We start from the raw sequence: 229,989 nt of genomic DNA on the forward strand, positions 1-229,989 counted from the left end.
AATGCTGCGTAGGCGTGCTTCATTGAGTTCTCTCTCTCGTGTGTTGCGGCACCGTTGGACCCAGAAGCCGCGCCCGCCGGTTCCGGTGCCGGAGTTCAGCGGATGCTGAAAACGTCCGACAAGCTTAAAGAATGGGACAGTGCGGCACCAGTGGCCAATCGGTGATCGGGATGTCATGGTTTTCCATTTTGGGGAGGGCAACGTCCAAGGTGCCTGTGCCGTCCCGCGCCACTCTGGTCGTAACTCCCGCTGAAGGGTGTTTTGTTCTAAAAATAGAACTCTGATAGCAAAAAATCGATCTTCCGCCAATTTTGTTCCATTTTTATTATTTGTGCAGCCATAAGGCTTCTGATTCGGCACAACGCCGCCGACTTTCAATCTAGGAGAACACCATGTCTGCACCCGCCAACTTCAACGGCCAACGTCCCGTCATCAACGCCGACGACGCCGTCATGTTGCTGATCGACCACCAGAGCGGCCTGTTCCAGACCGTGGGCGACATGCCCATGCCCGAACTGCGGGCCCGCGCCGGCGCCCTGGCCTCGATGGCGACGCTGGCCAAGATGCCGGTCATCACCACGGCGTCCGTGCCGCAAGGTCCGAACGGCCCGCTGATTCCGGAAATCCACGCCAACGCGCCCCATGCGCAATACGTCGCTCGCAAGGGCGAAATCAATGCCTGGGACAATCCCGAATTTGTCGCCGCGGTGAAGGCGACCGGCCGCAAGACGCTGATCATCGCTGGCACCATCACCAGCGTGTGCATGGCGTTCCCCGCCATCAGCGCGGTGGCTGACGGCTACAAGGTATTCGCGGTCATCGACGCTTCAGGCACCTATACCAAGATGGCACAGGAAATCACGCTGGCGCGCGTGGTGCAGGCAGGCGTGGTGCCGATGGATACCGCCGCCGTGGCGTCGGAGTTGCAAAAGACCTGGAATCGTGAAGATGCCATGCAGTGGGCCGAGGTCTACACCAAGGTGTTCCCCGCCTATCAGTTGCTGATCGAAAGCTACGCCAAGGCGCAGGACGTGGTGAAGCACAACGAGGTGCTGGATTCGCAGCGCTGATCCGGCGGTCGGCGGCCGGATCAGGCCGCCGGCTCAGGCCGCCACGCCATGGCGCTCGGCGATGCGTAGCAGCAGGGCCTCCAGTTCCTGGAGTATGGGCCGGTGGTCGTCCACCCGCCGCACCAGGGCCGACGGCATGGCGGGCAGGTCTATCTCCACGAAAGCAATCTCGGGCGTCGCGTAGTAGCTGGCGGCGCGCTTGGTCAGCATCAGCAGGCCCTGGCGCGTATTCACGGCCGCGATTCCTTCGCGGATCGTGCGCACCACCGGGCCGTCGCCAATGGGCTTGCCCTTGGGGGTGTGGCGGGGAAAGTGGTAATCCTGCCATTCCTGGTTGACCGAGCCGGGCAGCATGCGCACCAGCCGCTCCTCGGCCAGCAATTCCGGATCCAGCAGCGTCGCCGCGGCGAACGGGTGATCGTGGGGAACGCACAGCATGCGCTGGTCCCGCAACACGATAGGCCCATGGCACAGTCCATCCGCGCCCAGCGGCAGGCGGCAGAACGCTACGTCGACGGACCCGTCGGCGACCGCGGCGTAGTGGGTGACATAGGTGAGCTCCAGGAACTCCAGTTCCACGTTGGGGTGGGCCGCCTTGAATTCGGTGACCAGAGGGCGGTACAGCTCATAGAAGCCGCCCCCCAGGAACCCGATGCGCAGATGGCGCGGCTTGCCCGCGGCCTGACGTTTGCAGTCATCCAGCGCGGCTTTCAGCATGATCACGGCGGGCCCCGCGCCCAGCTTCAAGGTTTCCCCCAGCGGCGTCAGGGCGACCCGGCGGCTGCTGCGCTCGAACAAGGGGCCGCCCAGCGTCCGTTCCAGCGCCTTGACCGCCTCCGAGACGGAGGATTGGCTCATGTGCAGCGCCTCCGCGGCGCGGCCGAAATGCAGCTTGTCCGCAACGGCCAGAAAGCAATCGAATTGGCGTAGATCCATAGCTCCGGGACACCTTTGGGGCGCAAGCTCGTGTTTCTTTATCAATCGTTAATGCCGATTGATGGTGCGAATAATAGCGCTTGTTCGCGACAGGCCCGATGGGCAGAATTCGACCTGTTCACAAAATATTAGCTCATAAATGAGCAATAAGGAGACAGGCGTGAATGCATCATTGCCAGAAGATACGGTCCCGAAAGGATCGGCAGAACCGATTGAATTCAGCGTGGAGGGGGACCTGATCCGCGGCACCTTCTACTTGCCGGCGAACACTGCCGAGCCGGTGGGCGCGGTGGTGCTGGCGCATGGCTGGTCCATGGTGGCGGGCGGCGATCTGGAAGACTATGCCGCGGCAGTGGTCGCCCGGGGTCTGGCCGCGTTGACCTTTGACTTCCGCAACTTGGGTCGCAGCGAGGGCATGCCCCGCCAGGAGATCGACCCGCAGCGGCAGATCCACGACTTCCGGTCGGCCATTTCCTATTTGCGCCGGCGTCCGGAAGTGGACCGCGAGCGCATCGGCATCTGGGGTAGCAGCTACAGCGGCGGCCACGCGCTGACGGTCGCCGCCATCGACCGGCGGGTCAAATGCGTGGTCAGCCAGGTCCCCACCACCAGCGGGTTTTCTGCGGCGCAACGGCGCGTGCGCTATGACAAGGCGCTGGCGCTGCAAGCAGCGTTCGAAGCCGACCGCGAGGCGCGCGACGCAGGCCAGCCGCCGGCGACGCTGCGCATGGTCGACGCCGACCCCGATGCGCCAGTCGCCTATCCGGGTCCGGACTCCTACAACTACATGACCGGAGAAGCGCGCCGCTGCCCGACCTGGGTCAATGAAGTCACGTTGCGGTCGCTGGAGTTGGCGCGGGCCTATGAGCCGGGCATGTATGTCCGGCGCATCGCGCCCACGCCTCTTTTGATGATTGTCGCGACGGGCGACGGCTTGACGCCCGCCGATCTGCAGCAGGACGCGTTCAATGCTGCGCACCAGCCCAAGCAACTCCTCTTGCTGCCGGGCGGCCATTACTCGGTCTACACGGAGCACTTCGAACGCACCAGCAGCGCAGCGGCCAACTGGTTCGCGCAGCACCTCGGCCGGGACACCCAGGAATAAGAAAATGACAACGACAAAAATGATGGAGACACAGAACCGCCAGCGCCGCCAGGCTTCGCTGCGGGCGGCGGCCGTAGGCAATGCCCTGGAGTGGTTCGACTGGACCTTGTACGGCACGTTCTCCGCGTATCTGGCCATGAACCTGTTCGATCCCTCCGATCGGGGGTCGGCGCTGCTGGCGACCCTGGCCGTCTTCGCTGGCGGATTCCTCGCGCGGCCCGTCGGCGGATGGCTGTTCGGCCGCATCGGCGATCGCTACGGCCGCAAGTTCACGCTGGTCCTGACGATGTGCCTGCTGGCCTTGACCAGCCTGGCGATCGCGCTGCTGCCTACGTACGAACAGGCCGGGGTGCTGGCATCGGTGCTGCTGTTCGTTTGCCGCCTGATGCAGGGCCTGGCGCACGGCGGCGAGTCTGGCGTGGCCTATACCTACGTGGCGGAGATCGCGCCGCCGGCCAGGCGCGGGCTCTGGTCCAGCTCGGTCTTCGTCAGCGTCACCATCGGCGTCATGGCGGCGACCGCGCTGGCGGCGTTGTTGACCTCCTGGCTGGGCAAGCCGGCGATGGAGGCCTGGGGCTGGCGCGTGGGCTTTGGCGTGGGCGCCTTGCTGGGCGTCTACGCGCTGTTCCTGCGCCGCAGCGCCAGCGAGAGTGAGGTGTTCGAGCACAGGACGGAGCAGGGCGGCGCGCCGAAGATCACGACGCGCCAAGCGTTGAAGATCGCGCGCAACATCGTGATGATCGCCGCCGCCTCCAATGCCACGTACTACACCTGGGTCACGTTCGCGCCGGCCACGGCCATCGCGACCAAGGGCATGGATCCGTCGGGCGCCTACACGGCCAGCCTGACCGCGCAACTGCTGTGCCTGCTGTGGCTGCCGGTTTGCGGCTGGCTGGCGGACCGCTACGGCCGCAAGCCCATGGTCATGGCATTTGGCCTGGGCGTGGCGCTGGCGGTGTTTCCGGTATCGCACATCGTGACCGACCAACCTTGGACGCTATTCGTGGGCCAGTTGATCGGACTGCTGGTCTGGGCGCTCTTGGCGGCGATCTTCCCGGCGGTGGTGGCGGAACAGGTGCCTACCGGCGCGCGCGCCATGGGCGTGGGATTCATCTCGTCGCTGTCGGTCGCGATCTTCGGCGGCACGGCTCCCTACATCAACGCCTGGCTGGGAGCCCAGGGGCTGGACTGGGTCTACACGGCCTACGTAGGGGCATTGGGGTTGATGGCCTTCGCAGGCGCATTCCTGATCAAGGAAACGGCCGGCATGGACCTGAACGACATCCGACTGCCGGGCGAAGATGCAGCCACGGCTGCCGCGAAGCAAGGCGCCAAGCGCGCTGCATACAACTGAACTTCAATCTATCCAACATCACATGAGCAAAATGAATTATCCGGATCTGGCAGGGAAAATCGTGGTCGTTACCGGCGCCGGGGGCGGGATTGGACGCGCCATGGCGGCGGCGTTCAGCCAGCAGGGAGCGACCGTCGTCGCCACCGACCTGGACCTTGAGGCCCTCTCCGGCGTGAATGCCGATTGCCGAAAGCTGGATGTGACGCACGCGCAGGCCGTGCGCGATCTGGCCGACGCCGTGGCGGCGCGGTACGGGGCGCTGGATGTGTGGATCAACAACGCGGGCTTCATGGCGCGGGCGCCGGCCATGGAGCTGGACGAGGCCGCCTGGCAACGCACGATCGACATCAATCTCAAGGGCACGTTCTTCGGCGCGCAGGCGGCCGCGCGGCACATGATCGCGCAAGGCAGCGGCGCCATCATCAACCTGTCGAGCTATGCGGGCGTCAAGCCGCGCCCGAATTGCGCCGACTACGCGGCGGCCAAGGCCGGCGTGGCGCACCTGACGCAGTGCCTGGCGCTGGAATGGAGCCCCAAGGGACTGCGCGTGAACGCGATCGCGCCGGGGTTCATCGAAACGCCGATGAGCAGCTGGATGCACGGCGATGCCGCCACCTACGCCGAGTACGTCGAGCGCCTGCCGGTGCGGCGCGTCGGCCAACCTGCCGAGATTGCCGATGCGGCGCTGTACCTGGCCTCGCAGGCGTCGAGCTACGTCACTGGCCATGTGCTGATGGCTGACGGCGGAGTCTCCAAGACATGATGAACGGGAACGGCATGGATTCTTACTGGGCGGGAAAGGCGGCGGTCGTCACGGGCGCGGCCAGAGGGCAAGGCGCGGCCGAGGCGCTACGCTTGTTGCAAGCAGGTGCGACCGTCTATGCCCTGGACGTGTTGCCGCAAGACGATGCCAGTTGGGCTGCGCTGCGCGCGGCCGCGGGAGAGCATGCCGGGCGCTTGCATAGCCGCGTGGCGGACGTGGCCCTTGAGTCCGATTGGGCTGCGCTTGCGGTCGAAATCGAGCAGGCGGGTGTGCCGCTCTATGGCCTGGTCAACAACGCGGGCGTGACCTTGCGCAAGACGGTGACTGAAACTACCCACGCCGAATGGCGGCGCCTGCTGGATATCAACCTGGACGGGCCGTTTCTCGCGATCCGCAACCTGGCCGGCCTGATGCCGGAGGGCGCCGCTATCGTCAACACTTCGTCGACGGCCGGGCTCACCGGGTACTTCAGCGCGGCGTACACCGCCAGCAAGTGGGCCTTGCGGGGTCTGACGCGGGCGGCGTCGCTGGAGCTGGCCGGGCGGGGTATCCGCGTCAACACGGTATGCCCGGGGCTTGTGGAAACGCCGATGATCATGCAGCCCAATGCCGTGCATGACGCTGCGCGGGCGCGGCTGTTCTATGAAGGCAACCGCGACGCCACGCCGCTTTCACGGGGCGCGGAGGCCGACGAGATCGCGGCGGCGGTGATGTTTTTGCTGGGGCCCGAGGCGTCGTTCATCACCGGCGCCGACCTGCCGGTCGACGGCGGGATGACAGGCGGGGGCGTTTACTGGCGGATCGGCAAGTCCACCGGCAATCTGTAGCCGCGGTCCCGGGCGTAGGCCCGGGACCGGGACAGGCGCCGGGGCGCCCGGTTCAGTGCTTATCGCCGTATATGTTGCCGGCGATGCCGCCGGCGGCGGCGCCGATGGCCGCGCCGGTCCAGCCGCTGCCGCCCGCGATGGCGGCAATGCCGGCGCCCGCTGCGGCGCCGATGGCGGCGCCTGACAGGGTGCCTTGTTGCTTGGAACTCATGTTGGTGCAGGCAACCAGCGACCCCATCATGAGGCCTATGGCGATCGATCGGATGACTTTCATGGCGGTCTCCTAACGGGCGCGCTTGGCGGGAGCGGCGGGAGTAGCGGGAGCGGCTGGCGCGACGATTTCGAACCAGAGCGTTTCAACCACGGGGCGGTCCATCCTGGTCGGGTTGGCTGCATACCAGCTATCCAGGCTTTCGCGCACGGAGTCGAGCGTATGGCTTTGCAGGCCCTTGGCGAAGCGGGGGATCAGCGTCTGGTTGTCCGCCGGGGCGCGGCGTTGCTGATAGGCTTGCTCTACCTGGATGAGGTTCGCCATGCCAAGCAGGTAGGCCTTTTTCAGGTTTGCGTCGGACTCAGTCCATTGCTTGCCGGTGATGATGGGCGCCGGATCTGACGGCGCGGCCACCACCGGCGCGGCGACCAGCAACGACAGCGCGAGCGCTGCCGGACCAAACAGGTGTTTCACTTTCATCGCATCGCTCCTTGGAGGAACAAAAGATAGAAAAACAACCCAATGACGCCATTCGCGCAGCGCGCTCTTGGTGAGAGCGACGGCGACCAGACCAATTTAGGCTTGAACGCATGCTTGCGCAAGGGGCCACGCCGGGGCGCTTGTTGCTTCCCACGGCATGCGGGGCTGCACTTTGCATGGCGGCATATTGGAGCGCCCGTAAACACGTTACCGATTCTGGCAAGCCTGATCAAATGAAACAGCGTTCGCCGACTCCGTGATTTAGCTGTACATATTGCGAGGGCGTTTGCCGCCCTGACTGTCGCGTCGAGCGGCATGGCCCCCTCGATGCCGGCAGGCAGATAGAAGACAGATAAACCCGAGGAGGAGTCAATGCGTACGTTCAAACGCAGGGCCGCGGCATTCTTGGCGAGCGGGCTCGTTGCAGTGCTGGCAGGCTGCGCGTCGCCCGGAGGCAAGAAAGAAACCGTCGATATGAAAGGGCTGTCCCAGCCGGTGGAAATCGTGCGGGATCGGCATGGGGTGTCCCATATCTATGCGCAGAACCAGGATGACCTGTTCTTCGCGCAGGGCTTCAGCGCCGCGCGCGACCGTTTGTGGCAGCTGGACCTGTGGCGCCGGCAGGGCGAGGGCAAGATGGCGGAACAGTTCGGCCCGCGGTTTGTCGAGCAGGATCGCGCGGCGCGGCTCTTCCTCTACCGCGGCGACATGCAGGCCGAATTCGCCAGCTACCATCCCCAAGGCAAGGCCATCCTCACGTCCTTTGCGGCAGGCATCAATGCCTATGTCGACTGGGTCAAGGCAAATCCGGAGCAGATGCCGCCCGAGTTCAAGCTGACCGGCACCGAGCCGGGCTATTGGAGTCCCGAGACTTCACTTATCCGCATCTACGGCCTGACGCGCAACCTCAGCGAAGAGGTCCGGATGGCGCAGCGGGTCGCCGCGCTGGGACTGAATGCCGTGCAGGGACTCAGCACGTTCGAGCCACCCCTGGCCCTGCAGGTGCCGGCCGGTCTGGACGTGCGCCAGATCGACAGCACTGTCCTGGCCGACTACAACCTGGCGCGCAACGGGCAGAAGTTCGTGGCGGCGGATTTCCCGCGCAGCCCGCTCGCGGCAGCCGAACGCGAGCAGCTCGCGCGTGATCTGTCGGCCAACATGCTGGCGTCGCTGGATCCCGCCTTCGATCCCATGGCAACCCGGTACGAAAGCAATAACTGGACCATAGGCGGCCAGCACACGGCCACCGGCAAGCCCATCCTCGCGGGCGACCCGCACCGGTCCATCACCATGCCGTCGCTGCGCTACATGGTGCACCTGAACGCGCCGGGCTGGAACGTGATTGGCGCGGGCGAACCCGCACTGCCCGGCGTATCCATGGGGCATAACGACCGCATCGCCTTCGGGCTGACGATCTTTGCCTTCGGCGACGAGGAAGACCTGTACGTCTACGACACCAACCCGGCCAGGCCCGATGAGTACCGCTACCAGGGCCGCTGGGAAAAGATGCGGCAGGTCGACGAATCGATCCCGGTGCGCGGACAGGCTGCCGCGGTGCGTCAACTGAAGTTCACGCGCCACGGCCCGGTGATCCACGTGGACCCGGTGCGGCACAAGGCCTACGCCTTGCGCGCGGCCTACCTGGAGTTTCCGGGCACCGCGGCCTATCTGGCCAGCCTGCGGCTGAACCAGGCGCAGAACTGGAATGAGTTCGTCGCCGGCATGGAAAAGCACTACACGCCCAGCGAGAACATGGTCTACGCGGATGTCGATGGCAACATCGGCTGGTTCGGCGGCAGCATCGCGCCGATACGCCCGCGGGCCGACTGGTCCGGCATGCTGCCCGTGCCCGGCAATGGCGACTTCGAATGGCGTGGTTTCCTGCCGGGCAACGCCTTGCCTCGGGCCTACAACCCTCCCGAGGGCTATGTGGCCACCGCCAACGAATACAACCTGCCGGCCGATTACCGCTACAAGGAAATGTCCGCCCGCACCTGGGCCGAGCCTTATCGCGTGCAGCGCATTCGCGAGGTGCTTGCCGACAGCAAGGGCCAGACGGTGCAGAGCTCGCAGGCCCTGCAGTACGACAACTTGTCCATCCCTGCGCGCACGCTGACCGGCTACGCGAAGTCGCTCAACTCGGCCGACCCCGGAACGTCGCAGGCGCTGAGCCTGTTGAAGGACTGGGACGCGCGCGTCGAAACGGAGTCGCGCGCGGCCACGGTCTATGAGTTCTGGCTGCCCGAAGTGGTCAAGCGGGTGTCTGAACTCTACGTGCCAGCCAACGGCCGAGCGGCTTTTGGCAACCTGTCGACGGCCAAGACGCTGGAGAAGCTGGCGAACCCGGACAGCGCCTTCGGCCCGCAGCCGCAGCAGGGCCGCGACGCCTTGTTGCTCCAGGCCCTGAACGATGGCATGCAGAAGCTGCGCGCCAAGCTGGGACCGGACGCTTCGCAATGGCAGTGGGGCAAGCTGCACCACATCCAGTTCGAGCACAGTCTGGCCAGCCTGCTGCCCGAAGCCACCGCCAAGGCCTACGGCACGCCGCGCTATCCGGTCAGCGGAGACAACGACACCGTGCACCGCGCCACCTTCCGGGCCAGCGACTTCCGCCAGATCAGCGGTTCGTCGTACCGGCAGGTGATCGACGTGGCCGACTGGGACAACTCGCGCGTGCAGAACGTGCCCGGGCAGTCCGCCGATCCGCGCAGTCCGTACTACAAGAACCTGCTCAAGGACTGGGCCACGGGCGAATATTTCCCCATGGCCTTCAGCCGCGCCAAGGTGGATAGCGAAAAAGCCGATACGCTGAACCTGCGTCCGGTCCAGCGCTAAAGGGCAGGGGGCGGGGATCGGGTCCGGCAATCGCTCGCACTGAGCGCTTGCCGGGAACACCCCCCCCCAAAGCCGGTCGAGCATCAATAATTAATTGACACCCAGGCAAATAATTCATAAATTATTTACCTGGGTGTTAATTATTGGGAGATGCTCGTGGCGGAGAAGGACATTGCCGCAGTGACGGCAGGCATGCGGGGCGCGTCCTGGGACGCGGAGTTGATGCGGCGGCCCTACAAGGTCGTGCCCTACGCGTTGGCCACGGCCGACGGGCAGCGCACGTTGGGCTTCCTGTTCACGGCGACGGGCAAGGAACGGACCGTGGTGTCCTTGATGCACCCGCGCGAAATGTCCGTCACGCACTACATGGTGCCGGCGGTGCTGGACGCGGGGTGCGCCTGCTGGGTGCAGGGCCCGCGCTCCATCGGCAACGACTTGCGGCTGGAACATGAGATCGCGCTGTTCGACGTGGCCGCGGGCATGAAGCATCTGCGCGACCTGGACTATGCGCGCATTGTGCTCCTGGGCAATTCCGGGGGCGCCGGGCTGTATGCGCTTTACAACCAGCAGTCGCTTTTGGCGCCGGAGGCGCGCATCGCCAAGACGCCGGCAGGCCGGCCCACCAGGCTTGCGGAACTGGATATGCCCATCGTGGATGGCCTGGTGCTGCTGTCGCCGCATCCGGGGCAGGGCAGGCTGCTCATGGCGGGCCTGGATCCCTCGGTCCTGGACGAAGGCGATCCGATGCGCTCCGATCCGGCGCTGGATCCGTTCTCCGCTGAGAACGGCTATGACGCGCAGACGGGCCAGGCGCGGTATGACCCCGCGTTCCTCGACAAATACCGGGCGGCGCAGATCGAGCGCGTCCGGCGGATCGACCGGCACGCGCATACGCTGCTGGCCCGCAAGCAGGAGGCCCGCGCCAAGGTCAAGGCGGGCTCGCAGCACCCCTTGGACCGGCAGCAGGCCGCATTCGCGCCGATTTTCAACGTGTGGCGCACGGACGCCGATCCGCGTGCGTGGGACGTCACGCTGGATCCCTCGGACCGCAAGACCGGGTCGCTCTGGGGCAAGGATCCCTTCGTGTCCAACTGGGGTAGCGTGGGCTTTGCGCGGGTTGTGACTCCGGAGTCCTGGCTGTCGACCTGGTCGGGCCTGTCGTCCAACGCGTCGTTGGAACAGACTCTGCCCGCGGTGCGCCAGCCGACGCTGCTGATCGAGTACACGGGCGACCAATGCACGTTCCCGGCCGACATCGCCGCGATCTTCGGCCAGCTCGGCACCCAGGCCAAGACACACGTGCGGGTGCGCGGCAACCATCACGGCATGGCGCTGGCCAAGGATGAACCCGCGGGCAGGACCATTGCTTCCGCGCACCTGGAAGAATGGCTGCGCGCGCATTTCTGAATACGCAGGCAGGGGACACGCCCGTTACGGGCGCAAGAGGATGAATCAATGACGAGTTTGGAAAGCATCTTGCCGGCAGAGCGCCTGCAGGGCGTGCGCTACCCGGACGAAGACCGGCTGCGCGGCTATGTGAGGCAGGGCGTACTGACCGGGGAAACCCTGGCGGGCGGTTTACGCGACGCGTTCGCCGCTCATGCGGACCGGCTGGCGCTGGTAGGACCGGACGCCCACTACACCTACCGAGAGCTGGATGAACGCAGCGACAGGTTGGGCGCGGCGTTGCTGGAGCTGGGGCTGCGTCCGCTGGACCGGGCGATATTCCAGTGCGGCAACAGCCACGAACTGCTGGTGGCGTTCTGTGCCTGCCTGAAGGCGGGGATCATTCCCATCTGCTCCCTGCAGGCGTTTCGCAGGCTGGAGATCGAATACCTGGGGAACCTGGCGCAAGCGCGGCTGCACGTGGTCCAGGGTGACGATCCGAAGTTCGACGACGTGGCTTTTGCGCAAGGTATGCGGCAATACGTGCCCACGCTGGAGTACGTGCTGCAGGCGCGCGGACAGGCCAGGGAAGGCGCCGTCACCCTAGACGGCCTGATAGCGGCCACGCCGCTGGCCGCCGCCCGCGCCCGCCTTGCACAAGTCGAGATGCATCCCTTTCAGGTCGCCGTGTTCCAGCTTTCGGGCGGGACGACCGGCGTGCCCAAGATCATTCCGCGCTTTCAATCGGAATACCTCTACAACATGCGGGCCGTGGCGGCCTGGAACCGCTACACCTGCGAGGACGTGCTGTTCTTCCCCACGCCCTACATGCACAACCTGAACATGGGGTGCTTTTTTGGGCCGTTCCTCCTGAGCGGCGCGCAAGTCACCGTGTGCCGCAGTCTGGACGAAGCCACTTTGCAGGGCCTGGTGCGGACGTATCGTCCAACGTGGTTCGGGGTGGCGGGCCCGATCCTGACGCGCATCCTGCCGGAGCTCAGCCGTGCCGGCGACATCGAAAAAGCGCGCCGCCGCTTCATCACTCCGCGCAATGCGGCGGGTTTGGCCCGGACTACCGGATCGCCGGCCTTTCATATTTTCGGCATGACCGAAGGCGTGATCATGTTCGCCAAGGAAGGCGACAGCGCAAGCGTGCTTGAAAGCTCGGTCGGCAGGCCCGTTTCCGCCTATGACGAGGTCAGGATCGTGACGCCGGGCACCGATGCCGAGGTGCCCGATGGAGAAACCGGCGAAGCGCTCTTCCGGGGGCCGTACACCATACGCGGCTACTACAAGTCGGAAGCTGAGGACGCAGGCCGCTTCACGCCCGACGGCTTCTACCGGTCCGGCGACCTGATGCGCTGCGAAGTGCACGACGGCCGGCGCTACTACTACTTCTGCGGGCGCATTAAGGACGTGGTGGACCGCGGGGGCGAAAAGATCAATGCCGAGGAAGTGGAAAACGTGCTCAACGGGCACCCGGCCATCCTGACCTCGGCCGTGGTGGGCATGCCGGATCCCATGTACGGGGAGCGCGTGTGCGCCTTCGTCATTCCCCGCGCGCCGGGCGCAACGCTGACGCTGCCCACGGTCTGCAGCTATCTGCAGGAGGTCGGGCTGGCCAAGTTCAAGTGGCCGGAACGCCTTGAAGTCGTGGACGAATTCCCCCTTTCCGCATCCGGAAAACTGAGCAAAAAGGCGCTGCGCAGCGCGATCGCGGCAACGTTAGAGGCCGAACGCGGCCAGCACCTGCATGGAGACCCAGCCAAATGAATCCTTCCCTGCCTGAAGTTTCTGCCCCCCCGTCCGTACGGCTGCATGGCGTGCACCACACCGCCAGGCCGACCTGGAAATTGTCGGAAACCGTGCGTTTCTATCGCGATCTGCTGGGCCTGCCGCTGGTGCACGCGATTTCCGCCAAGGGTTGGGGCCCCCAGAACCATCCGGATTTCCTGCACTTCTTTTTCGATAGCGGCAACGGCAGCACCATCGCCTTCTTCTACTACATCGGCACGCAGCGACCGGACCGCCTGGTGCCGACCGACCATTACCAGGACCGCGCCACGCACACCGCCTGGCGCGTCGACAGCGAGGCCGAATTGCTGCAGTGGCGCGCCCGGGTGGAGGCGGTGGGAATTCCATTGCGCTATCAGATCCGCCATGAGGTGATTGAGTCCATCTACTTCAATGATCCCAACGGCTATCCCATCGAAATCACCTGGCAGGTGCGGCCCTTCAGCGCGGAAGACGGACAGGACGCGCAGAACACCCTTGAAGCGGCGATGGCGCTGGAAGAGGAAGGATTTCATGGCATCGAGCCGGTATGGCAGGCGAAGGGCGCCGCCCTGGGCGGGCAAGTACGGGACAAAGCGGCCATCTACGTGCTGGACGTGCCAGAGTTCAAAGCCTTGCTGGACGCCGCCACCGCCACCTCGGGATACGCGACCCAGGCCGCGGGCAACGGTTACGTACGCATCGTGGGGAACCCGGGACTGCGCTTTCAGCGCAAGGAACTGGGCTTCAAGCCGGCCGTCTGGTACGGGGCGCTGACAGGGGGGCTGAACGGCCGGATCGCGCAGTTCGACATGGATGTCCTGGCCATCGAGCCGCTGGAGCAAGCATGAAAGCCGCCATTATCGGAGGCGGGCCCTCTGGCCTGTTCCTCGCCATCCTGCTCAAGCAGCACCAGCCCGCGGCGGAGGTCACCGTATATGAACAGAATCGCGCAGATGCCACGTTCGGTTTCGGCGTGGTCATGGCCGACAAGGGGCTGGATCGGCTGCGCGACGCCTCGCCGGAGGTGTTCGATGCGCTGACGGGCGCCATGCGCTTCAGCGACCGGCAGGTCATTGTCTCGAACGAGACGCCGATCACGGTGCAGCGTCCGGGCAGCGGGGGCGCAATACCGCGCATCGAATTGCTGCGCATCCTGGGTGTTCATGCCAGGCGCCTGGGCGTGGACGTGCGCTATGAGCAGCGCATCGAGGATTTCCTGGCCCTGGACGCGGATGTCGTCGTCGGCGCGGACGGCATCAACTCGCGATTGCGCGACAACGATGAAGTCGCGTTCGACGTGCAACGGCATAGCCTCACGAATCATTTCGCCTGGTACGGCGTCGAGAAAGCCTTTCCGCATCCGAGCCTGGTGTTCCGCAAGCACGGCGCCGGCTACTTCGTTGCGCACTACTATCCGTACTCGGCTTCCATGAGCACCTTTGTCGCGGAGTGCGACCATCGCAGTTGGCAGGACCTGGGCATGGAGCAAATGAGCGCCGACGAACGGCAGCACCTGTTCGAACAGGTGTTCGCGCCGGAGCTGGACGGGCAGGCCTTGGTCTCCAACCACTCCAACTGGCGGCAGTTTCCGGTCATACGCGCGCGCAACTGGCATGTCGGCAACCGCGTGCTGATCGGCGATGCGCTCAGCAGCGCGCATTTTTCCATCGGATCGGGCACGCGTATCGCCATGGAGGACGCTATCGCCCTGGCCGATGCATTGAATGCCTCGCCGGACAACATCCCCCAAGCGCTGGACGACTATCGCCGCAGGCGGCAGCCCCAGAAGCAGAAGCTGATCGGCGCTTCGGAGGCTTCCTTCAACTGGTACGAGCGCATCCGGGACTGGATGGACCAATATGGCCCCCACGAATTCGTATTCCGTTTCATGACGAGGACCGGCCGGGTCGATGTCGGCCGCCTGCGCGAGCAGTACCCGGCTCTGGTGCGGGACTTCGAGGCAGCGGGGCTGATTCCGGCCGAGTGCGAGGGGCAGCCATGAAAGCAACCGAGATGATCTTGAGCACGGAACCGTTCGTGGTCCGCCGGGAGGCGCGGTGGGGGGATTGCGACCCCGCCGGCGTGGTCTACACGGGGCGCTTCACGGACTATCTGCTGGGCGCGGTGGGACTCTATACCGAGCATCTGGGCGAGGGGAGGCGGCTGGGCGAAGCGCACGGCGTAGGCACGCCGTGCCGGGGCATGTCGTTTGATTTCACCGGCACGCTCTGGCCGGGCGATGTCGTCCACATCGCATGCAGCGTGGGGGCGCTACGCACGCGTTCCTTCGATATCCAGGTGCGCGCCACCCGTCCCGACGGCAGTCCGGTTTTCTCGGCGGTGTTTTCTCCCATCTGCGTGCGGCTGGATGCGCGCGTCGGCACGGCGGTTCCCGCCTCCTTGCGCGCGGTGCTGTTGCGGCATGGCGCGCAGGCGCAAGGGGGCTGAGGCGCAAGGATCGGCGGGTTATTTGCCAGGGGGGCAATAAAACCTTAGGATGCCCCGGTCATCCAGCTTCCCCAGAGTGTCGATATGCCCGCCACAAAAAAGCCCGCCGCCAGCGATGCCGCGCCGCGCAAGCGCGGCCGTCCGCCCCGGGTCGAGTCGCCGATCAATGACCAGGCCACGCTCAGCCGGGCCACCATCATCGAACGCGCGATCGCGCTCGCGCGCGAGACCTCGCTGGAACAGATATCCATGGTGCAGTTGGCCAGGGACTTCGGCGTTGCCCCGGGCTTGATCCACTATTACCTGGGCGGGCGCGACAAGCTGATATCGGGCGTACTCAACAACTATTACCGGGAACGCCTGGCGCGCATGCCGCCGCTGACCGGCAACTGGCGCGCAGATATTGAAACCATCGCGCGGGTCAGCCTGAACTATGCGGTGGAGAATCCCGGCGTCAGTACCTATGTGGCATCCCACAACCGTTTTCGCTTGTTCCAGGACGTCGAGTCCGGCGAAACCGACTTCGGCGCGGCGTTCTTCAACCACGTGACCACGGCCTTCATGCAAGGCGGCTTTTCGGCGGAGCAGGTGGCCTTGGCGTACCACCTGCTGGCGCAGTTCCTGGTGGCCAGCAGCCGGGCCGAGGCGTCCAAGCAACTGCCTGTCTATCATCGCGATTTCATACGCAGCAGGCTCGATGCGATGCCGGCTGACCGCTATCCGGGCGCGCGCTACGTCAGCGACGCATTTTCCAGCCTGAACACCGAACTGGCTTTTGAGGCCGGCCTGGGGATCTTGCTGGACGGCATTGCGCAATGGGCGGCGGACCCCGCCGCCAAGGCGCCACCCAGGCGCAAGACAGCCCCGCGCAAGCCGGCCTGATTCCCGACGCGCGTCCGCGTCGATTCGTGGTGTAAACCCTTATTTAACAGTCTATCAATTAAATCTATATTTAATTGATAGTGTGGCAATTAATAGGCCGCCGCGCGCATCGCGCAGCCCAAGGCCAGATAAGGAGACATCATGAAAGCACGACGCTGGCTGACGGGATTGGCCATGGTTCTGGGTTGCACCGTCTTGGGCGCCGCGGGGGCCCAGCCGTTTCCCGACAAGCCGGTCAGGATTATCGCGCCCACGGCTGCGGGCAGCGCCCCGGACATCATCACGCGGCTGATCGCCGACCGGCTGGGCCGGCAGTGGGGGCACCAGGTCATCGTCGAGAACCGGCCCGGCGGCAACGGCATCATCGGCATGAATGCATTGACCCGCGCCGATCCGGATGGCTACACGCTGGCCATGTTCCACGCGGCTGCCGCGGTCACCACGCCGTTCCTGTACCAGGCCGCCAAGTTCGACATCGAGCGCGATACCGAAGTCGTGGCCACGCTGGCCTACACACCCATGATGCTGGTCACGACGCCAGGCACGCCTTACCGTTCCGTGGCCGACCTGATCGCGGCGGCCCAGGGGGGCGAGGCGTCGGATCTGGTGATAGGCAGCCCGACGCGGGGCTCGATTCCCAACCTGTCGGTGTACCTGATCGGGCAATTGGGCAGCCGCGAATTCCGCCAGGTCAGCTTCAGCGGCACGTCGCAGGCGCTGCAGGCCCTGATCAAGGGCGACATCCCGGTCTACATCGACGGCGTCGCGCCGCTGGTGCCCCTGGTGCGCGCAGGCAAGCTCGTGCCGGTTGCGATGAGCGCCGACCGGAAACTGCCGGGCTTCGAGAGCATTCCGCTGGTCAAGGAGACCTTGCCCGGCATGGTGACATCCGGCTGGTTCGCCGTCTTTGCGCCCAAGGGGACGCCCGCGCCCGTCCTGGACACCTTGCATACCGCCATCAACAAAGCGCTGGAGGAGCCTGAGGTGCAAAGCCGTCTGGCCGACCTGGGTACCTTCGTCATGCCGCAAAGCCGGGCGCAGGCCAGTGCGTTCGTCCGGGACGAAAAGGCGAAATGGGGCAACGTGATTTCGACCGCGCACGTCAAGGCGGAATAGGGGATGGGCAGGAAGCGTTATGCAACCTGAGTTGTCCGGCTGCCGGGCCGCGCGGGCGCGGCGGACTGCGGGCGCATGGCTTAATTGACAAGGGTGCTTACCGACGGTTGCGGGCGCGCGCCACCTGGCGCAGTTAAGGTTTGCGGGTCGCACGGAATTCCCGATCCAGGAGACTGAGGCCCCATGCATTCTTCTCATCCCTACAAAACCATTGTTCCGCGCAAGCCTGCAGCCCGTACCGCAATGGGCTGGTTGCAGGAGCGCACGCAGTTCGTCAGGGCGCTATTGTCCAATCCCACCGCCATCGGCGCGGTGGCGCCGTCCGGTCCGGCCTTGGCTGCCGCTATCACCGCCTGCATTCCGCCATCCGCCGGCAAGGTCCTGGAACTGGGCTGCGGCACGGGCGTCTTCACACGAGAAATGTTGCGCAGGGGCCTGGACCCCGCCAGCCTGGTGTTGGTCGAGCAGGATTCGGCCATGAGTTCGAGCTTGAGGAGGCAGTTCCCGGAAGCTGCGGTGCTTCAGGTGCCAGCCCAGGATCTGTCACGACACCGCCACCCGGAACTGGATGGCATCGGCGCCGCGATCTGCGGGCTACCGCTGCGCAACATGAGCAAGGCCCTTCATCATCAATTGCTGTCGGCGGTGTTCGATGCCTTGCCGGCGGACGGTTCGATGGCGCTGTTCACCTATGGCGTGAAATGCCCGATATCCACGAGCGTGCTGGACGCTTGCGGGCTGCGGGCGCGCAAAGTCGGCTTTGTTCCACTGAATCTGCCGCCGGCGTCGGTCTACAGCCTGGGCCGCCAAGCTTGAGGCGCGCCGCTCGCATCCCGCGACGTTCGGCCTATCCAAATGGGTTAGGGCGACGTATTGCAAATAACTAATTGACACGTAAAGGGCGCTCAACCAACATCGCAGTCATAACTATTGGCGGCTTGAAACACGTGTGCGCGCGGGGTATACAGCCACGTCGTTGCAGGCCGGCAGGGTTTCGGAACACCCACGATTCGAGACCCCAACGAGGAGACTGCAATGCGTTCATCCCTGATCGAGAGCGCGGCGCGCCGACGCCTTCTTGCCGGCGGCGCAAGCGCCCTGGCCGCCGCCAGCCTGGGGCGCGCGGTGCAGGCCGCGGAGCCCAAGACCGCGCCTGGCGCCGCCGCACCGGCACCCGCTTCGGCACCCGCTTCGGCGTCCGCCGCCAAACCGCTGCCTGCCTATGCGGCCTGGAAGCAGCCCGAGGCGATGATCGTGCATAGCGCCAATACCATCGAAACCCGTCGCGAGGCATTCGGCAGCGGCGTGGTCACGCCGTTGCGCCAACTTTACGTACGCAACAACCTGCCGCCGCCCGACGAAGCGATCGTGGCCGATCGCGACGCCTGGATGATCGAGATCGCGGGCGTGGCCAAACCCATGTCGCTGAGCCTGGCCCAACTGAAGACGATGGGCTTGCAGACGCTGGCGATGGTTTTGCAGTGTTCGGGCAACGGCCGCGGCTATTTTCCCAACAAGCCCAGCGGTACCCCCTGGCAGGTCGGCGCCGCCGGCTGCGTGATCTGGAGCGGCGTGCCGGTGAGCGCGCTGGTTGAACATTGCGGCGGATTGACGGCTGCGGCCATGTTCATGACGGGCACCGGGGGCGAAAAGCTGCCGGATGGCCTGGATCCGAACATGGTGATGGTCGAACGTTCCGTGCCCAAGGAGGCCATGCAGGACGCCTTGCTCGCATGGGAGTTGAACGGCGAGCCGATACCGCTGGCCCATGGCGGCCCCTTGCGCCTGGTGGTGCCGGGCTATACGGGCGTCAATAGCGTCAAGTACATCAAGCGGCTGGCGTTCACCGAAAAAGAGAGCCCGGCCGCCATTCAGCAGACGGGCTACCGCCTGGCGCCTGCCGGCCAAAAAGGCGATCCCAGCCATCCCTCAGTGTGGGCCATGGGCGTGAAGTCGTGGATCAATACGCCCAGTCCGTCCGCCTCCACCTTGAAGCCTGGGCGTGTCGTGGTGCAAGGCGTGGCCTTCGGCGGCGTCAATGCCATCAAGCAAGTCGAGGTGTCGATCGACGGCGGCAAACAATGGCAAAAAGCCGAACTGGTCGGTCCCGATCTCGGACGCTACGCGTGGCGCCAGTTCGCGTTGCCGGTGGAACTGACTGCCGGAGAACATGTGCTTGTCAGCCGCGCAACCGACACCGAAGGCCGGGTGCAGGAAGAAGACCGTCCACAGAATTCCGGGGGCTACATCAACAACAGCTGGCGCGATCACGCCGTGGCCGTGGCGGTCAAGGCATGACGGCACGAATGCTGGCGTTGCCTGTGAAAATTGCGTTTTGCATCGGTTTGGCTGCCGCCAGTCTGTATGGCGCCGCGCGCGCGGCCGGCCCCGACATGGAGGCGGGCCGCGCGCTGTTCGTCGGCGCGACGCCAGCCTGTGCGCTATGCCACACCCTGAATGACGCGCAAACCAGCGGCGCCATCGGTCCCAAGCTCGACGAAATCAAACCCGACGCCGCCCGCGTCGAGACGGCCATCCGCAATGGCATCGGCCAGATGCCGGCCTACACGACACTGTCCGACAAGGAAATCGAGGTCTTGTCGACTTACGTGGCTAAGGCTACCGGGGCGCAGCAGTAAACGCGTTCGGGCGTGATGCCCGGACACGCAAGCTAGCCTGAATAGGGAAGAGCAGGGGGCTTGCTAGCCCCGCCCATACAGGACGCCGCGCATTTCCGTGGACGCCCCGAGTCGCCGCGACAGTTCGTCGGCGCGGTCGAGTATCAGGGCTTCGAATCTCGCAGCGTCGACCGTCTTCAAGCGTTCGGACGGCCCGGCGACGGTGAGCGCGCCGACGAACAAGTCGTCTTGCCCGATCACGGGAACGGACCACGACGACGTGTAGGGATCGCGCGCCCCGCAGGAAAAGATGGGCAGGTTGGTGTCGGCACGTTGCTGCGTGCCTTGCGCCCAGATTGCAAACACTTGGCCAGTGGAAGATTTGTCGGGCGGCATGACGCTGCCGGCGATGACCTGGCTGTGCAAGCCTTCGTGTGGTTGATGGCGGAACAGACATAGCCGTTGGCCCGGTTCGCCGCCTTCGACGTAGTAGGCCGCGCTTTCTCCCGTATCGGCCGAGAGCTTTTCCAGGATAGGCATCACGACGGCCGACAGGTCGAAGCCGCGCTCGTACACCCGGGCAAGGAACAGCACGCGCGGCCCCAGCCCATAACGGCCATCGGCTTCACGCACCACGTAGCCGCAACGCGCCAACGAATTGAGCAGGCGGAAGATCGTGGTCTTGTGCAGCGGCAGGCGCTGCGCGAAATCCGCCAGCGCCAAATGCTCGGCGCCAGGGCGGAAACAGTCCAGCACGCTTAGCGCGCGTTCCACCGCCACCACTCCGTCGTTACTCAACATAATCTCCAAAAGCTGCGTATTTATTGACTTATTGTACCAAATACAACGTCATTTCATAAAAATATAATGAGGCCATTCCCAATTCGGAGATTGAAATGGCGAGTTCGATGCTGGTGGTTACGGCACATGTGGGCGACTTCGTGTGGCGTTGCGGTGGCGCGATGGCGCTGCATGCGCAGCGTGGCGTGGACGTGCACCTGGTGTGCCTGAGCTATGGCGAAAACGGCGAGTCCAACGCGGCATGGCAGGGCGACGCCCAGCGCGATGGCGTAAAGGCCTTGCGGCGCGCCGAGGCCGAGAGCGCTGCGCAGATCCTGGGCGTGAGTTCGCTCGATTTTCACGATCTGGGCGACTACCCGATGCCGGATTCGGCAGATTCGGTACGGCGCATTTCCGACACATTGCGCCGGATTCAGGCGTCGGTGGTGCTGACGCACCCGGAGCACGATCCGTCCAACCTGGATCACTGCCGCACGTTTGAAATGGCATTGCGCGCGCGCATGCAGGCCATGGCGCCAGGGCATGGCGGCGACTTCGTGGTGCCGCCCCAGGTGCTGTGCTTTGAGCCGCACCAGACCGAGCTTTGCGGCTTCAAGCCCAATTTGCTGCTCGACATTACCGAGGTCTGGGACCGCAAGTGGGCCGCCATGCAGGCCATGCCGACCCAGCGCAACCTCTGGGCCTATTACGAGCGTGTGGCGCTGCAACGCGGCGCCCAGGCCGGCCGGCGAGGCAAGACGGCCGGCACGCGGTATGGCGAGGCCTTCCAAAGTATTTTCCCGGCCGTCGTTGCGGCCCTGATGGAGTGAGTGTCATGTCCGATGTGTTTACCGAAGGGCTTTGCAGCACCTTGTTGGCCGATGTAGGCGCCCGCGTGATGCGCGCGGCCGTCAAGCCGTTAAGGGCAGGGTGGTTGTTGCGAGGGCGGGCGCTGACGGTGTCCGTGCCGGCAGGCGACAACCTGGCGATCCATGCCGCGCTGGCGATGGCGCAGCCGGGCGACGTGCTTGTGGTGGACGCCCAGGGCTACGCGGATCGTGCCGTGATGGGCGGAATCATGTGCGCGCAGGCTGCGGCCGCCGGTATTGCCGGGGTCGTGGTCGATGGCGCCATGCGCGATGCCGCCGAGCTGCGCGAGGGCGCCTTGCCGGTGTTCGCCGCGGCGCTTTCGCCAGCGGGTCCGCACAAGGCAGGCGGCGGCAGCGTCGGCCGTTCGATCCAGTGCGGTGGTGTCACCGTCAATCCGGGCGATTGGATCCTGGGGGACGACGACGGCCTGGTGGTGTTTGGCCCTGCCGAGAGCGATGGATTGATTGCCGCCGCGTTGGCCAAGGGCAAAGCCGAAGCGCTTCGCATGGCTGCCATTGCGCGAGGCGAACTCAGGCCTGCCTGGCTCGATGACGCATTGGCCCGCGCCACGCTGGACATTGGGCCCGCGCGCTAGCGCTTCACTGTCCAGAAGAAGAATCCAGCACTACGTACTACAGGAGGAAGACAATGTTGCTGAAGCAAACCCTGGGCGCAATCGCCCTTGTCGCGGGTCTTGCGCCCATGTCCCAAGCGCTCGCCGAGTACCCGGAGCGGCCCATCCGCATGGTCGTGCCGTTCGCGGCCGGCGGCCCCGCGGATATGGTCGGGCGTGAATTCGCCAAATTGTTCGGCGACAAACTGGGTCAGCCGGTGGTGGTGGTGAACGCCGGCGGCGGCCATGGCGTGCCGGCCCTGAATCAGGTATTGGGCGCCGAAGCGGACGGCTACACGCTGCTGATGCCGGCGTCGGGCAACATGACCGTGCCGTCCAAGGCCATGCAGGGCAAAAATGTGCTGGAGCTGCTGGCGCCCATCAGTCTGCTGACCGAGAGTCCGCATGTCTTGGTGGTCAACGCCAAATTGCCGGTGGATTCGGTCCAAGGGCTCGTGGACTACGCCCGGGCCCATCCCGGCAAGGTCAATTTCGGCTCGGCCGGCGTAGGCGGCGTGGCACATCTGGGCATGGAACTCTTCAAAAGCAAGGCCCAGGTCGATGTCGTGCACGTGCCGTACCGGGGGACGTCCCAGGTACTGACGGACCTGGCGTCCGGGCAGGTACAGGCGCTGTTCAGCAGCATGCCGTCGCTCAAGCCCATGATCGACAAGGGGTCGGTCAAGGCGCTGGCCATGAGTGCGCCGAGCAAGGGCGCCGATACGGCCAAGCTTCCGCTGGTATCGCAGACGTTGCCGGGAGTGTCGTACACAACCTGGTATGGCTTGTTCGCGAAGGCGGGCACGCCGCCCGACGTTCTGGCCAAGCTGAACCAGGCCGTGATCGATACGCTGAAAAATCCCGAGCTGAACCAGAAGTTCGAATCCCAGGGCGTGGAGTTCGTTTCCAGTTCGCCCGAGAGACTGACCGAGATCGTGCAGCGGGACACCAAGCAATGGACCGCGCTGATCGAGCAAGCGGGAATCGAGATCGAATAAAGGCAAAAAGATCGGCGCAGCGTCCGGAAATCCGGATGCTGCGCCGATCCTGAAAGCGGATGGAGCCAGGGACGGACATGGGGCTGGGCAAGCCCTGCGCTGCCACAGGCGAAATGCGCATAATGTGTATTATGTAAAGTGATAAATGGAGGAAGCCGGCGGCCTTGCCCCTCTGCCTCGGCCCGCCGATCCAGTCATGGACCGTGGCATGAACCAGATCCACGCTGTCAGTCCAATGGCCACCCACATCCCGATGATCAGCGCTGCACCGCTTATGCTGCGGGGCTTTGAGGCGGCCGAGCTTATCCAGGCCCTCTGCCTGGCGCCTGCTTTCGACAAGTATGTCCGGGGGCAAGAGCCTGATAGCCAGGTAGATCACGCCTGGCAGCAGCACGTCATCGATGTAGCCCAATACCGGTATGAAGTCAGGAATTAAATCGATCGGGCTAAGTGCATAGGCCACCACGAACACGCCTACCGCCCTTGGCGTAGCAAGGTGTTCGAGGGTTGCCTGCAAACCGGAGAATTAAGCCGTCTCGCTTGATGCGCTTGGCTCAGGCCCACGAAAATTCTTACTATTCAATAGTTCAACAGATGTTGTACGATTGAATCATGAACGAAGATCAAGCAGTTTTCGCCCTCGGTGCCCTGGCCCACACCCAACGTCTGCGCGTGTTTCGCGCACTCGTGGTTGCCGGCCCTAGCGGTCTCACGCCTAGCGTCTTGGCTGATCAGCTCAGCGTCGCGCGCAATACCTTGTCCTTCCACTTGAAGGAGTTGTCGCATGCAGGCCTGGTCACCATCGAGCAACAAGGCCGAAATCTGATCTATCGCGCCGACTTCTCGCAGATGAATGGGCTGCTTGGCTACCTCACCGAACACTGTTGCGAAGGGTCCACCTGCGAGGCCTCCGAACCGGGAGCCTGCACCACCTGCTGATCAGGAGCTGTCCATGAAACGCTTTCACGTTCATCTACATGTCGATGATTTGGCCAAGAACATCGGCTTCTATTCGCGGCTGTTTGCGCAAGATCCGGCTCGCGTCGAGTCTGACTATGCGAAATGGATGCTCGATGATCCGCCAGTGAATTTCGCAATTTCGACCCGTGGCGCTGCTGCGGGAGTTGACCACTTTGGAATTCAAGCCGAGAACGCCGAAGAGTTGGTTGCTCTGAAGTCTCGAGCAGTATCAGCCAGCCTGTCTCTGCAGGACCAAGGAGAGACGTCATGCTGCTACTCCCGCAGCGCCAAATACTGGATCACTGATCCGCAAGGCGTGGCGTGGGAGCACTTCCATACATTGGGGACGATCCCTGTCTATGGGGCGTCACACCTCGACGCGCTTGCAACCGGCTCGGCCGACGCCTGCTGTTCGCCTTCCGTGTCCCCCACGGTGCAGGACAACTGCTGTGTCCCGAATCCGAATACCAAATCTTCCACTCGCTGCTGCTAGGAATTTCTATGTCGCACTCCCCTTTCAACGTGCTGTTTCTCTGTACGGGCAACTCTGCACGCTCCATCCTGGCTGAAGGTCTGCTCAGAGGGCTCGGTGACGATCGCTTCCAGGCATATTCCGCTGGCAGTACCCCTAAAGGTGAGGTTCACCCGTTGGCGCTCGCCACGCTGAGCTCTTTTTCATTGCCCACCGATGGCTATCGAAGCAAGAGCTGGGACGAGTTCGCGGCGCCGGGGGCTCCAAAAATGGACTTCATCATTACCGTCTGCGATAACGCCGCCGGCGAAGTGTGCCCTGTCTGGCCTGGGCAGCCAATGACGGCACATTGGGGCATTTCTGACCCGGCAGCCTATGAAGGAAGCGAAGAAAATCGTCGCAAGGCGTTCCAGGACGCCGCGCGTGTACTCAAGCGCCGGCTCGAGCTTTTCCTTTCTTTGCCCATTGACCGCCTGGATGCAATGTCTCTCCAGACCGAGTTGCGCGCTATTGGCAAAACTCAGGATTAAGTCGATGTCATCCAGTACACAGGCGGCGGCGCCCGTGCCGCAGGCGCGCGGAGGGATGAGCGTCTTCGAGCGTTACCTGACGCTCTGGGTGTTTCTCTGCATCATCCTGGGCGTCGCCCTGGGCCAGCTCATGCCGGGCCTCTTTCAAACCATCGGGCACCTCGAAGTCGCGCAAGTCAATCTGCCCGTCGGCCTTTTGATCTGGGTAATGATTATTCCGATGCTGCTGAAGGTGGACTTCGGCGCCCTGGGCCAGGTCAAGCAACATTGGCGCGGTATCGGCGTGACGCTGTTCATCAATTGGGCAGTCAAGCCCTTCTCCATGGCGTTCCTGGGCTGGCTGTTCATCCGGCAGGTCTTTTCCCCCTGGTTGCCTGCTGACCAGCTGGACAGCTATATCGCGGGACTGATCCTGCTGGCCGCCGCCCCATGTACAGCCATGGTGTTCGTCTGGAGCCGGCTGACCGGCGGAGACCCGGTGTTCACGCTGTCCCAGGTTGCGCTGAACGACACCATCATGGTGTTCGCTTTCGCGCCCATTGTCGGATTGCTACTGGGCCTGTCGGCAATCACCGTGCCGTGGGATACGTTGCTGGTGTCCGTTGGGCTCTACATTGTGATTCCGGTCATCCTCGCCCAGCTTTGGCGTCGCGCGCTACTGCGTCGCGGGCAGGAAGCGTTCGAAGCAGCCTTGGCCAGAATCGGACCGTTTTCCATGGCCGCGCTCTTGCTGACGCTGGTGTTGCTGTTCGCGTTCCAGGGCGAAGCCATCATTGGCCAGCCGCTGGTGATCGCCATGCTGGCCGTGCCGATCCTGATCCAGGTGCTTTTTAACTCCGGATTGGCGTACTGGCTCAATCGCCGGGTTGGTGAAAAGCACAATATCGCTTGCCCGTCAGCGTTGATCGGCGCATCCAACTTCTTCGAGCTCTCCGTCGCAGCTGCGATCAGCCTGTTCGGTTTCCAGTCTGGAGCCGCTTTGGCGACGGTGGTGGGCGTGCTGATCGAGGTCCCGGTGATGTTGCTGGTGGTGCGCGTCGTGAACCAGTCCAAAGGCTGGTACGACGCGGGCGCCAACCGGGGGTAAACGGTGACAGGAGCACCCGTCCGGGTCGTCGGTAGCTTGGGCACCGCCCAAACGCTGGCCTGGGCGTCCTCCTATTACCTGCCTGCGATGCTGGCGGACCCGATGGCGCGCGACTTGGGCGTGTCCGCGCCCACCGTCTATGCGGCTTTCTCCGTCGCCATGGTGGCCTCGGCGTTGATCGGCCCTTGGGCGGGGCAAGCGATCGATCGCCGTGGCGGCCGTGCCGTCCTGGCCGGTACAAGCCTGTTGTTCGCACTGGGGCTGGGCATGCTGGGCGTCGCTCAGGGACCGTGGACGATGTTTGCCGCCTGGCTCGTCATTGGCGTGGCGATGGGTTCGGGACTCTACGAGGCCGCTTTCTCCTGCCTGGTGCGGCTCTACGGCCATCGGGCCCGTGGCGCCATTACCGGCATTACGCTGATTGCCGGATTCGCGAGCACCGTTGGGTGGCCGCTATCCGCCTGGATGGAAACCCAATTCGGGTGGCGCGGCGCATGCTTCGGTTGGGCGCTCATGCATCTTGCTATCGGCCTGCCGCTGAATGCCTGGCTGCCTGGAGTGCCAGCGGTAACGACAGCGGCACGCCCCGAGGCCGCCGAGGCGCAAGGGCCTGAACACTCCCCTGCCCCTGAACCGAAACAGCAGAAGGGCGCCACCGCCCTTCTTGCCTTCGTGTTTGCGGCAACGTGGTTCATCAGTACGGCGATGGCCACCCACCTGCCGCGAATGCTGGAGTCTGCGGGTTCCACGCTTGCGGCAGCCGTGGCCGTGGGCGCGCTCATCGGTCCGGCGCAGGTCGCCGGCCGCCTGCTCGAATTCGGTTTCCTGCGGCAAGTCCACCCCTTGCTGTCAGCCCGCCTGGCCGCGCTGGCGCACCCGGCTGGCGTTGTTGTGTTGTTGACCGCTGGTCCAGCGATGGCGCCGGTCTTCGCTATTTTGCATGGAGCGGGCAACGGCATCCTGACCATCGCAAAAGGCACCTTGCCGTTGGCGCTGTTCGGCCCTCGGGGTTATGGCGCGCGCCAGGGATGGCTAATGATGCCCGCGCGGGTCGCGCAAGCGCTGGCCCCGCTGCTCTTCGGGCTGGCGCTGGACGCCTGGGGCAGCAAGGCGCTGTGGCTGTCCGGGGGAATAGGTTTGGCAGCCTGTGCCGCGCTGCTCCTGTTGCGCGCGCGGCCTGCGGCCGATTGAAGTTGTAGTCGTTTCAATAGAGGTATTGCATGAGTTCCATCACCAGTTCGCCTGGGGCCCAGGCGCCAGGCTCCCGGTTCGACGATTTGCCCAACATCGATCCATTATTGTTTGCCCCACCGAACACAGCCGAGCTGTTCTCTCCGCCCAGGGCCACGCATGCGCCGCGCTTTCTTCTGCTTTACGGATCGCTGCGCGAACGGTCATACAGCCGCCTGGTCGCTGAAGAAGCTGCGCGCCTGCTGCAGGCCCTGGGCGGTGAAACCCGGATCTTCAATCCTTCCGGGTTGCCGCTGGTCGATGACGCGGGCGACGATCACCCGAAAGTCCGCGAATTGCACGAGCTCGTCCAATGGGCGGAAGGCATGGTCTGGAGCTCGCCGGAACGCCACGGCGCGATGACGGGGTTGATGAAGACGCAGATCGACTGGATCCCGCTGTCGGTGGGAGCGGTGCGCCCAACCCAGGGCAAGACGCTTGCGGTCATGCAGGTTTCAGGCGGATCGCAGTCCTTTAACGCCGTGAACCAGATGCGGGTATTGGGACGCTGGATGCGCATGCTGACCATCCCGAATCAGTCGTCGGTGGCCAAGGCTTATCAGGAATTCGACGATGCGGGGCGCATGAAGCCTTCCCCTTACTATGATCGGGTCGTTGACGTCGTCGAGGAATTGATGAAGTTCACGCTGCTGACGCGGGATGCGGCGCCGTATCTCGTGGACCGCTACAGCGAACGCAAGGAAAGCGCGGCGGCGTTGTCCCGCCGCATGAAGCAGGCGTCCATTTAGGGGCTCAGGCCGGCAGGCAGTAAGCCGACACTACCGCGCGGGCATGCCAGGCGTACGGTAGCCAGACCGACATCCCTGCCGGCCATTTTCCGGCCGCGTCCCAGTCGCGGGTCAAGGTCAGTTGCACGCGGTCGGGCGCTGACGCGGTGACCGCGACGGCATCGAAATCCTGGAAAGTCCGCAGTTGGGGATACAGCGCTTTGTAGAAGGCTTCCTTGGCGGAAAACAACAGGGTCAGGGCGTGCTGGCGATCGGGCGCGTACCGCAGGCTGGCGAGTTCACCTTCCGTGGCCACCAGGGGTTGTACGGCTGTGATGGTCTGCGGGCTGATCAGGTCCTGGATATCCACGCCCACCGCTACATACTTCGCGCCTTGCGCCGCGGCGGCGATCGCCCATTCCTTGCCGTGACTGATGCTGCCCAACCAGCCGGCCGGCCATTGCGGCAGCCGGTCCGCGCCTACCGCCAGGCAGCCGGGCCACGTCGCGCCGGCGGCAGTCAGCGCGCGCGCGGCGCACAAGCGGCCGGCGACGAATTCGTTGCGGCGTTTTTCGCTCAGGCCGGCAGCAATGGCCAGAAAGTCTTCCAGGTCCGGCGGCGCGCTGGTGTCATATCCGCCATGGGCCACTGGCGCCGCGGCCAATCCAATACCGTCATGCCCGGCCATCGCGCGGCGCAAGGCGTCGAGCACGCCGTGGGGTTCCATCGACATTCCGTTCCGTTGTTTTGCCAGCGGTCAATGGTACAGCCCCGCGCCAGCATTGATCCGCGTCCCCGGAATCCGCGACACGCAAGGCAAGCCTGCACCGCAGGCCTCCCGCCGGGACTCAGAACGGCACCATCACCTTCACGGTGCCGCGATGGCTTTGTATGTGGGACGAAAAGTCTCCGTCGTACTGCAGCCGGAAGTCGATGCCGCCCGCGTTCGACACTTGCAGGCCCGCGCCGATCCGGCCGATGACGTCGTCCATGGGCACCGAGGTCTCGAAGGCGCCCGAACCGGCCGGCGCTCCCTGCAAACGCGCTTTGACCGTGTATTCGTCCTTGGACAGGAACGACACGCCGCCATACATATACGGGCGCATGGTCGCGCCGTTCTTCAGCGCTACCTTGCCGCCCAGTTCCAGCGTGGGCGACAGGGCCATGACGAACTGGTTGCTGCTCTCCACATCCAGATGCAAGGCATTCCGGGATTCGCTATAGCCCGGCATGTGCGTGTAGAAGGCGTCCAGGTCTACATAGGGTTTCAGGTAGACCCGCTCCGTGGCGAAGGTGCGCGCCACGCGCAGGCGCAATGCGGCACCGTAGACATCCAGGTCGGAGTCCGCCGTGCTCTGCATTCCGGGAATGCGGATGCTGCGGTCGATGTCGTATTGGCCGTAGCCGCCGCCCAGGGCCGCGGACAAGGTCCACGGCCCGGCCTCGCGCTTGACCACGACGCCGGCGTAGCCGCTATCGCCCTTGCCGCTGACCCGCCCGTCATCGCCACGGAGATGGCTGTTCTCGTACGCGACGGACCCGCCCAGGAACCAGCCTGGACTTACCTGGCGCTGGCCGCCGAACTGGTAGGTGACGCCGTTGAACGAAAAGCCGGAAACTCCGCCTTCGCCGTCCTGGTTGGTATTGATGCCGGACACCTGGCCCCACAGGCAATCCTGTTCGCCGGTCAGCGCGTCGCCGCCCTGGAAGGCGGGGCAGGACATCATGGCTCCAGTGAAGCGCGCCATGCCGGCCTGCATCTGCGCGGCGGGCGCGACCATCACGCCGGGCGACAGGTCGGACAGCCGGCTTGAATACGTGTCCGCGCTTTCCCGGGACGCCATGTCGAGCGCGGCGAACAAAGGCGCCATGTCGGCATTGCCGCCCAGGTTCCAGGCGCCTTGCAGATGGCGCGCCACCGCGCGCGGATTGGAGGCCAGCTGCATCGACGGCGCTGCGAAGTCGGCCTGCACGGCACGCACGCGCACGTTCTGGCCGTCCAGCCGGGCGTCGTAGTCGATCACGGGACTGTCCTTGGCGACTGGGCTGCCCTCGATGCCGCCCTGCAACGTTGCCACGGTGACTTCGTAGTCGGGCAGCAAGGTAACGGGCTGCACGTTTACCTGGCCGTTCAGGCGGGCATCGCCCTGCACCACCATGCGGGGCGACCTGAGGTTGGCGAAGTCCACGTCCGCCTGCAGGATGCCGCCGGCTTGCAGGTTGAAGTGCCCTGCCACCGTCAATCGGTCGAATGCGCCCGGCCGGCCTATCGCCACCACGCCCGCATTGTCGATATTGGCTTGGTAGAGGGTGGCGTCGCTCAAGGTGCCAGTCGCTGCGTTCCAGACATCGCACGCCAAACCGCCGGCGCCGCGGCCGCATTCAATATTGCCCAGTATGGTCCCCGCATTGTTGATGGACAGGCCGGTGCCGGCTGTGCTGCTGGCAACACGCAGCGCCGCGCCGGTTTCCTGTAGAGCGGCGCCGTCGTAGCGCACCGCGCTGCCGCCAGCGCCGGCCGCAATCGCGCCCGCCACGCCCACGGTCAGCGTGTTCTGGTTCTCGCCGGCGATCCAGACGCCGTATGCGCCGGAACCGGTGCCGCCGCTGACCGAGCCGTTGACGGTGACCGCAACCTGCCCCGAACCCTGCGGGCCCGCGCTTTGCGCAAAGATGCCCGTGGCGCCGGCGCCGGCAGCGGCAATGTTGCCGCTCTGCGTTACCGTGACGTCGCCGCCCGAACCCGTGCTGCCCGCGCCTGCCGTGCTGCCCGCGAAGCCGCCAGCGGCATTGCCGCCCAGCCCGCCCCCGCCTCCGATCGATTGGGCGATCACGCCAAACGCGTTGGTTCCGTGGGTCGTTATATCGCTGGCGATATTGAGATTGACCGATCCGCCGCTGCCCTTGCCGCCGGTCTGGCTTGGGTCCGGCGTCCAGCCGCCCGAGCCCAGTTGCAGCCCCTTGCTGGTATCGCCCGCGATGCCGCCTCCGCCGCCGATGGATTGCGCAACCAGGCCATGGGAGCCCGCGCCGCTGGTCGCGATGTGGGCGCCGGCATTCAGCGCAAGCGTCACGGCCCCGCCATCGCCAGCCGCGCCGCCGCGTCCGCCCAGCGAGACGCCGGTCAGGTTGCTGGCGTCGCCCGCGCCTCCCAGGCCGCCCCCGCCGCCGATGGATTGCGCCAGCACGCCATAGGCGCGGTCGCCTTGCGTGGTGGCGGCGATTCCGGTGGCGACATCGATGACGCCGCCAGAGCCGGACAGACCGCCGGTGCCGCCCACCGAAACACTCATGGAATGACTGTCCTGTTGGAGCTTGGAGCTGCTGTTGCCAGCACCGGCCGTGCCGCCGCCGCCCCCTATCGATTGCATGGCCAGCGCGGGCGCGTCGTCGCCGGATGTCTGGACATTCAGCCAGCCTTGGCCGCTGGAGGTCAGGATGTTGCCTCCATTGCCAGCGACGCCGCCCGTGCCGCCAAACGATGCGCCGACGGTGATGGTGCCCTGGGCCTGGTCCGAGCCGTCGCCGCCCTGCCCGCCGCCCCCGCCGACGGATTGCAGCAGCACGCCGTAGGCGTTGTAGCCTGTGGTGGAAATGCTGTTGCCATGGTTGTCGTCGAAGTAGAAGTTCAGGTTGCCGCCATTGCCTCCGGCCCCGCCGCTGCCGCCCACGCCTACGATCGCGTTGGCTTTGATCTTGCTGCCCGAGGCGCTGGAGGAACCGCCTACGCCGCCGCCTCCGCCTATCGATTGGGCGACCAGGCCGTCGGCCCAGTCGCCGCTGGTGGCGATCTTGCCGGCGTAGTTCACGGTGACATTGCCGCCATGGCCCGCGGTGCCGCCGGTGCCGCCTACATCCACGCCGAATTCGTAGGTGCTGTTTTCGTCGTCGAGCCGTTCCTTGTTGTCCCCATGGTTGCCGATCCGATCCAGGATTGGGTAGGACGACGCGTCGGCCCCGAGCGATCCGCCCAGGCCGCCACCGCCGCCTATCGATTGCAGCAGGACCCCATCGGCATCGCCGCCCTCGGTGCGGATGGCACCCTGCAATGTTGCGTTGAGGGTGCCGCCCGTGGCGCCAGACCCACCGGTGGCGCCGAGCCCGACCTGCAGGCGCGCGGAGGGCCGCTCTTCGGCGCTGCCCGCGACGTTCAGCGTTCCGCCCTGCGAGGCTCCGCCGCCACCGCCGATGGATTGCGCCACTATGCCGCGCGAGCCGGATCCCAGGGTACGAATGGTGAAATTGGGATTCAGCGTTACGTCCACGTTGCCGCCGGTGCCGCCTGCGCCGCCCGTGCCGCCCAAGGCCAGGGTCAGCTTGACGTTGGTGGGGCCGCCGTGGGTGTAGGCGTTGCTGCTGCCCACTCCGCCGTTACCGCCGCCGCCGCCAATGGATTGCGCAAGCACGCCGTCCGCATAGTCGCCGTAGGTGACGATGGTGGACGCCGGCGGCGCCTGGACGCCGGGCGGGGTCAGCAATGAAGGCGGCAAGGCCGCGTAGGCGCCGTTGGCGTCTCCCAGGCCAATGTTCACCGCGCCGCCGTTCCCGCCCGCGGCGCCCGTGCCGCCCAGCGTCATGCCGGCCGACAGCGAGATCGTGGTCGCATCCCCCAGCACCGTGGACAGCACGGAGGAATCCCCGCCGTTGCCACCGCCTCCGCCTATCGACTGGGCCATCACGGCATGGGATCCATCGCCCAAGGTGGCGACCGTGGAGCCGTTGCTGAGATTGACCTGGGTGACGCACGCGGCATCTCCTGGCGGGCAGGCGCTGCCCCCCGCGCCGCCGCTGCCGCCCACGGCGGCCTCGAAGTTGAACGCCAGGGAGGCTCCTTCGCCGGTGGGCACCGCCACCACCAGGTCGCTGGCGCTGGAACTGCCGCCATTGCCGCCCCCGCCGCCGATGGTCTGCGCCAGGATGCCGAATGCATCGTTGGGCGCATAGGTGTCCGGGTCTATGTTCGGGCTGGCGTAGTCCATGCCCGTGGCGACGTGGGAGCCGCTGAGGTTCACCGTGGATGAATAGCCCGTGCCGCCCGAGCCCCCGCTTCCACCCAGCACGACGGCGGCATTGAATCCCAGGGTGACGTCGTAGTAGCTGGCATCGCCGCCATTGCCGCCTCCCCCGCCGATGGATTGGGCCAGGATGCCGACGGCGTGAGCGCCGCCGGTATTGATGTTCAGATTGCTGTAGCCGACCTTGACCCCGGCTGCCTTGCCGCCGGCGCCGCCGCTGCCACCCAGCTGCAGGGCCGCGAACGATGCGACGCTGGCGTTCTTTACGCTGCCGCCCGTCCCGCCGCCGCCGCCGATGCTCTGGGCGATGATGCCTGGCGCGTAGTTCCCATGGGTCGTGATGGCCGCTGGCGAGTACGTAAGCGTGCTGTCGCAGCCTCCCTGGTTGCTCATGCAGACCGAACCGCCATCTCCGCCTCCGCTGGCGCTGCCGCCGATCGCAACCGACACGCCCACCGATGCCGTGAATGTGTCGCCGCCGTTGCCACCGCCGCCGCCCACGGACTGGGCCAGCACGCCCGCGCCGAAGTGGCCCGCGGTCTGGATCGACCCCAGGTCCTGGATGATGACGCTACCGCCCGAGCCTCCCCCCGCTCCGCCGCCGCCCACGCCCAGTACGCCGATGCTGTCGCCGCCGCTGCCGCCCCCGCCGCCGATCGACTGGGCCACAAGGCCAATGGCCGCGTTGCCTGCCGTGGTGATGGATCCGGTGTTGCCGATCACCACCGAGCCGCCCGCGGATCCCGTGGAGCCCGCCGAGCTGCCGCCGACGCTTAGCAGCCCCGTCGCGCTGCCCGAGGCCCCCCCGCCCCCGCCGATGGACTGCCCGATCATGCCGTGCGAGTTGTAGCCCGATGTACTGATGGAACCCGTATTGCCCATGGTGACCTGGCCGGCGGCGCCGCCGCCCGCGCCGTCTCCGCCCAGGGACACCAGTTCGGCGGTATCGGCGCCGCCAGCGCCGCCGCTGCCGGCAATGGACTGGGCCAGCACGCCGTAGGCGTGGTCGCCGCCCGTACTGACCGTTCCGGCGGTCGAGGTGCTGACGGAGCCTGCGTTGCCGCCATTGCCGCCGTTGCCGCCCTGGCCGCCCAGCACCGATACGAAGTCGCTGCCCGTGCCGCCGCCGCCGCCCACGGACTGGGCGACGATACCGGTCGAAAAGCTGCCCGTGGTGCTGATCGTGCTGCCGCTCAAGGTCGAGACACTGACGGCGCTGGCGTTGCCGCCGAACCCGCCGCCGCCGCCCTGGCCGGCCAGCGCGGTGCTGTCGCTGCCGTCACCGCCCTGCCCGCCCACGCTCTGCGCGGCCAGGCCCGGAAGATTGTCCCCGCGCGTGGCGACACTGGCTCCCTGGTAGAGGTTGATGGCCACGGCGCCGCTTGAGCCGCCATTGCCGCCCGAGTGGTCTTTGTCCGGCCCGGCACCGCCTTTGCCGCCGATGGCGCGCGCGGCTACGCCCGCGCCTTGAACCGCGGCGCCGCTCGCCGATCCCGCGACATCAAGCAGTACCGAACCCTGCACGTCCACCGTGACTTTCTGGGTCCAGGTGCTGGAGTTGCCGCCGCCGTTGCCGCCGTTATCGCTATTGTCGGTCGACGCCGTGCCATCCCCGCCGATGCTCTGAGCGTAGATGCCGAACACCGTGGCGCTGTCCACGACTTGCCAGTAGCTGTTCGCCTGGCCTTGGTGGGTGACCTGGACGGTGCCGCCCGTGCCGGCATTGCCGTTGTTGTAGCCGCCCATGCCTCCCTGGGAATTCGCGTAGATGGCGGCACCGCTTGCGTAGGTGCGCAGGCGCGACCCGCTGCTGCCCAGGTTGATGGCGCCTGAGTTGTTGACGATGACCGTGCTGGCGTTGCCGCCGTTTCCGCCGACTTGGTCGCCATATTCCAGCGTGGGATCGTTCTGGTCTCCGCCGGCGCCGCCCACGGCGCGCGCATTGATGCCGAACAAGCCCTGGCGGGGGGTGGGCAAGCTGCCTGACATCGTCAGGTTGCCGGAGTTGGTGACGGTCACGGTCTGGCCCAATCCGCCGTGCCCGCCATTGGAGTCGTTGTTGTCGTTGGCGGGGTCGCCGATCCCCCCGGACGAAACGGCCATGATCAGGCTGTTGAAGTTGCTGAGCGCAGTGCCATTCAAGCTGACGCTGCCGGTACTGGACACGACGACATTGCCGCCATCGCCTGCCGTGCCCTCGTCCACCCCGTCTCCGCCGCGCGATATCGCCGTCAGCACCCCCTGTGCGGTCAGGCCGGATCCATTCATGTCGGCGTTGAAGGTGCCGGCGGAGGTCAAGGTCACGTCCGGTCCGTTCTGGCCATCTTTTTCATCGTTATGGTCGACGCCGCTATCGCCTTCGCAGATGGCCTGGGCGTAAGGGTAGTTGCCGGCAGGCACGCTCTGGGTGGGGCCGGCGCTGCAGGCATAGCCGGCTTGGGCGCTGCCCGCCGGAGCCCAGGCGCAGGCACCCAGCGCTGAGATGACGGCCAGTCGCAAGGTGTTCTGGCGCAGCAGAGGAAAAGGCATGCCGGGGGCGCGCGGAGGGGATGATGTGGGCTTCATGAATGACCGGATTCTGTTGGGCGTGCGCAAGGACCGCCCTGCTCGCCGGGCGTGCGCTCAGTAGTAACTGGCAAAGTTTCGCCACTAGAATCCGCAGCTCGCCCGCGGGGTGCAATGCTTTTTCGACGAAACGGGGATTTTTTTCGACGAAATCCGCAATCAAATGCAGATCGTTACACCGTGGGCGGCTTGCATGTAAGTGAAAGCATCTTGCGCCCTTTGGGCGTCAGGACGACCACGGGCTGGGCCTGTGGATCGTCACCGGACGGAGACAAGTCCACCAATCCATTGGCCGTCGCGTCTTCCCAGGCGGACAGCCGCGGGCAGGAACTTCGCCAGGCGTCCAGGGTTTGCGCATAGGTGCGCGGCCGTTCAGCGATCCAGGCCAGGAATTGCAGCAGGTTCCCGATCTGGGAGACGCCGGCCTCGAGCATGGGGCTTTCGTCGTGTGTCTTCATCGCCATGCGCTCCCGACTTGAATGTAGAAGGCGTTCTGGTCCTTGCTGTGGGCAATGTCTATTCCCACGGCCAGGCCCAGTTTGGCCGCGATCAGATACCGGAAACCCGTGCCCACGCTGACGACGTTAGTGGAATCTGCAAAGGAGTTCCAGTTGCCATATGCCTTGCCCACGCCGCTGAACCCCAGTATGGACCAGCGCGGCGTGGCGTCCCAGCGCAGCTCGGCCTCGAAGGCCAGCGCATCGCGGTCCTGATAGCGGCCGCGTGCGACGCCGCGCAGGTCCACGTAGGGCTGCGCGTAGAACGGCACCGTGCCGCGCGTGAACTGCCCGTCGCCGCGCAGCCCCAGCGTCCATCGCGGCGCCAGCGGAAGCCAGGTGTAGCCGCGGGTGCGGTAGCTCTCGAAAGATTGGTCGCTGCCCAGCCAGCCCCGCGCGAACTCGGCTTCCAGTTCGGCGTAGCTGCCCCGGTTGGGGTAGAACATATTGTCCCGGGTGTCGTAGTCCACTACCACGCCGGCCTTGCCGATGTGCCCGGCCATCTCTGCCTTGGACAGCTCGCTTGCCGCCTCGCCCGTGAAACGGGTGTTTGAACGGAAGTACGTGTAGCGCGGGCCAACGTACCAGGGCGTGTCCCCGACCCGGGCCAGGACCTGCTGCATCAGGAAGGTGCCTTTCACCTCGTAGCTGCGTCCGTGGCTGGAGGCGCCGTAGTACTCGAGGTTGGCCCGCCCTTGGGCCAGCGCGCCCAGGTAGCGGTAGCGGTCGGCGTCCCAGCTGCGGAAATGGAACAGCGCGCCGCCGCGGGTGCCGTTTTCGGTAGCCATGGCGCCGATACCCGTGACGGTGGGCGGCGCCTTGTGCTTGTCGGCCGACGGGGCTGCCCGGTCCGCCTGGCCGGCATCCGGTGCCGCCGGTTCGGAAAAGTACAACAGCATCAGGCCGCCGCCATAGCCTACGGCAGGCTCGGTGATGATGACGGGCACGGGCAGCGCGCCGTTCTCGCGCAGCAGGAAGTTACCCATGTCCAGGCCGCCGCCGTCGGCGTCCGCCTGGGCGTGCGCCGAGCCAAGAAAGACCTGGCTGGCGCATAGCAGGATCAGGAGCCGTCCGGCCAAGGCGGCTGCGCGGTCTCGCGCGGGCAAGGCGCGCCTGTCGCGCTTGCGGGGGGATTCTTGAACGTATCTGCATTCCTGGCGCACGGAGTGTTTCCCCGCAGTAGCTGCCGCCGTCCGGCGATGTCGGGCGCGGCTTGCAGGAATCAGGCTGGAGCCGCGCGTTCAGTCGTGCTCTGCCGATGATGACACGGCGCCGGATCTTGCGCACTACTTCGAGGAGACGGCTCGCGCTGCCGGAGCCTAGACGGGCAGCTTGCGCATGGTCAGTGCGACGACCGCCGTCGCGACGACCTGCATGCCCGCCACCACATACAGGCCGGCGGCCACGCCCCCCGTCCACTCCTTGAGCCAGCCCATCATGAAAGGCGTGGCAAAGCCGGCCAGGTTACCGACCGAATTGATGAAGGCGATGCCGCCCGCAGCTGCGGTGCCGGTCAGGAAGGCCGCGGGAATGGCCCAGAACACCGGAAAGGAGCCCAGCACGCCTATGGCTGCGATGCTCAACGCCGCCATCGCCAGCACGGGGCTGCCGATGTAGATTCCTGTCAGCGACAGCCCCAGGGCGCCGATCAGGGTGGCGCCAGCGCAATGCAGCCGGCGTTCCCGAGTCGAGTCTGAATGCATGCCGTTGATCACCATTGCGGCCGTGCCCAGGATGAACGGAATGGCCGACAACAGGCCGATGTTCAATGCGCCCTGCACACCCAGTTCACGAACGATAGAAGGCATCCAGAAGGCCAAGGTCGCGTTGCCGCCCACGATGCAAAAGTAAGCCGCGGTGCACAACCACAATGCAGGCTGGCGCAAGGCTTGGGTGAAACTGGAGTGCTTTGCGGAATCGAGGCGCTCGCCCTCCAATTCCGCGACCAAGGCGGCCTTCTCCGCCGCGCTGAGCCAGCGCGCCTGTTGCGGCCGGTCCGGCAGGTACGCCAGCACCACGAATCCGGCGATGACGGAAGGAATGCCTTCCAGCACGAACAGCCATTGCCAGTTGCGCAATGGAGCCACGCCGTCCATGCCGCTCATGATGAGTCCGGCGATGGGCCCGCCCACAATGCCCGCGATCCCGAATGACGTCATGAACCAGCCATTGATGCGCCCTCGCCTGCCTGCGGGGATCCAGTACGTCAGATAAAGCATGACGCCGGGGAAGAAACCTGCTTCGAAGGCGCCCAGCAGAAAGCGCAGGACATAGAAGGAGGTCGGAGTCGTGACGAATGCCATCGCCATCGAGGTAAGGCCCCACAGGATGGTGATGCGCGCCAGGGTCTTGCGCGCGCCGATCCGCTGCAGCAGCAGGTTGCTGGGCACTTCGAAGATGAAATAGCCAATGAAGAAGATACCCGCCCCAAGCCCATACACGGCTTCGCTGAAGCGCAGATCCTGCAACATCTGCAGCTTGGCGAAACCGACATTCACGCGATCGATCCACGCCAGCAGGAACAGGAAAATCAGAAACGGTATGAGGCGCCAGGCGACCTTGCGGTGCATCTGGCCGGGATCGGCGGCCGACGCGGCGCCATGTGCCGGCGTGGAAAGGGGTTGCGGTGAAACAGCATCCATAGCGGGTTCCTCGGTGGAGCGGATCAGGGGAAAGCGCCCTAGCCCGCCGACACCGGGGCAAGGTCACGCTAGCAGATGTTTTTGTCTGCTATAAATATATTTTGCCATTTTAAAAAAATACAATAATAAGGATTTACCCGCGGGTATCCCAGCGGGCGCCAGGCTCCCGGCAGCCCGCTGAACGTCAGGCAAGCAGGTTCTTGGGCAGCGCGGCGATAAAGGAAGCGAAGCTGGTCGCGCCTTGTCCGGGACTCATGTGCTGCGTCATGACGGCCGCGGCGCGGACCGAGTCTTGCGCCTGGATGGCCTCAAGCAGTTGGCCGTGCTGTTCCCATGACGTGGCAAGGCGGCCAAACGCCGAGAAAGCATGGAGCCGGTAGGCGCCCGTCCGCGACCGCATCCGCAGGATTTCCTGGCGCAGATAAGGATTGCGTGCGCCCATGTACAGGGCGTCGTGGAACCGCCGGTTGTGTTCCTGCCAGGCGTCTGTGTCTTCACGCCGCACTACTGCGGCGGCGCGCTCGTGGATGACCGCCAGCTCATCGCGTTCCGCAGGAGTCATGCGCTCGCAGGCCAGTCGCGCGCCGATGCCCTCCAGCTCGGCCAGCAGTTCCCACATGGCCAGCAGCTGGGCCACATCCATCTTGGCCACCACCATGCCGCCGCGCGGCAGGCTGGCCACCAGCCCTTGCGCCTGCAATTGCAGCAGCGCCTCGCGCACGGGGGTGCGCGACACGTCGTAGGTCTGCATCAGCATCTGTTCGTCTACGGGATCCCCGGGCAGCAGGCTGCCGTCACGGATGGATTCTTCGACGGACAGGCGGATGCGCTCAGCGGCTTTCATGGCGGACTCCGGTCAGGGGTTGAAGAAAACTGAACTGCGGCATAGTATTTTCTTGACTTCTATAAATATATTTATGAGACTAGACTTTTATTTTACCGAGCAAAGTGCGGCAGGAGGTAATGCGCATGGAAGACGCCACCAAACAGGAATGGCAGGCCTGGGTTGCCCTGGTCTGCAAAACGCACGGCCTGGCTGTGCCAGTGGAAACTCAGCAGGCGGTCGCGCGCACCCTGCTGCGTCTTGCCGCCATCGAAGCTGACATCGCGGATTGCGGGAGCGGGCATGCCTGAATCCCTGCTGCATCTTTCCGTGGAAGACATGCGCCTGCGCCATGCCCTGGCCGAGCCGGGCGAACGCGCTGGGCTCATTGACGCGCTGGCGGCCGCGTTCCAGCGCCGCGCGGGCGAACTCCACTGCGCCATCCGGACCTATCTTCCGCCTGCGTCCGTTCGGCCCGGCGGCCTGCTTGAAGGCGTGGCGCTGGCGCACAAGGATGTCTTCGAGACGGGGGCGCACACGCCCGGCTGCGGCCGTCCGCCGCGCGAGGGCACGCCGGGTCCGATCGCGACCGTGCTGCAACGCTTGCAGGACCAGGGCGCGCTCAATCTTGGCGCGTTGGCGATGGCCGAGCATGCCTGCGGTGCGACGGCCGAGAACCCTCACGGGCCGGCGCTGGCCAATCCGCTGGACATCGCCGCTGCGGTGGGCGGGTCGTCCAGCGGCTGCGCGGTCGCGGTAGCCGCCGGGCTGGTTCCCGCCTCGCTCGGCACGGACACGGCGGGATCCGTACGTATGCCGGCGGCAACCTGCGGCCTGGTAGGACTGAAACCGACCCGGGGAGCAATTCCGGCCGATGGCGTGGCCGCGTTGGCGCCGACGCTGGACACGGTCGGGGTGATAGGCCGCGGCGCGCTCGATGTTGCCTGCGTCTACGCCGCGCTGCTGCCCGCTGGCATGGCTGCCCCTGCGTTGCCCGGCGACATGGCCGGCATCGCAGAGTATCTATCGCGGCCAAGACGTTGGCGGGTTGCGTCCACGCTAGGCACGGCCGGTGCGCGCGCCGACGTGGCGGCCGAGATGACCCGCTTTGAGCAGCGCGTGGACGCGCTGGCGCGCGTCGATGCCTGTCCGGCGCCGGACCTCGACCGCCTGAACCGTCTGGCGCAGATCGTTCTGCACGCGGAAGCCGCGTTGACGCTGGCTGGCAGCGTGCGGCGCGAGCTGGCCACGCTGGCGCCGGCAACCCAGGCCATTGCGCTGCCGGGCTGGGCCATGCCCGCCATCTGGTATCGCCACGCGATGGCGCGCATTGCGCCATTGCGCGCCGCGTTTCTCGCCAGCCACCTGGGCGGCGCCGATCTGTTGCTCACGCCCTGCCTGCCGCAGGGCGTGCCGGACCGCGCCGCGGTCACCACCACCAGCCCGGCCTTCGACCCGCGCGCGCTCGCGGCGCTGCATCGCCATCACGCTTATATCAATTACCTGGGACTGCCGGCCCTGGTGCTGCCCGCGGGCATCGACGCGCAAGGCCGTCCCGTCTGCGTGCAGGCGATCGGCGCGCCTGGCAGCGAGCCCTTGCTGCTGGCTTTCGCGCACCAGTTCGCCCTGCCCTTTTCCGCCCTTCTGCAACGCTAATCCACGGAATCATCATGGCCAGAATCAATGCCTCCTCCACCCTCTCCCGCTTTCGCGTGCTGGATCTTTCGCGCGTGCGCGCCGGCCCGACCTGCGTTCGTATCCTGGCCGATTTCGGCGCGGACGTGATCCGTATCGAACCGCCGGCCGGGATCGATCCCAACGAAGCCATGTTCGCCGCGGACCGCACCGGCGGCGATTTCCAGAACCTGAACCGCAACAAACGGTCGATGACGCTGAACCTGAAGAAGCCCGAAGGGTTGGCGGTGTTCAAGCAACTGGTAGCGTCCGCCGACGTGGTGGTGGAAAACTGGCGTCCCGACGTCAAGTCACGGCTCGGGGTCGATTACGAAGCCCTGCGCGCCATCAATCCCCGCATCATCCTGGCCAGCATTTCCGGTTTTGGCCAGGATGGCCCCTATGCGGACCGGCCGGGTTTCGACCAGATCATCCAGGGCATGGGCGGGCTTATGTCGGTCACGGGGTTCCCTGGCGGCGGCCCGTTGCGGGCCGGGCTGGCGGTCGCTGATTGCGGCACCGGCATCTACGCCGCGGTCGGCGTATTGCTGGCGCTGATAGAACGGGAACAATCCGGCGTAGGCCAATGGGTCCACAGTTCCCTCTTGCATACCCAGATCGCACTGATGGACTTCCAGGCGGCGCGCTACCTGAACGATGGCGACACGCCGGTACAGGCGGGCAATGACCACCCGACCAGCAGCCCGATGGGCCTGTTTGAAGGCAGCGATGGCGCTTTCAACCTGGGCGCTTCCGGAGAAGGCAACTGGCGCCGCCTGTGCGCCTGCCTGGAGATGCCGCAGTGGTTGGAAGATCCGCGCTACGCGACGGAGAAGCTGCGGGTGGCAAACCGGGCCTCCCTCAATGAATGCCTGGCGCAACGCTTTCGCGAACATCCCGTGGCGCACTGGGTCGGGCTGCTGAACCAGGCCGGCGTGCCCGCGGGGCCGGTCTACAGCATCCCGCAGGTATTCGAGGACGAACAGGTGCGGCATCTCGGCGTGGCCCAGCCGGTCGAGGATGAGGCCGGACATGCGTACCGGCTGATCTCGCAACCCGTGGCCTTGACGCGCACGCCCGCGCGCATCGCCCGCCCTGCGCCTGGATGGGGCGAACATACCCGGGAGATGCTGGGGGAAATCGGCTATGCCGCGGCCGATATCGAACGCCTGTACGGCGAGGGCGTGGTATGAGCGGGGGCCAGATCCAGGTGGAACGCCAGGATGGCGTGGCCACGTTGACGGTCTGCCATCCCGAACGGCGCAACGCGATGACGCTGGCCATGTGGCAGCAATTGGCCGCCGCATTGCGGGAGCTCGAGGGTACCGGCGTTCGGGTACTGGTGCTGACTGGCGCGGGTTCGCGTGCGTTCGTGTCGGGCGCCGATATCAGCGAGTTCGACCAGGCGCGCGATGGCGAGGCCGCCGTGGCCGGGTACAACCAGGCGGTGGCGCAAGCGCAACAGATGCTGGCCGAGTTCTCGGCGCCCACCGTGGCGTTGATCCAGGGCGCCTGCATGGGAGGCGGCATCGGCCTGGCGCTGGCCTGCGACCTGCGCTATGCCAGCGCCAGCGCGCGCTTTCGCATGCCGGCCGCGCGGCTGGGCCTGGGTTACAGCCTTGCGGACATGCGCAGGCTGGTGGACGTGGTGGGCGCGGCCTCCGCGTTCGACCTCTTCTATACCGCCCGCGTCCTCGATGCCGAACAGGCAGAGCGTCGTGGCCTGGTCCATGAACGCTATGCCGACGATGACTTTGCCCGCCAGACCCAGGCACGCGTGCGCGGCATCGCCGCCAATGCGCCCCTCTCCCTGCGCGCGGCAAAGGCGGCCATACTGGCGACCATGAATCCGCCGGCGCCGGCCGGGACCGAGGCGATCGACGCCCTGGTGCGGCAGTGTTTCGATAGCGCGGACTATGCCGAAGGCCGGCGGGCGTTCGCTGAAAAGCGCGATCCGGTCTTCCTCGGCCGCTGAGCCATTTTTGAACCATGAGCAAAGTGCCATGAACAACCCACGCATTCCTTTCATGCTTTCCAGCCAGCGCCCGCCCTTGGCGGGCCTGGATGGCCGCGCCATCCTGGTGCACCTGGTGGTCAATGTCGAGCACTGGCCGTTCGACCAGCCCATGCCTCGCACCCTGCTTACCCCGCCGCACGGGCGCGAGACGGTTCCGGACGTGCCGAACTTCAGCTGGGCCGAATACGGCCTGCGCTGCGGCCTGCCCCGGATGATCGACGCCATCCGCAGCCGCGGCCTGCCGGCCTCGGCCAGCCTGAATGCTTCGGTCATCGATGCCTATCCTCAAGCGGCGCAGGCGCTGCTGGAGACGGGCTGGGAGTTCATCGGCCACGGGATTCACCAGCGGGCGCTATCGCAGGAAGATGGCGATGGGCAAGCCCGCACCATCGTCGCGGCCCTTGACCGGATCGAACGCTTCAGCGGCCGCCGCCCGCGCGGCTGGCTATCGCCGGGACTGCGCGAGACGCAGGATACGCCGGACCTCCTGGCGCAGGCCGGCATCGACTATCTGTTCGACTGGTGCCTGGACGATCTGCCCAACTGGATGCGGACCTCGGGACGTCCGCTGCTCGCGCTGCCCTATGCGCTGGAGCTGAACGATTCGGTCATCCACGCGGTGGAAAAGCACGCCACCGGGGAATTCGGCCGGCGCCTGGAGCGGACGCTGGACCTGTACGCCGAGGAGGCGCGGCATAACGGCAGGCCGCGCGTCCTTACACTGGGGCTGCATCCGCACCTCATGGGCGTGCCACACCGCTATGCCGATCTGCTCGACATGCTGGACCGGCTGCAGCGGCATCCGATGACCCGCTTCGTCACGGGCGCCGGCATATACGAATGGTATGCGGGCCAGGTACGCCCGGACTTCGGCGGGGCGCAGGCATGAGCGCCGTCGACACCCTGGTTTCCCATTTGCTGCGCACGCGCTATGAAGACTTGCCGGCCGCCGCGGTAGAGGCGGCCAAGACCTTCATTCTCGATGCGGTCGGCGTGGGCCTGTCCGGTTCGCGCCATCCACGCATGCCGGCGTTGCGGCAGGCGGCCCAGGCGCTCGGCCCAGGCTCGGAAGCCACCGTCTGGGGCAGCGGCGAGCGGCTGCCGCTGGCCAGCGCCGTCATGCTCAACGCCTATCAGGTCTTCAATCAGGAATTCGACGCGATCCATGACCGCGCCGTGGTGCATGCGTTTGCCTGCATCGTGCCGGCGGCCCTGGGGTATGCCGAACGCGAAGGCGGTGTGGACGGCACCCGGCTCATCACCGCCGTCGCCACGGGGCTGGACTTCGCCATCTACGTCGCATTGGCCCAACGCGCGCCCATGCGGTTCTTCCGGCCGGCCATGTGTGGCGGCCTGGGCGCCACGGCCACGCTGTGCAAACTGGCCGGACTGGACGAAGCTGCCACTCGCGATGCGTTGGGACTGGCGTATAGCCATCTGTCGGGCACCATGCAGGCGCATATCGAGGGATCTCCGGCAGTCGGCCTGCAGGTAGGCCTAAATGCCAGGGCCGCGGTCACGGCCTTCGAGCTGGCGCGGGCGGGGTTTCCTGGTCCGCGCGACATTCTCGAGGGGCCTTATGGCTACTTCGCGCTCTATGACGCTGGCCAGGCCAACTGGGACGAGGTGCGCGCAGACGTGGGCCGCGTGTTCCAGATAAGCCGCATGAGCCATAAACCCTACCCGACCGGCCGGGCCACGCACAGCGGCATCGGCGCCGTGCTGGAACTGATGCGCCAGCACGCGCTGCGGCCCGAGGACATAGACCGCGTGACGGTCCGCGCGTCCTCGCTCATCGTGCGTCTCGTTGGCCGTCCGGCGCACCCTGGCATGGACTCCGCCACTGCCCGGCTCTGCATGGGCTATGCCATGGCCACGGCCATATTGCGCGGGCGGGTCGGCATTCCCGATTTCGATCCACCCGCGCTGGCGGAGGCGGCGACGTACGAATTGGCCGCCCGCATCCAGGTCGTGGACGATGGCAACCCCGATCCCAACGCCATGAGTCCGCAGCGCGTCGAGCTGCGGCTCAAGGACGGCCGCGAACTCGCGGTCGACATGCCGGCCTTCCCCGGCAGCCCGGAAAAGCCCTTGGACATGGCGCAACAGGACGCCAAGTTCGAGGCCTGCTGCGCCTCCGCGTGTCCGCCCTTGCCCGCCGCGCAGACGCGCGAACTGGCACGAAGGCTGCGCGGCCTGGATGCCGAACGGGATCTGCGGGAAATCGTTGGCCTCTTGAAGGCACCGCGCGGTATTGGAATCACGGGGTGATCAGGCTACCCTGTAGCCGGCAGCCCTCAGGGGCGACATGGCTTTTCAACCGTTGAAAGAAGAGGATGCAGATGTCCCGTTGGACTTTTTACTCCGCCCCTGGCACCTGTGCGCTGGCAACGCATATCGCGCTGCGCGAGGCGGGCGCCGATTTCGATCTGGTCAAGCTTGATATGGGCGCCGTGCAGCAGCAAAGCCCCGAGTACCTGCGCATCAATCCCAAGGGCCGAGTGCCCGCGCTGGTTACCGAACAGGGGGTGCTGACCGAGACGCCCGCCCTGCTCGCCTTCGTTGCGCAGCGCTTTCCGCAAGCGCAATTGGCGCCGCTGGACGATCCCTTCGCGTTCGCCCGCATGCAGGAATTGGCGAGCTATCTGGCGTCCACCGCCCACGTGGCGCATGCGCACAAGCGGCGCGGCGCCCGTTGGGCGGACGATCCCGCCGCGCACGCCGCCATGCAGGCCAAGGTGCCGCAGACCATGACGGCCTGCGCCGCCTACCTGGAGTCGCAGATCGTCGGCCCCTGGGTGGCCGGCGACCGCTACAGCGTGGTGGACGGTTATCTGTACACCATCGGCAGCTGGCTGGAGGGCGACGGGGTCGATCTTGCGCAGTTCCCGACATTGACGGCCTACCTGGCCCGCGTTGCCGCCCGGCCGGCCGTGCAACGCGCGCTGGCCGAAGCGCAGCCCGCTTGATTCTTCTGGGCCTGCCTCTCGGGGCGGGCCGCCTGCGCCGCAAAGGCGCAGGCGCATAAGCCTCAGGGCCTGTTCTACAAGAACCCGATCCAGCGCCCCGCAACCAGGCAACCCAGCCACAGCAACAGCGAGGCGCCGGCTCGCGCACGCATCCCGCCCGTCGCCCTGCCCTGATCCAGTACCGTTTGCCACGCTTTGCTGCGATGCACGAGCAATGCATTAAGCGCGCCGGCGGCCAACAAGCCCATCTTGGCGCCGAAGGCGGGATTTGCCAGGTACTCCAGCGGCCGGACACTAAAGAGCATGGCCCCGGTCACGATTGCCAGGCCCAGGCCCACGGCCGCGGTGCGCGCCAGCACCGGCGCCAGCGAGGTCAGCGGCCCCGGCTTCATGAGCCCCAGCAGACGCAAATCCAACGGGACGATGGACCCTATGAGCAGGCCGATTGCGCCGATATGGGCCGCATTTACCAATAGGTAAAACGTCGCCGACCGCCGCAGCCAGATCGACGGCGGCAGGGATTCAAGGTGTTCCAGCGCAAGGCGCAGCAGCTCGGGCATGGATCGCGCTGGCGCGGTTCAGGGTTTCTGGATGCGGCTGGGATAGATGTCGTAGGTCTTGCCGCCCACCTTGATCTGGACGGCCTTCATGCGTTTGGTGCCTGCCTCGCGGTCGCGATTGCCCACCGCGACGATAGCGTCGCCCGGCTTGGCGGATCCTTCGACGAAGCCGGCGTCCTTGGTCTGGGTGGGATTGCCGAGCTCCACCCGCCAGACCCCGTCTTCGGCGCGTACATCCAACCAGGGATGCGGGGGCGCGATCTGCACTTGTTGAACGGTGCCTTGCAGCGTCATCTGTTCGGACTCCGCCCACGACCAGCCATGATGCGCCAGCGTGGCCGGCGCCACGCTCGCCAGTCCGGAAAGCACCAGCCCTGCCACAGCCGTACGTATGGAAAGCTTCATGTCGATCCCCTGAATTGCGGTTGGCTCCCCTTCCCCTTGCGGCGGCCGCTCGTGCGGGGCGCGTCCTGCGCAACCAGCATAGCGTGGGTTCATGCCATATCGGTCAATTCCATTTCTAAGAAATCACTTTAATTAAAGCACTTTAAGTTCAATATTTAGATGATATTAATCAATTACTTAAAAGCGATATTTCGGGCGAACAGGATGCCGGATTCGAGCTGAATTCCGTGAAATTTGGCTGTTTTGGGGAAAACCCGAAGAAACTTTTCTCGCTAGCCGGGGGTCGCAAATTGTTCAGGTGATTGTCAGGCACCGTCCCCCAAATGGCGCTGCCGCCCGCCACTCGCCGCACCCAACCGTGAGCCTCCGATGACACAGCCCACCTTGCGCTCGTCCGCGAATCCGGCCCTGCTGCTTCAGGCGCGCGCGCCCACCGGTTTGTCGGTCATGGATGCCACCATGGTGCTGGTGGGCGTGGTGATCGGGATTGGCATATTCGGATTTCCCCCGCTGGTGGCGCAGCACGCAGGTTCCGAGGCGGTTTACATCGCGCTGTGGTGCGCGGGCGGCCTGGTAATGCTGGTGGGCGCGCTTTGCTACGCGGAACTGGGGTCGGCCTATCCCGGCTCGGGTGGCGAGTACCTGTATCTGACGCGCGCCTGGGGGCGGCATGTGGGAATGATGTTCGCCTGGGCGCGTTGCTCCGTCATCCAGACCGGCGCCATTGCCGTCGTGGCATACATCTATGGCGATTACGCGCAACAGCTTGCGCCGCTGGGCGCGTACGGCCCGGCGTTGCACGCGGCGATATCGGTGGTGGCGCTGACTGCTCTGAACGTGGCGGGCACGCGCTACTCCAAGCGCCTGCAATGGCTGTTCACGGCGCTGACGGTGGCGGCGCTGGCCGCCGTGCTGGTGGCCAGCCTGGCCGCGGCGGGCGACAGTCCGTTGCGCGTCGACACCGTGCCCGCGCCGCTGGCGGGCAATACCGCCGGCTTGCTGGGCATGGGCATGGTGTTCGTGCTGCTTACCTACGGCGGCTGGAACGAGGCCGCCTATCTCAGCGGCGAGCTGCGCGATCCGGGCCGCAACATGAGCCGGGTACTGCTGATCGGCACCGCGCTGGTAACCGGCGCCTACGTGCTGACCAACCTCGCGTTGCTCGAAATCTTCGGCTTGCAAGGACTGCGCGACACGCCGGCGCTGGGAGCGGACGTGATGCAACTGGCCGCCGGACCCTACGCCGCCGCCCTGCTCAGCCTCACGATCTGCGCCACGGCGCTCAGTACCATCAATGGCACCATCATCACCGGCGCGCGGGTGTATTGCGCGCTTGGCCGCGATGTGCCGCGCCTGCGCGTACTGGCGGCGTGGAGCAAACAGGGCGAAACCCCGACTTCCGCGTTGCTGGTCCAAGGCGCGATCACGCTGGCGTTGATCGCGCTGGGCGCCTTCAGCCAGAACAGCGTGCAGACCCTGGTCGCCTACACCGCGCCGGTATTCTGGCTGTTCATGCTCCTTGTTGCGGCTTCGGTATGGCGTCTCAGGCGGATCGATCCCGACTGCCCGCGACCATTTCGTGTGCCCCTCTATCCCCTGCCCCCGCTGCTGCTGGCCTTGACGTGCGCCGGCCTGGTGTATTCCAGCGCCATGTACGCCGGCGCCGGTGCGCTGATCGGCCTGGCGGTGCTGGCCGCGGGCCTGCCTATGCTGCGCCTGCTGGGGCCGCCACAGGCGCGGATCTAGCCTTCTTTCCCCGGGCGGCCAGCCGCGCAAAGGCCACCCCGTCCGCAAGCCACCGCTGCAAGGAGCCCACATCATGCAAATCGCGATTCCTTTCTTCAGACCCGTTGCCCAGGCAAGCGCGCCGCAACTGCGCGCCGCCTTGCTGGCGTCGGCCGTGGCCTTGGCCCTGGCCTGCGCGCCGTTTCAAGCGCAGAGCGCTTCCGCCGCCGCGCAATCCGCCGAACAGAAAGCCGGACAGAAAGAATATGTGCCCGACGTCGGCCAGGACGGCAAGGACGTCATCTGGGTGCCCACGCCCCAGGCGTTGGTCGATACCATGCTGGACATGGCCAAGGTCACGCCCAAGGACCGCTTGATGGACCTGGGTTCTGGCGACGGCCGCACGGTGATCACGGCGGCGCAACGCGGCCTTAAGGCCCAGGGTATCGAATACAACCCGGACCTGGTCGAACTGTCGCGCCGCAATGCCGAGCGCGCCGGCGTCGCGGACCGGGCCACCTTCGTAACCGCGGACCTGTTCACGACCGACCTCACGCAGGCGGACGTCATCACCATGTTCCTGCTGTCGACCATCAACGAAAAGCTGCGGCCCAAACTCCTGGAGTTGGCGCCGGGCACGCGGATCGTGTCCAACTCTTTCCGCATGGGCGACTGGGAGCCGGACGCCGAGGAAACGATCCGGCAGGACTGCAATACCTATTGCACCGCGCTGCTGTGGATCGTGCCCGCCAAGGTGGCGGGCAAATGGGAGGTCGACGGCCAGCCCTTGCAACTGGAGCAGCGCTACCAGCGCCTGTCCGGCATGCTAGGCAGCGCGCCTTTGTCGGAGGCGCGCCTGAACGGCAATGAAATCTCGTTCGTGGCCAACGGCGTGCGCTACACCGGCACGGTCAACGGCAAGCAGATGAGCGGCAGCGCCGCAGGCCGGGGCAATTGGTCGGCCAAGCGGGTCTAGCGCGGCGGGCGCTGCGGGAAGCTGCGTTCGAAGATGCCCTCGGCGATGCGATTCTTCAGGATCTCGATCGAGCCGCCCGCTATCATCCAGCCGCGGCATCGCCGCACGCAGTATTCGACCAGCGATTCGCGGCTGTAGCCCAGCCCGCCCAGCACCTGTAGCGCGTCGTTGGCGACCTCGAAGCCGATCTGGTTGCAATAGGCTTTGGCGATCGCGGTGTCCGTGGCAGAGGGAAAGCCCGTATCGGCGGCGCTGGCAGCCCGGTACAGCAGCAATTGGGCGGCGTCCAGCTTGATGCGCATGTCGGCGAACTTCCATTGCAAGCCCTGGAACTCGCACAGCAGGCGCCCGAACTGTTTGCGCTGCATGGCCCAGTTGCGCGCCTCTTCGTAGGCATAGCGGCCCAGGGCCAGCGAACGCGCCGTGTTGCCGATGCGCTCCACGTTGAACCCGGCGATCTGTTTTTTGAAGCCGCCTTCGCCCAGCACCACCATGTCGTCCGCGACAAATACGTTGTCGAAGAAGATCTCTACCCATTCCTCGCCCGACATGAAGGCGGAGCGTTTGCCCAGTTTCACCCCGTCCGCCTTCGTGTCGATCAGCACCGAGCCGATACCGCCCGTGCCAGGGCCGAAGCGCACATAAGTCAGGATCACGCTGGCGTGCGGACCGTGGGTCGTGAAGATCTTGGTGCCGTTGATGCGCCAGCCGCCCTGCGCGCGCGTGGCGCTGGTCTTGAGCTCGGTCACGGCCGAACCGGCGTCGGGCTCCGTCATGCCGACCGAGATCAGGCCTTCGCCAGCCAGGAGCGCGCTCAGGTATTTCTGCTTTTGCAGGCTGGTGCCGTATTCGGCCAGCACGCGGATCGCCCCAAAATTGCCCGCCTGCACGACATCGGCGCTGCGCGGACACACCGAGGCCACCGTTTCGATGGCGATGACGGCGTCCATCAGCGAGCCGCCCACGCCGCCGTCCGCTTCGGCGATGGTGATGCCGAGCAATCCCTGGCGCGCCATTTTGCGGGCAACGTCCCATGGGTAGTCGTCGGAGTGCGCGCGCTCGACCGCGCCGTCGCGCAGTTCGCCCTGCGCAAAGCGCCGCACCGCGCCTTGGAAATCCAGTTGTTCCGGGGTCAGGTTGAAATCCATCTTTGTTTCCTGGTAGAGGGGGAATCTGATTTGGCGTCAGGCCAGCCGGGCCAGACCGTCCACGGCGACCACGCCGTCGGCGCGGACAAACAAGGGGTTGATCTCGGCTTCTTCAATTTGCACGCCGGTGGCGCAGGCCAGCCGGGAGAAGGCTGCGATGGCACGCGCCAGCGCCTGGCAATCGCCCTGCGGCAGCCCGCGAAAGCCGCGTATCAACCGGGTCTGCCGCACTTCGTGCATCATCCGAAAGGCCTCTTCCTCGTCCACCGGCGCCAGGCGCACCGCATAGTCAGGCGACAGTTCCGCGGCAATGCCGCCCGCCCCTAACAGCACGGTGGGGCCGACCAAGGGGTCGTGGCGGTAGCCCAGGATCATTTCGATCAGACGCGTTTCCATGGGCTGAACGAGAATGCCGTCGATGCGGGCGCCGGGCGCCTGGCGCCGGACGTTCTCCAGCATTTCTTCCGTAGCGCTGCGCAATGCGTCGCTATCGGCGATGCCGACTCGCACGGCGCCCAGTTCCGTCTTGTGCGCCAGATCCCGCGAACAGACCTTGGCGACCACGGGATATGGGACGGAATGGTCCAGCGTCGCCGGGTCGGCCAGCTGCCCGCGCGCCACGGGCACACCCAGGCGGCCGAACAATGCGCCGGCCTCGTGTTCGCTCAACATGCCTGCACGCGGCAGCTCCGCCGGCCAGGCGAAAGCCGTGCCAGGGGCTGGCGGCCTGCTCCCTTGGGCGAAGTACACCGCCAAGGCGTCCGCGCATGCCTCCGGCGTGCGGAAGGCCGCAATGCCACCTGCGTGCAGCAGCGCCAGCGATTCCGGCGCCTCGGGAGCCAGGAACACGGCCAGCGGCTTGTCTTCGGGTTTGTCGGCTTCCAGCAGCGGCTTGACCGCCAGCGCGGGATGGAACTGGGCGGACGACCCGACCACGCTCAGTACCGCGTCGCACCAGCCAGCGCGCAGCAGCTCCTCGAGCAACATCTTGTACTGGGCGCTGCTTGCCGCCAGGGTCAAGTCGATGACGGGCGTTTCGCGGATGCGCAACCCCTGTTGCGCCATGCGGTGCACGAAGTCGGGAGGCGGCGCCACCGCGACCATGCCGTGCAGTCCCAGGTTGTCGACCACCGTCGCTGCGCCGCCGCCCGTGGTGGTAATCACCGCGACCCGGGCTGGCTGGTCCGCGGCGCCAGGCGCGGGCCGCCTGCGGGTATGGCGGGATGCCAGCGGCGCGATTTCGAACAGCGTCTCCAGGTGACGCACACGCATCACCCCGTATGCCTTAAGAAAGGCGTCCACCGCGACATCATTGCCTGCCATGGCGCCGGTGTGCGATTGCGCCAGTGCGTCGCCCTGCTCCGAGCGCCCCAGTTTGTATGCGATTACCGGTTTGCCCGCTGCTTGCGCCCGCGCCAACGCCCGGGCCAGGGTGGCGGCGTCGCGCAAGGTTTCCAGGAACAGCAGGATGACCTTGGTATGCGGATCGTCCACCAGCGCATGGACGACCTCGCCTACGGTAATGTCGCTTTCATTCCCGACGGAAACGGACTTGGCGAAACCGAAGCCCCGCGCCGCCGCCCGGGATAGCAGCGATCCCATCATCGAGCCGCTTTGCGACACCATGCTGATTTCGCCGGCCAATAGCGTTTCGGCCTCGAATGCCGCATTGACCGAGACAATCCCGCCGGTATGCAGATTGGCGGAGCCGATGCTGTTCGGGCCCAGCAGCCGCAAACCCAAGGCGCGGGCCTGCGCCACCAGCTCCGCCTGGCGCGCCTGTCCTTCCGGTCCGGTTTCGCCGAAGCCGTCGGAGTAGATCGTTACCACCCGGGCGCCGGCCCGGGCGCACTGGGCAAGCATGGCCGCGACCTCGCGGCCCGGGATCATGATGAAAACGTGGTCGACAGGTCCGGGCACGTCGGCCAAGGAGGGATAGGCTTTTTCGCCCAGGATTTCGGCGCGTCCGGCATTGATGGGATAGACGGCGCCGGCGTATCCGTGCTTGCGCATGAAGCGCAATGGCCGGGCGGTGTTCTTGCCCAGGTCGCCGGAAGCGCCCACCAGGGCGATGGATCGGGGCGACAAGAGCGCGTCTGCAAAAGAAGTGTCTGACATGGATGAGGCTGGTGTCATGGATAGGCTGAGGGGAAAGCGTCAGGGCCGAGGCATGTCGGCTGCCAGGCGCAGCGCGCGCACCGGCATGCCGTCCAGGCGCCAGACGGCGTCGCGCAGCGCCAGCGCGCGGTCGCGGCCCAGCACCGGGCCGGCAAGTTCCTCGAACTTGTCGTTCAGGTCGGCATCGGACAACGGCGATTCGGGGTCGCCCTTGCGGTAGGGAGAATGGTGTTCCAGCGTCTGGCCGCCGGTGGTGGTGATCGCTATGCGTGCTGAGCGCGACTTCGGAAAGCCCGCGGTCAGCGTTTCGTCGGCACGCAGCTCCAGTCTTTGCATCAGCTGGCGCACTTGCGGGTCTTGCAGGCGCTGGGGCTCGAAGGCATTCAAGCGCACCGAGCCGTGTACCAGGGCGTGCGCCACGACATAAGGCAGGCTGAACTTGGCTTCAAAGGCCGTGCCGGGAGCGAAGTTGCCCGTCACGTCCAGCGCGGTCTGGTAGGTGTCCACGCGCAAGCGCTCGATTTGCTCGGCACGCACGCCGCGTTCCCGCAGCGCCAGGGCGCCGTCGATCGCTGCAAAGGTATGGCCGCAGCAGCCATGGTTCTTCTGGGTGATGTCGAGGATGTTGTAGCGAGCGCCCAGGCCGTCGACCGCCAGGCTCCAGTCCGGATCTTGCGCCAGTGCCGCTCCGAATCCGACCTTGCCTTCCAGGATGTCGGGCACGCCGGTAATGCCGTGCGCGGCGCCCTGCCCCGCCCGCACGCCGACCGCGGCCGCATGGCCTGCGTGCAGCGCCTTGCTCATTGCGTCGGAACGGAAAGCCTGTTGCAGGCCGCTGGCAAGCGTGCCGGCGGTGGCCAGCGCATGCAGCATGGTCTCGGGGTCGCCGGGCGCGCACAAGGCCGCCGCCGCTGCCGCGCCGCCGAAGCAGCCGACGGTGCCAGTGGTATGGAAGTACCTGTAATGCGCTGGCTGGACCGCGGCGCCGATACGGGTCGATATCTCGTAGCCCACCACGATGGCGTTCAGGAACGCCTGGCCGCTGGCGTCGGCGTCCTCGGCCAGGGCCAGCGCCGCCGCGATGGTCGGGCAACCCGGGTGGTAGATCGCGTCGCGGAAGATGTCGTCGAACTCGACGGCGTGGGAAACGCTGCCGTTGATCCAGGCCGCCGTGGCTGGGAATGCGGTCGTGGCGCAGCCTGGCAGGCTGGATCGGCCCGACCCCAGCTCCGCGCCATGCGCGCCCAGCAACTGCAGGCAGGGCTGGGTGCGTGTTCCCGGATACAGGGCCGCCAGCCAGTCGAGGAAGGCGCGTTTGGCGTGGTGGATGACCGCTTCCGGCAGCCTGGCCCGGGTGTCGTGCGCGCCATAGGCGGCAATCGTGTCCAGCAACATGCATGTCTCCGTTGTTGTCGCGGCGCGTTGGCGCATCGCTTGTCTCTGCCGATCACTCTATGCGTCCGGGCGCGTCCAGCGTTGATAAAAAGGAAAACGAGCGTTCTTGTTCCCGAGGGGGCGGAATTGGAGAACGTTGCTTTGCCAATTTTTCATACCGGCCGTCCCGCGCACTCCGTAAGCTGCATGCAACAACTAAAAAACCCGCAACACAAAGGAGGAAGTAATGAGCGACAGTAAGACCCCGCTGGGCTTCATCGGGCTGGGCGTCATGGGCGAGCCCATGTGCGCCAATCTGGTCCGCAAGTCCGGCCATCCCGTCTATGTGACCGACATCAGCCCCGAACCGGTCGCCCGGATCGGGGCGCTGGGAGGCCATGCGTGCGCCTCCATCGTCGAGGTGGCCCAAAGCGCGGAAATCGTGTTCCTGTCCCTGCCCAGCATCGTGCAGGTGGAACAGGTTTGCACCGGACCCGGCGGCCTGGTGGAGGCGGCCGGGCGTGTGCGCATCGTCGTGGACATGAGCACCAGCGACGTCACCCGCACGCGCAAGCTGGCCGAAACGCTGCGCGGCCACGGCATCGTGCTGGTCGACGCGCCGGTCGCCCGCATGCGCGAGGCCGCCAGGCTGGGCACGTTGATGATTACCGTGGGCGCCACGCGCGAAGACTACGAAACCGTATTGCCCTATCTGTCGTGCATGGGCACGGACGTGATGCTTTGCGGCGGCGTGGGCAATGGCCAGGTGGTCAAGATCATGAACAACATGGTGGTGTTCATGACTGTGCACGCGCTGGCCGAGGCCATCACGATAGGCCGCAGCGCAGGCGTGGACGGGACGCTGCTGCTGGACGCCCTGAGCAAGGGGTCGGCCGATAGCTTCGTGCTGCGCAATCCGGGCCAGAAGGCGCTCGCTGCCGAGAACTACCCGGAAAAGACCTTCCCCACCGAGTACGCGATCAAGGACATCCTGCTGGCGCTGGAACTGGCCAGGCAGGGCGAGGTGGACGCCCGCTCCGCCAAGCTGACGCACGACCTGCTGGAACGCACCCGCGCGGCAGGCTACGTCAAGGAGTACTACCCGGTGATGGTCAAGCTGATCGAACGCGGCTACCAGTAAGCCGGCCGGCCCACCGGGCGGCGCAGTCCGCGCCGCTCCTCCTATTCCGAGAAAACCATGAAATCATTATTTGCCAGGTGGGCGCTGCCCGCGTTCGCCGCAGCAATCGGCTTCAACTCGGCCGCGGCCGACTATCCGACCAAGCCCGTCACGCTGGTGATCGGCTTTACGGCGGGCGGCCCCACTGATGCGGTCGGCCGGTACCTTGCCCGCAAGCTCGAGGCCGAACTGGGCCAGACCGTGGTGGTCGAGAACCGCGCGGGCGCCAATGGCGTGGTGGCCGTGCAAGCCGTCAAGCGCGCTGCCGCCGATGGCTACACCCTCATGCTGGGCAGCAGCGGCACGCTGTCCATCGAGCCCGTCTACAAACAGAAGGTCGACTACCAGGTACTGAAGGACTTCCAACCCATCGCCCTGGTGGCGAGCTATCCGTACTTGCTGGTGGTGCCGTCGGGCTCTCCCTTCAATACCGTGCAGGAACTGATTGCCGGGGCGCGCAAGAAGCCCGGGACCCTTACCTTCGCGTCCGCCGGAAGCGGCGCGGTGAACCATCTTGCGGGCGAATGGTTCAAGAGCGCCGCCAAGCTGGATATCACGCACGTGCCCTACAAGGGCGACTCGGCCGCCATCGCCGACCTGGTCGCGGGCCGGGTCGACATGGCGTTCCTGAGCGCGATCGCCGCCATGCCCCAAGTGCAGGCGGGCAAGATGCGCGCCTTGGCGATCGCCAGCGCGGCGCCCTCGCCCGTCGCGCCTGGCGTGCCGACGGTGGCGCAGGCCGCGGGAATCCCGGGATTCACGGCCGAGCCCTGGAATGGCGTGCTGGCGCCACGAGGACTGCCGCCGGAAGTGACGCTGCGCCTTAACACGGCAGTCAACAAGATCATGGAGACCGCCGAATCCCGCGAAGCCTTGCTGAAACTGGGTCAATTTCCCATGACGGGCAGCGCGGACGATTTCGGGCGGCACATCCGTACCCAGACCGAGCGCTGGGCGCAAGTGATCCAGGAAAGCAACATCGCCAAGGCGGAATAAATGGACAACTCCCTGCAGTACCCCGAACTGAACCTGTTGATCGGCGGGCAGGCCCTTGCAGCGGGCAGCCGCCGCACCCTGGACGTCACGGATCCGGCCACGCTGGCCGTGCTGGGCCGCCTGCCCGTCGCAACATCCGACGATATCGACGCGGCCCTGGATGCCGCGCACCGCAGTTTTCCGCGTTGGCGCGATACGCCAGCTCTGGAACGTGCCGCAATCTTGCGCCGCGCAGCCGCCCTGATGCGCGAGCGCGCGCCGCGGCTGGCGTGGTTGATCACGCGCGAACTGGGCAAACCGCTGGCGGAATCCGAAAAGGAAGTGGCCACGGCCGCGGAAATGTTTGAATGGGCCGCCGAGGAAGCCCGCCGTACCTATGGCCGGCTGATCCCAGGACGCGTGGCGGGCATCCGCCAGATGGCGATTCCCGAACCTGTCGGGCCGGTGGCGGCGTTTTCGGGGTGGAATGCCCCCGCCATCACGCCTTCGCGCAAGATCGCGGGCGCCTTGGGGGCCGGATGCTCCATCGTCATTAAGCCGTCCGAGGAAACGCCGGCAATCGCGCTGGAAATCGGTCGGGCGCTGGCGGACGCAGGCCTGCCCGCGGGCACGCTCAACATGCTGTTCGGCGATCCGGGCGAGATATCGCGGCGGTTGATCGAGTCGCCGCTCATCCGCATGGTGACCTTTACCGGGTCGACTTCCATCGGACGCGAGCTGGCCGTGATGGCGGCCGCGGGCCTGAAACGCGCCACGCTGGAACTGGGCGGCCATGCGCCGGTGCTGGTGTTCGATGATGCGGATGCCGAAGCGGCCGCCGATACCGTGCTGGCGGCCAAGCTGCGGAACTCCGGCCAGATCTGCACCTCGCCTACGCGCATGTACGTACAGCGCGGCGTGTACGAACGTTTCGTGGCGCGCCTGGCGGAGCGCGCCCGCGGATGGCGCGTCGGCAATGGCCTGGATGCAGGTGTACAGATGGGGCCGCTGGCCAATCCCAGGCGGCTGGCGGCGATGGAATCCATGGTGGCGGACGCGCTGGCGCATGGCGCGCAGTTGGCGGCCGGCGGCACGCGGCCCGATCTGCCTGGCTGGTTCTGGGCCCCTACCGTGCTGCGCGATGCCGGGACCGACTGCATGGCCGCCCATACGGAACCTTTTGGCCCGTTGGCGCTGGTCAGTCCTTTCGATGACCTGGACGAAGGCCTGGCGCTGGCCAATCGCCTGCCATTCGGCCTGGCGGCCTACGTCTTCACGCGGGATTCCGCCATTGCCCGGACCGCCACGGAACGCATCGAAAGCGGCGTTGTCTGCGTGAACCACTGCCAGGCATCGCTGCCGGAGACGCCCTTTGGCGGTTTCAAGGACAGCGGCCTCGGCAAGGAAGGCGGCATCGAGGGCCTGCAGGAATTCATGCAAATCAAATACGTAAGCCAGATATAGGCCAACCTAGGGAGACAAACCATGAACAAGAAGATTACCGTCCTGCTGGCGTTTGCCGCCGGCACGGGATTGGCGCAAGCACAGGCGCCTTCGGCGGACGGCATATCGGACGGCGTCGTGCGCATCGGGGTGTTGACGGACATGTCAGGCGCCTATTCGGGCAACGTCGGCCCGGGGTCGGTACTTGCGACCAGGCTCGCTATCGAGGACTTTGGCGGCAAGGTGCTCGGCAAGCCGGTGGAAATGCTCTCGGCGGACCACCTGAACAAGACGGACGTCGCAGCGGGCCGCGCCCGCGAATGGATGGACCGCGAGAAGGTCGACGTGGTGACCGAGCTGGGCAACAGCGCCGTGGCCCTGGCCGTCATGAACATCGCTCGCGAAAAGGGGCGGATGACCATGGTGACCGGCGCGGGCGCCACCCGGATCACCGGTGAGGACTGCTCGCCGAACAACGTGCAATGGGTTTATGACACCTACGCGCTGGCCAAGGTGGGCACCCTGCCCCTGGTCGAGGCCGGCGCCACGAAATGGTATTTCGTCACGGCCGACTATGCGTTCGGGCATTCGCTGGAAAGCGATGGCACGCGCTTCGTGAAGGACGGCGGCGGCACGGTCGCGGGAACGGTCCGCTATCCCTTCCCCGGCACGGACTTCGCTTCCTTCCTGCTGGCTGCCCAATCCAGCAAGGCGGATGCCGTGGCTTTCGCCAGCGCCGGCGCGGACCTGCAGAACGAGATCAAGCAGGCCCGCGAGTTCGGCTTGGCCGAGCGCCAGAAGTTGGTCGCGATGCTGATGAGCATCACCGACGTGCATGGCGTGGGCCTGGAGGCGTCGCAGGGCATGACCTTTGCCGAAACCTTCTACTGGGACATGGACGACGAAACCCGGGCGTTCTCGCAGCGCTTTTTCAAGGTGGCCGGCAAGATGCCCACCGCCTTGCAGGCCGGGCAGTACTCGGCGGTGCTCAACTACCTGCGCGCCGTCGAAAAATCCGGGTCGGACAACGTGGACGTGGTGATGAAGACCTTGCGCGAAATGCCCATCCGGGACGCCTTCGCGCGCAATGCCCGGCTGCGCGAAGACGGCAAGCTGATCCACGACACCTATGTCGTCGAGGTGAAAGCGCCGAAGGAATCGACCGCCGCCTGGGATTACTACAAGATCGTCAAGACGGTACCGGGAGACCAGGCATTCATGCCTCTGGCCGAAAGCCAGTGCAAACTGGTCAAGAAATGAGCGCATCGCCATTGCTGACCGCCGCCTTGCCCGCCTACGAGGTGTACGCGATCCGCTACGCCACCGTGGCGCGGCGGGCAGTGGACAATTTCCTGTCGCGCAACGATGCGCACGACGGACCGATGCCCTTGGACTTCTATTGCTGGGTGGTGCGCGGGGGCGGCCGCACGGTGCTGGTCGACACCGGTTTCAGCGCATGCTCGGCCCGAGCCCGCGGCCGCGCCTTCTGCCTGCAGCCCGGCGCCGCGCTGGCACGGTTGGGCCTGGCGCCGGAGGACATCGGCGATCTCATCCTCACCCACCTGCACTATGACCATGCGGGCAACGTGGAGGCCTACCCCAACGCACGGGTCCATCTGCAGGATGCCGAAATGCGCTACGCCACAGGCCGCTATATGTGTTTTGAAGCGATGCGGCATTTTTTCTCGGCCGACGACGTGCAGGCGGTCGTGCGCCGGCTTTACGCGGGGCGAGTGCAGTTGCACGATGGCGACGCGCGCCTGGCGCCCGGCCTGGAGCTCTACCGCATCGGCGGACATACGCCGGGCCTGCAGGTGGTGCGCGTGCATACCGGCCGCGGCTGGATCGTACTGGCGTCGGATGCCCTGCACTACTACCGCAACTACACTGACCACAACCCCTTCCCCGCCATCTTCCATGTGGGCGACATGCTGGAGGGCTATGCGCGCATCCGATCGCTGGCGGATTCCGATGCGCACATCGTGCCCGGCCATGATCCCCTGGTGGCCAAGCGCTATCCGCGCATGGACGAAGAAGATGGCATCTATCGGCTGGACATGCCGCCATCATGAAGGAACCCGATATGCAAGAAGACGATTTCATTCTTGATCGCCTGGCCGACGCGGTGAATTCGCGCGAACGCCTGGTATGGCGCGGCCGTCACCTGGACACGGTGTTCCTGCTGGAGTCCGGCGACACCGCTCACCTCGTCACGGTGGCGGGCGGCCGTATCGAAGAGGTGCGGCGCGGCCCCTTCATCATGCCGCGCTGGCAATTCGCGCTGCGCGCGCAAGCCGAGGACTGGGCCCGCTTCTGGGTGCCCAAGCCGGCGCCGGGCTTCCATGACCTGATGGCCATGATCAAGTTCCGCCGCCTGCGCGCTGAGGGCGATCTCTACCCCTTCATGTCCAACCTGCTGTATTTCAAAGAGGTGCTGGCCTGCCCCCGCACCCCGGGAGCATGCTCGTGAACCGACAACAAGCCGTATTCGAACCGGTCGTGGGACGCTACCTGAGGCTGCTGTTGGGCGGGCGCGAGCACCGCGTGTACGTCGAAGAAGCCGGAACCGGCACACCCTTGTTGTGCCTGCATACCGCTGGCGCGGATACCCGCCAGTATCGCGCGGTAATGAACGACCCGGAGATACTCGAAAATTTCCGGGTTATCGCCTTCGACTTGCCCTGGCATGGCAAATCCTCGCCGCCCGAAGGCTGGCACGAGGAAACCTATCGCCTCACCTCGAAAGCTTATGCCGAGGCAGTCCTGGGCGTGGCGGACGCCCTGGCGCTGGAGCGGCCCATCGTCATGGGTTGCTCCATCGGGGGGCGCATGGTCCTGCACCTGGCGCTGGAGCACGCGCGACGTTTTGGCGGCGCCATTGGCCTGCAATCGGGGGCTCATGTCGACCCCTACTATGACCTGGAGTGGCTCAATCGTCCCGACGTGCATGGCGGCGAGGTCTGCGCCGGCATTGTTTCCGGCCTGGTGGGTCCGGGCAGCCCCGACAGGCATCGCTGGGAAACGCTGTGGCATTACATGCAAAGCGGACCCGGCGTGTTCAAGGGCGACCTGCACTTCTATACCGCCGACGGCGACATCCGCGAACGTGTCGCGGCTATCGACACCCAGCGCTGTCCGCTATGGCTGTTGACCGGCGAATACGACTACTCATGCACGCCACAGGACACCGAGTTCCTGGCAGGCCGCATCGCCGGTTCGAAGTGGCAGCTCATGGAGGGCATGGGGCATTTCCCCATGAGCGAGGACCCGGAGCGCTTCCTGTCGTATCTGCGTCCGGTGCTGAGAGAAGCGGCGGCATCGCGCGTAGAGAAATAACGCGAGCGGCGCCCGCCCGGCGCCGCCCGCTGCGGTTCCGGGCCTAAGCCGCTGTTTCTCTCAAGGCGCGCAACAGCTCGTCCACGGGACGCGCCAACTGCGTGGCGTCGCGCACGCAGACGTAGAACTGCCGTTCGGCCCAGGCGTCGCGCAGGCGCAGCAGCACCAATCCCATTGCCGTCAGGTAGTTGCGGGCGATGCCCTCGGGCACGATGCCTATGCCCAGGCCCTCGCGGATCATGCGGCAGCGGGTTTCAAAGTTGGATACCTGCAGCTTGACGTTGGGCGGGCGCGAAAGCGTCTGGCCCGCGTAGGCCAGGAATTGGTCCAGCGAATGGCGCGGGAAATAGCCCAGCAGGTCGTAGTCCAGCGCATCTTCCAGGAACAGCTCGGTGCGTTCAGCAAGCGGATGGCCCACTGGCACGACAAGGCCGACGCGATCGCGGCGGAAGGGAAACGAGGCCACCCCCGGTACCGGGTGATCGGCGTGATAAATGCCGATATCGACCGAGGCTTCCGCCACCATGCGCGGGATGTCGTAGCTGTGCGCATCGAGCAGGTCCACGCTGACGTCGCGGCGATCGGCGAGGAATCGGCCCATTACGCCGGGCAGGAACTGCAGGATCGTCGACGGATTCGAAGCCAGGCGGATCTTCGCCTGGCCGTCGGCCGAATAGCCGTTGATTGCCGATTCCGTCAATTGCACACTGCGCAGGATCGCCTTGGCGCGTTGATAGAGCAAGGCGCCCGCGGGCGTTGGTTCCACGCCGCGTCCGTGCCGATGCAGCAGTGTGCGGTCCAGGTGGCGTTCCAGCTCCGCCACGCGCTTGCTGGCGGCGGAAGTCACTAGATTCTCGCGTTCGGCCGCTTTCGACAGGCTTTTTTCTTCGACGGCCGCGACGAAGATTTCCAGTGCGGGAATGTCCAGCTTTTTCATACCGGCAATATACCGTGGCGCCACGCCATCAAGGAGGCTTCCACGTGCCCGATTTCTTCCGCCGTCATCCCGGCCTGGTCGTAGAAGCGCTGGCGCTGCGCCACCACATCGCGCACGTGGTCGAGGATGTCGCGAGCCACCGCTTCGGAACGCAGACCGAAGCGCCGGTATTCGCTCAGGCAGTTCTGGAACGAGCTTTCCCGGCCGGCCTCGCCGATGTGGAGGTAGTGCTTGGCCGAGCCCTCCTGCGTCACCACGTCGAACAGCGGCGACAGGCGGTAGGTCTGGGCGCCCTCATCCTTGAGGAAGCCCACGTTCTTGAGGTGGTCGTCGGTGTTGTGCACGGCCACGTTCAAGATCATGCGGGCATATAGTTCTTTCAGGTCCTGCACGGGATTGGACGAGACGCGGCGAGTGACATCCGCCAGCCGCGCATAGGAATATGTCGCTTTGCCGCGCGGGCCGTCGAGTTCGCGTTTGCCGATACGCACCGAGGGGCTGATCAGGGAAGCGCCACTGAGGAAATGACGGCGGGCAACGACGGGGTCGGCTCCTTGTTCCACCGGCAGCAATTCGCGGTCGAAGCGATGCGTGAGCAGCACCGCGCCCAGATGCGTTTCAGCCAGCCGGATCTCGGGCACCGTCAGGCCGATGGCCCGGGCCATTTGCAGGTTGGCGTACTCGACGCGCTGACGGTCGTAGGAGTCGCCCTTGCGCGGAAACTTGGCGATCCACATTTCGCCGTGCTCGTCGCGCACGATGGTTTTGGGACGCGCGCCGCCGATATCCCAGGAACTGCCGAGGATGTCGCGATACAGCCCCTTCGGCTTTACGCCCTGGTCGATGTCGGTCAGCAGGTCGGCCAGCGACTCCAGCTGGCTGAGCTCGGGAAGACGGTAGGTCTTGCGCATGTTCGGCGTGAGCTGGCGCGCGCTGAAAAAAAGCGCCCCCACGCCCATGCCGCGGCCCTTGAGCAGGACTTCGTCTTCGGTCACGCGGGCGCCGGCGTTGTCCACGCGCATGACGTTGCGGCCCCAGGCGTCGGGCGCTGCGTCGAAGATCGCGCCCAGCGTCTCGTAGCGGCTTTCCGTGCGATAGGTCGTCCGCGCGTCCGCAAGCGGCAGGTTCAGCGGATCCAGGGCGAACGCCCTCGGATCGTTCACATAGGACTGCACGTAGGTGAATTCGGCATAGAAATGGCTTTCGTCCGAGTCGTCCAGCGTCAGCAGTCCGGCCAGTACGGCCTCGCCGCGGATGTCGACGTAGACATACAGCTCGCTTTCCACCGATTTGTGTTTCTTGGATTGCACGATGTACGGACGCTACAGCAAGGTGGGATCGGCGCGGTGCGCGTTTGGTGCCTTGGCGCTACCGCGGTTCGGGCGGCGCACGGCGTCCAGGCGCTTGCCCACGCCGTCGAGCTCGGGGTCGCCCAGGCCGTAGACCTGGTCGGCATAGCCGTATTGCAGCAGGGCTTCGATGGCCAACGCCAGCGACACGCCGCCGTCGCCCTTTTCCAGCCGCGTGATGGTGGCGCGGGACACGCCCATGCGGCTGGCCAGCGTGGATTCGGTTTCGGCGCGGCGCAGCCTGGCGGTCCGGATGTTGGCGCCGATTCGGGCTAGCGCTTCGGCGGCTTCGAAGCTGGGTTCGATCTTCTTTTTCATGACTCAATAATAGTGCTTTATTGACGAATATGCACTATTAATGAGTCATTTTTTAATGCCGCCTCGATTCATTAATGAAGCATATCTTGCAATTATGCTCTATTAATAGCGCATTTCTTGCAGAGCTACGTCACCACCGCTTGCTCCAGGCGCAGCGCGCCCCGGCTCGTGTCCAGCGTTACCTGTGCGCCCAGCGGCAATGTCAGGTTCGGATCGCCGTGGCCGCTGGGCCACCCGGCCAGTACCGGAATGCCGCGCCCGCGGAACTGGTCGAGTATCAGGGGATACAACATCCCTTGAGCCTGGGCATCGTCCATGGACACGCCCAGGATGCGCGTGAAGTTGCCGACCAGCACGCCTTTCAGGTCATCGAACTTGCCCGCGGCCGCCAATTGGCTCAAGAGCCGGTCGATACGTGGCAAGGCCTCGTTGACGTCCTCGATGAACAGAATGGCGCCGCGGGTGTCGATTTCGTGGTCGGAGCCGATCAGCGCCCCAATCAGCGCCAGGTTGCCGCCGATCAGGCGACCGGTCGCCGTGCCCGGTACCAGTTCCGTGGCGGTGGCATAAGGGGGCGGCGCGATCCACGTCCCCTGCCCCACTTGGCCGGTAATCATGGACAGCAGATGAGATTCGGTGGGTTCGCGCTTGCCCGCCAGCAAATCCTGCGCAAGCATCGGTCCGTGGAAGGTCACGAAGCCGGCGCGCCGCTGCATGGCCAGATGCAGCGCGGTAATGTCGCTATAGCCAATGAACGGTTTGGGATTCTGTCGCAGCAGGTCGAAGTCCAGCTGGTCCAGCAGGCGCCAGGAACCGAAGCCGCCTTGCAGGCACCACACGGCGCCCACGTCCGGCGCCGCGAAGGCGGCGTGCAGATCCGCCAGCCGTTCGGCGTCCGTCCCGGCCAGATAGTCATAGGGCGCGTCCAGCCTTGAGCGCGAGGCCGGCATGACCTGCGGCACATAGCCGCGCGCCAGCAACCATTCGGCCGCCTCATCCGCCGCATCGGGGGCGGCGGATGCGGGTGCGACGATGGCGATGCGCGCACCGGGCTTCAGCGCCGGCACTGCCGCGGCGGCGCCCGCCACCGGCGGCGCCGCAGGAGCGGGCCTGGCCGGTTGCGGTGTCCGGCGCGGTTGTGGCGTCCTGGCCGCGCAGCCCGCCAAAGCGGCGGACAGGCACAGCGCGCCCGCATTGATCAGAAAACCCCTGCGTCCGGAGTGCCGCTCCGGTCGCTGGCCTTGCGGCGCTTGTTCCATAGTCATTCCTGCTGCCGTCAGAAGCGTTCGTATTCCAGGCGATAGCGCCACTGCCCCAGAGCCAGCCCTGCCATGGGCAGGCGGCCGATGCGGATACGCCGCAGGGCTTGCAGGCGCAGTCCCACCGTATCGCATGCATATTCGATGAACCCGGGCGCGGGCGTCTTCAAGGCGAAGCGCAAGTGGGTTTCGTTCTGCCAGCTGACCTTCATGGGCGTTGCGGCGCGGCCTTCGTAGGCCATGCCGCGTTGCAGGCGCGCCAGATCGGCCGCGCTGAGCTGGCCGGACACCTGGGCCACGTACTCTTGCTCGACGTAGCGCCCTTCTTCCACCAGCTTGCGCGCCACCGGGTATTCCTGCGTATAGACAACCAGCCCGCTGGCCGCGCGTTCCAGCGGCGTGACGAGTTTCATGCCATTGAACATACGCTTCAGATAGCGTTGGCCCGAGCGGTCCCCGGGCATCAGGTTCTCGGGCAGGATCAGGCTGCGCGCCGAGCCGGGCTCGTCGTTGGCGTACAGGCCCGCGGGTTTGTGCAGCAGGATGGTGACGGGGCGCGCATCTTCCAGGCGCGCGCCCGGCAAGAGGCCGACGGATTGGCCCGGGCCGACCCGGAACCCGGGCTCTTCCACACGCTGGCCATCCACGGTGGCCCAGCCGCCTTCTATATAACGTTCGGCGTCGCCGCGCGAGCAGGACAGTTCCGTGGCCAGGCGCTTGGCCAGGCGTACGCTTTCGCTCATTGCGCCACCGTCTTGCGGATGGAGATTGCGAAACCGGGCCAGGAATGTAAGGCGCCGATAGGCGACGCCAGAGGGTGCATCATCATGAGGTATTGCCGGGGTGTTGCGGAAAAAGCGGGCCGTGCGCCCGCGACGTGAGGCAGATGTTACGCCCTTCCCTGGCGGCTCGCCCGCCGACGGAATACGTCATCCGGTGCGTTGGTGCTCAGACCGGCGGGAATCCTGCGCGTTCGGCGGGCGTCTGGCCGAGATCGGCGTCCGCGGTCAGCGCGGTGGGCGCCGGCACTTCGTCGATCCAGGCTTTGAGCAGCGTATGGGTTACCGCCAGGATCACCGGGCCGATGAACAGGCCCACGATGCCGAACGCGAAGAGTCCCCCCAATACGCCGACCAGTATCAGCAGCAACGATAGATTGACGCCGCGTTTGATGAGGAGCGGCCGCAGCAGGTTGTCCAGCATGGCAACCAGCACGGCCCACACCAGCAGGATCGCGGCGGCCAGCTTCATGTCGTTCTGGAACAACCAGACCACGCCGCCCAGCATGGGCAGGAAAGGCCCCAGCTGTGCCAGGCACAGCATCACCATCAATGCGGTCAGGATGCCGGCGGCCGGCACGCCCGCGATCCACAGGCCGATGCCGCCCAGGCCGGACTGCACCACGGCGGTCACTACGATGCCCAGCGCCACGGCGCGTATCGCCTGTCCGGCCAGCTTGACCGCTGCCAGGCCGCGCTGTCCGGCCAGCCGGTTGAAGAAGCGCCGCACGAAATCGACCGCAACTTCACCCTTGGTGTAGAGAATGCCTGCGACGACCACGGTGATCAGCATGTGCACCATGAAAGCGCCTACGATGGCGGCGTGTCCCAGCAGCCAGGCGACGGCGCTGGTCAGGTAGGGCTCCAGCCTGGCCAGCAGGCCGCCGGCGCCAGCGTCCGACAGGGTCTGCCATTCCTGGGCGATCTTGGGGCCCACCAGCGGAATGCCGTGCACCCAGTCGGGCGGCGCCAGTAGCGCATAGTCGGGCAGCCGCTTGACCGCGGCCATGATGGCGCCGCTATGGAGCGCCAGGGTTGAAATGACTTCATACAGCGGCAGCACGATGACGAACAGCAGGATGACCAGCATCGTCATCGTCGCGATCCAGCGCCGTCCGCCGCAATAGCGCTGTATCGCCTGCATGACAGGCCATGTGGCCACGACAATGGTGGTCGCCCAGACAAGGCCCGGCAGGAACGGGCGCAGGATATAGAGGCTGCCTGCCATCAAGCCGGCCAGGATCACGATGACCAGAATGATGCGGGCGAGATCGACCGTCTGGCGTGGAAGCGGATTCAAGCGCGGCTCCTGACAGGGCCGGCGGCCCTGAATCCCGACGCATCACCGTCAGCAGGCGCCTGCCTGCTGATACACGTGGATGCGTTTTTGACGAATTTATCCGATATTCCCGTGGACTTGTACAGAACCGCAGGAGGAAAATGGACCGTCGGGCAGATCTCGCGCCCGCGTCCGGCGCGCATCGTGCTGCCGGAAAGGATGATGACGGTTCATCGGACCCTCCGCGGATCGTATTTCCGGCAGGCTACTCCACGGAGGTTCTCCATGAGGATCCTGACCACCGCCGGCTTGTTGCTGGCGTTTCTGCTGGCTGGCTGTTCGGCGCCCAGTTCATCCGGCTCCAGCATGTCCATGAAGGCCGATCCGGCCAATTACCACGCTTCGAGTTTTGGCGAACAAAACAACGAGCCGTTCCAGGGCGTATATCCGGGTCATTAGGCCTGTGATCCCGCGCCAACCGCGCTCGCCGGCGCATTCTCCGGCCGGCGAACGCCCTGCCCTGGTCTTCAGGCGCCTTGCCCGGCTGGCGGGATAGGCGCAGGGGCGGCGGTTTCAAGCCGGGTTTGTGCCATCAGATGCCGGGTCAGTTCGCTCAATTGCTCGTCCTTCCTCTTCAATTGCGCCATGAATTCGGCCGACCGTAATTCTGCGGCGGCAAGCCTGGCCTCGAGCGCCTGTTCGCGTTCGCGGCTGGCTGCCTTTGCTGCATTGGCCGCCGCTTCGTCCGCCTGCAGGCGCATTTGCAGCGCCTGGACTTCAGTGCGCAACGCCTGCGCGCCCTGCTCTGCCTGCCGGCGCTGATCCTGTTCGAGCTCCAGCGCTCTGCTCGCCTGCGCCGTTTGCTGCTGGTGGACCGCCAGGGCTTCGTCCAGGCGCGCCTGCAAGCGCTTTACGGCGCTGCGTTCGCCGTCCAGTTCATTCAGCCAGCGACGTTCGTGGGCCGTATGGCGCGCCTCCAGTGCGTCCAACGCCTGGGCGTGCTGGGCGCGGACGTTGTCGGTCTCCGACAAAGCCGCCTGCGTGGCGCTGCGGGCGTCTTCCAGCTGCAGTTGGACACGCTTGAGTTGGTCGTCGCGCTGGCGCAACTGCTGCTCGGCCGCTTGCAGGCGATCTTCGGCCGCCGCCAGCTGGGACGTCGCCACCCTGAGCGCTTCCTGCAAGTCTTGTTCGCGGAGCACGAGTTGGGCTTCGCGTTGCTGCAACTGCTCGGCGTCAGACGCGAGCTGCTCCCCTTCGCGCGCCAGCTCTTCCCAGCGTCCGCGATAAGCCTGCTCCTGTTGGGCCCGCGCTTCGGACAGAGCGGCTTCCCAGAAGTGAGCCGCTGCCTGCGCAATGGGATCGGGCACGGCCGCGGGCGCGGCAAATGCACCCGGATCCTTGATCCGCGCGCCCAATGAGCGGAACCAGGTTTCCAGATAGGGGCTGACGGTGTTGGGCGAGCCGCGGCCTATTTTCTGGCGCACCCGTTCGATGGTGGGCCGGGAGCCTTCCAGCAGCAGGGCGTCCGCGGCGCTCCAGACGTCACTTTCGGTAATTCCCGTGGCCATGGGCTTGCTCCGTGCCGAATTCTGTATATGAGAGATAATTACCCACGATAATGGAACCTTATCGCGGGTAATCTGCTATATATGTTAGATATCATACAGCATACATAATGAAAATTATAAAATTGGATTTTTCTCCCCTGCCCTACCATGACTGAGCTGAAACTGCAGGCGCCCCTCCCTGCGCTGGACCCACAGACCCTGGATGGCCAGGCCGAGGCCGCGGCGCGCGCATTGCTGCGCGAAGGCAGTTCCGCCAACACCGTAGCCAGCTATCGCGCGGCGATTCGCTATTGGAGTGCCTGGTTCCAGCTGCGGTACGCGCGCCCTTTTGCCCTGCCCTTGCCGGAAACGGTGGTGATCCAGTTCGTGGTCGACCACGCCCAACGCTGGACCGAACAAGGCCTGAAATGGGAATTGCCGTTGGCGCTGGACCAGGAGTTGGTGCGCCTGAAGGCCAAGAGCCGATTGGGCGCGCCCAGCCTCAATACGCTGTTGCAGCGCATCTCCGTCTTATCCAAGGCGCACGAGCTGCACGGACACCCCAACCCCTGTCGCGGGGCCGCGGTGCGTGAATTGCTATCCAGAACCCGCCGGGCCTATGCGCGCCGAGGCGTGGCGCCCGCCAAGAAAGTGGCGCTGACGCGCGAACCGCTGGAGGCCATGCTCGCGACCTGCGACGATTCCCTGCGCGGCTTGCGCGACCGCGCGCTGCTGCTGTTTGCCTGGGCCAGCGGCGGACGCCGGCGCTCGGAAGTCGTGCGCGCGTCCGTGGAAAACACCAGACGCACAGCCGATGGCTTTCTGTTTGCCCTGGCCCATTCCAAAACGAATCAGTCGGGCACGGTCCGTGCCAACGACCAAAAACCCATCGTGGGCGTCGCTGCCGAAGCGCTCGATGCTTGGCTGCGCGCCAGCGGCATCACGCAAGGTCCCCTGTTCCGCCGCGTGCGTCGCGGCGGCGTGCTCGGCGAACCCCTGGCTGCGGCCGCGGTGCGCGACATCGTGCAGGAACGCTGCAAGCTGGCGGGCCTGGAAGGCGAGTTTTCGGCCCACAGCCTGCGCTCGGGTTTCGTCACGGAAGCGGGACGGCAGAACGTCCCGCTGGGCGACACCATGGCCATGACCGGCCACGCCAGCGTGGCCACCGTGATGGGGTACTTCCGGGCCGGGGCGGCGGCCGAATCGCCTGCGGCGCGCCTGCTGGACGACCCAGACAGCCCGCGCGGGTAAAATCCCGCGCACTCGCCGCAACCGAATCCTGCCCGACACGATCCTCATGCGAATCAACCTCCGCGGGCTGGTGCTTGCGCTTACCGTGTTCAGTGCCCTGGCCGCCACCGCCAACGCCCTATATGCCAGCTACCGGGTGCAGCGCGAACAGCTCATTGCCAATACGCTAGAGTCCAATCGGGTCTACGCGGCCAAGCTGGCCGAAAGCGCCGACTCTTTTCTGGATTCCGCCCTGCAGCAATTGGAATACAGCGCGCGCCACGTGGCCGGACGCTTCGATGCGCCGGAATTGCTGAACACGGAAGTGTCGCGCCTGCGGGAGCAGACCGCCAGTTTCAATTCGGTCGCCATCGTCCGCGCCGACGGCATCATCGTGGCGGCCAGCCAAGGCATACGCAGCTACCAGGGAACCCGGGTCGACAATGCCGGCAGCCGCGTGGCGCTGCAGACACGCAAGCCGCTGATCAGCAAGCCGTATGTGTCCATCGCCGGCAATCTGCTGATCAACGTGTCGTATCCGATCCATTCAGACAGTGGCGCCTACCTGGGCTACGTGTCCGGCACGATCTACCTGCGCAATGACGGCGCCCTGCACACGCTGCTGGGCAGGCACCCGTACCAGGACGGTTCCTATCTTTATGTGGTGGATGGCGATGGCCGGCTGATCTACCACGCGGATAACGATCGCGTGGGCGAAGACGTCAGCAGCAACCCCGTGGTGGGGGCGGTGACGCGCGGCGAGCACGGCGCGCAACGCCTGATCAATACGCGCGGTGTGGACATGCTGGCCGGTTACGCGCCCGTGCCGCGCAGCGGCTGGGGTGTGATTGCGCAGCGTCCGGCACAGGCCACGCTGGAGCCGCTGCACGACCTCATCTGGGCCTTGGTCCGCTATGCGGCGCCCTTCTCCCTCCTGTTCCTGCTTGCGATCTGGTGGTGCGCGCGCAAGATCTCGCAGCCGCTATCGCAGCTGGCGACCAACGTCGAACACCATGATATGGCCGTGGCCATGCAGCGGGTGCGCTCGGTCAAGGCCTGGTATTTCGAGGCGCAGCGTTTGAAGCGCGCAGTGATACGGAGCTACACGAATCTGCAGGACAAGATCGGCAAGCTCAACCAGGCCAGCATTACCGACCCTTTGACCGGGTTGCGCAACCGCCGCGGCACGCGGCAGGCCGTGGATACGCTGCAGGCGGCGGACACGCCCTTTGCGGTGGTCGCGCTGGACATCGACCACTTCAAGCGCGTGAACGACACCTACGGGCATACGGCCGGCGACGAAGTGATTCAGGGCATGGCGCAGTTGATGCGGGACTGTTCGCGCCCGACAGATGTTCTTTGCCGCAATGGCGGCGAGGAATTCTTGATCCTGCTGCCCGGCGCGGGCGCGAAAGAGGCGGCTGGCATGGCCGAGCGCCTGCGCCGCAAGACAGAAGCGCGCCGCTTGAGCGGCGCGCTGGAGATCACCGTGTCGGCCGGCGTGGCGCAATGGCCCGCGGGCGGCGCGGACGTGGAAAAGGTCTTTCAGGCCGCGGATGCCGCCCTGTACGCCGCCAAGCAGCAAGGGCGAAATCGGGTGGTGATACACGCGGCCTAGCGCGTCCGGCTCCGCCACACGTATTCAAGCGTGGCGGGGCGCCGTGTCAGGCGTCCTTGTCCTCGGCCGAATCGGTGTCCGCGGGAGCGGACTTGATGTCCGCTTCTTTATTGGTCTCGGGCGCCTTCCAGTCCAGGGGCGGGATCTCGAAGTGCCACTTCTTGCCAACGAGTTGATGAGACATGAACGTTCTCCTGTTCAGGGCGCATGGCTTTCCCCGCGCAAAGCGCCATGCATGGGATTCGTGCGTGCCATGGATGCTGTTCCAATGGGTGCCATCGGGGCGCGGGGGCATGCGCGCAGGCAACGCAAACGAAAATGGCGGCCGCAGCCGCCAGCGACTTCAACTACCAGACCTTCAGTAATTTCAGCACTTGTTTTATTGTAATTTTGCTGAAAGTTGTCGTATTTTAGCACTAAATTGGCTGAAAAAGCAAGAGGCTGATGCGCTCCCGCGTCCCGCACGCATGGCATTCCGGCGAGGCGGCGACGATGACGCAAATCCCCCCGCAGGATGACGCGATCGCCACTCCCCTGTCGCAGGCGCCATCAATACACTGGTTGCACGACTTCCCAAGGAGACAGATCGTGACCCAGCCTCTCATCGAAGGCGGCTGCGATTGCGGCGCCGTCCGCTATCGCCTGGCCGGTCCCCCCATGTTCGTGCATTGCTGCCACTGCACCGTATGCCAGCGGCATTCGGGCACCGCCTTTGCCATGAATGCGGTTATCGAATCCGACCGCGTGCGCCGCCTGCAGGGTGAGTTGCGACGGCATCCCGCCGATAAGACCGCCAATGACGGCGAGACCGTCGTTGTCGTGCGTTGCGCGGCCTGCTCCGGTCTGCTGTGGAGCCATCATCCAGGCTATGGCGAAACGGTGGCGCTGATATACGCCGGCACCTTGGACCGCGCCGCCGACTTTCCGCCTGGCGCTCACTGTTTCCTGCGTTCCAAGCATCCATGGGTCGGCATCCCGGACGACGTGCCGGCGGCCGACGAGTTCTACGACATGGACGCCTGCTGGCCAGAATCTTCCAAGCGGCGGCTTGACGCCGCGCTGGCCGGTAGCGAGCGCAAGCCCTGGGTTCCCAAAGGGATGAAGCCTTAGGGATTTCCCCCGTTTTGGCCCAAAAAAAGGCCTGTTTTACGCATTGCCCGTCCTCCTGAAAGGTGAACGGAAGTTTGGATTTTTAGACTTCCGCGTTCATCCAAAAGTCAGCTTTTGTTCAGAACGTAGTCAGACAAAAGCACAACAACGGGAGGACTACAGATGCAATCCAAACGCAGCGCCGCGCGGCGCGAGGCTTGGGCCGCGGGCACGATGATCGTGCTGGGCCTGGGCGCCATCGCGCAGGCATCCACCTACAACATCGGCAGCCTCGCGCGCATGGGGCCGGGAATGTTTCCCGCCATTCTTGGCGTGCTGCTGGTCTTGCTGGGCTTGATGATTGCCCGCATGGCCGTCGCGCCCGCAGCCGCGGAGGAAGACGCCGAAGACGAACCGCCGCCCGACTGGCGCGGCTGGGGCTGCATTATCGGCGGCTTGATGACCTTCATCCTGGTGGGCAAGTACGGCGGCCTGGTGCCCGCGACTTTTGCCTTGGTGTTCATTTCCGCAATGGGCGACCGCCAACACACCCCGCGCAGCGCCGCGCTGCTGGCCGCGGGCGTGACCGTGCTGGGCGTGGCCGTTTTCTCCTGGGCGCTGCAGTTGCAGTTTCCGCTGTTCCGCTGGGGCTGATCGATGGAAATCCTCAATAACCTGATGCACGGGTTCTCCGTCGCCTTCGCGCTGGACAATCTGATGTGGGCCGCGTTCGGCGTGTTCATGGGCAACCTGATCGGCGTGCTGCCGGGCATGGGCGTGCTGGCCGCGATCTCGATCCTGCTGCCGTTGACCTACACCATGACGCCGACGGCGGCGCTGGTGATGCTGTCGGGCATTTACTATGGCTCGCAATACGGTGGCGGCATTACCTCCATCATGCTGAACTTGCCCGGCACCGCCTCGCATGCCGTGGCCTGCCTGGATGGCAATCCGCTGGCGCGCAACGGCAAGGCGGGGTCGGCGCTGTTCATGTTGATGTTCTCTTCATTTTGCGGCGCGTCCATAGGCATCCTCGCGATGATCCTGTTCTCGCCCATGCTGGTGGACGTTGCCTTCAAGTTCGGCCCCGCCGAGTACTTCTCCATGATGATGCTGGGTCTGCTGGCGGGCGCGACTCTCGCCAAGGGATCGGCGATCAAGGGTGTGGCGATGGTGGTTGTGGGCCTGTTGCTGGGTGTGGTCGGCACCGACGTCAACACCGGCACGATGCGCTTTCACTTCGGCATTCTGGAGCTCTCCGACGGCCTGCAGATCGTGGCGCTGGCCATGGGCCTGTTCGGCGTGGCGGACTTCCTGAAAAACATCAACCGCATTGGCGGCGACGCCAAGGTGACCACGGCAAAGATCAGCATGAAGTCGATGCGGCCCGAAGCCGGGGACATCAAGCAATCGCGCGGCGCGCTCGTGCGCGGTACGGCGATCGGCGCGGCGTTCGGCATTCTTCCGGGCACGGGTCCCACCATTGCCTCGTTCATTTCGTATGCCACGGAAAAGAAAGTGGCGCGTGAACCGCGCCGTTTCGGCCGAGGCGCCATCGAAGGCATTGCAGGGCCGGAAGCCGCCACCAGCGCATCGACCCAGACCAGCTTCATCCCCACCATGAGCCTGGGCATCCCCGGCGACCCGGTGATGGCGCTGATGCTGGGCGCGCTGATCATCCACGGCATCCAGCCGGGACCGCAGATGATGGTCGAGCACGCTGACATGTTCTGGGGGCTGATCGCCAGCTTCTGGGTGGGCAATGTGCTGCTGTTGCTCTTGAACCTGCCGCTGATCGGCATGTGGGTGCGGCTGCTGACCGTGCCGTTCCGCTACCTGTTCCCCGCAGCGCTGTTTTTTGTCTGCGTGGGCGTCTACAGCACCAACAACAATCTTTTCGATGTGGCGATGGTGACCTTGTTCGGCGCGGCGGGCTATGCCCTTATCCGCATGCGCTTCGAACCTGCGCCGCTGTTGCTGGGCTTTGTGCTAGGACCCATGGTGGAAGAGAACTTCCGCCGTGCCCTGCTGCTGTCGCGCGGCGACCTGGCGATCTTCGTGTCGCGTCCCATCAGTCTGGGATTCGTGGTGGCATGCGTGGCGTTGATCGCCTTGCTGGTGGTTTCGGCCATGCGCCAGCGCAAGGGCCGCGAGGCCTTGAAGCAGGCGGAGTCGTCCGCGTAACGATGAGATGCGCGTAGCAACGGCCGGCCATGCGAGGCCGGCCGTTTGCACGCGCTAAGCGTCAGGCGCGGTCAGAGGGCCCGCCGTGTGCCCATCGATGTGACCGAGCGTGCGAGCGGGATCAAGGCGGTCGCGCACGCGCTGTTTCAGTTCCTTGGCGGATGGAAAGCCGCCATCGCTCTTGCGGTCCCAGATCAGATCGCCGTTGTAGGTGACCTGGAAAATTCCGCCGGTGCCGGGCTGCAGCACAACCTCGCCCAGATCGGTGGAGAACGTCGACAGGAGTTCCTGGGCCATCCAGCCTGCGCGCAGCAGCCACTGGCACTGCGTGCAGTAATGGATGACGATGCGGGGTCGGAGGGCGGGAGCGTTCATAGGTAGAAGATTCTACGCCGGTTCATGGATAATATCGGGTTTTCCCGGGTCTGCAATGGACCCCGAGCCTGCCATGAAGTCTGCATTATCCCCCCGCGGCCAACGCTGGCTGATCGGCCTCCTCATGGGGCTGGTCACGTTGACGCCCATGGGCATCGATATCTACCTGCCCTCTCTGCCCGCCATGGCGCTGGACTACGGCCGGCCAGTTACGGCGCTGCAAGCCAGCATCACCTTGTTCATCTTCGCCGTGGGCGTGGGCCAGATGCTGATCGGTCCGCTGGCGGACCGCTACGGCCGGCGGCCCGTGGCGCTGGGCGGCGCGCTGGCCTATCTGCTGGGGTCGGCGCTGGGCGCGTCGGCCGGCTCGCTCGAGCTGTTCTACGCCGCGCGCGTCATCCAGGGCCTGGGCGCTTGCTCGGCTTCGCTGGTGGCTTTTGCCGCCGTACGGGATTGTTTCAGTCCTGCGGTCGGCGCCCGGGTGTATAGCTACCTGAACGGCGCGCTGTGTACCGTGCCAGCCCTGGCGCCCATGGTGGGTGGCGCGCTTGCCGTCCATGCAGGCTGGCGCAGCACGTTTGTTTTCATGGTGCTGTTCGCCTTGATGCTGGCGGGCCTGCTGGCGGTCCGCTTCGAGGAAACGCGGGCCGCGCCCGCGAAAGCCCAGGGCGCGCTTTATAGCCTGCGCCGTTATGCGCCTATCGTGGCCAGCGGCCGATTCCTTTACTTTGCCGCGTTCGGCATGGCGGGCATGGCCATGATCCTGGTGTTCGTTTCCGCCGCACCCGTGGTGCTGGTGCAGCAACTGGGCTATTCGGAACTGGGCTTCTCCGCCTGGTTCGGGGGGAATGCGGCGATCAACATTGGCGCCTTCTTCCTGGCCCCCGCCTTTATTTCGCGCTATGGGCGCCACACCATGGTGCGCGTGGGCATGGCCGCCTTGTTCGCGGCGGCCGCCATGCATATGGCCGCGTGGTTGTGGCTGCCCTTGTCGGCCTGGGCCTTCATGTTGCCGGTGGCGGTCCTGACCGTGGGCTTTTCGCTGGCGCTGGGTTCGGGGCTGAGCCTGGCGCTGGAGCCATTCGCTGAACGCGCGGGCACCGCGGCCGCGGTGTATGGGCTGTTTCAGATGAGCGGGTCGGCGGTTATCGCCACCCTGCTTCTTGACAGCGGCATGCCGCCGCAGACGGCCATGGCTTTGATCGGCGTCGCCATCGTCGGGCCCCTGCTTTGCCTGTCTCCAGGTGTGGCGCGGAGGATCGCGACGGGCTGATGCCCTCTCCCCGCCCGGGGGCTTCTCCCTCTACTATCCAGGAATAGCCCATCCTGGAGAAGACATGACTATCGAAGACGCCGCGCAAGCCCCCATCCTGGTACGCCAAGCCGAAGGCGGCGTCGTAACGTTGCGGCTGAACCGGCCGGGCCAGTTCAACGCGCTGTCCGAAGGCTTGCTGGCTGCCTTGCAAACCGAGATAGACGCCTTGTCGCGCGAGGCCGGCCTGCGCTGCGTGGTATTGGAATCCAGCGGCCGCGCGTTCTGCGCCGGCCACGATCTGCGCGAGATGCGCAGCCAGCCCACCCTGGATTACTACCGCGAACTATTCAGGAAGTGCAGCGCGGTGATGCAGGGCCTGCAGGCCCTGCCGGTGCCGGTGATCGCCAAGGTGCATGGCATCGCCACCGCCGCGGGTTGCCAGTTGGTGGCAAGCTGCGACCTGGCCGTGGCAGCCGATACGGCGAAGTTCGCGGTATCCGGCATCAACGTCGGCTTGTTCTGCTCGACGCCCGCGGTGGCGCTGAGCCGCAATGTGTCCGCCAAGCGCGCCTTCGAGATGCTGGTGACTGCGCGCTTTATCGATGCCGAGCAGGCCCGCGACTGGGGCCTGATCAACGATGCCGTGCCCGAGACGCAACTGGACCAACGCGTGCGCGCCCTGGTGGACGACATCCTGGCCAAGAGTCCCACGGCCATCCGCTACGGCAAGCGCATGTTCTACAAGCAGCGGCAGATGGCGCTGGCGGACGCCTACGATTATGCGGGGGACGTGATGGCGCGCAACATGATGGAGGCGGACGCCTGCGAAGGCATAGACGCCTTCCTGCAAAAGCGCCAGCCGCGCTGGCAGTCCTAGCGCCCTGCCCGCGGGGCGGTCCGGAGGCGCAGTGCCGTCATGCCAGCGCCCAGCCGCCAGCCGCGGCCAGCAACACCACCCAGACGGGGGACCAGCGCGCATAGACCAGCAGGCCGAACAGCAGCAAGGCCAGGCCGAAGTCCGCGCGGTCGCGAATGGCGCTGGTCCAGACCGGATCGTACAGGGCCGACAGCAGAATCCCCACCACGCTGGCGTTCACGCCCGCGATCAGGTTGCGCACCCCCGGCCGTCGCCGCAGGCTCTCCCAGAACGGCAGCGCCGCGGCCACGAGCAAGGCGCCTGGCAGGAAAATCGCGACCAGTAATGCGAGCCCGCCGGCCCAGCCCGACAAGGGGCCGGACGACATGGCGCCCAGGAAAGCGGCAAAGGCGAACAGCGGCCCGGGCATGGCCTGCGCCGCGCCATATCCCGCGAGGAAATCGGTGTTGGAGACCATGCCGTTCGCCACCGTAGCGGATTCCAGCAGAGGCAGCACCACATGGCCGCCGCCGAACACCAGGGCGCCTGCGCGGTAGAAACCGGAGAGCTGCTGTGCCAGCGGCATGCCGCTAAGCGCGGCCCACACCGGCAAGGCCGTCAGCAGCAGCACGAACAGCGCAAGTGCGGTGTACCCGGCGCGGCGCGAGATCTTCAAGGGCTGGACCGCCAACGCGGGGCGCGGCGGCACTTGCAGCGCGGCCAGGCCGGCAATCGCGCCCAGCAGGATCGCGCTCAGCTGCCCCAGCGTCGTTGGCATCAGGATGGTGATGAGCGCCGCCGCCACGGCCAGTCCGGCCCGCTCGCGGTCTGGACAAAGCGAGCGGCCCATGCCCCAGACCGCTTGCGCGATGATGGCGACCGCCGCAATCTTCAGCCCGTGGATGGCGCCCGAGGCGGAAAGCCAGCCGAACTGCGCCAGCCCCAACGCAAAGAGAATCAGCGCGATGGCGGTGGGCAGCGTAAACGCCACCCAGGCAGCCAGCATGCCGGCCCAGCCGGCGCGCTTCAGGCCGATGGCCATGCCGACTTGGCTGCTGGCTGGACCCGGCAGGAACTGGCATAGCGCCACCAGGTCGGAATACGCATAGTCGTCCAGCCAGCGCCGCCGTTCGACGAATTCGCTGCGGAAGTACGCCAGATGCGCGACCGGTCCGCCGAAGGAGGTCAGCCCCAGGCGCAGGAACACCAGAAAGACTTCCAGACAGGAGCCCTGGCCAGCCTCCTCGCGCGCGGAAGTGGCGGGCTTGCTGGCGACATGTTCGTCTTGGGGTGAAGGCAGCGGCGGCATGGGATTCGGGTTCATCGACAGGCGGGGCATGAGGATACAGCCCTCGCCTCATGCTTATAGCCGGGCGGCGGAACGGATTCAACCGCCTGAACGGGCCGGGCCATATGGCCGGTTTACCTCGCCAACGCGGCGCGCTTCAAACAACTTTACAAATACCGTACAAATATCGGTGGATTGGCCGGCCGCGCACCCCTAGGATCGCGAGTCCTCATCCCGCTTCGTCCCCCATGTTCAAGTTCGCGATCCGCATCTTCGTCGTCGCCGCCATCGGCTATGTCGCGGGGTCGCAGTTGGTGGAGCGCGGCCTGCTGTATCTGCTGGACGAGGTTAGCGCCGACTTGTCGTACCAGGCCGTCCGGGGGCAGATGCATGTACTGCGCAAGGAACTCGACGCCATTGCGCCCGCAGCTCGCGCCGACCGCCTGCGCGACGATATACAACCGCTCTACGGCCTGGGCCTGGGCCTGGTCGACGACGACAAGGTCACGCCCAGCGAAGCGGAGCGGCAGCAACTTGCCACGCTCGGCTTCATCATGCGCGACGATTACAACGTCTACCTCGCCCCATTGGCCGGCGCGCCCAGACAGTGGCTGGAAGTCCGCCTGCCGCGCGCTCCGGGGATCGAAAGATGGGTCACCGTCGGCGTCTGGACGGCGCTGAGCCTGATCGTCGGCATCATCCTGCTGCTGCTCTGGGCCCTGCCCTTGTGGCGCGACCTGGACCGGCTGCGCAACGCCACGCTGCGTATGGGCCAGGGTGAACTTGGCGTTCGCGTGCGGCTGTCGCGCCTGGCCGGCATGCGGCACGTCGGCGAAAGTTTCAACCAGATGGCAGAGCGGATTTCGGCGCTGATCGAAAACCAGCGCAGCCTGACCAACGCCGTGTCGCACGAATTGCGCACGCCGCTTGCGCGGCTGTCATTCGAAGTCGCCCTGCTGGGCCAGGACGCTCAACTGCCCCGGCGGCACCATATCCTGCGCGATATGCAGGCCGACATCAACGAACTGGAGACGTTGGTGGCCGAATTGCTCGTGTATGCCCGGCTGGAGCGTCCCACCGACGAGACCGTGAAGCTCGAGACCGTGGACACCAGCGATTGGCTGGGCGAGGCGTTGGCCCAGGTGGCGCACCAGGCGGAGGCGCGCGCCGTCCGGTGTCATGTGCGCCCCGAGTATCCGCCGCGCGTGCGGCTGCATCCGCGGTACATGAGCCGCGCTTTGCTCAACCTGGTGCAGAACGCGGTGCGCTATGCCAGTCGCCACGTGGAGGTAGAGCTCAGGCGATGCCAGTCGGGCGGCTTTGAACTCATCGTCGACGATGATGGCGGCGGTATCCCGCCGGCTGACCGGACGCGGGTGTTCGAGCCGTTCATCCGCCTGGATGAAAGCCGCGATCGGGGCACTGGCGGCGCCGGATTGGGCCTGGCCATCGTCTGGCGCGTGGCGGCCAGCCACGGCGGCAGTATCGACATCCATGACAGCCCCTTGGGCGGCGCCCGTTTCGTGCTGCGCTGGCCTGCCTGAGCGGCTGGGCGCGCGCACCGCGGGCGCCGCGCATGGCCCAGGTGAAAACTCCATTTATGGCACTTCTGGCCTGGACCAAGCTGGCGCATCCTGGCGGTACGAGATTCCCTTTTGCAACCCGTACCGAAAAGGCAGCAACATGACACAGCGGTTGAATTATTTCCAGGTGTCCGAGGAGCAGTCCAGGAAGTATCTGGAATTCAGCATGTCGCTCAAGAAGACCCCCATCGTCCAGGAGGTGGGCCAGCTCGTGGATATCCGGGCGTCGCAGATCAATGGCTGCGGCTTCTGCCTGGACATGCACGTCAAGCAAGCCCGGATTGCAGGCGAGCGCGAATTGCGCCTGCATCATGTCGCCATCTGGCGCGAATCCACCTTGTTTTCGCCACGCGAGCGCGCGGCGCTGGCATGGACGGAAGCCGTCACGACCTTGTCCGCGCAAGGCGTGCCCGATGCCGTCTACGAAGAGGTGCGCGCCCAGCTATCCGAGAAGGAAATCTCGGACCTGACGCTATTGGTGGTCGGCATTAACGGCTGGAACCGCCTGAACGTGGCCTTGCGCACGGTGCCGGGGTCGGCCGATGCAGCCTATGGCCTGGACAAGGCCGGGCTGCACTAGGACTGCATCAGTTTCAGTATCCGCAGGCCCAGTTCATGGGCCTGCGCCTGCGTGGCGATATTGGTGAAGCTGAGCAGCAGGGCCGGCTGCTGCTGCGGCACGGCGTACCAGCGCGACAGCGCTCCCGCATACATGCCCTGCTCTTCCATGCGGTGCGCCAGCGCCACGTCGCTCTGGCCATCCTGCAGGCGCGCCACCAGATGCATGCCACCCGGCTGCGGTTCGATCCGCAAGCGCTGCCCCAGCGCCGCGTTCAGGCCGGCCGCGGTCGCCGCGCGCCGTTCGGCATAGAGCCTGCGCATGCGCTGGATGTGGCGGCCGAAATGCCCTTCGGCCATGAAGGCCGCGAGTATCGCCTGGGTCAGGCCCGGCGCCGCGCCCGCCTGTAGCCGCGCGGATTGCGCAAACCGGGTAGCCTGCGCTTGAGGCACGACCAGATAGGCCAATCGCAAGCCGGGAAACAACACCTTGCTGAACGTGCCCGCATACAGCACCCGCCCTTGCGTATCCAGGCTCTTGAGAGCCGGCAGCGGACGTCCGACGTAGCGGTATTCGCCATCGTAATCGTCCTCGACGATCCAGGCGCCCTGGCGTTCGGCCCAATCCAGCAGCGCCTGCCTGCGGGGCAAGGACAGCGACATGCTCAAGGGGCTTTGATGGGCCGGGGTCACGATGGCGCCGCGCGCCCGCCCCGCCCGCGCCGTCCCGGCGCTGACCTGGATACCGTCCTGGTCCACCGGCACGGGCACCGGTTCCAGTCGCGCCTGCTCCAGCAGTGCGCGCGTGGGCGGGTAGCCGGGATCTTCCATCCAGATCTGGTCGCCTGGCTCGAACAGCGTCTGCAGGATGAGGCGCATCGTGCCGTTATAGCCCGAGGTGATGAACACCTGCGAAGGCTGGCAGTGGATGCCGCGCGCGACTTGTAAATAGGCTGCCGTGGCAATGCGCAGGGCGTCGAGGCCGCCGCTTGCGGGATAGGCGAGATCGGCGGATTGCAGGCTGCGCAGTTGCCGGGCCCCCAGACGGGCCCATAGTTTGCGCGGGAATGCATCCAGCGCCGGCAGGCCCATTTGGAAGGGGCGCACGCCGGGATACTCCCGCCAGCCTGGGCCGTCGCTGGGCTCGTCGGATGCAATGGCAGGCGCAGGTGGCGGCGCGTGCTGCGGTTGCACGTCGGGAGCGACCACTGTGCCGGCCTGGCCGCGCGCCTGGATGTAGCCCTCGGATGCCAGCAGTGAATAGGCCACTTCCACTGTGCCGCGCGCCACGCCCAGCTCCTTGGCGAGCGCCCGTGCCGAGGGAATGCGGTCGCCCGGCTTAAGCGTGCCGTGGGCGATGGCGCCGCGGAATCGGTCATAGACCTGACGATACAGAGGACCGGCGCCGCCGGCGGCAAGCGCTTGCGCATCCTGGGTCGGAGGGCTGATCATGGCATAGTCCAAAGTTCATTTTATGGCCCTTCTAATTATGGCATGCGCCTCCTAACATGACTGCACGCCCGTTCTGACACCCTTGTGCATTCATGACAGAAGCCACCTTGCGCCATCTCGAAACCCCGCAGGAATTGCGGGCATGCCTGCCCCTCATGCGTGAGCTCAGGCCACACCTGGACGAATCCGACGATTTCATCGAGCGCGTCGCGCGCATGCGCGGTCAAGGCTATCGCCTGTTGGCGGCCATGGACGCCGGCCAAGCCGTCGCGCTCGCCGGCTATCGCTTGCAGGAAAACCTGGTCTACGGCCGCTTTCTGTATGTGGACGATCTGGTCGTGGCGAATGGCCGCCGCGGCGAGCGCTGGGGCGCCAGCCTGTTGCAGGCGCTGGACGCCACCGCGCGCGACAGCGGTTGTGCCCGCCTGGTGCTCGACACCGGTCTGGCCAACGCCCTGGCCCAGCGCTTCTACTTCCGCGCCGGTCTCCTGACCAGCGCCATCCGTTTTAGCAAATCCGTGGAAAACATCGCCTCATGAACATCCTGCGCATCATCTGCAGCCCGCGTGGCCGCGCTTCCGAAAGCTATCGACTGTCGCAAGCCATCGTCGAGCAACTGGTAGCCAGCGCGCCCGCCACGCCGGCCTTGCTGGACGTCGACGCCACCGCCCTGCCGCTCGTCGACACCGATTACGCCGCCGCGCTGAGCGCGCGCCAGGATCCCACGGACGGCAGCCAGGATCGCGGCGCGCTGCGCCGTTCGACCGAACTGATCCAATCATTGCGGGACGCCACGCATCTCGTCATCGCGACCCCGATGCACAATTTCACGGTGCCTGCGTCGCTTAAGACCTGGATCGACCACGTGGTGCGGGTACGCAGCACATTCCAGATCACCGCCCGCGGCAAGGAAGGCAGCCTGGAGGACCGCCCGGTGTACGTGGCGATCTCGTCGGGAGGCGCATTCGGCGGCGGCGCGCACAACCAGCCGGATTTCCTCACGCCCTATCTCAGGCACGTGCTGGGCACGATAGGCTTGAAGAACGTGACGTTCTTTTCGGTGCAAGGCACGGCGCGTGGACAGGCCGCGCTGGACGAAGCGCGCGCGCGGGTGCAGGCCGAGATCGCCTTGCATCCCTTTGCGGCCGGCATGCGCCCGGAATTCCAGGCCGCATGACTGCGCCCGGGCCTGAGCGGCGCTTGGTGCAGCCGCATCATGGCGCGCGCACCAAACCGCCTCGCGCTTAAGGATAGCGCCGTCGCGCCATGCGGCTTCCCCAGAAAGTTCTAGTCAATCGGGCTGCGTTGACACTTCAAAATTGCCCGCACTACGCTCTTTGCAGAACCCCATAGCCTGAGCAGACTAAGTCGTATTTCCTCATGCGGGCATGGAGGCAGGAGGCGTGCGATGACACTGACCAGACCCGGTATGCTGTTTGCGGCCGCGATAGCGCTGTTTGCCCTGGCCGCGCCGCGCGCCGACGCGGCTTGCAGCGACAAGAAAATAGTGGCGATGGCCAACGACGGCCGCACGGTCAATGCGATCGCCAAAGCCTGCAGCATGCCGGCGGCCAAAGTCCGAGGCGTGATCGAGCGCGCCGACGCAGAAGATGAGGCGCCGCCGCCCGTCGCCAAGGTCGAGCGCACCGCCCCGCCTGAACCGGTCAGCAAGCTGCTGCCGTCCGGCGCGGGCTTGGCCCGCTGCGACTGCCAGGGCATGGTGCCCTATGGCGAACGGGTGCCCGAACTGCGCTGCCAGAGCGGCATGTCGATGGCCACGCCCTGTGCGGGATACTGCTCGCCGCAAGGCGTTGCGCCCTGGCGGAGGATATGCAGTTAAGGCCTACTGCCTGCCGGGCATGAACCAGCGGTAATAGGCGTTGTCGCCGTCGTCGCGGGCCAGTTTGTTCATTTCCCTGCCCCAGGTTTCGCGGTCGCCCACGTACGCTGCCAGCGACGCCCGATAGAAGGTGTCCAGCCTGGCGCGCTCCAGCTGCATCTCGGCGCGCAGTCCATCGGATGCACCCTGTAGCGGCGGTTCGCTGCGCAGGGCCAGCAACGTGGGCAAGACGCGCACCACTTCGCGCGGGCGCACCCAGGTCGCATATTCGATGCCGGGGCGGTCGTCGGTGACGGCCTGCGCGTCGCCGGCAAAACGCGCAAGTCCGTCGCGATCCGTGACCCAGGTGGACAACAAGGCCGCCGCCGATGGCACGCCGACCGCCTTGAGCGCGGCGGCGGTATCGGGCTGGCTGTAGCGCGCCTGGATACGAGCCGCGTCCAGCGTCAAGGGCTGCATCGAGCCCAACAGCAGCATTTCATGCAGCTCGCTCGTCCAGAGCTGGGCATGGGGGAACACTTCGATAAAGCTGGCGACCAGCGCGCGGGTGTCCTCTTCATTTTGCGTGGGCAGCGGCAGCCACTGCGCCACGATGCCCTGCGGCGCCAGGCGGTTTGCGGCCAGTTGGTAGAAATCCCGCGAATAGAGATTGACCACGCCAGCGGCGGAAGGCGGCGGCGGCTCCAGCGTAATCAAGTCCCAGCGTTCGGCGCTGGCCTGGAGTTCGCGCCGACCATCGCGCAGACGCTTGTCCAGGCCGGGATCCGTTGCGGCCTGGAAAGTCCCCTGGAAGTGCGGGGCGGCACGCAGCACGGCGGGCAAGAGCTCGGCCACGGCGCGCTTTTCCAGCCCGCGATACTGCGACAAGGCGCCGGCGGTGATGCCGGTGCCATAGCCCACCACCAGGGCGGACTTCGGTTCGGCGTTGTGGACGATCAGCGGCAGCAACGCCTGCAGCCGCATGTAGCGCAGCGATGGCATGGCATCACCCGAATTCGACACGCCCTGGATATACAGTCGATGGAAGCGATTGCCATTGCCGGCGCGCTCCACCACGGCGACGGTGCCGCCATGGCTTTCCTCGTAGAAAACCAGGCCGGCGCCGCTGGCGCCCGGCAAGAGCCGCGCAAACTGGTCCATCGGCAGCATGGCCACCACGGCAAGCGTGCCCAAGCCCACGACGCCGGTCGCCCAGCCCGTGGTGGCGCGGCCGCCGGCCCGACCGCGCCAAGCCGCTATGGCGCCAACCGCCGCGGCGATAGCGGCGAGCACACCAAGCGTGCGCACCAGCCCCAGGGCGGGCAGCAGCAGGAAGCCGGTCAGCAAGGTGCCCGCGATGCCGCCCAGTGTGTTGCACGCCAGTACGACGCCAGCTTCCCTGCCCACCCGTTGATCGCCCACGGCGATGCGCAGCACCGCCGGAAAGGCGGCGCCCAGGAGCAGCGTTGGCGCGAGCACCAGGCTGGCCGCCGCTACCGCAAAGCGCGCGCACATGCCGGCAAAACCGCTTCCTGTCCATTGATAGACAGCCGCTTCCGCATAGGTCTGGGCCAATACCAGCCATTTGCCGAGCAAGGCAACTTCCAGTACGGCGACCAGGCCCGCGCCGGCGATCAGGAAGCCGAACACCGGCCAGGGGTTACGCACGCGATGGGCCCAGCGCGCATACAGCGCCGCGCCTATCGCCAGGCCCGCCAAGTACGTGGCCAGCACGATGGCAAAGGCAAACGCGCGCGTACTCATGAAGGGCACGATCATTTGCGACCAGAGCACCTCATAGCCCAGCGCGACGGCGCCGGCCACGGCATATAGCGCCACGGCCAGGCGCGCTTGCGCCGGCAAGGGAGCGGCCGCAAGCTGAGCGTCCTGGGCGGGCGTTGTGCCGCTACCGGCGCTTCGGTCCAGCAACCAGGCCCCGGCAGCCGCCAGTAGATTCAGCGCGGCAGCGGCCAGCGCCGCGCCCTGCACGCCGAATCTGGGAATCAAGAAGAAAGCGGGCAGCAATGCGCCCAGGATTGCGCCGCAGGTATTCGCGGCGTACAAGGCTCCGCCGCGGCGGCTGACGTCCGCGTCCCCGCGGCTGACCGCGCGCAGCAGCACCGGCAAGGTGCCACCCATCAGAAATGCGGGTATAGCCAGCAACAGGCCCACACCCAACCAGGCGGCGACGGTGCTGTGGGCCTCGATGGCGACGAATGCAGCGGCGCTGCGCGCCAACAGCCAAGTCACCGCGAGACACGACAGCGCTACGGCCGCCTCCAGCATGGCGTAGAAGCGCACTGGCCGCTGCAGGCGATCCGCCTGGCGGCCCAGTAGCCAGCCGCCCAGCGCAAGGCCCAGGAAAAATGCGCTGACCGAACCGGCGATGGCGCTGACCTCCACCCCCACCACCAGCGACAACTGCTTGATCCACAGGACCTGGAACACCAGGGCTGCGGTGCCCGACAGGAACAGCAAGGCGGCTGGCCGGACCGCCGTCAATGGCCGCCCTTCCCTGGCCTGGTCTTTCACCGCACGCGCCTGCATCGCCGCCTCGCTCACCCCTAAGCCCATCATGCCGCACCTCCAGCGTTGCCGGGCGACGCGGCAGGCGCCGCCCGGTCCTGCTCCGGCTCGCGCCGGCACCGTCTACTTCGACTTCTGTTTGTCCAACTGATCGAAGTGCTCTTCCATTGCCTTGTTCACCCGTTCCTGCACCTGGTCCACGCTGAAGCTCGCGGGCCGCTGGCTGGGCGGATACTTGAGGAACGTCTCCAGGAACGCCGACGCCTTCATGGTCGCGATTGCCGTTAGATAGGCGTTCTTGGCCAGCCAGTCGTTGTACTGGTCGGAAGTAATGTCGGCGCGTTCATAGGGATCCATGCGCAGGTTGTAAATTTTGGGCAGGCGCAGGCAGACGAAGGGATTCTGCCAAATATTGAGGTTCCCCGGCGCCCGCTGTTCGCAGAACACCGCCTTCCAGTCACCCCACCGCACCCCCACGAGCAGCCCGTCGTCATTAAAGTAGTAGAAATCGTCGCGGGCGCTCTTTTCCTGCTTGCCGGTCAAGTACGGCAACTGGTTGTAGCCGTCCAGATGCACCTTGAACTTGGTACCGCCCGCTTGCGGCGCCCAACCGTCAAGCAACCGTTCCTTCACGTTGGTGTCGCCGGTGGCGGCCAACAAGGTCGGGAACCAGTCCATGCCGGACATCATGCCGCGCTTGATTTCCCCCGCGGGAATCTTGCCCGGCCAGCGGACCATGGCGGGCACGCGGAACGCCCCCTCCCAGTTGGAGTCCTTCTCGCTGCGGAATGGCGTGGTGGCGGCGTCAGGCCAAGTGAAGGCATTGGGCCCGTTGTCGGTGGTGTAGATGACGATGGTGTTGTCGGCAATGCCCATGTCATCCAGCTTTTTCAACAGCTTGCCCACGTCCTGATCATGCTCCCACATGCCGTCGGCGTAGTCGTTGCCGGGCATACCGCTCTTGCCTTTGTGCTCCGGCCGGATGTGGGTGTAGATGTGCATGCGTGTGGTGTTCATCCACACGAAGAACGGCTTGTCGCCTTTGCCGTGCTTGTCGATGTAGTCGATTGCCGCGCCCACCGTTTCATCGTCGATGGTTTCCATACGCTTGGTCGTAAGCGCCCCGGTGTCCTGCACCTTGCCATCGGCAGTGGCCTTGATCACCCCGCGCGGAGAGAAGTTCTTCACGTAGGGATCGTTGGGGTCCTTGGGCCAGTACGGGCGTTCGGGCTCTTCCTCGGCGTTCAGGTGGTAGAGATTGCCGAAGAATTCGTCAAAGCCGTGCCGTGTCGGCAGGTACTCGTCACGGTCGCCCAGATGGTTCTTGCCGAATTGCGCTGTCGTGTAGCCCTGTGCCTTGAGCGCTTCGGCAATGGTGATGTCGCCTTTCTGAAGTCCGACGGTTGCGCCGGGCATGCCAACCTTGGACAAGCCGGTGCGTAGCGGTGACTGCCCCGTGATAAAGGACGAGCGCCCCGCCGTGCAGCTGTTCTCGGCGTAATAATCGGTGAAAAGGGTGCCCTCCTTGGCGATCCGGTCGATGTTGGGCGTCGTGTAACCCACCACCCCATGCGTGTAGGCGCTGATGTTGGCCTGCCCGATGTCATCGCCAAAGATCACCAGGATGTTCGGCTTCTTGCCGTTCGCAGTCTCCTGCCCCTGGTTGGCCGGCGGGGCCTGGGTTTGCGCCTGGGTCTGCGCCTGTGCGCCGCCCAGGACCGCAAGGCCCGCAGCGGCGAAGAGCGCCGCGCTCAACAGTTTTCTTGCGTTCATCGCTTTCTCCTTACCCTTGCGGGCGGTTCCCAATCACGTAAACGAATCACTGCGTTTCAAATGCGTACACCCTTCTCCACTCCTTTGCCATATCCACGATTACCCAACCCCTTTGTTGCGCTTCGTCCAGGGCCTTGTCCAGCCGGCCGACCTTGGATTCGCGGTCGTAAGCCCATTCGCGCCTGCCGTCGGTGTGGTGCACCAAGCCCGCAAAGCGCTTGCCGCTGCCGGCCGCGGTCCACTGCAGCATCTGCAGATCGCCGTCTGAATTGCCGAAGGCGAAGATGGGCTGGCGGCCGATGAATTTATTGATGGCCACGGGCTTGCCCGGACCGTCGTCGTTGAAGTCCAGCTTGGGCGTGCGCATCAGTACTGGCTTGCCGTCCCGCATCTGGAACTCGGTGACGAAAGTGGTGCCTATGACTTGCTCGGGCGGTATGCCGTAGACGCTTTGGGCCCAGGCGCGCATGAACTCCACTTCGCCGCCCGACACAATGTAGGTCTTGAAGCCGTTGCTCCGCAGGTAGTCCAGCAACTCCAGCATCGGCGCGTAGATCATGCTGGTGTAAGGCTGCTTGAAGCGCGGATGGCGGGCGGTCTTGATCCATTGCTTGACCTCGGCGCTGAAAGCCTGCGTGCTCATATTGGTGTGCGTGGCCCCCACGATCTTGAGCAGCCCTTCGGTGCCCGAGGCCGCCAGCGCCTGGCGGTCACCCTCGATCGCGGCTTTGAAGGGCTGCTCCGTTGCCCATTCAGGGTGCTGCGGGGCCATGGCCTTGACCTGGTCCAGCGCAAAGATCAATTGGAAGTACAGAGGCTGCTCGCTCCATAGCGTGCCATCGTTGTCGAACACGGCGATGCGATCGGACGGCGCCACGTAGTCGGGACTGCCGTCGCGAGTGACAGCCTCGACAAAACCGAGGATTGCCTGGCGCGAGGGACCTTCGTTCCAGGACGGCAGCGGCGACTGCGCGCGCGCCATACCGGCCAATAGCAGCAGCATCAGCAGCGCGCACCAGCGCCGGACAAGCAGAGGCATCGTCATGGGAGATCTCCTGGCAGTTCGCCGGACGCGGCGTCGGCGGTTCCACGTGATGGTTTGGCCGGACGGGGATTCAGGGCAAGCAAGCACTGCGATCGGGCCGCGTGCCGAGGGGCGCGCAAGGCGCGCCGCAAGCGCGGAAACACCTCGCGCAAGCCGCGCCAGCCGCGCTCCGCGTCGGGCTCGCGGCCGTAGCAGGCCCGCAGGGCGTCAGCGCCAGGCTGCCGCAGAGCGGGGCCCAGGCTCGCCGTTGCCCGTGCCAGCGTGGCGGTGCCGCAAGCGCGGCGCAGCCACGTATACAGCGCGTCCAGGCGTGGTTGGGGTTGGGCAAGCAGGCGCTGCAGTCTCATCGCGGCATAAGATTCGGATTCGCGCCAACGCTGGCGCCGCGCGCGCAGCGCGCTTTGCATGCCAGCGAACGCCCGCCGTATCCACGGGGCGGCCAGCCACCCCGCCAGCGCTGCAACCGCCAGCCCTCCTCCCAGAGCCAGCCAGCCTCCCGGGATACGCAGCTGCGCTCGCCTCCCCATATCCCGCAGGTCCTGCTCGACCGAAAATGGCGTTTGATAAGCGGCGCCCGCCTGCGCCTCGAAGCGTTGCGCGGGCAGTTCCGCGCGCTCTTCCTTGTTGGCCGCAATGTTCCACCAGCGGATCTCTACCGCAGGCAATTCGTAAGCGCCGGCCCGCTCAATCACGTAATCGAGCCGGTCCACGCGTCGTCCGCCCACAAAACCGCCCCTGCTGTCCGAGATCGGCGCCAATTGGGGATCCGATGGATACAGCTTGAGGCCCGGTACAACGGCGGCAACGGGCGGAGGGATCAGCATGGCTTGCGCGCCCTGCGCTTCTATCGTGATGACGCGGCTGACGCGGTCGCCCACGGCGGGCGGCTGGGCCGAAAACTGGATCTGCTGGGCCGCCTGGACAGCGCTTGCCGCCAGCGCGTGGCCGGCCAGGCCGCCGGGCGGTCCCGCGGCCCGCAGCTCCAGCGCACGCGTCTGCGCGGCCAGCGGTGCAGACGCCTGCCCCACCTGGGCGCTGACGTGGATGACGGGTATACGCAAGGGACCGGCCGCTACGGGGCTGACGAGATAGGAGAAGCGCAATCCGTTGTAGGCCACGCCGCCGATCGTGGCGCGGATGATGGTGGCCTGGCCCGACGGCCCCGAGACCAGCGCGCCAGGAACATCCAGGGCTGGCAGTTGAGGGGGTTGGGTAAACCAGGTCGAGGTCAGCACGTCCACCTGCAGGACGGATGTGGCGCCCGCCATCAGTGGGCCGCCCGGGGCCATGCGCGCCTCGGCTCGTAACTGCGCTGCGGCATCCGCGGATTGGGCGTGCGCCACACCGGCCGCCAGGGCCAGGAGCAAGGACAGCAGCAGCAACAGCAGGCCGAGGTGGCGCGGCGGATCATGGCGGCGGATCATGGCTGCCTCCCCTGCGCTGGCGCGGCCTTGCGCGCGTCTTCGATGGCGAACTTCTGCTTCAGGAAACCCGCCGGCGACAGGCTCAGGTTGCGTAACCAGACCTCATCGGATGCGGCTTGGGTAACGGTGGTCCGCACCATCTTGCCGGCGGCCTTGTCGTTATCCATGCGGGTCTCGTCCGGCTTATCCGAGTCGTCGTCCTGCTGTTCGGTTTCAGCGGCGGCGATCAGCTTGGCGACCAACTCCCGGTTCTCGCGCGCTTGCGGAAAATCCGGTCGCGCGCGTAGCGCCTGGTCATAGGCAGCAAGCGCGGCGCCGTAGCTGCGTAAGCGGACCTGGGTATTGCCCATATAGAAATAGCCTTCTGGCGTGTCCAGCCTGGCGAAGGCAGCCAATGCGGCCTGGTAGTCGCCCGCGTCGTAGGCCGCGCGCCCCTTCCAGTAAGGATCGGTGAAACGCGTCGCGGCTTCGGCATAGCGTTGGTGTTCGTAGGCCCAACGCCCTTGCTGGTCGGGCGTGAAGAACGCATCCACCAGGGGATTCGCTTCCGCCCGAGGCGCGTGCAGCGCGCCGCCGGCAGCGAGCACGAGGCACGCCGTCCAGTTGATGTTCCAACCGCGCCGCAGCGCCAATAGCGCCAGCAAGGCCAGGGGCCAGCACAGCCAGTAACCCGCGTCTTTCCAGTGCAGCGGCTTGTCCGCGTCCTGCACTTCCTGGAAGTGGCGCTGCGCGTGCAGGGATACCCAGTCCAGGTCGTCATCGTTCAAGGTAAGGCTGCCCAGGGGCGCGCGCGCGGCTTGCGCCAGCTGTTTCAGCGCAGCCTCGTCGAAATTGCCCAGCAGGGGCTTGCCCTGGCCGTCCAGGCGGGGCTGGCCCCGGGCGTCACGGACCAGGCCGCCATCGCGGGTGCCTGCTGCCCACACCAGTATCTGGAAGGAACTGGCGCGGGCCAGACGTTCAACCTCGGCCAACTGGCGCGTGTCCGCGCCGTCGGTCACCAGCACCAAGGTGCCGCCTGCTTCGCCGGATTGCAGCAGGCTTGCAGCCAGGGAAATGGCGCCGGCGGCGTCCTTGCCCGGCGTAGCGATCAGGTCGGTCGACAGGGCCTGGACGAACATATCCGGAAGTGCCGGATCATCGGTGGGCGGCAGCACCAGGTGCGCCGATCCGGCATAGGCGATCAGGCCCGTCTTGGCGCCCGCGCGCCGTGCCAGCAGGTCGCGCAGCTTGCGTTTGGCGGCCTCCAGGCGGCTGGGCGGCAGATCGGCCGCGTCCATCGAGGGCGACAGGTCCACTGCCGCGATCAGCGGGGCAAGATTGTCCAGGAAGGCCGGTCGGTCTTGCCGCCACGTCGGGCCGGCAGCGGCGATGCCACCCAACGCCAGCAGCACTGCCAGCATCTGCGCCGGGCGCGGGCCGCGGCTGCCTGGCGTGCGCACGGTCAGGTATGGCAGCAGCGCGGGCGCAATATTGCTCCGCCATCCGCGATACCCGTCCTCACCCCACCGCCGCCATAGCAGCAAGGCCGCGGCCGGAATCGCCAGCAGCCACCAGGGGCGCAGGAAATGGAAGGCGCTCAGGTCGATTTCCACTCGCCCTCCTCCGTGCCTCGCTTGGTGCCGCCTGGATCGCGGCGCCAGCCGCGCAGCGCGGCAAGGAGGTGCCACCCTCCCAGCAGCAACAGCGCCAGCCCCAGCGGCACCCAGAAGAAATCCTGCTTGGGCTGGTGGCGAAGCTCACGCACCTCGTGTGGCGTGATCCGGTCCAGTTCGGCATAGACCTGCCGCAGCGATGCCTGGTCCTGTGCGGGGAAAAAGCGGCCGCCGGTCTTGGCGGCTATCGCGCGCAAGGCGTCGAAATCTACCTTTTCCTCGCCTTCCGCCTGCGGATCGCCTATGCCTATCGTGTGAATCACGATATGGCGCGCGGCGGCCATGGCCGCGGCTCGGTCGGGCGGCACGGCGCTACCGGTGTCGTTACCGTCCGTCAGCAGGATCAGGACCTGGTCGTGCTCGCCAGCGTGCTCGAATTGCTTGATCGCCACGCCGATGGCGTCGCCGATCGCGGTGTTGGGACCGGCCATGCGTGTGCTGACTTGACCCAGCAGCAGTTGGAGCGTGGCGTGGTCCTGCGTCAGCGGCGCCTGCGGATAGGCCGCCGTGCCGAATACGATGAGCCCGAGCCGGTCGTCTTTGCGGCGCTCGATGAATTCGCCGACTACCGTTTTCACGCCCGTCAGCCGGTCCTCCCGGCGGCCGTCCGGCGCGATGAAGTCCTGGGTCTCCATGGATTGCGAGATATCGATGGCCAGAAGCAGGTCGCGCACCGGCTGGCGGTGTTCCAGCGGCGGATCGACCCGTTCGGGCCGCGCCAGGGCCAGGACCAGGAACAGCCAAACCAGGAAGTTCAGCGCCAGTTGCCAGCGGTCGCCGCGCACGCCGGGACGCTGCGGCGTCTGCCCCGTGCTGCGCGCGACCGATTCGAAGAATGGAATGCGCACCGCGCTGCGGCGCTGCACGTATGGCGGCAGATAGCGGTACGCCAGCCAGCCCAGCGGCAGCAGCGCGAGCAGCCAGGGATACTCAAGCCGCCACATGGTGCTTCTCCATCCATACACGGCTTGCGGCAAACAGTTGCCGCAAATGCGCGGGATCGATGGCCCGCAGGGTATCCGGCGGCGCATAGGCGAGCGCGCGCAAGAGGATGCCGGCATCGGGTGGAAAGACCGCCTTGCCGCTATCCAAGTAAGCGACCCACTCCGCGCCCTGCAGCGCGCCCACCCGTGCCCGATCCGCCGCGGTCACGGACGACAGGCCGACGCGCTTGAGCAGTTCAGGCAAGGCGCGCGCGGCCAGCGGATCGGATTGCGCCGCCAGCCGCAGCGCTTCCAGCATGCGCAGGCCCGCGCGCCGATAGCGGTTGCGCCTGTGCCGGCGCACTACCCGCCAAGCGACCCAAGCCGCCAGCGCCAGCACCACCGCCAGCGCGACCAGCCACCCCCAGGTCTGCGGCCAATAACTGACCGGCGCGGGCAGCGGCAATTGCCGCAGCTGTTCGATGGACGGCGTGGCGTCGGCGTTCACGTGCGCTCCCGGGGTGGCGGGCGGCTTGCGTGGCGGCCCAGTTCGCGGCGCAGCTGCGTCGCGGTGTCCTCCGCCGTGTCGATGGATAGCAGCGGCACACGGCTGCGTCGAAGCAGTTCCGCCACGTCGTGCAGGCGCCCGGAGAAAAATGCCGACAGGGGCTCTCGCACCTGCTTGCGGTCCGCCGCCACCTCCACCTGCAACTCACCCTGGGTCACCACCAGCCGGCCGCGCAGCGGAATGCGCAGCGCCAGCGGGTCGTACACCAGCGTGGCGACCACGTCGTTATGCGCCGCCAGCGTACGCAACAGGCGCAGGGTCGTATCATCCGCGCCGGCGAAGTCGCTGATCAGGCACACCAGGCAATCGTGCGGTGCGTGCGCCAGCGCGCCCTCCAGCGCCTGGTTCAGGCGGCCAGAAGCGTCCACGTCGGGTTGATCGGCGCGCATGGACTGACTGCGGCGCGCGATGGCGGCAAACAAGGCCTGGATGCGTTCACGGCTGCGCAGCGGGCGCACATTGTCCATGCCCGCATCGCTGAACACCAGGCCCCCTACCCGGTCGCCGGCCTGGAAGGCCATCCAGGCGGAAAGCGCGGCCACGCGCGCCGCCACCACTGATTTGAAGTTGCGCACCGAGCCGAAATACATGCCCATGCGCTGGTCCACCACCACCAGCGACGGACGGTCGCGTTCTTCGCTGTAGGTACGCACGTAGGGCTTGCCCAACCGTTGGGACGCGCGCCAGTCCAACTGGCGCAGATCGTCTCCGGGCAGGTAGCGGCGCAATTCCTCGAAATCCAGCCCGCGTCCGCGCAAGCGCGAACCATGCTGGCCGGCAAGGATGCTGCGCACCGGCTGGCGGCTGAAGAAGCCCAGGCCGCGCGCGGCGGGCTCCAACGCCATCAGGTCCGCGATGCGGACCTGCACTTCCGGAGGGGGAGCGGCGGAGGCCATGGCGGGTTCAGACCGGTATCGCGACCGTGTCCAGCAGTTTGTCTATCACGTGGTCCGCCGTGATGCCGTCGGCCACGGCGTCATAGGACAGATGCAGGCGATGCCGCAACACCGGTCTGGCCACGCCGCGCACGTCGTCGGGCGAGGCAAAGTCCTGTCCGGACAGCCAGGCGTGGGCGCGCGCCACCTTGTCCAGCGCGATCGCGCCACGCGGGCTGGCCCCCACCTGGACCCAGCGCGCAAGATCCGGGTCATGTTCCGCCGGGCGGCGGGTCGCGTTGACCAGGTCCACCAGGTATTGGTCCAGCGCCTCGGATACATGCACCTTATCGACCTCCGCGCGGCAAGCGAACAGGGCTTCCTGCGTCAGCCGCAGGCCGGGTTCTCCCGCGTCCTGGCGCGCTTCGCCCCGCAACAAGGCCAGCATCTGCTTTTCGCTGTCGGCATCGGGATAGTCCAGCACGATCTTCATGATGAAGCGATCCATCTGCGCTTCGGGCAACGGATAGGTGCCCTCCTGTTCTATCGGATTCTGGGTGGCCAGCACCATGAACAACTGCGGCATGCGGTGGGTCGTGCCCGCCACCGTGATCTGCCTCTCTTCCATGGCTTCCAGCAGCGCCGCCTGCACCTTGGCGGGCGCGCGGTTGATCTCGTCGGCCAGGATCAGGTTGCCGAACAGCGGTCCCTGCTGAAACTGGATGCGGCTATTGCCCTGCGCGTCCTGCTGCAGCACCTCGGCGCCCGTGATGTCCGAAGGCAGCAGGTCGGGCGTGAACTGGATGCGGCTCATGGCGGCGGCCAGGTGTTGCGCCAAGGTCTTGACCGTGCGCGTCTTGGCCAGTCCGGGCAGGCTTTCCAGCAGCAAATGGCCGTCGGCCAACAGGCCCAGCAGCACTTCGCGGATGACGGCGCCCTGGCCCAGCACCGAGCGCGCGATGGCGCGCTCCAACTCCAGGATGCTGTCGCGGTTGCTCATCGGCATTGCTTCTCCTGCGTGAAGGATGGCTTATCGGATCAGCGGCTGGCGATACCGTTTCTCGCGGTCTGAGCCAGCTTCCATTGCTGGGGCGTCATGACGGTGCGAAAGCCCAGATGCGACATCCCGTTCATCGGGTCCGTGCCGCGCCGGGCGCTGGTGCGGTAGCTGATGCAATAGGTATCGCTGCAAAGAAACGAGCCGCCGCGCGTCACGCGTTTGGGCGCCGCGGGCGGGACGATGCCGTCATCGGGGTCGAAGCTGTCGGCAGGGCCGGCCGGATCCGCCGGAGGCTGGCGATACTGCGCCTGGATCTTGAACGCGTCGGCGCGGTACCAATCCGCGGTCCACTGCCACACATTGCCAGCCATGTCGTACAGGCCATAGCCATTGGGAGAAAAGCTTCCCACCGGCATGGTGCCGACCTGTACCTTTTCATCCTTCACGACGGGGAAAGGCTGCCGCTGCTGCGTGTCCCAGATATTGGCCATGGCCTTGCCCTGCGGCAGCAGTTCCTCGCCCCACGCGTAGGTGGCCTGCTCCAGTCCGCCGCGCGCGGCCATTTCCCATTCGGATTCGGTGGGAAGACGCTTGCCCGCCCATTTGGCATAGGCCACGGCGTCCTGGTACGACACCTGCACCACCGGGTGGTCGTCTTTGCCTGCAATGGAACTGCCCGGGCCTTGCGGATGGCGCCAGTTCGCGCCCGGCACGTAGCGCCACCAGCGAGAATAATCGCGCAGGGACACTTCGCTTTCGGTGCCGACGAACACCATGGCGCCTGGCACCAGCAGGCTGTCGTCCGGACGGGGCGTGCCGGGCGGCAACTGCACCTGCAGGTCTTCCCACCGCGGCTTCTGCTCGGCGGTCGTGACATAGCCCGTGGCCTCGACAAAGCGCCGGAACTGCGCGTTCGTGACGTCGTTCACGTCCATCCAGAAACCGCTGACCGATACCTTGTGCGCCGGCATTTCGTTGGGTTGGGCCAGCCGATGGTCGCTGCCCATCAGGAATTCGCGCCCCGGTATCCAGGCCATGCCGGCCGGGCCGCTTTTGCCGTCGCCCAGCACGACCTTCACGGCCTGCGGTCCAGCCTCCTTGCCCATGAGCAAATAGGCCGTGCCAGCGCCCGCGCCGAGCACCACGCCGGCCAGCAGCAATGCGCCAGCCAAGCGTGCCTTCCCTTGTGTTTGCTTTGCCATTCCTATCACCCAAAAGCTAACGGTTCAGGGGCGGCGGCGCCGCTCCCCCGGGGCTGGCTGCCCCTTGAAATCGTGCTGCGTTCAGAACACCAGCGTCGCGGTCGCCATCACCGTGTCATTGCTGTCCAGACGCTTCGTGCTGCTGATGGTGGGCACCCAGCGCAGGCCCAGGGACAAAGAGCGCTTGTCCGCCAGTTTCCTGTCATAGGTCACGATGGGACCCAGCGCCCAATCGCGCCCTTTGAAGCCGTTGAGCCGATCGGCCGTCGGGCCGGAATCGCTGCCCAGTTGCTGGATGGTGCCCAGGATCAGGCCCGCGCTGACGCCGTTGCTGAATAGCTTGCGGCCCATCACATCCATGCTGAACAGCGGCGCGTTGCGGTAGTCCGTGGCGTTGTTGCGTGTGTAGAACTGGATGCCGGCGACGGTGTCGAGTTGAAAGCCCGCCTCCGGAAATATCTTGGTATAGGCCACCTGCGGAATGAAGGTCCAATTGTTCAGGCTGGGGTTGGCCATGTCGTCGGCGTTGTACTTGCCGGTAGGTGCCCAGATGTTCAGGCTGAGCGCCATGTGCGAGGTTTCCGAAAAGTGGTAACCCGCGATGATGGGCGAGAAGTACAGATCGAACAGGTTCGAGGCGGTGTCGCTCTGGCTTACGCTGCGCCCGCCAGCCCCCGCCACGGTGGAATTCACCTTGTTCCAGACGTAGGGCAGCGTAAAGCTGGACGCGAAGTTCCAGGGGCCCGGCCCGGTATCCCATGTCTTGAGGATGGTGGCCAGCGTGAACGCCACCTTCGCGTCCAGGCCGAGCGAGGTGCGGCCTCCTATGGGCACTTCGCGGCTGCCGCCCACGGTGCCGTCCAGGTAGATTTGAGAGAAGTTGACGGCCCAGATCGGTTCTGGAGACACGATGCCGGCGTTGGGCTGTACGTTGGTGCCGGTAATCTGGCGCCCCAGGGCGCCTTCCGTCGCCCAGGCCGCCGCAGGCAAGACTGACATTGCGCAGACGGTCATTCCGGCCGCTGTCCTGCTGGCTGTGATTTTCCTGAATGCAGACCTCGTACTGCCCATGCTATGTACCTCGGCAAGAGATAACAAAATGCAAAGACACGCCGTATGGAAACGCCGATTTCAGCAATGAGGGCCGAAATCATAAGTCGAGAAATCTGTCGCAATATTCTCACAGAGTTTTGCTTTCACCAAGCTGGGCCCGCCAGTCAGTGAGCGCCCGGCTTTCAGTCCCGCGAAAGGTGTTGGATACCGGCACGCCACAGGGTCGCAGGCGATTCAAAAAAAAGGGGATGCCGGCGGCATCCCCTTTTCATGCAGACGCCATCGGCGTCATCAATCACTGCGCTTGCTCGATCTCCTGACGCACGAGGCTGGCGCGTACCTGGTCGATCCGCAGGCCATCGCGGCGGGTGATTTCGAAGCGCCAGTCACGCCACGTGATTGCATCCCCCGCTTCAGGAATCCGTCCGGCGGCGCGCAACAGACAGCCGGCCAGCGTCGCGTCGGGATACTCCTCTGCCAGCGCGGACGCATCCAGCAAGCGCGCTGCTTCGGCCACCGCCAGCCGGCCTTCCAGCAGCCACGATCCGTCGGCGAGTTGCAAGGCTTCGGCCTGGTCTTCCTGGTGTTCGGGCAGGTCGCCCGCGACGGCGGTCAACACGTCCATCGGCGTGATCAGGCCTTCGCACACGCCATGTTCGTCCACCACGATCAGCATGTGGTCGCGCGACGCGCGCAGCTCGTCCAGCACCTTGAGCACGGGCATGGTTTCCATTACATAGCGCGGTTCGCGGGCCAGCTCCACCAGATCGATCGGGCCCGGGTTCTGCAGCAGCGGCAGCAGGTCCTTGAAGTGCAGCACGCCCAATACGTTGGCCGGATCGCCCGCGCACAACGGCAGGCGCGAATGGCCGCTGCCGAATTTGCGCACGATGGCCTCCGGGGTGTCGGCGACATCCAGCCAGACCATGTCGCCGCGCGGCACCATGATGGAGCGGACATCCCGCCCGCCGATGGAGAGCACGCGTTCGATCATGGTGCTTTCCTCCGGCGCGAAGGCCGGCTCATCATCCGCGCCGTCGACCAGCGCGGCAACCTCGTCCGCCTGCCCCGCCGCCTCGCCCTTGCGGCCGGCGCGCAGCAGGCGCAGCACGGCTTGCGCGGTGCGCTGGCGGCGGCCCAGGGCATGCGTGCCCCGGGCGCGGTTGCGGCGCGCCAGCTGGTTGAAGAGCTCGATCAGGATCGAGAAGCCGATGGCGGCATACAGATAACCCTTGGGCACATGGAAGCCCAGGCCTTCGGCCACCAGGCTGAAGCCGATCATCAGCAAGAGGCCCAGGCACAGGATCACCACCGTGGGATGGCGGCCCACGAAGCTCATCAGCGGACGGCTTGCCAACATCATCACGGCCATGGCGACGACGACGGCGATCATCATGATGCTGAGATCCTGCACCATGCCGACGGCCGTGATCACCGAGTCCAGCGAGAACACGGCGTCCAGCACCACGATCTGCAGGATCACCTGCCAGAACACGGCATGTTGCGGCTTCTGTCCCTGGTCATGGCTGGCGCTGCCTTCCACGCGTTCATGCAGCTCCATGGTGCCCTTGAACAGCAGGAACAGGCCGCCCAGGATCAGGATCAGGTCGCGTCCCGAGATCTCGGCGCCCAGCAACGTGAACATCGGTTCGGTCAGCGTGACCACCCACGCGATACTGGCCAGCAGGCCCAGGCGCATCACCATCGCCAGCGTCAGGCCGATCAAGCGCGCGCGGTTGCGCTGCGCGGGCGGCAGCTTGTCCGCCAGGATGGCAATGAACACCAGGTTGTCGATACCCAGCACGATTTCAAGCACGACCAGGGTCGCCAGGCCGAGCCAGGCGGTGGGGTCGGACATCCAGTCGAAAATCATCGATATTCCATGCAAATCGGGGCCGCGCGCCTAGGGGCGCCGGACGGGATCAAGAAGAGCGCGCCGCAGGTGCGCGCCAGAGGCTTGGAACGGGCATGAACAGGCCCCGGGGCTGGCGGCGGAGCGCGGCCGCCCAGACGCGGCGTGGCCGCAGCGGCGTGCAGGGAGTCGGCGTGGGGGCTGTGCGCCCGAGCCGTGGCGGAAAGATGGGGCGTCGGGCGCCGGCTTGCTTGCGGCGCCCTGCTAGGGGGTGGGTCTTCAGTCATAAATGGCGAACCGCTCTGGGCTGCCTGTGCAGCGCATGGGGGGAGCGTTCGCCCTGCTCTCTTTCTTACGGGAAACTGAATACTACCTGAATACCCTTGGGCGCGCATCCGGGCCACCCCCACTCCCGCAGCGGTGCCCGCTCCTGCTCATGCGGGATTTTCCTGGTGTTTACCCTAGGTCGGCGATATACTCCCGGCACTTTCAACTCACCCGAGATCAATGTGGACAACGACGGATGTAGTCAATACACGACTGCAAGCGCCGCTTGACGCAGGATCCGCGGAAATAGTCCGCGCCGGTCCTGCCTGAAGCCAGGAACCGGCTCTACGGTCCCGTATCGCGCGGGACCGCCCCAGCCCAATCCCCTACTGCTTGCCGACGCGACGCGTCGCGCCCCGTGGCGCGCGTGCGCACGGCGTGGCGGCGCATGCATGTGGACTTTCCACCGTACTCCCCCGCTTAGGAGACGACCATGCGTATCAAGCAATTCCTGCCATTCCTGGACCGGACCCGCGCAACCCAGGCCACTCCGACCGCCACCGCGCCGGTCTATCAATTCACCATCGTCAGCGTGGGCGACACGCTCAACGCATTGCGTAAGCAACTCTATTACGAACTGCGCGACCTGGATCTGCGCGTACTGGCCGTGCGGATCTCACGCGCCGAACCGGACCAGCTGGCGTCGACTGTCGTCACGCTGCACTGCCCGCCCCACCTGCGCAACCTGCTGGGCGCAATCGCGCTACGTCTCGGGCAGAGCCCCTATGTGCGCCGCGTGCACTGGGAATGCGAGTCGGGTGCGGCCATTGCCGTACTGCCGGCCTGAAGCCGGCCCGGTCCAGGGCGGTTGCCGGGAGGCTGTCATGAAAGATCCGTACAAAACCTTGATGATTGCGCGCGTCGTGGCGCTGGCGTTGATCTGGCTGGCGGGGCTGCTGTTGGTCCTGCGTTCGATCTGGCGCCTGCCCTGAGCGGCCGCGCACCCTTTTCATACGTGCTGAAGCATCGAGCAGAAAATGAAGAACTTCGAAAACATCCAACTCCTTACGCTTGCCAACACCTTGGTCAGCCTGCTGACCGCCTTCATCCTGGGTTCGGTGGTGGGCTTCGAGCGCCAGTTTCGCCAACGCACGGCGGGCTTGCGCACCAATGTGCTGGTGGCGGTGGGCGCCGCCATTTTCGTGGACCTGGCGTTCCGGGTGGGCGGCGCCGACGGCGGTTCGCGCGTTATTTCCTATGTGGTTTCGGGCGTGGGATTCCTGGGCGCGGGCGCCATCATGCGCGAAGGCGGCAGCATACGCGGCCTGAACACCGCCGCCACGTTGTGGGGCTCGGCCGCCATCGGGGCGTGCGCAGGCGCATCGCTGATCCTGGAAGCCATCGCCGCCACGGCGTTTGTGCTTGCCGCAAATACCTTGCTGCGTCCGGTGGTCAGCTACGTCAACCGCCAGCCGGTGGATTCCCAGACCACTGAAGTGACGACCGTGATACATGTCATCGCAAACGTGGACCAGCGCCAGGCGGCCATGACCGTGCTGGAAGACGTGCTGGAAACCGAGCAATTGCCGCTATCCGAATTGAAGATCGACCAATTCGGCGAGAACGAGGTGGAGATCGAGGCTGCACTCAGCGAAGCGTCGGTGGACGAACTGGACCTGGACCGGGTCACCGCCAGCATTGCAGCTTCGCCCGCCGTGCGCACGGCGTTCTGGGCGGCCCGCACGGTGTAGCGTTCGCGGTCCGTCAGCGCAGGAAATTAGGCAGCTTGGCGCAAGGCTACCGTGGCCGGGTCCCAGCGGCGTCCCGGCACGGCGGCCAGCAAAGCCTGCGTGTAGGGGTGCGAGGGCCGCCCGAACACCTGGGCGCAAGCGCCCGCTTCCACCACCCTTCCGTTCTGCATGACCGCGATGTCATCGCAGACCTGCGCAGCGACGCGCAAGTCATGGGTGATGAAGAGAATGGACAGCCCCAATTGTTCGCGCAGCCGTGCCAGTAACGCCAACACCTGCGCCTGTACCGACACATCCAGCGCCGACACCGGCTCGTCCGCGATCAGCACGCGCGGCCGCATGGCCAGCGCCCTTGCCAGTCCCACCCGCTGACGCTGGCCGCCCGAAAACTCGTGCGGATAGCGTCGCACGGCGTCGGGCGACAACCCCACCAATTCAAACAGTTCCCGGGCCCGCGCCAGCGCCTCGCGCCGGGGGGTGCCGTGCACGATCGGGCCGCGAGCCACGATTTCTCCCACGCGCTGGCGCGGATTCAACGAGCCATAGGGGTCCTGGAACACCATCTGCACCCGCCGCGCATGCTCGCGCCGCGCCGCAGCGCCATTCAGCGCCAGCGGTTCGCCAGCCAAAGCGATGCCGCCCGCATCCGGTGGCGCCAGCCCCAGCAAGGCGCGCGCGAGCGTGGACTTGCCCGAGCCGCTTTCGCCTACGATGCCCAGCGTGCCCCCCTCCTTCAATGTCAGCGTCACGTCATCCAGCGCGCGCGTTTCATGGCCGGGACGGCCGAACCATCCACGTTTGCGATATGTCTTGGATACGCCCTGCGCGCGCAGGATGGCCGGCGCTTCGTCTTGCCGGGCGACTTCGGCGCTGGAGGCGGCGCGCGGCGCCAATGGCGGCACCGCCGCGATCAACGCACGCGTGTACGGATGCCGCGGGTGTTCCAGCACCTGTTCCGCCGCCCCGCTTTCCACCAGTTCACCGCGTTGCATCACGGCCACACGGTCCGCGATCTCGGCGACCACGCCGAAGTCGTGGGTGATGAAAAGCACGGCCGTGCCCTTGCGGCGCTGCAGATCGTGGATCAGGTGCAGGATTTGCGCCTGGGTCGTTACGTCCAGCGCGGTGGTGGGTTCGTCCGCGATGAGCAGCGCCGGCTCCAAAGCCAGCGCCATGGCAATCATGGCGCGCTGTCGTTGTCCACCAGACAGCTCGTGCGGGTACGCGTCCATCGCCCGCGCCGGGTCCGGCAAGCGCACGGATTCCAGCAAATCCAGCGTGCGGCGCCGGACTTCCTTGCGCGGCAAGCTTGTATGGGTGCGGAACACTTCAGCAATCTGGTCGCCGATGGTGCGCAGCGGATTAAGGGCAGTCATCGGTTCCTGGAAGATCATGCCGATGCGTTTGCCGCGAAGCTTGCGCAGCGCGTCGGGCGGCAGCCGTAGCAGGTCCTGCCCCTCCCACAGTATCTGGCCGGCGCTTGCGCGCACGTCCTGAGGCAGCAGGCCGAGGATTGCGCCCGCGGTCAGCGACTTGCCTGAGCCGCTTTCTCCGACGACGCAAACGATTTCGCCTGCATCGAGGGTCAGCGACAGATCCTTCAACGCATGCGGCCGGTCGGCGCCTGGCGGCAGGTCCACGGTCAGGTTCTGGATGCGCAGCAATTCGGTCATGAGTCGTTCACCAGGAAGAAGCTGTGGATCGTAGGCCGGGGCGGCCTCTCTGGGAACTGCGCATTTCTCATTTGCTCATTCGGTTTGTGCCGATCGGTGTTTAGGCACCATCGTGGTTACCTCTCTTTACGTTTCGGGAACGGGGATTGCTCCGCAGTGCGGATCGACCCATCCGGAGCGTCCATGTCCTCTACGCACTATATCGACGCCACGACGGTGACTGTGCTCACCGTCAATACGCACAAGGGCTTCACCAGCTTTAACCGGCGCTTCATGCTGCATGAGCTGCGCGAGGCGTTGAGAACGGCGAGTCCCGACATCGTGTTTTTGCAGGAAGTGCTGGGTGAACACCAGGGACACGCGGAGCGGCACAGTGCCTGGCCCGCCTCCTCGCAGTATGAGTTTCTGGCGGATTCGCTGTGGACGGATTTCGCCTATGGGCGCAATGCGGTCTACCCGGCGGGACACCATGGCAATGCCCTTCTGTCGAGGTATCCCATCGAACGCCACGAGAACCATGATGTGACCGTCCACGGACACGAGGGACGGGGTCTGCTGCATTGCGTACTCAGGGTGCCGTCGCTGCCCACCCCCGTCCATGCGATATGCGTGCACCTGGGCCTGCTGGAAGGCCATCGGGGCCAGCAGTTGCGCCGCTTGTGCGAACTGGTCGCCCACGGCGTGCCCGCCGACGAGCCGCTGCTGATCGCCGGTGACTTCAACGATTGGCGCCTGCGGGCCGACGCCCTGATGGGCGACTGCGGCACGCGCGAGGTCTACACGTCGCGCCTGGGCCGCCCTGCCCGCACTTTTCCCGCACGCTGGCCTTTGCTGCGGCTGGACCGCATCTACGTGCGCAGCGTGCGCGACTGGCAGCCGGTGCCGCTGGCTTCGCGGGTCTGGTCGCGGCTGTCCGACCACGTGCCTATCTGCGCGGAGATCGCCCTATGAACTTGCGTTGGCGCGAGCACAACCAGTACACGCTGCTGGAGAATGGCACCGACTACTTCCCGGCGGTGCTGGAAGCGGTCGAGGCGGCGCGCAGCGAGGTGCTGGTGGAAACGTTCATCCTCTTCGAGGATGCCGTGGGCCAGGAGTTCCAGCGCGCCTTGATCGCGGCCGCGCGCCGCGGCGTCAGCGTGGACCTGACGGTGGACGGCTATGGCTCGGACGAACTGAGCGAAGACTTCGTCGGCGCCATGACCGAAAGCGGTGTCCGCGTGCACGTGTTCGACCCCCGTCCACGCTTCCTGGGCGTGCGCACGAATGTGTTCAGGCGCATGCACCGCAAGATCGTGGCGGTGGACGGCCGGATCGCCTTCGTCGGCGGCATCAATTTTTCGGCCGACCACTTGCCCGACTATGGCCCGGAGGCCAAGCAGGACTATGCCGTGCGGCTGGAAGGACCGCTGGCAACCGACATCGCGGATTTCGCTCGCGCAGCGCTTGCCGGTGGCGCACGGACACGCGGGCGTCGGCGGCCCGCCTACCTGGATCCGATGCCCTCGGGTGATGGCGGCGGCCGCCTGGTGGTTCGCGACAACATCGAACACCAGACCGATATCGAGCGCTTTTACCGGGCCGGCGTGCGTGCCGCGCGCGAGGACGTGCTGATCGCCAATGCCTACTTCTTTCCCGGGTACCAACTGCTGCATGACCTGGCCAACGCCGCCCGCCGCGGCGTGCGCGTGCGGCTGCTGCTGCAGGGCGAACCTGATGTGCTGGTCGCGCGCCTGGCCGCCACGATGCTGTACGACTACCTGATCGATGCGGGCGTGGAAATATATGAATACTGCAAGCGGCCGCTGCACGGAAAGGTGGCTTGCGTGGACCGCGACTGGAGCACGATAGGCTCCAGCAACCTGGATCCGCTCAGCCTGGCGCTGAATCTGGAGGCCAACGTCGTGGCGCGCGACGCCGGGCTGAACGCCGCGCTGCGCGGCAGCCTGGATCGGCTGATAGAGCAGGACTGCCGGCGCATCGAGCTGCCAGCGGGATCGTCGCGGCGTTTGCGGCGCCTGTGGATCGGCGTGGTGGTGTTCCACTTTCTGAGGCGCTTTCCCGCCTGGGCCGGCAGCCTGCCCGCCCATAAGCCGCGTTTGAAATCCATCCCGATAGAACCGCAACGGGAGTCGGCATGAGAGTCTTCCGTTCCACGCTGACACGCGCATGGCGGCATCGCTGGCCCCGGCTCAAGCGCGCCCTGCCCGCGCTGGTGCTGGTCCTGGTGGCGGCATTGCTGTATTACCTGGGCCGCTCGATAGACTGGCCGCAGGTGTGGATCGCCATGCGCAAGATTCCGCAAGGCACCATTGCGGAGGCGGCCGCCCTGGTCGTGGCGGGGTACCTCGTCTATGGCGGGATGGATCTGTTGAGCAAGCGCTACACCGGCCATTCCCTGCCGTGGCCCAAGGTCCTGGGGGTAGCGATGATGAGCTATGCCCTGAATCTCAGCCTGGGCGTGCTGCTCGGCGGCCTGGGCGCGCGCCTGCGGCTCTACGCTCGCCTGGGCTGCCGCAAGTCGGTGGCGACGCGCGTGGCCTTGTTCTCGGCGGTGACCAACTGGATAGGCTATGCGTGGATCGCCGGGATTCTGTTTGCCTCGGGCGCCGTGCCCGTGCCTCAAGGCTGGGCGATCGGCTCGAATCTGCTGCGCGCGCTGGGCGCGGCGCTGCTGTTGCTGGCGGCCGGCTACGTGGCCATATGCGCGCGGGCCAGGCGGCGCTCCTGGACCTGGATGGGGCAGCGCGCCGTGTTGCCAAGGGGGATGATGGCAGTGGCGCAAAGTGCCGTTGCCGTGCTGTCCTGGGCCATCATGGGCGCCATCATCTACCTGCTGCTGCAGGGCAAGGCCAGCTATCCCGCCGTGCTGGGCATCCTGCTGTGCGCCAGCTTTGCCGCGCTGATCATCCGGGTGCCGGGCGGCTTGGGCACCACGGAGGCGATCTTCGTGGCCACGTTGGCTCCCGGGATTCCGGCCGCGGAAGTATTGGGCGCCGCGCTCGCCTATCGGGCGCTTTACGCCTTTGGGCCGCTGTTCCTCGCACTGGTCGCCTTTGCAGTCATGGAGTTCAAGCTGCGACGCAAGCGCTTGCCAGCCGGCCGGCCCAGGGATGGAGATCCTCCCAAGAGCGCGCGCGAGTCCTTCAAGGCTTAGGCGTCAGCAGGTCCGACAAGGCATTTCCCAGTTCCTTTACCGCGCCGGTGACGCCCTCCGCCGCCCCTTCCGCGCCGACCCCGATCGCATGACCGAACCCCCGCGCAACCTGAGCGGTAAAGCCGCGGGTAACGGAAAACTTGGGGTTGTCCAGGTCGCCTGCCAGGGCGAACTCGAAGCGCAGCGTGCCGCTCTGGTCCTTGAGCGCCGCCAAGACCGCCTTGCGCGGCAGGGAAAACAGGTCGCCGTTCCCGCTGAACCGCAATCCTCGCAGCGCCACCGTACCCGTGGCCTGAAGCTGGCGCTTGGCAATGGCGGTACGCATGTCCAGATCCATGGCGCCCGCGGCCAGCGAGGAGGCGCCATTGTCCGCCAGATAGGGCGCGGCGTGCTGGATATCCATGTTGCGCACGGCGACCTTGATGTCGGCGTCCGTGCCGCCCACCACTAGCCAGCCTTGCGCGCGCACCGTGGCCGCGCCATTGCGGTTGCCTTCGATTTTTCCTTCGAACTCCATGTCGCTGCGCGAGCCGTCGCCGGGAATGGTCAGGGGACGCAGGCGCGCCTGCACGCCTGAGAACGGAATCCGGTGCGCGGGCCGGGACACCGCGGCGTCCTCGAAATCCAGGCGGCCGTCGCGCAGGATCAGCTCAGCGATGCGGATCGGCGTGTGACGTCGGGCCTGGCCATCGCCGCCCTCGCCCGCTCGCAACGAGGACTGCAGCGCTGGCGCGATGTCCATGTCGCCATTCGTCTTGCGTACCACCGTGAAGTCAAAGCCTTCGATAGTCACCGTCTTGAAGACTGCCTCATGGCGAAGAAAAGCGGACCATTCCGGCTCCAGGACCACGTGTCGGGCCCGGGCGCCGGCCTGGCCGGTGCCGCCGGATATGGTCACGTCCCGCAGTATTACCTGTGAGTACCCCACCTCGACGTGGCCAACCTGGCCCCGCGGGCCCAGCATGTTCTCAATGCGCTGCTCGGCGATCCGCAAGGCGGCAAAGGCCAGCACGACGGCCACGGCCGCGATCAGGGTCAGGACCGCCAGTGCACTGCCCCACGCCGACTTGCGGCGGGGCGCGGCTGGGTTGAGGCTCATCGTGGATTCCCGAGGTGCGGCACAATCCGTGCATGGTCCTGGAAACGCCCGATATCATCAATGGGCAAAAAGGATTAGGCGCTCAACGGCGCCAATGGTCGGACATGAGGCACACGCCCGCGAGCACTCCGATCAGGGCGGCGCCAGCCAGGCTTTTCCATGCGTTCTCATGCACGTATTCGTCCGCGGCATGCGACGCATGCCGGGCGCGCTCCCAGGCTGCTCGTTCCCAGCCCTTTGCGTGTTCGCGCGCTGCCTCCAGTTGTTGCTTGAGCGTATCGCGCGCTGCCTCGATCTCGGATCCTCCATAGCTTGCGGTGCTGCGCAGCAGCGCCTCCGTTCCCGAGATCAGCTCGCGCATCGTGCGGGTGGAGTTGTCGGCCGGTTGAAACATGTCTCGAAGTCCGTGGTGCTTGTTCATAGATGCTCCTGGTGAAAAAAACGGGTGCTCGGAACGGCCGCAAGCTGCGGCGCGTCGAGCCTGTCTATGCCGGGGGTTTGTTGCGGATCCAGTCCGGGCATGGGATTGGGCAGGCTGTCTGGCGGCCAGCGGCCGTGCTGGTCCTTTTCCTGCCCGGCAGGATCGGGCCTGGGCTGCTCCGCCGGGTGCTGCTCCGGGCTCGATGGCTTGTCCGCCCCAGGCTGGGCAGGTGTCGGAGGCGTGGTCTTGGTCATGTGACGTGCTCCTGGAGAAATGTGCATTCGGCGCGGGCGGACCGCCGCGGTCGCGGGGTCAGCCCGCCCACCATTGCTTGAGGGTCGCGCGCAGGGCGGCGCCGCCTGCGGCGGCCTCTTCCTTGCGCAACGCCTGGAAATACGCCCCTACCTGCTTGAGCGGGATATGTGGGGGCAAGGGCGGCATCTCGGGGTCGGTCACCATTTCCAGCACCACCGGGCGTGTCGCGGCCAGGGCCTGGTCCCAGGCGTCTCCGACCTTATCCGCGCTGTCCACGCGTATGCCTTCCAGGCCGAGCAAGCGGCCGTATTCCGCGTAGGAGAAGTCCGGCAGCCATTGCGAAGCCGCAAAGCGGGGATCGCCGCCCATGACGCGCTGCTCCCACGTGACCAGGTTGAGGTCTCCGTTGTTCAGCACCATGACGACCAGAGTCGGGTTGGACCAGTCTTTCCAGCGATGGGCGATGGTGATCAGTTCATTCATGCCCAGCATCTGCATGGCGCCGTCGCCGACCAGCGCAATGACGGGCCTGTCGGGATGGGCTAACTTGGCGGCGAGCGCATAAGGCACCCCGCAGCCCATGGTGGCCAGTCCGCCCGACACCGAGCCCATCATTCCTTCACGCATGGCAATGTCGCGCGCATACCAGTTTGCGGCGGACCCGGAATCGCAGGTAAGAATGGCACGCGGCGGCAACCGTCGCGACAACTCCAGGAAGGGGCGCTGCGGATTCAGCGGCCGCGCGTCCACCATGGCGCGTGCCGTGACGGTTTCGTGCCACTTCGCGACCTTGCCCTCGATGCGTTCGCGCCAGCGGCGCGCGGTCTTGGCCTGCAGCAAGGGAATCAGGGCCTGTAGGGTCAGCCGGCTGTCGCCGACCAGGCCTAGCTCGACGGGATAGCGCAGGCTGAGCTTGCGGCCATCGCGGTCGATCTGCACAGCCCTGGCCTGCCCCTCTGGCGGCAGGAACTCCGAATAGGGAAACGACGTGCCTACCATCAGCAAGGTGTCGCACTCGTTCATCATGTCCCAGCTGGGCTGCGTCCCCAGCAAGCCGATACAACCGGTGACGTACGGCAGGCTGTCAGGCAGGACCGCCTTGCCCAGCAGCGCCTTGGCTACGCCTGCGCCCAATCGTTCGGCGGTTTCGCGCAGCTCGGGGCCGGCGTCAAGCGCGCCGGCCCCGACCAGCATGGCCACGCGTTCGCCCTGGTTAAGTATGTCGGCGGCATTGCGTAGCGCGGCTTCGCCGGGCACCCCGGCATGCGATGTCACGCCGATGCCCGTGGGAACATTGCCATGTTCCCGGGCGGGCTTTTCCACCGCCGGCAAATCCTGCACATCGTTTGGAAAAATGACGCAGGTCACACTGCGGCGCTCCATGGCGATACGCATGGCGCGGTCGATCATGTGGCGCGCCTGCTCCGCGGTGGTGGCCATCTGCACGTAATCATGCGCCACGTCCTTGAAGAGGCTGATCAGATCAACCTCTTGCTGATAGTCGCCGCCCAGGGCGCTGCGCGCCTGTTGGCCAACCAGGGCGACCACCGGTTGATGATCGAGCTTGGCGTCGTACAGGCCATTCAGCAGGTGGATGGCGCCAGGGCCTGAGGTCGCCAGGCAAACGCCCGCCTGCCCCGTGAACTTGGCATGGGCGCACGCCATGAATGCGGCCGCTTCTTCGTGCCGGGCCTGGATGAACGTCAATGGCTCCTCGGTGCGCCCGAACGCGCCAATCAGGCCATTGATGCCGTCCCCGGGATAGCCATAGATCCTCCTGACTCCCCATTGGGATAGCCGCTCCAGCACAAAGTCCGCCACTGTTTTCATCCGATTCTCCCTACGTACGCCCGCAATTCGCAGAACGCCGTAATCAGCAAATGGCATTCCCGCCCGCAGCGCGCCTGCGGTGCCTCCGGAGCGGGCACGGCGCTTGCGGAGGAATGCGCTACGGCGGACGCGCTTGACGATCTGCCCCATATAGGGAGTTGGCATGGCGAAGATTCGAACCCTGGTAGTGGCAGGTGAAGCATTTCCCCTGGCCAAGACAGGTGGGCTGGGCGATGCGATCACGGGCATGGCGCGCGCGCTGCGCGAAGCGGGCCTGCCATTGTTAGTGCTGCTTCCCGCCTACCGCGGCGTGCGGCAGCGCCTTGAGGGCGTCCGGGTGGTTGCGCCGTTGCACAACCTGCCAGGAGGCGAAGCCCAGCTTCTCGCTGGGCATTGTCCCCAGTCCGGACTGGACTTTCTGCTGCTGGAAAACGACGCGCTCTATGACAGGCCCGGCATCTACCTGGACGAAAACAGCTGCGAACATGCGGACAATGCGGTGCGCTATGCGGCGCTGGCCCATGCCGCGGTGCGCGTGGCCGGCGGCCTTCCCGGTGTTGCGCGCCCCAATCTCCTGCACGTGCATGATTGGCACGCGGGGCTGGTGCCGCTGCTGTTGCGGGAGTACGGGCTGCGCGACGTCAAAAGCATCATGACCATCCACAACCTGGCGTTCCAGGGACAGTTCCCGCTGGAATGCGCAGCCTCCCTGGGTATACCCGAACGCTACTGCAATGACGAGGGCGCCTGCGCGTGGGGACGCTTGAATTTCCTCAAGGCGGGGATCCGCTACGCCGATCGCATCACGACCGTCAGCCATACCTATGCCCGGGAAATCCTCACCCCCGCTTTCGGTTGCGGTCTCGAAGGCCTGTTGCGGCGGCGTGCCGCCGATCTGGTGCCGATACCCAACGGCATCGACAATCTGCTGTGGAATCCGGTCCGCGATCCCCACCTCGGATCCCTGCGGTACTCGGCGCGCGACCTGAGCCGCAAGGCGCGCTGCAAGGCGGCCCTGCAACGGGAATTCGGTTTGCATGAGGAGGCCGACGCCCCACTCATGGCCATGGGAAGCCGGTTGACGGAACAGAAAATGGCCGACGTTGCAGTGCAGGCCCTGCCCGAAGCGCTGGAAAGGCACCCCGATCTGCAAATTGCGATCCTGGGCCAAGGCGACCGCCGGCTGGAGGATGCGCTGAAGGCGCTTAGCGCGCGCTATCCAGGCCGGTGCGCCACCCGCATCGGCTATGACGAGGCGGTGGCGCACCGGCTGCACGCGGGCTCCGACATCCTTTTGCACGGCAGCCGCTTCGAGCCCTTCGGCCTGACGCCGCTCTATGCCATGCGCTACGGATCGATTCCCATAGGATCCCGCGTGGGCGGCATGGCCGACACGATCGATGATCCGGGCCCGCGCGCACCGCTGTCCGCAATGGCCGGCGCCAATGGGCTGCTATTCGACGGCGACGACCCCGCGGCCATGGGCGCCGCGATCTCCCGCGCCCTGGCCCTGCGTGGGGACGCGATGCTCTGGCGAACCATGCAGCGCAATGCCATGAGCGCGGATTTCAGCTGGCGGTCGGCCGTGGGACCTTACGCGGATCTCTACCGGTCGCTGATTGACCCCGGCCGCCGGACCCGGGCCCCGGCCCTGGTGGACGTGCCGGCTGGCGCCGGCGCCCTGCGCGCGGGTCACCGCTCAGGCGGCCCCCTACCCGCGCCCGCCGTCTAGGCAAGCCTACAGGAGGAATCGCCGGTGCCCCCAGCCCAAGCCGCCCAGCCTCACGCTCCCTTGCGCCTCTATCATGCCCATGGCGGGGCCGCCGGCAAGGCATCCGCCCCGGCCGGCGACCTGGGGCCGGAGCTCTACGCGCGCCTGCACCGGCGCGGCTTCAACGCAGTGCTAGTGCCTGCGCCTTGGCTGGTGGCGCCGGGTGGCGCCTCTTTCGCGCCCCTGGATGCGGATCGGGCGTTGCTCGCCGGCGAGCGAGTCCCTATGACGGATTGGCTTCGGTCTGTCTCGGGTCAGCTTGCCGAGCACGGGCTGACCCTATATCTGGATCTGGCGCTGGACCGGTGCGCCATTGACGCCGTCGCGGACACGATAGGTCCCGGCTGGTATCAACCGGCGGCCGAAGATCCCGCGCGCGATCCTCGCATGAACGCCGAAGCGCGCGAGGTGCTGCACTTGCGGCACGGCGACCCCCCGCCTGCATTTGTCGACGCTTGGGCCAACCGGCTGCAGCGCTGGGCGGCGCACGGCGCCGCGGGCTTCGCCTTTCAGTCGCCACAATGCCTGCCCTCTGCGGCATGGCAGGCGCTTGCCGCGGCGGCGCGGCGAGGCCGCCCGGCCGCGCAACTGATAGCCTGGGCCCCGGGCCTCACGCCGGAATCGTTGACGGCCTTGCGCGGCGCGGGATTCGACGCCCTGTTCTCGTCATTGCCATGGTGGGACTTCAAGTCCGGATGGTTGGCGGAGGAAGACGCGCGGCTGCGCGCAACGGCGCCCGTGATCGCCTCGCCTCCGCGCACCGCGCCGCATGTCCCGCACCTTGCGTCGGACAAGCGCGGCGTATGGGCGGCGGCCTTGTGCGCGGATGGCCTGATGTTCGACGACAGCGATGAGAGCCGGCTGCCCGACATCGATGCAGCCAACCATTGGTTCGCGCAGGCAGGCTTGCGCGGGCCACTGCGCCTGGCAGGCGGACGTGACGGCCATTGCACCATGTTGCTGCGCGAATGTGCAGTCGGCACCGCGGTCCTGGCGCTCAACCCCTCTGACGCGGACGAGGCGCGCGTGGACTGGGATGCCCTGGCCCCGCTGCTGCCCCCCGCCGAATTTCTGCCCGAGGGCGTGCCGGCCGGCTTGCTGGCCCCAGCCGATGCCATCCCGCCGGCGGGATGCGCCATGTTCCTGTTCGAACCCACGCATCCCGTGCGCGAGGTCGCGAGACCCGTCGCGCGCCGCATGGACGGCGGGGCCAGCCAGCGCATTGTCGTCGAACAGGTCGGCCCCGCGGTGGATAACGGCGCTTTTCCCGTCAAGTGCATTCCGCACGAACGTATTACGGTACGCGCTGATATTTACATGGACGGCCACGAACAGCTTGCCGCCGAGCTGCGTTGGCGCGCGGCGGATGAAAACTCCTGGCGCGCCGTGCCCTTCGAACGGGGCGTGAACGACCGCTGGGAGGCGTCGTTCCGTCCTCGCCGCATCGGCGCGCATGAGTTCGTCATCAACGCCTGGCTGGATGCCTGGCAGACATTCCGCCACGACCTGGACGTGAAGCACCAGGCCCAGGTGGACCTGCGGCTGGAAGTCCAGGAAGGCTTGCTGATGTTGCGGGCGGCGCTGGCGCGAGCGCGTACCGCCTCGCACCCCGGGGCCATGACGGTGCGCAATGTCTTGCAGCAATTCAACAAGGGAAACGACGCCGAATCCGGCCCGCCCACGCCGCAGCAGATCGCTGCCCTGCTCGACGAGGAACTCGCGCACACCATGCGCGAGCTGGACGACCGTCCGTTCGAGTACGTCAGCCCTGCCCCCTATCCGATCTGGGTGGATCGGCGCCAGGCCTGCCATGCCAGCTGGTATGAGCTTTTTCCCCGCTCGCAATCGCCGCAGCCTGGCCAGCACGGCACCTTCGACGACGTCATCGCGCGGCTGCCCGATGTGCGCGAGATGGGATTCGACGTGCTCTATCTGCCGCCCATCCACCCCATCGGGTTGCGCAACCGCAAGGGACGCAACAACAGCTTGCGGGCGGAGCCGGACGATGTCGGCAGCCCGTATGCCATTGGCGGTGCCGAAGGCGGGCACGACGCGATCGAACCCCTGCTGGGCGGACTGGACGGCTTTCTCCGGCTGGTGGAAGCCGCGCGCGGCTACGGCATGGAAGTCGCCCTGGATTTCGCGATCCAGTGCTCACCGGACCACCCCTGGCTGCAACGCCATCCCGATTGGTTCTCCTGGCGGCCCGACGGCTCCCTGCGCTATGCCGAGAATCCACCCAAGAAATATCAGGACATCGTTAACGTCGCCTTCTACGGCGCCGCCGCGCGCCGCGCCCGCAAGCTCACCCTGTGGCGCGCGCTACGGGACGTCGTGTTGTTCTGGGTGCAGCATGGCGTGCGCACCTTTCGGGTCGACAATCCCCATACCAAGCCCCTGCCGTTCTGGCAGTGGCTGATTGCGGAGGTCCATGCCCAGCATCCGGACGTGATCTTCCTGTCCGAAGCCTTCACCCGCCCCAAGATGATGTACCGGCTGGCGAAGATCGGTTTTACCCAGTCCTATACCTACTTCACCTGGCGCAACGACAAGGCGGAACTCGAAGCGTACCTCGAGGAAGTATCCACGCCGCCCGCGGCAGATTTCTTCCGGCCTCATTTCTTTGTCAACACGCCGGATATCAATCCCTATTTTCTGCAGACTTCCGGCAGGCCGGGCTTTCTGATCCGCGCGGCCCTGGCCGCCTTGGGGTCAGGCCTGTGGGGCATGTACAGCGGCTTCGAACTGTGCGAGGCGGCCGCTCTGCCCGGCAAAGAGGAATACCTGGACTCCGAGAAGTACGAATTGCGTCAGCGCGACTGGTTTGCGCCGGGCAATATCCGATCGGAAATCACCCGCTTGAACCAGATCCGGCGCACCAACCCAGCCTTGCAGAGCCACCGGGGCCTGAGCGCGGTCCGCAGCGGTAACGACCGTGTGCTGGCATTCTGCAAGTCCACGCCCGGCCGCGGCAATTTCATTCTTGCAGCCATCAGCCTGGATCCTTTCCAGCCGCAGACGGCGCGCATCGAAGCGCCGTTCTGGCTCTTCGGCCAGGCCGACACAGGGCGGCTGGTCGCCGAAGACCTGCTGGCCGAACGCAGCGAGCCCTGGCAGGGCCAGATCCGCGAGCTCACGCTGCATCCCGATCAACCCTATCGCGTGTGGCGCCTGTCGCTACATGGATGACGCCCCACGCCCATTGCCATGATCAGTGAAACCCAGCCCATCCAGGACGACGACCTCTGGTACAAGGACGCAGTCATCTATCAACTGCACGTCAAGTCCTTCTTCGATTCAAACGGCGACGGCGTGGGCGACCTGCCCGGCCTGATCGCCAAGCTCGACTACATCGCGAGCCTGGGCGTCAACACGATCTGGCTATTGCCCTTCTATCCGTCGCCGCGCCGCGACGACGGCTATGACATCGCCGACTACCGTGGCGTGCACCCGGACTATGGCACCGTGGCGGACGTGCGCAAACTGATACGGGCGGCCCACGCCCGCGGCCTGCGCGTCATTACCGAGCTGGTGGTCAACCATACCTCGGACCAGCACCCGTGGTTTCGCCGCGCCCGCGCGTCCAGGCCCGGCTCCGCGGCGCGCAACTTCTATGTCTGGTCGGACAACGACAAGGCTTATGCCGGCACGCGCGTCATTTTCTGCGATACCGAAAAGTCGAACTGGACCTGGGATCCCGAGGCCGGCGCGTATTTCTGGCACCGCTTCTATTCCCACCAGCCCGATCTGAACTACGACAACCCGCAGGTGCTGAAGGAAGTGCTGGCCGTGATGCGCTATTGGCTGGACATGGGTGTGGACGGGCTGCGCCTGGACGCGGTGCCCTACCTCGTCGAACGCGAAGGCACCAACAACGAGAACCTGCCGGAGACACACCAGGTGCTCAAGCGGATCCGCGCCGTGATCGACGCCGAGTATCCCAATCGGCTATTGCTGGCCGAGGCCAATCAATGGCCGGAGGATGCGCAGGAGTACTTCGGCGCGGGAGACGAATGCCATATGTCATTCCACTTTCCGCTCATGCCGCGCATGTACATGGCGATCGCGCAGGAAGACCGCTTTCCCATTATCGACATCATGCGCCAGACGCCGGATATTCCCGCCTCTTGCCAATGGGCCATATTCCTGCGCAACCACGATGAATTGACGCTGGAAATGGTCACCAGCCGCGAACGCGATTATCTGTGGAACGTCTACGCCGCGGATCCGCGCGCCCGTATCAACCTGGGCATCCGGCGCCGACTGGCGCCGCTGCTCGAACGCGACCGGCGCCGGGTGGAGCTGATGAACAGCCTGCTGTTGTCCATGCCCGGCACGCCCGTACTCTATTACGGCGATGAACTGGGCATGGGCGATAACGTGCACCTGGGCGATCGCGACGGCGTGCGCACGCCGATGCAGTGGTCGCCGGACCGCAATGGCGGCTTCTCGCGCGCGGATCCGGAACAACTGCCCTTGCCTGTGCTCATGGGCCCCCTGTACGGCTACGAAGCCGTGAACGTTGAAGCGCAACAGCGCGATCCGCATTCGCTGCTTAACTGGACGCGCCGGCTCCTGGCGCAGCGGCGCCAAAGCCATGCTTTTGGACGCGGCGCGCTGAGGTTCATTTTTGCCGGCAACCGCAAGATTCTCGCCTACCTGCGGCAATGGCAAGAAACGACCATCCTGTGCGTGGCCAACCTGTCCAACGCTGCGCAACCGGTAGAACTGCAGCTGCAGGAATTCAACGGCCGCGTGCCGGTGGAAATGCTGGGCGGAACACCGTTTCCGGCGGTGGGTGAACTGCCGTATCTGCTCACCCTGCCGCCCTATGCATTCTATTGGCTGGACCTGAGCAACGTAGCGGCTCCGCCCGACTGGCATGCGACCGCTCCGGCCCAGATGCCGGAATTGACCACATTGGTATTGCGCGCCCAAGGTGGCGCTGCGCTGACCGATGCCTCCCGCTCCGCCCTGGAACGCGAGGTATTGCCCCAATACCTGGCGCGCCAGCGCTGGTATCCGGGCAAGGAGCCTCCGGCCCGGGCACGCCTGGCCTATGCCACTCCGTTTACCTCGGCCGATGGTGAGTACTACTGGGCCGAAATCGAGCCGGAGGACGGCATCGATGGATTGCGCGCGCAGGCGCCCTTCGTGCTGGTGTGGGACGAGACCGCCACCGTGCAATACGCGATTGCCCGGGTCCGCCGCGGAGCGGAGGTCGGCATTCTGGCCGACGCCTTCCTGCAACCCGGGTTCGTGCGCGGCGTGGTCAACGCCCTGCAAACGGGCCGCGAGGTCGACGGCCGCAGCGGCGGCAAACCCGGAGACAAGCCCGGGGTCATACGTTTCCTGCCCGAGGAAGGTCTGGCCGCCATGGAGATCGCACCGGACGGCGAGCTGCAATGGCTCTCGGCCGAACAATCCAACAGTTCGGTCATCGTCGATGGCCAGGTCATACTGAAGCTGATCCGCGCCGTCAGGCCCGGCCGCTCGCCCGAGGTCGAAATGACCCGCTATCTGACGCGCGCGGGTTACGCAAACATGCCAGCGTTACTGGGCGAGGTGCAACGCGAAGATGCCGATGGCGTGGTCCACACGCTGGCCGTGGCGCACCGCTATGTCGCCAACGAAGGCGACGCATGGAGTTGGACGCTCGATCTTCTGAAACGCACGCTGGACAATGCCGTGCTCGTGAATCAGAGCCCGGACGAATTTGTCCAGGATCTGCAGGGCTACGCGGCCATGGCCGCCACCATGGGCGAGCGTCTGGCGCAAATGCACAACCTGCTGGCGCAGCCCACCGACGAGCCCGACTTCCAGCCACGGCCCGCCAGCCAGGCGGACGCCGACGCGCGCACGCGCCATATCCAGGGCCTGCTGGAACGGGCGGAGAAGGACCTGCGGGCGCATCTCGGCAAGCTGGAAGCGCCTTCGCGGGCCTGCGCTGAATGGTATTTCGAACACCGCGAGCGGCTGGCGGCGCGCGTGGCGGCCATGGCGCAAGCCGAACCCGGAGCCTTGTGCCTGCGGGTGCATGGCGACTTTCATCTTGGGCAAGTGTTGGTCGCGCAGGCCGACGCCTATCTCATCGACTTCGAAGGCGAGCCCGTCAATAGCGTCCAGGCGCGCCGCGCATTGGCCTCGCCCTACAAAGACGTTGCGGGCATGCTGCGTTCGTTTGACTATGCCGCCGCCTCCGTCGCCCGCGCCGACTCCCTGGGTGGCGCGCCCACGGACGCCAACGCCGGCGCTGGCGACGCGCCCGGAACGGCCGTCAGTCCCGCCGAACTGCGCGACGCGCTGTTGTCGCGTTTCCGCCAGAGCGCCTCCCAGTCTTTCCTGCAGGGCTACCGCGATGCTCGCACCTCGGCGCTGATTCCGCCCGGAGATGAAGACGTGCTGCTGGCGCTCGCCCAACTGGAGAAAGCCGCCTATGAAGTGAGCTACGAGGCCGCGCACCGCCCCGACTGGATTTCTATCCCGCTCTGCGCCCTGGCGGAGCTCGCGCGCAACCTGCTGCTCACGGCAGCGCTGGACGATGAGGACACGCCATCATGAGCCAGGATACGTCCGCCGCTGTCGCCTCCGGCGCCGTCGACCCCACCGAACTGGCCGCGCTGGCTTGCGGCCTGCATGGCGACCCCTACGCCATCCTGGGGCCGCATGAAGGAACGCTTCGGGTATACGCGCCAGGCGCGCAGGGGGTCGATGCAATGGATGCCGAGGGTCGGCGCACCGCGCTGCATGAGCAGGACCACGGCCTGTTCCTGGGGCGCGTGCCGTACGCGCGTGCGGGCGACGGAAGCTCTTACCGACTCTCGATCCGATGGCCCGGCGCCGAGCAGATTACCGCCGATCCCTTTGCGTTCGGCACCCTGCTTCCGGAAGAGACGCTGGCCCAGCTGGCGCAAGGCTCATGGCGAGCGGCGGGCGATGCCCTTGGCGCGCAACTGACGCAAGTCGACGGCGTGGCCGGCCTGCGCTGCGCGGTATGGGCGCCCAACGCCCAACGTGTCGCTGTCGTAGGGGATTTCAACGGCTGGGACAGCCGCCGGCACGGCATGCGGCTGCGGCACGCCGCGGGCGTGTGGGAAATATTCATCCCCGGCGTGCAGGCCGGCGAGCGCTACAAATTCGCCATCACGGATCGCGCGGGCAATCAACGGCTGAAGGCCGATCCCATGGCGCGGCGCAGCGAAGCGCCGCCAGCCACGGCGTCGGTGGTGGACGACCCCGCGGACTACCCCTGGGAAGACCAGGGCTGGATGGCGGCCCGTGAAGCCAGGCAGTCTACGGATGCGCCGCTGTCCATCTACGAAGTGCACGCGGGTTCCTGGCTTCCGGAGGAGCCCGAGTCCCGCGCCTGCGTGTGGGACCGGCTGGCCGACAAGCTGCCGGCCTACGCCCGCGCCATGGGTTTCAGCCATGTGGAACTGCTGCCGGTCATGGAGCATCCGTTCGGCGGCTCCTGGGGCTACCAACCCTTGGGCATGTTCGCGCCGGCGGCCCGCTACGGCCCGCCCGCCGCCTTCGCCCGCTTCGTAGACCAGTGCCACCGGGCCGGCATCGGCGTCATCCTGGACTGGGTGCCCGCGCATTTCCCCGACGATGCCCACGGGCTCGTCCGCTTCGACGGTACCGCGCTGTACGAGTATGAGGATCCGCGCGAAGGCTACCATCCGGACTGGCACACCATGGTCTACAACCTGGGGCGCACGGAAGTGCAGGCCTTCATGATCGCCAGCGCGCTGCATTGGCTGCGCCGCTTCCACGTGGATGGTTTGAGGGTGGACGCGGTGGCTTCCATGCTGTATCGGGATTACAGCCGCCAGCCAGGCCAATGGATTCCGAACCGTTACGGCGGCCGCGAGAACCTGGAGGCGGTGCAGTTCCTGCAGGCGCTGAACACCACCGTGCGCCAGGAAGTTCCGGACGCGATCATGGTGGCCGAGGAATCCACCGCGTGGCCGGGCGTGACCGCGCCGGTCGCCGACGGGGGCTTGGGTTTTCACTACAAATGGAATATGGGCTGGATGCACGACACCCTGCGCTATCTTGCCCAGGACCCCGTGCATCGCAAGCATTACCATCACGACATCACCTTCAGCATGGTGTATGCATACAGCGAGCGCTTCATCCTGCCGTTGTCGCATGACGAAGTGGTGCACGGCAAAGGCTCGCTCTTGGGCAAGATGCCGGGCGACGCTGCCGCCCGGCTTGCCAACCTTCGCGCGTATCTGGGCTTCATGTGGGCCCATCCAGGCAAGAAGCTACTGTTCATGGGCGGCGAGATGGCCCAGCCCCGCGAATGGAATCACGATGTGCCGCTGGACTGGAATCTGCTTGACCATCCCGGCCACCTGGGCGTGCAGCGCCTGGTCGCAGACCTGAACGGCCTGTATCGCACACTGCCGGCTTTGCATGCCCGCGATGCTGATCCCGCAGGCTTCGCCTGGACGATCCTGGACGACCGCGACAACAGCGTGGTCGCCTTCATCCGCAGCGACGGATCCCATCATGTGCTTGCCGTCGCCAACTTCACGCCCGTGGCGCGCCACGACTACCGCATCGGCGTCCCGCGCGCGGGACGCTGGACGGAAAAACTGAACACCGACGCCGCGCACTACGGCGGATCGGGCCAAGGCAACCAGGGCGGCGCCAGCACCGGAGAAGGCGCTTCCCATGGCCAGCCCCAGGCCTTGTCCCTGACGTTGCCGCCCTTGGCCACCCTCTTCCTGCTTCACGAAGGCTGAACGTATATGGACCCTACCCAATTTACGCGTATTAGCGGCGGCCAGCCTCATCCCCTGGGCGCGGTCAGTGACGGCCTGGGCGTGAACTTCGCAGTGTTCTCGGCCCACGCCACGCGTATCGAGCTGTGCCTGTTCGACGCCAGGGGCCGAAAGGAACTGCGCCGCTTCGACCTGCCGGAATGCACGGACGAGATCTGGCATGGCTATCTGCCAGACGCGCATCCGGGGCTGGTGTACGGCTACCGCGCCCACGGGCCGCACGACCCGCGCAATGGCCACCGCTTCAATCCCCACAAGCTGCTGCTGGATCCGTATGCGCGGCAACTGACCGGGCCGGTTCATTGGAGCGATGCGCTGTTCGGCTATCGCATGAAACACGCGCGCGCGGACCTCAGCATAGACCGGCGCGACAGCGCGCCCGCCATGCCCAAGGCCATCGTGGCCGAGGAGGCGCCGTTCACCTGGGGCAATAGCCGGCCGCCGGGCACGGCGTGGAACGACACCGTGATCTACGAGGTCCACGTGCGCGGCGCGTCCATGCTGCGCGAAGACCTGCGCCAACCCTTGCGCGGCACCTGCTCCGCCCTGGCAGACCCCCGCTTCATCGAGCATCTGCAGCGGCTGGGTGTCACGGCGGTGGAGCTGTTGCCGGTCCACGCATTCCTGCAGGATCGCTTCCTGACGGAACGCGGCCTGCGCAACTATTGGGGCTATAGCACCCTCTCCTACTTCGCCCCTGAACCCTCCTACCTCCAGCACAATCCGAATGAACTGCGCCAGGCCATACGCCGGCTGCACGCCGCAGGCATCGAAGTCATCCTGGACGTGGTCTACAACCACACTTGCGAGGGCAACGAACTCGGCCCCACGCTGTCGTGGCGCGGCCTGGACAATGCCAGCTACTATCGCCTGGTCCCCGGCGACGAGCGCTACTACATCAACGACACCGGCTGTGGCAATACCGTCAATCTGTCGCATCCGCGGGTCCTGCAGATGGTCACGGATTCGCTGCGTTATTGGGCCGAATCCTATGGCGTGGACGGTTTCCGCTTTGACCTGGGCGTGACGCTGGGCCGGGAAGGAACCGGCTACGACCCTGGCTCGGGTTTTTTCGACGCGGTGCTGCAGGACCCTACCCTGGCCCGTCTGAAACTGATATCCGAGCCCTGGGACGTCGGCCCCGACGGTTATCAGCTGGGTAATCATCCGCCAGGGTTTGCGGAATGGAACGACAAGTTCCGCGACGCGGACCGGCGCTACTGGCGCGCCGACCCCTCCATGCGCGGCGAAATGGCGGCGCGGCTGTGCGGATCTCGCGACCTGTTCGACCGCCGCCACCGCCGGCCCTGGAGCAGCATCAACTACGTCGCCTCGCACGATGGCTTCACGCTTGCCGACATCGTCAGCTACGACGCCAGCCACAACGAGGCCAACGGCGAAGGCGGCAATGACGGCCATGGCGAGAACTACAGCCACAACTGGGGCGCCGAAGGCCCGACGGAAGATCCGGACATCCTCCAGACCCGCAAACTGGTGCAACGGGCGCAGCTTGCGTGCGTGTTCCTGTCCGACGGCACGCCGATGCTGCTGGCCGGCGACGAGTTCGGCAACAGCCAGGAAGGCAACAACAATGCCTATTGCCAGGACAATCGCCTGTCATGGCTGGACTGGACGCAAGCGCAGGACGAGGCCGGCCGCGAGCTCAGCCGCTATACCGCGCGCCTGATCGCACTGCGCCGCGCGCACCCCAGCACCCGGGGCGCGCGCTATGGCGATGCCAACCAGGAGCTGGCGCCCGGGGTAAAGGCCATCGCCTGGTTCGACCCGGCGGGCGGCGAACTCGATGCCGCCGCCTGGGAGTCGGAACAGGACAATGCCATGGCCTTGCGCCGCGCTGCCTGCCGCGAGGACGGCAGTCTGGACGTGACTCTGTTGATGCTTAATCCGGGTGGGGAGGACGTGGTGTTCCAGGTGCCGCCGCCCGCCCTGGCCTGGATCCGCCAGCTGGACTCCGCCACGCAGGCGCCGGCCGCGCCCCTGGCAGAGCCGGCGATCACGGTGGCGGCGCGCAGCGTGGTGCTGCTGGCCGCGGCGCACGTGCCGGGGGATCCGACATGAGCCACACCTATGCGTCCGGCGCCATGCCTCTGGATAGCGGCGTCACGCGTTTCCGCTTGTGGGCGCCCTCCGCACCCGCCAGCCTTGCCCTCGAGGTCGAAGGTCATCCCCCCATCCCCTTGCGGCCCGGCCCTGACGGCTACACGCAAGCGGACGTGGACTGCCCTATCGGGGCGCGCTATCACTATCGCCTGGACGATGAGACCGTCGCTCCCGACCCCGCGTCGCGCCTGCAGCATGGCGACGTGCATGGAGACAGCATCGTCACCGCGCCGGATTCATACCCGTGGCGGTATGCAACCTGGCGCGGACGCCCCTGGGAAGATGCCGTGCTCTACGAGACCCATGCGGGCCTGGAAGGCGGCTACGCGGGCCTGCTCGCGCGGCTGCCCGAATTGGCTGCGCTGGGCGTCACCTTGCTGGAGCTCATGCCCATTGCGGATTTCCCCGGGCCTCGCAACTGGGGCTATGACGGCGTCCTGCCCTACGCGCCCGACACCGCCTATGGCACGCCGGACGAGCTCAAGCGCCTGATCGACGAGGCCCACGGCCTGGAAATGGGCGTAATGCTGGACGTGGTCTACAACCATTTCGGCCCGGACGGCAATTACCTCCCGCGCTACGCCGCGCCGTTCTTCAGAAAGGACGTCGTCACCCCTTGGGGCGAGGCCATCGATTTTCGTCAGCCGGCGGTGAGCCAATTCTTCAAGGAAAACGCGCTGTACTGGCTTACGGAGTACCGCTTCGACGGCCTGCGTCTGGACGCCGTGCACGCCATCGCCGGCCATGAATGGCTGCATGAACTGGCGCAATACCTGCGGCAGCACATCCCCGCGGAACGCTATGTGCACCTCGTGCTGGAGAACGACGACAACCGCGCCAGCCTGTTGCAAGGCGATTTCGATGCCCAATGGAACGATGATGCCCACCATGCCTTGCACGTCCTCCTGACGGGCGAGGCTCACGGCTATTACGCGGACTACAGCGCGCAGCCGGCCCAGGCCTTGGCGCGTTGCCTGGCCGAAGGCTGGCTGTATCAGGGCCAGCCTTCGCCATATCGTGGCGGGCAGGTTCGCGGCGAGCCTAGCGCCGGGCTGCCGCCAACCGCATTTGTGCTGTTCCTGCAGAACCACGATCAGGCGGGAAACCGCGCCGGCGGCGAGCGCCTGGCCAGCCTGGTCGACAATCCTGCCCGGCTACGGGCCGCGGTGGCGCTGCAATTGCTGGCGCCGCAGATACCGCTGATCTTCATGGGCGAAGAGCGCGGCGCCCGGACTCCGTTCCACTACTTCACCAGCCATGCCGACCCGGCCTTGGCACAGGCGGTGCGCGAGGGGCGGCGGCGCGAATTCTCGCGGTTTCCCGAGTTTCAGGGTTCGGCAATGGCTGCGCTGGCCGATCCCAACGCCCCAGAGACCTACCTGGCCAGCAAGCCCCGTGCAAGCTCGGCGGACGCGCACGTCTGGATGCGGGACTACGCCATCCTGCTGCATTTGCGCGCGCGCCTGATTGCGCCCAGGCTGCCCGGCGCAACCAGCCTGGGTGCCAGCGCCATCGGCGAGCGTGGCGTGTTCGCGCGGTGGGAGTTGGCCGGCGGCGCGCGCTTGACGGTCTATACGAATCTGGGCCCCGACCGCCTGGCCTTGCCTGAGTCTTTGCAGGCGGGGCTGGAAGCCTATGCCGCGCTGTTGTTCGAGTCCGTGGCCGGCGCTCGCGATGCGCTGTTCCAAGGCGAGGTCTGCGGCGACAGCACCGTGTGGCTGCTGGAGGAACCGGCATGACCGCCGCCGCAGCCGGCGATGCCGCTTTGTCCGCCTTGGCCGGCAAGGCCGGCATCGCCGAACACTGGACCGACGCACGCAAGCGCCCGCAACGCGTGTCGCCGGACACCTTGCGTCTGTTGCTGGCCGGCATGGGCCTGCCGGCAGCCAATGCCCAAGACATCCGCGACAGCGACCACCGCCTGAGCCACGAGCAAGCCAACTTGCTGCCGCCGCTGTTGGTGGCGCGGGCAGGCGCAGCCACGTTACTGCCCCCGTCCGCGCGCGGCCCCTACCGCCTCGTCTGCGAATCGGGCGCTGCCCGCGCGGGCATCATTGGCCAGGACGGCCGCCTGGATGCGCCCGACGAGCCCGGTTATCACACGCTGAGTTTCGAATCCGGGCAGACCGTGCTTGCCGTGGCGCCCAGGCTAGCGCCCACCCTGGACCAGTTGACGGGATCCGCCGGGCAGCGCGCCTGGGGGCTGTGCGCGCAGGTCTACAGCCTGAGGCGCGATGCCGCGCACGGCGCGCTGGGCGGAGGCTTCGGCGATTTCGCCGCGGTGCGCGAGCTGGCCGCGGCTGCCGCGGCCGAAGGCGCCGACGCGCTCGCCATCAGCCCGGTACACGCCATGTTCGCGGCGCTGCCGCAGCGCTGCAGCCCTTATGCCCCGTCCAGCCGATTATTCTTGAACACGCTTTATGCCGATCCGGCCGCGGTCCTGGGCGGGGATGCGGTGGCACATGCGCCCGCCGAGCTCGCCGCCGCGACACGCCCGACGAGCCTCATCGACTGGTCCGCCGAGGGCGCGCGGCGCCAGCGTCTGCTGCGCGCGCTGTACCAGCGCTTTCGCCAGGCTGGGTCCGCGGATTGCCGCCAACGCTATGCCGCATTCTGCGCGCGGCGCGGCAAGGCATTGCGCGATCACGCGGTCTTCGAAGCCCTGCATGCCGCGCACGTCGCGCGGGATGCAATCTCCGCGTCATGGTCGCAATGGGAGCCGGGGCTGCGGGATCCCGACACGCCCGACGTGGAGCGGTTCGCGCAGGAGCACGCCGAAGACGTCGAATTTCATTGCTTTGCCCAATGGTTGGCAGCGGAGAGTCTGGCTGGCGTCCAGAACGCGGCGCGTGCGGCCGGCATGCGCATCGGGCTGATCGCCGACCTTGCCGTAGGCGATAGCCCGGACGGCAGCCACGCCTGGAGCCGGCAGGCTGACTTGATGCCGGGGTTGTCCATCGGCGCCCCGCCCGACATCCACAATCCACTGGGGCAGAACTGGAATCTGACCGCGTTTTCCCCGCGCGCAATGCACGCCCACGGATATTCCGCCTTCATCGACCTGCTGCGAGCGGCCCTGTCCCATGCGGGCGGCTTGCGCATCGACCACATCCTGGGTATGGCGCGCCTGTGGCTCGTGCCGAAAGGCCTGGCCGCCGGCGCGGGCGCCTACCTGCGTTACCCGCTACAGGAACTGCTGGCGCTGACCGCCCTGGAAGCCTGGCGCCACCGGGCGCTCGTCATAGGCGAGAACCTGGGCACGGTGCCAGAGGGGTTCAACCGCGAGTTGGGAGATCGCGGCATCCTGGGCATGAACGTGCTGTGGTTCATGCGGCGGGAGGGAGAGCCGGCGCACGAAAGCCCGGCGCCAACGGCGTCCGGATCTCCGGCGACAGAGGCAATCCAGCCATTTCTCCCGGCCGCGTCCTGGCCCGTCGAGGCTGTCGCCATGACCACCACGCATGACCTGCCCACGTTGCGCGGCTGGTGGGCCGAACGCGACATTGATCTGCGGGCCAAGTTGAACCTGCTGGGAACGGATGACGATCTGGCTTCGCTGCGGCGCGGGCGCGGCATGGACCGTGCCCTGCTGGCGCATGCCCTCGGCTACTCCGCCCCGTCCTCGCAGCCCCCACTGGCGGACATACTGCGCTTCGTTTCTTCCAGCCCCTGCCCGCTATTGCTCGTGCCGATGGAAGATCTGGCGGGCGAGCTGGAACAGCCCAATCTTCCCGGCACCGTGGACGAACACCCCAACTGGCGCAGGCGGCTACCGGCGAGCAGCAGGGACTGCTTCGCCGACCCAGAAGTGCAGACGCGCCTGCAAGCCATGCGCGGCGAGCGGGGCCGGCCATGAACATGCCGCGCGCCACCGCCCGGCTGCAGTTGCATGCCGGCTTTACCTTCGACGACGCCCGCAACTGCGTGGACTATTACGCCGACCTCGGGGTAAGCCATCTGTACCTGTCGCCGATCACGCGCGCTCGCGCGGGCTCCACGCATGGCTATGACGTGATCGATCATGGCATGGTCAACCCAGAGCTGGGCGGCGAGTCCGCGCTGCGCAATTTGGCCCACGCCGCGCGCCGGCGCGGACTGGGCCTGATTGCTGACATCGTGCCCAATCATATGGCCGCGCATCCCGCCAATGGCTGGTGGCGTGACGTTCTGGAACATGGCGCGGCAAGCGCGCACGCGCGGGACTTCGATATCAGTTGGGATGCCGAGGACCCGGCATTGCGAGGCAAGGTGCTCCTGCCTGTCCTGCCCGAACCCTACGGCGTGTCGCTGATGCAAGGCGCCATGCGCTTGCAGTACAACGCCGGGACCGACCGGGTAGAACTGGATGTGGGCGGCCTGCGCTATCCGGTCGCGCCAGAGTCGATTCCACGCGGGCTGGATCCGCACACCTTGCTGCGCCGCTGCGACCCCGCCCGAACGGCTGGCCGCGAACGGCTGCACCGCTTGCTGGAGTGCCAGCATTACCGGTTGGCCTGGTGGCGCTGCGCGGCGGACCAGATCAACTGGCGCCGCTTCTTCGAGATAAGCGACCTCGTAGGTGTGCGGGTCGAAGATGACTCCGTGTTCGACGCCGTGCATGCGCTGGTGCTGCGCCTGTATTCCGAAGGCATCCTCGATGGGCTGCGCATCGACCATATCGACGGGCTTGCCGCGCCGGGCGCGTACCTGCGCCGCCTGGCCCGGGGCCTGGCCGAAGCCGGCGCGAGCCGTCCGGCTTCCTGCATGCAGACGCAAGCGTATCTGGTGGCCGAAAAGATCCTGGCGCCCGGCGAGTCGCCCGATCCGCGCTGGCAATTTCATGGAACCACCGGCTACGACTTCATGGACGAGGTCGGCGCCTTGCTGCATGACCCGGACGCCGAAGCGCCGCTGCGCGCATTCTGGCAGCTCCTGACGGGCGATCTGCGCACACCGCAGGTGCAGCTGGAAGCGGCGCGCGTACGCATGCTGGAACGCCATTTTGCGGCGGAGCGGCAGGCGCTGGTCCGCAGCCTCGAACGCGTGGCGCGACTGGACCGGCAGACGCGCGATTGGAGCGCCGCAGCAATAGACCGTGCGATGTCCGCATGGCTGGTGGCGTTTCCGGTATACCGCAGCTACGCCGAAGAGGGCGGACGCAGTGACGGCGACCGCCATTGGTGCGATATCGCCACCCAGCGGGCTCTGGCTCTCTTGGGTGCCCGTTCCGGAACCGCGGACGCGGCTTTGCTGGCACAGTTGGACCAATGGCTCAGCGGCAGCGTCACGCCGGCTCCGATACCCGCAAGAGCTGTCTCGCCGCAACAGCAAGCCCGCGCTGAAACCGCCCAAGCCCTGCGCCGGTGTCAGCAGTTGACTCCGCCGCTTGCCGCCAAGGCGCTGGAAGATACGCTCTTCTACCGCTACGGCCCGCTGTTGTCGCGCAACGAGGTCGGCGCCTCGCCCGGACGATTCGCGCTGGCGTCGGACGCCTTTCATGCCTTGGTGCAGGCTCGGGCGGACCGACATCCCTATGCCATGCTGGCCACCGCCACGCACGACCACAAGCGCGGAGAGGATGTGCGCGCGCGGCTGGCGGTGTTGTCGGAAATGCCCGACGCCTGGCGCAAGACGGCCTATCGCTGGATCCATGCCTTGCCGGATGGCGGACTTTTTTCGCTGGCGGATCGCTACATGTTGACGCAGACCCTGGTAGGCGCATGGCCGGCGGACTGGCCCGTCGACGTGGTGGACGAACCTGACGATGCCCTGGGCGCATGGATAGAGCGCGTGGGCCAGTGGCAGCTCAAGGCGCTGCGCGAAGCAAAATTGCACACCAGTTGGACAGATCCGGATTCCGCATACGAGGCGGTCGCGGGCAACGCGCTCATGCACTTGCGGGACACGGTGCCAGGCCGGCGTCTGTTGACCGAAATGGCGGCCTTCGCCTTGACGCTGGCACCTGCCGGCATGATCAATGGACTGGCGCAGACACTGTTGCGCAACACGCTGCCGGGGGTACCGGACTTGTACCAAGGGACCGAGTTGTGGGACGACAGCCTGGTCGACCCCGACAACCGGCGCCCGGTGGACTATCCGAGACGCATTGCGCTATTGGCTCGCGCCCGGGCCGAACAAAGCATTCCTGCGCGCGAAGCCGATTGGAGCAGCGCTGCGGTCAAGCAAGCGCTGATCCAGCGCTTACTGGCAGCGCGCCAACGCCATCCGGCGCTGTTCGGCATGGGAACGTGCATTCCCCTGCGAATATCGGGGACACAGGCGCGCCATGCGCTGGCCTGGCTGCGGCAGCATGACAATGCGCGCGCGCTTATCGTCGCGCCGCGGCTGTGCGCCCTGCGTCTGTCCGGCTACGCGCGCGGCGAACCGGCGGCGGCTGCGGAGTTCTGGGCCGATACGGTCTTGCACCTGCCCACCGGCTCGTCAGGCCCGTGGCAGGATGTTCTGGGAGGCAAGGATTTCAAAGCGGGGACGAACGGCGCGCTGCGGCTGGCGGATGTGTTGGGCGGCCTCCCGGTCGCGCTATGTCTGTCCGTGGATGCCTGACACCGCAATGCCTGAGACCGCAAGGCCCGGCACCCGATAAGCGCCGCGCACGCATAAACGGCCTTGTCCGCCCACAGCGGGACAAGGCCGTTTCACCGCGCTACCCGCCCGACTAAAGGGTCCGGAGCACGCGGTCTATGAGTCAGCGCGGCATCTTGCTTTGCTGGCCCGGGTTCTGCCCCGGCTGCTGCCGGTCTTTATCGGCATGCTGACCGGACTGGCCGGGCTGCTGCCCGGGCTGCTTGCGGTCCCTGGGGTCTTCCTGGGCCTGTTGCTTCTGCTGCTGCTTTTGCTGGTCGGGCTGGTTCTGATTGGGCATTGCAAGTCTCCTGGAAAGCGGAAAAAGCTCCGCCATACCCTCTTCAGCAACCCGCGTGCCCAAACGTGGGGAGCCCTTGCGGCATCCCGGCCGCGGCCAGGCCCGCAGCCGGGGAGCAGAGTTCCGCCTTGTCGGTAAAAATTGCGCTAGCGCGCCACCGCTATTGCGTGGCCGCGTGCCGCTTGCCGCGCCCGGATTGCGGCTCCGAGGCCCCATCGTGGGCGTCCAGCCAGGAAGAGGTGTATGCCGCGGGCGCCGCCAGCGGTTCACCCTGGTCGCGCTGCGTGCGCAGCCGCACCATCAATTCATCCAGCGGCATGGGACGGCCCAATGCGAAGCCTTGCCCGTAGCGGCAGCCGGCGGCGCGCAAGGCGGGAATGTCCGCGACATTCTCGACGCCTTCGGCCACCACGCGGCGTCCCAACCGGTTCGCCAATTCGGCTGCGGTGCGCAGCACTTCAAACGCAACGGCGCTGCGCCGCATGCGCGTAACGAAATATTGGTCGATCTTGACCTCGGACAGCGGCAGAGCCGACAGCAGCTTCAACGACGCATGACCGGTGCCGAAATCGTCCAGGCTGACTTCGCAGCCCGCGGTTTCAAGCTTCAGCAGCGTCGCCCGCAGTACGTCCAGCTCGCGGATGGGCTGGTCTTCGGTCAATTCCACCCGGACCAGCGAGGCGGGCAATTCCGCCGCGTAGATGCGGTCCAGCAGGAAATCCACGGCAGCTTCATCCGACAAGGTGGACGCAGGCGCATTGATGGCGACCGGCACCGCGATGCCCGCGCGCCGCATCGTCAGCAGCATATCTATCACCCGCAGGCAGACGCGCTCGAACAGTATCTTGTCCAACCCCAGGCGATTGACAGCCGGAATGAATTCGGAGGGCATGATGATGCCCAGCCGGCGATGCCGCCAGCGCGCCAGCGCCTCGGCTGACACGATCCTGCCGGTCAGCAAGTCCACCTGCGGCTGCAACAGCATGCGCAGGCCGTCCTTGCCGGTAATCATGGCGGCGATCTCGTCGTCGCTCGCCATCGAGCCTGTGGAAGCCTCGTGATTCGACGTCATGTCGACACTCCTTGCGCGCCCCTGGGCGAAACCTGCGCTGTCCGGGCGCAGAAAGGGGCACATTGGACTGAGTATTCCCAGCTACAGGGCTTTTTGTATGCGATTTCCAGACTTTCTTCCAGGCAATTTTGCGCCCCTGCGGCGGCAAAGTCACACATATGTATCCATACGTATTAAGCTGCTCGGATTCATGTACGCGGTCGTCCAATCGGCCCCCCTTGCCGATGTCATCGGAAGCGCTTGTCGACATGGTAGGGTTTGCGTCTTTCGTCTCGCTCCGGGCCCTCCCCGCTGTTGCTCTACTCGCGTGAAGAACTTTTTTCCCCATTGGCGCGCCGCCCTGCGCAACGTTTTGTGGCTGGACGCCCTCCAGGCTGCGGCGATCAGCGCCGCGCCCGTCATCCTTGCCGTGCTTGCGCACGAACCGCGCCTGGGCTGGAGCGCTATCGCGGCGTTCTGGGCCTGCTTTGGAGACCCGGGCGGGCCGCTGCGGCAGCGGGCGGGCGCCATGCTGGCGTTGGGCCTCATCGGCGCGCTGTTCTGCTTTTTGGCCAGTGTCAGCGCCACCCATCTGTGGCTCCTGTTGCCCCTGACATTCGTGTGCTGCACCTTCGGCGGCCTGTTACGCGTGCTTGGGCCGGCCGCGGCCATTGTCGGGACCCTGTTGTCGGCGGGCTTCGTGGTGGCGGCCGAGCTGCCTGCGCCGACCTGGTCCGACAGCCTGTCCTACACACTGTTCTTCCTGGCAGGCGCAGCCTGGGCCATCCTGATGACCGCGCTGGTGTGGCGGCGGCGTCCCTGGAAGGACGCCACGCATGCGGTCGCGCACTGCTACCGCAGCCTGGCGGATTTTGCCGACGCGCTGGCCCGCATGTATTCCGGACTGACGCCGGCGACCAGCCCCCAGGCATGGAGCGCCGTGACGCGGCCGCAGCGCAGCGCCTTGCGCGCAGCGCTCGAAGCCGCTCGCGTGCGTATACGCGAAGTGCAGGATGCCCGGCCTTCGCGCCGCGCCCGCGCGCACCAGCTGCTGTACTTGCTGGATCATGCCGAGGACAGCTTCATCGCGCTGGTGGCCGCCGCCGATCTGCTGGAATCGAACGCGCCGCGATGGCTGGGCCGCGGCGCCGGCGCCCATCTCTCCCACGCGTTGCACCGCTACGCCAGCCTGAGCAATGCCATCGCCAGCACATCGGACGTCAACGATGCCAAGCAGGCGCAATGCCTGCGCGAACGGCTGGCCCATTACAGCGCCGGCCTGCACGAGCTGCGCGGCAGCGCCATGGCCCATGCGCCCGAGCTGGCGACCATGGTGCCGGTGCTGGACCGCCTGCTGCATGCGGCCCAGGCAGTCACGCAGTCCTTGTTCGACCAGGGCGATGCGCCGGTGGCGCCGGTACGCGACCGCCTTACGGAGGGGCGCACAAAAACGGCCTGGCGCGTCTTGCGCCAGAACCTGAGTTTCGAGTCCGACGCCTTTCGCCACGCCTTGCGCGTGGGCGTAGGCGCCACCATCGCGGTTGCGCTGTCCAAGACTTTCGCTGTCAACCATGGCTATTGGATGTCGCTGACCCTGGTCTTCATCCTGCAACCCTACTTCGCCACGACCTGGCAACGCACGCTGGAGCGCGTCGCGGGCAGCGTGGCCGGCGCCATCGGCGCCTCGCTCCTGGGCTTGTTTCTCAGCACCCCCTTGTCGGTGGCGCTGGCGGTGCTGCCGATTGCGCTAGGCACCTTCGCTGCGCGCACTATCCACTACGCGCTGTTCACATTCTTCCTGACGTCGCAGTTCGTGCTGGTCACGCACATCCAGCAGCCCGAGATCTACGAGCCCATGCTCGCCGCCCTGCGCGCATTCAATAGCGTGCTGGGCGGCATACTGGCGTTGCTGGTCGGCTTTCTGGTCTGGCCGGAAAAAGAGCCGCGCCAGTTGGCCGGCGCGCTCAGCGTGGCGCTGGAACGCCACGCCGCCTATGCACGCGCCCTGCTTCAGGAAAAGAGCGGCGAGCCCGGCGCCGGACAGGATATCGTTGCGCTGCGCCGCATGGCCTGCCTGTCGGCCGACAACGCCCAGGCGTCACTGCAGCGCCTGCAGCAGAATCCGGTGCATCGCGACCGCAACGTGGGCACGGCGGAGAGCCTGCTGAACGCCATGCGCCGGGTCACGGCGGCGGGCACCGTGCTGGAAATACAGCCCGCCCTGCCCTCGGGGTCGCCTGCCGCCCGTGCGCTCAGCGACTACGGTTCGGTCCTGGCGCACGCCCTGCACCCCCAGGCTTCCGAGTCGCCCCATGGCCGCCAACTGGCCGTGCCCGCGGCTGTCGCCGCCGGCTATCCCGAACTGGCGGGGCCCCTGGATCGCATCGCGCAACAGGCGCGCCAGCTGCGTCAACTGCGTGAGCGGGTGGAACGGGCGCCGGCCGTGCACTAGCGGCCGGTTTGCGCGGGCTCGGGCGAACTGCCCCTGCCTTGACGCGCATCAATGGCGAAATGTCCGGAAAGCGTAACCATAGGGGCATGGCAAGCTTAAACAAGGAGGCCTCCATGTACCGCCGCATTTCCGTCCACCTGGACCACGGATTCGACTGCAAACGCCGCATTGAAGCTGCCCTTGCCTTGGCCAAGCGCCACAAGGCCGAACTGGTTGGCATCTATGCCAACGCCGCGCCGCCGCAGTATTACTACGGCGAGTCCGTGCTCATGTCACGCTCGCTGGGCATCATCAAGGAATTACAGGCGCAGAACCGTGACGCGGTGGAAAATGCCTTCCTGGAAGCGGCCGCCCAAGCGGACGTGCCCGCCTTCATGCGCTCTGGCACCTCTTCGCCCAGTGAAACCGTGGCGCTCCTGGGCCGCACGACCGATCTCATCGTCGTCAGCCAGGAAAACCGTGAGGACATCGAAGCCGCGCACGAAATCGAGTTCGTCGAGCAGACGCTATTGACCGCGGGCCGGCCGGTGCTGGCGATTCCGTCCAGCGGCGAATTCCCGGTCATCGGCGACCGCGTGCTGTGCTGCTGGGACGGCAGCCGCGAGGCGGCCCGGGCCCTGGCGGACGCCGCGCCCATCCTGCGCCTGGCCTCGCATATGATCGTCCTGACCATGAACGAAGGCGCCGCCTCCCCCAAGGCCGAAGCGCCGTTCGAGGACCTGGCTACCTATTGCGTGGCGCAGGGCATGCCGGCGCCCGAGCACGTGCGCCGCGACATCAAGGGCGTCGGCGTGGGCAGCACCATCCTGAATGCCGCCGCGGACCATAGCGCTGACCTGATCGTCATGGGCGCCTACGGCCATAGCAAGCTGCGTCAATGGGCGCTGGGCGGTGCGACGGCGTCCATCCTCAAGAGCATGACCGTGCCGGTCATGTTCTCGCACTAGGAAGCAGCTGCCACGTCCTGGCGCACGGGCGTCAGGACCGGCTTGCCGGCAAAGTGCGCCGTGGCGTTGTCCAGGAACAGCGTCACGGTGGCGTGCACCGCTTCAGGCGAGCGCCCCGCGCTGTGCGGGGTCAGCACCACATTGTCGAGCGCAATCAGCGCCTTCGGCACCTCGGGTTCTCCGTCCACCACGTCCAATCCGGCGCCCGCGATGCGGCGCGCCGACAGCGCCGCGATCAGCGCGTCGGTATCGACCACGCTGCCACGAGCGATATTTACCAGATAGCCCTCCGGCCCCAGCGCTTCCAGTACGTCGGCGTTCACCAGGTGACGCGTTTGCGCCCCGCCCGGCGTTGCCACCACCAGGAAATCCGAGGCCGCAGCCAGCGCGCGCGGGCTGTCGAAATAGGCGTAACCGGTGTCCGGCCTGACACGCCGGCTGTAGTAGCCCACGCGCATGCCGAAACCGTGCGCGCCGCGCCGGGCAATTTCCAGACCGATCGTGCCCAGGCCCAGAATGCCCAAGCGCTTGCCGGAGATTTGCGGTCCCATGAAGCCGCTCCAATGGCCTTGGCGCACGGCAGCATCAGCCTGCGGCAGCCGCCGCGCCGCGCCCAGCAGCAGCGCCATGGCATGGTCGGCGACCGACACCGCATTGGCGCCCGGGCCGTTCGTCACCACGACGCCATGCTCGGCGGCTGCGGCGAGGTCGATGTTCTCATAGCCGACGCCCAGCGAACAGGCTATCTCCAACGCAGGCATTGCCGCGATCTCGTCGGCGCGCAAGCCGGTGGCCCCGCGCGTAAGCACGATGCGGACTTCGTGGCCGTGGTCGCGGATTGCCTGGGCGCGCGACGCCGCGGTGGGCGCATAGATCACGCGAAAGCCGCGCGCTTCGATTTCTGGCAGGTAGTCCTGCACACTTTCAATCAGGACAAGCAAGGGAATGGTCATGTCGGGAGATGCCGCGGATAGCGGGGCTGCATTCAAACCCGGCGATCTTACGCCTGGGCATTGGCGCGCGCCACCGGCCCATCCGTCTGGCGGCCACCCGGCAACCGAAAGATCCGCGCGCCGCCCGACGCGGCGCGCGGATCCGGTACCGGACAGCGCCCCGCTACAGGCGTCCGGTCAATAGCATCACGATCAGCACGATCAGCAGAATGCCCAGTATGCCGCTGGGGTAATAGCCCCAGCCCCGGCTATGGGGCCAGGCGGGCACGGCGCCGATCAGCAGGAGGATAAGGACAATCAGCAGGATGGTCGACATGGCGACTCCTCGGTTCTTGTTGGGTCAGTGGGATTCCGTGGCCAGCGTCACGGGCTGGGCGGCGTGATTTCCTTGCCGGGCGGCGACAAGGGCGGCAGGTCGACGTCCGGCTCGTCGGTATCCGGATCCACCGGCAAATCCCCCGGAGGCGAACCTGGCGGTATGGGATCTGGCTTGGGCGGAACGTGCAGGTAATACGAGTACGCGATGTGCATGGCGGTCTCCGGGGAAAATCCACCCGTCTGTCAGCAAGCAGCGTGCCCGCCCCTTCCTGCACGCCGGCCCGGGCACGCCGGATGCTGATGCGACCGCCCCGGTCCTGAGGCTGCCGCAGATACCATGAAATCCAACTCCCAGGCGCCGCGCGCTTCCGGCAGCGCGGCGCTGGTCTACTACGACGATAGCCGGGCGGGCTATGCCAGGGTGCGCGTCAATGGCCACACCTTTCATTACCTGGATACCCAAGGCCAACGCATTCGCGACCCGCGCGAAATTCAGCGCATCAATGCCCTGGCGATACCCCCGGCCTACGAGCAGGTGTGGATTTGTCCTTCCCCCCACGGACATTTGCAGGCTACTGGCCGCGATGCGCGCGGGCGCAAGCAATACCGCTATCACCCCGAATGGACGGCGGTTCGCGACGCGAGCAAGTACCAGAGCCTCGCTGCCTTCGGAGAGACGCTGCCGCGCATCCGGCGTCAGGTGGAACGCGACCTGGGGAGCCACGGCCTCACCCAAAAAAAGGTGATCGCCGTACTGGTGCGGCTGCTGGAGGCAACCTTGGTGCGCATCGGCGCGCGTGAGTACGCCCGGACGAACAAATCCTATGGCCTCACGACGCTCAAGCGCCGCCACGTAAGGGTAACCGGCGACCGGTTCCGATTCCGTTTCCAGGGTAAGAGCGGCGTAACCCATGACGTTACGGCGGCAGACAGACGGGTGGCCCGCGTCATCAAGCGCTGTCTGGACATACCCGGCCAGCAACTCTTCCAATACCTGGACGACGACGGCGGCAGCCATCCGGTGGATTCAGGCGCGGTCAATGCCTATCTGCGCGAAGCCGGCCACGGCGATTTCACGGCGAAACACTATCGGACCTGGGCGGGGTCGGTCATGGCGTACGCGGCCCTGCAACGGTGTCCAAGCGAAGACGCCGCGCAAGCGCAAAAGAATGTGGTGGAAGTCGTCAAACAGGTGGCACGGCGTTTGGCCAACACGCCCGCAGTGTGCCGCGCGTGCTATATCCATCCCGCCATTCTGACCGCCTATCTGGAGGGAACGCTGCCCGCGCGCGCGGCAGCGCCCAAGGGGCCGGCGGGGCTGAACGCGGACGAACGCCGCCTGCTCGCCTTTCTGCGCGGCGGTGCCGGCGCCGGGCATGCCTCGGGCTGAGGTTCAGAGGATGGAAGAACGCGCGTTCTTAGCCCGCGGCTGTGGCGCGGAACCGTCCGCCCAATTCGATTCGGTACGGGTATCTGCGACGATCCGCTTATCGCGCGCCGCTTCGTCCGGTGTCGAGGAGTCTGGTTTATCCGGTCTGCGCGGAACATCGACGGGAGAGCGTGGCGGCAGTATCTTAGCGTTGTCTTCCGGCTGCTTGCCGGCCTGAGCCGACTTTGCGGATCCGGGTACGGATGCTGGTTTCATGCGTGGCTCCAGAGGATTCCCCCATGGGATCTGAACTCCAATGCTACGTCTGTCGCGCCACGCGGATCATCCCCGGCGGCTTCAAATTGCAAGCGGATGTGCCCCTGTCGGCAGGCGCGCCGATTGGCGCGCCTGCCAGGCATACACAAGGAGATGCAATGCGAGACCCAAACTTCGATCAATGTGTGCAAGCCTGCTATGAATGCGCCGTGGCTTGCGACATCTGCGCGTCCGCCTGCCTGGAGGGGAATCCAGCGGCGATGAAGCGCTGCATCGCGCTATGCACCGATTGCGGGGCGGTCTGCCGGTTGTGCGCAGCCATGTTGGCGCGCGATGGCGAATTTGCCAACGCCCTGTGTACTTTGTGCGCATTGATGTGTGATGCCTGCGCGCGCGAATGTACACCGCACGAGGCATCGCATTGCCAGGTTTGCGCCGGCGCGTGCCTGAGCTGCACGCTCGCCTGCCGAGACATGCTGGAGGCCTGAGCCCCAGAACCACCGCGCGGCCGCCCGGGCCGGTCCGCGTCGATGTTTTTCCCGCCCGACAGCCAGGAGCTACCGATGGCCTCTACCAATACCCCCCTGCCCTCCGACTTTCCGGAAAACGGTCCAGACAATCGCGGCGCCCACCGGCGCACGCGGCATCCGGAAGCCTGGATAGACGAACTGGAAGCCACGCTCAGCGACACGGGCGCCACGGATATGGAGGCACTCAAGGCACGTTTGTCCGAGCAGCTGCGCGCGACGCGGCGCAGCCTGCGAGACGCTTCCGACAACGCCAGCGACCTGATGCGCGAGACCATCGATTGCACCGAGGAATACATCCACGCCCGCCCCTGGCAGGCAATCGGGCTGGTGGCCGGCGCGGCCTTCCTGTTCGGTGTGGTGGTGGGCCGGCAGTAGCACTCAGGCCCGCGGCCCGCGCGCCGCGGGCACTCCCCGGCCGGGCATGCCAATTGCTCGAGGATGGGCGAGGCGCCTGCCGCGCCCGCCCATCAGGAGAATCGCATGAGCAAACCCGACCAAGCCGGCACCGGCGCCCGGCCCCATCCCACGCCTCCCATGCCTGCCCAGCATCTGGAAAAACCAGGCCAGGAAGCAGACATGGTCCTCAAGCCCCAATACCAGGCGCCACAATACAAGGGTAGCGGCAAGCTGGAAGGCATGGCTGCCCTGGTGACGGGCGGCGACTCGGGTATAGGCAGGGCCGTGTGCCTGCTTTATGCCCGTGAAGGCGCCGACGTGGCGGTAGTCTATCTTTGCGAGCACGAAGACGCGGAAGAAACCCGGCGCGCCATCGAGGACGAGGGCAGGCGCTGCGTGCTGATTCCCGGTGATGTGCAGGATCCGGCGTTTTGCGCAAAGGCGGTCGAAGAGGCTGTCCAGGCATTCGGCAAGCTCGACGTGCTGGTGAACAATGCGGCCTACCAGCAGCATACGGACACGCTGCCGGAAATCAGCGACGAGAAATGGGACAAGACGCTGCGAACCAACATCACCGGCTATTTCCAGATGGCCCGCGCGGCGCTGCCGCATCTGCGGGCGGGTTCGTCCATCATCAATACCGGGTCTGTCACGGGTCTGCGCGGCAGCGCCAAGCTGCTGGACTATTCCACCACCAAGGGGGCGATCCACGCCTTCACCCGGTCCCTGGCAGCCAATCTTGCCGAGCAAGGCGTGCGCGTGAACGCCGTGGCTCCCGGGCCGGTATGGACGCCGCTCAATCCTGCGGACCAGAGCGCCGAAAAGATCAAGGAATTTGGCAAGCACACGGACTTCGGCCGCCCCGCGCAACCCGAGGAAATCTCCCCCGCCTACGTCTTTCTTGCCTCCCCGGCCTGCTCCAGCTACATCACCGGCATCGTGCTGCCCATTACCGGCAGTGCCGGCGACTGACCTGATATTGCGTCGGCCTCATTGCGTCGGCCTCATTGCGTCGGCCTCATTGCGTCGGCCTTTGCGCGGCCTTATTGCGCCCTCTACGCGGCCTTCTTGCGGGATTTACGCCGGCCGCGCATCCGGGCGCCGGCCTTCAGGGTTTCGCCGGCGCAATCGACGCCGGCGCCTCGCGGGACGCGGGCGACACTGCGGGGGCTTCGCCCTTCACGGCGGGCTGGATCTTATCCGGGTCGGCCGGCGGCACCTTCTGGAGCTTTCGACTCAGGGCGAGGTGCTCGGCCACGACGGGTAACGCACGCGCCGCGAAGTCGCGTACCTGCGGGTCCTTTGCCTCGCGCGCAGCTGTCTCGAACAGGCGATTCGCGGTCGTGTGCGCGTCCACAGCCGCCTTTTCGATGTACAGCGCGTCGAAGTCCGCCCCGGAACGCTCGCCCAGCTGCTTAAGCGTGCCCCGGTCGGGTTCGGATGGTTCGCCGGGCAACTTTACTTGCTTGCGTTCGGCCAAGGTCTTGATCTCGGCATTCATGCCGCGATGCTGCTCCAGCATCTCCGCCGCATACGCCTTGACGTCGTTGCCCGCCGCGCGCTTTTTCGCCAGTTCCGCCGCCTCGACCTCAAACATCCCGGATCCCGCCGCCGCCTGCAGAAAACGCGCGTCCGGCTCCGCCAGCTCCTGGGCCTGGACGCCGCCAAGCACGCCTGGCGCCGCCAGCAGACAAACCGCGACGATGCCGGCAATCCATGTCGTTTTCTTCATTTTTGCCTCCCGTGGCGGGTAGCCCACCCTAGTTCGCCATCGTCTGCGCTTGCACGCGGTGGGGCGGCGTCAGCGGGTCGAAGTCTACCCATTTGCCGTTTTGCCAACGGCCTTGCGCCCGCTCGATGTCCCGGCCGCCTGCCGCCGCCAAAATGTTCCTGGCATGGGCATCGCGGTCGGGCGACACGTGCAACGCCAGCATGACGCCCGCATGGCGCACAGCGGGATGCGCATCCGCCGTGGCGGACGCGGCAACGCGGGTGCGCCGGCCGCGGCCGACGACCCAGAGTGCTCCGGCCAGCGCGCCAAGATACGCGCCGACCCCAGCCGCGGCGATGACAATCAGCACCGGTGCACCCACGCGGGCGGCAATCAGGCCGCCCAGCAGCGCAAATACCAGGCCCAGGGCGGACGCGCCCGCCACCGCACCGAAATGGCCGCCCTTGGCGTCTGGATCCGCGACGCGGTCGCCGCCAATGGGATAGCGCGCGTGCTCGCCCGCGGAATTGATGTAGAAGGTGTGGATATTGTCTTCGGTAAAACCTTCCGCGCACAGCTTGTTCGCCGCCTCGGCGGCCTGGTCGAAAGTGTCGAATCGGGCTGCAACGATCAAGGACATAGTGCTCTCCAGCGCGAAAATGCATTGCCGGTCGTGCAGCAATTGCCATGCCCGCGGCGGGCACGGTGCTTGCTGTAGGGGACCAGCGGCCTGGCCAGGCATGCATCGGCAGTCCGCCCGCAGTCCCGCCTATTCGCAGCTCGCGCAAAGGACACCAGCATGGACATGCCAGGCAAGAACGAAGACTTTTCCGAACTGGAAGAAGAACCCGCGCCGCCGCTCGTTCCTCCAGAGACCCGCAGTCTTTCCATCCTGGACTGGTCGGCGTTGATCGCGGTGGTGGCAGGCGGTTTGAATTCCGGCTTGATCGCCGCCGTGGGACTGGACGTGTTCGAGAAGATCCTGCCCTCCGCAGCGGCTATCCGTAGCGTCTACGGACTCATCGGGCTGGCGGCGTTGTACAGCGTCGTGCTGTTGTTCCGCCTGGGTGAAGCGCCGGATTGATCTCCGGAGCGTCACTACTTGCCGCCCGGGCGCTTGCCGGGATACTGGCCCCCTTCTTCGTACTCGGCCCCCCTGTCATTTGGCTTCTTGTCCGAGTCGCGCTTGGGCGCGACGGACCGCTTGCCGAAGCCCGGCTTGTCCGTGCCGAATTGCCCACTGCGGTGTGCGGCTTCAGTCTCGGTATGCGGCTCGTTGGCCTTTGCCTTTTCCGGTTCTGCCTTTTCGTTTTCCGTGCGCTTGCGTTTCATGCTTTCACTCCCCTGCAAATCGGGCAATTTTCCAGGTGGGGGCCAGGATCGCCGGCCCCGGTCCAAGCCCGAGCAAGCGGCGTGCCCGGCGGGGCCGGGCATGGCACTTGCTTCGCTGTGCCACAGGCCCGCGCAGTGTCGGGTCATCCACAAGGAGTCAGTCATGAATCTGTCCCGAGTCGTCTTCCCCGCCGTAGCCCTGAGCCTTTCCGCCCTCGCCTTCCAGGCCCAGGCGCAAACCACGCAAGGCGGCACCACCACCGTGCGCAGCAATGAGCAAATCGACAATCAATACAAGCTGGACAAAAAACGCTGCGACGGCATGAAAGGCAATGAGAAGGACGTCTGCCAGCAGCAGGCCGAAGCCACGCGCGACAAAGCCCGGGCCGATGCCAAGGCAGGCAAGGAAAAGGCCGAGGCCTCGCACGACGCTGCCAAGACGCGCAACGACGCCGACTACAAGGTCGGCAAGGAGAAATGCGACGGCATGTCAGGCAACGCCAAGGACGCCTGCATGGCGGACCTGAAAACCCGGTACGGGAAATGAAATCAGGACCGGTCCTGTTCCCGGGCAGGCAGCGCGGCAGACGCTTGCGCGTCCGCCGCGGCATATTCCTCCAGCCTGTTGTAGAGCGTCTTGGGGCTGATGCCGAGCACTGCCGCGGCCTGCTTTTTCACGCCGTTGCAGCGTTCGAGCGTCGCCAGGATCAGGCGCCGGTCCGCTTCCGCCAGCGTTTCTCCCACGGGCACGCTCACGTGCCCGGATGCGCCCTCGCCCGCCGGGGTCACTCGCGGCGTCAGCATGTCTGCGTCAAGCTTGTCGCCATCGGCCATGATGAAGGCGCGGCGCACATAGTTCTTCAGTTCCCGCACATTGCCGGGCCATTCGTATTGCTGGAGCGCGGCGACCGCGCGCGGCGAGAATTCCTTGTTCTTGCCGGATTCCTGGTTCAAGCCTTGCAGGAAGCGGTTCGCCAGGAACAGGATATCGTCGCCGCGTTCACGCAGCGCCGGCAGCTTGATGGGAAAGACGCTCAGCCGGTAATACAGGTCTTCGCGCAGCTTGCCTTCTCGCACCGCCTGCTCGGGATCGCGGTTGGTGGCGGCCACAATGCGTATGTCGCAGGCGATTTCCCGATTCGTGCCCACGCGCATGAACTGTCCCGTCTCCAGGACGCGCAGCAACTTCACCTGCAGGTCCAGCGGCATCTCGGTGACTTCGTCCAGAAACAGCGTGCCGCCGTCGGCACGCTCGAAGTAACCCTTGTGCTGGCGGTCCGCCCCGGTAAAACTGCCCCGTTCATGCCCGAACATTTCGCTTTCGATCAGGTTTGGCGAGATCGCGCCGCAATTCACTGCGATCAGCGGCCGTTGGCGGCGCGCGCTGAGCTCATGGATGGCGTGTGCCGCCAGTTCCTTGCCCGTGCCGCTTTCACCGATCAACAAGGTTGTCACGGTGGTGGACGCCACGCGCCCGATCTGGCGATAGAGTTCCTGCATGCACGCGGACGCGCCATACATCTTGCCGTAGCGGCCCGGCTCTTCGAACGGCGCGCCGGCCAGATCGTTACCTGCGCTTGCGTTGACGCGCGCGAAAATACCGTTCAGGCGCTCCATGCAGATGGGCTTGACGAGGTAATCGGTAGCGCCCAGGCGCAGCGCCTGCACGGCGTTGTCCACCGTGCCGTGGCCCGTCATCACCACGACTTCCGCGCTGGCCGCGGCGTCGTTCTTGAATATGTCCATGCCGCTGCCTTCAGGCAGGCGGATGTCTGTCAGCACCAGGTCGGGAATGTGCCGTTCCAGTTGGATCAGCGCATCCTTGACGCTACCGGCCAGGGCTACCGAAAAACCGCTTTCCCGGCCGATCTCGGCCAGGGTTTCCCGGATTGCGGGGTCGTCATCAACGATCAGAAGATGAGGCATGCTTGCTCCGTATCGCGGATCTTGTGATGAGTAAGTCAGCATAGCGATAACGGGCGAATCAGTGGCAAATGTTCGACACTTTCCATCAACATTTTCGAATGCTTGCAAATCGTCGCATCCCGCTCCCTTCCGTCCCTCTAGCATGAGGGCAGACTCATGGCCCGGCGTGGGCCAAGGAATCCGTATGGCGAATCGCAGCACTTCCACCGCCGCGCGCGCCGCGGCAGCCTCCCCTACCGATGCGCTCATGGATGCATCCGGCCTGTCGACCGTGATGCAGAAGTTGAACGCCCAGGTCCAGCTTGCAGCCGCCACGGATGCCAGCGTTTTCATCGTGGGCGAAAGCGGCACCGGCAAGGAGATTGTGGCCCGCGCCATCCACGACGCCAGTGAACGCCGGGAACAGCCCTTTGTTGCCGTGAACTGCGGCGCCATCAGCGGCAGCCTGGCGCATGCCGAATTGTTCGGCCACGAGAAAGGCAGTTTCACGGGCGCGGTCGCTCAGAACGCCGGCTACTTCGAGTACGCCAGTGGCGGCACGCTGTTCCTGGATGAAGTGACCGAAATGCCGCCGGATCTGCAGGTCAACTTTCTGCGCGTGCTGGAGGCCGGTACGTACCAGCGAGTGGGCGGCTCAGATCTGTTGCGCGCGAATGTGCGCATCATCTGCGCGAGCAACCGCGATCCATACGCCTCGGTTGCCGAGGGCCGTTTACGACAGGACTTCCTGCACCGCCTGCTGGTGATTCCGCTGCGCGTTCCGCCCTTGCGCGAACGCGACGGCGACGCGCTGGTGCTGGCGCACTGGTTCCTGGACACCCTGAATACGGCGAACGGCACGCAAAAGACCTTCTCCGCGGAGATGCTGGAAGCAATTGCCCAGCATGACTGGCCCGGCAATGTGCGCGAACTGCGCAACGTAGTGCAGCGAGCGTTCATCCTGGCCGATGGCGTACTTCAGGCCGACCTGCGCCCGCGTTCGCGCGGCGAGCAACGGCCCACAATGCGTGAAGGATCGTTGACGCTTCCTATCGGCATGTCGCTGGGCGAGGCACAACGCGCCTTCATCCTGGCAACCCTGGCGCACCACGCGGGCGATAAGCGCATTGCCGCTGAAACCTTGGGGCTGAGCTTGAAGACGCTCTACAACCGGCTGGACGAATACGAAAGGGACGCGCAGAACCCTGCAGCCTCCTGATGCCTGCAAGGCCGCCGGCGGCACGAGAGGCATTTCTTACCACTCCCTTGTAATACTGAGGCAGTCCGGCGCGCGTCAGCCTCCCGGTCCTGCCCGCAAGGGCACATGGCACGGAGTTTGCTTGAGTATCAGGATGAGTTGCCCGTCGGCAGCCCTTGTCCAGGAGACTCGATTGGCCTACCCCTCGCAAGAATTGCGCCTGCGCCAGCAGATGACGCTGGCGCCCCGGCTCCAGCAATCCGTCAAGCTGCTGCAAATGTCCGCGTTGGAATTCACCACGGCCGTGGAACAGGCCCTGGCCAGCAACCCATTCCTGGAGGACCCCGACGAGCAGGACAGCGACATGCCGTCTGAGGCGCCGACCTTTCCTCCCGCCGCCGAGCAAGCCGTGCCGGCACCCGCCGAGCCCGCGGCGCAAACGGAGCCGCCGATGCCGGACGCGCCCGGCTATTCCGGCGACTACCCCACGCGCGCACAGGGCGACGGCCCGGATCGCGACCAGGGCCTATGGGTGACGTCGACGTTGTCGATGAGCCAGCACCTGTCACAGGAACTCGGCAATTATCAGTTGCAGGCGCGGGATCGCCTGCTGGCGGAATACATCATCGACGCCCTGGACGAGGACGGTTACCTGCGTGTGCCGCTGGCCAGCTTGTGGGGCGACAATCATCGCGGCGCGGACCCCGTTCCGGATGAAGGCGAGTGGATGACGGCATTGCGCCTGGTCCAGCAATTGGACACGCCTGGCTTGGCGGCGCGTAGTCTGTCCGAATGCCTGTCGCTGCAATTGGCGGTTGCGACCGGCATCAGCGACGAACAGCGAGGCCTGGCCTTGCGCATTGTGCAGGAACAGCTCGATCGGCTGGCCCGCAACGATTGTGCCGGCCTGCGCCAGCAGCTCGGCTGCTCCGAGGATGCGCTGCGCGAGGCCTGCGCCCTGATCCGCAGCCTGGACCCCAAGCCCGGCAGCCGCTACAGCGCAGAAGCTCCCGTCTATGTCGTTCCCGATGTGTACGTGGATAAGTGGCAGTCGCGCTGGCGCGTGCTGCCCAACCGCAATGCAATGCCCCAGGCCCGGTTGCACCAGACCTATGCCGAACTCTTCCGCCGCGCCCGACTCGATGACCGCAGTCCCATGGCGCAGGAACTCCAGGAAGCCCGTTGGCTGGTCCGCAACGTCGAACAACGTTACGTCACCATCCAGCGTGTGGCAGAGGCCATCGTCAAGCGCCAGCAGACCTTCTTTGAATATGGCGACGTAGCCTTGCGGCCATTGATGCTGCGCGAAGTGGCCGATGATCTGGACATGCACGAATCCACGGTGTCGCGCGCAACCGTCGGCAAATACATGGTGACGCCGCGCGGGGTCTTCGAGTTCCGCCATTTCTTTTCGCGTGAACTGGCGACCGACACCGGTGGATCCTGCTCCGCGACCGCGGTGCGCGCCCTGATCAAGGAAATGGTCGAGGCCGAGGATCCGGCGATGCCGCTGTCGGATGTGGCATTGACGCAGCAACTGGCCGCGAACGGGATTCTGCTGGCGCGCCGCACGGTATCGAAGTACCGCGGGCAGTTGCGCATGCCGCCCGCCGAATTGCGGCGCCGGCACTAGCCGGCCGGGCTGGGTCCGCCGGGCGCGGTGTCGAGCATGCGCTGCACGCGCTCGGACAACTTGTCCAGTCGAAAGGGCTTCACGATCAGCTCCAACCCCTGTTCCAGAAAGCCCTGGCCGCGCGCGGCGCTCTCGGCATACCCCGTCATCAGCAGCACGCGCAGGCCAGGACGCGCCACGCGGGCCGCGTCGGCCAACTGTCGGCCATTAAGGCCTGGCAATCCGACATCGGTCACCAGCAGGTCGATGCCGCGCCCGGACTGCAACACCTCCAACCCGGCCTCGCCGTCGGCGGCAGTCAAGACTTCCAGCCCGAGTTCAGCCAGGCATTCACGCACCATCTCCCGCACGTTCGCATCGTCTTCCACCACCAGCACGACTTCCTTGCGCGCCCCGCCGGGCGACACCGCTGCCGGGCGTTCGCCGTTGCGCAGGTTTTCGGGCGCGCCATCGTGGCGGGGCAGGAACAGCCTCACCGTCGTGCCCTCGCCGACCGTGCTCTCCAGACTGGCCGCGCCGCCCGCCTGCTTGGCGAATCCGTAGATCATGGACAGACCCAGGCCCGTTCCCTGGCCCATAGGCTTGGTCGTGAAAAACGGATCGAACGCGTGCGCCAGCACATCGGGCGGCATGCCACAGCCCTCGTCCGTCACCGAAACCTCCACGAATTTTCCCGCGTGCGCGCCCGCGGATTGCAGGAGCAGCGGATCATCTGGTTCCACGTTGCGCACCGCCACCGTCAATGCACCGCCATTGGGCATCGCATCGCAGGCGTTGATCACTAGATTCAGCATGGCATTCTCGAACTGGTTCTTATCGCAGCACACTGTCCACAATTCAGGTTGCAGGTCCAGCCGCAACGTGACCCGTTCGCCGGTGTAGCGGTGGAACAAGGCGACCATCGATTGAAGCGCCGAGGCCGCGCAGAACGGTTTGGGATCGATGGGCTGGCGACGCGAAAATGTCAGCAGCCGCTGGGTCAGATGCGCAGCCCGGTTCGCCGAATCCATGGCAACGTCCACGAAGCGCAGCGCCTGTTCCGGCGCACCTGCCGTGATCTTGCGCTGGACCAGATACAGCGCGCCCGATATCCCTTGCAGCATATTGTTGAAATCATGGGCAATGCCGCCGGTCAGACGCCCCACCGCTTCCATTTTCTGCGATTGCCGCAGCGCGTTCTCGGTGTCGCGCAGCGCTTCCGCCTGCAGCTTCAGGTCGGTGTCGTCCCGGCCCGTCAGATACAGGCTGTCCTGCGCCCAGGACATGCTCCAGGTTATCCAGCGATAGCCGCCATCTCGCTTGAGCAGGCGGTTTTCGAGATGCTTCGCGCCGGTGCGCGGTCCGATGTCCCCGGTTGCCCAGGCCCACGCGGCCAGGGTCGGCGCCAGGTCGTCGGGATGGATCAACTCACGCAGGTCCATGGACATGAATTGGTCAGGACTCCACCCGAGGATCGACCGCACCGCCGGGTTTACGCTGACAAAGCGTCCTTGCCGGTCGATCACGGCCAGCAGCTCGGCGGACAAGCGCCAGATACGGTCTCGCTCCGCGATCGCATCCTCGACACGCTGCTCCAGCATGCGCGCGTACTGCGAGCGTTCGACGGCGCCGCACATGCGCTCGGCCACTTCCTCGATAAAGGCAATGTCGCTGCCCCTGAGCCGGCTGCCGGACGAAGGCCGCGCCAACAAGGCGCCGCCGTGCCGGCCCCAGCGCCGCAATGGCACGATGATCGCCCAGGGACGGATATCGCCGCCAGCCTCTCCAAGCAGGGGCGCCAGGTACGTCGTGCGTCCTTGGCGCAATGCGGCGTGGTAATCGTCCGTCAAGGCATCGAGGTGATGCGGCGGCTGCCCCAGCAGCTCGGAGGCCGAGGGCCAACTCGAGGAAATGACAGGTGCCTGGCCCTCGCCCTTCGAATCCAGCACCGCCACCTGGCCCAGCGCCAGATGCTGGCTCAGGCCTTCACAAGCGGCCTGCTCGATATCCTCCTGGCGGTGCAGTTCACGCAGGCGGTCTCCCAGCGCGGCCAAATAGATCTTGCGATGTTGCCCTTCCCACAGCTCGGCTTCCGCTGCCTTGCGCGCCGTCACGTCCAGGAACAGCGCCATCATCCTGTCCGCGCCGTCCTTGCGCGCGCGGGCTTCGTACCAGGCTTCCTTGGGCGCGGGCACCATGAACTCGAACTGAGTCGGTTCGCCGGTCTCGACCACTTGGGCGAACGTGTCCATGATCTGCCCGGGCACGCCGGGGATCATTTCGCGCAACGTGTGGCCCAGGGTGTCGCCTTCTTTCATCCCGGTCTGGCGCTCGAATGCGGGATTCACTTCCAGGAAACGGAAGTCGACGATGCGGCCGCTGTCATCGCGCAATGCTTCGCTGAGGAAAAAAGCTTCCTGCATGCCCGCGAACATGGCGCGCCAGCGTTCGCCGCTCTGGCGCAACGCCAGCTCAGTCAGGTGGCGCTCTATGGCCAGCGCGGCGCTGCGGGTCACGAGCGCGATCGCGTCGATGTCATGCGCCGAGGGCGAGCGCACCACGGGGTAGTAATTGGAAAACACGCCGAGCAGGCGGCCATCCGGCGCCTTGATCGGCGTAGACCAGCAGGCCCGCAAACCATGCGACAAGGCCAGGTCCCGCCAGCGTTCCCATCCCGGATTGGCGGCGATATCCTCTACATAGACAGGACTGCCGGTATAGGCCGCCTCGCCCCAGGACGCGGTGTCCGGACGGATGGCGGCCTTGTGCACCGCCGCGTTGTAAGCCATCGGCAAGCTGGGCGCGGCGCCATGCAGGAGAAAATTGCCGGTTTCGTCCACCAGCGCGATGGAGGTGCGCAGCTCCACGCTGGACTGCGCCTCGATGGCATGCAGCACATGCTCCAGCACTTCAGCCAGCGGCACGCCGGCGGCTATCCGCTGCAACATGATGCGCTCATCCTCCAGGCGGGCTAGCGTGTCCGTCCAGGGTAGCGCCACTCGGTCTCGCTTGGTCAGCATGTCGGCCCCCTAACCGCCCACTGTATTCCGGGAGTGGCCGCGCAGCCGAAACGCTAGGTAACCCGACGCTACGGTTAGCCTTCGGGAGCCCCCGGTTCAGCCGTCAGTCTCCAGCGGTTCGCGTTGCAGCCGCAGCGAATGCAGGGCCTCGGGCTTGTCCACCAGCACGCACTGTTTACCGGTGCGGGTGCAATGGTCTTTGACGCGCCAATAGGCGCCATGGCTCACGCAGCCGGTCTGGCAGATCACCAGGTCGGCGGCAACCAGGCTGGCTTCCAGGGTGTCTCCGTCGGCGTCCGCGCCGCCATCGTGGCCCAAGTAGCGTCCACCGGCCAGCTCGACCAGCTTGCGGGTCAACGCCAGGGCCACGGTATCTTCGCCCACGCACAAAACCGCCTTCTCGCGCAGCGTGACGGCTGAGGGCGCGGGCCGCCACGCCGGCGGCTCGCTCAACGTTTCCAGGCCGCGCGCGCAGGCGCTCGTTTTCCCTTGCCAGGCCAGGCGTTCGCGCATCAGGCTCTGCACGCGCTCCATCAGCTGGGTAACGCGGCGAGCCAGCGCCACGCGGCGAGGCAGGCCGGGAATGGACGTCTCCAGCGCCTTGCGGTCTTCGCGCGCCCAAGCCAACGCGGTGTCGCGCAAGATGACCGCCGCGCGCAAGCGCATGGCTTCGCTCTCAAGATAGAGGATGCGCGCGGCCTGCGCCGCAAGCAGTTGGCTGCAATGCGCTTGCGCCTGCCCGTAGGCGGCTAGCAGCGCCGCGTGTTCGCGCTGCAGGCTGCGGCTGTCGGGGGAGATAGGATTCATCGCGGCCCTCGGATCTGAATGGGGAGCTCAGTGAGCGTGCCGCAAATTATAAATGAGAATTAATATCTTTTGACGCGGTATCAGGAAGCGCCTCCGCCTACTGCGGCAGAAGCCGGTGCGCGGCCCGTGCGCCAGTACAGACAGGCGCTTATCGCCAATGCCAAGGCCAGCAGGCCGCCCGCCATGGCGGCCACGCCCGGCCACTGGCCGGTGGTCCAGAAATGTCCGCCCAGCGAGCCGAGCACGCTGGATCCCACGTAATACACCAGCAGGTAGAGCGACGCGGCCAAGGCCTTGTAGCCACGCGCCATCTGTCCGACCCAGCCGCTGGCCACCGCATGAGCCGCGAAGAAGCCGAAGGTGAACACGACGATCCCGGCGATCAGCAGCGGTAACCAGTTGGACAGTGTCAGCAGCAAGCCTGCCAGCGCCAGGCCGGTCGAGGCAGACAGCATTGCGCCGCGCCCGTGGCGATCTGCCAGGCGGCCGAACCAGGTCGAAGCGAAGATGCCGACCAGGTACACCACGAAGATGAAGCCGATGAAGGTCTGACTCAGGGAAAACGGCGGCAGCAACAGGCGAAAACCCACATAGTTGTACACGGTGACGAACGCGCCCATCAGGAGGCCGCCCAGCGCGAACAGCCCGCACAGAGGGCCGTTCTTCAGGTGCGCAACCACGCCGGCGTGCACGTCGCCTCTCACGCCGGCCCAGCCCCTGCCCCGCTGCGGCGCAAAGCGGCGGGATGCGGGCAGCAGCCAGACGAACAGCACTGCTGCCACGATGCCCAGGATGCCCAGCGTGCCCAACGCGGCGCGCCATCCAAAATGATCCGACACCAGGCCGGTGATGACGCGGCCAGATAATCCGCCGAAGGCGCTGCCGCCGATATACAGCCCCATGGCGAAACCCAGGGTGCCCGGCTCGACTTCCTCGGCCAGATAGGCCATCGCAAGCGCGGGCACCCCGCCCATGGCCAGGCCTTGCAGCGCGCGCAGCGCCAACAGGCTGTGCCAGTCAGGCGCCACCGCGGCGATGGTGCCCAGCACGGCGGACGCGAACAGGGACAGCGCCATGGCGCGCTTGCGCGGTACCGTTTGGGAAAACAGGCCGACGAAGAAGATGGCGACCGCCAGAAAGGCGGTGCAAAGAGACAGTACCAGGCTGCTTTGAGCCGGCGACACGCCGAACGCGTGGGTGAACAACGGCATCAGCGGCTGCACGCAGTACAGCAGCGAAAACGTGGAAAAACCAGCAGCAAACAGCGCCCATTGGGCGCGTCGCAATCCCGGGGTGCCGCGGGCAAGATGATCCGTAGGCGTGGAAACAGGCGCCGCCGGGGAGGACGCGGCGGTCGGGGATGAAGAACTGGCGGAAGGGACTGACATCGGGATTCTCGAAAGCAGCGGGCATGCGACCCACGCGATCAAGGTAGACTTTTCCCGCCCATATGTCCAATATATGAAACTCACCCGCACCATATTTAATAACGATGGAACTGCGCCATCTGCGGTACTTCACCGCCGTCGCCGAGGAACTGCACTTCACGCGCGCCGCTGCCCGGCTGGGTATAGGCCAGCCGCCCTTGAGCCAGCAGATCCAGCAGCTGGAGCGCGAAATCGGCACACCGTTGTTCCTGCGCCTGCCGCGGGGCATCGCGCTGACCGAGGCCGGCGCGCAGTTCCTGGAGGACGCGCGCGCCCTGCTCGCCGGCGCCGACCGCGCCATCGACACGGCGCGCCGCCTTGGGCGCGGAGAACGCGGCGCGATTACCGTGGGATTCACGGCGTCGGCCGTATTTCACCCTTACCTGCCACGCGCCATCCGCGCGTACCGGGACCGCTACCCTGATGTGCGCGTGACGCTTACCGAGAGCAACACCGTCACGCTGTTGCGAGGCCTGCGCGCGGGCGAAGTCGACGTGGCGTTCGTGCGCCCGCCGTACGTGCTGGACCCGGAATTCGAATCCGAACGCGTGCTGGATGAGCCCATGCTGGTGGCGCTTCCGCCAGACCACGCCCTCAGCCGCAAGCGCAGCGTGCCCATCGCTGCGCTATCGGATGAGGACTTCGTGCTGTATCCGCGCCCCATAGGCGCCGGCCTGTACGATGCGATCATGTCCGCCTGCCTGCGCGCCGGCTTCGCGCCGCGCGTTATCCAGGAAGCGCCGCAAATGGCCTCCATTGTCAGCCTGGTCGCGGCTGGCGTCGGCATCTCCATCGTGCCTGCCGCCATGCGCCATATGGGTGCGCAAGGCATCGAGTACCGCCCCATCAAGGGCGACGCTCCGCATGCCCTGCTTGACATGGCCTACCGCCGGCACGACCGGTCTACCGCGGCAGGCAATGCCGTGGACATGCTGCGCAAGCTGGCCCACCCTTGAGCCCCCGCGCGCGTGCGACGCGGTATCGCACTGTCGCGTTTGTCATTTTCTGTAAAACCAAGCCCCGACCCGCAATGTAAATTGGCGCGCTCGGCGGTCCGTCCCTCCCGATAGGACGGCGCCGCGCGACCCCAACCTGTATAAAGGTGACATAGTGCGACGTACCCTTCTGGCCTTGGCCATAGCGACGATTCCCGGCCTTGGCGCTGCCGCCGGCCTGGCCTCTTCCATCGGTTCGGTAACCGTCTACCAGGACCGGGCCGTCGTGACGCGCGCGGCCAGTAGCGAACTGGCGGCCGGCGAACACGAATTGGTGCTGGAAAAATTGCCGGCCGGCCTGCAGGAAAATTCGTTGCAGGTATCCGCCAAAAGCACCGGCCAGGCCACACTGCTCGACGTGAAGGTGCGCGACGCCTATCAAGCCGACACCGTCAACGAACGCGTCAAGCAGTTGGAGGATCAGGTACGCAAGCTGCAGGCCCAGCACGCCCTGCTGGACGACGAGGCCGCAGTGCTGGATAACCAACGCGAACTGGTGCTGATGATGCAGCGCGGCGCGACCGAGCCCTCCAAGGAGGGTGCCCGCCTAACGTTGGACGAGCTCAAGGCGATCCAATCCCTGAGCGCGGACTCGTTGGCCAAGGCGCTGGCTGGGCTGCGCCGGGTTGCAGAACAGAAAGAGGCGCTGGAGCGTGAGCTGACCGCACTGCAGAACCAGCTGGATCAATTGCAGAGCTCGCTCAATCGCCGCACCAAGACCGTCACCTTGCGCGTCAACCTGGCGCGCGCGGGCAAGCTGGACCTGAACGTTTCCTACGCCGTGGCCGGCGCCCACTGGACGCCCGCCTACGATGCGCGCCTGCGCCCGGCCGATCGCAGCGTTGATCTGGGCTATTTCGGCGTCATCCGCCAAAACACGGGGGAGGACTGGAACAACGTCAAGCTCACGCTGTCCACCGCGCGGCCCTCGCTGGGCGGCGGCGCGCCCGCGCTGCAGCCTTGGATCGTCGATGTGGCCGCTCCGCCGCCCCCGCCTCGCCCGCGCCCCAGCCCCGCGCCGGTCGCGGCGGCCAGGCAGGAAGCCGAAGCCAAGATGTCGCGCCAGCGCGTCCAGTCCTTCGAGGACGCCGGCGCGCCGGTTGCCGAGATGATGCCGGAACCGCTGGAGCAGGCAACCGCGGAAGTCCAGGCCGAAGCCACCAGCGCCTCGTTCCAGATCAAGAATCCGGCCACGCTGCTGTCCGACAATTCCACGCAACGAGTGGCCATTGCCACGGCCAAGCTGCCCGCCACGCTGCAGTACCAGTCGACGCCGGCGCTGCGCGAAGCCATGTTCCTGACCGCCCACGCCAGCAACAATACGGACTTTCCGTTCCTGGCCGGTTCCCTCAACACCTTCCTGGACGACGCCTTCGTCGCGGCCAGTTCCATGAAGTCCGTGATGCCGGGAGAAAAGCTTGAACTGGCGCTGGGCGCCGATGAAGGCATTTCTATCAAGCGCCAGCTCGTGAACCGCTATACGGAAAGCACCGGCTTTTCCGGCAGCGGCAAGCGCGTGACTTACGAGTACAAGATCACGGTCAAGAACAACAAGGCCACGAAGGAAAAGGTGTCGTTCAAGGACCGCCTACCCATCTCGCGCAACGAGAAAATCGTGGTCAAGCTGCTTTCGCCCGCCGACCGCGACATCAAGCGCGAGGAAGACGGCAAACTCGTCTGGGACTGGGAAATGGAACCCGGCAAGTCGCGCGAGACGGTGTTGAAGTTCTCGGTCGACTATCCGGGCGATATCGAGGTTTCCGGCATCTGATGCCCTCAGCGCATCTGGAACGCCTCCTGGTGGAACAGCTCGCTCACCGGCATGCCGCGCCGGTGCAGCCCATCCTTGAGGGCATCGGCGAATCCCGCCGGACCACAGAACCACACGCTGGGCCATATCTCGCCTGGCTTGTGGTCCGCCGCCAGTTCCGCTGCGGTCAGCGGACGCTGGGTATCGCTGTAGCGCACGTGCAGGGTGACGTTCGGCACGCGCGCGCACAGCGCCTCCAGGTGATCCGCGAACGGCGCGTCGGCGGCGTTGCGGGCGCAGTAGTAAAGCGTCGCGACGGGCGCGCTGTCGGGGTCCGTTTGCAAGAACTCCATCCATGAAATAAAGGGCGTGACGCCTATGCCCGCGGCGACCCAAATTTGCGGGCGCCCGTCGTCGCGCTGGAAGTCGAAACAGCCATACGGGCCTTCGATGGTCACAGCCTGCCCCACCTGCAGGCTGCGCTGCAGACGCCGGGTATAGTCTCCCAGCGCCTTAATGGAAAACTGCACCCGTCCAGTGCCATCGTCCGCACCGGACACGGTGAATGGATGCGCGCCCTCGCGCCGGTCCGCGGTCAGGAACGCGAACTGCCCTGCGCGGTGATGCCAGTCGCCCTCTACCCGGCAAGTCAGCGCCAGGATGTCATCCGAAAGATGGTCGATGGCCAGCACTTGCCCCTTGTAGCGGCGCCCTCGCCCGATCAAGCCGGCCAGCGCCATCACCGCACAGACCGTTCCCACCGCGGTGCACGCGGCGACGAGCCACCCCGCGGGCTGCCACCACCAAGCCGCCGGCGTGAGCACCACGCCGTGGAAGGCCACCACCAGGAAAATCACCGCGGCAATGCGGTGGACCTGGCGCCATATGTGGTACGGAAAGCGCCGCCACAGCGTCAGCAGCACCATCGCGGCCAGGATCCACACGGCCCATTCGCCGATGTCCTTGGCGGAACCGCGGAATACGTCCAGCACGGCCGCCGCCCGCGGCGTCTTGGGTACGGGATCGAACAGCGCCAGGAGTACCGGCTTGCCTAACTTGATCAAGTAGTGCGCCGCCGCCAGCACGGCGGCCAGGATGCCGCTCCATTTATGCAGCCGGTACATCTTGTCCAGCCCGCCCAGCCGTGTTTCCAGCCACATCGGGCGCACCGCCAGCAGCATGATCAGCGTCATGACCGCGTAGGCCCCCAGGCCGGTCAGCAGGATGAGCTGATCGCGCGCCGTCCAGACGTTGAGTTCGGCCGGAGGTTGCACCCAGTAGGCCCCGGCCCAGGCCAGCAGGGAAATCAGTAGGACACCGGCCAGAATGCGTCGCATTGGTTCATCGCTCCATCTTGTGGCCGCGCCATCGCGCGCGGTCCGCGTGGAGCAATGGTAAATCCTACGCCGACGGCGTTTCCCGATGCGCGGCTGCTGTCTTGATCCGGGTCAAGCCGGCCGGAAATCGGAATGGTCCGGCCAGCGCCAGAATACTCCATGCGCCCGAAGCTCGGATCAGTGCGTGCGGCAGAATTCGATGAAGGCGTCGGGCTCCAACGGCACGGATATGCCATAGCCTTGCGCGACGTCGCAGCCCAGCTCACGCAGCAGTTCGATGTCGCGTTCATGTTCCACGCCTTCCGCGACCACTCGCCGTCCCAGTACCCGGCCCATTTCAATGGCGGCTGCCACCACCGCGCGCGACGCTGGCTCGCGATGCATGTGCACGATGAAGTCACGGTCTATTTTCAGCTCCGTGAATGGCATGGCCGAAAACAGGCGCATCGAGGCAATCCCGGCGCCAAAGTCGTCCATCGCCAGTTCAAAACCGCGCACCCGCAGCAGGTTCAACGCCGAGGACAGGGCCAGCCAATCGGTCACGGGCTCGTCTTCGGTCAGTTCGACCTTGACCAACCGGGCCGGCAGGCCGGCCTGCCCCACGCGCTGCTCCAGCAAGCCCGGCAGATCCCTTGAACACAGCGTTGACGCCGATGCGTTGATCGCGACAGGGACAGCGATATCCTCGGCGTGCATGCGCTGCAGGACCTCCAGCACCCGGTCGGTCACTCGGCAGAACAACGTGCGGTCCAGCCCGAGCCGGTGCGCGGCGGGCACGAAATCCGCCGCCGGGATGGCGCCCAGTTCGGGGTGGTCCCAGCGCGACAGCGCTTCGGCGGCCAGCACACGTCCCGTGGACAGGCTCATCTGAGGCTGCAGCACCACGCTCATCCCCTGGCCGGTGATCAGCGCATGTCCCAGCGCCGCTTCGATGACATCGCGGCGCAGCGAGCGCTGCCGGGGCGACGCCGTATCGTCTTCGTCGACGCTGCGCAGCGCCGTCTTGATCGCCTGCTGCAGACCCGTGCGGGATACTGGCTTGGACAGCGCCTGCGCCGAGGGGCAGCCGGCCTGCAAGGCCAGCCGTACGTGAGATTGCAGCAGTTCATCGCTGAGACTGCTGATCCATATAATCGGCGGCATGCTTTTCAAGCGCCCGGCATCCACCAGGCGCCGAAGTTCGTTGGGCAGGCGCGTGCCGTCGCCCTCGCCCGTGACGATATCGCTGATGACCACGTCATAGAACTGGCGCGCCAGCGCGCTGACGGCTTCGATGCTGCTGCCCAGTCCTGCCACCCGACGGAATCCCAGCGCCAACAGTACGTTCTGCAGATAGGCGCGTTCAACCGGATGGTCTTCAACGAGGAGTATCCGCCGAGTCCCGCCGGGTTCCGTTTTAGGCATGGTGTACCGTCCTACTCAAATATAGGGCGGGCCCCCGCAGGCGGCCGCTGGAAAACTGTGTACACCATGCTAAGGCAAACGCGCCCGGCCTGTCGTTATCGCTAACGGGTTAATGCAGGCCCATCGCCGATAGTCGTAGGATCTGGAACATCAGCCAGACGGAGGCAGCCTTCCGTCGCCCCGCGGCACGGCCGGTGCCATAATAGATGTCTTTCCCCGCATCTACGGCACGGAGCTACCCTTGACCCGCATTGACGACCCCCTGCACGACCGCGAGGTCGGCGCGGCCGACTCCACCCAGGACAATACGCGCACGGACGACACCCGCATCAGCGCGGTTCGCCCCTTGATTTCGCCAGCGCTGCTGCAGGACGAACTGCCTGTCTCGCCCGACATCCAGACGCTGGTCGAGCAAAGCCGCGCCCAGATCGCCGACGTGCTGCACGGCCGCGATGACCGCCTGGTGCTGGTGGTTGGACCCTGTTCCATCCATGACCATGGCCAGGCCATGGAATACGCCCGCTTGCTGCGCGCCGCCGCCGAGCAGCACCAGAAGGACCTGCTGATCGTCATGCGCGTGTACTTCGAGAAGCCGCGCACGACCGTGGGCTGGAAGGGTTATATCAACGACCCGCGGCTGGACGGCAGCTTCCGCATCAACGAAGGCCTGCGCCGCGCGCGCGAGCTGCTCCTGGACATCAGCGGCCTGGGCCTGCCGATCGCGACCGAATTCCTGGACCTGCTCAGCCCGCAGTACATTGCGGACCTGATCGCCTGGGGCGCCATCGGCGCCCGCACCACCGAAAGCCCCAGCCATCGCCAACTGAGCTCGGGCCTGAGCTGCCCGCTGGGCTTCAAGAACGGCACCGACGGCGGCGTGCAGATCGCTGCCGACGCCATGGTCGCCGCCAGCGCCAAGCATGCCTTCATGGGCATGACCAAGATGGGCATGGCCGCCATCTTCGAAACCCGCGGCAACCAGGACACCCACGTCATCCTGCGTGGCGGCAAGCAGGGCCCGAACTACGACGCGGCCAGCGTCGACGCCTGCTGCGCCGCCCTGCGCGCCGCCGGCCAGCGCGAACAGGTCATGATCGACTGCTCGCACGCCAACTCCAATAAGTCGCACCTGCGCCAGGTCGACGTGGCCAACGACATTGCCGCCCAGATCGCGCAAGGCGACGCCCGCATCACCGGCGTCATGATCGAAAGCCATCTCGAAGAAGGCCGTCAGGACCTCAAGCCCGGCCAGCCGCTGCGCCGCGGCGTGTCCATTACGGACGCCTGCCTGGGGTGGTCGCAGACCGCGCCCGTACTGGAAGCCCTGGCCCTGGCCGTGCGCCAGCGCCGCGAAAAGGCCGCGAAACAGGGCTGAGTCCGAGCCTGACGACGCCTGCCGCGTCAGGTCCTCAGCGGCCGACGCGGTAAGGCGCGGGGTCGATGTCCGGCGCCTGGCCCGTGATCATGCTTGCCAGCAGCTTGCCGGTCACGGGTCCCAACGTAAATCCATGGTGGGCGTGGCCGAACGCCAGCCACAGGCCGTGATGACGCGGTGCAGGTCCGATGACCGGCCGCATATCCGGCATGCAAGGCCGGCACCCCATCCACGGTTCCGATTCCACCGCCGCGCCCAAAGGCAGCAGCTGGCCCGCCAAGGCGCGCGCGCGCTGGATCTGGACTGGCGAAGGCGGCGCGTCACGCGCCGCGAACTCCGCCCCAGTCGTCAGCCTTACGCCCAGGGTCATCGGCGTCACCACGAAGCCGCTTTCGATGTCGGCCACCGGATGCGACAAGGCCGCGCCCTCTTCCAGCGCATAGTGCTGGTGATAGCCGCGTTTGACCGCCATCGGGATGCGATAGCCCAGCGGCCGCAGGACGTCGGGCGTCCAGGGCCCCAGTGCCACCACCACGTCCCGGGCCTCGATCATGCCTTCCTCGCCCTGCACCTGCCATGCCTTGCCCGATGGTTTGAGACTGCGCGCGTCGCCGCGCGCCAGCACGCCGGCACGCCGCTGGAACAAGGCCGCGTACCCTCGCGTTACCGCGCCCGGATCGGACACGTTGATGGGATCCAGCCAATGTATCGCGCCCGCCATGCGCGATAGCGAAGGCTCCACCGCCGTCAGCGCTTCGCGATCCAGCACACGGTAGTTCAGCCCGTAGGGCGCGAGCGCCTGGGCTTCGGCGATGGCCCGGGCCAGGCCGGCCTCGCTGCGCACGCCGTCGAGCCAGCCGTTGCGACGGAACAGATGGGCGATGCCCGCTTCGTCCTTCAGTGCATCATGCTCGGCTACGCTGCGCTCGATCAGCGGCAGCATGGCTTCGGCCGCGCGTGCCAGGCGCCGCGGCGCCGAATGCCACCAGTAGCGCAGCAGCCATGGCGCGATGCGAGGCAGATAGCGCGGGTGGTAGCTCACATCCGGGGTATTGTTCCGCGCGTAGCGCCACAGGCTGCGCCAGTCCCGCGGAAAAGCGTAGGGAATCACGCTGGCGCGCTCGATGAGGCCCGCGTTGCCATAGCTGGTTTCCTCGCCGGGGCCGCGCCGGTCCAGCAGCACGACCGAACGGCCGCGGGCAACCAGATGCAAGGCTGTGCTGACCCCGACGATACCCGCGCCCAATACCACGACGTCTGTTTTCATGCGGCGCATTCTGCGCTCGCGGGCGGTGTTCGGCAAGCGAGCGCGCGCGTAGAATCCCTCCCTGCCCGGCACGCGTCCACCGCCCTGGTTGCCTTCAAGGAATACGCCATGACAGTCCCCCGCCTGCAACCCGTCACACTGGAGGGCGAGGTCGTGCGCCTTGAGCCCCTGGCGGCCGGCCATGCGGCCCCGCTTGCGCAAGTAGGCCTGCATCCCGAGCTATGGAAGCTGCAGCCCGAACCCGTGCAGACGCTGGATGACATGCAGCGCTATGTCGACCGCGCGCTGGCTGCCCAACGCGAAGGCCATTGCCTGCCGTTTGTCATCGTGCGCCAGGAGGATGACCAGATCATCGGCGCAACACGCTACATGGATGTCGCATTGGCTCACAAGCGCCTGGAAATCGGCGGTACCTGGCTCACGCCTTCAAGCCAGCGGTCGGGCGCCAACACCGAAGCCAAATTCCTGTTGTTGCAGCATGCTTTTGAAACAATTGGTATCATACGCGTCGTATTCAAGACCGAACTGAGCAATATGCAATCGCGCCAGGCCATACTCCGCATCGGCGGCGTCGAGGAAGGCGTGTTCCGCAAGCACCTGATCGCGCAGTCAGGACGCGCGCGCGACATGATCTATTTCGCGATCCTCGATGAAGATTGGCCGACGGTCAAAGCGCGCCTGCTGACACGCCTGCGCCGTGTCGCCTGAATCGCCCTGCTCTTTTCCGCTTGTCCGGGTCTCATGGCCCACCCGCACTTCTCACGCCAGGTATGCAACACACTAACGCCGCCCCGGCCGCCCCGGCCGCCCATACGCGCCACACGATTTTCCTCTACACCGAAGAACAGCGGGGCAACCAACTGGTCGAATCGCCGGTGATCGGCATGCTCTCGGACGTCTCCGGATCGGACAAGTTCGTCGTGGTGCAGGATCCGCACAGCGGTCTGAAGTTCATCTACCGCATCGACCACGACAGCAGCAACCTCGATGCCGCGGCGATCACCGAACAGGATGTGTCCTTGTTCAATGGCAAGACCTCGGTCCAGATCAACGCCATGTCGTACCGCCTGGGCACGGCCGAGAACGCCATGAAATTGCTGCGGGGCAAAAGCCAGTGGATACAGGACAAAGGCGCCGTACTGTCCGTGCTGCTGCAGAATGCGGCCGCGCGCAAGACGCGTTTTGCGGCGCCGCGCATCGAACGCGACCGCATGCGCAAGGTACCGCCGGGCGTTCCGGTCGAGCACCTGCCTACATAAAAAGAACAGTATCCACAGGGGCGGCCTTATCCACAATTTCTGTGGATAAAAAAGGTTCGAACCCATGGCTGATGGCCGTTCGGCGGATACGCGACGGGCTGCTCATTTTTTGACCACTCGCGGCCCCCCCAGCACCCGGTCGCCATCCGCGATTCTTGACGCGGCGCCGCAGTGGCGATGATGATATTCTCCGCAAGCGCGCCATACGAAAAATATCGCGCAAGCGAATTCCCCCCTACAAGAAGACCCAGATACAAGGAGCGGATAGCGTGTTTGCACTCGAAGCTCCTTGCGCGCAACCGTTGACGCCGGACTCGCCGTGACCATCATCATCGTCGACGACCACGGAGACTGGCGCGACACTATCGCCGAATACATACAGGACCTCGGCCTGGACCGCAGGATCCTCACTGCCGGCTCCCTGGCGGAGCTGGACCAGCTGCTACTGACCGTCACGCCAGGCATCCTCGTGCTGGACGCCATGCTGCCCGACGGCGACGCGCTGACTCGCGTCTCGCACCTGCGAACCTCGTTTCCTTCAATGGGCATCATCATGCTGACCGGACGCCTGTTGAGCGAGGACAAGGTCTCGGGCCTGAGCCTGGGCGCGGACCATTACCTGACCAAGCCCGTCAATCTGGCCGAGCTGGGCGCCACGCTGGTGTCGTTGTCGCGCCGCCTGCGGGTGGTGCCAGCCGGAAACGCCGAGGCGTCCGAATCCGGTTCCTGGCGTTTCGATCCAGCCCGCCGGGTGCTGGTGTCGCCCCAACAGGTCAGCGTGGACATCACCGACACCGAGAGCAGGCTGATCGGCGCACTGATCCAGGCTGCTCCACTACCGTTGTCTCGCGCCCGGCTGATCGAGGCGCTGGGCGCCAGCGTCCAGGCCTATGACACGCACCGGCTGGACGCCCACATGCATCGCTTGCGCCGCAAACTGCGCGCGCTGGCCGGCGGCGACATGGGCATACGCACGGTATACGGCGTGGGCTATGTCTGCACCACGCCTGTGCAGATCGTCGGCAACACCAAGAACTGAAACCACGCCATGACTATTCCGATACGCCCTCGCCGCTCCGTGCTTTATATGCCTGGCGCCAATGCCCGCGCGCTGGACAAGGCGCGCAGCCTGGACGCCGACGCTTTGATTCTGGACCTGGAAGACGCGGTCGCGCCCGACGCCAAGGCCCAGGCGCGCGAGCAGGTCGCGGATGCCCTGCGCACCGGCGGCTACGGACGCCGGGAATGCATCGTGCGTATCAATGCGCTGGACACGCCCTGGGGGCTGCAAGATGTCCAGGCCATCGCCCGATGCGGCGCCGATGCCGTGCTTCTACCCAAAGTGCAATCGGCCGAACAGCTCGCCGCGCTGGCCCAGGCGCTGGACGCCGCGGGCGCGCCGGCCGACCTGCCCCTTTGGGCCATGGCGGAAACGCCGCTGGGTTTCCTGCGCCTGGACGTGATCGCTGGCGGCCACCCCAGGCTGGCCGCGATCGTCGTCGGCACCTCGGACCTGGTAAAGGATCTGCATGCACGCCACACACCGTCACGCGAAGAAACCCTGTTGGCGCGCTCGATGGCGGTAATGGCGGCGAGAGCCCACGGCCTCGCGGTACTGGACGGCGTGCACCTGGACCTGCACGACGACGCAGGCCTGGAGGCAGCGTGCAAGCAGGGACGCGACCAGGGCTTCGATGGCAAGACGCTCATCCATCCAAAACAGATCGCCGCGGCCAATGCCGCCTTCGCGCCCACCAAAGAAGAACTTGCCACGGCGCGCAAACGCCTGGATGCCTGGCGGGCGGCGCAGGCTGCCGGCCAGGGCGTGGCCGTGGTGGATGGGGCGCTGGTCGAAAACCTGCACGCCCTCGACGCGGAACGCCAGCTGGCACTGGCCGCGGCCATCTCACGCGCTTAGCGCTGTCGAAGGCAAGCTCCTCCCCCTGCGTGGCCCCACCCGGGGCACGGATACATATGGCAGCAGTAACAAACACGGGAGCAACAATCGCCCCATCAGCAGTAATATCGGCTTTCAAATGCATATTGCCAGTAACGCGCTACCATGGGCGCTGCCGGCATATCGGGGAGCCGTCGTGGCGCTGATCGTGCGACAAATATCGATGTCATTCTTACTGGCGGCGCTCTGGGCCGCCAGCGCGGCGAGCCTGCCGGTGCCGGCGCGTGCACAGGTTGCCAATTTCCACCCCTGCAATTCCCAACCCTCCCTGCCGATGTGCCTGCATGGTTACGGCAAGCGCATCGCTGTCCAGCGCTGGGGCGCGCAACCCGAACCCTTGGACCCCGACGCGGCGCTCAACGCTCCGCTGGTCACGCGCGATCCGGCCAAGGAAATCGGCAAGCTCAAGTCCACTACGATCCTGGTCCAGGACATGGACACCTCGGAAGTGCTGTTCGCGCGCAATGAGGGCGCCGTGCGGCCCATCGCCTCTATCACCAAGCTCATGGCGGCGCTGACGCTGGTCAAGGCTGGCCTGCCCATGGACGAGATCATCACGATCGACGCCAGCGACACCAGATCCTCGAGCGAACTGCCCTCGCGCTTGACTGCCGGCACCAAACTGAGCCGCGCCGATTTGCTGCGGCTGGCGCTCGTACCTTCGGAAAACAGCGCCGCGCAAGCGCTGGGGCGTACCTATACCGGCGGCACGGCGGCCTTCGTCGCGGCGATGAACGCCGAAGCCCGCGCGCTGGGCATGACTGACTCCAGCTTCGCCGAACCTAGCGGCCTGTCGAACGAAAACCAGTCTTCGGCCAGGGATCTCGTCAAGTTGCTCGAGGCGATATCCACGCAGCCGCTGATCCGGCAATACACCGGCGAGACAAGCTACCAGGCCGCGGGCCAGACCTTCCGCAACACCAACATCCTGGTGGGCCGTCCGCAGTGGGACATCCTGGTGTCCAAGACCGGGACCACCCGTGAAGCCGGCGACTGCCTGGTCATGGCGGTCAAGGTCGGCCAGCGCAACCTGGCCATGGTGTTGCTCAACGCACAAGGCACCAACGGCTCGCGCTTCGGGGATGCGGTGCGTCTGCGCCGCGTGCTGGACAGCCGGTTCGCCTCGCGGTAAAGGACGCTGTTGCGCGGCGGGCGCGGCAAGGCCGGTACAATACCGGCCTTGCCGTGGAGCGAACACCCGTTCCGTCCGCCTGTCGCGCCGCCTGTGCGCTTCCCTTCCCCAATTATTTACACCGCGCCTGGCCGGCGGGAATCCCGCCGCGTTCCCTGTTGCACCACCCATGATCCGCTTCCAACAAGTTTCACTCATGCGCGGCGTCAAGCCCTTGCTCGACAAGGTCGACCTGCTGCTCAACCCCGGCGACAAGATCGGCCTCATCGGCGCCAATGGCGCGGGCAAGTCCAGCCTGTTCGGCTTGCTGCGCGGCACGCTGCACGCCGACCAGGGCGACCTGGACTATCCGGCCAGTTGGCGCATGGCCTACGTGGCGCAGGAAACGCCCGCGCTGGACCGCCCTGCCATCGAATACGCCATCGATGGCGACGTCACGCTGCGCAAACTCGAGGCGGAGCTGGCCCTGCTGGAAGCCGAACCCGAAAGCGTCGAGAACGGCCTGCGCATGGCCGAGATCTACGCAGCGCTTGCCGATGCGGATGCCTACACCGTGCATTCGCGCGCCGAACAGCTGCTGACCGGCCTGGGCTTCACGCAGGCGCAGATGCATTTGCCGCTGACGAGCTTTTCCGGCGGCTGGCGCATGCGCTTGAATCTGGCGCAGGCGCTGATGTGCCCGTCGGACCTGCTGCTGCTGGACGAACCCACCAACCACTTGGATCTGGACGCCATCATCTGGCTGGAAGACTGGCTCAAGCGATATCCCGGCACCCTCATCGTCATTTCGCATGACCGGGACTTCCTGGACGGGGTGGTCAATGTCATCGTCCACATCGATGAACGCAAGCTCAAGCGCTACTCCGGCCATTACTCATCCTTTGAACGCCAGCGCGCCGCGCAGCTGGAACTGGCCCAAGGCATGCAGGAAAAGCAGATGCGCCAGCGCGCGCACCTGCAATCCTTCATTGACCGCTTCAAGGCCCAGGCCAGCAAGGCGCGCCAAGCCCAAAGCCGTATCAAGGCGCTGGCCCGCATGGAGGAAGTCGCCCCGCTGCGCGCGGCCGCCGAGTTCTCCTTTGAATTCCGCGAACCCTTGCGCGCGCCCAACCCGCTGTTGACCATGGACGCGGTCAGCGCCGGCTACCGCGTGACCGATGAGGACACGCAAGCCGTATCCGACAAGATCATCGTCTCGGGCGTCAATTTCTCGCTGCAGGCCGGCCAACGCATCGGCTTGCTCGGCATCAACGGCGCGGGCAAATCCACCTTCATCAAGACCATCGCTGGCGAACTGCAGACGCTGGCCGGCGAAGCGCAGTTCAACAAAGGGCTGTCGATCGGCTATTTCGCCCAGCATCAGGTGGAAATGCTGCGCCATGACGAATCGCCGCTATGGCACATGACGAAGATCGCGCCCACAGTGCGCGAGCAGGAATTGCGCAACTTCCTGGGCAGCTTCAACTTCAACGGCAACATGGCGACCAGTTCCATCGCGCCCTTCTCCGGCGGGGAGAAGGCGCGGCTGGCGCTGGCCCTGATCGTATGGCAGCGCCCCAACCTGCTGCTGCTCGACGAGCCCACCAACCATCTGGACCTGGAAACCCGGGAAGCCCTGACGAGTGCGCTGGCCCAGTTCGAAGGCACGCTGATGCTGGTATCTCACGACCGGCACTTGCTGCGCGCCACCACCGATGAATTCATCATCGTGGCCGACGGCGAAGTCAGCCCCTTCGACGGCGACCTGGACGACTACAAGGACTGGCTCTACAAGACCAAGCTTGCCGCCAAGGCCGCCTGAGGCAGAGCGGGCCGGCCGCCGCACATCACGCCAACGCGCTGGGATACGGACTGGTGTCGATATGCTCCAGCATGCCGTAGGCCAGCCGCTCCAGCAGCCGCGCCCGATCGTCCGCGCGCGCAGGGTCGTCCCACAGGTTGCGCAGTTCGTGCGGATCCTGCTTCAGGTCATAGAGTTCGCCCCACCGCGCGCCGTCATAGACCGTGACCCGGAACCCATCGGCCAGCAACGTGCGGCAGCGGATGCGGCTGTCAAAGCCGAGGATCACGCGCTGCCCTTCTTCTTCGATCATCAGCGCGTCGCGCACGGCCGGTTCACGTCCGGCGATAAGGCCCGCCATATCGCGCCCCTGGATTCCGTTGTAGGGCCGCACGCCTGCGCGCGCCAGCACGGTAGGCGCAACGTCGATGGTGCTGAGCAAGGCATCGCTGGCGGCTCCCGCCACCCGTGCCGCGGCGGGATCGCGCCAGATGAACGGCACCCGCGTCAAGCCACGGTAATGGATGGGCCCCTTCAGCATCAATTGATGATCGCCCAGGTAATCGCCGTGGTCGCTGGTGAAGATCACCACCGTGTTGTCGGTCAGCCCCAGCGTGTCGAGTTCGGCCAATACCCGGCCGATCTGGTTGTCGATGTTGGCGATCGAACCGTAGTTCAGGGCCAGCGCTTCCCGCGCTTCGCGCTCGTTGCAGGAAAAGATCGCGGGTGTGTGTTTTATCGCCGTGCCGGCATCGCGTTGGGCGCGCAGCCAGGCGACGTGTGGCGGCGGCGTCCCGGCGCCGTAAAAAGACTCCGGCAACTCCATGTCCTCGGGCCGGTGCAGATCCCAGAATCGCCCAGGCGGCGTGAAAGGATGGTGCGGGTCGGGGAAGGAACACTGCAGGAAGAACGGTTGGCCGGATGCCGCATAGCCACGCAGCGCATCGATGCTGCGGTCGGCAATGTAGGCCGTGGGATACAGCTCTTCAGGCACCCGCGTGCGCCATGCCTGGCGGATGCGCGTCAGCTCATACTCCGGCGCGGGAATGGCATGCGTCGGGCCTATCAGGGCTTCGACTTCCGGATGCGTCCGCCGCAGCCAGCGGCGGTAGTGGCCATGCACGTCGTCGCTATGGTCATCGACCAGATCCACCTGCTCAAAGCCATAGTACGGATAGCTCAGCTCATGGTCCGGACATTCAAGCCACAGCTTGCGCTGTTCCTGGTCGTAGCGGCCGGCGTCGGGCTCGACCGCCTCCCGCGGCAGCCTGTCCTCGGCACGTACCGGCCAGGAGGGCGGGATGTCCGTCATGTTCTGCAGGTGCACCTTGCCCACCAGGGCAGTACCGTAGCCTGCCTCGCGCATGGCCTCGACAAATGTGCGGCTGCGCAGCGAGAGCGCAATACCGTTGTGGCGCGCGCCGTGAGCGGAGGGGTAGCGTCCGGTCATCAAGCTGGCGCGGTTCGGCATGCAGATGGGCGTGGCCACGTGCATGTTGTCGGCGCGCCAGCCCGAGGCCGCCAGCCGGTCCAGGTTGGGCGTGCGCACTACCCGGTTGCCATAGGCTCCCAGATGGTCGGCGCGATGCTGGTCGGTGATGAACAGCAGGAAGTTGACGGGTTTGGCGGAATGGGTCATTGCTTCGCCCCGGACATCTCCACGGCGGAACGCCAGGCCGGCATGTCGCGCTTGACCATGTCGCCGAAGGACTCGGGCGTCATATAGATCGGCACCATGCCCAGCGGCTGCAATGCCTGCTCGAATGCGCGGTCCGTAAGCACCGCCTGCAGATCCGCGCTCAGTTTCTTCACGACCGCGGGCGGCGTGCCGGCGGGCGCGAAGAGCCCGATCCACGACCGCACCGCGACCCCGGCGGCCACGTCCGAGAACAAGGGCACGTCGGGCAGCGCGGCATACTTTTCGGTATTGGCCACGCCCAGCACCTTGACCTTGCCGGACGCGAGGAACGGAATGGCCGGCGCAATGCCGCCGATCATCAGCGGAACGTGCCCAGCGACCAGATCGGCCATCGCGGGGGCCGCGCCCTTGTAGGGCGCGTGGACTACGTCCAGGCCGGCGGCATGCTTCAACTGCTCCATTGCCAATTGATGCACCGTGCCCAGACCCGGTGAGCCATAGGTGTATTTGCCCGGATTGGCCTTGATCAAGCTGACCGCTTCGGCGAGCGTTTTAGCAGGAAAATCGGCGTTGGCCAGCAACACGACGACATTGTCGGCCACCAGGCCTACCGGGCTGAAATCGCGCACCGGGTCGTAAGGCAGGCTGGCATACAGCGCGCTGTTGATGCCATGCGTATTGGTGGTGCCCATCAATAACGTGTAGCCATCGGGTGCGGCGCGCGCGACCATGGACGCGGCGATGTTGCCGCCCGCGCCCGGCTTGTTTTCCACCACCAGGGTGTAGCCGCGCGGCTCCAACCGTTGTGCCAGTTGGCGGGCCAGCACATCCACCGCGCCGCCCGGCGAGAACGGCACCACGATCTGCACCGGCCGCGCCGGATATGCGTCCGCCGCCGCCGCGGCGCCCACCATGCCACAGGCCCAGCTCGCGGCCAGGGCCATCCAGAACTTCTTCATGACTCGTCTCCATCCCGGCGTTGCTGCCCGGCCGTGCCCGGCGAACGCCTGTATCTCGTTGAGCGGGAAGTATGCCGATCGCCCGGCCCCCGCGTGAAATGAAATAAACTGAACGATTCATAACCATTTGAATATGATCCGTCATGTCAGAACGCGCCGGTACGCATCTCAAGCGGCGTCACGCCGAACTGCTGGTCGCGCTGGATGACGAGCGCCATCTCGGCCGCGCCGCTGATCGATTGCATATGTCGCAACCTGCCGCATCCAAGGCGCTGGCGCAGCTGGAGGATCAAGTGGGCTACGCGCTGTTCGAGCGCGGGACTCATGGCACCCAACCCACCAATGCCGGATTGGTTATGATCCGCCACGCCCGTCACAGCCTGGGCGCGGCCCAGCGCGTGGCGGCCGAACTGCGTGCCGCCGAAGAGCGCGGAGCCAGCTTGCTGCGCCTGGGCACCCTGCCCTCGGCCGCGCCCAGGCTTGCCCCGCAGCTGATTGCACACCTGCTGCAAGCGTCTCCCAGGTTGGAAGTGAAGCTGGTTGAAGGCGCCCTGGACGACCTGATGGACAAGCTGGCGCGCGACGAGCTGGACATCGTGCTGGGCCGCTTGGGCAGCCGCTTGCTGCCGGTGGACTGCGAAGTGATCCGGCTCCATGAAGAACCGATCCTGGTCGTGGCGCGCCCAGGCCACCCGCTGGCCGGCCGCGATGCCCTTGAACCGGCCGAGCTGGCACGCTGGCCGTGGGTGCTGCCGCTGGAAGCCACCATGATGCGCGAGCGTCTGGACGAAGCCTTCGTGCGTGCGGGCTCGCGTCCGCCAGACGCAAGCGTCCAGTCCAACTCCTTGCTGGCAACCCTGGCGCTGCTCGGCCAGGACGATAGTCTGGCCGCGCTGCCCCAGGGCATCGCGCGCTACTGCCAGCGCCAAGGCAGCGTGACCGTCCTGGCGCTGCGGCTGGAGGCCAACTTTGGCGCCATCGGTGCGGTGGTCAATCGGAACGCGGCCGGAATGCCGGTGGCGCAGGCGGCCATGGAATGGTTGCGCGGCTTGGCCGCGGACGCCAGCCCTGCCGAAGGCCGCTAAGGCGCCTGGTAGCCGAGCAGCAGGCTGGCGGCCTCGGCCTCGAGACGTACCGCCCGCGCAATCGCCCCGTCCGCCGAGGCGTCGAATCCGCCGGTCGCGCCCAGCGCGGTGAGCGCGGCGCAAGGCCGCCCATTGTGGTCAAGCAGCGGCGCGGATACCGCGCTGATGCCCTTCAGGTTTGTGTCGCGCACGGTCGCGCAACCCTCGGCCAGCACCTGGCGGCGCAGGCGCCCGATCGGATCGGCGGCGTCCAGCTGCGCGCGCAATTCGGCCGGCGCGCGCGCCAGTTCGGCTTCGGCGAGGGCGCGCACGCGCGCATCATCCTGCAAGGCCAGGAACACCCGCCCGGTCGCGGACCACAGCATGGACAACACCGAGCCCATCCGCACATTGACCGTCACGGGCAGGCCGGGCTCTTCGAAGCGCACGATGGTGGGCCCCTTGTTCCCCATAACCGCGATAAAGCAGGTCACTTCCAGCCCTTCGCGCAAGCGCACCAGGCTGGGTTCGGCCAGGCGGATGGGATCGGCCTGACGCAGCGCGGCCAGGCCCAGCAGCATTGCCTCCAGCCCCAGGTAGTACTGTTGAGTCACGGCATCCTGCGCCACCAGCCCCTCTTCCATCAGGCTGACCAGATAGCGGTGCACCTTGGCGGGACTTTCGCCCACCTGCGACGCCAGCAGCGTCAGGCTGGCGCGGCCTCCCAGCCGGCCCAATCCCTTGAGCACGGCCATGCCGGTTTCGGCAGCTTGCACGCGCTGCCGCCGTTCTCTTGGACGCGGAGCGTCCGCGGACGGAATGGCAAGGGAAGCGGGATCGGAGGTCTGGTTCATGGGCGCGATGGAGGGGCTGCCCGGCGGCTGCGGACGCAGCCCGGAGATTACCCCAGTTGAATAATTACGCAATGCGTATATGATTTACGCAATTGTAATCCGGAGCGACAACATGGGCCACACTCCCCCTCCCGCATCCCCGGCGGCCGGCAATGCCGGCGGCTGCCCCATCGATCACGCCGCGCTGGCCCGGGCCCAAGGCTGTCCGGTCAGCCCGCGCGCCGCGGAGTTCGATCCTTTCGGCGACGGCTACCAGCAAGACCCGCCCGAATACGTGCGCTGGGCGCGCGAACAGGAGCCCGTGTTCTACAGCCCCAAACTCGGCTACTGGGTGGTGACCCGCTACGACGACATCAAGGCGGTGTTTCGCGACAACCACACCTATAGCCCCTCGATTGCTCTGGAGAAGATCACGCCTACCGGCCCGGAGGCCAATGCCGTCCTGGCCAGCTATGGCTACGCCATGAACCGCACCCTGGTCAACGAGGACGAGCCCGCCCACATGCCGCGCCGCCGCGTGCTGATGGATCCCTTCACGCCGGACGAACTCAAGCACCACGAGCCCATGGTGCGACGCCTGACGCGCGAATACGTGGACCGTTTCATCGACGACGGGCGTGCCGACCTGGTCGACCAGATGCTTTGGGAAGTGCCGCTGACGGTCGCCCTGCACTTCCTGGGCGTGCCCGAAGAAGACATGGATCTGCTGCGCAAGTACTCCATCGCGCACACCGTCAATACCTGGGGCCGGCCCAAGCCGGAGGAACAGGTGGAAGTGGCGCATGCCGTGGGCAATTTCTGGCAACTGGCCGGCAAGATCCTCGACAAGATGCGCCAGGACCCCGATGCGCCCGGCTGGATGCAGTACGGCATCCGCAAGCAAAAAGAGCATCCGGAGGTCGTCACCGACTCCTACCTGCATTCGATGATGATGGCCGGCATCGTCGCCGCGCATGAAACCACCGCCAATGCTTCGGCCAACGCCATCAAGCTGCTGCTGCAACATCCCGACGCCTGGCGCGAACTCTGCGAAGATCCCGGCCTGCTGCCCAATGCGGTCGAAGAATGCCTGCGCCACAACGGCTCGGTCGCGGCCTGGCGCCGCCTGGCCACGCGCGACACCGAAATCGCCGGCGTGGCGATTCCCGCGGGCGCCAAGCTGCTGATCGTGTCCTCGTCCGCCAACCACGACGAACGCCACTTCGCCGACGCCGACTTCTTCGACATCCGACGCGACAATGCCAGCGACCAGCTGACCTTCGGCTACGGCGCGCACCAGTGCATGGGCAAGAACCTCGCGCGCATGGAAATGCAGATCTTTCTTGAAGAGCTGACCCGCCGCCTGCCGCACATGCGCCTGGCCGAGCAGCAGTTCACCTATGTGCCCAACACGTCGTTCCGCGGCCCGGAGCATCTGTGGGTGGAATGGAACCCGGCCGACAATCCCGAGCGCCGCGATCGCGCCGTGCTGGACCAGGTCCAGCCGGTACGCATCGGCGAGCCCTCCACGCACGCCATCAGCCGCAAACTGGTGGTGACGGCGGTCACCGCCGCAGCCGATGGCATCGCGCGCATCCGGCTCGAATCGCCTGACGGCAAACCGCTGCCGCGCTGGACGCCCGGATCCCACATCGACGTCGAATGCGGCGATACCGGCCTGTCGCGCCAGTACTCGCTTTGCGGCGATCCTGCAGCCGCGAACGTGCTGGAGATCGCGGTGCTCAAGGAGGCGGCTGGCCGGGGCGGCTCTGCCTGGATCCACCAGCACCTGCGTCCGGGCAGCATCGTGCGCGCCCGCGGCCCGCGCAATCACTTCAGGATGGACGAAGGCGCCAAGCGCCTGATCCTCATCGCCGGCGGCATAGGCATCACGCCCATCAGCGTCATGGCGCGCCGCGCGCGCGAACTGGGCATGGACTATGAATTGCACTACAGCGGCCGGTCCCGTGCCTGCATGGCCATGCTGGAAGAATTGGCAGCGCTGCATGGCGAACGCCTGCGTTTGCACGTCAGCGATGAAGGCAGCCGCAATGACTTCGCCGCGCTGCTGTCCCGGCCTGAGGCCGGCACCCAGATCTACGCTTGCGGTCCTGAACGTATGCTGGACGCGCTGCAGCAGGCCTGCGCCGCCTGGCCCGACGACAGCCTGCGCGTGGAGCATTTCCATTCCACGCTCGCGACGCTGGACCCGTCCAAGGAACATGCTTTCGAGGCCGAGCTCAAGGACTCCGGCATCGTCGTGCAAGTACCCGCCGACCAGACCCTGCTGACCGCCCTGCGCGGCGCCAATATCGACGTGCAGAGCGACTGCGAGGAAGGACTCTGCGGCTCCTGCGAAGTCCGCGTGCTGGGCGGCGCCGTCGATCACCGCGACGTAGTGCTGACCCGCGCCGAACGCGAGGCTGGCACGCGCATGATGGCCTGCTGCTCCCGCGCCCAGGGCGGGCGCATCGTGCTGGAGCTGTAGCGGCCGCAGCGCGCGGGACGTCAGGCCTTTGCGCTGGCGCCCGCCTGCGCGCGTCCCTCTGCCTGAAGTACGCCTGAAAGCGGTAGAATTCACCCCTCTGCTCATTACCACGTCGTCCCGCTGCAACGCGGGACGACGTTTTTTGACGCGGCAGGTCCCGGACCAGCAAGCGGGCCCCCACGGGCCGGCCCTTGCCGCGGCCCGCCGCGGGGTTATTTCTTAGCGCTCATAGATGCCGATCAAAGACCAACTTTTCCTCGCCAGCCAGTATCTCGCCCCTCACCACCTGGTGTCGCGGCTCTTTGGGTACGCCTCCGACTGCCGGGAACCCGCGGTCAAGAACTGGATGATCTCGCGCTTCGTCCGCCGCTATGGCGTGGACATGCGCGAAGCGCTGCAGGAAGAGCCCTTGGCCTACGACTGCTTCAATGACTTCTTTACGCGGGCGCTCAAGGAAGATGCGCGTCCGCTGGATGAAGAACCCGGCTCGGTGGTGTGCCCTGCCGACGGCGCCATCAGCCAGATGGGCGCGATCGAACACGGACGTATCTTCCAGGCCAAAGGCCATAGCTACGGCCTGGCGGATCTGTTGGGTGGCGATGCCGAGCGCGCCGCACCGTTCCAGGGCGGCGAATTCGCCACCATCTACCTGTCGCCCAAGGACTATCACCGCGTGCACATGCCGGTCGCGGGCACCTTGCGCGAGATGATCCACGTCCCGGGACGCCTGTTCTCCGTCAACCCGCTGACCGCCCGCAACGTGCCGCGCCTGTTTGCGCGCAACGAACGCGTCGTCTGCATCTTCGACACCGAGCATGGTCCGATGGCCGTGGTGCTGGTGGGCGCCATGATCGTCGCGTCCATCGAGACGGTGTGGGCCGGCTTGGTCACGCCACACAAGCGCCGCGTCAAAGCCACCCGCTACGACGATGCTGCGCGCGCCCCGATCCATCTTGCCAAAGGCGCGGAAATGGGCCGCTTCAAGCTGGGCTCGACCGCCATCGTGCTGTTCGGCCCCAACAAGATCCGCTGGGCCGACACGCCCTCGGTGCTGGGGCCTGTGCGCATGGGCGAATTGTTGGCGCTGCCCGCCTGATATTCGATTAAATCGAAACTGGATGTCTGGATTTATTCGCTTTATGCGATGAATCGGCATTGATAGATTACGGGCTTTTGCCGGCCCGCCATGACATCCCTGCTTTCGTCCACTGCCCGTCCCCGCGCCGCTTCGGCCGACCGCCCCTTGCCGCGCGCGCTGGCGCGCATGCTGTCCCTGGACGACTTCGAGGCCGCCGCCAAACGGCGCCTGCCTAGGCCCATATTCGGCTACGTTGCGGGCGCGGCCGAAGACAACCAATCGCTGCGCGGCAACCGCCACGCTTTCGCGCAATACGCGTTTTCACCGCGCGTGCTCGTGGACGTGTCGCGCCGTAGCCAGCAAACCGAGCTCTTCGGCCGCCGCTACGCCTCGCCCTTCGGTATCGCGCCCATGGGCATCAGTGCGTTGTCGGCATATCGGGGAGACATTGTGTTGGCCCGCGCCGCCCGTGAACAAGGCATACCGGCCATACTCAGCGGCACCTCGCTGATTCCGCTGGAAGACGTCATTCGCGAGGCGCCGGGCACCTGGTTCCAGGCTTATCTTCCCGGGGATCCGCAGCGCATTGACGCGCTGGTGGAGCGCGCCCGCCGCGCGGGCTACGAAACCCTGGTGCTGACAGTGGACATTCCCGTGTCGGCCAACCGCGAGAACAATGTGCGCACCGGCTTTTCCACGCCGCTCAAGCCGAGCCTGCGCCTGGCCTGGGACGGCCTGACCCGTCCGCGCTGGCTTGCTGGTACGTTCATGCGCACGTTGCTGGCTCATGGCATGCCGCATTTCGAGAACTCCTTTGCCACGCGCGGCGCGCCGATCGTGTCTTCATCGGTGCTGCGCGACTTCAGCGCCCGCGACCATCTCAGCTGGGAACACGTGGCCCGCATCCGCCGATTGTGGCCGGGCACGCTGATCGTCAAGGGCATCCTGCATCCGCAGGACGCGGCGCAGGCACGTCAGCACGGCGTGGACGGCATCATCGTGTCCAACCACGGCGGACGGCAATTGGACGGCGCCGTATCGCCGCTGCATGCCCTGCCCGGCGTAGTCGCGGCGGCGGGCAACATGACCGTGATGATGGACAGCGGCGTACGCCGCGGCAGCGACGTGCTCAAGGCGCTGGCGCTGGGTGCCAGCTTCGTCTTCGTCGGCCGCCCCTTCAACTACGCGGCCGCCGTCGGCGGCGAGGCCGGCGTCTCGCACGCCATCGGCCTGCTGCGATCCGAAGTCGACCGCAATATGGCGATGCTGGGGATCAATCATGTCCGCGAGATGCAGGCTGATCTGCTCATGCGCGTGGACCCGGGATACGGCCCGCGCCCCTAGCCCGGCATAGAATGGCGATTCCTTTGCCACGCGCGCCGCGGCTTTTCCCCGGCGCGCCCCCGAGCCGCCCGTGTCCCTACGCCAATCCTCTTTCTTCCTGCGCTTCCTGACATTGGGCGCGCTGGCCCATGTCTATGTGGGCGCCCGCTTGATTCCCGACGCCCAGTTGGGCGGACCCGGTTCCGCCGCCGCGATTCTTGCCCTGCTGTTGTCCTGCATCCTCATTCCGTTAGGCATGCTGGCGCGCTCGTCGGTGCACCCGCCTTGGGGTGACCGCATAGCCTGGGTCGGGCTCTTCGCCATGGGCTTGTTCTCCTCCCTGTTCGTGCTGACCGTGCTGCGCGACGCGCTGCTGCTGGCGGTATGGCTGGCGAACCTGGCAATCGGCGCCGACATTCCATGGGCCGGGCTGCTTCGCGTCAGTGCGTGGACCGTTCCCATCCTTGCCTTGGCGGGTACGCTGCTCGGTTTGTACAACGCCCGCAAGCGGGCGCGCATCGTAGATGTGGACGTGCCCATCGCCGGACTCGCGCCCGACCTGGACGGCTTTACCATCGTCCAGATCAGCGATGTCCATGTGGGGCCGACCATCAAAAGGCGTTATGTGCAGGCCATCGTCGATGCCGTCAATGAGCAGCTGCCGGACATGATCGCCATTACCGGCGACGTGGTGGACGGCAGCGTCGAACAGTTGTCCGCCCAGGCAAGTCCGCTGGGCCAGTTGCGCGCGCCCTATGGCGTATACCTGGTGACGGGCAACCATGAATACTATTCGGGCGCCACGCCCTGGATCGCTGAATTCCGCCGCCTGGGGCTGCGCGTGCTCATGAATGAACATGTCGTCATCCATCCCGCCGGGCTGCCCGTGGTGGTAGCTGGCATCACCGATTACAGCGCCGGTGCCTTCGACCCGCAGCAGCGCAGCAATCCCCGCGCCGCGCTTGCCGGCGCGCCCGCCGACGCCCTGGCCAGGATCCTCCTGGCGCATCAACCGCGCAGCGCGGCCGCGGCCGAACCGCTGGGCTACACCCTGCAACTGTCCGGCCACACGCACGGCGGGCAATTCTTCCCGTGGGGCTTCTTTGTGCGGTTCCAGCAACCGTACACCGCTGGCCTGCACCGCCTGGGCAAGATGTGGATCTACATCAGCCGCGGCACGGGCTACTGGGGACCGCCCAAACGCCTGGGAGCCCCGTCAGAGATCACTCGGCTGCGCCTGCGCGCAGCTGGCGCCGGTTGAGCGGCGGGTTCAGCCATTGTCCGGCAACGGCCCACGCTCCAGGTAACTGGTCAGGGCGATGTCGCTGGTGGTGTTGGTGATGCCATCGATCTGATGGATGCGCGCCAGCAGCGCCTCCAAAGCCTGCGTATCCCGCACGCGCACTTTCAACAGCATGGCGCTCTTGCCTGTGATCGTGTGGATCTCTTCCACCTCGGTCAGTTCGGCCAGACCCAGCACCTGCTGCGTGATGCTCCAGTTGTTGGTATCCACGTGCACGAAGGCCAGCAGCGGCCGGCCTATCCGGGCGCCATCCAGCTTGGCGGCGATGCCTTTGATCAGGCCATCGCGTTTGAGGCGCTTCACCCTTTCGTGCACGGCCGGGGCGGAAAGATTCAGCATTTTTCCCAGTTCGGCGTAACTGGGGGTCGCATCGTCGGCCAACAGCGTTAACAGCTTTCGGTCGCGGTCATCTAGATCAGGCATTGGAATCAAATTCTGCCGAACGGCATTCGAACTTTTATGGAATAAAGAAATATACGCGTTAACCCTTATTTTATTCCAATAAAATTTGGCGATGCAGAACCGTAGCACCCGCAGCGCCCACCCGTCTTCCCCCGTCCCCGCCTTGATGTTCGCCGTCAGCGTCGTTGGATCCAACGGCTTGGCGTTAAGCCCCATCCTGAGCGATGTGGCGCGCTCCTATTCCACCTCGCCGCTCACCATCAGCACCGCCATCTCCGCCTATGGCGCGGCCACGGCCGCCAGCGCCTTCTTCCTGGCCTCGCGCATCGACCGTATCGGCATCCGCCGTTCACTCCTGGGCGCGATGGCCGCCCTGATCATGGCGCTGGTCCTGTCGGCCTGCGCCCCGCACTGGATCGTGCTGACACTGGCACAAGCGCTGGCCGGAGCGGCCGCGGGCGTCATCCTGCCCGCGGCCTATGGATCGGCCTCGTTGATCGCCCCGCCGGGCCAGGAGGCGCGCACCTTGGGGCGTGTCATCGCAGGCTGGTCCGTGTCCCTGGTGGCAGGCGTCCCCCTCTCCGCGCTGATTTCCGACGCCGTGGGATGGCGCGCCACCTACGGCACCCTGGCGCTATGCGCCGCGATTGCCGTGCTGGGCCTGCGCAAACTGCCTGAGCGCCGCGTTGCCAATCCCGCGCCGCTGCGCCTGGCGCGCCTGCTGGCCCCGTTGTCCTATCGCGACGTACCCGCCCTGCTGCTGGGCTGCCTGGCCTTTTCGTCGGCCTTCTATGGCGTGTATGCCTTTCTTGCCGATCACGTGCGCAGCGTGCTGGCGCTGTCAGCCGGGCAAGTGGGCTTCATTGCCTTCGCCTACGGAGCCGGGTTCCTGGTCGCAGGCGTGGCCGGCGCGCCGCTGATCGAACGGCTGGGACCCCGCCGCGCCCTGCCGCTGGCACTGGGCATCATTGCCCTGGTGTACGTGGGGCTGCTGCCGGCGGCACACGCGTTGGCCGCCGTGCTTGCCATCGCCGCGCTTTGGGGCGCGGCCTCGCAGTTGAGCCTGAATCTGCTGGTGCTGCTGCTATCGCGCGCCCGGCCCGACGAACGCGGCGCCGTATTGGGCCTGAACACGTGCACCACCTACCTGGGCGCCAGCGTGGGCACCGCCGTCGCCGGCACCATCTACACGCATGCCGGCTTCGATGCGCTGGGATTAGCCGCTGCCTGCGCGCTCGCCGCGGCGGCGGTGGGCCTGCATTGGCGCCTGAACGGCCGGCGCTCGGCGCGCGGCCAGGCCACGGCATAAAGGCCTTATCGCGTCACAAGCAAGCAGGTCAGTGCCGGTATTCCACCGCGCAATCCCGCCCCGCGCGCTTGGCCTGATAGAGCGCGAAATCAGCCCGGCGCAACACATCCGAGGCCGTCGCGTCGCTAGGCAGGAAACCCGCAATACCGCCGCTGACCGACAGCACGACGGCCACGCCGTCGATCTCGGCGGGATGCTGCCGCAGGCAGGCGCGCAGTCGCTCGCAAATCGCGCGCGCCACCGCCGCGTCGGCGTCCGCCAGCAGCACCAGGAATTCTTCGCCGCCCAACCGTCCTATCGCATCGCCCTCGCGCAGACACGCGCGGAGCTGTTCGCAGAAATGCCTAAGTGCGATGTCGCCGCCCAAGTGTCCGTAGCGGTCATTGACTTGCTTGAAGTAATCCAGATCCAGCATCAACGCCGTGGTCGGCCCGCCCGTGCCGCGCCGTACGCCGCCCAGCCGCTCTTCCATGCGCTTGAGGATTTCGGCTCGGTTCCAGCAGCCGGTCAGGCTGTCCACCCTGGCCATCCAGGCCAGCGCGGCTTCGGCGCGGCGGCTTTCGGTGACGTCCATTCCCAGGTTGACCACCTTGCCGTCCGGCAGCCTGACGTTGGACCACAGCACCGAAAGTTGCTCGCCGTCACGCGTGCGCGGCTGCCATTCCCGGAATGACCGGTCCGGCCGCGCGCTGACACTTTCCCGCACGCGTTCGCGGGTTTGCGGATCGGGATAGAACAGCGCCAAAGGATCCTGGCTTTGCTTGATCTCGGCTTCCGTCCAGCCAAAGCGCCGCTCGCAAGCGTCGTTCCACAAGGTGCAGCGGCCATCCTTGTCGAACGCATTGATCAGTACCGGGGCCGAACGGAACAGGGCCGCGAACTGCGCGATCACCTCATTCAGTCGCGCCACTTCGCGTTCGCGTGCCGCCGCGCCCAGCACCGCGTGCTGGGCGAAACTGGCCAGAATGGCTTGTGCGCCGGAATAGGCGGATGCATCGGACAGCCTCCGCCTGAAGACAAAAGCGATGTGGCCGCAGGCCACGCCATTTGTGTCGTAGAGCGTGCGAGCCACGCAAGCCCGCGCGCCGGCCTCGACCAGCCAGGGGGCCGATTGCGGCAAGCCTTCCAGGCAAAGGTACGAAGCGCGATCTCCCAATAACGATTGCAGCGCCTCGGCCGCCCCCGCAGGGTCAGCCGCCATGCGGGCACGGCAGGTGGCGCTGGCAATCAGTTCCGCCCTACTGCCGGCGTTCTCCAGGCAGACCCAGGCGTAATCGGCGCCCAATGCCGTGACTGCGTGGTCGACCAGCGTCTCGAAAAAACGGCCCTGCGGCCCGGTAGCCAGGATCGCACTGACCGCCGCCAGGATGCGGCTGTCCTCGGCAGCGGGCGGCCCCTGGGCATGGGCGGCATCGTCGGACGACGGAATACGCATGGCTTGGGTATCGAGGCGAGGATGGCGCGCCTCCCGGGACTGGAGCGCCGCGTTGCAGGGCGGGTGAAAATCGGGGCCAGTATACGAGTTATCCCCGAGTCCAACTGCCAAGAATCGTTAATGCCCGCCGCGTCGGGCGGGCGTGCCGCATCACCAGGGAAAATCGATCAAATCGCCATACAGGCTGCGCAGTTTGGCCTTCACTTCGGCGGAATTCTGATAGATCGCGATGAACTTCAGTAAGCGCGGATCCTGCGCGCCGGCCGGAGTGGTCACCCAGCGGATGGCATAACGCCGCACGTTGGCAGGGTCGGTATTGTCAAAGGCAAGGCCGTCCTTCTCGTTCAGCCCGGCCTGCTTGGCGAAGGTGGTGTAGGTCACCGACGCCGTCACGTCGTCGAACGTGCGCGCGGACTGCGAACCTTCGATCTGCACGAATTTCAGATTCTTCGGATTCGACACCACATCCTGCAAGGTGGCCTGGTGCGCGACGCCGGGCTTGAGCGTGATCAGGCCGATGGATTCCAGCAGCAACAGCGCCCGTCCGGTGTTGACCGGGTCGTTCGGCACGGCGATGGTCGCGCCAGCCGGCACCGCGTCGCCCTTCTTCAGCTTCTTGGAAAACAGGCCGATGGTGGTGGAGTAACCATAGGCGATTGGCTTCAGGCTTGCGCCACGGCGTTGATTGAACAGTTCCAGGAAGGGCTCGTGCTGAAAGAAGTTCGCGTCCACGGAACCGTCGGCCACTGCGATATTGGGGAGCACCCAGTCGTTGAATTCCACCAGCTTGACGTCCAGGCCTTCTTTCTTGGCCTGCGCGATCGCAAGCTCGGTGGCGGCATTGGCGACGCTGGGAATCACGCCGATGCGCAAGGGTTTGTCCTGCGCCATGGCGTTGCCGGCGCAAACCGCGGCCAGTCCGGCCGCTGCGGCGTAACGAGTGAAATTCAATAGCAGTCGATGCAGGAACATGAGGACCATCCAGAAAGAAAGAAACAGGGCGTCGCCCCGTGCTGCCGCTATTGTGCAGCAGCCTGCGGTTTCCTCCGGCAATGGCCTTTGTCACGCAATGGCAATGCCGCGGATCGGCTGGCGGCGCTAAGATGGCTGCAATACCTCCTCGGGAGACGCTCATGAGCGCGGTATTGAATACCCAGCCGGGCGCGCAGTCCGCCGCCAGCCACCGCGACCGCGTGGAAGACCAGCTTGGCGCGCACAACTACCACCCGCTCGACGTGGTCATTGCACGCGGCAGCGGTGTCTGGCTCTATGACGTGGACGGCCGCCAGTACCTGGATTGCCTGTCGGCCTATTCGGCGGTCAACCAGGGGCATTGCCACCCCGCCATACTGGCCGCCATGGTCGAGCAGGCGCAAAAGCTCACCCTGACTTCGCGCGCCTTCCGCCATGACCAGATGGCCCCGTTCTACGAAGACCTGGCGCGCCTGACCGGCGCGCATAAGATCCTGCCCATGAACAGCGGCGCGGAGGCCGTCGAAACCGCCATCAAGGCCGTGCGCAAATGGGGTTACGAAGTCCGCGGCGTGCCCGAAGACCGGGCCGAAATCATCGTATGCGCCAACAACTTCCATGGACGCACGCTGGGGATCGTGGGCTTCTCGACGGATCCGGACGCCTATGGGCACTACGGGCCCTTCGCGCCGGGATTCAAGATCGTTCCCTTTGGCGACTACGACGCATTCGATGCCGCCATCACGCCCAATACCGTAGCCTTCCTCGTCGAGCCCATACAAGGCGAAGCGGGCGTGGTCCTCCCTCCTGCGGGCTACTTCAGCCGGATCCGCCAACGATGCACCGAACGCGGCATCACGCTGATACTGGACGAAATCCAGACCGGCTTGGGCCGTACTGGCAAATTGCTGGCCGAAGAACATGAAGGCATCGAGGCCGACGTCACGCTGATCGGCAAAGCGCTGTCGGGCGGGTTCTATCCCGTGTCCGCGGTACTGTCCAACGCCGACGTGCTGGGCGTGTTCCAGCCGGGCCAGCATGGCAGCACCTTTGGTGGCAACCCGCTGGCCTGCGCCATCGCGCGCGCCGCGCTGCGCGTGCTGACCGAGGAAGGCATGATCGACAACGCAGCCTCCATGGGCGCCTACTTTCTGGACCGACTGCGCGCCCTGCCCGGCCCTGTGCGGGAAGTGCGCGGCCGCGGCCTGATGCTGGCCGTGGAGCTGGAACCCGATGCCGGCGGCGCGCGCCTGTGGTGCGAACGCCTGCAGGCACGTGGCATGCTGGTCAAGGACACGCACGGCCACACGTTGCGCCTGTCGCCGCCCCTGATCGTGACTCGCGAGCAGGTCGATTGGGCATGCGACCAGTTGAGCGCGGTACTATCCGCCACTTGATACCCTCTCCGGAGTCCGCCACTTGCAGAACACCGATAGCCTGCCTCAACACATCACCCTGATCGGCGCACCCACCGACGTCGGCGCGGGCGCGCGCGGCGCGTCCATGGGCCCCGAAGCCCTGCGCGTGGCGGACCTGGGCCCGGTCATCGAAGCCCAGGGTTTCCAGGTGACCGATCGCGGCAATTTGTATGGCCCCGCCAATCCCTGGCTGCCGCCCGTGGAGGGGTACCGCCATCTCGATGAAGTCGCGGCCTGGAACCGCGTGGTGCACGAGGCCGTCTACGAGGAACTGAGCCTGGGCCGCCTGCCCATACTGCTGGGCGGCGACCACTGCCTGGGCATCGGCTCCATCAGCGCGGTCGCCCGCCATTGCCGCGCGACAGGCAAGAAACTACGGGTGCTGTGGCTGGATGCGCACGCCGACTTCAACACCAACGCCTTGACTCCGACCGGCAACATACACGGCATGCCCGTGGCCTGCTTGTGCGGCTACGGCCCGGCGCAGATCACGGGCCTGTCCGGCCAGACGCCCGACATCGAACCGGGCTGGGTGCGGCAGATCGGCATACGCAGCGTGGACCAGGGCGAAAAGCGTCTGGTCCATGAAGCCGGCCTGGAAGTCTTCGATATGCGCTACCTCGACGAGATGGGCATGCGCGCCACGATGGAATCCGCCTTGAGCGGACTGGACGCCGATACCCACTTGCACGTGAGCTTCGACGTTGATTTTCTCGATCCGGAGATTGCCCCAGGCGTGGGCACCACCGTGCCGGGCGGCCCCACCTACCGCGAGGCCCAGTTGTGCATGGAAATGATTGCCGACACGGGTCTGATGCGGTCGCTGGATGTGGTGGAATTGAACCCGGCCTTCGACGTGCGCAACAAGACCGCGGAACTGGCGGTGGACCTGATCGAAAGCCTGTTCGGCAAGTCCACCTTGATGCGCCGGGGTTCCTGAAGCGGACGCCCGGCCGCCGGCCCCGGTCAGCCGCCTTGGATGGTCGTGCCTAACAGGCCTTGTCAGCCTTCCCGGCCAAGGCGGATCGCTTCTACTGCGTCGCGCAAATGGCGCAGGTTCTCTTCGCGCTTTTCGGCCACGCGCGACGTCGGGCCTGCCAGGCATAGCGCATACCATTCGCCGCCCAGGTCCAACGCCACGGCCAGGCCGGTCAGGTCGGCTACGCTTTCGCCGGCGTTCTCGGCCCACCCCCTCGCCGCCGTCAACTCCACCTCCGCCAGCAGCGCCTGGCGCGTCACCAGCGTGCGGTCGGTATAGCGCTCGTAGTCGGCGGAGGCCAGGACGCTGTCCCGCTCAGCCGGCGCCAACCGAGCCAGGATGGCCTTGGCCACCGCGCTGGTATGCAACGGGCGCCGGGCTCCCGGCCGCGCGCCGTAATGCACGGGATGGGTGGACTCCGCCACGTCCAGGAAAAGCACGGCGCCGTCCTGGATCTTGCCCAGCATTACCGTCTCATTAGCTGCGTCGCGCAGCATGGCAAGCTGCGGCCGCACGCGTTCCATCCACGGATCACCCGACAGAATCAGCCCGCATAACGCGTGCAGCTTGGGCGTCGGGTAATAGCCCGCGCGGCGCCGGACCTCATACAGGTAGCCGCGTGCCACCAATGTGCGCACCAAGGCCAGGCAACTGGACATGGGCGCGCCCAGGCCTTGCGCCAGTTCGGTCAACGGCATCGGCCGGCGTACCTGGGCAAACAGCTCTATCAGCTCCAACGTTCTTGCGACGAGCTTCACTTCCATTGCGGGGCTCCCTCGCGCGGGTTCCAGCCGGGCGCAGCGCTTGCCGGCCCGGGAAATCCACTATGTTGACTTTTCATATGTGAGAACCTAAATTCTTGCACAGGAATTTTCTTTCACCAATATGAATTAAATTTCGGCCAGATGGAGAACTGGCATTCCGCACACAGATACACGGCATCAAACGAAAAACCGATAAATCGGCCCGCCTGGGCCGGGAGGCAAGCAGATGCGTATCAAACCCCTACTGGCGGCGCTCGCCGCCTCGCTGGCCGCCTGCGCGGCACAAGCCCAATCCGACGTAGTGCGCCTGGGCGTATCCAATGACCGATCCGGCATTTACTCCGACCTGGGCGGCCTGGGCTCGGAAATGGCGGTTCGCATGGCGGTCGAGGACTTTGGCGGCAAGGTCGCCGGCAAGACCGTAGAAGTGATCGGCGCGGACAACCAGAACAAGGCGGACGTGGCCTCCGCCCTGGTCCGCCGCTGGTTCGACACGCAGGGACTGGTGGCAGTCGTGGACGGCGGCGCCAGCTCCGCCGGCCTCGCCGCCCAGGGCGTGGCGCGGGAAAAAGGCGGTACCGCGCTCATCAGCGGCGGCTTCGCCGGCGACTTCAGCGGCAAGCAATGCAGCAACCTCAGCACGCAATGGGCGCCCGACACCTACGCCTTGGCCAACGCCGTGGTCAAGAGCGTGGTCGAGAGCGGCGGCAAATCCTGGTACTTCATCACCACTGACTACGTATTCGGCAAATCGCTCGAAGCGAATGCCTCGCGCTTCGTGGATAAGGCCGGCGGGAAGGTGGTGGGCAGCACGCGCCATCCGCTGGGCGCGCTGGATTTCGCTTCATTCCTGGTGCAGGCGCAATCCTCCAAGGCCGACGTGGTTGGCCTGGCCAGCGCTGGCGGCGACCTGGTCAACCTGATCAAGCAGGCCCAGGAGTTCGGGCTGACCGGTGGCAGGCAGCGCATGCTGACCTTCCTGACCTTCATCAACGATGTGCAAGCGATGGGCCTGCCCGTGGCGCAAGGCCTGACCTTCCCCACCGGCTTTTACTGGGACGCTGACGACGACACCCGCGCCTGGACCCAGCGCTGGCAAAAGAAAATGGGCGTGACGCGCGCGCCTTCCATCGTGCAGGCGCTAAGCTACGTCGCCACGACTCACTACCTGCAAGCCGCGCAGGCCGCAGGCACTTTCGAGGGAGCCGCGGTCAACCAGAAGATGCGCGAGTTGCCGATCACCACCAAACTGATCAAGAATGCCCGGGTGCGTCCCGAAGACGGCCGCGTCATCATGGACCTGTATCTGGTTGAAGTGAAGAAACCCGCCGAATCCAAGTATCCGGGAGACTTCTACCGCATCCTGTCCACGGTGCCGGGCGAAAAGGTCTTCGTATCCCTGGCGGACAGTGAATGCCCGACCGTGAAGAAATAGCCTTGCCACGCCGCGCCCGCCCAGCGGGCCGGCAGTAGAAAACACCTAGGAGGAGACATCCCATGAAGTGCTATTGCGTCGTGAACTTCCGTGAGCCCTTGCAGGAAATGGACCAGCCCACGCCCACGCCCCAGGGGTCGCAGGTGCTGTTGAAGGTCCGCGCGGCGGGGGTTTGCCACAGCGATATCCACTTGTGGGAAGGCGGCTACGACCTCGGCCAGGGCCGCACGCTGTCGTTGAAGGACCGCGGCGTCTCGCTTCCGCTGACCATGGGCCACGAAACCGTGGGAACCGTCGTCTCGGCTGGCCCGCAGGCCCAGGGACTTGCCGCCGACCGCAACTACCTGGTCTATCCATGGATCGGCTGCGGCCAATGCCCGCCTTGCCTGGCCGGAATGGAGAACCACTGCTCCGCGCCCGCCTGCCTTGGGGTACACCGTGCCGGCGGGTACGCGGACCACATCCTGGTGCCGCATCCGCGCTACCTGATCGATATCGGCGATCTGGATCCCGCGCAGATTGCGCCCTATGCCTGCTCCGGGCTCACCACGTATTCCGCGCTGAAGAAGATCGGCGCCGACGTCTACCGTTCGCATCCGGTGGTTATCTTTGGCGCTGGCGGTCTGGGCTTGATGAGCCTCACGCTGATCAAGGCGCTGGGCGGCGCGGGCGCCATCGTGGTGGACATCGACCCCGCCAAGCGCCAGGCCGCGCTGGAGGCAGGCGCCCTGGCTGCGATCGATGGCGCGGCGCCCGATGCCGCGCAGCAGATCATCAAGGCGGCCGGCGGCAAGCCCGCGCAGGCCGCGATCGACCTGGTGGGCGCGCCCGCGACCACCTCGCTCGCCTTCGACTTCCTGACCAAGGGCGGCAAGCTGATCATCGTGGGCCTGTTTGGCGGCGCATCGTCCTGGCCCATCGCGCTGATCCCCATGAAGGCCCTGTCCATCGTCGGCAGCTACGTCGGCAACCTGACAGAGCTGCAGGAACTCATGGAACTGGTCAGGGCCGGCAAGGTGCCGCCCATGCCGGTGCACCGGCATGCATTGGCCGAGGCCGACAGCGTGCTCGCGTCGCTGCGAGCCGGCAAGGTCGTGGGCCGCGCCGTGCTCACCAACTGAGCTCAGGCGGGGCGCAGGCGCGGATCGTAAATGAAGCGTTCGCGCCGCACCACCACGATGTGCTCCGCATCGGGGTGCGCAGGATTGATGAGGAAATTACAGTCCGGCACGCCCCGATACGGCACGATGGCGCTGGGCAGTTCAAGCAATGCCGACACCCCGGACTGCACCCAGTTGTCGCCCACGGCCTGCGACGCTTCCGCGAAAGGCACGGCATCCCAGAAGGGATAATCTTCCTGCAGCTGCGTGAGACTCAGGGTCTGGCGAGCCTCGTGCACGGCGCGCGGCACGGCCAGCTCGATCAGGTAGCGATTGGCTTGCTCGGATGCGCGAGCCGCGAAGTGCACCACCGTTTCCAGTACCGCCATCGACACGCTCGCCGACGCATAGACCACCGGCGTGCCTGGGCTGTTGTAGCGCCCGCCCACCGCCGCTGCGCCCGCCCCGCTCAGATCGTCGGCCCGGTACTTGCCCGCCGTGGTGCCGATGCGCCAGATCGAAACGCTATCGTCCGTCATGCGTAGACGCCGGCTGCGGCGCGCGCCAGCGTATCTTCGACGATACGGCTGCTGGCGTCCGAAGTCAGTAGCGACAGCGGCTTGACGTTGCCCAGCGCCGGCACCGGGGTATTCAGCCAGGCCACCGCTTCTTCGTCGCTGCCCAGCACCTGGCGCGCCACCCGCGCCACCCGCGCGACGCGGGCCAGGCGGTCGGACTCGCCCAGGGGCAGCATATGGCCCTCGCGGCTCCAGCGCGACAGCGACGCCGCCTTGACCTCGGTAATGGCCATGATTTCCGACTTGGGCACCTGCAGGTAGTCGGCGGCGTCGTCCACCATCTGGGCCGGCAGCCCGCGGCGCACGTCGCGCGCCATGTCGATCAGGGGGCTGTCCACCAGGCTGCGGAACAACTGCTTGGCACGCGCGGCATGGCGTGTGGCGCGTTTGTCGGTGGATTTTTCGGGGACGGCTATGCTCATGGCTCAGCTCCGGCTAGGCGCTACACCGGGCTTTGCCGGCGTTGCTGTTTTCCAAATTGAATTCATAATATCTCATTTGGAATCTCCGTAACAAGATCCGCCCCCAATTCCGTCCATGCCCCAGCGGTTAACAGATTTGGGCATATCATAGGCGGCTGTAACACGATTAATCAGACACTTCCAAGGATTGGCGATGACGGACCGACAGCTGACGATACTCGCGGCGTTGAATCTAATGGTGGCCGTGGGCGCGGGCGCATTCGGCGCCCATGGCCTCAAGCGCATGCTTACGCCGGAGTTGCTGTCCGTCTGGCAGACCGGTGTGCTTTACCACCTGGTTCATGCGCTGGGCCTGTTCGTCGTTGCGCTGCTGGGCGCCCGTTATGGCTCGCCGCTGCTGTCGGCTGCCGGCACGGTGATGTTCGCGGGCATCGTACTGTTCAGCGGCAGCCTCTACCTGCTGTCCCTGACGGGCACGCACTGGCTGGGCGCCGTCACGCCCTTCGGCGGAGTGGCGTTCCTGGCGTCGTGGGGCATGGTCGCGCTGGCGGCTTATCGCTCCCTGAGCTGAACACGCGCGCGCCTTCTCTCCTTTCCCACATTCAGGCGGCCGGAACCGCCAACCCCCAGGCTGTAGATGTCCACCTCTTCCGTACTCCCCGCTGCCCAGAATCAATCCGCTGCCGCAGGCATCGCCTGTGTGGTGGGCGGCATTTTCTTCCTGACCTTGAGCGACGCCAACGCCAAGTGGCTGGGTGCCAACTACAACCCGCTGCAGATCCTGTTCCTGCGGGCGCTCATCGCCCTGCCCTTCGTCACCGCGCTGGCCTTGTGGCTGGGCGGACGCCGGGTGCTCCGTACCGCCCATCCCGGGCTGCACCTGACGCGCGGCGCCATCAACGTGGTCTCGGCCTACTGTTTTTATCTGGGGCTGCGCACGCTGCCGCTGGCCGAGGCTACCGCCATTGCCTTCGCCGCGCCCTTGTTCGTCACCGCGCTGTCCGTGCTGGTGTTGAAAGAACGCGTGGACGGCAAGCGCTGGCTGGCCGTGCTGGCCGGTTTTGCGGGCGTGCTGATCGTGGTGCGTCCCGGCGCCGCGACCTTCCAGGCGGCAACCCTGTTGCCGCTAATCACCGCATTGCTATACGGAGTGATGATGATCACGGCCCGCGGCATCAATCGCAATGAAGGCATGCTGACGACCACCCTGTACATCGTCCTGGGCCAGTTGGTATGCAGCGCGGTCGCGCTGCCCCTGGTGTGGGAGCCGCCGGCCGTCGCGGATTTGCCGTATTTCGGCGCGGTGGCGTTGTTCAGCACGTTGGGCCTTGCGCTCATCACGCAGGGATTCCGCATCGGCCCGGCATCGGTGGTTGCGCCTTTCGACTACACCGGACTGATCTGGGCCACCGTCCTGGGCTGGATCTTCTGGCGCGAGACGCCCGACGCCTATGCTTATCTGGGCGCGCTCTTCATCGCCGGCAGCGGCGTTTATATCGCTCTGCGCGAGGCGCGGTCCAAGTCCCGGACTCGCAAAGCCTCCCAACGCTGACGCCGTCTATTCCGTGGGCGGCGGAAAGTGCCGCCGCAGCACCCGAGCCACGTTGGGCTCGAGCGCCGCCTCGCGCGCCACGGCCGTGAGGGCCGGACACTCGGACGCGAACCACGCCTGCCCCGGACGCCAGCGCGTCATGACCGTGACGTACAGGTCCAGCGCTGAAAAACGCCGGCCCAGCATATGCGGGGCGCCCGCCTGGCGCTCCAGCTCCTGCCAGATATCCGCGCGGCGCGTATGCACCCGCTGCCGCAACAGCTCGGACGCAGGCCCCTCGGTGGTCCATTGCGGCGGGTTGTCCCCGTAGGTAAACGTGGGATAGATCGCCGCCACCAGGCGGATCAACAGATTGAGAAAGCGCGCCCGCTCCGGCTTGTCCGGGGTGGGGGCAAGTCCCGCCTGCGGCGCCACGTCGTTCAGGTGCAGAATCATGGCGGCGCTTTCGGTCATGATCTCGCCGTCTGGCAGGACCAGGGTGGGCACCTGTCCGAGCGGATTCAATTGCAGCAGCCGGTCGCGCTCGGCGCAGGGTTTCAGGTACGGCAGGTCTGTCAACGTATGCGGCACGTTGGCCAGCACCAGCGCCATCTCGACGATGGCGGACCCGCAGCCAGCGGACCCGATCAGCTCATACGGTTTCATCGCGTTCATCCTCCGGAGTCTGCCGGCGCCAGGCGCAGCAACTCGCCCGGCGAGGCGTCGGTCAACACGTATACGTAGCCGTCCGGCCCCTGCCGCACGTCGCGTATCCGCTGCTTGCGGTCCGTCAGCAGCCACTCCTGGCCCACGACGCGGTCGCCGTCCAGAGTGAGGCGGATGAGATTCTGGTTGGCCAGAGCGCCGATGAATACGGAGTTGCGCCACGCCGGAAACCGGTCCGCGTTGTAGAAGGCCATGCCGCTGATGGCGGGTGACTTCGGCCACCAGTACAACGGCGGCTCCATGCCCGCCAGGTCGCCGCCCTTCGCTTCAGGAATGGGCTGGCCCGAATAATTGATGCCATGGGTGGCCAGCGGCCAGCCATAGTTCTTGCCCCGCTGGACCAGATTGATCTCATCCCCGCCGCGAGGCCCGTGTTCGTTTTCCCAGAGTTGGCCGGTCCAGGGATTGAGCGCCATGCCCTGCGGGTTGCGATGACCATAGGACCAGATTTCCGGGCGTGCGCCGGCCTGGCCCACATAAGGATTGTCGGGCGGCACGGAGCCATCGGCCTTCAGGCGCACAACCTTGCCCTGCAGCTTGTCCAGGTCCTGGGCCGTGGGCCGCTGGTTGTTTTCGCCCAAGGAAATGTAGAGATAGCCCTTGCCGTCGAGCACCAGGCGCGACCCGTAATGCAGGCCCGACGACAGCTTTGGCTCCTGCCGGAACAACACGCGAAAATCTTCCAGCGCCGCGCCGTCGGCGGACAGGCGGCCGCGGCCCACCGCCGTGCCGCTCTTTGAACCGTCGGCCTCTGCGTAGGACAGGTAGACATACCGGTCCTTGGCGAAGTCCGGCGAAAGCGCCACGTCCAGCAGGCCGCCCTGACCTTGCGCGGCGACCTTGGGCACACCGGCCAGCGGCTTGGACAACCCGCCCGGAATGCGCAATAGCCTCAAGTTGCCCGGACGCTCTGTGATCAACACGCCGCCTTCCGGCAGAAAGGCCATGCCCCAAGGATGATTCAACCCGCCCACCACGGCCGTGACACGGGCCGGGACGGATGCGGGTTCGGGGCCAGGCTGCGCGGACACCGTCAGCGCGGCGCTCAGGCAGAGCGGCAGGAACAAGGCGCGCGTGATCGCGGCGGGGCGTGACGGCATGGGCATCTCCGGCAACGGGTGGCGTACCATATCGGGCCAGGAACGGAGATCCCCGTCCTTGCTCTCAGGAGACCCCATCTGATGAAACTGTACTACATGCCCGGCGCATGCTCGCTCGCGTCCCACATCGTCCTGGAATGGATCGGCAAACCTTACGAAACGCACAAGCTGAGCCGCGACGAGCTCAAGAGTCCGGAGTTCTTGAAGGTCAATCCCCTTGGCGCCGTGCCCGCGTTGGCCCACGACGGATGGACCGTCACGCAGAACGCCGCGATTCTCGAGTACCTGGCTGAACACGCCCCGGAACTGAAACTGCTGGGCGACGATACGCCCCGCTCGCGCGCCGAAGTGCGCCGCTGGCTCGGTTTCATCAACTCGGACATCCACAAGACGTTCTCGATGCTCTTCGGCGCGCAGCGTTTCCTGGGCGACGAAGCTGCCCAGAAAGAGCTGGCTGCTTCCGCTTCCGCGCTGCTGACCAAGCTGTTCGCGCAGCTGGACGGACAACTCGCGGGCAAGTCCTATCTGACGGGCGACAAGCCTTCCATCGCCGACGCCTACCTGTATGTGGTGCTGCGTTGGGCGCATGCCAAGGAAGTGAACCTGTCCGGCCTCGACAACCTGGCCGCCTTCTTCAAGCGCATGGAAGCCGACAAGGGCGTGCAGGCCGCGCTCAAGGCCGAAGGTCTGTAAGGCCACAGAGGCCGGACTTGCCGCGCAGGCGCAAGCCCTCAGCTGGAAGCGCCGGGCGCCTCGGCCATATCGGGCGGCGCGCCCTCTTCCAGTGTTTTCTTCACCGCCGCCAGAAAGCGCCGCGCCAGCAAGGGCGGCGCGCTCAGGTTCGAATGCGTGGCCCAGATATCCACGCCGGCCTGCGGCCAGATCGGGCGCAGCACCATGTGCGCCGCCTGGTCCGGCGTGACGCACCAGGCGTCGACCAAGGCCGGTCCCAAGCCTTGCTGCACGAACGAACAGGCCGTCACCGGTGAATGCACCTCCACCGCCGCCGCGCACGCCGGCCCTTCTCCGAAGAATGGCTTGAGCGCGCGCGCCAGCGGTGTGTCTCGCGGATAACCGATCCATGCCGCGGTGGAGAAATCCTCCGGCCGTATCACGTCGCGCGCCGCCAGCGGATGGCCCGCCGGCAATACGCAGATGACGGGCACCCGCGCCAGTCGCACGGACCTCAGGTTGGGATGATCGGGCGGCTGCATCGACACGCCTATGTCCGCCTGGCCGGACAGAAAATACGCCGCCAGCTCATCAAACGTCACACTGCGGTAATCGACGCGCGCGTCGGCGTTGCGTCCGCGGAAGCGGTCCAGCGCCATCGGGATGAGGCGTTGTCCGAAACTGGCGCTGGCAACAATCTTGAGCATGCCTGCGCCCGATTGGCCCAGGCTGGCAGCCAGGTCATTCACGCGCTGTATGCCGCCATAGACCTGCTCCACCTCGGCGTACAGCCGCCGCGCTTCGGCCGTCGGCGATAACCGGCTCTTCACGCGCTCAAAGAGCTTGTAACCCAGCCGGCTCTCGGTCAATGCCAGCACGCGGCTGACGGCAGGCTGCGACACGTGGAGCATGCGGCCCGCGCCGCTGATCGATCCGGCCATCATGATGGCCCGGAACACCTCGATCTGGCGCAGGTTCAAAGGCCGCCCGGCAGTGGGTCCGACCTCGTCCGCGTAGGCATGTGCATCCATTTTTTCCCCTGGCAATTCAGCACCAAACCGATAACGCCCGATTATAGGTTTTCGACATTTTTCGATGAGGGCGAGCGCCAGCGCGGGGTGTAACCTGCCGGCCTCAACACCACAAAACCAAGGGGAATCCACCATGCGCAGCAAACTGTTCCGCGGCCTTTCCGCGCTGGCGTTCGGCGCCGTCCTGTCGGCCAGCGCCAACGCCGGCGCTTATCCCGACAAGCCCATCACCTTCGTGGTGCCGTCCGCCGCGGGCGGCTCGCCCGACGTGCTGTCGCGCCTGATCACCACCCAGCTGGCGCGCGACACGGGCGCCACCGTGGTGGTCGAAAACCGTCCCGGCGCCGCCGGCAATATCGGCATCGCGCTGGTCAAGCGCGCGGCCCCCGACGGCTACACCGTGGGCTACGGCAACATCAACACGCTGGCCGTCAACCGCTCGCTGTTCAAGCGCCTGCCGTATGACGTGGACCAGGACCTGACGCCCGTGGCTCATCTGTTCGACCTGTACAACGCGCTGATCGTGCCGGCGGACTCGCCCATCAAGAGCGTGCAGGACCTGATCGACCGCGCTCGCAAGGAACCCGGCCGCCTGTCCTATGGAGCATCGGGCGTGGGTACCACCGGCCACATGGGCGGCGAACTCTTCAAGAGCATGGCCCGCGTCAACGTCATGTTCATTCCCTACAACGGCGGGCCGGCCGCCATCCAGGACCTGCTGGGCGGCCGCCTGGACTACCTCTTCGTCAATACGTCTGAGGCGACTCCGCTGGTCAAGAGCGGCAAGGTACGCGCCATCGGCGTGAGCAGCCTGAAACGCCTGGCGCTGATGCCCGACGTACCCACCCTGGACGAGGCCGGGCTGAAGGGATACGAGACGGTCGCCTGGGGTGGCGTGGTTGCCCCCAAGGGCACGCCGGCGGAAGTGGTGGCCACGCTGAACGCCGCCATCCAGAAGGCCCTGCAGGCTCCGGAAGTGCGCACCGGCCTGGCCACGTTGGGCGCGGAACCGGCCAGCGGTTCGCCCGCGGAGTTCAAGCAGCTGATCGACCGCGAAACCGCCAAGTGGCAACAGATCATCGACGCCGCCGGCATCGAAAAGCTCGATTGAACATGAGCGCGCGCATGCTGCAAGCAGACTTCGTCGTGGCGGACGCCACTCTCGTGGACGGCACGGGCGGCCCCGCCCGCCGCGGCGACCTCGCGGTGCGTGACGGCCGCATCGCCGCGGTGGGCGATTTCGCCCACCCCACCGGCGTCCCGGTCATCGACGCCGCCGGCCTGGCGCTGGCGCCCGGCTTCATCGATTCGCACACGCACGACGACGGCTACCTGCTGGCGCACCCCGACATGCTGCCCAAGGTATCGCAGGGCATCACCACCGTGGTCACCGGCAATTGCGGCATCAGTCTGGCGCCGCTGGCAGAAACCCCCATCCCGCAGCCGCTGGACTTGCTGGGGCCGGCCGAACTGTTCCGTTTCGGCACCTTCCGCGCCTGGGTGGACGCGCTGCGTGCCACGCCTGCCGCCGTCAACGTGGTTCCGCTGGTCGGGCACACCACCCTGCGCGTCGCCGTCATGGACGACACCTCGCGCGCCGCCGATGCAGGCGAACGCGCCGCCATGCGCGAGCTGCTGCAAGAGGCGCTGGACGCGGGTGCCTTCGGCGTTTCCACCGGCACCTTCTACCCGCCTGCCAGCGCCGCGCCTACCGACGAGATCATCGATGTCTGCGCGCCGTTGCGCGGCCGCCCCGGCGTGTACGCCACCCACCTGCGCGACGAGGCGGACCACATCGTGCCGGCCATGGAGGAAGCGTTGTTGATCGGCCGCGAGCTCGATTGCCGAGTCGTGTTTTCCCACCACAAGCTGGCGGGCGAACGCAACCACGGCCGCAGCCGCGAAACGCTGGACCTGATCAGCCGCGCGGCCGCCCAGCAGCCTGTCTGCCTGGACTGCCATCCCTACCCCGCCACGTCCACCATGCTGCGCCTGGATCGTGCCCGGCTCGCAAGCCGGACGATGATCACCTGGTCCAAGGGCTACCCCGAAGCCACCGGCCGCGACTTCGATGAAGTCATGGCGGAGCTGGGGCTGGACGACGAAGCCGCCATCGCGCGCCTGGCCCCCGCAGGCGCAATCTATTTCCTGATGGACCCAGCCGACGTCGGCCGCATCTTCTCGCATCCGCTCACCATGGTGGGCTCGGACGGCCTGCCCTTTGACCCCCATCCGCACCCTCGCCAATGGGGCACGTTCACCAACGTGCTGCGCGCCATGGTGCGAGAACAGGGCCTGCTGACCCTGGAGACCGCGATCCACAAAATGACCGGGCTCGCCGCCGACCAGTACGGCATCGCCGGGCGCGGTCTGCTGCGAGAGGGGTATCATGCTGATCTGGTGCTGTTCGATCCCGCCACGGTGACAGATGTGGCCACTTTTTCAGCTCCCATTCAGGCAAGCCAAGGCATCCACGCAGTTTGGGTCAATGGCCGCCAGGTCTGGGACGGGGAAACAACCAGCACCGAACGCCCGGGCCAGGTCTTGACGCCCGGGATGGCATTACCTCGGAGTGAATAACGTGAACAGCTATTCCCAGGGTTGTTACCTGGGTGTATTGGGCGGCATGGGCCCCATGGCCGGCGCGGCCTTTGCCCTGCGCCTGGCGGCACTGACGCCCGCCGCCATCGATCAGCAGCACATCCCCACGCTGCTGCGCAACGACCCCCGCATCCCCGACCGTTCCAGCGCCTACATGGCCGGCGGCGAAAATCCCCTGCCCTATATGCAAGAAGGCGTGCGCTTTCTGCAACAGGCCGGCGCGCAACTCATCGCCATCCCCTGCAACACGGCCCACCTCTGGTACGACCAGATCGCGGCATCCACCAGCCTGCCCGTGCTGCACATCATCCAGGCCGTCATCGACGACCTGCGCCGCCTGGGCCTGCCCGCTGGCCGCATCGGCTTGATGGGCACCGCCGCCACGCTCAAGCTGGGCCTCTACCAGCGCCATCTGGAAGCGCAAGGCTACGAGTGCATCGTGCCGGACGACGACGAAGTCGAGCGCTATTGCATGGGCTCGATCCGCGCAGTCAAGGCCAACCGTCTCGAAGACGCCTACGCTCCCGCCGCCGAATGCATCGCCCGCCTCAAGGCTCGCGGCGCCGATGCGGTCGTGCTCGGCTGCACCGAACTGCCGCTGGCCGTGCCGCACGCGCTGCGTCCCAGCCTGGGCGTGACGCTGACGGATTCCATCGATGCCCTCGCGCGCGCCGCGATCTCGCACTATCAGGCCGAGCAACTGCTGGCTGCCTGATCCCGCCGGCAAACGAAAAAAAAGCGCATCTTCCGATGCGCCCAATTTCCCTTCGCGGGGAATAGGATCAACCGCCCAGATACGCCTTGCGCACCTGATCGTTGACGAGCAGGTTGGCGCCGGTGTCCTGCAGCACCACGCGGCCGTTTTCCAGGACATAGCCGCGGTCAGCCACCCCCAGCGCCTTGTTTGCGTTCTGCTCCACCAGGAACACGGTCACGCCTTGTTCGCGGATCTCGCGGATGATGTCGAAGATCTGGGCGATGACGAGCGGAGCCAGGCCCAGCGTCGGCTCGTCCAGCAACAACAGGCGCGGGCGGGTCATCAGCGCGCGGCCGATGGCCAGCATTTGCTGTTCACCGCCGGACATCAGGCCGGCGCGCTGGCTGGCACGCTCTTTCAGGCGCGGGAACAAGCCGTACACGTGGTCGATGCCGGCCTGGATCTCGTCGCGCTTGGAAAAGAAGCCGCCCATCATCAGGTTTTCGGCCACGGTCAGGTCCTTGAACACCCGCCGCCCCTCAGGCGAAATGGCGATGCCATTACGCATGATGTGGTGCGTGTCCTTATGGGTGATGTTCTCCCCCTCGAACGTGATCGTCCCTTCCCTGGCCCGGGGATTGCCGCAGACCGTCATCAGCAACGTCGTCTTGCCCGCGCCGTTGGCGCCGATCAGCGTGACGATCTCGCCTTTGTTGACCTCCACGGATACCCCGTTCAACGCCTGGATGGCGCCGTAGTAGGTATGAATGTTATCCAGCTTCAGCATTATTCTTCCCCCAGGTACGCCTTGATGACGCGCTCGTCGTTGCGCACCTGCTCGGGGGTGCCGGTAGTAATGGGCTTGCCGTGCTCCATGACCAGGATGCGGTCGGAAATGCCCATGATCAGGCTCATATCGTGTTCGATCAGCAGCACCGCGACGCCGAACTCGCGCCGAAGCTGGTCGATCAGCGACTGCAGATCGCGCTTTTCCTGAGGGTTCAGGCCCGCCGCCGGTTCATCCAGCATCAAGAGGCGCGGCTTGGTGATCATGCAGCGCGCGATCTCCAGGCGGCGCTGGTGGCCGTAGGCCAGGTTGCCGGCTTCGCGGTTGGCAAACTCGCGCAAGCCCATGAAATCCAGCCATTGCGCGGCGCGCGCCAGCGCGTCGGACTCGGACTGGCGATAGGACTTGAGCTTGAGCAGGCCCGGCAGCAGCCGCGCCTCGACCTGGGTGTGCTGCGCAACCAGCAGGTTTTCCAGCACCGTCAGCTGCTTGAACAGACGCACGTTCTGGAACGTGCGCACCAACCCATGGCGCGCCACCTTGTGGCTGGGCAAGCCGGTAATCGACTTCCCGTCCATGACGATGTCGCCGGCCGTCGGCGCATAGAAGCCGCCCACGCAGTTGAATACCGTGGTCTTGCCTGCCCCGTTGGGGCCGATGATGGCGAACACCTCGTCGGATTTGACTTCGAACGCCACGCTGTCCACGGCCAACAGGCCGCCGAACCGCATGGTGAGTCCGGATACTTTCAGCAATGCCTCGCTCATTTAGCCAGCTCCACGTGGGGACGCTTCATGGGCAACAACCCCTGCGGACGCCACATCATCATCAATACCATCACCAGGCCGAACATCAGCATCCGGTACTCGGCGAATTCGCGCGCCACTTCGGGCAACACTGTCAGCAGCACGGCCGCCAGGATCACGCCCACCTGCGAGCCCATGCCGCCCAGCACCACAATGGCAAGGATCAGCGCGGATTCGATGAAGGTGAAGGACTCCGGGTTCACCATGCCTTGGCGCGCCGCAAAGAACGCGCCGCCGAAACCGGCGAACATGGCGCCGAGCGTGAAGGCGGACAGCTTGATACGCGTGGGGTTCAGCCCCAGCGAACGGCAAGCGATCTCGTCTTCGCGCAACGCTTCCCAGGCCCGTCCGACAGGCATGCGGATCAGCCGCGTCGACACAAACAGCGTGACCAGCGCCAGCAACAGTGCCATCAGGTACAGATAGATCACCATGTCCTGGTTCTGGAACGTCCAGCCCATGAAGTCATGGAACGTGGTGCCGCCCTCGGTGCTGGCGCGGCGCGTCATTTCCATGCCGAATACCGTCGGCTTGGGTATGCCCGAAATGCCGTCCGGACCGCCTGTCAGCGTATTCAGGTTGATCAGCAGCAGGCGGATCATTTCACCGAAGCCCAAGGTCACGATGGCCAGGTAGTCGCCGCGCAGCCGCAAGACCGGGAAGCCCAGGATGAAGCCGAACAACGCTGCCATGGCGCCCGAGAACGGCAGCGCTTCCCAGAAGCTCCAGCCGCCCCAGTGATAAAGCAAGGCGTAGGTATAGGCGCCGACGGCATAAAAGCCCACGAAGCCCAGGTCCAGCAGGCCTGCAAAACCCACGACGATGTTCAGGCCCAGGCCCAGCATCACGTAGATCAGCACCAGCGTGGCGATGTCCACCGAGCTGCGCCCGGCAAAGAATGGCCAGATCACCGCGATCGCCAACAACAGCAGCGCGAGCGGCTTATGGGTCTTGGCGGGAGCAGCCGGCAAGGTGGGCAGGCCCGTCTTGAGCTTCTGGAACGGTTTGGCGATCCAGGGACGCAGCAGTTGGAATACGAACACGATCGCGGCGGCAATCGCCACCAGAGACCAGTTCGACTCCATCGTGGTGCGCGCGCCCTGCCGGATCAGCTGCAGGCCAAAGACGGGGGTGACGATGACAGCCGTCAGCACGGCCGCCATCGTGGCGTTTTTCAGATTGTTGTTCGACATCAGACTTTTTCCACCTCAGGTTTGCCCAACAGCCCGGTGGGACGGAACAGCAGGATCAGGATCAGCAGCGAGAACGCCACGATGTCCTTGTACTGTGAGGAGATATAGGCAGCCGCAAAGGTCTCGGCCAGCCCGAGCAGCACGCCGCCCAGCATGGCGCCGGGGATGCTGCCGATGCCGCCCAGCACCGCCGCGGTAAAGGCCTTGATGCCGGCCAGGAAGCCGATGAAGGGATTGAGCTTGCCGATGGTGATGGCGATCAGCACGCCGCCCACCGCCGCCAGGATCGCGCCCATCACGAACGTGAACGAGATCACGCGGTTGGTGTCGATGCCGAGCAGGTTCGCCATGTGCATGTCCTGCGAGCAGGCGCGCGAGGCGCGGCCCATGCGCGAATACTTGATGAACAGCGTCAGCGCGATCATCAGCACCACGGTGACCACGATGATCATGATGCGCGAATACGGCACCGTCACATCGAAGTCGGAACCCATGTGGAACTGCCACGCGCCCGACACCAGCGAAGGCACGGCCATGTCTCGCGCGCCCTGCCCGAGCGCGACCCAGTTCTGCAGGAAGATCGACATACCGATGGCGGAGATCAGCGCCACCAGACGGGGACTGCCGCGCACTGGCCGGTAGGCGACGCGCTCGACGCTGAAGCCATAGATGCCTGTGACGACGATCGCCACGACCAGCATGGCCGCGATGATGAACGGTATCGGCAAACCGCTATTGGTGCCGATGGCCGTCAACGTGACCAGGCCGACATAGGCGCCGATCATATAGATTTCGCCGTGAGCGAAGTTGATCATACCGATGATGCCGTAGACCATTGTGTAGCCGATGGCAATCAACGCATAGATCGCGCCCAGAGACAATCCATTGAAGAATTGCTGGGTAAGTTGGGGTATGAGGTCAGACATTATTTCTCTTGCTCCAAATGGTTCCGGCCCCGGTAGTAAGACCCGGAGCCGGAAACCTGGGCGTATTTTATAAGGGCCTGGCATCTGCGCCTGCCGGCCGCACAGCGCTTTTGGCGCATCGCTACGCGGATTACGGCAGAACGAGGACGACAGGCCCTACACGCCGGCGACGCCGGCGGGATCGCGAGTTTACAGCTGGGTCTTCTTGCCGTCCTTATCCCATTTGTAGACGGCGAACTCGAAGTTCTTCAGGTCGCCCTTGGCGTCGTACTCGACCGGGCCGATGCCGGTGGAGAACTTGGTCTTGTGCATGTAGTCAGCCACCTTGGCGGGATCTTCGCCCACTGCGTTGATGCTGTCGGCCAGGATCTGTACTGCGGCGTAAGCCGGCATCTGGAAAGCGCCATCCGGATCGCGCTTGGCATCCTTGAAGGCCTTCACGATGCTCTCGTTGCCGGGCAGCTTGGTGAAGTCCGCGGGCAGCGTGACCAGCAGGCCTTCGATGGCCGGACCGGCGATCGCCACCAGATCCTGGTTGGCCGTGCCTTCCGGGCCCATGAACTGAACCTTCAGGCCCTGTTCGCGCGACTGGCGCAGCAAGAGGCCGAGTTCGGGGTGGTAGCCGCCGAAGTAGACCAGGTCCACGCCTGCGGACTTCAGCTTGGTGATGATGGCCGAGTAGTCGCTGTCGCCGACGTTGATGCCTTCGAACATGGCGACGTTCACGCCGTCCTTGGTCAGGGTGTCGCGCACCTGGGTAGCCACGCCGGAACCGTAGGTCTGCTTGTCGTGCAGCACGGCGACCTTCTGCGGCTTCAAGGTCTTGGCGATGTAGTTGGCGGCATACGGACCTTGCTGGTCGTCGCGGCCGATGGTGCGGAAGAAGAAGTGCGGCTTGATCGTGTCGGTCACCAGCGGCGAGGTCGCGCCCGGGGTGATGCCGACGATGCCCTCTTCCTCGTAGACCTTCACGGCAGCCACGGTCACGCCCGAGCACGCATGGGCCACGGCGAACTTGGCGCCGGAGTTGACCACGCGGTTGGCGGCCGGCACGGCCTGCTTGGGTTCGCAGCCGTCGTCGATGAGGATGGGCTCGAGCTTCTTGCCCTTGACGCCGCCCTTGGCGTTGATGGTCTCGATAGCGGTCAATGCGCCGGCCTGGATCTGGTCGCCGTATTGCGTATTGGGGCCGGTCATGGGCTGGGGAATGCCAATCTTGATCGTGTCGGCGGCGTGCGCGGCGCCAGCCAAGGCAAGTGCCCCAAGCGCCATGGCTACCGGGGTAAGGCGATTCAGAAACTTCATGCGGAGTTCTCCAGCGAGGTTTTGAGCGGCTCTGTCCGGTGCGGTTTATCGGGTGGGTAATCCGTTAATCCGCATCGCCCGTCGCCGGCTTCTTGGGCAAAATCACGGTGTGGGCGGTATTCTGGAAGCAAGCCGCCATACTGTCACTGCGTGTAATCCCCAATATTTTTCCGGCGGCCTTTAATCGTGACGGATAGCAGCCACAAGCCCATGAAATCGCTGGAGAATCCGCAAGAAAACCTTATTTAATATCTGGCGCGGACTGGCAACTTGTGCTTGGCGATATATATTCGCCGCGATTAATACACTGTTTAAAGACGCATTTAAATACAGTGCTTACGCGGGCCTTACGAATAATGATTAACGCGCGTAGTAATCCGCCGGCCTGAGCCAGGAAAAAAGGGGCGCGCCTGCAGGCGCTGCCCCCTCTGCTTCATCGCTTTCACGCGTTGGCCGGTTTGGCCAGATTCCACATCAGCGCCCGGAATGGCGCAAGCATGCTGATATTCACCGCGAGCTTGATGGCGAGATCGCCCATCATCCAGGTCATCCACGGCGCTCCGGTAGCGGCAAACGCGACGCTGAAGAAGACGGCTGTGTCCAGGATGGCCCCCAATACGCCGGACACCAGCGGCGCGCGCCACCAGCGCTGATCTCGCAAGCGGTCGAACACCTGGATGTCGACCAGTTGCGCGCAGATATAGGCGAGCCCCGAGGCCAGCGCGATGCGCGGCGATGCTACCCACACAGACACCACCAGGGCCGCGGCGAACCCGAACCAGACCACCCGGCGCGCCGCCGCCGGCCCGAACCGGCGGTTCAGCACGTCGGTAACCAGGAAAGCCACCGGATACGACAGCCCGCCCCAGGTCAGCCAGTTGTTCAGGGGCACCTGGACCAGGATATTCGAGCCGACCACGACCACCAGCATGCACAGCACGGCGATGGCAAACTGCGGCCGGCTCATCGAGGCAAAACGCCGGGAGGCTGCGCTCCCGCCCGCAACCGTCATTTTCCGAATTCCTCCGCCAGTTCGCGCGAACGCTGCGCGGCGGCGGCCATGGCGTCTTCGACGATGCCGGCAAAGCCCGCCGCGCCAAAGGCGTTGAGCGCGGCTGCCGTGGTGCCTCCCTTGGAGGTGACGCGTTCGCGCAGCGTGGAAAGCGGCTCCGACGACTCGGCCGCCAGGCGCGTAGCCCCGGCCAAGGTGCCCAACGCCAGTTGCTTGGCCTGTTCGGCGGTCAGGCCGACCTTCTGTCCGCCGGCCACCAGCGCCTCCAGGAACAGGAAAACATAGGCGGGCCCGCTGCCGGACAAGGCAGTGACGCCATCCAGCGCCGCATCATCCGTCACCCAGACGACCTCCCCCACGCTGGACAACAGGCGCGCAGCCAGGTCACGGTCGGCGGCGTCCACCCCGTCCAATGCGGCCAGGCCTGTGATGCCCGCGCCCACCAGGGCCGGGGTATTTGGCATGCAGCGCACCAAGCGCTGGAACGGGGCCTCCGGCGTGCCCAGCCAACCAGCCAGCGTGTCGGCGCGGATACCCGCCGCCACGCTTACCACCAAAGTGTCGTCGCGCAGCCACTGACGCGTGGAAGCCACAACGTCTTTCATGTTCTGTGGCTTGACAGCGAACACCCACACCCGGCAGGCCGCCAGGGCTTCGCTGGGAGCCGTCGCGGTGGTCATGCCGCGGGCCTGCCACGCGGCGTGCGAATCCTGGTTAATGTCAATGACATGAATGTTGCCGGCGGCGCATACTTTGCCGGCCAGGCCTGAAGCCAGGGCGGCTGCCATATTGCCGCCGCCGATGAACGCAATCGAAAGTTCGTTTTTCATAGGAGACGATTGTAGACGGTAGTTCTCGTTGGGAAAAAAAAGAAAAATGTTCGTTCGCGCCTAAAACGCGCAATTTGACAGGCGTTTAGAGTGATGTGAAAGTCACGGTTTTGTCACAAACAATTCATAAGGTGTCGTGTTTTCCGCGCTCGGACAACCCGGCCGCGTCACGCCCAACTGGAGGAACCTCTCTATGCGATCCCACCGTATTGCCTTAACCTTTGCCGCCATCATGACGGCCTTCGCGGGCGCGTCCGCGCATGCCGCCACCGAGATCCAATTCTGGCACTCCATGGAAGGCGCGCTGGGCGACCGCGTGAACGGCCTGGTCGACGAATTCAATAAGAAGAACCCCGACTACCAAGTCAAGGCAGTCTACAAGGGCAACTACGGTGAATCCATGAACGCCGGCATCGCCGCGTTCCGCGCCGGCAATGCTCCCGACATCCTCCAGGTTTTCGAAGTCGGCACCGCGACCATGATGTACGCCAAGGGCGCCATCAAGCCGGTGCAACAGATGTCCGAAGAAGCCGGCAACCCGATCGACCCCAAGGAATTCATCGGGGCCGTGGCTGGCTACTACTCGTCGGCCGACGGCAAGCTGGTGTCGATGCCCTTCAACAGCTCGACCGTGGTGTTCTACTACAACAAGGATGCCTTCAAGAAGGCTGGCCTGGATGCCGACAAGCCGCCCAAGACCTGGGAAGAGCTGGCCGCCGCCGGCCAGAAGCTGAAGGCCGCCGGCCAGGAATGCGGCTACACGACGTCCTGGCCGTCGTGGGTCCAGCTGGAAACCTTCTCGGCCTGGCATAACGTGCCTTACGCCACCAAGGACAACGGCTTTGGCGGCCTGGATGCGCGCATCGCCATCAACACCCCGCTGCACGTGCGCCACCTGGAAAACCTGGCCAAGCTGGGCAAGGAAGGCATCTTCATGTACGGCGGACGCGGCGACGAGCCGAACTCGCTGTTCATCAGCGGCAAGTGCGCGATGATCACCGGCTCCTCGGGCCTGCGCGCCAACATCGCCAAGAACGCCAAGTTCGAATTCGGCACCTCGACCCTGCCCTATTACGCCGACGTGCAAGGCGCGCCGCAGAACACCATCATCGGCGGCGCTTCGCTCTGGGTCTTCGCCAACAAGAAGCCCGAAACCTACAAGGGCGTCACCGCCTTCTTCAAGTTCCTGGCCAGCCCGGAAATCGCCGCTCGCTGGCACCAGCAGACCGGCTATGTGCCGGTCACCAAGGCCGCTTACGAGCTGACCAAGAAAGATGGCTTCTATGACAAGAACCCGGGCACCGAAGTCGGCGTCAAGCAGTTGAACGTTGAAACCACTGCGCAATCGCGCGGTCTGCGCCTGGGCTTCCTGCCGCAGATCCGTGAAATCGAAGACGCTGAAATCGAACGCATCGTGTCGGGCAAGGTCAGCGCCAAGGACGGCGCCGAGAGCATCGTCAAGCGCGGCAACGAACTGCTGGAAAAGTTTGAGAAGAGTGTAAAGTAACGCCCTTCTGAAATACGGCCCCGGTCCTGTCAATCGGTATTTTCCATGCCGTAACAAGGACTTGGGCTCTTTCGCACCACGCAGTACAAGGCTTAAGGCCCTGCTTTTTTAGGGCTTTAAGCCTGTCGTATTTTACGAAGGCGGTTTCAGGCGGCGGTTACTCCAACCGCCGCTTTTCTGTACCTTGGGTTCCCCCTATGGAAAAACGCGTTGTATTCGGGCACAAGACCTTGCCCTATCTGCTGCTCCTGCCGCAGATCATCATTACCGTGGTCTTCTTCTTCCTGCCGGCCGGCCAGGCCATGTGGCAATCGTTGCGGCTTGAAGATGCTTTCGGACTGTCGTCCGAGTTCGTCGGCCTGGACAACTTCATCGACCTGTTCTCGCAACAGGCGTATCTGGATTCCTTCCGTGTCACCGCCGTGTTCTCGATCCTCGTGGCGGTGGTCGGGCTGGGCGTGTCCTTGCTGCTGGCCGTCATGGCAGACCGCGTGATTCGCGGCGCCGGCCTCTACAAGACGCTGCTGATCTGGCCCTATGCCGTGGCCCCCGCCGTCGTCGGCGTGCTGTGGCTGTTCCTGTTTTCGCCTTCCGTCGGCATCCTGGCCGTGGCGCTGCGCCATGCCGGCGTCGATTGGAACCCTCGCCTGGACGGCAACCAGGCCATGACCCTGGTCCTGATCGCCGCGGTGTGGAAGCAGGTGTCGTACAACTTCCTGTTCTTCCTGGCCGGCTTGCAGTCGATTCCGCGCTCGCTGATCGAAGCCGCCGCGATCGACGGCGCCAGCCCGTCCCGCCGGTTCTGGAGCATTGTGTTTCCGCTGCTCTCGCCCACCACGTTCTTCCTGCTGGTGGTCAATATCATCTATGCCTTCTTCGACACCTTCGCCGTGGTGGATACGACCACGCAAGGCGGTCCCGGCACGTCGACCTCCATCCTGGTCTACAAGGTGTACAGCGACGGCTTCCGCGGCCTGGATCTCGGTTCGTCCGCAGCCCAGTCAGTGGTTCTGATGTTCATTGTGATTGCCTTGACGGTCGTGCAGTTCCGCTACGTCGACCGCAAAGTGCAGTATTGATTTTGTCCGAGGCTACAAACAATGGTTGAACGCCGTCCCTGGCTGGATATTCTGGCCCACGTCATTCTGCTCTGCGGCGTGGCGATGGTGGCATTTCCGCTCTACGTCACTTTCGTCGCGTCCACCCAGACCGCGCAGGAAGTGGCTTCCGCGCCGATGTCCCTCATCCCCGGCAAGCATTTCGTCGACAACTACATGCAGGCGCTGTTCGGCGGCTCGTCCGGCGGCTCCTCGGGCGCGCCCGTGGGCCGCATGATGTACGTCAGCCTGATCATGGCGCTGGCGATTTCCATCGGCAAAATCGCCATCTCGCTGCTGTCGGCCTTCGCGGTGGTGTACTTCCGCTTCCCCGGCCGCATGTTCTTCTTCTGGATGATCTTCGTCACCCTGATGCTGCCGGTCGAGGTCCGCATCGCGCCCACTTACAAAGTCGTGGCCGACCTGGGGCTGCTCAATAGCTACGCCGGGCTCACTTTGCCGCTGATCGCATCGGCGACGGCGACCTTCCTGTTCCGCCAGTTCTTCCTGACGGTGCCGGACGAGCTGATCGAGGCCGCGCGGATCGACGGCGCAGGCCCGGTGCGCTTCTTCCGCGACGTGCTGCTGCCGCTGTCCAAGACCAGCATCGCAGCGCTGTTCGTGATCCAGTTCATCTACGGCTGGAACCAATATCTGTGGCCCCTGCTGGTCACCACGCAGGAAGACATGTACCCCGTCGTCATCGGCATCAAACGGATGATCAGCGGCGGCGACAGCGTGACCGAATGGAACATCACCATGGCCACCGCCATGCTCGCGATGATCCCGCCCGCGCTGGTTGTGATCCTGATGCAGAAATGGTTCGTCAAGGGCCTGGTCGACACTGAAAAATGATGGCCCCCCACGCCGCGCCTGCGGCTTGCCGCCCACCCGAACACGACTCCGAACACGAATAACTCATGGCTACTCTCAGCTTCCGCAACGTCAAGAAAACCTACGCCGGCAACGTGCCGGTCATCCATGGCATCGACATGGACGTCAAGGACGGTGAATTCATCGTCATCGTCGGCCCGTCGGGCTGCGGCAAGTCCACGCTGATGCGCATGGTCGCCGGCCTGGAAACCGTTACCAGCGGCGAAATCGTCATCGACGGCAAGGTCGTCAACAATCTGGAGCCCGCCGAACGCGACATCGCGATGGTGTTCCAGAACTATGCGCTTTACCCGCACATGACCGTGTTCGAGAACATGGCCTACGGCTTGAAGATCCGCAAGTTCTCCAAGGACGAGATCAAAAAGCGCGTGGACGTCGCCGCGCAGATCCTGGAACTCGGCCATCTGCTGGACCGCCGCCCGCGCGCGCTGTCTGGCGGACAACGCCAACGGGTGGCCATGGGCCGCGCGATCGTGCGTGAACCCAAGGTCTTCCTGTTCGACGAACCCTTGTCCAACCTGGACGCCAAGCTGCGCGTGGCGATGCGTCTGGAAATCATGAAGCTGCACCGCCGCCTGGGCACCACCAGCCTGTACGTGACGCACGACCAGGTCGAGGCCATGACGCTGGCCCACCGCATGATCGTCATGTACCAGGGCGTGCCCGAGCAGATCGGCACGCCGATGGAAGTATTTGAGAAACCGGCTTCGACTTTCGTCGCCGGCTTCATCGGCTCGCCGCCCATGAACCTGGTGGAAGTGAATGTCGCGGGCGACGGCACGCTACAGACCCTGGACGGCACGGCGCTGGACATCTCGCCGCTGCAGGTGCCCTCGCAGGTGCGCGGGCGCAAGGTCATCATGGGCATGCGCCCCGAGCACATGCTGCTGAACACGCAAGGCGTGCCGGCAGAGGTCGAAATGGTGGAAACGCTGGGCTCCGAACAATTGGTCCACTGCCGCTGCGGCAAGTCCATGCTGGTCGTGCGTTGCACTACCCGCCAACTGTCGGAATCGTCGGCCAAGGTCGGCGACCGCGTCAACGTGGGTCCGGATGGCCGCCATCCGCTGCACTGGTTCGAGGCCGATAGCGGCCGCCGCGTGCAAGGCCTGTAACGCCCCGCCAACGGAACCGGCGGCACGGCCCGCCCGGTTCCGTCTTGCCCGCCCCCCCGTCCGGGAGCGGGCCGCTCTCCCCGATCAATACGAGTAGGTCACCATGGTGCCAATGGTGTACTGCGCGCGGTCCTTCACGATAGGACTGTCGGCCGCGTCGCCATACAGGCGCCGCGCTTCCGCGGCCGTAGTCCAGGCCCAGGACTTGCCCAGCGGCACTGTCCAGGTCGCGCCCAGGGCCACGCTTTCCAGGCCCCCTGTGGGACTATATTTGCGGTAGCCGGATTTCGCTGATTGCTTGCCGCTCACGCCATACCAGGTGCGCATGTAGTTGCCGTCGCCGAAAGTGCTGGACAAGGCCAGCGATATCGCCCCGGCGCTGCCCTCGTACACCGTCGTGCTCGCTCCCAGGTTGAACATCGTGTAGGCGCTTCCCACGTCCCGGTCATCGCCCTTTTTGAATGCATGCGCGATCGTCGCCGAGAGGGTCACCGGACCCAGCGTCGTTTCCGCGTCCATGCCGATCTGCGCCCGGCTCTTGATGTCGCCCATGCCGCGTAGCTTGTCCGATCCTTCGAATCCCTTTTTGTGGTCCTTGCGTGACGCGCTGGGCGCCAGGTAGAACCGGAAAGTGCTGTCCAACGCCTGCGTCTCCCAACCCAATCCGTGGTCGGTGCTGAGAAAGAAGCCGCCGGGGCTGCGCACGCCCAGGCCGATGATGGGCACCGCGGAGTATTCGTCGCTCCCGCTGTAGCGCGGCGCGTAGCCGGCGCCCAGCGTGCCGTAGAACAGCCATTCTTCGGCCGCCCCCTCTCCGGTGGCGACGGTCAACCCCCGCGAGCTGGCTCCGCGCTGGCCGTAGACGGAACTGGTAGCAGCGTCATCGGCCAGGGACAATCCCGGGATAAATGCCAGCAGGCACGCGGCGCCGGTGCCGCGTGTGAACAGGGAAGAACGCAATTTTCGCTTCATAACTGCTTCCAAGAAACGAGGTTGAGGGGTGTAAAACCAGCGAGCCGAGCGCGGCTCGAACTATTGGGTGATTGCGCTTTGCTTGGCCTGACGCATCAGTGTCATCGCCATCGCCGACACCGAGGCCACCAGCGGCTCGCTGGTGTCGGAGTTGCTCATGACCAGCACCGCGAGCTTGTCGCGCGGCGCCAGCACAAAGCGGGAATGAAAGGCTTCAGTGGCGCCGCTGTGCTGGCGCAAGGACCCGCCGGCGACGTCCTCGCCGCAAGGCGCCGCAAGCCACGAAAGCGCGAAGCGGCAGTCCAGCGCCAGGCCGTCGTCGACCGTCTCCAGGTCGAGCACTGCGCGGGCCGATTCGGCGTTCAACACGCGGCGCCCCTGGAACAGGCCGTCGCCAAACAACATGCTCGAGAAGCGCGCCATCTCCGAGGTGCTGAGCCACAATCCATCGGCCGTCTCGTTGGGCTGTGGCGCCTCGGTCCACGGCTCGCCGCGGCGGTAACCCGCGGCGCGCAATTCGAGCATGCGCGGGCTGGGATGGAACCCTGAGCGCGGCATGTTGAGCGGCTGCAGGATCGTGCGGCGCACATAGGTGTCGAAGGGTTCGCGGGCCACATGCGCGACCATGTCGCCCAGCAGCGCATAAGCCATGTCGGCGCGCGCGCGGCCCATGGTGTCTTCCAGCGAATAGGGATGCACGCCCAGCAGATTGCGCGCAGTGAAGGGATGCGCTCCCAGCCATTGCATGGCGCCACGCCGGGGCTGGATGTCCCAGTCGGGCAGCGCCTGCGAGGCGGGCTGGTCCAGTGCCAACCGGCCGTCATCGGCGGCGCGCAGGACGCCGGCGGCGGTAACGATCTTGGTGATGGCGCCTACGCGGTACAGCGTGTCGCTAGTCGCGCTACGGTGGCGCAAAGGGTCCGCGTAGCCAAATCCCGTGCTCCACACCACCCGCTGGTCGTCCACGATGGCGATCGACAGTCCTGGCACCCTTGACGCGTTCATGTCGTAGGGGATGCGAGCTGCCAAATAGCCAACGACCGCATCGTAGTCGCCTTGGGCGATCGTGGGCGGCGCGCCGGGAGGCACGCCCTGGCAACCGCCCGCGGCGACCAGCAACATACCAACGGCAACCAGGCGGCTGAGGGAAAACATGGCTAGCGGCAATGCCTCTGTGGAGAACTGCCGTCATGCTAGCCACGCGCCTGCCCGCGATCTTTCCCGCTTTGTATGGAGTTTGTGAAGATTGCGGCGGCGGTTTGTGAAGTTTGTTTACGTTGTGCGCGGCCGCGGCAGCCGTCAGACGGTCTTCCAGCTGATCACGAAGCGCGCGCCGCCCAAGGGGCTATCGCTGGCCTGCACCGTCCCATTGTGCCAACGGGCCACCCGGCTCACGATGGCCAAGCCCAGCCCCACCCCGCCCGTGCCGCGGTCGCGGCTTTCGTCCAGGCGGATGAAGGGTTCAAAGACGCGTTCGCGGTCGGCAGGCGCAATGCCGGGGCCATCGTCGTCCACGATCAACACATACTCGCGCACGCCGGGGCTGATCAGGCTGACCTGCACCTGGCGCCCGGCATGCCGGATGGCGTTCTGCAGCAGGTTGAGGAGCGCGCGCGTCATGTAGCGCTGATGCAGGTGCACTTCGGCCACCTGGCACAGCGCGACCTCACAACGCACACCCGACACTCCAGCCTCGAATCCGGCGTGCTGCACCACCGAATCCAGCCAGCCGCGCGCGTCCTGCGCTTGCAGCGCCACGCCGTCGCCCTTGTGTTCGAGCCGGGCATACATCAACAATTCGGAGGCCATGGCGTCCAGCTCGGCCACGTCGCTCTTCATTTCTTCGACCAGCCGCCTGCGCGCGGCGGGGTCGTCCTCGCGGTCCATCATGTCCAGTTCGAACGACAGGCGCGCAATCGGCGTGCGCAGCTCATGCGACACCGCATTGGTCAGGTCGCGCTGGTTACCCACCAACGCGCTGATGCGGTCGGACATCTGGTTGAAGGTATCGCCCAGGTTCCGGATGCTGGAATGCCGCGACAAGCGCGCCCGCGCCTGCAGATCGCCCTGCCCCATGCGCTGGGCCGCGGTTTTCAGCGCTTCCAGGTCGCGCCATATGGGCAGCGCCCAAACCAGCATGAATGCGCACAGCAGCAAGCCCAAGGCGGAATACACCGCCGCCATCAACCACGGCCCGATGGACGGTTCGGGCGGGAGCTTGACCTCCAGCCACTGGCTGCCCGGCCCGGGAATCGCTGCCACGAAAGTCTGCTGCTTGTCCCGCACGAAGAAACTGCCGGAATCCACCATGGCGCGCTCTTCCTGGGTAGCGCCGTAGCTGTTCGCGTCGGCCACCTTGAGCGCCAAGCCATAGTAAGGAGCCAGCGCATCGCGCACATGCGCTTCGCGCTCCGAGGGCGGCAGGCGGGCAAGTTCCTGCACCAGGCTGTGAATCTGGCCGCGCACCGCTTCGCGCGTATAAGCGTCGCTGACGGGTTCGAAAAAGTAGTTGGCGGACCGGTCCACGACTTCATTGGAAATCACGAAGCCCACCGCCAGCACCACGAACAGCCGCAGGACAAACTTAAGCATCACCGCCCTCGTGCGCCTTGGGCGAGAACAGATAGCCCTTGCCCCACACGGTCTTGATGCGCGCGGGGTCGCGCGGATCGTCATCCAGCTTGCGCCGAAGCTTGCTGACGCAGACATCGACACTGCGGTCCAGCCCATTGAACTCGATGCCGCGCACGGCGTTGAGCAGGTCGTCCCGGGTCAACACCTGGCCGGCCTGGCTGGCCAGGGCCCAGAGCATCTCGAACTCCATCGTGGTCAGGTCCACCTCGGAGCCCGCATGGACCACGGCACGCGTGCGCCGGTCTATGGTCAGCGGCCCGAACTCCAGGCGCTCCGGCGGCTCGTCCAGTTGGCTGTGCCGCCGCAGCAGCGCCCGCACGCGCGCCAGCAGCACGCGGGGCTCCACGGGCTTGATCACGTAATCGTCCGCGCCAGACTCCAGGCCCAGGATCTGGTCCAGGTCGTCCTCGCGGGCCGTGAGCATCAGAATGGGCGCCGACGAAAATGCGCGCAGGTCGCGGCAGACCTGGAGCCCGTCGCGGCCGGGCAACATCAGGTCCAGGATGGTGATGGCCGGATCGTGCCTGCGGAAAGCCTCCACCGCGTGATCGCCGCGGTAGGCCTGGGCGACATTGAACCCGTGCTGCTCCAGGAACTGCGCAATCAGGCGCGACAGTTTCGGATCGTCTTCGACTAACAAGGCCTTGGTCATGGTGTCCAGACAGAAAAAGTGAGATCGATGGCGCCGCATTCTACGCAAACACAGCGGGCGGGCGTTCGACCGGGACGCCCACAGCCGGTTCCCCGGCACGGCATGCAAACGAAAACCGGGCCGGAAGACTATTGCTTCCGGCCCGGTTTACCTGGGACCATCAAGTGGTTCCGCCGGGGTCGTGGGCGCAAGGCCCACGGGCAGATTTACTTGTAGACGGTCTTGGATCCGTCCTTGTGCCAGGTGAACACGTCGAACTGGAAATTCGTCAGGTCGCCTTGCTTGTTCCAGGACACCTTGCCGATCGGCGTATCGAAGGAATTGGCGTGCAGGTATTTGGCGACCTTGGTCGGGTCGTCGCTGCCCGCGCCCTTGATGCCATCCGCGATGACCTGGGTCGCCGTGTAGGCGGTCATCTGGAAGGCGCCGCTGGCGTTGCGCTTCTTGGCTTCGAAGGCCTTGACGATGTCGGCATTGGCGGCATTCTGGGTGAAGTCGGCCGGCAACGTCAGCAACATGCCCTCGACGGCGTCGCCTGCAATGGCGTTGATGTCCGGGTTGCCCGTGCCTTCCGGACCCATCCACTTGGCCTTCACGCCCTGTTCGGCCGCCTGGCGCAGCAGCAGGCCCATTTCGGGGTGGTAGCCGCCGTAGTAGACAAAGTCCACGCCCTGGCTCTTGAGCTTGGTGATGACCGCGGAGTAGTCGCTGTCGCCGGCGTTGATGCCTTCGAACACGGCGACGGCCACCCCGCCCTTCTCCAGATCGTTCTTGACCGCGGTGGCGATGCCCTGGCCATACGACTGCTTGTCGTGCAGCACGGCGACCTTCTTGGGCTTGATCTTGTCCAGGATGAACTTGGCAGCGGCAGGGCCCTGCTGGTCATCGCGGCCGATGGTGCGGAAGATGAACTCGTAATTCTTGCCGTCGGTCAGCGCCGGCGACGTGGCCGACGGCGTAACCATGACCACGCCTTCGTTGTTGTAGACGTCGGCGGCGGCGATGGTGGCGCCCGAGCAAACATGGCCCACGACGAAACCGATCTTGCTATTGACCACGCGGTTGGCGGCGACCGGGCCTTGCTTGGGTTCGCAGCCGTCGTCGATGACGACGGTTTCCAGCTTCTTGCCATTGATGCCGCCAGCGGCGTTAATGCGCTCGACCGCGGTATCGACCCCTTCACGGACCATATCGCCATACTGTGTGACCGCGCCGGTGGTGGGGCCGACGACGCCGATCTTGATGGTTTGTGCTTGCGCTCCCGTCGCAAACGCCAGGCCGGCCGCGACGCCCAGCGCTGCAATGACCGGGGTCAGACGAAATACTGGCTTCATGTGTGGACTCCTCTAATGATTTGTAATCGTTAGTTTTTGCACCGTAGCGGACGCCGGATCATCTCCAGGCCAAGCATGCCTGCTGGACTGCCCTTTGCAGGGGTTTCGGCCCTGGTCACGCCCGGTTGCATTGCGATTGCACGGCAAGCATACACTGAAAAATCGCCCGTTTTAGGGCCTGCGCCATGCCAGTTTCCGGCGCCTTCCGCTTATTGCGCCGCGGCATCCATTCCGGCCTGGCTTATGCCTGCGGCGATATATGCAAAAGACCATTTATTCGTTTGCGCGACAAGGCACGAGCGGCATCATGGCCGCCATGAGACTCCAACCGATTATCGTCCCTGGCTGGAAAAACTCCGGGCCCGAACACTGGCAATCCCGCTGGGCGGTACTGCTGCCTCACGCGGTGCGCATTGAACAACGGGACTGGGAAAATCCCGCCGCGCCTGAATGGATTGCCACGCTCGCCGCCGAGGTCGACCGAGCGCGCAGCCCCGTGCTGCTGATCGCCCACAGCCTGGGCTGCCTGATTAGCGCCGCGTTGCCCATCCCCTTGCGCGCGAAGGTCGCTGGCGCCTTGTTGGTCGCGCCCGCCGACGTGGAGCGGCCCGACACGCCGGATTGCCTGCGAGGCTTCGCTCCGGTTCCCTGCCAGCCGCTGCCCTTCCAGAGCGTCGTGGTGTCCAGCGACAACGACCCCTACTGTCGCCTGGAGCGTGCCCGCGCGTTCGCCCAGGACTGGGGCAGCCGGTTCGTCGTGCTGCCGGGCGCCGGCCACATCAACGCGGACAGCGGCCTGGGCGACTGGGCCCAAGGCCTGAAGCTGTTCGGCGCCCTGCGCCGCCGAGCCACCTGGCGCATTCCCACGCCTCCCAAGCGCATCCCTCCGATTCCCCTCTGCGACGCGCCTTGACCGGATCGTTCCGGAACGGCCTCGCCGCCGGGGCGCCGCAGCACCGCAAATCCGTCGCATCCGACGCTCGAAACATGACGGGCGGGAGGTATTGCGGACGCAGGAATCGTCCCCGGATACAAGTATTACGATAATTGTTGACCATTTCCTGCAAACCTTTCAGGTCAAAACCGCCGGGGTGACTTTATTTTGCGGTGTTGAAGCGTTTTGATTATCTTTGCTCCGAAATTGTTACAACTGATTGATATACTCGCGGCCGGGATACTTTTCGGGGACAGGCATTTCGAAGCTGCAATTCGGGCAAGCCCCTGCCCGTCTCATCCATGCAGCAGCAGCGACGGCTGCGCCTGATACACATAGTAAAACTTTCATATGTCACAACGGCCTACGTACATCTGGCACGACGGTCGGACCGCAGCAGCGTCCCCCCGGTGTCAATGTGCCTTGAGGCCCGACTGCCGGCGACGATCGACACATAAGAAATGAAAATGCAAAGCAATACAAGCAAGCGCCTTCAGCGGCGCACGGTTAATACACGCGGCGACAAAGCCCTTCAAGCGGCGGCAAGACAGGAGTTTCTCTCAATTTCGGGCCAGAGCATCCGCGCCTGACCGATCGGCGCGCGTCACGTTCCCGGCCTGCCGCCGGAGCCCGCCATTTCGATACTCCTGACGATTCCACCGCACTTTTCATTTCCCGCCGCCGTTCGACGGGCTAGAAGGACACTGCATGCGTAAGCGCGTTGCCGTTATCGGACTTTCGTTCCGATTCCCCAGCACCACCAATGACAGCTACTGGCCAGCTCTGCTTGAAGGCCGCGACCTGGTGACACAGGTCGCCCAAGACCGCTGGTCCAGCGACGCGTACCTGCACCCCGCCAAGGAGCATCCCGGCACCGCCTATACCTTCGCCGCGGGTTCGATTGGAGATGTCGCCGGCTTCGACGCCGGGTTCTTCGGCATTTCCCCGCGTGAAGCGGCCTTGATGGATCCGCAACAGCGCCTGCTGCTGGAAATGAGCTGGGAAGCCATGGAAGATGCAGGCGTCCCGCCGTCCACCCTGCGTGGCTCCAATTGCGGCGTCTATATCGGTATCGCCAGTTCCGACTACGCCTACCGCATGGCCGAAGACCTGGGCGCCGTCGACGCCTCCATGGCGACCGGCAACACCGCCAGCATCGCCGCGAACCGGCTGTCGTACTTCTTCGACCTGCGCGGACCGAGCATCGCCATGGACACCGCCTGCTCGTCATCCCTGGTCGCATTCCACCAGGCCTGCCGCGCAATCGTTTCCGGTGAATGCACCCAGGCGCTGGCGGGCGGAGTCAGCCTGCACCTGCATCCTTACGGATTCATCACCTTCTCCAAGGCGTCCATGCTGTCGCCTCGCGGCCGCTGCAATGTTTTCGATGCGTCGGGCGATGGCTACGTGCGTTCCGAAGGCGGTGGCGTGTTCCTGCTGAAGGATTATGACCAGGCCGTCGCCGACGGCGACAATATCCTGGCCGTGGTCGCTGGTACCGCTGTCAATACGGACGGCCGCAAGTCCGGCCTGACCGTCCCCAGCGTCGACGCCCAGACCGCCCTGATGCGCCAGGCCTACGAACAGGCCGGCATTTCGCCTGCGGATATCGACTACCTCGAAGCGCACGGCACGGGCACCGCGGTCGGCGATCCGATCGAAACGCGCGCGATCGGGCTGGCGCTGGGCCAGCCCCGCGGCAAGCAGACTCCCCTGCCCATCGGCTCGGTAAAGAGCAATCTGGGCCACCTGGAGGCCGCTTCGGGCGTGGCCGGGCTGGTCAAGGCGCTCTACGTGTTGCGGCATCGGGAAGTGCCTGCCACCATCGGCATCAAGACCCTCAACCCCAAAATCGAGTTCCAGGACTGGAACCTGGACGTCGTCACCCAGAACCGCAAGCTGCGCCCCAGCGGCAAGCTGGTGGTGGGCGTGAACTCGTTCGGCTTTGGCGGCGCCAACGCTCACGTAATCCTCGAGAGCGCCGCGCCCGCAAGTCCTGCCGCCGAAGGCAAGATGGCAAAGACCGCGCCGATTCCCGTCGTGGTCTCGGGCAAGTCCGCCCAGGCCCTGAAAGACGCAGCCCGCTTGATGGCCCAGACCCTGCGCGACCAGCCCGCCAAGTTCCTGTACAACGCCGCGTACCACGCCGCCATGCGCCGCGACTGGCACAACGAGCGCGCCGTGGTCTTCGGCACCCAATGCAACGCCGTCGCCGACCTGCTGCAGCAATTTGCAGAGGGCGGCGACACTAAATCCGGCGTCGTCGAGGGCAGCGCTCTGCCCGCCGCTCGCGGCCCGGTGCTCGTCTATTCCGGCAATGGCTCGCAGTGGGCCAACATGGGACGCCGCCTGCTTGCGGATCCCGTCTTCTCTGCAGCCATCGATGAAGTGGACTCGTTGTTCTCCGGCTATGCCGACTTCTCTTTGCGCAAGGAACTCGCCGGTGAAAACGGCGACGACCGCTATGTGCGCACCGAAGTCGCCCAGCCGGCGCTGTTCGCCCTGCAGGTCGGCATTACCCGCATGTTGGCGCAGCGCGGCGTCGTGCCGTCCGCGGTGATCGGCCATAGCGTCGGCGAAGTGGCCGCCGCCTGGGCGAGTGGCGCGCTGACCCTGCCCGACGCGGTTCGCGTCATCTTCCAGCGCAGCCGCCTGCAAGGCCAGACCAGGGGCCAGGGCCGCATGACCGCCGTCGGCATCAGCGGCGAAGAAACCCTGGCGCTCATTACGGAACACAAGCTCGGCGCCAACCTGTGCGTGGCCGGCTTCAACAGCAGCCGCGGCGCCACCGTCGCCGGATCTCCCGAAGCCCTGGACGTGCTCGAGGCAGCGCTGGCGGAACAATCGCTGTTCCATCGCCGCCTGGATCTGGATTACGCCTTCCATAGTCCGGCGATGGATAGCATCGAAGCCGGAATCCGCGAGTCGTTGGCGGACATCCAGCCGCGCTCGGGCGCCGTGCCTTTTTATTCCACGGTCACGGGCGCGCTCCTGGACGGCGCGGAGTTGACCGCCGACTACTGGTGGCGCAACGTGCGCCTGGCCGTTCGCTTCGAGCAGGCCGCAAACCAGTTGACCGCCGAAGGCAACAATATCTATGTTGAAGTCGGCCCCCATCCGGTACTGCGTTCGTATCTCAATGACGCCCTCAAGACCGCGGACCAGCAAGGCCGCGTGTTGAGCACCGCCACTCGCGGCGGAGACGATCCCGAAAAGATCTGGAACGCCGCCGGCCAGGTTATCGTCAGCGGCGGCCATCTGGACCTGCAGTCGCTGTTCCCCTGGACCGGATCCCCGGTCGAGTTGCCTACCTACCCCTGGCAGCGCGAACGCTACTGGCATCCCGTTACCACCGAATCCCTCGGCCTGCTCACGCGCCGCCAGGTTCACCCGCTGTTGGGCTACCCCATGCAGCAGCATGAGCACACCTGGGAAAACCGGCTGGATACGCAATCCCACCCGGTGCTGGCTGACCACGTTGTCGGCGACGCAGTCGTTTTTCCCGGCACGGGCTTCGCCGAAATCGCCCTGGCGGCCGCGCTTTGCTGGCAAGACGGCGACGGCGCCGAACTCGAAGAACTCGAGATCCATGCGCCGCTGCTGCTCAACGCCGCGCCCAGCAAGGTCACGCGCTTCCTGCTCGATGACAGCGACGGCCGCTTCCGCATCACTGCCAAAGACTCCGGCAGCACCGAGCCCTGGGTCAAGCACGCCAGCGGCCGCCTGCTGCGCGAGCCCCGCCTGTCCCGCCTTACGCAGCTGGCGTTGCTGTTGCCCGAGCGTCCGCCCGATTTCACCGGCGAGAGCCACAACGCGCTGACGCGCGCGGTAGGCCTGGACTACGGCCCGGGCTTTCAAGCAGTGAAACATGGGTGGCTGGAATCCGACACCAGCGCGCTCGCCGTGCTGGAAGCGGACCCCAGCCTTGCTGGCGAACTCGGCGCCACGCGCCTGCACCCCGCCCTGCTGGATTGCGCTTTCCAGCTCATCATCCAATTGCTCAGGAACGACCCGGCGATGCATCTTGGCATTGCCTACGTGCCGTCCAAGATCGGACGCCTGAGCCTGCGCGCCAACGCCGGCCAGCCCGCCGCGGCGCGTGTACGATTGGAACGCCGCGCGCCGCATTCCCTCACGGCCAGCTTCGAGCTCTACAACGCCGAAGGCGTGCAGATCGCCGCCGTGGAACAGGCCCGCTTCCGCAGCATCCGCCTGCGCAAACCCGCGGCTGACCATCTGAGCTTTCTTGACACCGTCGCCACGCCGCGTCCGCAGACGCCGTTTGGCCCTAATCCTATCGATGGCACCGGACTGCGCGCCGCGTTGGCTGATGCTATCGAGCAATGCCGCGACAGCGGGTCGCACGCGCGCTACGCGGAAGAGGTCGATCCGCTCCTTGAAAGCCTGTGCTACAGCTTTGCGCTTGATGCGCTGCGCGAGATCGCGCCTGACGGCAAGCATGTGCCCCAGGCCCTGATCACCGAACTGAGCCGCCATGCGCCGGAATCCGCGCCGCTCCTGCAGCACATCGTCGATCGCCTTACCGCTGCTGGCTATGTCGAAGCCCAGGCGTCCGGCCTGGACCTGCCCGCCAGCGACGGCGGCGAAGGCGGTACCAGCGACATCTGGAATACGCTGCTGCGCGAGTATCCTGACTATGCGCAGATCGTCCACGCGGTCGGCCGGATCGGCCTGCACCTGCCCGCCTTGCTGCGCGGCGAAGCCGCCTTTGACGATATCTGCCCGCGCGCCACCACGCCGGCCGTCATCAACCACAGCCTGCTGGGCGCCGCCAGCGGCCAACGCCTGGGCACGTCCCTGCGCGCCGCACTGGCTCAGGCCCAGGCCGCGCGCCTGCCCGGCCAGCGCCTGGCGGTCATGGAAGTGAGCGGGGCCGCGCCGCTGTTCAATTTCAGTTGCTGCGATACGCTCGACTTCAATGTGGCCGACTATTGCTACGCGTCGACCAACGCCGATATGTTGGAGCACGTCAGCCACCAGCATGCCGAGCGCTACCCCAACGCCAGCATCCAGCCTATCGGCGACGCGGCCGAAGGCGCGCTCCCGTGCCATGATCTGGTCATCTTCCATTCCGACTTCGATACGCTGGACGTGACCCGCAAGGCGCTCAAGCACGCCCGCGCCAGCCTGCGCCCCGGCGGCATCCTGTTGTTCTGCGGCGCTCATCCGGCATCGTGGGCGGATTTCGTCTTCGGCGGCCGTCAGGAATGGTGGCAAGCTGGCGAACAAGGCGAACAACTCTCGACTCAGCAACCCGCCGGGTTCTGGCAGGCAGAGCTTGAAACCCTCGGCCTGCTGTGCGGCGACTGCCTGGAGTTCACGCAATCGCCGGCCACCGGCGCCTACCTGCTGACCGCCCGCCTGGACGCTGAGCCTGTTGCGACGCCAGCTATGGCGACGAGCGAGCCCGCTCACTGGCTGATCCTGGCCGATCGCAATCCTGAACAAGGCGCCGGCCTCGCCCAAGCCTTGCAGGCCAGTCTGAGCGCCGCCGGCCATCGGGTCCGCCTGGAAACCGGCGTCACGCCGCAGACACTGGACAGCCTGCTCGCAGACGATGCCGCGGGCCCGGTACAGCACGTGGTGCACCTGCAGCGCCTGGCCTGGACAGATACGCACGAAACGCCGGACGCGCTGCTGGCAAAGCAGACGCAACGATGCGCCCTGGCTGCCGCCATCATCCAGTCGTGCGAACGTCTGCAAGTGCCGGCAACGGTATGGCTCATCACGGCCGACGCCGCTCAGTATCTGCGCGCCGAGCCGCAAGCCGCCAATATGCATGCGCTCAATGACGCGTCGCTATGGGGCTATGGCCGCACGCTGGCCAACGAGGCCTCCAACTTCCGTATCCGCATGGTTGACGTGCCGCTGGCGCAGGCCGGTCGCATGGCCGATGCCCTGGCCCGCGAACTGACCTGCGCGGACGACGAAGACGAGGTGCTGCTTGGTGACGGCGGCGAACGGTATGTCCCGCGCTTGCGGGTCGTCTCCCGCCCCGCCGCCGCAACCCCCGCAGCAGCCGAGGCGCAGGCCGTGCGCCTGGGCTTCGAGTTCCCCGGGCAATTGCGCAACCTGCGCTGGGAAGCCTGCGCCGCCCCTGCGCCCGCCGGCGACCAGCTGGAAGTGCGGATCGAAGCCACGGGCCTGAACTTCCGCGACGTGATGTATGCGTTGGGCCTGCTGTCCGACGAGGCCATCGAAAACGGGTTCGCCGGCCCGACGCTGGGCCTGGAATTCGCCGGCACGGTCACTCGCGTCGGCCCCGATGCCGTCGGCTACAAGGAAGGCGATGCCGTGGTCGGCTTCGGCCCGGCCAGCTTCGGCGACCGCGTCCTGACCCGCCCCAGCGCCATCTCGCATATACCCGATGGCTTCTCGTTCGAAGCTGCGGCGACCATCCCCAGCACCTTCTTCACGGTCTACTACGCACTGCATCACCTTGCGCGCCTGGAAGAAGGCGAGAAGATCCTGATCCACGGCGCCGCGGGCGGTGTCGGCATAGCCGCCATCCAGTTCGCCCAATGGCTGGGCGCGGAAATCTACGCCACCGCCGGCTCGGACGAAAAGCGCGACCTGCTGCGCCTGCTGGGCGTGCGGCATATCTACGACTCCCGCTCGCTGTCCTACGCTGACGAAATCCTCGCCGACACCGACGGCCGCGGCGTGGACGTCGTGCTCAATTCCTTGGCGGGCGAAGCCGTCAACCGCAACCTGCGCGTGCTCAAGCCGTTCGGCCGATTCCTCGAATTGGGCAAGCGGGACTTCTACGAGAACACCCGTATCGGCCTGCGCCCCTTCCGCAACAACATCAGCTACTTCGGCATAGACGCCGATCAGTTGATGAACGAGCGCCCCGAACTCACCCAGCGCCTGTTCGCGGAAATGATGGCGCTCTTCCGTCAAGGCGCGCTGCATCCGCTGCCCTACACCGTCTTCGACGCCAACGACATCGTTGACGCCTTCCGGTACATGCAGCAAGCCAGACAGATCGGCAAGATCGTCGTTACCTACCGCAATGGCATCAGCAGCGTCCATCAGGCCGCAACGCAAGCCGCCAGCGGCCTGACGCTGCCGGCCGACGCCAGCTACCTGGTTACCGGAGGGTTGGGCGGTTTCGGCCTGCGTACGGCGCAGTGGCTGGCGGATCACGGCGCGCGCAACCTGATCCTGATCAGCCGTAGCGGCCCAGCCAGCGAGGCCGCGCAGGCTGCCATCACTGCATTCGAAGCCCAGGGCGTGCGCGTGCACGCAGCGGCATGCGACGTCACCGACCGCGCCGCGCTGGCCAGCGTGCTGGCGCAGACGGCAGCCACGATGCCTCCGCTAAAGGGCGTGGTCCACGCTGCCGTCGTCATCGACGACGGCCTGGCCCGCAGCGCCACGGCCGAGCAGATCCACCGCACCCTGGCCGCCAAGGTGCTGGGCGCCCAGCACCTGCATGAACTTACGCGTGGCCTGCCCTTGGATCTGTTCATCTGCTACTCCTCTGCCACCACGCTGTTCGGCAACCCGGGACAAAGCAATTACGTCGCCGCCAACGCCTGGCTGGAACGCCTGGCCGCCCAACGCCGCGCGGAAGGCCTTCCCGCCACCTGCGTGCGCTGGGGCGCGATCGATGACGTCGGCTTCCTGGCTCGCAATGAGAAAATCAAGGAGGCCTTGCAAGGCCGCATGGGCGGTGGCGCGCTCGCGTCCCAGGTCGCCCTGGACGCTCTGGGTGCCATGATTGCGTCCAACGCTTCCGGCCTCGGCGTGCTGGAACTGGACTGGCGCGCATTGAGCCGCTTCCTGCCCACCGCAGGCCTGCCCAAGTTCTCCGACATTGCCCGCCACGCCGGCGACGGCGGTGACGACGACAGTAACGCGGACGACATCGCCCACCTGATCGCCACGCTTGACGATGCCGCCCTGCACGAACGCTTTACCGAAATGCTCAAGGCCGAGATCGGGGAAATCCTGCGCGTGGCGCCCGACAAGATCGAAGCGACTCGATCGGTCTACGACATGGGGCTGGACTCGCTCATGGGCGTGGAGCTGGTCATGGCACTGGAGAACCGATTCGGCATCCGTCTGCCGGTCATGGCGCTCAATGAGAGCCCCACGCCGGCCAAGCTCGCCGAACGGCTGGTGCTGCTGCTGCGCGACGAACATGAGGCTGGCGACGCCGTCGCAGCCAGCGTTCAGCAAGTCGTCGCCCACCACGCTGCCGAGGTCACGTCTGCCTCGGTGTCTGAATTCGTCGATGAAATCAAACTCAACGGCAGCCTTCCCAAGCAACGCATGATCCAGTAGGCAAGAAGTGAGTACAGTAAAGAAGCTACCCGGCCTTGCCACTGGCATCAAAGACAGACTCATCCAGCAAGCACTGGAGCGCAAACTGCGCCTGGCCGCCGCACCCGCGGGCCAGGCGCCCGCGCGCCCCGCCGAAAAGAAAGCCGAAATCCCTGAGGAACACTACCGGTTCCACCTGCATCCCGGCTACCAGCAGCTGCGCATCATCAACGACGGCGCGAGCCGCCTCGGCGTCAAGAACCCCTTCTTCAAACTGCACGAAGGCACAGCGGGCGCCGGCACCCAGATCAGCGGTAGCGGCTACATCAATTACGCCAGCTACAACTACCTGAACATGTCGGGCGACCCGGTCGTCACCGCCGCCGCCAAAGCCGCGATCGACCGCTACGGCACCTCCGTCTCGGCCAGCCGCCTGGTCTCCGGCGAACGCCCGGTGCATCGCGATCTCGAAACCGAAATCGCCGCCCTCTACGGCGTCGACGACGCAATCACCTTTGTCAGCGGTCACGCGACCAATGTTTCCACCATCGGTTATCTGTTTGGCCCACGCGATCTCGTCCTGCACGACGAGCTGATCCACAACAGCGTCCTGCAAGGCATCCAGCTGTCCGGCGCGCGCCGCCTGCCCTTCCCCCATAACGATTGGGAAACCCTCGACGCGATCCTGCAAGAGCAACGCCATCAGTTCGAACGCGTCCTGATCGTGCTGGAAGGCATCTACAGCATGGACGGCGACTACCCCGACCTGCCTCGCTTCGTCGAAATCAAGCAGCGCCATCGCGCCTTCCTGATGGTCGACGAAGCTCATTCTCTCGGTGTCATGGGCGCGCGCGGCTACGGCATCCGCGAACACTTTGGCATGGACGGCAAGGACGTCGACATCTGGATGGGCACCCTCAGCAAGACGCTCGCAGGCTGCGGCGGCTATATCGCCGGCGAAACGGCGCTGGTGGAACATCTGAAGTTCCTGGCGCCCGGATTTCTATATAGCGTCGGCATGCCGCCCAGCGTAGCGGCAGCGTCCTTGGCGGCGTTGCGGCGGATGAAGGAACTGCCGGATCGCGTCGCGACGCTGCAGGCACGGGGCAGGTTCTTTCTGGAACAGGCCAAAGCAGCCGGCATCAACACCGGGACGAGCACAGGATTGGCCGTGGTGCCGGCGATTACGGGGAGTTCGTTGAAGGCGACGCGCGCCTCGGCCGAATTGTTCAAGCAAGGGATAAACGTGCAGCCGATTCTTTATCCGGCTGTGCCGGAGAAGGCCGCACGGCTACGGTTTTTTATTTCTTGTATGCATACGGAAGAGCAGATTCGGTCGACGATCACCGAGTTCGCAAAACTTCGATAGATCCTAACGACGCCTCTGCCGCGGCAATCCGCAATCGCGCCGCCTAACTTCCTGGCATCGACTGGATGATCTCCGTAGTGCTTGACCCTAACTCACATTCAAGGACTTCAGTTGTACGGCACTTTCTCCCGAACACTGTCTCGCCTGCCCGGCATACAGGCGTTACTCGGCAAGCCCATCGTATGGCTACGACCCGGTACTCGTCGCGTGCCCGCAGGCGTGACCGAAATCGCGGGATGGGGGCTCCGCCCCAGCACCGTGCGGCCACGGCAATGGGCTGCGCGACACGATCTGCCATTTGTGACTTTGGAAGATGGATTTCTCCGGTCACTCCGACATGGTAAGCAGCACCCCAGCTTATCGCTGGTGGTTGATGAAGACGGCATTTATTATGCCGCCAGCGCTCCGTCAACACTGGAAAAGCTGCTAGCTTCCGATGTTGACTTGCTAGCCGGGCCCGGCGCCGACGCCAAGCACGCAAGAGAACTGGTTCAACGCGCAAAGCTCAGCAAGTACAACCTTGCACCCGATCTGGATCCTTCCCGCCTGTCGCGGGGGCGTCCACGCATCCTGGTCGTTGATCAAACACGAGGTGACGCCGGTATCACTCACGGCTTGGCTGATGAAGCCACATTCCGGCTGATGCTCGCGCGTGCCAGACAAGAGAACCCGGATGCAACGCTTTACATCAAGACTCACCCCGAAGTCAGCGACAAGGTGAAACGTGGATACTTCAGCAATTCAGATGCTGACGCACGGACGGTACTACTACGCGACCCCATCAACCCAATGAGTCTTGTCGCGCACATGGACCGTGTTTATGTGGTGACGTCGCATCTCGGCTTCGAAGCGCTACTCGCAGGCACCCCCGTGTCGTGTTTTGGAATGCCCTGGTATGCGGGATGGGGCGCAACTCAAGATGAGCAGCACTCGAATCAACGGCAACGACACCGAAGCATTGACGAGTTATTTGCTGCGGCCTATCTACACTACACGCGCTATCTGAATCCAGTTTCAGGAAGTCGTGGCACGATCTTCGACGTCATTGAATGGTTGCAAGTCCAAAGAGCCCACGCGGCGCGCAATACGGGCCGCAGCATTGCTATCGGTTACCGGCGCTGGAAGGCCGAAAACGTCCGCCCATTTCTACATAGCGATCCTAAGTCGACATACTTTGTTCCGCACGCCGAAGCGGCAGCTCAACTGCAACCGTCAAAATCTGATCGCCTCATCATCTGGGGTGCAAACGTCAAACCAGAAGTCGAAGCCCTTGCGACAAAAACCGGCGCGACATTGCTCAGGATGGAGGACGGCTTCGTTCGCTCTGTTGGCTTAGGCTCGGATTTCGTTCCGCCCGGATCACTTGTCCTTGACCGACGAGGCATTTATTTTGATCCACGTACACAAAGTGATCTTGAGTATCTGCTGAACACCCGCACCTTTGACGCTAAAGACCTGCGACAGGCTCGCATCGTCCAGGACCTAATCGTCGAGCACGGAATCACCAAGTACAACATTGAGCGTCGCGAGGCCCCTGCTTGGGCTGTCAGCAAGCAACGTGTCGTCCTCGTGCCCGGCCAGGTTGAAGACGATGCATCGGTAGTGCATGGCTGTGAATCCGTACGAACCAATCTCGGTTTGCTCGCTCAAGTTCGCGTCGCTTGCCCGGACGCGTTCATTGTCTATAAACCGCATCCCGATGTCGCAGTCAAAAACCGAAATGGCAAAGTGCATGGCGCCGATGCCCTTCGATACGCAAACGCCATTGAAACAACTGTGTCGATTATCAGTTGCATTGAGGCCTGTGATGAAGTGCACACGATGACATCTCTTACGGGATTTGACGCGCTACTACGAAACAAGCGGGTCACCGTCTACGGCCGTCCGTTTTACGCAGGCTGGGGCTTGACTGTTGATATGCTCTCCATCCCACGACGAGACCGTAAGTTAACGCTTCACGAGTTGGTTGCGGGAGCCCTAGTGCATTACCCAATATATTGGGATTGGAATCTACAAGGCTATACAACATGCGAGGCTTTGATCAGGCAGTTGGTAAAGCGTCGAGATGCGCTTTCAGCGGAGCCGGGGGGCGCGTCGTTGCATATGAATTTTAGTCGTCGCCAACTGCACAAAATAAGACTCTGGGCTCGTGCGGGTTTCTTCCTAAAACGCTAATTATCAGTAGAATCACGATGTCTTTCAAACTGCGGCTCAAAAATCACGCTGACACCACTGCCAGCGAAATGTACACATGACCCGGCATTACCTCTTTTTGCAAGGGGTCTGTTCCCCATTTTTTTCTGAGCTCGGGCTCGCGTTGAAATCAATTGGACACCGTGTATCCAAAGTCAATTACACCGTGGGTGACCGTATGTACTGGCGGCTAGGCCAAGCGATTAATTATCGTGGCCCGATGGACGCCCTACCCTCCTTTTATGCCGACCAGTTTGAGCGATTGGGCATCACGGACATCGTCGTGTTTGGAGACTGCCGTCCGGTTCACCAACCGGCTATCGCATTAGCCCGCTCACTCAATATCACAGTGCACGTTTTTGAAGAAGGGTATTTCCGCCCTTATTGGATCACTCTGGAACGCGGGGGCGTTAACGGAAACTCGTCGTTGCCCAGTGACCCCGATTGGTATAGAGCGCATTCCCGGCATACACCGCACTTCAACAATGGCCAACCGTTCCAATCGGCGTTCTGGAAGCGCGCAGTTTACGACGTAGGATACAACTTTTGGGCAGGCCTCAATCCCATTCTGCATCGCGGGGTACGCAGCCATGTGCCCTACAGCCCGATAACAGAATACTTGGGCTATTTGCATCGTGGCATCCGCGTGAAATGCTACGCGCGGCAGTCTCGTGAATGTGAGGCACAACTGATTGCACAATCGACGGAGCATCCATTTTTTCTACTGCCCCTGCAATTAGCCAACGATGCGCAGATTGTTCATCATTCGCCCTTTAGAGATATGGCGCACGCAATGGAAATAACGCTGGCGTCCTTCGCCCAGCATGCTCCTCCGGCCAGCCGTCTTGCAGTGAAGATTCATCCCCTGGACCCAGGCCTTGTGGATTATCGGAAGATCCTGCACAAAGCCGCGGAACGCCTGAATATTCCTGAACGTGTTATGTTTCTGGAGAGTGGCAACTTGCCCGCATTACTCGGAAAAACTGCCGGCGTGGTCACGGTAAACAGTACAGTTGGATCTTCGGCGATTGTCCATGGTCGCCCTACGATCACTTTAGGTCATGCCATCTACAACATGCCTGGCCTGGCCTTCCAAGGGGGGTTGGACTCATTCTGGGTTGAGGCTGTCAAACCAGATATGACCCTTTTCAGAGGCTTCCGTGACGTGGTCATTCAGAAGACGCAGATCAATGGCGGCTTCTATTGCGCAACGGGCATATCGCTTGCGGTGAAAGGCGCCGTCGCTCGCATGACTAAAAACGCATAGAAAAAGCCCCCATTTAGTGATAGCACTGGTGGGGGGCTAACGGCGAAAAAAGAGTTAGCGTCTCGTCACTGTCGGCACAGTCACTAACTCCTGGTCAATGAGACTTTCTGCGAAGCGCCAGTCCAGCCACGTGTCGATATCGACGCCATCAATAGCGCCTGACATCTTAAAAGGCAAGACATCCCGGGTCACGAAAGCTCGATCACGGCGTAAACGACTAGGCGGTACGATATAGATTGAACCATTCAGCGTCCACATCGGTTCCAGATCTTGGCTACGGCCCGAAAGCGCCTCCCATCCGAACAAAGGCGACATCCCTTCACCCTCTAAGCGGAAGCTCCACGCTGGATGCGTGGAAACCGGCGCAACGCTGACCACCGGCCGCGCCATATCGTGGTATTCGAACAGACGCATCGCCTCCCGAATCGCCACAGCCGACCTGAACGGAGACGTGGGTTGCAAAAGAACCAAGGCATCGGCCATGCCGTGCTCTTCCTCATAACGATCCAGGACATGAACCGCGACATCCACGCTGCCCGCCGTATCGGTCGACAAGGTAGCCGGCCGAAGCTCGGGCACTGAAGCGCCTAGTTCGCGCGCCACCTCTGCAATTTCAGGATCGTCAGTCGAGACCACCACGTCCGTGCAAATGCCACTCATGTGTGCTGCGCTGATCGACCAACCGATCAGTGGCACACCGCCGAGCTCCAGTACATTCTTGCGTGGGACGCGCTTGGACCCACCCCTAGCAGGGATCAGCGCGAGCACCCGGCTCATTTCAGCAGGCTCCCGAATTCGGATTGCGCGCGTTTAAAATCCTCCATGCGTCCAATATCCAGCCAGTATTCATGAACCGGAAAGGAAGCCACTTCCGCACCGCCCCGAATAGACTGTTCAAGTAGCGTGGGCATGTCAACCTTGGTTCCCGGCGATACGCTTCTCACCAATTCAGGCGACAACACATAAACACCCGCATTAACAAAAAACTTTTGCTTTGGCTTTTCCACCATAGATCGAATGAGGTGCCCTTCGCTTTCAATCACGCCATAGGGAATTTGGTGCTCATACTCGCGAACGCACATCGTGGCTGCGCAACTATGCGTTTCGTGGAAATCCAGAAGCCCGCGGAAATTAAGATTAGAGAGCAAGTCCCCGTTCATCATCACCATGGGAAGATTGATTTCGTCGTGTGGCAAGAGTCCTAGCGCCCCACCCGTTCCCAAAGGCTCCTCCTCGTATACGTAGCTAATCTTCACCCCCCACTTCGAACCGTCTCCGAAATGCGATCGAATCATTTCCGGCAAATAATGGGTCGAAATGTAAAACCGCTGAAAACCGGCGCCGATAAAACTATCAAGAATGATCTCAAGAATCGGCTTCTCGCCAACCTTCAGCAAAGGCTTGGGGCAGTCATTAGTAAGGGGATGCAGTCGCTTTCCAAAACCACCCGCCATCAAAAACACAGGATTATCGACCAGCTCACGCTCCAGCAGGTCGTGTAATGTCTTCAGCCCTACCAGCTTGCCGTCGGCGCCAACAAGAGGAAGATGCGAAATCCGAAACTCCTCCATCACATGCCGAAGCCGCTCCGTTCCCCACTCAGGCGACGCCACTCTTGGAGTCTTTCCCATCACTCCCGCAACTGCGGTATCCAAGGTTTCGCGGCGTAGTAGCGCTCGGCGGATGTCACCATCTGTCAGAGTGCCACGCAGCCGCCCCTCCTCATCCACGACCAAGCCAATTTGGAGCCCCGACTTGTCAATGATGTCAATTCCCTGTGCCAAGGTCGCGTTCAAGGGGACAACACAAGATGCCCAGTTTTTCATCTACTTTCCTTTCTATCAAAAGCTGACGTCGAAGAACTTCTTCTTAATCAGCCCATCAAGCGGATGGTTCGCAAGTACCCGCGCAATTTTCTCACTTGCCCCGCCGCTACCATACGGATTGATTGCCAAAGGCAAGCGAGCTTGAAACTCATCCGAATACAGCAGTGCGATAGCCTGCCGGATCGATTCACGAGTCGGCTCGCAGTCAATAACGCTACTGGACGAAAGCCGACCCTTTTGTCTGTCTCCGATATTTACAGTACCAATCCCGAAACTGGGCGCCTCGGCAATGCCACTAGACGAGTTACCAACAACAGCATCCACAAACCGCATGCAGGAAAAATATCGCAACTGACCAAGCGACGTGAACATACGAGCGTTAGGGTGCTTAACAACAAAATCCCGGACTAGCTTTGCCAAACCACGACCCCCGGTATCTGCATTGGGCATCGTAAAGATAAGACCGGTGTCTTCAAGCTCACTCAATGCGTTCAACATTTCCTGCATTTGCTCTTCCGAACCACGCTCGTCTAGCGTAACTGGATGGAACGTCACGAGCAGATTGCGTTGAAGCAAAGGCAAATCAATCGACTTTTCTAGTTCGCTTCTATCCATCAGCGAAATCCGCTTTATTGCATCAATACCTAAACCACCAAACATAAAGACGCGCGAGGGGGCCTCTCCTAACTGTATGACTCGTTTTTGATACTCTGCAGCACCGGTAAAATGTAAATGGGACATTTTGGAGATCGAATGCCTGATCGCCTCATCAAATGCCCCTTCGGTGGTCTCTCCGCCATGTAGATGCGCCACAGGGATGCGCGCAATCAAGGCCGCCGCGGCAACAGCCAGCATTTCATAGCGATCACCCAAAATGACAATAAGGTCCGGCTTTAATCGCTCAAAGGCGTCCGTGTACCCGATCAGCCCAAGGCCCAAAGACCTTCCAACTGCCGTTGATGTATCGGCACTAAGAAGCATTTCGACTTTGGCGTCGATGGAAAATCCATCGGCCTCTATCTCGCGATAAGTCAGACCAAACTCTGGTGATAGATGAGCACCGGTGGCGAGCACTTGAAGATTGACCGATGCATTCGCTTTAAGCTCGTGCATCAACCATTTCAAGAGGCCATATTCGGCCCGGGTACCCGTAACAACACAAATCCGTCGGTTCATAACTCTATCAACTCATCCTCGGCAAAGTCACGCCGAGCCGTCCTGCCAATCACTTCATCCCATCGCATCGGCGATATTCCAGTACCAGGCCGTTTGGTGGAAAGGCAGTCTTCAGAAAACAAGTCACCCGCACGAATGGGACGGCTAGCCACTATAGACTTGCGCGCAATTGCCTTATTCTTTTTCTCACTAGCGCTGGGACGTTTCAAGCCGTCACCTAAAGCCATCTCCACATTGCGAATACCGCGCACCATTGCTGCAA

General features: G+C 65.5%; 198 protein-coding genes and 1 pseudogene (2 of these 199 running past the window's edge). 109 read left to right on the plus strand and 90 right to left on the minus strand.

Annotation, left to right across the window (positions count from 1 at the left end; genetic code table 11):
• On the minus strand, positions 1–23 hold the 5' end (the start) of the coding sequence (locus VCS63_RS13870; protein WP_149064579.1) for a YceI family protein. 568 nt of this gene lie to the left of the window's left edge; only the first 23 of its 591 coding nucleotides appear in the window; its start codon is at positions 21–23; its stop codon lies off the left edge, out of view.
• A 369-nt stretch (positions 24–392) separates the two neighbouring features.
• On the opposite strand from VCS63_RS13870, the gene VCS63_RS13875 reads away from it, so the two are divergent.
• Positions 393–1,070 (plus strand): hydrolase, encoded by a 678-nt coding sequence (locus VCS63_RS13875; RefSeq protein ID WP_149064578.1) that lies wholly within the window; start codon positions 393–395, stop codon positions 1,068–1,070.
• A gap of 33 nt (positions 1,071–1,103) precedes the next feature.
• Here VCS63_RS13875 and VCS63_RS13880 read toward each other — a convergent pair whose 3' ends face one another.
• Positions 1,104–2,006, minus strand: coding sequence for a LysR family transcriptional regulator (locus VCS63_RS13880; protein WP_323880089.1), 903 nt, complete (start codon positions 2,004–2,006; stop codon positions 1,104–1,106).
• Positions 2,007–2,178: 172 nt separating this feature from the next.
• Between VCS63_RS13880 and VCS63_RS13885 the strand changes: the two genes are divergently transcribed.
• The 4 genes from VCS63_RS13885 to VCS63_RS13900 are packed head-to-tail and all read left to right on the plus strand — an operon-like array spanning position 2,179 to position 6,055.
• On the plus strand, positions 2,179–3,111 hold the full coding sequence (locus tag VCS63_RS13885; protein WP_323880324.1) for an alpha/beta hydrolase: 933 nt from the start codon (positions 2,179–2,181) through the stop codon (positions 3,109–3,111).
• 22 nt (positions 3,112–3,133) lie between these two features.
• Positions 3,134–4,465: an MFS transporter gene (locus VCS63_RS13890; protein WP_323880325.1), complete on the plus strand. Its 1,332-nt coding sequence runs from the start codon at positions 3,134–3,136 to the stop codon at positions 4,463–4,465.
• A gap of 22 nt (positions 4,466–4,487) precedes the next feature.
• Positions 4,488–5,228: an SDR family NAD(P)-dependent oxidoreductase gene (locus tag VCS63_RS13895; protein WP_223306472.1), complete on the plus strand. Its 741-nt coding sequence runs from the start codon at positions 4,488–4,490 to the stop codon at positions 5,226–5,228.
• Between the two features lie 14 nt (positions 5,229–5,242).
• Positions 5,243–6,055 carry an SDR family oxidoreductase gene (locus tag VCS63_RS13900; protein ID WP_082900652.1) on the plus strand — a complete coding sequence of 271 codons (813 nt, stop codon included), beginning with the start codon at positions 5,243–5,245 and terminating at the stop codon, positions 6,053–6,055.
• A gap of 52 nt (positions 6,056–6,107) precedes the next feature.
• Here VCS63_RS13900 and VCS63_RS13905 read toward each other — a convergent pair whose 3' ends face one another.
• Positions 6,108–6,329 (minus strand): YMGG-like glycine zipper-containing protein, encoded by a 222-nt coding sequence (locus VCS63_RS13905; protein ID WP_013393765.1) that lies wholly within the window; start codon positions 6,327–6,329, stop codon positions 6,108–6,110.
• 9 nt (positions 6,330–6,338) lie between these two features.
• Positions 6,339–6,746: a hypothetical protein gene (locus VCS63_RS13910; protein WP_063640659.1), complete on the minus strand. Its 408-nt coding sequence runs from the start codon at positions 6,744–6,746 to the stop codon at positions 6,339–6,341.
• A gap of 372 nt (positions 6,747–7,118) precedes the next feature.
• Here VCS63_RS13910 and VCS63_RS13915 point away from each other — a divergent pair, with 372 nt between their 5' ends.
• The 11 genes from VCS63_RS13915 (at position 7,119) to VCS63_RS13965 (ending at position 19,828) form a co-directional block, all read left to right on the plus strand.
• On the plus strand, positions 7,119–9,581 hold the full coding sequence (locus tag VCS63_RS13915; RefSeq protein ID WP_088607679.1) for a penicillin acylase family protein: 2,463 nt from the start codon (positions 7,119–7,121) through the stop codon (positions 9,579–9,581).
• A gap of 156 nt (positions 9,582–9,737) precedes the next feature.
• On the plus strand, positions 9,738–10,988 hold the full coding sequence (locus tag VCS63_RS13920; protein WP_416379191.1) for an alpha/beta hydrolase: 1,251 nt from the start codon (positions 9,738–9,740) through the stop codon (positions 10,986–10,988).
• A 48-nt stretch (positions 10,989–11,036) separates the two neighbouring features.
• The gene (locus tag VCS63_RS13925; RefSeq protein ID WP_323880092.1) at positions 11,037–12,740 is read left to right on the plus strand and encodes an AMP-binding protein; all 1,704 of its coding nucleotides are present in this window, start codon (positions 11,037–11,039) and stop codon (positions 12,738–12,740) included.
• On the plus strand, positions 12,737–13,591 hold the full coding sequence (locus tag VCS63_RS13930; RefSeq protein WP_063961690.1) for a VOC family protein: 855 nt from the start codon (positions 12,737–12,739) through the stop codon (positions 13,589–13,591). The genes VCS63_RS13925 and VCS63_RS13930 overlap by 4 nt, the downstream gene beginning before the upstream one ends.
• The gene (locus tag VCS63_RS13935; protein ID WP_323880094.1) at positions 13,588–14,745 is read left to right on the plus strand and encodes an FAD-dependent monooxygenase; all 1,158 of its coding nucleotides are present in this window, start codon (positions 13,588–13,590) and stop codon (positions 14,743–14,745) included. Before VCS63_RS13930 ends, VCS63_RS13935 begins: the two co-directional genes overlap by 4 nt.
• Complete coding sequence (locus VCS63_RS13940; RefSeq protein ID WP_149064573.1) at positions 14,742–15,191, plus strand: thioesterase family protein; 450 nt, start codon at positions 14,742–14,744, stop codon at positions 15,189–15,191. Before VCS63_RS13935 ends, VCS63_RS13940 begins: the two co-directional genes overlap by 4 nt.
• 84 nt (positions 15,192–15,275) lie before the next feature.
• Positions 15,276–16,073 carry a TetR/AcrR family transcriptional regulator gene (locus VCS63_RS13945; RefSeq protein WP_112965550.1) on the plus strand — a complete coding sequence of 266 codons (798 nt, stop codon included), beginning with the start codon at positions 15,276–15,278 and terminating at the stop codon, positions 16,071–16,073.
• Positions 16,074–16,214: 141 nt separating this feature from the next.
• Positions 16,215–17,189, plus strand: coding sequence for a Bug family tripartite tricarboxylate transporter substrate binding protein (locus VCS63_RS13950; RefSeq protein ID WP_238913256.1), 975 nt, complete (start codon positions 16,215–16,217; stop codon positions 17,187–17,189).
• Positions 17,190–17,372: 183 nt separating this feature from the next.
• On the plus strand, positions 17,373–18,005 hold the full coding sequence (locus VCS63_RS13955; RefSeq protein WP_042793554.1) for a class I SAM-dependent methyltransferase: 633 nt from the start codon (positions 17,373–17,375) through the stop codon (positions 18,003–18,005).
• 219 nt (positions 18,006–18,224) lie between these two features.
• Entirely contained in the window at positions 18,225–19,487 is a 1,263-nt protein-coding gene (locus VCS63_RS13960) for a sulfite oxidase (RefSeq protein ID WP_323880097.1), read from the plus strand.
• A 23-nt stretch (positions 19,488–19,510) separates the two neighbouring features.
• Positions 19,511–19,828 carry a c-type cytochrome gene (locus VCS63_RS13965; RefSeq protein WP_372341543.1) on the plus strand — a complete coding sequence of 106 codons (318 nt, stop codon included), beginning with the start codon at positions 19,511–19,513 and terminating at the stop codon, positions 19,826–19,828.
• A 63-nt stretch (positions 19,829–19,891) separates the two neighbouring features.
• Here VCS63_RS13965 and VCS63_RS13970 read toward each other — a convergent pair whose 3' ends face one another.
• The gene (locus tag VCS63_RS13970) at positions 19,892–20,605 is read right to left on the minus strand and encodes an IclR family transcriptional regulator (protein WP_042797041.1); all 714 of its coding nucleotides are present in this window, start codon (positions 20,603–20,605) and stop codon (positions 19,892–19,894) included.
• Between the two features lie 98 nt (positions 20,606–20,703).
• On the opposite strand from VCS63_RS13970, the gene VCS63_RS13975 reads away from it, so the two are divergent.
• The 3 genes from VCS63_RS13975 to VCS63_RS13985 are packed head-to-tail and all read left to right on the plus strand — an operon-like array spanning position 20,704 to position 23,068.
• Positions 20,704–21,417, plus strand: a complete 714-nt coding sequence (locus VCS63_RS13975; RefSeq protein ID WP_042793561.1) for a PIG-L deacetylase family protein — start codon at positions 20,704–20,706, stop codon at positions 21,415–21,417.
• 5 nt (positions 21,418–21,422) lie between these two features.
• Positions 21,423–22,052 carry a methyltransferase gene (locus VCS63_RS13980; protein ID WP_063961698.1) on the plus strand — a complete coding sequence of 210 codons (630 nt, stop codon included), beginning with the start codon at positions 21,423–21,425 and terminating at the stop codon, positions 22,050–22,052.
• 53 nt (positions 22,053–22,105) lie between these two features.
• Positions 22,106–23,068 carry a Bug family tripartite tricarboxylate transporter substrate binding protein gene (locus VCS63_RS13985; RefSeq protein WP_112965555.1) on the plus strand — a complete coding sequence of 321 codons (963 nt, stop codon included), beginning with the start codon at positions 22,106–22,108 and terminating at the stop codon, positions 23,066–23,068.
• A gap of 213 nt (positions 23,069–23,281) precedes the next feature.
• Here the strand turns inward: VCS63_RS13985 and VCS63_RS13990 are convergent.
• Positions 23,282–23,613: pseudogene (locus tag VCS63_RS13990) on the minus strand (YkvA family protein); the annotation flags it as partial.
• 67 nt (positions 23,614–23,680) lie between these two features.
• Between VCS63_RS13990 and VCS63_RS13995 the strand changes: the two are divergent.
• The 6 genes from VCS63_RS13995 to arsH are packed head-to-tail and all read left to right on the plus strand — an operon-like array spanning position 23,681 to position 28,096.
• Entirely contained in the window at positions 23,681–24,007 is a 327-nt protein-coding gene (locus VCS63_RS13995; protein ID WP_063640649.1) for an ArsR/SmtB family transcription factor, read from the plus strand.
• A gap of 13 nt (positions 24,008–24,020) precedes the next feature.
• Positions 24,021–24,521, plus strand: a complete 501-nt coding sequence (locus tag VCS63_RS14000) for an ArsI/CadI family heavy metal resistance metalloenzyme (protein WP_082884592.1) — start codon at positions 24,021–24,023, stop codon at positions 24,519–24,521.
• An 8-nt stretch (positions 24,522–24,529) separates the two neighbouring features.
• Positions 24,530–25,030: an arsenate reductase ArsC gene (locus tag VCS63_RS14005; RefSeq protein WP_063640648.1), complete on the plus strand. Its 501-nt coding sequence runs from the start codon at positions 24,530–24,532 to the stop codon at positions 25,028–25,030.
• A 4-nt stretch (positions 25,031–25,034) separates the two neighbouring features.
• A complete protein-coding gene (gene arsB, locus VCS63_RS14010) occupies positions 25,035–26,117 on the plus strand; it encodes an ACR3 family arsenite efflux transporter (protein WP_063961702.1) in 1,083 nt (360 codons plus the stop codon).
• 3 nt (positions 26,118–26,120) lie between these two features.
• Positions 26,121–27,308, plus strand: coding sequence for an MFS transporter (locus tag VCS63_RS14015; RefSeq protein ID WP_323880100.1), 1,188 nt, complete (start codon positions 26,121–26,123; stop codon positions 27,306–27,308).
• A gap of 29 nt (positions 27,309–27,337) precedes the next feature.
• Positions 27,338–28,096 (plus strand): arsenical resistance protein ArsH, encoded by a 759-nt coding sequence (arsH, locus tag VCS63_RS14020; RefSeq protein ID WP_104653485.1) that lies wholly within the window; start codon positions 27,338–27,340, stop codon positions 28,094–28,096.
• A 4-nt stretch (positions 28,097–28,100) separates the two neighbouring features.
• Here the strand turns inward: arsH and VCS63_RS14025 are convergent, their stop codons facing one another.
• The 7 genes from VCS63_RS14025 to VCS63_RS14055 form a co-directional block, all read right to left on the minus strand.
• Entirely contained in the window at positions 28,101–28,808 is a 708-nt protein-coding gene (locus tag VCS63_RS14025) for a 4'-phosphopantetheinyl transferase family protein (protein WP_323880102.1), read from the minus strand.
• Positions 28,809–28,923: 115 nt separating this feature from the next.
• Positions 28,924–35,619, minus strand: coding sequence for an autotransporter outer membrane beta-barrel domain-containing protein (locus tag VCS63_RS14030; protein WP_323880103.1), 6,696 nt, complete (start codon positions 35,617–35,619; stop codon positions 28,924–28,926).
• 209 nt (positions 35,620–35,828) lie between these two features.
• Positions 35,829–36,113: a hypothetical protein gene (locus VCS63_RS14035; RefSeq protein ID WP_082900745.1), complete on the minus strand. Its 285-nt coding sequence runs from the start codon at positions 36,111–36,113 to the stop codon at positions 35,829–35,831.
• On the minus strand, positions 36,110–37,231 hold the full coding sequence (locus VCS63_RS14040) for a BamA/TamA family outer membrane protein (protein ID WP_416379192.1): 1,122 nt from the start codon (positions 37,229–37,231) through the stop codon (positions 36,110–36,112). The genes VCS63_RS14035 and VCS63_RS14040 overlap by 4 nt, the downstream gene beginning before the upstream one ends.
• Before the next feature lie 240 nt (positions 37,232–37,471).
• Positions 37,472–38,794 (minus strand): MFS transporter, encoded by a 1,323-nt coding sequence (locus VCS63_RS14045; RefSeq protein ID WP_076813467.1) that lies wholly within the window; start codon positions 38,792–38,794, stop codon positions 37,472–37,474.
• A gap of 184 nt (positions 38,795–38,978) precedes the next feature.
• Positions 38,979–39,638: a GntR family transcriptional regulator gene (locus VCS63_RS14050; RefSeq protein WP_175201094.1), complete on the minus strand. Its 660-nt coding sequence runs from the start codon at positions 39,636–39,638 to the stop codon at positions 38,979–38,981.
• A gap of 92 nt (positions 39,639–39,730) precedes the next feature.
• Positions 39,731–39,922 carry a hypothetical protein gene (locus tag VCS63_RS14055; protein ID WP_323880106.1) on the minus strand — a complete coding sequence of 64 codons (192 nt, stop codon included), beginning with the start codon at positions 39,920–39,922 and terminating at the stop codon, positions 39,731–39,733.
• On the opposite strand from VCS63_RS14055, the gene VCS63_RS14060 reads away from it, so the two are divergent.
• The 6 genes from VCS63_RS14060 to VCS63_RS14085 all read left to right on the plus strand — a co-directional run bounded on the left by VCS63_RS14060 (position 39,921) and on the right by VCS63_RS14085 (position 46,277).
• Entirely contained in the window at positions 39,921–41,273 is a 1,353-nt protein-coding gene (locus VCS63_RS14060) for an amidase (protein WP_104653488.1), read from the plus strand. The genes VCS63_RS14055 and VCS63_RS14060 overlap by 2 nt on opposite strands.
• A gap of 14 nt (positions 41,274–41,287) precedes the next feature.
• Complete coding sequence (locus VCS63_RS14065) at positions 41,288–42,484, plus strand: CaiB/BaiF CoA transferase family protein (protein WP_042793567.1); 1,197 nt, start codon at positions 41,288–41,290, stop codon at positions 42,482–42,484.
• Positions 42,481–43,266 (plus strand): enoyl-CoA hydratase, encoded by a 786-nt coding sequence (locus tag VCS63_RS14070; protein ID WP_323880109.1) that lies wholly within the window; start codon positions 42,481–42,483, stop codon positions 43,264–43,266. The genes VCS63_RS14065 and VCS63_RS14070 overlap by 4 nt, the downstream gene beginning before the upstream one ends.
• A gap of 28 nt (positions 43,267–43,294) precedes the next feature.
• The gene (locus tag VCS63_RS14075) at positions 43,295–44,197 is read left to right on the plus strand and encodes a polysaccharide deacetylase family protein (RefSeq protein WP_164793678.1); all 903 of its coding nucleotides are present in this window, start codon (positions 43,295–43,297) and stop codon (positions 44,195–44,197) included.
• Positions 44,194–45,579, plus strand: coding sequence for an MmgE/PrpD family protein (locus tag VCS63_RS14080; protein ID WP_164793679.1), 1,386 nt, complete (start codon positions 44,194–44,196; stop codon positions 45,577–45,579). Before VCS63_RS14075 ends, VCS63_RS14080 begins: the two co-directional genes overlap by 4 nt.
• Positions 45,580–45,650: 71 nt before the next feature.
• Positions 45,651–46,277 carry a glutathione S-transferase family protein gene (locus VCS63_RS14085; protein ID WP_042797048.1) on the plus strand — a complete coding sequence of 209 codons (627 nt, stop codon included), beginning with the start codon at positions 45,651–45,653 and terminating at the stop codon, positions 46,275–46,277.
• Between the two features lie 74 nt (positions 46,278–46,351).
• Here the strand turns inward: VCS63_RS14085 and VCS63_RS14090 are convergent, their stop codons facing one another.
• Together VCS63_RS14090 and VCS63_RS14095 are read right to left on the minus strand one after the other, a co-directional pair.
• A complete protein-coding gene (locus VCS63_RS14090) occupies positions 46,352–46,837 on the minus strand; it encodes a DUF6644 family protein (protein ID WP_308023769.1) in 486 nt (161 codons plus the stop codon).
• Between the two features lie 18 nt (positions 46,838–46,855).
• Positions 46,856–47,242: a DUF6152 family protein gene (locus tag VCS63_RS14095; protein ID WP_063640634.1), complete on the minus strand. Its 387-nt coding sequence runs from the start codon at positions 47,240–47,242 to the stop codon at positions 46,856–46,858.
• A gap of 369 nt (positions 47,243–47,611) precedes the next feature.
• Between VCS63_RS14095 and VCS63_RS14100 the strand changes: the two genes are divergently transcribed.
• On the plus strand, positions 47,612–48,988 hold the full coding sequence (locus tag VCS63_RS14100) for an APC family permease (RefSeq protein WP_416373283.1): 1,377 nt from the start codon (positions 47,612–47,614) through the stop codon (positions 48,986–48,988).
• A 73-nt stretch (positions 48,989–49,061) separates the two neighbouring features.
• Complete coding sequence (locus VCS63_RS14105; protein ID WP_197723185.1) at positions 49,062–49,943, plus strand: SAM-dependent methyltransferase; 882 nt, start codon at positions 49,062–49,064, stop codon at positions 49,941–49,943.
• On the opposite strand, the gene VCS63_RS14110 is transcribed toward VCS63_RS14105, so the two are convergent.
• From VCS63_RS14110 to VCS63_RS14120, 3 genes are read right to left on the minus strand one after another with little or no spacing between them, the layout of a single operon-like run.
• Complete coding sequence (locus tag VCS63_RS14110) at positions 49,940–51,091, minus strand: acyl-CoA dehydrogenase family protein (protein ID WP_323880111.1); 1,152 nt, start codon at positions 51,089–51,091, stop codon at positions 49,940–49,942. The two genes, VCS63_RS14105 and VCS63_RS14110, sit on opposite strands and share 4 nt — an antisense overlap.
• Positions 51,092–51,127: 36 nt before the next feature.
• Entirely contained in the window at positions 51,128–53,209 is a 2,082-nt protein-coding gene (locus VCS63_RS14115; protein ID WP_323880112.1) for an acetate--CoA ligase family protein, read from the minus strand.
• Between the two features lie 39 nt (positions 53,210–53,248).
• Positions 53,249–54,604, minus strand: a complete 1,356-nt coding sequence (locus tag VCS63_RS14120) for an MmgE/PrpD family protein (RefSeq protein WP_323880114.1) — start codon at positions 54,602–54,604, stop codon at positions 53,249–53,251.
• 226 nt (positions 54,605–54,830) lie between these two features.
• On the opposite strand from VCS63_RS14120, the gene VCS63_RS14125 reads away from it, so the two are divergent.
• From VCS63_RS14125 to VCS63_RS14155, 7 genes are read left to right on the plus strand one after another with little or no spacing between them, the layout of a single operon-like run.
• Entirely contained in the window at positions 54,831–55,724 is an 894-nt protein-coding gene (locus VCS63_RS14125) for an NAD(P)-dependent oxidoreductase (protein WP_063640629.1), read from the plus strand.
• 57 nt (positions 55,725–55,781) lie between these two features.
• Positions 55,782–56,759: a Bug family tripartite tricarboxylate transporter substrate binding protein gene (locus VCS63_RS14130; RefSeq protein ID WP_042793574.1), complete on the plus strand. Its 978-nt coding sequence runs from the start codon at positions 55,782–55,784 to the stop codon at positions 56,757–56,759.
• Positions 56,760–58,202, plus strand: coding sequence for an NAD-dependent succinate-semialdehyde dehydrogenase (locus tag VCS63_RS14135; protein WP_076813487.1), 1,443 nt, complete (start codon positions 56,760–56,762; stop codon positions 58,200–58,202).
• A 21-nt stretch (positions 58,203–58,223) separates the two neighbouring features.
• Positions 58,224–59,441 (plus strand): ABC transporter substrate-binding protein, encoded by a 1,218-nt coding sequence (locus tag VCS63_RS14140; RefSeq protein WP_323880116.1) that lies wholly within the window; start codon positions 58,224–58,226, stop codon positions 59,439–59,441.
• Positions 59,438–60,253 (plus strand): N-acyl homoserine lactonase family protein, encoded by an 816-nt coding sequence (locus tag VCS63_RS14145; RefSeq protein ID WP_323880118.1) that lies wholly within the window; start codon positions 59,438–59,440, stop codon positions 60,251–60,253. The genes VCS63_RS14140 and VCS63_RS14145 overlap by 4 nt, the downstream gene beginning before the upstream one ends.
• 11 nt (positions 60,254–60,264) lie before the next feature.
• Positions 60,265–60,651, plus strand: coding sequence for a hypothetical protein (locus VCS63_RS14150; RefSeq protein WP_323880119.1), 387 nt, complete (start codon positions 60,265–60,267; stop codon positions 60,649–60,651).
• Positions 60,642–61,517: an alpha/beta hydrolase gene (locus VCS63_RS14155; protein ID WP_323880120.1), complete on the plus strand. Its 876-nt coding sequence runs from the start codon at positions 60,642–60,644 to the stop codon at positions 61,515–61,517. The genes VCS63_RS14150 and VCS63_RS14155 overlap by 10 nt, the downstream gene beginning before the upstream one ends.
• A gap of 43 nt (positions 61,518–61,560) precedes the next feature.
• On the opposite strand, the gene VCS63_RS14160 is transcribed toward VCS63_RS14155, so the two are convergent.
• The 6 genes from VCS63_RS14160 to ydiK all read right to left on the minus strand — a co-directional run bounded on the left by VCS63_RS14160 (position 61,561) and on the right by ydiK (position 67,459).
• On the minus strand, positions 61,561–62,454 hold the full coding sequence (locus tag VCS63_RS14160) for a LysR family transcriptional regulator (protein WP_042793577.1): 894 nt from the start codon (positions 62,452–62,454) through the stop codon (positions 61,561–61,563).
• The gene (locus VCS63_RS14165; protein WP_323880122.1) at positions 62,451–63,764 is read right to left on the minus strand and encodes a HipA domain-containing protein; all 1,314 of its coding nucleotides are present in this window, start codon (positions 63,762–63,764) and stop codon (positions 62,451–62,453) included. Before VCS63_RS14165 ends, VCS63_RS14160 begins: the two co-directional genes overlap by 4 nt.
• Before the next feature lie 12 nt (positions 63,765–63,776).
• Positions 63,777–64,121, minus strand: coding sequence for a helix-turn-helix transcriptional regulator (locus VCS63_RS14170; RefSeq protein WP_063640624.1), 345 nt, complete (start codon positions 64,119–64,121; stop codon positions 63,777–63,779).
• A gap of 125 nt (positions 64,122–64,246) precedes the next feature.
• Positions 64,247–65,380, minus strand: a complete 1,134-nt coding sequence (locus tag VCS63_RS14175) for a S66 peptidase family protein (protein WP_416379195.1) — start codon at positions 65,378–65,380, stop codon at positions 64,247–64,249.
• 17 nt (positions 65,381–65,397) lie between these two features.
• Positions 65,398–66,123 carry an RNA pseudouridine synthase gene (locus VCS63_RS14180; RefSeq protein WP_042793579.1) on the minus strand — a complete coding sequence of 242 codons (726 nt, stop codon included), beginning with the start codon at positions 66,121–66,123 and terminating at the stop codon, positions 65,398–65,400.
• A gap of 205 nt (positions 66,124–66,328) precedes the next feature.
• Entirely contained in the window at positions 66,329–67,459 is a 1,131-nt protein-coding gene (gene ydiK / locus VCS63_RS14185; RefSeq protein ID WP_063640623.1) for an AI-2E family transporter YdiK, read from the minus strand.
• Positions 67,460–67,723: 264 nt separating this feature from the next.
• Between ydiK and VCS63_RS14190 the strand changes: the two genes are divergently transcribed.
• Positions 67,724–67,897 carry a hypothetical protein gene (locus VCS63_RS14190; protein ID WP_164793683.1) on the plus strand — a complete coding sequence of 58 codons (174 nt, stop codon included), beginning with the start codon at positions 67,724–67,726 and terminating at the stop codon, positions 67,895–67,897.
• 68 nt (positions 67,898–67,965) lie between these two features.
• Here the strand turns inward: VCS63_RS14190 and VCS63_RS14195 are convergent, their stop codons facing one another.
• Positions 67,966–69,006: a DNA-binding protein gene (locus tag VCS63_RS14195; protein WP_323880124.1), complete on the minus strand. Its 1,041-nt coding sequence runs from the start codon at positions 69,004–69,006 to the stop codon at positions 67,966–67,968.
• A gap of 147 nt (positions 69,007–69,153) precedes the next feature.
• Here VCS63_RS14195 and VCS63_RS14200 point away from each other — a divergent pair, with 147 nt between their 5' ends.
• Positions 69,154–70,236: a site-specific integrase gene (locus VCS63_RS14200; protein WP_323880126.1), complete on the plus strand. Its 1,083-nt coding sequence runs from the start codon at positions 69,154–69,156 to the stop codon at positions 70,234–70,236.
• A gap of 46 nt (positions 70,237–70,282) precedes the next feature.
• Complete coding sequence (locus VCS63_RS14205) at positions 70,283–71,833, plus strand: sensor domain-containing diguanylate cyclase (protein WP_042793581.1); 1,551 nt, start codon at positions 70,283–70,285, stop codon at positions 71,831–71,833.
• A gap of 46 nt (positions 71,834–71,879) precedes the next feature.
• On the opposite strand, the gene VCS63_RS14210 is transcribed toward VCS63_RS14205, so the two are convergent.
• The gene (locus tag VCS63_RS14210; RefSeq protein ID WP_164793686.1) at positions 71,880–72,017 is read right to left on the minus strand and encodes a hypothetical protein; all 138 of its coding nucleotides are present in this window, start codon (positions 72,015–72,017) and stop codon (positions 71,880–71,882) included.
• 404 nt (positions 72,018–72,421) lie between these two features.
• On the opposite strand from VCS63_RS14210, the gene VCS63_RS14215 reads away from it, so the two are divergent.
• The 3 genes from VCS63_RS14215 (at position 72,422) to VCS63_RS14225 (ending at position 75,106) form a co-directional block, all read left to right on the plus strand.
• Complete coding sequence (locus tag VCS63_RS14215; RefSeq protein WP_204361131.1) at positions 72,422–72,943, plus strand: GFA family protein; 522 nt, start codon at positions 72,422–72,424, stop codon at positions 72,941–72,943.
• A 162-nt stretch (positions 72,944–73,105) separates the two neighbouring features.
• On the plus strand, positions 73,106–73,576 hold the full coding sequence (locus tag VCS63_RS14220) for a tripartite tricarboxylate transporter TctB family protein (protein WP_042793582.1): 471 nt from the start codon (positions 73,106–73,108) through the stop codon (positions 73,574–73,576).
• 3 nt (positions 73,577–73,579) lie between these two features.
• On the plus strand, positions 73,580–75,106 hold the full coding sequence (locus tag VCS63_RS14225) for a tripartite tricarboxylate transporter permease (RefSeq protein WP_042793583.1): 1,527 nt from the start codon (positions 73,580–73,582) through the stop codon (positions 75,104–75,106).
• Between the two features lie 54 nt (positions 75,107–75,160).
• Here the strand turns inward: VCS63_RS14225 and VCS63_RS14230 are convergent, their stop codons facing one another.
• A complete protein-coding gene (locus VCS63_RS14230; RefSeq protein WP_042793584.1) occupies positions 75,161–75,481 on the minus strand; it encodes a SelT/SelW/SelH family protein in 321 nt (106 codons plus the stop codon).
• A 73-nt stretch (positions 75,482–75,554) separates the two neighbouring features.
• Between VCS63_RS14230 and VCS63_RS14235 the strand changes: the two genes are divergently transcribed.
• Complete coding sequence (locus VCS63_RS14235) at positions 75,555–76,754, plus strand: multidrug effflux MFS transporter (RefSeq protein ID WP_323880128.1); 1,200 nt, start codon at positions 75,555–75,557, stop codon at positions 76,752–76,754.
• A gap of 64 nt (positions 76,755–76,818) precedes the next feature.
• On the plus strand, positions 76,819–77,613 hold the full coding sequence (locus VCS63_RS14240; RefSeq protein ID WP_063640619.1) for an enoyl-CoA hydratase: 795 nt from the start codon (positions 76,819–76,821) through the stop codon (positions 77,611–77,613).
• 37 nt (positions 77,614–77,650) lie between these two features.
• Here VCS63_RS14240 and chrA read toward each other — a convergent pair whose 3' ends face one another.
• Positions 77,651–78,901, minus strand: coding sequence for a chromate efflux transporter (gene chrA / locus VCS63_RS14245; RefSeq protein ID WP_253637862.1), 1,251 nt, complete (start codon positions 78,899–78,901; stop codon positions 77,651–77,653).
• A 227-nt stretch (positions 78,902–79,128) separates the two neighbouring features.
• Here chrA and VCS63_RS14250 point away from each other — a divergent pair, with 227 nt between their 5' ends.
• Both VCS63_RS14250 and VCS63_RS14255 read left to right on the plus strand, forming a co-directional pair.
• A complete protein-coding gene (locus VCS63_RS14250; protein WP_063640618.1) occupies positions 79,129–80,424 on the plus strand; it encodes an ATP-binding protein in 1,296 nt (431 codons plus the stop codon).
• A 139-nt stretch (positions 80,425–80,563) separates the two neighbouring features.
• A complete protein-coding gene (locus tag VCS63_RS14255; RefSeq protein ID WP_042793587.1) occupies positions 80,564–81,043 on the plus strand; it encodes a carboxymuconolactone decarboxylase family protein in 480 nt (159 codons plus the stop codon).
• Here VCS63_RS14255 and VCS63_RS14260 read toward each other — a convergent pair.
• Positions 81,040–82,473, minus strand: coding sequence for a PLP-dependent aminotransferase family protein (locus tag VCS63_RS14260; protein ID WP_323880130.1), 1,434 nt, complete (start codon positions 82,471–82,473; stop codon positions 81,040–81,042). The genes VCS63_RS14255 and VCS63_RS14260 overlap by 4 nt on opposite strands.
• 92 nt (positions 82,474–82,565) lie before the next feature.
• Here VCS63_RS14260 and VCS63_RS14265 point away from each other — a divergent pair, with 92 nt between their 5' ends.
• The 3 genes from VCS63_RS14265 to VCS63_RS14275 all read left to right on the plus strand — a co-directional run bounded on the left by VCS63_RS14265 (position 82,566) and on the right by VCS63_RS14275 (position 84,313).
• Positions 82,566–83,012, plus strand: a complete 447-nt coding sequence (locus tag VCS63_RS14265; RefSeq protein WP_063640617.1) for a GNAT family N-acetyltransferase — start codon at positions 82,566–82,568, stop codon at positions 83,010–83,012.
• Complete coding sequence (locus tag VCS63_RS14270; RefSeq protein ID WP_323880132.1) at positions 83,009–83,650, plus strand: FMN-dependent NADH-azoreductase; 642 nt, start codon at positions 83,009–83,011, stop codon at positions 83,648–83,650. The genes VCS63_RS14265 and VCS63_RS14270 overlap by 4 nt, the downstream gene beginning before the upstream one ends.
• A gap of 231 nt (positions 83,651–83,881) precedes the next feature.
• Positions 83,882–84,313, plus strand: a complete 432-nt coding sequence (locus VCS63_RS14275) for a hypothetical protein (RefSeq protein WP_063640615.1) — start codon at positions 83,882–83,884, stop codon at positions 84,311–84,313.
• A gap of 3 nt (positions 84,314–84,316) precedes the next feature.
• On the opposite strand, the gene VCS63_RS14280 is transcribed toward VCS63_RS14275, so the two are convergent.
• From VCS63_RS14280 to VCS63_RS14335, 12 genes are all read right to left on the minus strand, one after another.
• Entirely contained in the window at positions 84,317–86,866 is a 2,550-nt protein-coding gene (locus VCS63_RS14280) for a fused MFS/spermidine synthase (protein WP_323880333.1), read from the minus strand.
• A 75-nt stretch (positions 86,867–86,941) separates the two neighbouring features.
• Positions 86,942–88,591: an arylsulfatase gene (locus VCS63_RS14285; protein WP_238913278.1), complete on the minus strand. Its 1,650-nt coding sequence runs from the start codon at positions 88,589–88,591 to the stop codon at positions 86,942–86,944.
• A gap of 46 nt (positions 88,592–88,637) precedes the next feature.
• On the minus strand, positions 88,638–89,636 hold the full coding sequence (locus tag VCS63_RS14290; RefSeq protein ID WP_042793591.1) for an HAD family hydrolase: 999 nt from the start codon (positions 89,634–89,636) through the stop codon (positions 88,638–88,640).
• Positions 89,633–91,060 (minus strand): hypothetical protein, encoded by a 1,428-nt coding sequence (locus VCS63_RS14295; protein WP_323880134.1) that lies wholly within the window; start codon positions 91,058–91,060, stop codon positions 89,633–89,635. The genes VCS63_RS14290 and VCS63_RS14295 overlap by 4 nt, the downstream gene beginning before the upstream one ends.
• On the minus strand, positions 91,057–92,652 hold the full coding sequence (locus tag VCS63_RS14300; RefSeq protein WP_323880135.1) for a VWA domain-containing protein: 1,596 nt from the start codon (positions 92,650–92,652) through the stop codon (positions 91,057–91,059). Before VCS63_RS14300 ends, VCS63_RS14295 begins: the two co-directional genes overlap by 4 nt.
• Positions 92,637–93,656, minus strand: coding sequence for a VWA domain-containing protein (locus VCS63_RS14305; RefSeq protein ID WP_175201076.1), 1,020 nt, complete (start codon positions 93,654–93,656; stop codon positions 92,637–92,639). The genes VCS63_RS14300 and VCS63_RS14305 overlap by 16 nt, the downstream gene beginning before the upstream one ends.
• Positions 93,643–94,143 carry a DUF4381 domain-containing protein gene (locus VCS63_RS14310; RefSeq protein WP_323880137.1) on the minus strand — a complete coding sequence of 167 codons (501 nt, stop codon included), beginning with the start codon at positions 94,141–94,143 and terminating at the stop codon, positions 93,643–93,645. Before VCS63_RS14310 ends, VCS63_RS14305 begins: the two co-directional genes overlap by 14 nt.
• The gene (locus VCS63_RS14315) at positions 94,140–95,099 is read right to left on the minus strand and encodes a DUF58 domain-containing protein (RefSeq protein WP_323880139.1); all 960 of its coding nucleotides are present in this window, start codon (positions 95,097–95,099) and stop codon (positions 94,140–94,142) included. Before VCS63_RS14315 ends, VCS63_RS14310 begins: the two co-directional genes overlap by 4 nt.
• Before the next feature lie 7 nt (positions 95,100–95,106).
• The gene (locus VCS63_RS14320; RefSeq protein WP_278486718.1) at positions 95,107–96,078 is read right to left on the minus strand and encodes an AAA family ATPase; all 972 of its coding nucleotides are present in this window, start codon (positions 96,076–96,078) and stop codon (positions 95,107–95,109) included.
• 38 nt (positions 96,079–96,116) lie between these two features.
• Positions 96,117–97,280, minus strand: a complete 1,164-nt coding sequence (locus VCS63_RS14325; RefSeq protein ID WP_042793594.1) for a formylglycine-generating enzyme family protein — start codon at positions 97,278–97,280, stop codon at positions 96,117–96,119.
• 81 nt (positions 97,281–97,361) lie between these two features.
• Positions 97,362–98,279, minus strand: a complete 918-nt coding sequence (locus VCS63_RS14330) for a SphA family protein (protein ID WP_416379193.1) — start codon at positions 98,277–98,279, stop codon at positions 97,362–97,364.
• A 349-nt stretch (positions 98,280–98,628) separates the two neighbouring features.
• Positions 98,629–100,206 carry a TerC family protein gene (locus VCS63_RS14335; RefSeq protein ID WP_164793698.1) on the minus strand — a complete coding sequence of 526 codons (1,578 nt, stop codon included), beginning with the start codon at positions 100,204–100,206 and terminating at the stop codon, positions 98,629–98,631.
• A 739-nt stretch (positions 100,207–100,945) separates the two neighbouring features.
• On the opposite strand from VCS63_RS14335, the gene VCS63_RS14340 reads away from it, so the two are divergent.
• The gene (locus tag VCS63_RS14340) at positions 100,946–101,299 is read left to right on the plus strand and encodes a hypothetical protein (RefSeq protein ID WP_323880143.1); all 354 of its coding nucleotides are present in this window, start codon (positions 100,946–100,948) and stop codon (positions 101,297–101,299) included.
• A 190-nt stretch (positions 101,300–101,489) separates the two neighbouring features.
• Positions 101,490–102,203 carry an MgtC/SapB family protein gene (locus VCS63_RS14345; RefSeq protein WP_104653499.1) on the plus strand — a complete coding sequence of 238 codons (714 nt, stop codon included), beginning with the start codon at positions 101,490–101,492 and terminating at the stop codon, positions 102,201–102,203.
• 26 nt (positions 102,204–102,229) lie between these two features.
• Here VCS63_RS14345 and VCS63_RS14350 read toward each other — a convergent pair whose 3' ends face one another.
• Positions 102,230–103,876 (minus strand): ABC transporter ATP-binding protein, encoded by a 1,647-nt coding sequence (locus VCS63_RS14350; RefSeq protein WP_323880145.1) that lies wholly within the window; start codon positions 103,874–103,876, stop codon positions 102,230–102,232.
• A gap of 183 nt (positions 103,877–104,059) precedes the next feature.
• Here VCS63_RS14350 and VCS63_RS14355 point away from each other — a divergent pair, with 183 nt between their 5' ends.
• The 3 genes from VCS63_RS14355 to VCS63_RS14365 are packed head-to-tail and all read left to right on the plus strand — an operon-like array spanning position 104,060 to position 107,033.
• Positions 104,060–104,827: an endonuclease/exonuclease/phosphatase family protein gene (locus VCS63_RS14355; protein WP_042793599.1), complete on the plus strand. Its 768-nt coding sequence runs from the start codon at positions 104,060–104,062 to the stop codon at positions 104,825–104,827.
• On the plus strand, positions 104,824–106,017 hold the full coding sequence (clsB, locus tag VCS63_RS14360) for a cardiolipin synthase ClsB (RefSeq protein ID WP_063640610.1): 1,194 nt from the start codon (positions 104,824–104,826) through the stop codon (positions 106,015–106,017). The genes VCS63_RS14355 and clsB overlap by 4 nt, the downstream gene beginning before the upstream one ends.
• Positions 106,014–107,033, plus strand: coding sequence for a lysylphosphatidylglycerol synthase transmembrane domain-containing protein (locus VCS63_RS14365; protein WP_323880147.1), 1,020 nt, complete (start codon positions 106,014–106,016; stop codon positions 107,031–107,033). Before clsB ends, VCS63_RS14365 begins: the two co-directional genes overlap by 4 nt.
• Here VCS63_RS14365 and VCS63_RS14370 read toward each other — a convergent pair.
• The 4 genes from VCS63_RS14370 to VCS63_RS14385 all read right to left on the minus strand — a co-directional run bounded on the left by VCS63_RS14370 (position 107,023) and on the right by VCS63_RS14385 (position 110,638).
• On the minus strand, positions 107,023–108,132 hold the full coding sequence (locus VCS63_RS14370; protein WP_112965581.1) for a DUF748 domain-containing protein: 1,110 nt from the start codon (positions 108,130–108,132) through the stop codon (positions 107,023–107,025). The two genes, VCS63_RS14365 and VCS63_RS14370, sit on opposite strands and share 11 nt — an antisense overlap.
• Before the next feature lie 82 nt (positions 108,133–108,214).
• Positions 108,215–108,553 (minus strand): DUF883 family protein, encoded by a 339-nt coding sequence (locus VCS63_RS14375; RefSeq protein ID WP_042793602.1) that lies wholly within the window; start codon positions 108,551–108,553, stop codon positions 108,215–108,217.
• Positions 108,550–108,807, minus strand: a complete 258-nt coding sequence (locus tag VCS63_RS14380) for a hypothetical protein (RefSeq protein ID WP_042793603.1) — start codon at positions 108,805–108,807, stop codon at positions 108,550–108,552. Before VCS63_RS14380 ends, VCS63_RS14375 begins: the two co-directional genes overlap by 4 nt.
• 58 nt (positions 108,808–108,865) lie before the next feature.
• The gene (locus VCS63_RS14385; protein WP_323880149.1) at positions 108,866–110,638 is read right to left on the minus strand and encodes a thiamine pyrophosphate-requiring protein; all 1,773 of its coding nucleotides are present in this window, start codon (positions 110,636–110,638) and stop codon (positions 108,866–108,868) included.
• Between the two features lie 163 nt (positions 110,639–110,801).
• On the opposite strand from VCS63_RS14385, the gene glgA reads away from it, so the two are divergent.
• Genes glgA through treY form a run of 8 tightly spaced genes read left to right on the plus strand, consistent with a single transcriptional unit; the run spans position 110,802 to position 129,868 of the window.
• The gene (glgA, locus tag VCS63_RS14390; protein WP_063962636.1) at positions 110,802–112,370 is read left to right on the plus strand and encodes a glycogen synthase GlgA; all 1,569 of its coding nucleotides are present in this window, start codon (positions 110,802–110,804) and stop codon (positions 112,368–112,370) included.
• A 24-nt stretch (positions 112,371–112,394) separates the two neighbouring features.
• Positions 112,395–115,598: an alpha-1,4-glucan--maltose-1-phosphate maltosyltransferase gene (locus VCS63_RS14395; RefSeq protein ID WP_323880151.1), complete on the plus strand. Its 3,204-nt coding sequence runs from the start codon at positions 112,395–112,397 to the stop codon at positions 115,596–115,598.
• Positions 115,599–115,616: 18 nt separating this feature from the next.
• Complete coding sequence (treS, locus tag VCS63_RS14400) at positions 115,617–118,970, plus strand: maltose alpha-D-glucosyltransferase (RefSeq protein ID WP_323880152.1); 3,354 nt, start codon at positions 115,617–115,619, stop codon at positions 118,968–118,970.
• Complete coding sequence (gene glgB / locus VCS63_RS14405) at positions 118,967–121,165, plus strand: 1,4-alpha-glucan branching protein GlgB (RefSeq protein ID WP_323880154.1); 2,199 nt, start codon at positions 118,967–118,969, stop codon at positions 121,163–121,165. The genes treS and glgB overlap by 4 nt, the downstream gene beginning before the upstream one ends.
• 6 nt (positions 121,166–121,171) lie before the next feature.
• Entirely contained in the window at positions 121,172–123,283 is a 2,112-nt protein-coding gene (gene glgX, locus VCS63_RS14410) for a glycogen debranching protein GlgX (RefSeq protein WP_323880155.1), read from the plus strand.
• Complete coding sequence (treZ, locus tag VCS63_RS14415; RefSeq protein ID WP_323880156.1) at positions 123,280–125,064, plus strand: malto-oligosyltrehalose trehalohydrolase; 1,785 nt, start codon at positions 123,280–123,282, stop codon at positions 125,062–125,064. Before glgX ends, treZ begins: the two co-directional genes overlap by 4 nt.
• The gene (gene malQ / locus VCS63_RS14420; RefSeq protein WP_323880157.1) at positions 125,061–127,181 is read left to right on the plus strand and encodes a 4-alpha-glucanotransferase; all 2,121 of its coding nucleotides are present in this window, start codon (positions 125,061–125,063) and stop codon (positions 127,179–127,181) included. The genes treZ and malQ overlap by 4 nt, the downstream gene beginning before the upstream one ends.
• 2 nt (positions 127,182–127,183) lie before the next feature.
• Positions 127,184–129,868, plus strand: coding sequence for a malto-oligosyltrehalose synthase (treY, locus tag VCS63_RS14425; protein ID WP_323880334.1), 2,685 nt, complete (start codon positions 127,184–127,186; stop codon positions 129,866–129,868).
• Positions 129,869–130,010: 142 nt separating this feature from the next.
• On the opposite strand, the gene VCS63_RS14430 is transcribed toward treY, so the two are convergent.
• Positions 130,011–130,187: a hypothetical protein gene (locus VCS63_RS14430; RefSeq protein ID WP_165611723.1), complete on the minus strand. Its 177-nt coding sequence runs from the start codon at positions 130,185–130,187 to the stop codon at positions 130,011–130,013.
• A 160-nt stretch (positions 130,188–130,347) separates the two neighbouring features.
• Positions 130,348–131,259, minus strand: coding sequence for an EAL domain-containing protein (locus VCS63_RS14435; protein ID WP_063962643.1), 912 nt, complete (start codon positions 131,257–131,259; stop codon positions 130,348–130,350).
• 307 nt (positions 131,260–131,566) lie between these two features.
• Between VCS63_RS14435 and VCS63_RS14440 the strand changes: the two genes are divergently transcribed.
• Positions 131,567–133,690, plus strand: coding sequence for an FUSC family protein (locus VCS63_RS14440; RefSeq protein ID WP_323880160.1), 2,124 nt, complete (start codon positions 131,567–131,569; stop codon positions 133,688–133,690).
• Positions 133,691–133,803: 113 nt separating this feature from the next.
• Positions 133,804–134,637, plus strand: coding sequence for a universal stress protein (locus tag VCS63_RS14445; protein WP_042793610.1), 834 nt, complete (start codon positions 133,804–133,806; stop codon positions 134,635–134,637).
• On the opposite strand, the gene VCS63_RS14450 is transcribed toward VCS63_RS14445, so the two are convergent.
• From VCS63_RS14450 to VCS63_RS14460, 3 genes are all read right to left on the minus strand, one after another.
• On the minus strand, positions 134,634–135,590 hold the full coding sequence (locus VCS63_RS14450) for a 2-hydroxyacid dehydrogenase (RefSeq protein WP_323880163.1): 957 nt from the start codon (positions 135,588–135,590) through the stop codon (positions 134,634–134,636). The two genes, VCS63_RS14445 and VCS63_RS14450, sit on opposite strands and share 4 nt — an antisense overlap.
• A 163-nt stretch (positions 135,591–135,753) precedes the next feature.
• The gene (locus VCS63_RS14455; RefSeq protein WP_042793612.1) at positions 135,754–135,906 is read right to left on the minus strand and encodes a DUF3309 family protein; all 153 of its coding nucleotides are present in this window, start codon (positions 135,904–135,906) and stop codon (positions 135,754–135,756) included.
• Between the two features lie 47 nt (positions 135,907–135,953).
• On the minus strand, positions 135,954–136,121 hold the full coding sequence (locus tag VCS63_RS14460; protein ID WP_013393888.1) for a hypothetical protein: 168 nt from the start codon (positions 136,119–136,121) through the stop codon (positions 135,954–135,956).
• 124 nt (positions 136,122–136,245) lie between these two features.
• On the opposite strand from VCS63_RS14460, the gene VCS63_RS14465 reads away from it, so the two are divergent.
• Positions 136,246–137,298, plus strand: a complete 1,053-nt coding sequence (locus VCS63_RS14465; RefSeq protein ID WP_323880165.1) for a DNA topoisomerase IB — start codon at positions 136,246–136,248, stop codon at positions 137,296–137,298.
• Positions 137,299–137,301: 3 nt separating this feature from the next.
• Here the strand turns inward: VCS63_RS14465 and VCS63_RS14470 are convergent, their stop codons facing one another.
• Positions 137,302–137,553, minus strand: coding sequence for a hypothetical protein (locus tag VCS63_RS14470; RefSeq protein WP_082884585.1), 252 nt, complete (start codon positions 137,551–137,553; stop codon positions 137,302–137,304).
• Positions 137,554–138,116: 563 nt separating this feature from the next.
• Between VCS63_RS14470 and VCS63_RS14480 the strand changes: the two genes are divergently transcribed.
• Positions 138,117–138,458, plus strand: coding sequence for a DUF883 family protein (locus tag VCS63_RS14480; protein ID WP_042793613.1), 342 nt, complete (start codon positions 138,117–138,119; stop codon positions 138,456–138,458).
• Between the two features lie 105 nt (positions 138,459–138,563).
• Positions 138,564–139,451: an SDR family oxidoreductase gene (locus VCS63_RS14485; RefSeq protein ID WP_063640595.1), complete on the plus strand. Its 888-nt coding sequence runs from the start codon at positions 138,564–138,566 to the stop codon at positions 139,449–139,451.
• 136 nt (positions 139,452–139,587) lie between these two features.
• On the opposite strand, the gene VCS63_RS14490 is transcribed toward VCS63_RS14485, so the two are convergent.
• Together VCS63_RS14490 and VCS63_RS14495 are read right to left on the minus strand one after the other, a co-directional pair.
• Positions 139,588–140,211, minus strand: coding sequence for a DUF4142 domain-containing protein (locus VCS63_RS14490; RefSeq protein WP_076813564.1), 624 nt, complete (start codon positions 140,209–140,211; stop codon positions 139,588–139,590).
• Positions 140,212–140,239: 28 nt separating this feature from the next.
• A complete protein-coding gene (locus VCS63_RS14495; RefSeq protein WP_323880169.1) occupies positions 140,240–140,830 on the minus strand; it encodes a hypothetical protein in 591 nt (196 codons plus the stop codon).
• A gap of 159 nt (positions 140,831–140,989) precedes the next feature.
• Between VCS63_RS14495 and VCS63_RS14500 the strand changes: the two genes are divergently transcribed.
• Positions 140,990–141,274, plus strand: a complete 285-nt coding sequence (locus VCS63_RS14500; RefSeq protein ID WP_063640592.1) for a DUF378 domain-containing protein — start codon at positions 140,990–140,992, stop codon at positions 141,272–141,274.
• Between the two features lie 14 nt (positions 141,275–141,288).
• On the opposite strand, the gene VCS63_RS14505 is transcribed toward VCS63_RS14500, so the two are convergent.
• Positions 141,289–141,522 carry a hypothetical protein gene (locus VCS63_RS14505; protein WP_063640591.1) on the minus strand — a complete coding sequence of 78 codons (234 nt, stop codon included), beginning with the start codon at positions 141,520–141,522 and terminating at the stop codon, positions 141,289–141,291.
• Positions 141,523–141,685: 163 nt separating this feature from the next.
• On the opposite strand from VCS63_RS14505, the gene VCS63_RS14510 reads away from it, so the two are divergent.
• On the plus strand, positions 141,686–142,069 hold the full coding sequence (locus VCS63_RS14510; RefSeq protein WP_042793619.1) for a hypothetical protein: 384 nt from the start codon (positions 141,686–141,688) through the stop codon (positions 142,067–142,069).
• A 2-nt stretch (positions 142,070–142,071) separates the two neighbouring features.
• On the opposite strand, the gene VCS63_RS14515 is transcribed toward VCS63_RS14510, so the two are convergent.
• Positions 142,072–143,448 (minus strand): sigma-54-dependent transcriptional regulator, encoded by a 1,377-nt coding sequence (locus VCS63_RS14515; RefSeq protein ID WP_278486435.1) that lies wholly within the window; start codon positions 143,446–143,448, stop codon positions 142,072–142,074.
• A 184-nt stretch (positions 143,449–143,632) separates the two neighbouring features.
• On the opposite strand from VCS63_RS14515, the gene VCS63_RS14520 reads away from it, so the two are divergent.
• Positions 143,633–144,646: a sigma-54 dependent transcriptional regulator gene (locus tag VCS63_RS14520; protein ID WP_323880171.1), complete on the plus strand. Its 1,014-nt coding sequence runs from the start codon at positions 143,633–143,635 to the stop codon at positions 144,644–144,646.
• 133 nt (positions 144,647–144,779) lie between these two features.
• Entirely contained in the window at positions 144,780–146,258 is a 1,479-nt protein-coding gene (locus tag VCS63_RS14525; RefSeq protein ID WP_323880336.1) for an RNA polymerase factor sigma-54, read from the plus strand.
• On the opposite strand, the gene VCS63_RS14530 is transcribed toward VCS63_RS14525, so the two are convergent.
• The 3 genes from VCS63_RS14530 to VCS63_RS14540 form a co-directional block, all read right to left on the minus strand.
• Complete coding sequence (locus tag VCS63_RS14530) at positions 146,255–149,257, minus strand: ATP-binding protein (RefSeq protein ID WP_323880173.1); 3,003 nt, start codon at positions 149,255–149,257, stop codon at positions 146,255–146,257. The genes VCS63_RS14525 and VCS63_RS14530 overlap by 4 nt on opposite strands.
• Positions 149,258–149,353: 96 nt before the next feature.
• Positions 149,354–150,064: a DUF2325 domain-containing protein gene (locus VCS63_RS14535; protein ID WP_042793623.1), complete on the minus strand. Its 711-nt coding sequence runs from the start codon at positions 150,062–150,064 to the stop codon at positions 149,354–149,356.
• An 80-nt stretch (positions 150,065–150,144) separates the two neighbouring features.
• Positions 150,145–151,452 carry an MFS transporter gene (locus VCS63_RS14540; protein WP_149064519.1) on the minus strand — a complete coding sequence of 436 codons (1,308 nt, stop codon included), beginning with the start codon at positions 151,450–151,452 and terminating at the stop codon, positions 150,145–150,147.
• 104 nt (positions 151,453–151,556) lie between these two features.
• On the opposite strand from VCS63_RS14540, the gene VCS63_RS14545 reads away from it, so the two are divergent.
• Both VCS63_RS14545 and VCS63_RS14550 read left to right on the plus strand, forming a co-directional pair.
• Positions 151,557–152,447: a LysR family transcriptional regulator gene (locus VCS63_RS14545; RefSeq protein WP_063640585.1), complete on the plus strand. Its 891-nt coding sequence runs from the start codon at positions 151,557–151,559 to the stop codon at positions 152,445–152,447.
• A 154-nt stretch (positions 152,448–152,601) separates the two neighbouring features.
• Positions 152,602–154,257 carry a mucoidy inhibitor MuiA family protein gene (locus VCS63_RS14550; RefSeq protein WP_233461633.1) on the plus strand — a complete coding sequence of 552 codons (1,656 nt, stop codon included), beginning with the start codon at positions 152,602–152,604 and terminating at the stop codon, positions 154,255–154,257.
• Between the two features lie 5 nt (positions 154,258–154,262).
• Here the strand turns inward: VCS63_RS14550 and VCS63_RS14555 are convergent, their stop codons facing one another.
• Together VCS63_RS14555 and VCS63_RS14560 are read right to left on the minus strand one after the other, a co-directional pair.
• Positions 154,263–155,573, minus strand: a complete 1,311-nt coding sequence (locus VCS63_RS14555) for a ferric reductase-like transmembrane domain-containing protein (RefSeq protein ID WP_042793626.1) — start codon at positions 155,571–155,573, stop codon at positions 154,263–154,265.
• Between the two features lie 177 nt (positions 155,574–155,750).
• Positions 155,751–156,977 carry an EAL domain-containing protein gene (locus VCS63_RS14560; protein ID WP_042793627.1) on the minus strand — a complete coding sequence of 409 codons (1,227 nt, stop codon included), beginning with the start codon at positions 156,975–156,977 and terminating at the stop codon, positions 155,751–155,753.
• A gap of 241 nt (positions 156,978–157,218) precedes the next feature.
• On the opposite strand from VCS63_RS14560, the gene VCS63_RS14565 reads away from it, so the two are divergent.
• Positions 157,219–158,352: a 3-deoxy-7-phosphoheptulonate synthase gene (locus VCS63_RS14565; protein WP_042793629.1), complete on the plus strand. Its 1,134-nt coding sequence runs from the start codon at positions 157,219–157,221 to the stop codon at positions 158,350–158,352.
• 34 nt (positions 158,353–158,386) lie between these two features.
• Here VCS63_RS14565 and VCS63_RS14570 read toward each other — a convergent pair whose 3' ends face one another.
• On the minus strand, positions 158,387–159,619 hold the full coding sequence (locus tag VCS63_RS14570) for an NAD(P)/FAD-dependent oxidoreductase (RefSeq protein ID WP_278486443.1): 1,233 nt from the start codon (positions 159,617–159,619) through the stop codon (positions 158,387–158,389).
• A 108-nt stretch (positions 159,620–159,727) separates the two neighbouring features.
• Here VCS63_RS14570 and VCS63_RS14575 point away from each other — a divergent pair, with 108 nt between their 5' ends.
• The 6 genes from VCS63_RS14575 to VCS63_RS14600 all read left to right on the plus strand — a co-directional run bounded on the left by VCS63_RS14575 (position 159,728) and on the right by VCS63_RS14600 (position 165,768).
• Complete coding sequence (locus VCS63_RS14575) at positions 159,728–160,327, plus strand: GNAT family N-acetyltransferase (RefSeq protein ID WP_149064515.1); 600 nt, start codon at positions 159,728–159,730, stop codon at positions 160,325–160,327.
• Between the two features lie 62 nt (positions 160,328–160,389).
• Positions 160,390–160,878 (plus strand): hypothetical protein, encoded by a 489-nt coding sequence (locus VCS63_RS14580; RefSeq protein WP_063640581.1) that lies wholly within the window; start codon positions 160,390–160,392, stop codon positions 160,876–160,878.
• Between the two features lie 319 nt (positions 160,879–161,197).
• Positions 161,198–161,917 (plus strand): response regulator transcription factor, encoded by a 720-nt coding sequence (locus tag VCS63_RS14585; protein WP_042797065.1) that lies wholly within the window; start codon positions 161,198–161,200, stop codon positions 161,915–161,917.
• Between the two features lie 9 nt (positions 161,918–161,926).
• Positions 161,927–162,796 carry an HpcH/HpaI aldolase/citrate lyase family protein gene (locus VCS63_RS14590; RefSeq protein ID WP_149064514.1) on the plus strand — a complete coding sequence of 290 codons (870 nt, stop codon included), beginning with the start codon at positions 161,927–161,929 and terminating at the stop codon, positions 162,794–162,796.
• 202 nt (positions 162,797–162,998) lie between these two features.
• Positions 162,999–163,967 (plus strand): serine hydrolase, encoded by a 969-nt coding sequence (locus tag VCS63_RS14595; protein ID WP_223306477.1) that lies wholly within the window; start codon positions 162,999–163,001, stop codon positions 163,965–163,967.
• Between the two features lie 169 nt (positions 163,968–164,136).
• Positions 164,137–165,768, plus strand: coding sequence for an ATP-binding cassette domain-containing protein (locus tag VCS63_RS14600; RefSeq protein ID WP_063640579.1), 1,632 nt, complete (start codon positions 164,137–164,139; stop codon positions 165,766–165,768).
• Between the two features lie 25 nt (positions 165,769–165,793).
• Here VCS63_RS14600 and VCS63_RS14605 read toward each other — a convergent pair whose 3' ends face one another.
• Both VCS63_RS14605 and VCS63_RS14610 read right to left on the minus strand, forming a co-directional pair.
• Positions 165,794–167,386: a sulfatase gene (locus VCS63_RS14605; RefSeq protein ID WP_323880176.1), complete on the minus strand. Its 1,593-nt coding sequence runs from the start codon at positions 167,384–167,386 to the stop codon at positions 165,794–165,796.
• Entirely contained in the window at positions 167,383–168,345 is a 963-nt protein-coding gene (locus tag VCS63_RS14610) for a Bug family tripartite tricarboxylate transporter substrate binding protein (RefSeq protein WP_149064512.1), read from the minus strand. The genes VCS63_RS14605 and VCS63_RS14610 overlap by 4 nt, the downstream gene beginning before the upstream one ends.
• A gap of 200 nt (positions 168,346–168,545) precedes the next feature.
• Between VCS63_RS14610 and VCS63_RS14615 the strand changes: the two genes are divergently transcribed.
• A complete protein-coding gene (locus tag VCS63_RS14615; RefSeq protein WP_323880338.1) occupies positions 168,546–169,430 on the plus strand; it encodes a LysR substrate-binding domain-containing protein in 885 nt (294 codons plus the stop codon).
• Here the strand turns inward: VCS63_RS14615 and VCS63_RS14620 are convergent.
• Positions 169,427–170,263: an IclR family transcriptional regulator gene (locus VCS63_RS14620; RefSeq protein WP_042793635.1), complete on the minus strand. Its 837-nt coding sequence runs from the start codon at positions 170,261–170,263 to the stop codon at positions 169,427–169,429. The genes VCS63_RS14615 and VCS63_RS14620 overlap by 4 nt on opposite strands.
• A gap of 112 nt (positions 170,264–170,375) precedes the next feature.
• On the opposite strand from VCS63_RS14620, the gene VCS63_RS14625 reads away from it, so the two are divergent.
• The 4 genes from VCS63_RS14625 to VCS63_RS14640 all read left to right on the plus strand — a co-directional run bounded on the left by VCS63_RS14625 (position 170,376) and on the right by VCS63_RS14640 (position 176,392).
• Entirely contained in the window at positions 170,376–172,730 is a 2,355-nt protein-coding gene (locus VCS63_RS14625) for a cytochrome P450/oxidoreductase (protein WP_323880177.1), read from the plus strand.
• Between the two features lie 232 nt (positions 172,731–172,962).
• Positions 172,963–173,826 (plus strand): archaetidylserine decarboxylase, encoded by an 864-nt coding sequence (gene asd, locus VCS63_RS14630; RefSeq protein WP_042793637.1) that lies wholly within the window; start codon positions 172,963–172,965, stop codon positions 173,824–173,826.
• Positions 173,827–173,916: 90 nt separating this feature from the next.
• Positions 173,917–175,152: an alpha-hydroxy acid oxidase gene (locus VCS63_RS14635; protein ID WP_042793638.1), complete on the plus strand. Its 1,236-nt coding sequence runs from the start codon at positions 173,917–173,919 to the stop codon at positions 175,150–175,152.
• Positions 175,153–175,222: 70 nt separating this feature from the next.
• The gene (locus tag VCS63_RS14640) at positions 175,223–176,392 is read left to right on the plus strand and encodes a metallophosphoesterase (RefSeq protein ID WP_042793639.1); all 1,170 of its coding nucleotides are present in this window, start codon (positions 175,223–175,225) and stop codon (positions 176,390–176,392) included.
• 9 nt (positions 176,393–176,401) lie between these two features.
• Here the strand turns inward: VCS63_RS14640 and VCS63_RS14645 are convergent, their stop codons facing one another.
• Positions 176,402–176,857 (minus strand): Lrp/AsnC family transcriptional regulator, encoded by a 456-nt coding sequence (locus VCS63_RS14645; RefSeq protein ID WP_063640575.1) that lies wholly within the window; start codon positions 176,855–176,857, stop codon positions 176,402–176,404.
• A 91-nt stretch (positions 176,858–176,948) separates the two neighbouring features.
• On the opposite strand from VCS63_RS14645, the gene VCS63_RS14650 reads away from it, so the two are divergent.
• Entirely contained in the window at positions 176,949–178,145 is a 1,197-nt protein-coding gene (locus VCS63_RS14650; RefSeq protein WP_253637133.1) for an MFS transporter, read from the plus strand.
• Between the two features lie 28 nt (positions 178,146–178,173).
• On the opposite strand, the gene VCS63_RS14655 is transcribed toward VCS63_RS14650, so the two are convergent.
• Together VCS63_RS14655 and VCS63_RS14660 are read right to left on the minus strand one after the other, a co-directional pair.
• Complete coding sequence (locus tag VCS63_RS14655; protein WP_233461631.1) at positions 178,174–179,580, minus strand: diguanylate cyclase; 1,407 nt, start codon at positions 179,578–179,580, stop codon at positions 178,174–178,176.
• Positions 179,581–179,730: 150 nt separating this feature from the next.
• The gene (locus VCS63_RS14660; protein WP_323880179.1) at positions 179,731–180,552 is read right to left on the minus strand and encodes a MetQ/NlpA family ABC transporter substrate-binding protein; all 822 of its coding nucleotides are present in this window, start codon (positions 180,550–180,552) and stop codon (positions 179,731–179,733) included.
• A gap of 161 nt (positions 180,553–180,713) precedes the next feature.
• Between VCS63_RS14660 and rocD the strand changes: the two genes are divergently transcribed.
• Positions 180,714–181,949: an ornithine--oxo-acid transaminase gene (gene rocD / locus VCS63_RS14665; RefSeq protein WP_164793722.1), complete on the plus strand. Its 1,236-nt coding sequence runs from the start codon at positions 180,714–180,716 to the stop codon at positions 181,947–181,949.
• Between the two features lie 22 nt (positions 181,950–181,971).
• Positions 181,972–182,910: an arginase gene (rocF, locus tag VCS63_RS14670; RefSeq protein WP_323880181.1), complete on the plus strand. Its 939-nt coding sequence runs from the start codon at positions 181,972–181,974 to the stop codon at positions 182,908–182,910.
• Between the two features lie 62 nt (positions 182,911–182,972).
• Here the strand turns inward: rocF and VCS63_RS14675 are convergent, their stop codons facing one another.
• Positions 182,973–183,713 (minus strand): IclR family transcriptional regulator, encoded by a 741-nt coding sequence (locus tag VCS63_RS14675; RefSeq protein WP_063962663.1) that lies wholly within the window; start codon positions 183,711–183,713, stop codon positions 182,973–182,975.
• Between the two features lie 226 nt (positions 183,714–183,939).
• Between VCS63_RS14675 and VCS63_RS14680 the strand changes: the two genes are divergently transcribed.
• Both VCS63_RS14680 and VCS63_RS14685 read left to right on the plus strand, forming a co-directional pair.
• Complete coding sequence (locus VCS63_RS14680; RefSeq protein WP_149064505.1) at positions 183,940–185,148, plus strand: ABC transporter substrate-binding protein; 1,209 nt, start codon at positions 183,940–183,942, stop codon at positions 185,146–185,148.
• A 62-nt stretch (positions 185,149–185,210) separates the two neighbouring features.
• Positions 185,211–186,269, plus strand: coding sequence for an alcohol dehydrogenase (locus VCS63_RS14685; protein WP_063640569.1), 1,059 nt, complete (start codon positions 185,211–185,213; stop codon positions 186,267–186,269).
• A gap of 2 nt (positions 186,270–186,271) precedes the next feature.
• On the opposite strand, the gene VCS63_RS14690 is transcribed toward VCS63_RS14685, so the two are convergent.
• Together VCS63_RS14690 and VCS63_RS14695 are read right to left on the minus strand one after the other, a co-directional pair.
• Positions 186,272–186,787 (minus strand): RES family NAD+ phosphorylase, encoded by a 516-nt coding sequence (locus VCS63_RS14690; RefSeq protein WP_042793647.1) that lies wholly within the window; start codon positions 186,785–186,787, stop codon positions 186,272–186,274.
• The gene (locus VCS63_RS14695; RefSeq protein ID WP_042793648.1) at positions 186,784–187,248 is read right to left on the minus strand and encodes an antitoxin Xre/MbcA/ParS toxin-binding domain-containing protein; all 465 of its coding nucleotides are present in this window, start codon (positions 187,246–187,248) and stop codon (positions 186,784–186,786) included. Before VCS63_RS14695 ends, VCS63_RS14690 begins: the two co-directional genes overlap by 4 nt.
• 193 nt (positions 187,249–187,441) lie before the next feature.
• Here VCS63_RS14695 and VCS63_RS14700 point away from each other — a divergent pair, with 193 nt between their 5' ends.
• Positions 187,442–187,819, plus strand: a complete 378-nt coding sequence (locus tag VCS63_RS14700; RefSeq protein ID WP_323880184.1) for a DUF423 domain-containing protein — start codon at positions 187,442–187,444, stop codon at positions 187,817–187,819.
• 66 nt (positions 187,820–187,885) lie between these two features.
• Positions 187,886–188,800 (plus strand): DMT family transporter, encoded by a 915-nt coding sequence (locus VCS63_RS14705; protein WP_063640566.1) that lies wholly within the window; start codon positions 187,886–187,888, stop codon positions 188,798–188,800.
• Positions 188,801–188,806: 6 nt separating this feature from the next.
• Here VCS63_RS14705 and VCS63_RS14710 read toward each other — a convergent pair whose 3' ends face one another.
• Together VCS63_RS14710 and VCS63_RS14715 are read right to left on the minus strand one after the other, a co-directional pair.
• Positions 188,807–189,445: a glutathione S-transferase family protein gene (locus VCS63_RS14710; RefSeq protein ID WP_063640565.1), complete on the minus strand. Its 639-nt coding sequence runs from the start codon at positions 189,443–189,445 to the stop codon at positions 188,807–188,809.
• Positions 189,446–189,450: 5 nt separating this feature from the next.
• A complete protein-coding gene (locus VCS63_RS14715; RefSeq protein ID WP_104653513.1) occupies positions 189,451–190,605 on the minus strand; it encodes a PQQ-dependent sugar dehydrogenase in 1,155 nt (384 codons plus the stop codon).
• A gap of 81 nt (positions 190,606–190,686) precedes the next feature.
• Between VCS63_RS14715 and VCS63_RS14720 the strand changes: the two genes are divergently transcribed.
• Positions 190,687–191,298 carry a glutathione S-transferase family protein gene (locus VCS63_RS14720; protein ID WP_042793652.1) on the plus strand — a complete coding sequence of 204 codons (612 nt, stop codon included), beginning with the start codon at positions 190,687–190,689 and terminating at the stop codon, positions 191,296–191,298.
• Positions 191,299–191,336: 38 nt separating this feature from the next.
• On the opposite strand, the gene VCS63_RS14725 is transcribed toward VCS63_RS14720, so the two are convergent.
• Positions 191,337–192,308 (minus strand): LysR family transcriptional regulator, encoded by a 972-nt coding sequence (locus VCS63_RS14725; protein WP_063640564.1) that lies wholly within the window; start codon positions 192,306–192,308, stop codon positions 191,337–191,339.
• A gap of 133 nt (positions 192,309–192,441) precedes the next feature.
• On the opposite strand from VCS63_RS14725, the gene VCS63_RS14730 reads away from it, so the two are divergent.
• The 3 genes from VCS63_RS14730 to VCS63_RS14740 are packed head-to-tail and all read left to right on the plus strand — an operon-like array spanning position 192,442 to position 195,624.
• Positions 192,442–193,419, plus strand: coding sequence for a Bug family tripartite tricarboxylate transporter substrate binding protein (locus VCS63_RS14730; RefSeq protein ID WP_063640563.1), 978 nt, complete (start codon positions 192,442–192,444; stop codon positions 193,417–193,419).
• 2 nt (positions 193,420–193,421) lie between these two features.
• Positions 193,422–194,888, plus strand: a complete 1,467-nt coding sequence (locus VCS63_RS14735) for a D-aminoacylase (RefSeq protein ID WP_323880186.1) — start codon at positions 193,422–193,424, stop codon at positions 194,886–194,888.
• Between the two features lies 1 nt (position 194,889).
• Positions 194,890–195,624, plus strand: a complete 735-nt coding sequence (locus tag VCS63_RS14740) for an aspartate/glutamate racemase family protein (protein ID WP_042793655.1) — start codon at positions 194,890–194,892, stop codon at positions 195,622–195,624.
• 67 nt (positions 195,625–195,691) lie between these two features.
• Here VCS63_RS14740 and VCS63_RS14745 read toward each other — a convergent pair whose 3' ends face one another.
• The 7 genes from VCS63_RS14745 to proC form a co-directional block, all read right to left on the minus strand.
• Complete coding sequence (locus VCS63_RS14745; RefSeq protein WP_042793656.1) at positions 195,692–196,393, minus strand: ABC transporter ATP-binding protein; 702 nt, start codon at positions 196,391–196,393, stop codon at positions 195,692–195,694.
• Positions 196,393–197,160, minus strand: a complete 768-nt coding sequence (gene livG, locus VCS63_RS14750; RefSeq protein WP_042793657.1) for a high-affinity branched-chain amino acid ABC transporter ATP-binding protein LivG — start codon at positions 197,158–197,160, stop codon at positions 196,393–196,395. Before livG ends, VCS63_RS14745 begins: the two co-directional genes overlap by 1 nt.
• Positions 197,157–198,392, minus strand: a complete 1,236-nt coding sequence (locus VCS63_RS14755) for a high-affinity branched-chain amino acid ABC transporter permease LivM (protein ID WP_042793658.1) — start codon at positions 198,390–198,392, stop codon at positions 197,157–197,159. The genes livG and VCS63_RS14755 overlap by 4 nt, the downstream gene beginning before the upstream one ends.
• Positions 198,392–199,318 (minus strand): high-affinity branched-chain amino acid ABC transporter permease LivH, encoded by a 927-nt coding sequence (livH, locus tag VCS63_RS14760; RefSeq protein ID WP_042793659.1) that lies wholly within the window; start codon positions 199,316–199,318, stop codon positions 198,392–198,394. Before livH ends, VCS63_RS14755 begins: the two co-directional genes overlap by 1 nt.
• 189 nt (positions 199,319–199,507) lie before the next feature.
• Positions 199,508–200,623 (minus strand): high-affinity branched-chain amino acid ABC transporter substrate-binding protein, encoded by a 1,116-nt coding sequence (locus tag VCS63_RS14765; RefSeq protein WP_042793660.1) that lies wholly within the window; start codon positions 200,621–200,623, stop codon positions 199,508–199,510.
• A 442-nt stretch (positions 200,624–201,065) separates the two neighbouring features.
• Positions 201,066–201,635: a queuosine precursor transporter gene (locus VCS63_RS14770; RefSeq protein WP_042793661.1), complete on the minus strand. Its 570-nt coding sequence runs from the start codon at positions 201,633–201,635 to the stop codon at positions 201,066–201,068.
• Complete coding sequence (gene proC / locus VCS63_RS14775) at positions 201,632–202,465, minus strand: pyrroline-5-carboxylate reductase (protein WP_323880189.1); 834 nt, start codon at positions 202,463–202,465, stop codon at positions 201,632–201,634. The genes VCS63_RS14770 and proC overlap by 4 nt, the downstream gene beginning before the upstream one ends.
• Positions 202,466–202,658: 193 nt before the next feature.
• Between proC and ugpB the strand changes: the two genes are divergently transcribed.
• The 4 genes from ugpB to VCS63_RS14795 all read left to right on the plus strand — a co-directional run bounded on the left by ugpB (position 202,659) and on the right by VCS63_RS14795 (position 207,078).
• Positions 202,659–203,972, plus strand: a complete 1,314-nt coding sequence (gene ugpB, locus VCS63_RS14780) for a sn-glycerol-3-phosphate ABC transporter substrate-binding protein UgpB (protein WP_149064501.1) — start codon at positions 202,659–202,661, stop codon at positions 203,970–203,972.
• A 197-nt stretch (positions 203,973–204,169) separates the two neighbouring features.
• Positions 204,170–205,051, plus strand: a complete 882-nt coding sequence (ugpA, locus tag VCS63_RS14785) for a sn-glycerol-3-phosphate ABC transporter permease UgpA (RefSeq protein ID WP_042793664.1) — start codon at positions 204,170–204,172, stop codon at positions 205,049–205,051.
• Positions 205,052–205,072: 21 nt separating this feature from the next.
• Positions 205,073–205,924, plus strand: a complete 852-nt coding sequence (gene ugpE / locus VCS63_RS14790) for a sn-glycerol-3-phosphate ABC transporter permease UgpE (protein ID WP_013393954.1) — start codon at positions 205,073–205,075, stop codon at positions 205,922–205,924.
• 65 nt (positions 205,925–205,989) lie between these two features.
• Positions 205,990–207,078 (plus strand): sn-glycerol-3-phosphate import ATP-binding protein UgpC, encoded by a 1,089-nt coding sequence (locus VCS63_RS14795; protein WP_063640559.1) that lies wholly within the window; start codon positions 205,990–205,992, stop codon positions 207,076–207,078.
• Positions 207,079–207,162: 84 nt separating this feature from the next.
• Here the strand turns inward: VCS63_RS14795 and VCS63_RS14800 are convergent, their stop codons facing one another.
• The 5 genes from VCS63_RS14800 to VCS63_RS14820 form a co-directional block, all read right to left on the minus strand.
• Complete coding sequence (locus tag VCS63_RS14800; RefSeq protein ID WP_112965609.1) at positions 207,163–208,050, minus strand: MipA/OmpV family protein; 888 nt, start codon at positions 208,048–208,050, stop codon at positions 207,163–207,165.
• A gap of 60 nt (positions 208,051–208,110) precedes the next feature.
• Positions 208,111–209,205: a serine hydrolase domain-containing protein gene (locus VCS63_RS14805; protein WP_323880191.1), complete on the minus strand. Its 1,095-nt coding sequence runs from the start codon at positions 209,203–209,205 to the stop codon at positions 208,111–208,113.
• A 144-nt stretch (positions 209,206–209,349) separates the two neighbouring features.
• Entirely contained in the window at positions 209,350–210,642 is a 1,293-nt protein-coding gene (locus VCS63_RS14810; RefSeq protein ID WP_323880192.1) for an ATP-binding protein, read from the minus strand.
• On the minus strand, positions 210,635–211,336 hold the full coding sequence (locus tag VCS63_RS14815; RefSeq protein WP_063640555.1) for a response regulator: 702 nt from the start codon (positions 211,334–211,336) through the stop codon (positions 210,635–210,637). Before VCS63_RS14815 ends, VCS63_RS14810 begins: the two co-directional genes overlap by 8 nt.
• 206 nt (positions 211,337–211,542) lie before the next feature.
• The gene (locus VCS63_RS14820) at positions 211,543–212,670 is read right to left on the minus strand and encodes a branched-chain amino acid ABC transporter substrate-binding protein (protein ID WP_063640554.1); all 1,128 of its coding nucleotides are present in this window, start codon (positions 212,668–212,670) and stop codon (positions 211,543–211,545) included.
• A 316-nt stretch (positions 212,671–212,986) separates the two neighbouring features.
• Between VCS63_RS14820 and VCS63_RS14825 the strand changes: the two genes are divergently transcribed.
• The 5 genes from VCS63_RS14825 (at position 212,987) to VCS63_RS14845 (ending at position 226,725) form a co-directional block, all read left to right on the plus strand.
• Positions 212,987–213,583 (plus strand): RBBP9/YdeN family alpha/beta hydrolase, encoded by a 597-nt coding sequence (locus VCS63_RS14825; protein ID WP_063640890.1) that lies wholly within the window; start codon positions 212,987–212,989, stop codon positions 213,581–213,583.
• A 729-nt stretch (positions 213,584–214,312) separates the two neighbouring features.
• Positions 214,313–221,917: a type I polyketide synthase gene (locus tag VCS63_RS14830; RefSeq protein ID WP_323880194.1), complete on the plus strand. Its 7,605-nt coding sequence runs from the start codon at positions 214,313–214,315 to the stop codon at positions 221,915–221,917.
• Between the two features lie 7 nt (positions 221,918–221,924).
• Positions 221,925–223,265 carry an aminotransferase class I/II-fold pyridoxal phosphate-dependent enzyme gene (locus tag VCS63_RS14835; protein WP_323880196.1) on the plus strand — a complete coding sequence of 447 codons (1,341 nt, stop codon included), beginning with the start codon at positions 221,925–221,927 and terminating at the stop codon, positions 223,263–223,265.
• A gap of 219 nt (positions 223,266–223,484) precedes the next feature.
• The gene (locus VCS63_RS14840) at positions 223,485–225,440 is read left to right on the plus strand and encodes a capsular polysaccharide biosynthesis protein (protein ID WP_416379196.1); all 1,956 of its coding nucleotides are present in this window, start codon (positions 223,485–223,487) and stop codon (positions 225,438–225,440) included.
• Positions 225,441–225,516: 76 nt separating this feature from the next.
• The gene (locus tag VCS63_RS14845; protein ID WP_308022132.1) at positions 225,517–226,725 is read left to right on the plus strand and encodes a capsular biosynthesis protein; all 1,209 of its coding nucleotides are present in this window, start codon (positions 225,517–225,519) and stop codon (positions 226,723–226,725) included.
• 54 nt (positions 226,726–226,779) lie between these two features.
• On the opposite strand, the gene VCS63_RS14850 is transcribed toward VCS63_RS14845, so the two are convergent.
• The 4 genes in view from VCS63_RS14850 to neuB are tightly spaced (at most 15 nt apart) and all read right to left on the minus strand, a layout consistent with a single transcriptional unit that may run on beyond the window.
• A complete protein-coding gene (locus tag VCS63_RS14850) occupies positions 226,780–227,502 on the minus strand; it encodes an acylneuraminate cytidylyltransferase family protein (protein ID WP_323880198.1) in 723 nt (240 codons plus the stop codon).
• Complete coding sequence (locus VCS63_RS14855; protein ID WP_323880200.1) at positions 227,499–228,551, minus strand: nucleotidyltransferase family protein; 1,053 nt, start codon at positions 228,549–228,551, stop codon at positions 227,499–227,501. The genes VCS63_RS14850 and VCS63_RS14855 overlap by 4 nt, the downstream gene beginning before the upstream one ends.
• Before the next feature lie 15 nt (positions 228,552–228,566).
• Positions 228,567–229,727 carry a UDP-N-acetylglucosamine 2-epimerase gene (gene neuC, locus VCS63_RS14860; RefSeq protein WP_323880202.1) on the minus strand — a complete coding sequence of 387 codons (1,161 nt, stop codon included), beginning with the start codon at positions 229,725–229,727 and terminating at the stop codon, positions 228,567–228,569.
• A protein-coding gene (gene neuB, locus VCS63_RS14865) for an N-acetylneuraminate synthase (RefSeq protein ID WP_323880204.1) crosses the window boundary here: on the minus strand, positions 229,724–229,989 show its end. Its footprint extends 736 nt past the window's final position; only the last 266 of its 1,002 coding nucleotides appear in the window; its start codon lies beyond the right edge, outside the window; it ends in the stop codon at positions 229,724–229,726. The genes neuC and neuB overlap by 4 nt, the downstream gene beginning before the upstream one ends.

The sequence above is a fragment of the Achromobacter sp. D10 genome (assembly GCF_035282245.1).
GTDB classification, from domain to species: domain Bacteria; phylum Pseudomonadota; class Gammaproteobacteria; order Burkholderiales; family Burkholderiaceae_B; genus Achromobacter; species Achromobacter insolitus.

Coding starts and splice junctions, on each gene's coding strand:
- VCS63_RS14510 (WP_042793619.1), top strand. CDS start 141,686: ATGAATCTGTCCCGAGTCGTCTTCCCCGCCGTAGCCCTGAGCCTTTCC.
- VCS63_RS14030 (WP_323880103.1), bottom strand. CDS start 35,619: ATGCCTTTTCCTCTGCTGCGCCAGAACACCTTGCGACTGGCCGTCATC.
- VCS63_RS14480 (WP_042793613.1), top strand. CDS start 138,117: ATGGCCTCTACCAATACCCCCCTGCCCTCCGACTTTCCGGAAAACGGT.
- VCS63_RS14210 (WP_164793686.1), bottom strand. CDS start 72,017: ATGTCTCATCAACTCGTTGGCAAGAAGTGGCACTTCGAGATCCCGCCC.
- VCS63_RS14825 (WP_063640890.1), top strand. CDS start 212,987: ATGAGACTCCAACCGATTATCGTCCCTGGCTGGAAAAACTCCGGGCCC.
- VCS63_RS14470 (WP_082884585.1), bottom strand. CDS start 137,553: ATGAAACCAGCATCCGTACCCGGATCCGCAAAGTCGGCTCAGGCCGGC.
- VCS63_RS13995 (WP_063640649.1), top strand. CDS start 23,681: ATGAACGAAGATCAAGCAGTTTTCGCCCTCGGTGCCCTGGCCCACACC.
- VCS63_RS14260 (WP_323880130.1), bottom strand. CDS start 82,473: ATGATCAGCCCTCCGACCCAGGATGCGCAAGCGCTTGCCGCCGGCGGC.
- VCS63_RS14500 (WP_063640592.1), top strand. CDS start 140,990: ATGGACATGCCAGGCAAGAACGAAGACTTTTCCGAACTGGAAGAAGAA.
- VCS63_RS13915 (WP_088607679.1), top strand. CDS start 7,119: ATGCGTACGTTCAAACGCAGGGCCGCGGCATTCTTGGCGAGCGGGCTC.
- VCS63_RS14850 (WP_323880198.1), bottom strand. CDS start 227,502: ATGAGCCGGGTGCTCGCGCTGATCCCTGCTAGGGGTGGGTCCAAGCGC.
- rocD (WP_164793722.1), top strand. CDS start 180,714: ATGAGCGCGGTATTGAATACCCAGCCGGGCGCGCAGTCCGCCGCCAGC.
- VCS63_RS14545 (WP_063640585.1), top strand. CDS start 151,557: ATGGAACTGCGCCATCTGCGGTACTTCACCGCCGTCGCCGAGGAACTG.
- VCS63_RS13985 (WP_112965555.1), top strand. CDS start 22,106: ATGTTGCTGAAGCAAACCCTGGGCGCAATCGCCCTTGTCGCGGGTCTT.
- VCS63_RS14745 (WP_042793656.1), bottom strand. CDS start 196,393: ATGCTGAAGCTGGATAACATTCATACCTACTACGGCGCCATCCAGGCG.
- VCS63_RS14580 (WP_063640581.1), top strand. CDS start 160,390: ATGCAACACACTAACGCCGCCCCGGCCGCCCCGGCCGCCCATACGCGC.
- VCS63_RS14195 (WP_323880124.1), bottom strand. CDS start 69,006: ATGGCCACGGGAATTACCGAAAGTGACGTCTGGAGCGCCGCGGACGCC.
- ugpE (WP_013393954.1), top strand. CDS start 205,073: ATGGTTGAACGCCGTCCCTGGCTGGATATTCTGGCCCACGTCATTCTG.
- VCS63_RS14525 (WP_323880336.1), top strand. CDS start 144,780: ATGAGTTGCCCGTCGGCAGCCCTTGTCCAGGAGACTCGATTGGCCTAC.
- VCS63_RS14100 (WP_416373283.1), top strand. CDS start 47,612: ATGACACAGCCCACCTTGCGCTCGTCCGCGAATCCGGCCCTGCTGCTT.
- VCS63_RS14605 (WP_323880176.1), bottom strand. CDS start 167,386: ATGACCCATTCCGCCAAACCCGTCAACTTCCTGCTGTTCATCACCGAC.
- VCS63_RS14590 (WP_149064514.1), top strand. CDS start 161,927: ATGACTATTCCGATACGCCCTCGCCGCTCCGTGCTTTATATGCCTGGC.
- VCS63_RS14595 (WP_223306477.1), top strand. CDS start 162,999: ATGTCATTCTTACTGGCGGCGCTCTGGGCCGCCAGCGCGGCGAGCCTG.
- VCS63_RS14340 (WP_323880143.1), top strand. CDS start 100,946: ATGCGTATCAAGCAATTCCTGCCATTCCTGGACCGGACCCGCGCAACC.
- livH (WP_042793659.1), bottom strand. CDS start 199,318: ATGTCTGACCTCATACCCCAACTTACCCAGCAATTCTTCAATGGATTG.
- VCS63_RS14385 (WP_323880149.1), bottom strand. CDS start 110,638: ATGAAAACAGTGGCGGACTTTGTGCTGGAGCGGCTATCCCAATGGGGA.
- VCS63_RS13895 (WP_223306472.1), top strand. CDS start 4,488: ATGAGCAAAATGAATTATCCGGATCTGGCAGGGAAAATCGTGGTCGTT.
- VCS63_RS14610 (WP_149064512.1), bottom strand. CDS start 168,345: ATGAAGAAGTTCTGGATGGCCCTGGCCGCGAGCTGGGCCTGTGGCATG.
- VCS63_RS14715 (WP_104653513.1), bottom strand. CDS start 190,605: ATGCCGTCACGCCCCGCCGCGATCACGCGCGCCTTGTTCCTGCCGCTC.
- VCS63_RS14060 (WP_104653488.1), top strand. CDS start 39,921: ATGCCTGAATCCCTGCTGCATCTTTCCGTGGAAGACATGCGCCTGCGC.
- VCS63_RS14705 (WP_063640566.1), top strand. CDS start 187,886: ATGTCCACCTCTTCCGTACTCCCCGCTGCCCAGAATCAATCCGCTGCC.
- VCS63_RS14720 (WP_042793652.1), top strand. CDS start 190,687: ATGAAACTGTACTACATGCCCGGCGCATGCTCGCTCGCGTCCCACATC.
- VCS63_RS14235 (WP_323880128.1), top strand. CDS start 75,555: ATGAAGTCTGCATTATCCCCCCGCGGCCAACGCTGGCTGATCGGCCTC.
- VCS63_RS14620 (WP_042793635.1), bottom strand. CDS start 170,263: ATGAACCAGACCTCCGATCCCGCTTCCCTTGCCATTCCGTCCGCGGAC.
- VCS63_RS14380 (WP_042793603.1), bottom strand. CDS start 108,807: ATGACCAAGACCACGCCTCCGACACCTGCCCAGCCTGGGGCGGACAAG.
- VCS63_RS14255 (WP_042793587.1), top strand. CDS start 80,564: ATGACACAGCGGTTGAATTATTTCCAGGTGTCCGAGGAGCAGTCCAGG.
- VCS63_RS14180 (WP_042793579.1), bottom strand. CDS start 66,123: ATGAGCGAAAGCGTACGCCTGGCCAAGCGCCTGGCCACGGAACTGTCC.
- glgA (WP_063962636.1), top strand. CDS start 110,802: ATGGCGAAGATTCGAACCCTGGTAGTGGCAGGTGAAGCATTTCCCCTG.
- glgB (WP_323880154.1), top strand. CDS start 118,967: ATGAGCCAGGATACGTCCGCCGCTGTCGCCTCCGGCGCCGTCGACCCC.
- VCS63_RS14025 (WP_323880102.1), bottom strand. CDS start 28,808: ATGTCGATGGAACCCCACGGCGTGCTCGACGCCTTGCGCCGCGCGATG.
- clsB (WP_063640610.1), top strand. CDS start 104,824: ATGAACTTGCGTTGGCGCGAGCACAACCAGTACACGCTGCTGGAGAAT.
- VCS63_RS14265 (WP_063640617.1), top strand. CDS start 82,566: ATGACAGAAGCCACCTTGCGCCATCTCGAAACCCCGCAGGAATTGCGG.
- VCS63_RS13945 (WP_112965550.1), top strand. CDS start 15,276: ATGCCCGCCACAAAAAAGCCCGCCGCCAGCGATGCCGCGCCGCGCAAG.
- VCS63_RS14600 (WP_063640579.1), top strand. CDS start 164,137: ATGATCCGCTTCCAACAAGTTTCACTCATGCGCGGCGTCAAGCCCTTG.
- VCS63_RS14430 (WP_165611723.1), bottom strand. CDS start 130,187: ATGCCCAATCAGAACCAGCCCGACCAGCAAAAGCAGCAGCAGAAGCAA.
- VCS63_RS14075 (WP_164793678.1), top strand. CDS start 43,295: ATGAACAACCCACGCATTCCTTTCATGCTTTCCAGCCAGCGCCCGCCC.
- VCS63_RS14140 (WP_323880116.1), top strand. CDS start 58,224: ATGAACAAGAAGATTACCGTCCTGCTGGCGTTTGCCGCCGGCACGGGA.
- VCS63_RS14275 (WP_063640615.1), top strand. CDS start 83,882: ATGACACTGACCAGACCCGGTATGCTGTTTGCGGCCGCGATAGCGCTG.
- ugpB (WP_149064501.1), top strand. CDS start 202,659: ATGCGATCCCACCGTATTGCCTTAACCTTTGCCGCCATCATGACGGCC.
- VCS63_RS14070 (WP_323880109.1), top strand. CDS start 42,481: ATGAGCGGGGGCCAGATCCAGGTGGAACGCCAGGATGGCGTGGCCACG.
- treZ (WP_323880156.1), top strand. CDS start 123,280: ATGAGCCACACCTATGCGTCCGGCGCCATGCCTCTGGATAGCGGCGTC.
- VCS63_RS14845 (WP_308022132.1), top strand. CDS start 225,517: ATGACCCGGCATTACCTCTTTTTGCAAGGGGTCTGTTCCCCATTTTTT.
- VCS63_RS14575 (WP_149064515.1), top strand. CDS start 159,728: ATGACAGTCCCCCGCCTGCAACCCGTCACACTGGAGGGCGAGGTCGTG.
- VCS63_RS14660 (WP_323880179.1), bottom strand. CDS start 180,552: ATGTTCCTGCATCGACTGCTATTGAATTTCACTCGTTACGCCGCAGCG.
- VCS63_RS14240 (WP_063640619.1), top strand. CDS start 76,819: ATGACTATCGAAGACGCCGCGCAAGCCCCCATCCTGGTACGCCAAGCC.
- VCS63_RS14570 (WP_278486443.1), bottom strand. CDS start 159,619: ATGAAAACAGACGTCGTGGTATTGGGCGCGGGTATCGTCGGGGTCAGC.
- VCS63_RS14295 (WP_323880134.1), bottom strand. CDS start 91,060: ATGATCCGCCGCCATGATCCGCCGCGCCACCTCGGCCTGCTGTTGCTG.
- VCS63_RS14320 (WP_278486718.1), bottom strand. CDS start 96,078: ATGAGCAACCGCGACAGCATCCTGGAGTTGGAGCGCGCCATCGCGCGC.
- VCS63_RS14515 (WP_278486435.1), bottom strand. CDS start 143,448: ATGCCTCATCTTCTGATCGTTGATGACGACCCCGCAATCCGGGAAACC.
- VCS63_RS14435 (WP_063962643.1), bottom strand. CDS start 131,259: ATGACGTCGAATCACGAGGCTTCCACAGGCTCGATGGCGAGCGACGAC.
- treS (WP_323880152.1), top strand. CDS start 115,617: ATGATCAGTGAAACCCAGCCCATCCAGGACGACGACCTCTGGTACAAG.
- VCS63_RS14200 (WP_323880126.1), top strand. CDS start 69,154: ATGACTGAGCTGAAACTGCAGGCGCCCCTCCCTGCGCTGGACCCACAG.
- VCS63_RS13905 (WP_013393765.1), bottom strand. CDS start 6,329: ATGAAAGTCATCCGATCGATCGCCATAGGCCTCATGATGGGGTCGCTG.
- VCS63_RS14315 (WP_323880139.1), bottom strand. CDS start 95,099: ATGGCCTCCGCCGCTCCCCCTCCGGAAGTGCAGGTCCGCATCGCGGAC.
- VCS63_RS14535 (WP_042793623.1), bottom strand. CDS start 150,064: ATGAATCCTATCTCCCCCGACAGCCGCAGCCTGCAGCGCGAACACGCG.
- VCS63_RS14175 (WP_416379195.1), bottom strand. CDS start 65,380: ATGGAACAAGCGCCGCAAGGCCAGCGACCGGAGCGGCACTCCGGACGC.
- VCS63_RS14250 (WP_063640618.1), top strand. CDS start 79,129: ATGTTCAAGTTCGCGATCCGCATCTTCGTCGTCGCCGCCATCGGCTAT.
- VCS63_RS14080 (WP_164793679.1), top strand. CDS start 44,194: ATGAGCGCCGTCGACACCCTGGTTTCCCATTTGCTGCGCACGCGCTAT.
- VCS63_RS14205 (WP_042793581.1), top strand. CDS start 70,283: ATGCGAATCAACCTCCGCGGGCTGGTGCTTGCGCTTACCGTGTTCAGT.
- VCS63_RS14335 (WP_164793698.1), bottom strand. CDS start 100,206: ATGATTTTCGACTGGATGTCCGACCCCACCGCCTGGCTCGGCCTGGCG.
- arsH (WP_104653485.1), top strand. CDS start 27,338: ATGAGTTCCATCACCAGTTCGCCTGGGGCCCAGGCGCCAGGCTCCCGG.
- VCS63_RS14325 (WP_042793594.1), bottom strand. CDS start 97,280: ATGGCAAAGCAAACACAAGGGAAGGCACGCTTGGCTGGCGCATTGCTG.
- VCS63_RS14540 (WP_149064519.1), bottom strand. CDS start 151,452: ATGTCAGTCCCTTCCGCCAGTTCTTCATCCCCGACCGCCGCGTCCTCC.
- VCS63_RS13890 (WP_323880325.1), top strand. CDS start 3,134: ATGGAGACACAGAACCGCCAGCGCCGCCAGGCTTCGCTGCGGGCGGCG.
- VCS63_RS14495 (WP_323880169.1), bottom strand. CDS start 140,830: ATGTCCTTGATCGTTGCAGCCCGATTCGACACTTTCGACCAGGCCGCC.
- glgX (WP_323880155.1), top strand. CDS start 121,172: ATGGACCCTACCCAATTTACGCGTATTAGCGGCGGCCAGCCTCATCCC.
- arsB (WP_063961702.1), top strand. CDS start 25,035: ATGTCATCCAGTACACAGGCGGCGGCGCCCGTGCCGCAGGCGCGCGGA.
- VCS63_RS14700 (WP_323880184.1), top strand. CDS start 187,442: ATGACGGACCGACAGCTGACGATACTCGCGGCGTTGAATCTAATGGTG.
- VCS63_RS14765 (WP_042793660.1), bottom strand. CDS start 200,623: ATGAAGTTTCTGAATCGCCTTACCCCGGTAGCCATGGCGCTTGGGGCA.
- VCS63_RS13950 (WP_238913256.1), top strand. CDS start 16,215: ATGAAAGCACGACGCTGGCTGACGGGATTGGCCATGGTTCTGGGTTGC.
- VCS63_RS14150 (WP_323880119.1), top strand. CDS start 60,265: ATGCAAGAAGACGATTTCATTCTTGATCGCCTGGCCGACGCGGTGAAT.
- VCS63_RS14490 (WP_076813564.1), bottom strand. CDS start 140,211: ATGAAGAAAACGACATGGATTGCCGGCATCGTCGCGGTTTGTCTGCTG.
- VCS63_RS14690 (WP_042793647.1), bottom strand. CDS start 186,787: ATGACGGACGATAGCGTTTCGATCTGGCGCATCGGCACCACGGCGGGC.
- VCS63_RS14795 (WP_063640559.1), top strand. CDS start 205,990: ATGGCTACTCTCAGCTTCCGCAACGTCAAGAAAACCTACGCCGGCAAC.
- VCS63_RS14735 (WP_323880186.1), top strand. CDS start 193,422: ATGAGCGCGCGCATGCTGCAAGCAGACTTCGTCGTGGCGGACGCCACT.
- VCS63_RS13960 (WP_323880097.1), top strand. CDS start 18,225: ATGCGTTCATCCCTGATCGAGAGCGCGGCGCGCCGACGCCTTCTTGCC.
- ugpA (WP_042793664.1), top strand. CDS start 204,170: ATGGAAAAACGCGTTGTATTCGGGCACAAGACCTTGCCCTATCTGCTG.
- VCS63_RS14330 (WP_416379193.1), bottom strand. CDS start 98,279: ATGTCAGTCTTGCCTGCGGCGGCCTGGGCGACGGAAGGCGCCCTGGGG.
- VCS63_RS14130 (WP_042793574.1), top strand. CDS start 55,782: ATGAAATCATTATTTGCCAGGTGGGCGCTGCCCGCGTTCGCCGCAGCA.
- VCS63_RS14005 (WP_063640648.1), top strand. CDS start 24,530: ATGTCGCACTCCCCTTTCAACGTGCTGTTTCTCTGTACGGGCAACTCT.
- asd (WP_042793637.1), top strand. CDS start 172,963: ATGCCGATCAAAGACCAACTTTTCCTCGCCAGCCAGTATCTCGCCCCT.
- VCS63_RS14635 (WP_042793638.1), top strand. CDS start 173,917: ATGACATCCCTGCTTTCGTCCACTGCCCGTCCCCGCGCCGCTTCGGCC.
- VCS63_RS14675 (WP_063962663.1), bottom strand. CDS start 183,713: ATGGAAGTGAAGCTCGTCGCAAGAACGTTGGAGCTGATAGAGCTGTTT.
- VCS63_RS13955 (WP_042793554.1), top strand. CDS start 17,373: ATGCATTCTTCTCATCCCTACAAAACCATTGTTCCGCGCAAGCCTGCA.
- VCS63_RS14050 (WP_175201094.1), bottom strand. CDS start 39,638: ATGAAAGCCGCTGAGCGCATCCGCCTGTCCGTCGAAGAATCCATCCGT.
- VCS63_RS14645 (WP_063640575.1), bottom strand. CDS start 176,857: ATGCCTGATCTAGATGACCGCGACCGAAAGCTGTTAACGCTGTTGGCC.
- VCS63_RS14370 (WP_112965581.1), bottom strand. CDS start 108,132: ATGAGCCTCAACCCAGCCGCGCCCCGCCGCAAGTCGGCGTGGGGCAGT.
- VCS63_RS14000 (WP_082884592.1), top strand. CDS start 24,021: ATGAAACGCTTTCACGTTCATCTACATGTCGATGATTTGGCCAAGAAC.
- VCS63_RS14220 (WP_042793582.1), top strand. CDS start 73,106: ATGCAATCCAAACGCAGCGCCGCGCGGCGCGAGGCTTGGGCCGCGGGC.
- VCS63_RS14120 (WP_323880114.1), bottom strand. CDS start 54,604: ATGTTGCTGGACACGATTGCCGCCTATGGCGCGCACGACACCCGGGCC.
- VCS63_RS14455 (WP_042793612.1), bottom strand. CDS start 135,906: ATGTCGACCATCCTGCTGATTGTCCTTATCCTCCTGCTGATCGGCGCC.
- VCS63_RS14095 (WP_063640634.1), bottom strand. CDS start 47,242: ATGAAGCTTTCCATACGTACGGCTGTGGCAGGGCTGGTGCTTTCCGGA.
- malQ (WP_323880157.1), top strand. CDS start 125,061: ATGACCGCCGCCGCAGCCGGCGATGCCGCTTTGTCCGCCTTGGCCGGC.
- VCS63_RS14270 (WP_323880132.1), top strand. CDS start 83,009: ATGAACATCCTGCGCATCATCTGCAGCCCGCGTGGCCGCGCTTCCGAA.
- VCS63_RS14485 (WP_063640595.1), top strand. CDS start 138,564: ATGAGCAAACCCGACCAAGCCGGCACCGGCGCCCGGCCCCATCCCACG.
- VCS63_RS14800 (WP_112965609.1), bottom strand. CDS start 208,050: ATGAAGCGAAAATTGCGTTCTTCCCTGTTCACACGCGGCACCGGCGCC.
- VCS63_RS13880 (WP_323880089.1), bottom strand. CDS start 2,006: ATGGATCTACGCCAATTCGATTGCTTTCTGGCCGTTGCGGACAAGCTG.
- VCS63_RS14145 (WP_323880118.1), top strand. CDS start 59,438: ATGAGCGCATCGCCATTGCTGACCGCCGCCTTGCCCGCCTACGAGGTG.
- livG (WP_042793657.1), bottom strand. CDS start 197,160: ATGAGCGAGGCATTGCTGAAAGTATCCGGACTCACCATGCGGTTCGGC.
- VCS63_RS14555 (WP_042793626.1), bottom strand. CDS start 155,573: ATGCGACGCATTCTGGCCGGTGTCCTACTGATTTCCCTGCTGGCCTGG.
- VCS63_RS14770 (WP_042793661.1), bottom strand. CDS start 201,635: ATGACGGTTGCGGGCGGGAGCGCAGCCTCCCGGCGTTTTGCCTCGATG.
- VCS63_RS13875 (WP_149064578.1), top strand. CDS start 393: ATGTCTGCACCCGCCAACTTCAACGGCCAACGTCCCGTCATCAACGCC.
- VCS63_RS13980 (WP_063961698.1), top strand. CDS start 21,423: ATGTCCGATGTGTTTACCGAAGGGCTTTGCAGCACCTTGTTGGCCGAT.
- VCS63_RS14230 (WP_042793584.1), bottom strand. CDS start 75,481: ATGAACGCTCCCGCCCTCCGACCCCGCATCGTCATCCATTACTGCACG.
- VCS63_RS14375 (WP_042793602.1), bottom strand. CDS start 108,553: ATGAACAAGCACCACGGACTTCGAGACATGTTTCAACCGGCCGACAAC.
- VCS63_RS14460 (WP_013393888.1), bottom strand. CDS start 136,121: ATGCACATCGCGTACTCGTATTACCTGCACGTTCCGCCCAAGCCAGAT.
- VCS63_RS14190 (WP_164793683.1), top strand. CDS start 67,724: ATGAGGATCCTGACCACCGCCGGCTTGTTGCTGGCGTTTCTGCTGGCT.
- VCS63_RS14160 (WP_042793577.1), bottom strand. CDS start 62,454: ATGAAAAAGCTGGACATTCCCGCACTGGAAATCTTCGTCGCGGCCGTC.
- VCS63_RS14035 (WP_082900745.1), bottom strand. CDS start 36,113: ATGAAGACACACGACGAAAGCCCCATGCTCGAGGCCGGCGTCTCCCAG.
- VCS63_RS14465 (WP_323880165.1), top strand. CDS start 136,246: ATGAAATCCAACTCCCAGGCGCCGCGCGCTTCCGGCAGCGCGGCGCTG.
- VCS63_RS14695 (WP_042793648.1), bottom strand. CDS start 187,248: ATGAGCATAGCCGTCCCCGAAAAATCCACCGACAAACGCGCCACACGC.
- VCS63_RS14755 (WP_042793658.1), bottom strand. CDS start 198,392: ATGTCGAACAACAATCTGAAAAACGCCACGATGGCGGCCGTGCTGACG.
- VCS63_RS13900 (WP_082900652.1), top strand. CDS start 5,243: ATGGATTCTTACTGGGCGGGAAAGGCGGCGGTCGTCACGGGCGCGGCC.
- VCS63_RS14110 (WP_323880111.1), bottom strand. CDS start 51,091: ATGGATTTCAACCTGACCCCGGAACAACTGGATTTCCAAGGCGCGGTG.
- VCS63_RS13925 (WP_323880092.1), top strand. CDS start 11,037: ATGACGAGTTTGGAAAGCATCTTGCCGGCAGAGCGCCTGCAGGGCGTG.
- VCS63_RS14345 (WP_104653499.1), top strand. CDS start 101,490: ATGAAGAACTTCGAAAACATCCAACTCCTTACGCTTGCCAACACCTTG.
- VCS63_RS14350 (WP_323880145.1), bottom strand. CDS start 103,876: ATGACCGAATTGCTGCGCATCCAGAACCTGACCGTGGACCTGCCGCCA.
- VCS63_RS14355 (WP_042793599.1), top strand. CDS start 104,060: ATGTCCTCTACGCACTATATCGACGCCACGACGGTGACTGTGCTCACC.
- VCS63_RS14135 (WP_076813487.1), top strand. CDS start 56,760: ATGGACAACTCCCTGCAGTACCCCGAACTGAACCTGTTGATCGGCGGG.
- VCS63_RS13940 (WP_149064573.1), top strand. CDS start 14,742: ATGAAAGCAACCGAGATGATCTTGAGCACGGAACCGTTCGTGGTCCGC.
- VCS63_RS14045 (WP_076813467.1), bottom strand. CDS start 38,794: ATGGATGCTGTTTCACCGCAACCCCTTTCCACGCCGGCACATGGCGCC.
- VCS63_RS14085 (WP_042797048.1), top strand. CDS start 45,651: ATGTCCCGTTGGACTTTTTACTCCGCCCCTGGCACCTGTGCGCTGGCA.
- VCS63_RS14505 (WP_063640591.1), bottom strand. CDS start 141,522: ATGAAACGCAAGCGCACGGAAAACGAAAAGGCAGAACCGGAAAAGGCA.
- VCS63_RS13910 (WP_063640659.1), bottom strand. CDS start 6,746: ATGAAAGTGAAACACCTGTTTGGTCCGGCAGCGCTCGCGCTGTCGTTG.
- VCS63_RS14820 (WP_063640554.1), bottom strand. CDS start 212,670: ATGAAGCCAGTATTTCGTCTGACCCCGGTCATTGCAGCGCTGGGCGTC.
- VCS63_RS14055 (WP_323880106.1), bottom strand. CDS start 39,922: ATGCCCGCTCCCGCAATCCGCGATGTCAGCTTCGATGGCGGCAAGACG.
- VCS63_RS14815 (WP_063640555.1), bottom strand. CDS start 211,336: ATGACCAAGGCCTTGTTAGTCGAAGACGATCCGAAACTGTCGCGCCTG.
- VCS63_RS14290 (WP_042793591.1), bottom strand. CDS start 89,636: ATGACGATGCCTCTGCTTGTCCGGCGCTGGTGCGCGCTGCTGATGCTG.
- VCS63_RS14805 (WP_323880191.1), bottom strand. CDS start 209,205: ATGTTTTCCCTCAGCCGCCTGGTTGCCGTTGGTATGTTGCTGGTCGCC.
- VCS63_RS14450 (WP_323880163.1), bottom strand. CDS start 135,590: ATGACCATTCCCTTGCTTGTCCTGATTGAAAGTGTGCAGGACTACCTG.
- VCS63_RS14520 (WP_323880171.1), top strand. CDS start 143,633: ATGGCGAATCGCAGCACTTCCACCGCCGCGCGCGCCGCGGCAGCCTCC.
- VCS63_RS14125 (WP_063640629.1), top strand. CDS start 54,831: ATGAGCGACAGTAAGACCCCGCTGGGCTTCATCGGGCTGGGCGTCATG.
- VCS63_RS14650 (WP_253637133.1), top strand. CDS start 176,949: ATGCAGAACCGTAGCACCCGCAGCGCCCACCCGTCTTCCCCCGTCCCC.
- VCS63_RS14680 (WP_149064505.1), top strand. CDS start 183,940: ATGCGTATCAAACCCCTACTGGCGGCGCTCGCCGCCTCGCTGGCCGCC.
- VCS63_RS13930 (WP_063961690.1), top strand. CDS start 12,737: ATGAATCCTTCCCTGCCTGAAGTTTCTGCCCCCCCGTCCGTACGGCTG.
- VCS63_RS14725 (WP_063640564.1), bottom strand. CDS start 192,308: ATGGATGCACATGCCTACGCGGACGAGGTCGGACCCACTGCCGGGCGG.
- VCS63_RS13935 (WP_323880094.1), top strand. CDS start 13,588: ATGAAAGCCGCCATTATCGGAGGCGGGCCCTCTGGCCTGTTCCTCGCC.
- VCS63_RS14830 (WP_323880194.1), top strand. CDS start 214,313: ATGCGTAAGCGCGTTGCCGTTATCGGACTTTCGTTCCGATTCCCCAGC.
- VCS63_RS14625 (WP_323880177.1), top strand. CDS start 170,376: ATGGGCCACACTCCCCCTCCCGCATCCCCGGCGGCCGGCAATGCCGGC.
- VCS63_RS14365 (WP_323880147.1), top strand. CDS start 106,014: ATGAGAGTCTTCCGTTCCACGCTGACACGCGCATGGCGGCATCGCTGG.
- VCS63_RS14530 (WP_323880173.1), bottom strand. CDS start 149,257: ATGCTGACCAAGCGAGACCGAGTGGCGCTACCCTGGACGGACACGCTA.
- VCS63_RS13975 (WP_042793561.1), top strand. CDS start 20,704: ATGGCGAGTTCGATGCTGGTGGTTACGGCACATGTGGGCGACTTCGTG.
- VCS63_RS14090 (WP_308023769.1), bottom strand. CDS start 46,837: ATGCCCGAGCTGCTGCGCCTTGCGCTGGAACACCTTGAATCCCTGCCG.
- proC (WP_323880189.1), bottom strand. CDS start 202,465: ATGAAAAACGAACTTTCGATTGCGTTCATCGGCGGCGGCAATATGGCA.
- VCS63_RS14305 (WP_175201076.1), bottom strand. CDS start 93,656: ATGTGGCGGCTTGAGTATCCCTGGCTGCTCGCGCTGCTGCCGCTGGGC.
- VCS63_RS14685 (WP_063640569.1), top strand. CDS start 185,211: ATGAAGTGCTATTGCGTCGTGAACTTCCGTGAGCCCTTGCAGGAAATG.
- VCS63_RS14065 (WP_042793567.1), top strand. CDS start 41,288: ATGGCCAGAATCAATGCCTCCTCCACCCTCTCCCGCTTTCGCGTGCTG.
- VCS63_RS14655 (WP_233461631.1), bottom strand. CDS start 179,580: ATGCGTATTCCGTCGTCCGACGATGCCGCCCATGCCCAGGGGCCGCCC.
- VCS63_RS14170 (WP_063640624.1), bottom strand. CDS start 64,121: ATGAAAAAGAAGATCGAACCCAGCTTCGAAGCCGCCGAAGCGCTAGCC.
- VCS63_RS14730 (WP_063640563.1), top strand. CDS start 192,442: ATGCGCAGCAAACTGTTCCGCGGCCTTTCCGCGCTGGCGTTCGGCGCC.
- VCS63_RS14280 (WP_323880333.1), bottom strand. CDS start 86,866: ATGGGCTTAGGGGTGAGCGAGGCGGCGATGCAGGCGCGTGCGGTGAAA.
- VCS63_RS14115 (WP_323880112.1), bottom strand. CDS start 53,209: ATGTCAGACACTTCTTTTGCAGACGCGCTCTTGTCGCCCCGATCCATC.
- VCS63_RS14105 (WP_197723185.1), top strand. CDS start 49,062: ATGCAAATCGCGATTCCTTTCTTCAGACCCGTTGCCCAGGCAAGCGCG.
- VCS63_RS14810 (WP_323880192.1), bottom strand. CDS start 210,642: ATGCTTAAGTTTGTCCTGCGGCTGTTCGTGGTGCTGGCGGTGGGCTTC.
- VCS63_RS14225 (WP_042793583.1), top strand. CDS start 73,580: ATGGAAATCCTCAATAACCTGATGCACGGGTTCTCCGTCGCCTTCGCG.
- chrA (WP_253637862.1), bottom strand. CDS start 78,901: ATGCCGCCGCTGCCTTCACCCCAAGACGAACATGTCGCCAGCAAGCCC.
- VCS63_RS14855 (WP_323880200.1), bottom strand. CDS start 228,551: ATGAAAAACTGGGCATCTTGTGTTGTCCCCTTGAACGCGACCTTGGCA.
- neuC (WP_323880202.1), bottom strand. CDS start 229,727: ATGAACCGACGGATTTGTGTTGTTACGGGTACCCGGGCCGAATATGGC.
- VCS63_RS14445 (WP_042793610.1), top strand. CDS start 133,804: ATGTACCGCCGCATTTCCGTCCACCTGGACCACGGATTCGACTGCAAA.
- treY (WP_323880334.1), top strand. CDS start 127,184: ATGCCGCGCGCCACCGCCCGGCTGCAGTTGCATGCCGGCTTTACCTTC.
- VCS63_RS14285 (WP_238913278.1), bottom strand. CDS start 88,591: ATGAACGCAAGAAAACTGTTGAGCGCGGCGCTCTTCGCCGCTGCGGGC.
- VCS63_RS14560 (WP_042793627.1), bottom strand. CDS start 156,977: ATGCCTAAAACGGAACCCGGCGGGACTCGGCGGATACTCCTCGTTGAA.
- VCS63_RS14710 (WP_063640565.1), bottom strand. CDS start 189,445: ATGAAACCGTATGAGCTGATCGGGTCCGCTGGCTGCGGGTCCGCCATC.
- VCS63_RS14155 (WP_323880120.1), top strand. CDS start 60,642: ATGCTCGTGAACCGACAACAAGCCGTATTCGAACCGGTCGTGGGACGC.